Below are 224,233 nucleotides of genomic sequence, written 5' to 3'. Positions count from 1 at the left end.
TAGACGTCCGGGTGGGACTTGAGGGCCTGTTCGACCTCCTCCGGGTACACTTTCTCGCCGCCGGTGTTGATGCACTGCGAGCCACGGCCGAGGACGGTGACCACGCCCTCCTCGTCGACAGTGGCCATGTCGCCGAGCAGCACCCAGCGCTCGCCCGCCTTCTCGAAGAAGGTCGCGGCGGTCTTGGCCGGGTCGTTGTAGTAGCCGAGCGGCACGTGTCCGCACTGGGCGACCCGCCCCACCTCGCCGGCCGCCACCGGCTCGTGGGTGGCCGGGTCGACCACCTGGGTACGGGCGTTGACCCGCACCCGGAAGCCCCGTTCCGGGCCGGAGTCCTCGGTGGCCGTCCCGTTGAAGCCCGACTCCGAGGAGCCGAAGTTGTTCAGCAGCATGGCGTTCGGCACCAGCTCCTGGAACTGCGTCCGCACCGTGTCCGACATGATCGCGCCGGACGAGGACACGCTGAACAGCGACGAGCGGTCGATGTGCCGCAGGGGTCCGCTGAGCGCGTCGATCAGCGGCCGGAGCATCGCGTCGCCCACCAGTGAGATGCTGTTGACCCTCTCCTTCTCCACGGTCCGCAGCACCTCCTCGGGCACGAACTTGCGGTGGATCACGACCCGCTGCCCGAAGTTGAAGCCGATGAACGCGGTGAGGGTGGAGGTGCCGTGCATCAGCGGAGCCGTCGGGAAGAACGTGATCCCGGCACCCCCGGCCGCGACCCGCTCCGCCAGCTCCTCCGGCTTCTTCACCGGTTCACCGGTCGGGGCGCCGCCGCCGAGGCCCGCGAAGAACAGGTCCTCCTGCCGCCACATCACCCCCTTGGGCATGCCGGTCGTGCCGCCGGTGTAGATGATGAACTGGTCGTCGGCCGAACGGGCCGGAAAACCCCGCCCGGGCGCCCCCGCGGCCTCCATTTGTGCGAACTCCACACAGGCGACCTCCGCGGCCCCCGGCGCCGGAACCCCCACCCGGATCAGATGCCGCAGCTCCTCCGCCCGGGGACGTGCCACCGCCACCCGGTCCGTGAATTCGGCGTCGAAGACCAGCGCCACCAGATCCGCGTCCCGGTAGAGGTACACCAACTCCTCTTCGACGTAGCGGTAGTTGACATTGACGGGCACGATCCGCGCCTTCAGGCAGCCCAGCACCGTCTGCAGGTACTCCACGCCGTTGTAGAGATGGAGCCCGAGGTGCTCGCCGGGCCGTATCCCGCTGTCCAGCAGATGGTGGCCGACGCGGTCGGCTGCCGCATCCAGCTCCGCGTACGTCAGACGGCGCTCCGCGCCCGTGCCCGGGTGGTCGGCGTACACCAGCGCCTCACGGCCGGGAACGACGTCGACGACCGACTCGAACAGGTCGGCAAGGTTGTACTCCACCGCTCCTCCTGACCCCGGGCGTGCCTGGTATCGGACGGTTCGCCGGTCATCAGAGCAAAGGGCGGCCCAACTGTGAAGGGCTCGAGCGAAAGAATCTGACTGACTGTCAGAAAACCCTTGAAGTGCCACCCGCCCTACTGCAACCTGTTCTCGTTCCACGAGAGGGGAGTTCGCCATGGGTGGGACGGAACACCTCACCGTGCAGCGCGAAGGCGCCACACTGGTGCTCACGCTCAACCGGCCGGAAGCCAGGAACGCGCTCTCGCTGCCGATGCTCGTCGGCCTCCACGACGGCTGGCTCGAGGCCGACGCCGACGACTCGGTCCGCTCGATCGTCTTCACCGGGGCGGGCGGCTCGTTCTGCTCCGGCATGGACCTCAAGGCCCTCGCCGGGAACGGCATGGCCGGAGAGGAGTACCGCGACCGGCTCAAGGCCGACCCCGACCTGCACTGGAAGGCGATGCTGCGCCACCACCGCCCGCGCAAGCCGGTGATCGCCGCCGTCGAAGGGTACTGCGTCGCGGGCGGCACCGAAATGCTCCAAGGGACCGACATCCGCGTCGCCGCCGAGTCCGCGACCTTCGGCCTGTTCGAGGTGAAGCGCGGCCTGTTCCCCATCGGCGGCTCCACCGTCCGCCTGCAACGCCAGATCCCGCGCACCCACGCCCTGGAGATGCTCCTCACCGGCCGCCCCTACAGCGCCCGCGAAGCCGCCGCCATCGGCCTGGTCGGCCACGTCGTCCCCGACGGCACCGCGCTGGACAAAGCGCTGGAGATCGCCGAGCGGATCAACGCCTGCGGCCCACTGGCCGTGGAAGCCGTCAAGGCCTCGGTCTACGAGACCGCCGAGATGACCGAACAGGACGGCCTCGCCGCCGAACTCACCCGCGGCTGGCCGGTCTTCGACACCGCCGACGCCAAGGAAGGCACCCGCGCCTTCGCGGAGAAACGACCTCCCGTCTACAAGCGCGCGTAGGCGTCGCGCGACCACCGGTCCGCAGGCGTGCGTGGCGCTGCGCCGGAGGTGGCCGGTTCCGAGCCGCGGGCCGTCGGTGGCCGAGCGCGCAGTTCCCCGCGCCCCGGAGGGGGCGCCCCGTGCACGCCGATCTCGAAGGAGGCAGGCCCTCGATGTCCGCAGTTCTCAAGGCGCCGCTTGTCGTCGAATTTCCCTTCACCCGCTCCCTCGGGCCCGTCCAGAGCGCCTTCCTGACCGGTCTGCGCGAACGTGTGATCCTCGGAGTGAAGACTGGCGACGGCCGCACCCTCGTCCCGCCCGTCGAGTACGACCCCGTCACCGCCGAGGAACTCCACGACCTGGTCGAGGTCGCCCCGACCGGCACGGTCACCACCTGGGCCTGGAACCCCGCCCCCCGCCGCGGCCAGCCCCTCACCACCCCCTTCGCATGGGTGCTGGTCCGCCTCGACGGCGCCGACACCGCCCTCCTGCACGCCCTCGACGCCCCCGGCCCCGCCGCCGTGCACACTGGCATGCCGGTCCGCGTCCGCTGGGCGGGCGAACGCACCGGCGCCATCACCGACATCGCCTGCTTCGAGCCCTGCGACGGCCGCCGGGCCGAACCGACGGGGCACACCGGCGCGTTCGAGGACCCCGTCACCGGCATCGTCGCCGCCGCCCGCCTCGACTACACCTACTCGCCCGGCCGCGCCCAGACCGCCTACATCAACGCCCTCTCCGGCCGGCGCACCGTCGGTGAGCGCTGCCCGTCCTGCCGCAAGGTCTACGTCCCACCGAGGGGTGCGTGCCCCACCTGCGGGGTGGCCACGTCCGAGCAGGTCGAGGTGGGTCCACGCGGCACCGTGACCACGTTCTGCATCGTCAACATCAAAGCGAAGAACCTCGACATAGAGGTGCCGTACGTCTACGCCCACATCGCCCTCGACGGCGCCGGCCTTGCCCTGCACGGCCGCATCGGCGGCATCCCCTACGACGAGGTCCGCATGGGCCTGCGCGTCGAGCCCGTGTGGACCGACGGCGCCCGCTACCCCGACCACTACCGGCCCACCGGCGAACCCGACGCGGACTACGACACCTACAAGGAGCTGCTGTGACGAGCGCACCGCGGGACCGCGAGATCGCCGTCGTCGCCTTCGCCCAGACCGCCCACCGGCGCACCAGCGAGGAGCTCTCCGAGGTGGAGATGCTGATGCCGGTGCTCCACGAGGTCCTGGACCGGACCGGCCTGAAGACCGCCGACATCGACTTCACCTGCTCCGGCTCCAGCGACTACCTCGCCGGCCGCGCCTTCTCCTTCACCCTCGCCCTCGACGGCGTCGGCGCCTGGCCCCCGATCTCCGAGTCGCACGTCGAGATGGACGGCGCCTGGGCCCTGTACGAGGCCTGGACGAAACTCCTCACCGGCGACGCCGACACCGCCCTGGTCTACTCGTACGGCAAGTCCTCGCCCGGCTCCGTCCGCGACGTCCTGACCCGCCAGCTCGACCCCTACTACGTGGCGCCCCTCTGGCCCGACTCGGTGGCACTCGCCGCCCTCCAGGCGCAGGCCCTCATCGACGCCCGCGACACCGACGAACCCGCCCTCGCCGCCGTCGCCTCCCGCAACCGTGAGGCGGCGACCACCAACCCCCACGCACAACTGCGCGGCCCCGTGCCGCAGGGCGACTACCTCGTACAGCCCCTGCGCACCGGCGACTGCCCGCCCATCGGCGACGGGGCCGCCGCCGTGATCCTCGCGGCGGGGGACCGGGCCCGGGACCTGTGCGACCGCCCCGCCTGGATCCGCGGCATCGACCACCGCATCGAGGCCCACGGCCTCGGCGTGCGCGACCTGACCGACTCGCCGTCCACCCGCCTGGCCGCCGAACGGGCCGGAGTCTTCGAGCGGCCCGTCGACACCGCGGAGCTGCACGCGCCCTTCACCGCGCAGGAGGTCGTCCTGCGCAAGGCCCTCCGGCTGGGCGAGGACGTGGACGTCAACCCGTCCGGCGGCGCCCTGGCCGCCAACCCGATCATGGCCGCCGGCCTGATCCGCATCGGCGAGGCCGCCGCACGCATCCACCGCGGCGCGTCCGACCGCGCCCTCGCCCACGCCACCTCCGGCCCCTGCCTCCAGCAGAACCTGGTCGCCGTACTCGAAGGGGAACGCCGATGAGCAAGGAGCCCGTGGCCGTCGTCGGCATCGGCCAGACCAGGCACGTCGCGGCCCGCCGGGACGTGTCCCTCGCGGGACTGGTCCGGGAAGCGGCCCGGCGGGCGCTCCAGGACGCCGAGCTGACCTGGGCCGACATCGACGCCGTCGTGATCGGCAAGGCCCCCGACTTCTTCGAGGGCGTCATGATGCCGGAGCTCTACCTCGCCGACGCCCTCGGAGCCGTCGGCAAACCCATGCTCCGCGTCCACACCGCCGGCTCGGTCGGTGGCTCCACCGCGCTCGTCGCGGCGAACCTCGTCGCCGCCCGCGTCCACGGCACGGTCCTCACCCTCGCCTTCGAAAAGCAGTCCGAGTCCAACGCCATGTGGGGCCTGTCCCTGCCGATCCCCTTCCAGCAGCCCCTGCTCGCCGGGGCCGGCGGATTCTTCGCACCGCACATCCGCGCCTACATGCGCCGCAGCGGAGCGCCCGAGACGATCGGCGCCCTCGTCGCCTACAAGGACCGCCGCAACGCACTCAAGAACCCTTACGCCCACCTGCACGAACACGACATCACCCTCGACAAGGTCATGGCCTCGCCCATGCTGTGGGACCCGATCCGCTACTCGGAGACCTGCCCCTCCTCCGACGGTGCCTGCGCCATGGTCCTCACCGGCCGCGCCGGAGCCGCCCGGGCCCCGCACCCGCCCGCCTGGATGCTCGGCGGCGCGATGCGCAGCGAACCGACCCTCTTCGCCGGCAAGGACTTCGTCTCCCCGCAGGCCGGGCAGGACTGCGCCGCCGACGTCTACCGGCAGGCCGGGATCACCGACCCCCGCCGCGAGATCGACGGCGCCGAGATCTACGTGCCGTTCTCCTGGTACGAGCCCATGTGGCTGGAGAACCTCGGCTTCGCCGACGCGGGCGAGGGCTGGAAGCTCACCGAGACGGGCGTGACCGAACTGGACGGGGCCCTGCCCGTCAACATGTCGGGCGGTGTGCTGTCCGCCAACCCCATCGGCGCCTCCGGCATGATCCGCTTCGCGGAAGCGGCGCTCCAGGTGCGCGGGCAGGCCGGAGAACACCAGGTGGACGGCGCGCGCAGGGTCCTCGGACACGCCTACGGCGGCGGATCGCAGTTCTTCTCCATGTGGCTGGTGGGCGACCGGCCCCCGGACTCCTGAAAGGTCCGCCTCACGTGCCCTGTTGGCTGTGGGACACGATCGCTAGGCTGGCCGCGGACGACGATCGGGAGGAGCACGGACGTGGCCGAGACCACCACCCAGCAGCGCCCGCTCACGGGCTGGGACAAGCCGGAGCTGGACCTCACCAACGCACAGTGGCAGTCCAGCAGCCGGGGGCGGGGGGATGTCCAGATCGCCTTCGTCGAGGGCTTCATCGCCATGCGGAACAGTGCCCGCCCCGAGAGCCCATCGCTGATCTTCACGCCCGCCGAGTGGGGCGCGTTCGTGTCGGGAGCGCGGGAAGGAGAGTTCGACCTCACCTGAGGGCGCGGGCGACCCGTTCCGGACGGCCGCTGTCCGACGGCCGATCCGGGGGTGTTCCGTCCGCATTTCCGGACACGCGACCTGAGGCATCCCCCCGGACCCACCACCTGAGTCAGGCTGGCCCCCGGGAGGGAACGGTCGAATCCCGGAGGTGAGGACCCCATGAGCACCCTGCCTGTCGTCGCGGCGGTCGACGGTTCGGACGACAGCCTGCGCGCCATGGACTGGGCCGTCGACGCCGCTCGTCGGCGCGCGGCACCCCTGCGCGTGGCGCACGTACGCCAGTACGCCCACTGGGTACAGCCCGAGGTGCTCGCCGCCGGGCCCGCGGACCCGCAGGACGACTCCGTGCTCGACCAGGTCCGCACCCATCTGGAGGGCCGCCCCGACCAGCCGGAGACGGAGTACGTGGGCCTGGTGGGCGCGGCCGGTGCGGTCTTGCCCGAGCTGGGCTCCGGCGCCCAGCTGCTGGTGCTCGGCTCCCGGGGCCGCGGCGGCTTCGCCAGCCTGGTGCTCGGCTCGAACAGCATGGCCGCCGCCCGCGACGCCGAGTGCCCGGTCGTCGTGGTGCCCCGGCCCGGACGCGAGGTCCACGGCGAACCGACGGGTGGTCCCGGCCCGCGGGTGGTCGTCGGCCTGAAGGTGGACGGCCCCGACGAGGCCACGCTCGGGTTCGCCTTCGCCGAGGCCGCCCGGCGCGGTGCCCGGCTCCAGGCGGTCGCCGCCTACCCGTGGCCCGCACAGCCGTGGATGATGCCCGGGGAGATGCCCCCGCCGATCGTCGACCAGGACGTCATCGAGGACGAGACACGCGTCCTCGCCGACGGCTTCCTCGCCCCGCACCGTGAACGGCACCCGGACATCCCGGTCGAGCTGGTCCCGGCGGCGGGCGACGCGGCCGGCTACCTCGTCGCGGCCTCCCGGGACGCCGACCTCGTCGTGGTGGGCCGGCACCGGCGCCGTCTGCTCTCACCCGTCCGCATGATGGGCTCGGTCACGCACGCCGTGCTGCTGCACGCCGCCAGCCCCGTCGCCGTGATCCCGCCGTCGCCCTCGGAGGACTGACCGGCGGTAATGGATACGGTCGGGCCTATCATCAGCCACATGCGGGAACCGATCAGCGGGGACGCCCGGCTCGCCCTGGACCTGGCCCTCACCATCCGCCACGACGGGCACGGCGGCGTCACCGACGACCTGGCCGACCCGGCCGGCCTGACCGAGTGGGTCCGGGCGCACCCCGAGCTGCTGCCGGGCACCGCTCCCGACCGGCCCGACGACCACCGAGAGGGCTTCGCCGCCGGCGCGGCACCGCAACCGGCCCGGGGCGAAGGCGACGGCGCCGGGTTCACCGCCGACGCCGCGCAGCTCACCGCCGTCCGCGAGCTGCGGGCCGCCGTCCGTGCGCTCTTCGCCCGGGCCGTACGCCCCGGCGAACCGAGCCGCGCGGACGCGGCCCGCCTCATGCCCCTGGCGGAAGCGGTGCGGCACCTGAACGAGGCGGCGGCCCGCACCCCCACCGTGCCGGTCCTGGACTGGCCCGAAGACGCCGCCCCGCTCGTCCGCCCCAAGCCCGTCCGAGCCGCCGACGACCCGGCCGCGGCCCTCGCCCACGCCGTGATCGCGTTCCTCGCGAGCCCCGAGCGCGACCGGCTGCGGGCCTGCCACGCGCCGCGCTGCGTGCGGTACTTCCTCAAGGAGCACCCGCGCCAGGAGTGGTGCAAGCCCTCCTGCGGCAACCGCGCCCGGGTGGCCCGCCACCACCAGCGGCACAAGGCGACGGCGTAGACCCGGCCGGCAGCGTCCCCGGGGCCTGACACCACCCCTCCACGAGGCGACCACCGGCTCACCCGATCCGCCGCCCGCCCCGCACTTCGCAGGCCGGGGCACGTACCATGGGCGACATGTCGTTCCTCCGCCGCCGCAGCGCCACCCCCGCCGGGCCCGACTTCGACGTACTGGCCATGGACCCGGGCGACTGGCCCGGCAACCTCGGTGCGGGACTGCTGCCCGCGCCCGACGGCACCTGCCAGGGCGTCTTCCTGCGCTATGACCTGTTCGGCGGCCGAGGCCCCGCGATGATCATCGGCAATCTGCCCGAGGGCTCCCCGGCCCGTGAGGTCGAAGAGGGCCAGGTTCCCTTCGAGGTGGCCCAGCTGCTGCTGGCGCTGGAGAACGACGAGGAGGTCACCGTCGTCGGCACCGAGGACGTGCCGGTGATGCAGGGCGACAACCTACTGATCGTGCGCCGCGTCAAGCTCTCCGAGAGCCGGATCTCCTGCGTGCAGTTCGACCGCAGCGACAACGTCCTGGTGACCATCGCCGCCTGGGACCGCCCCATCACGGACGATCTCTACGCTCTCCTCAAGCCGCTCCCGGCGGAACTCTTCCAGCAGGGCTGAGCCCGAACCGACCGCACAGGAAAGGGCCGCTGCACGCCGACCTGGCGTACAGCGGCCCTTTCGTCCCCGTCAGCGAGTGCCGACCGCCGCGCGCACGGCGCGCCGGGCCAACTGGCAGTCGTCGTGCAGCCGCCGCAGCAGCAGCCTCTGCTCCTCGCCGGTCGGCGCAGCACCCGGGTGGGCCGTGCCCGGTGCCGCCGGGGTCGCGTCGTGCATCGAACGCTGCACGGCCGTCTCGTAGGTACGGATCTCACGGGTCAGCACCAGCATCAGGTTCACCAGGAAGGCATCCCTGGACGCCAGTCCCGCCGACTGCGCGATCTGACTGATCTGACGACGAGCGACCGGCGCGTCCCCGAGCACCGACCACAGGGTCGCCAGGTCGTAGCCCGGCAGGTACCAGCCCGCGTGCTCCCAATCCACCAGCACTGGACCGGCCGGTGACAGGAGAATGTTCGACAACAGCGCGTCGCCGTGGCAGAACTGGCCCATGCCCTGCCGGCCGGACGCCTGTGCGATGCCGTGCAGCAGCTTCTGCAGGTCGCCCAGGTCCCGGTCGGTGAGCAGGCCCAGCTCGTGGTAGCGGGAGATCCGGGCCGCGTAGTCGAGCGGGGCGTCGAAGGTGCCGGCCGGCGGCCGCCAGGCGTTCAGCCGGCAGATCGCGCCGAGGGCCGCTCTGATGTCCGCCCGGGGCGGCGCCTCGGCCGGGTGCCGCTGGAGCGCCGCCACCCGGCCGGGCATCCGCTCGATCACCAGGGTGCAGTTGTCCGGATCCGCCGCGATCAGTCTCGGTGCCCGCACGGGTGGGCGGTGCCGGACGAACGAGCGGTATGCCGCTATCTCGTGGCGGATCCGCTCGGACCAGGCGGGGGAGTGGTCCAGTAAACACTTGGCGACAGCCGTGCTGCGACCGGTCGTGCCGACCAGGAGCACGGACCGTCCGTTGCGGCGCAGGACCTGCACCGGGGCGAACTCCGGGCAGATGCGGTGCACGGAAGCGATCGCCGTGCGCAACTGCGCGCCCTGGGGGCCGGACAAGTCGAGTCTCCCGCTGAGCGGTTGGGTACCGAGGACCGCGCCGCGCCGAGCCCTGCCCGCACCGAGCACGGGGGCCGCCGGCCGCGCGGGGGCGAGGTAGGGGCCGCTGTCCGTGGGACGCGGGTGCAGCGACCGGGGCGGTGCGGACACGGAGGACGATGCTGTGTACATGGGCGAAACAGATCCCTTCGTGTGCCTGCGACGACAGCGCACCACCCGACCCGGGCGCCCGGGGGAACCCTGGGGAGTGTCCCCGGCGACCGGGTCGGGGTGGCGCGTTCCTACCTGACACCGGATGGCCGGTGGCACACCATCTGGCGCACCCTGGCGAACCCTGGCGAATAGTCGCCCGGCAAGTCTCCCCGGGCTACTGTCAACTCAGCCGAGAACCTGGGGGCTTGACGTGAGCGGACAACCCAACACCCGGCTCGCGGACCTGTTCGGCCTGGCCGGCTGGTCCAAGGGCGAACTCGCGAGGCTGGTCAACCGGCAGGCGGCGGCCATGGGCCATCCCCAGCTGTCGACCGACACCTCCCGGGTGCGGCGGTGGATCGACACGGGAGAGATCCCGCGCGATCCGGTGCCGCGGGTGCTGGCGGCTCTGTTCACCGAGCGTCTCGGCCGTGTCGTGACCATCGAGGACCTCGGTCTGGTCCGGCACGGGCGTGCGGGGAAACGGCAGGGCGGCGGGAGTGCCGATGCTCCCGACGGTGTGCCGTGGGCGCCCGAGCGGACCGCCGCGGTCCTCACCGAATTCACGGGAATGGACCTCATGCTCAACCGACGCGGCTTGGTGGGCGCGGGCGCCGCGCTCGCCGCGGGATCCGCACTCAGCAGTGCCATGTACGACTGGCTGCACTCCGACCCTTCCCTGGCTGCCGACGCCCCCGACCTCGACCATCCCCTGCACGCCGACCCCGCTGGGTTCGACCGTTACGAGGCCGCCCCCATCGGGTCGCAGGAGATCGAGGAACTGGAGCGCTCGGTCGAGGTGTTCCGCGCCTGGGACGCCGCCCGCGGCGGCGGGCTCCAGCGCAAGGCCGTGGTGGGCCAGCTCAACGAGGTGGGCGGCATGCTCGCCTACCGCCACCCCCCTCACCTCCAGCGGCGCCTGTGGGGCGTCGCCGCCAACCTCGCCGTCCTCGCGGGCTGGATGTCGCACGACGTCGGCCTGGAGCCCACGGCCCAGAAGTACTTCGTCATCGCCGCGCACGCGGCCAGAGAGGGCGGGGACCGGCCCCGCGCCGGCGAGGCGCTGTCCCGCGCCGCCCGCCAGATGGTGCACCTGGGCCGGCCGGACGACGCCCTGGACCTGATGAAGCTCGCCACCTCCGGCTCCGGTGACGAGGTGCTGCCCCGCACCCGGGCGATGCTCTACACCATCGAGGCCTGGGCACAGGCCGCCATGGGCAAGGGCCAGGCGATGCGCCGCACGCTCGGGCGGGCGGAGGACCTGTTCGTCTCCGACAAGGCCGACGTGCCGCCGCCGGACTGGATGCAGACCTTCAAGGAGGAGGACCTCTACGGCATGCAGGCCCTGGCCTACCGCACGCTCGCCGAGTTCGAGCCGGGCGCGGCCGCCCACGCCCAGCACTACGCGGAGAAGGCCCTCGCCCTGCGGGTCGACGGCCGGCAGCGGTCGAAGATCTTCGACTACCTGTCGATGGCGTCGGCCTGCTTCATCGCCGACGACCCCGAACAGGCGGACCGGTACGCGCGACTGGCCCTGGTGTCGATGGGATCCAACTCCTCGCACCGCACCTGGGACCGGCTCCGCCAGATGTACCGGCTCACCGCGGAGTACTCGGGCTACCCGAGGATCCAGGAGCTGAGGGAGGAGATCAAGCTCGCCCTGCCGAAAACGAAGGGCAGGGGCGGCAGCCGCGCACAGGCCTGAGATTCCTAAGACATGACCCTGGCGACGAGCACACAGGCGTTGTCCTCGCGATCGCTCTCGCCGAACTCCTCGACCACGGTCCGTACGCAGTCCTCCGCCGTGCGGTTCCCGGTCAGGCGGGGTGCCAGTCCGAGGAGGAGGTTCGCGGCCGCCGACCCGGTGTGCCCGGGCACCAGCCCGTCGGTGTGCAGGAGCAGCAGGTCTCCCACCTGGAGCGTCTCTTCGGCCTGCCCGTAGGCGGCGCCCGAGGTGGCGCCGAGCAGGACGCCGTCCGGTGCGTTCAGCGCGCGCCCCGTCCCGTCGCGGAACAGCAGCGGGGCGGGGTGTCCGGCCTGTGCCCACGCCAGGGTGCGGGTGGCGGGCCGGTAGCGGCAGCATACGGCGCTGCCCAGGGCGGGTTGCACGGTGGCGTCGAGTAACTGGTTCAGCCAGGCCATCAACTGCCCCGGCTGGGCACCGGCCATGGCCATGCCGCGTACGGCACCGAGCAGCATGGTCATGTTCGAGGTGACGCCGACCCCCTGGCCGGTGAGATCGCCGACGCTGAGGAGCGTTTCGCCGTCGGTCAGTTCGAGCGCGTCGTACCAGTCGCCGCCGATCATGGTGTTCGTGGACGCCGACAGGTGCCGGGACGCGAGGTCGAGGGTTCTGGGGCCCCGGTGCGGGAGCCGCAGGGAGCCGCGCCACGGCGGCAGCACGGCCTCCTGCAGTTCGACCGCGAGCCGTTGCTCGCTCCGCGCGGCCTCCTGCCGGTGGTGGAGCGAGTCACGGGTCTCGCTCACCGCCCGCTGGCTGCGGCGCAGTTCGCTGACGTCGCGCAGCACGGCCCACATCGAGGCGGTGCTGCCGTCGGTGTCGAGCACCGGTTCGCCCATCATGTGCACGGTACGTACGTCGCCGCCCCGGCGGGTGATGCGGAACTCGCCGTCGATGGGCCGGGCGTCGACGAGGCAGTTGGTGACCATCGCCGTCAGTGTGGGCCGGTCCTCGTCCACCACCAGCGACGGCAGTTCGTCGAGGGTGAGCGGGGGAGCGGCCGGGTCGCGGCCGAGGATCTGGTAGAGCTCCCCGGACCAACTGGCCTCGTCCGTCAGCAGATTCCACTCGGCGCTGCCGACCCGGCTGAGCAGGGAGCCCTGTGGGGGTGCGGTGGGTTCCGGGGCCGCCGTGGGCAGAGGACCGTCCCTCAGCTGGGCCAAGTGCTCGTCGAGGTCGCTGAGTTGGTGCAGGGCAAGGTCGTACAGGGCGCGCTGCCAGCGTTCGCGCGGGTGGTCCGATCCTTCTCCCGCGGCGTCGCGGCGCACCGCGTCCACCTCGCCCTTGAGCCGCCGCGTCTGCGAAATGAGCGCGTCGACCGAGCCGCGTCCGGGCGGCTGGGCGGCTGGGCGGTCCGCGGAGAGGTGGGACGGCATGACGCACTCCGATGCGGGGACGGTACGACCAAGGTGGATGGAGGGACCGTTACGACTGTTGCACAGCCCGCGACGCCCTGTAAGGGATTCGGCGACACACGATTCGGTGGTGCTTCTGGCATATGCCACAGTCTCACGGAGTTACTCCGAGGTAGGTGCGGAGTGCGCTACCCCGAGGCACAAGTCGTAGATTACACAGGGTATTTGACGACCCGTCGGATCGGTGGGGCCAGGTTGCGGCGGGTGTTCGACGGCCCTGTGTTCGAGCCCTGTTGCGCTGGGGGCTCCAGGGCCGTCGTGTGACTCCCGGGGGAGGCCGGCCGGTGCGTCGGTCAGTACCGCAGCACCCCGGCCATGCCGTCCGCCTCCCCGAGGGCGCCGTCCGGTACGAAGCGGACGTCGGCGCCGGTTTCGAGGCACTGCTCGACGATCTCGTCCACGATGTCCTCGCGGGAGTCGAGGTCGTCGCTCTCGGCGAGGATCAGATGGTCCCCGGCGTCGCGGACCGTCACGCGGTAGTTCTCCTCGACGGCCAGCAGGCGGATCCGGCCGTCCCGGGCGCTCTGCCACAGCTCGTCGACACCGGCGGCGAACTCCCGCCGCCCGCGGGCCGTTTCGAGGGCGCGGGTCACGGCGTCCGCGCTTCTGCGGGCCTCCGCCTCGATCACCGGGCGTACGGCCTGCCACACGACCTCGGGGGTCCCGTGCGCGAGCCCGCCGTGCGGGACGTGCACCGCGTTCCGGGCGGTGCTGCCGACCTCGTCCAGCAGGGAGAGGGCGGCCGGCTCGCCGGTGACGTACAGCTGTCTCGGGTGGTCGCGCAGGACGGCGTTCATCGCGGTGTCGGCCTCGCGGAGGAACTGGCGGGTGCGTTCCTCCCGGAAGGCGCTCGGCGTGTCGCCGATCCGCTGCTGCCGCTCCGGGTCGAAGTTCTCCACGCGTCGCGTCAGCGGGAAGCCGCCCACGCGGGCCTCGGTGACCCGGTCGACGCCGCCGTTCCACAGGGTGGCGCGATCCGCGGCGAGCGACAGGACCCAGATGGGGCGCCCGGCCGTCTGTGCGGACACCAGGTTGCGGGTGAGGAAGGTGTCCGAGACGACCACGCGTTCGGGTACGGGCCTGGCCAGTGACCACACCTGGTGCTCGCCGGGAGCGGCGAAGATCACCAGGCCGTCCTCGGCGTGGGTCAGGTCGACCTCGGACAGGGCCCGGTCGAGATGTCCGGCGACGTCGGTGCGTCGCTCACGGGTGACGGCCGGATCGGCCTCCAGCTGCCTCTTGGCCTCGGCCACCACGTTGCGCAGCCGGACCTGGTCCTGGGCGCTGTAGGGATCGCGCCGGTGTGTCGGCGTCAGCACGGAGACCGCGGGGTAGGGGCGCGGGCGCCGCAGTTCGGCAAGGGTCGCGGGACTCAGAACGCTCTCCATGACAGAACGATAGAGCGAATTCGCGACTGGGGCATTTGGGGCAATCGATCTCACTCGTCGTCGCGGTCGGAGCCGCAGGAACTGCCGTCCGGCGGAAGGGTTCCGTACAGCAGGAAGGCGTCGACCTTGCTGTGCACGCATTTGGACGAGCCGTAGCCGGTGTGGCCCTCGCCCCGGTTGTCGAGCACCACGGCCGACGAGCCGAGCCGCTTGGCGGTCTCCACCGTCCAGCGGTACGGCGTGGCCGGGTCGCCCCGGGTGCCGACGAGGAGCATGCGCGGCGTGTCGACGTCCTTGACGTCGTCGCGGATGTAGTCGGTGCCCTTGGGGCGGCCGTAGCACATCAGCACCTGGGTGAGCCGGTAGCGGCCGAAGACCGGTGACGCCTGCTCGTAGCGGGCGCGCAGCCGGCCGAGGTCCTCGGTGACCTGTGCGGCGGCGGGGCGGTCGGGATCGTCCGCGCAGTTGACCGCCATCAGCGCCGCCGGCAGGTTGTCGAGGGGCACGTCGGCCGGGTCGGTGAGTCCGGCGTGCGGGCCGCGCCGCGACGGGAGGGTGAAGCCCCCGGACAGGAACGTCTCCAGGCCGCGCGTGTCACCGTCCTCGAGCAGCTGTCCGATGGCCCGTTGCAGCGAGGGCCACAGCTCCCTGCTGTAGAGGCCCTGCCCGAGGGCGCCCGCGAAGTCCTGGCCGGTGAACGCCTCGCCGAAGTCGGTCGGCAGCGGGTCCTTGTCGAGCGACTCGACCACCTCGACGACGTGTTTCCGGGCTTCTCGCGGATTCCGTCCGAACGGACAGGCGATGTCCTGAGTGCACCAGGTCAGGAAGCTCTCCAGCGCGGTCTGCTGCCCCTGGGCGCTCACCACGCCCTGGTCGGCCAGCGGCTCGGTCAGGGTGTCGACGCCGTCCAGCACCATCCTGCCGACCTTCTCCGGGTACTGGGCCGCGTACACCGCGCCGAGCCGGCTCCCGTAGGAGAAGCCCAGGTAGTTGAGCTTGTCGTCGCCGAGTGCGTCCCGCATGACGTCCAGGTCGCGGGCGGCGTTGACCGTGCCGATGTGGGGCAGGACCGGACCCGAATGCTCGGTGCACTCGGTGGCCGCCGCCCGCAGCTCCTCCAGCACGGCCTGGGGGTCGGCCACGTCGGCGTTGCCGTCCGTCGCGTCCAGGGCGTTGTCCGAGGCGTTTCCGCAGCTGACGGGCGAGGAGCGCCCCACGCCGCGGGGGTCGAAGGAGACGACGTCATAGCCGTTCGTCAGCCCCATGAAGTCCTTGCCGCCCATGGCGAGTTGGGCCACCCCCTGGCCGCCCGGGCCGCCGAAGTTCAGCAGGAGCGAGCCCCGGGACTTGCCCGTGGCCCGGTAGCGGGCGACGGCGATGTCGAGGGTGCCCCCGCCCGGCTCGGCGTAGTCGAGCGGGACGGTGACCTTCCCGCACTGGAGGTCCTTGGGCATGTCCATGCCCGTGCACCGCGACCACGTGACCTTCTGGTCGTAGAAGCGTGTGAGGCCGGGCGGCGGGTCGTCGGCGGCCGGCAGCGCCGTGCCCAGCAGGGCCAGCCCGGCCGTGCCGGTGACCGCGCAGCGCCGTATCGAGGGGCGCGTGGACAGCTTGGCCAGCATCGGTGCCTCCAGGGACGCGGGGCGCCCCGCAGCGGACGGGATCGGCGCCCTCGCTCACCATAAACGGGCCCCGGAACCCGCGCCTCCGGGCGGGCGGCGCTGCCGGGGCTCCCATACGAAGGGCTTTACCGCTAGTTCGACGACCGGGCCGCTCGATGGAGTGAAAGGCGGATAAGCCATAACTCGCACCGGACGCCCCGCGTTCTACCCGGTGCGGGTGAGTGCCCGCGACGATGTCTGGAAGGCAGGGGTCCCATGAGACGGGTTACCCGAAACGGAGTGATCGCCGTCGCCGCCGCCTCGGGCGCGATGGCCGTGACCGTCCCCGCGTACGCCGGTACCGGTGCGGACGGCGCGGCGGCCGGTTCGCCCGGGGTGGTCTCCGGCAACACCGTCCAGCTGCCGGTGCACGCTCCGGTGAACGTGTGCGGCAACACCGTGAACGTGGTGGGCTTCCTGAACCCCGCCGCCGGCAACAGCTGCGCGAACGAGGACGACGGGCGGGGCCGACGGCCGGGCCGGTCCGGCGGCGCGGTCGCCGAGAGCGGCGGAACGGATTCACCGGGCGTGATCTCCGGCACCGGCGTGCAGCTGCCGGTCGACCTCCCGGTCAACGTCACGGGCAACTCGGTGAACGTGGTCGGCATCGGCGACGCGTCCACCGGCAGCGCGTCCTCGAACACGCCCGGCGACCAGCGCCCCGAGCGCCCCCAGCACCCGCCGAAGCCGGCCCCGAAGCCGACCCCGCCATCCCGGCCGAACCCGGCCCCCGAACCCGCCCCGCGCACCGTCCCGCACGCCAGGGGCGCTTTGGCACACACGGGCACGGACCACACCCTCCATGCCGTCGCGGCGAGCGCGGCGCTGGTCGCCGGGGGAGTGGTGCTGCGCCGGAGGTACCGTCCCGGGTCGGACGGCTGACCCGGGAGGGTCAGACCGCCTCTGCCACCCCCGTGAGCAGTACCATCCCCGAGTCCCCGTAGTCCGGCAGGGTCGGGTCCACGTCGATGTGGGTCACGTCCAGGTCCCGCGTCAGAGGCGTGAAGACCTCCGTGACGGTCGCCGGGCTCACCGGACAGCCCGGCCATCGGGAGGCGGGTCCGATGCGGTACGTCGGCATGTTCTCCATGAACGCGGCAACCAGGTAGCCGCCCGGCCGGGCCGTGCGGGCGAAGGTGTGGCAGAACTCGGCGAACTCGGCGAAGTCCTCCGTCACGCTCTCGGCGACGAAGTGCATGGAGGCGAGTTCGTACACGCCCGGCGGCAGAGCCCGGACGTCGGCGTGGACGATGTGCACCGGGGCCAGCGCGCCGGCCAGCGTGGCGGGCACCTCGGGATTGAGCCGTCGGCACAGCTCGTGGAAGGGCAGCCAGCTCGCGTCGAGCCGGTGACAGATCTGGTCCTCGAGGTAGGAGACGTTGCCCGCCCCGGCCTCCACGGCGTCGATCCGGCGGCACGCGGCGGACGCGAGCATCAGCGGGTACAGGTTGGGGCCCGCGCCGAACTCCACCGAGCGGGCGATCCCGCCGGGTGGCAGGCCCCGGTAGAACGCGGAGTGGTGCGCGATGACCGCCGCGTCCGAGGGGTGCACCTCGCGGTAGTTCTCCGCGAGGTAGTCGGCGACCGGCCAGCGGTCCCAGTCCACGTCGTCGTTGTGCGTCGTCATGGCCGACTAGCCCTTCAGCCGCAGCGGGAAACGATCGGACAACCGTGTCAGGGTCCCGTTCAGGTGGTCGATGTCCTCGTCGGAGTTGAGGGCGGTGAGCTGGACGCGGAACCCCACCCGGTCACGCGGGACCAGCGGGTAGGCGGCCAGCGTCACGTAGACGCCCTCCTCCCACAGGAACGCGGCGACCGCGTCCAGGTCGGCCGGGTTCGCCAGCGGCACCTCCACGATCGGCAGCCGGTCCGAGTTGAGGATGCTCACCCCCATGCTCTCCAGGTGGTCGAGCACCCTGACCGTCTTGCGGTACAGGTCGGCCCGGATCGCGTCGCCCCGGCGCTCGTTGACGTCCATCCCGGCCATCGCGGTCGCCAGTGACGCCGTCGGTGAAGGCCCCGAGTACAGATAGGGCGCCGCCGCGGTCTTCAGCCGGTTCTTCAGCTCCGACGGCAGCGCGAGGAACGCCAGCAGGGACGAGTACGCCTTCGAGAACCCGCCCACGAGCACGATTCCGTCGTACGACTCCCCGGTGTGCCGCACCACGCAGTTGCCGCGCATGCCGTACGGGCACGTCTCGGCCGGCCCGCGCTCCCCGATCACCCCGAAGCCGTGCGCGTCGTCGACGTACAGCGTCGCGCCCTCGGAGCGGCACACCGCAGCCAACGAGGGTATGTCCGGGATGTTGCCGCTCATGCTGTTGACCCCGTCCAGGCACACCAGCCGCGGTGTCCCCGGTGGCACCCCGGCCAGCTGACTGCGCAGCTCGTCGGGCCGTTCGGCGTGGAAGCGGTGCAGGGTCGCGCCCTGGGCCCGGGCCACCACGCAGCCGTCGTACACCGTGCGGTGCGCGGTCGCCTCCACGAAGACATGGCCGTCCTCGACGATGGCCGGGATCACCGAGGAGTGGACCAGCGTCAGTGTGGGCAGCAGCAGCGTGTCCGGCGCGCCCAGCAGTGCGGCGAGCCGCTCCTCGATGTCGGGGTACAGGCGCGGGCTGCCCAGCAGCCGCGACCAGCTGGGGTGCGTACCCCACTGGCGCACAGCGGGATCGATCGCATCCATGACCTCCGGGTCCCAGTCGAAGCCCAGGTAGTTGCACGACGCGAAGTCGATCAGCCAGTGGTCGCCGCTGCGGATGTGCCGGCCGCGGACCTCGTCCAGGACCGCGTCGCTCATCGGGCTGGTGCGCCGCAGATGCTCCAGGTCCGCCCAGCGCGCCTCCCGGCGTCCCCGGGCGGCTTCGATCCGGGGCCGCGGAGTGCGGGCGGGCGCGAACGGACGGACGGTCGGCTCCCGCAGCACCTGCGCACTCTGCTCCACCGTCATCGGCCGGGCGAACAGGAACCCCTGCCCGAACCGGCACCCCATCCCGACCAGCAGATCCCGCTGCGCGGTGTCCTCGATCCCCTCCGCGATGACCTGCAGGCCCAGCGTGTCCGCGATCCGCACGATGCCCTCGACCAGGGCGACCTGCTGGGCGTCGCGCGCGATGTTGTCGATGAACGACTTGTCGATCTTCAGCACGTCGATGGGGAAGTCCTGCAGGTAGCGCAGCGAGGAGAAGCCGGTGCCGAAGTCGTCGACCGCGATGTGCACCCCGAGTTCCTTCAGCGTGTTCAGCACCGTCTGGAGCCGGTCGTCGCGCTGCAGCAGCACCGTCTCCGTCAGCTCCAGTTGCAGCGATCCCGGTTCGAGGCCCGGTGTGCTCAGTGCCGCACCGACCTGTTCGATGAACCCGGCGTCGCGGAACTGACGGGCGGAGACGTTCACACTGACGTACGGCGGCCGGGCGGGACCCGGCAGACGTTGCAGTCCCACGATGTCGTTGACCGCGTTCTCCATCACCCACGAGCCCAGCGCGGCGATGTGCCCGGTCTCCTCGGCGAGGCTGATGAACTGGTCCGGGGCGACGGCAGGCCGGCGCTCGTCCGGCCAGCGCACCAGCGCCTCGAACCCGACGACCTCGCCCCCGGTGATGTCCACGACCGGCTGGTAGCGCAGCCCGAACGCCTTGTCGGCGACCGCCTGGGCCAGCTGGGTCTGCAGATCGTGCCGCTCGACCATGCGGCTGCGCAGCAGGGGCTTGAAGCGGCGCCACTGCCTCTTGCCCGCCGCCTTCGCCGCGTACAGCGCGAGGTCGGCATGGCCCAGCAGCTGCTCCGCGTCCGTGCTGTCACGTGCCGTGGCCACGCCCACACTGGCCGACACCGTCACCGACTCGTCGGTCAGATCGAACGGCCGCCCCAGCGTCTGGATGACCTGGGCCGCCAGGAGCTCGGCGTCCAGTGGCTGCTTGGCGTCCTCCATCAGTACGGCGAACTCGTCGCCGCCGAGCCGGGCGGCGGTGTCGGTGCGCCGCAGCGCCCGGGACAGCCGGTTGCCGACGGCGACCAGCAGATGATCGCCGGCCCGGTGCCCCATGGTGTCGTTGACCAGCTTGAAGTCGTCGAGGTCGATGAAGAGCAGACAGGTCAGGGTCGACTCGCGGCGGCCGCGCAGCAGGGCGCGCTCGATCCGCTCCAGCAACAGCGTCCGGTTGGGCAGCCCGGTCAAGGAGTCGTGAAAGGCCCGCTGCGTCAGCTCCTGCTCCAGCCGCCGCTGCTCGGTCACGTCTCGCAGCGTCACCACCAGCCCGGACACGGTCCGCTCGTCCCGGAAGTCGCTGAATCGGACCTCCACCTCGACGCGCCCCTCATGACGACGGACCCACCAGTGATCGTGCCCGCCACGCGCGCCACGCTCCCGTACGGCGGTCAGCTGCCGAGCGGCCCGCTGCCGGTCACTCGGATCCACCAGGTCCGGAAGCGACACGCCGAGGAGCTCGTCGGTGCCGAACACTATTCGCGCGGACGGGCTGGCGTACCGGACGGTGTCGTCCTCCTCCAGGATCAGAATGACGTCGGCGGTGTTGCGGACGAGCGTGCGGAAGTACGCCTCGTTCTCCCGCCGGACCACCTCCTGGCGCAGCGCGACGCGCTCCATGGCCAGGCCGGCGTGGGAGGCCAGGATCTCCATGGAGCCCCAGGTCTCGTTGAGCTGCCCTTCCGGGGCGGCGACCAGCAGGATGCCCGGCACCGTCGCGGTCGGACGGTCCGGCTGGGTCATGGGGCACGCCAGGACGGACGGCAGGCCGTCCAGGTCGGCGGCGATGCCGGGGTCGAGGGCGGCCGGGTTCATCAGCCGGGTGCCGTGGGCGCCCAGGTCCGCCGCCGCATGCTCCGTCGGCGGCAGCAGCATGGTCCGGTGCGGTACGTCCGGGCCCAACAGCAGGTCGACCGCCGTGCGGCACGCCTGGTCGACCTCCTCCCGCCGGAAGGCGGAGACCAGCGCCGCCGCCGCTCCCCGCAAGGCCAGTTCGCGTGTGACGGCGTGGCGATGTGCCACGACCATCCCCGCCAGCCGCAGGATCACCAGGAGGAAGAGCACGCCCGAGAAGACCGCGATCACGGCGGCGTCCCGGGTCTGACCGCTCAGCCCCTCCCAGAGCAGGATCCCCGGCGCGATGAGTGTGGCCACGGCGAGCATGACCAGCCGGCGCGGCGGCGGCAGCAGAGACTCCCGCTGGGGCACGGAGGCCGTCAGCTCGACCATGGACGGATGCAGCGCCGCCAGGCCCCAGGCGGTGTAGAAGGCGACCCAGCCGAGGTCCAGGAAGCTGCCGGTCTGCCACACGTCGTACAACTGCAGGATCCCGTAGGCGATGTCGGTGACGAGCAGGGTCACCGTGCCGGCGACCAGCAGCCGTACGGCGCGATTGGAACCGTCGAGCGGGCTGGGGGTGAGCAGCCGGACCAGCAGGGCCAGCACGAGGATGTCGCCGAGGGGGTAGGCGATGCTGATGGCACGTTGCTGCCAGGTCATGCCCTGCACCACGGTCAGCGGTTGCACCAGGTACACCCACACGGGCAGGGCGAGGCCGGCGGTGACGATCAGCGCGTCGAGCAGGCTCGGCAGGTCGCGGTCGGCCCATCGGTGGCGCACCAGCCCTGACAGGCCGATCGCGACGAGCGGGTACATGGCCAGATAGCAGGCGTCGGCCGGGGAGGGGAACGGGTTGGAGGCTCCCAGATACTGCTCCATCACGAAGTAGTACGTGTCGCCCGCGATGAAGACGAGCAAGCCCGCCGCCAGGACCCACCACGGCCACTGGTGGGCGGGCCGGTACAGGCGGGTGCCGATCAGGATGGCGGCGACTCCGGCCAGCCCCATCACGGCCCACATCACGGGAACCATCACCGGTACGGTCATGTACACGACGGTGACGACCGCAACCAGGGTGATGTAGACGGCCATCAGCCGACGTGACGACGGTGTGGACATGTGCCTCCCCCCGTCGGGGAGACCGGGGCGTACGCCTGGTCTTGCACCTGGTCCTGCGGGTCCAATTGGAATCGATCGTAGGTTCGTCCGAGCGGCCCTGCATCTCGGGCGCGTGCCCTGCAGGGCGGAATCACCCCTCGCGAGCGGTGCCCTCAGCCGCGACCGTGGTGGAACCTGATGTGCAACTCCCGCACCTGCTCGACCAGTTCGGGCACCGGGCCGTCCACCGTCACACCGGGTGCGACCTCATGCACGGGGAGTGTCCGCACCGGTGGGGCTGGGACCCCCAACTCCGAAAGCCACGAGCCGAGTTGCTCGGACGAGGCGACGTAGACGATGCGGCCGAGGCCGACCCAGGCGTGCGCGGCCGCACACATCGGGCAGTGCTCGCCGGAGGTGTAGACCGTGGCGGCCTCCCGCTCCCCGGGCGTGAGGTGCGCCGCGGACCAGCGCGCCAGCTCGAACTCGGGGTGCCGGGTGCGGTCGCCCGAGGCCACGCGGTTGTGGTCCTCGGCGAGGACGGCGCCGTCCCCGCCCACCAGGACCGACCCGAACGGCTCGTCCCCGGCCTCCAGGGCCTCGGCGGCGAGTTCCACGCAGCGGCGCAGATGCGGCAGTTCCGTGTCCTTCACGACCATGGGCCGGCCTTTCCGGTGACAACGTGATCAACAGGACCCTACGGCGCGGGCATGCGCGGGGAAAGGAACGGGGCGGCGGGCCGACGGGGTGCCGCCCGCCGGGCCGGAAAACCCTTTGCCGCCCGGCCCGGCGGCTGCTGAGGTCTCTCCATGGATCACATGGAGCTGCTCGCCCTGTTCGACCGCGACCTGCGCGAAGGAGCGCCGCCGGACGGCCCCGGCGCCCGTGTCGAGCGGACCGGCGGCGTCGTCCGCCAGGTCGCTCCGGCGCCGGGCTGGAACGGCGTGGTGTGGTCGGCCCTCGACGAGGCCGGAGCGGACGCGGCGATCGCCGGGCAGATCGGCCACTACACCGGGCTCGGCCTCGACTTCGAGTGGAAGCTGTACGGGCACGACCGGCCGGCGGACCTCGGGCGGCGGCTGCGTGCCGCCGGGTTCACGCCCGGGCCCGAGGAGACGCTGATGATCGGCGAGGCCGCCGCCCTGGCCCTCGACACCGCACCGCCCGAGGGCGTGCGCGTCGTGCCGGTCACCGGCCCGGCGGGCGTCGATCTCGTGGCCGACGTGCACGAGAGGGCCTTCGGCACGGACAGCTCCTGGCTCCGCCACCAGCTCCTCGTCCGACTGTCGGCCGACCCCGACACGGTGGTCGCCGTGGTGGCGATGGACGGCGACGAGCCGGTCAGCGCGGCCCGCATGGAGCTCGTGCCCGGCACGCCCTTCGCCGGCCTGTGGGGCGGCGGCACCGTGCCGGGCCGGCGCGGCCGCGGTATCTACCGCACCCTGGTGGCCCACCGCGCCCACGCCGCCGCGACCCGCGGCTACCGCTATCTCCAGGTCGACGCCTCCAGCCAGAGCCGCCCGATCCTGGAACGGCTCGGTTTCGTGCCGCTGACGACCACGACGCCGTACGCGTACGCGCCCTGATCGAGCGGTGGACGCGGATGCCGGCTCCGTGAGGGGTGATGTCACATCAGGGCCCGCCCGATCCGTCGCACTGTCATGACGACGAACGAGAAGAGCCAGAGCATCCTCCTCGCCGGCGCGAGCGGCGTCCTCGGCAGACACATCGCGCACGCTCTGACCGAGGCGGGCCACAAGGTCACCGGTCTCGGCCGGAGCGGGGAGAACGGCATCCGGGCCGACCTCATGGACCGCGACGCACTGCTGCGGGCGGTCGACGGCCACCGCTTCGACACCGTGATCCACGCCGCGACCGCCCTGCGCAAGCCACCCATGCGCGACAGCGACATGTACGCCACCGACGCGCTGCGCATCCAGGGCACCGCCCACCTGGTCGAGGCCGCCCGCGCCGCCGGCGCCCGCCGCTTCGTCGTGGAGTCGATGGTCTTCGGCTACGGCTACGGCGACCACGGCGACCGCCCGCTCACCGAGGACGCCCCCTTCGGCCCGCCCGGCCGCACCCCCCGGCTGGAGCGGCACATCGCGGGGATGCGGACCAAGGAGCGGCTTGCCTTCGACGCGGAGGGGCTGGAGGGCGTCGCGCTCCGCTTCGGCTGCTTCTACGGCCCCGGCGGCACCGACGCCCTGTTGCCCCTGCTGCGCAAGCGGCAGCTCCCCGTGCCCGGCGACCGGGGCCGGGTGCTGCCGTGGGTGGAGCTCACCGACGCCGCCCGCGCGATGGCCGCCGCCGTGGAGCGCGGCCGGCCGGGGCAGGCCTACAACATCGCGGACGACACCCCGATGGGGTTCCGCGCCCACGTCGAGACCGTGGCCCGGACCTTCGGACTGCCGAAGCCGATGACCGTGCCGCTGTGGCTGATGAAGCCCATGTCGTACGCGCACACCATGATGGCGTCGCGACTCCGCGTGTCCAGCGCCAAGGCGGAGAGCGAACTCGGCTGGCGGCCGCTCTACGCGTCGAGCGGGGAGGGTCTCGCCGCGATGCGGGCGGCGAGCCGGGGCTGAGGTCCGCGCGGTCGGCGGGCCGGGGCTGAGGTCCGGGTGGTCGGCGGGCCGCTTCGAGCTCCGCTCGACAGGCGAGTCGCCGCAGGGCCCCGCACGGACGGTGGAACGTGGCGCGGCAGTCGATGCGTGAGCCGATCGGCGCGGCGGGCGTGAACGGGCCGGTCCGGGAGGCGGACCGGCCTGCGGTTCCTTGCCGGGGCGTTACGGCCTGGTCGAGGCCTTCGCCGCCGTTCCCGCGCACACCAGCCCGAGGATCACGGCCAGTGCACCGATGATGATGTTGTTCCACACGACACCGGCGTCCGGGCTTTCGCCGACGATCCACGGCGAGATGATCATCCACACCCCGAGCGCGCACATGGCCCAGCTCAGGCCGTACATGCGCTCCGGAGCGCGAGTGAACCCGAGCGCCAGCATGCCGATCGCGATGCCCATGATCAGGTTGTGGGTCACGAGGGCCGGCTGGCTGGTCGTGTAGTGGACTATCCAGGGGGAGGCGGCGCAGTACAGACCGAGCAGGAACACCGGCCCGTCCACGAGCGCCACATCGCGGCCGCCGAGCACGCGGGCGTACCGGTCCCGCATCTCGGAGGCATCCGGGTGGCTGGTGATGTCACCTCTGGTGTGCGAGACGTTGGCCATGATTCGTCTCCTTCATGGTGCAGGGCGGCCGCGTCTGGAGGGGTATGCGGTAAACGCCGCGTAAGCGTCATTCTGCTCTTATTTCCCCTTTATGTGTAGACGTCGGCGGGAGGGGCGGGATCTACCCGGCGGTACATGTCCGCGCGGATCGGGGGCATCCGCATGTGTACGACAGCGACCGATCGGCGTCGCCCCCGAGGGCGGCGCGGGACAGGGGAGGGCAGCGGACGTGACAGCGGCCATCAGCGCGAAGGTGTTGGAACGGTTCCCGGCGGGGTCCCCGCGCGGATCGTGGCCCGCGGAGGAGTACGCGGCACGCCGCCGCGCCGAGGGCGAACCCGCCACGGTCGTGATGGACCTGGAGTCGGACGCCTTTCTCGTGGTCGTACCGGCGGACGCCGACTGAGGCGGCGCCCGCCCCCACCGCAAGAGAGATCCGCCCCCTCGAGCCGTGCTGAAGCGAGACGGCCGAACCGGGGGCGCCCACGAACTCTTCCGGGGCGCCTCCGCTGAACCGGGCCGCCTCCGGTGAAATGGCCGGTCCGGGATGCGAGATGAGCCGCGCATTCCTTGACGGCCCTCGGCGTCCACTGCCACGATCCATGGCATGACCATGCGACTGGACCTCACGCGGCGACGCCACGTCGACCTCGCACGCGTCTCCAGCGCCTCCTGTCGCGCCGCAGCCTGAGTCCTTCGGCTCGCCGCTTCCTCTCACCGCCGTTTCCGCCTCCGGCCGGCCATCGCCGTACCGCCGGACGCCTCGTGCGGTGCCTTTCCCTCACGCCTGAATTCGGCGCTTCGGCACGCCTTCTACCTGTGTGCCCCCTGAATTCGGCGGTGCCCGCGCAGTCGCGCCTTCGCCCGGAAAAGAGAACCCATGGCCACCGTCCTGTCCGTCTCCGGCAGCCCCTCCGCCTCCTCCCGCACCAGCCGTCTGCTGCGCCACTTGGACAAGCGGCTGGCGGCCCAGGGCCATGACGTGATCCCGCTCGACGTCCGCACCATCCCCGCCGAGGCCCTGCTCGGCGCCGACTTCCGCCACCCCGCCATCGTCGAGGCCACCGAACTGTTCGCGCGGGCCGACGGAATCGTCGTCGGCACCCCCGTCTACAAGGCGTCCTACTCCGGCGTGCTGAAGGCCCTGCTGGACCTGCTCCCGCAGTACGCCCTGACCGGCAAGACCGTACTGCCGCTCGCCACCGGCGGCAGCGTCGCCCATGTGCTGGCCATCGACTACGCCCTGCGTCCGGTGCTCAACTCCATGGGTGCGGACCACATCGTGCAGGGCTGGTTCACCCTCGACAAGGACATCAGCGTGCAGGACGACGGCTCCCTGACCGTCGCGCCGGCCGCCACCGAGGCACTGCGCCAGGTGGTCGACCAGTTCTCCGCGGCGCTCGGCCGCGTCCCGCTGCTGGCCGTGGCGGGCTGAGACCGCCCGCCACCGCGCCACCGCACGTACCCCTCGATCGGAGACCCCGTGTCCCTCACCTTCCACTGGTTCCTGCCCACCAACGGCGACAGCCGCCATGTCGTCGGCGGCGGTCACGGCACCCCGGCCACCGCGTCCGGCCGGGACCGGCCGCCGACGGTCGCCTACCTGAGTCAGATCGCCCGGGCCGCAGAGGGGGTGGGTTTCGCGGGAGCTCTCACACCGACCGGTGCCTGGTGCGAGGACGCGTGGCTCACCACCGCGATGGTCGCCCAGCACACCGAACGACTGAAGTTCCTGATCGCCTTCCGGCCGGGCCTGATCTCGCCCACGCTCGCCGCGCAGATGGCGGCCACCTTCCAGCGCCAGACCGGCGGGCGGCTGCTGCTCAACGTCGTCACCGGCGGCGAGAACAAGGAGCAGCGCGCCTTCGGCGACTTCCTCGACAAGGACGGCCGCTACCGCCGCACCGGTGAATTCCTCCAGGTCGTACGGGAGTTGTGGCAGGGCGGGACCGTCGACCTGCACGGCGAGCACGTCCGGGTGGAGGGCGCCGCGCTTGCCCGGGTCCCCGCCCCCGTGCCCGAGGTGTACTTCGGCGGCTCCTCACCCATCGCCGGTGAGATCGCCGCCCGGCACGCCGACGTCTATCTCACCTGGGGCGAGCCGCCCGCCCAGGTCGCCGAGAAGATCGCCCGGCTGCGGTCACTGGCCGCCGCACGGGGTCGCACCCTGCGCTTCGGCATCCGGTTGCACGTCATCACCCGCGACACCGCCGGGCAGGCCTGGGCCGAGGCGGACCGGCTGCTCGACGGATTCGACCCGGAGACGGTGGCGTCGGTGCAGGCAGGGCTCGCCCGCAGTGAGTCCGAGGGGCAGCAGCGCATGCTCGCCCTGCACGGCGGCCGCCGCGACCGACTGGAGATCCACCCCAACCTCTGGGCCGGTATCGGCCTGGTGCGCGGCGGGGCGGGCACCGCCCTGGTCGGCAGCCACGACGAGGTCGCCGAGCGGATCAGGGAGTACCACGCCCTGGGCATCGACGAGTTCATCCTCTCCGGCTACCCGCACCTGGAGGAGGCGTACTGGTTCGGCGAGGGCGTCCTGCCGCGCCTCGCCGCGCGGGGACTGTGGCGGCATCCCGCGGACCGGGACGCCGCGCCCGCCGCATCCACTCCCTTCGCACCGGTCGCGAGCTGAGGCAACGCGGATCGCACACAAAGGCCGACCCTTGCAAGGGACTTGGGCGTCCTGGTCACCGAGAGGGCAGGCCCGCCCTCTCGGTGACCAGGAGGGGCACACCCATGAGGACCGCCTTACGCGCTCTGGTCGAGAAGGGTGGTCTCCCCCGAGCGGCCGCCGCCGTGCGTGACGCCAACCGGCGGCATCGCCCACTACACCGACGACGCCGGCTTCAGCCACGACAGCGCAGGACCCGGCTTCCCGGAGCACCGGTACGCCGAGATCCACGACGCCACCGAACAGAACATGACCTGGCTGGGCGCGGCCGGTGACGTCATCTCCACCGGCGGCGACCTCAATCGCTTCCACCGGGCCCCGGTCAAGGGCCACGTGCTGCCCCCGCGCCAGATGAAGGAGATGTTCGAGGAGGTCCCGGCCGGGCACGGCATCGGGTACGGACTCGGAGTCGAGTTCGCGCGGTTGTCCTGCGGTGTGAAGGCGGTCGGCAAGAGTGGCCGTACCAACGGCTCCCTGTCCGCGATGGTCGGCACCCAGGACGGCGAACACCAGCTCACCTTCAACATCAACGGCGACTGGCTCCCGGACTCCTCGCCCTACACCGATGTCATCGAAGCCGAGTTCTGCGGGAAGGTCCCGTCCCGGACGGACCGGGCGCCGGCCGTGCCCCGCCTCGGCTAACCGGACGCCAGCGAGCCGAGGTGCGTCCGGCGCGCCTCGGCCGTCTGGCCCTGCACCAGCAGGAACATGCCCTCGCGCGCCAGCCGTTGCGCCCGGTGGTCCAGGGCCATGGCGCGGCCGCCCCCGGCCACGATCGCCGCGGTGGTGGCCGCGCGCAGGAGGTCGTACGCGCGGGTCTTCACGGCCAGTCGTTCCGGGACGGAGTCCTGCGGGGAGGGCCGGTCGGCCAGGGCGTAGGCCTCCTGCCGTACCTCGTCGAGCCGGGCCCGCAGCGACCGGGCCGTCTCCCGGCCGTCGGGGGTCTGCGCCACCAGGTCCAGTGCGGCGTCCGCCACCCCGAACACGGCCGGACTGGCGTTGGCGGCCCGGGGGAGGTCGACCAGGGCGAACTCCGCCTGCGAGGTGCGCAGCACGACGCACTCGTCCGGAACCCACAGGCCGTCCAGCTCCAGGGACACCGTACGCGCGGCGGTGAGGGCCGCGAGCCGCATCGGTGCCGACGGTGTCAGCCCCGGCTGCTCGCGGGCCTCGGTGAACACGAACACCACCTCGGCCGCATCCGTCACCCCGGCCAGCAGCATCACGTCATTCAGCCCCCAGCCCGTGTACCAGGGCACCCGGCCCTCGAACCGCCAGCCGCCCTCCTCGGCGACGGCCCGCACGGGCACCCGGGGGAAGGCACAAACATGGGCGAACGCGATGCCGGCCATCAGCTCGCCGGTCGCCAGCGGGCGCAGCAGCTTCTCCCGGACGGGGGAGTCGTAGGTGGTGAGCAGCTTCACCGGGGTGTGGTGCTGTGTCTGCACGAACCATGTGGAGCAGCACGCCCCGGCCAGGATCTCCGCTGTCTCCCGCGCCACCGCCACGGGCGCGTCCGCCCCGCCGTGCTCCCGCGGTGCGACCACCCCCAGCAGCCCCGCCCGCTTCACCGCCTCGACATGGCTCGCGGGCACACCCTCCTGGTCGACGCGCTCGGCCTGCGGGACGAGGAGGTCGTGCGCCAGTCGCTGTGCGCCGGTGACGAGGGGATGGGGTGTGGTGGTCATGGGAGGAATTCTCGCGGGCGAGCGGCGCGGGGCGGCGATCCGGGGGCGTGTCGTCGGTCGGCCACGTCAGGGTCGTGCGTCCAGCTCCGTGAGCACGTCGAAGTCGAACCCGTCGGCCCGCGCCAGGTAGATCCGCTGGCGGACATGGGCGTCCCGCAGGTGCAGCAGCCCGCGTGGGCCCTCGTAGGACACCGACCCCGCTCCGGCCGCCGCGCCGATCGCCGAGACGTCCAGCGTTCCGGCCCTCCTCAGCAGCGCGGCCAGCAGCAGCACACCCTCGTAGCAGGACTCGCCGAGGCTGCCGAGCGCGGGTGCCTGGACGCCGTAGCGGGCGGCGTACCGCCCGTGGAAGTCCAGGGTGTCGCGATTGGCCAGCGAGGCGAAGAACCCGGCCGTGCTGTAGAGGTCCTCGGTGGCCTCCGCGCCGCTCGCCACCAGCATGTTCTCGTCCATCAGCGTACTCAGCCGCAGACAGCGCGCGTGCAGGCCGTAGGCCGCGAACGCCCGGTTGAAGCGCACCGCGTCACTGCCGACGAGCAGCATCAGCACCGCGTCGGCGTCCGAGCGTTCGACGTGCCGCAGCACCGGCTCGAAGTCGTGGGTGCCGAGCGGCAGGTACGCCTCACCGGCGACGCACCCGCCGCGGTCCCGGGCGTAGCCGCGGGCCGAGCGGGCCGTGTGGCGCGGCCACACGTAGTCGTTGCCCACCACGAACCAGCGCCGCACCCCGCGCTCGCGCGCCAGCAGGTCCATGGCCGGCCGGAGCTGGTCGCGCGGGGTCTCGCTGGTCAGGAACACCCCCGCCGTGTCCTCCCCGCCCTCGTACAGCGCGGTGTACACGTAGGGGACGCGGTGCGCGATCCGCGGTGCGAGCGCCTGCCGCACGGAGGAGATGTGCCAGCCCGTGACGCCCTGCACGGCGCCCAGGTCCACCAGCGCCTCGACCTCGTCGGCGATGTCGTGCGGCGCGCCCGAGCCGTCGACCGGCACCAGCCGGAGCTGTCTGCCGAGCACACCGCCGTCCCGGTTGACCTCCTCGGCCGCCAGCCGCGCGCACAGCTCGCACGTGGGCCCGAAGATCCCGGCCGGCCCCAGCAGGGGGAAGACGAGGGCCACACCGAGCACGGAGTCGTCGGCCGTGAACCACTCGGGCCCGGGAAGGTCGCGCCGGATCATGGCGTCATGATTCCGGCTCCATGGGGCGAACTCCAGTGCGTCTCCTACGATGGACACTCTCTCGGCACCAAGGAGCAGGGATGTCCAGCCCCACCCCGCGTCGGCCCGACGACCTCGTGCAGTTGCTGACGCGGGCCGAACGGCTCGCGGCGCGCCGGTTGCAGGGCGTGCTGGAGGCGGAGGGCTGCTCGCTGGACGCGTGGCGGGTACTGGCCTCGCTGTCGGACGGCGAGGGGCACCACATGACGGGACTCGCGGAGGCCGCCTTCCTGCCGCCTCCGACGCTGACCAAACTGGTCGACCAGCTCGTCGACCAGAACCTCGTGCACCGCAGGGTCGATCCGTTCGACCGCCGTCGCGTCCTCGCCCATCTCACCCCGCGCGGCCAGGAGTACTGGCAGCGCGTCGACCGGGCGGTCCGCGCCGGCCGGCCCTCGCTCGGCGAAGGCGACGACGCCCTGCTGCGGTCCCTGCTGGACCGGCTGGCGGCGACGCTGGAGGACCCGGCGCGCGTGTGAACGCTCCAAGGCGCCGGACGGCACGGACGGGTCGCCGATCGCGCCGTGCCGAACACGGAGTGACGGGCCGTCGACCAGCGTGGATCCCGACAGGTCTACACCTGACTGGTCTACACCCTTGACTGGTACAGACCAACGCGGTTGAGTGTGGCTCCACAGCCCCCACCACGGCCGCCCCCCACGCCGTGACCGGACCACCGGTGCGTGCGGTCAAGGGTCTGCTTCACCCTGCCCTTCGTCAGGGTGCGGCCGTGCTCCGCGAAGGAGTTGAACCCGTGTCGAGACGCCGTATCTCCGCAGTTCTGGCCACCCTCGCCCTCGCCGGCGCCGCGCCGGTGCTCCTGCCCGCCTCGAACGCCTCGGCCGCCGCCTGCTCCAGCTACCCGAACTGGACGGCCGGGAAGTCGTACGCCGCCGGCGACATCGTCCGCTACACCGACGGCAAGGCGTACATCGCCGAGCACGCCAACCCGGGCTACGACCCGGTCATCAGCACCTGGTACTGGGAGCCGTACGCCTGCGACAGCGGCCCCGGCACCCCGAACGCCCGCTTCGTGGTGAGCGAGGCGCAGTTCAACCAGATGTTCCCGAACCGCAACTCGTTCTACAGCTACAGCGGCCTCACCGCCGCCCTGAGCGCCTACCCCGGCTTCGCCAACACCGGCAGCGACACGGTGAAGAAGCAGGAGGCCGCCGCCTTCCTCGCCAACGTCAGCCACGAGACGGGCGGTCTGGTGCACGTGGTGGAGCAGAACACCGCCAACTACCCGCACTACTGCGACTGGAGTCAGCCCTACGGCTGTCCGGCCGGGCAGGCCGCCTACTACGGGCGCGGCCCGATCCAGCTCAGCTGGAACTTCAACTACAAGGCAGCGGGCGACGCGCTCGGCATCGACCTGCTCAACAACCCCTGGCTGGTGCAGAACGACTCGGCCATCGCCTGGAAGACCGCCCTGTGGTACTGGAACACCCAGACCGGCCCCGGCAGCATGACCCCGCACAACGCCATGGTGAACGGCGCCGGGTTCGGCCAGACGATCCGCAGCATCAACGGCTCCCTGGAGTGCGACGGCAAGAACCCGGCGCAGGTCCAGAGCCGTGTGAACAACTACCAGCGGTTCACGCAGATCCTCGGCACGTCACCCGGTGGCAACCTGTACTGCTGACGCCGGACCCTACGGCGTGGTGTCATGCGGGATGTCATGAACCTGACTGATTGACCGAAGGGCATCCCTCATGCGCCTACGCACCCCCCACGCCCTGCTCGCCACGGCCGCGGCACTGGCCGCCGCGGTCGTGGCCCCCCAGCCCGCAGCCGCCGCCGTTCCGGCCCCGGGTGCGTACTACGTCCAGAGCGCCACGACCGGACTCAACGCGGCCGACAACGCCGGCGCGGTCGAGCAGCACAGACCCCGCGGCAACGAGGACCGCCAGCAGTGGCAGCTGAAGCAGCACGGCTCCGCGTACCTCCTGGAGAACACCGACGCGCCCGGCACCTGTCTCGGCCGCACCGGCGACCAGGCGGCGTCCGTCGCCTGCGCGAGCTCCGACGCACCCTGGGAGATCACCCCGCTCGACGCCGACCGCTACACGCTCAGGGTTCCGGGAACCACCCATCACCTCACGGTGGCGCCCGCCCCGGACGGCGCCACCTACCCCGCCCGGCTCGCCCTCGGCGGCTCCGGCGACCTCGCCACCTGGTACCTCACCCCGGTCACGCCCGCCACCCACCCCATGCCGCCGCAGGACCGGCGCACCCTGGACCAGGTCACGTTCCTCACCACGCACAACGCGTACGCCAACGGCGTCGACGGCGGCTTCGCCCCGCCCTTCGTCAACCTCGTGCCCAACCAGACCCGTGGCATCGAACGCCAACTCGCCGACGGCGTGCGCGGATTCATGCTGGACATCCACCAGACCCCCGACGGTGCGATCCTCTGCCACAACAGCTGCACCCTCGTCAGCAGGCCCGTCGCCCTGTGGGTCGACCTCCAGCGCATGGTCGACTTCCTGAAGGCCCACCCCGACCAGTTCGTCACCGTCCTCCTGGAGGACTACGTCGATCCGGCCGTCCTGCGCGCCGAACTCGCCCGTGTCAAAGGCCTGTCGGACATGCTCTACCGGCCCGATCTCACCGGCGTGCGGCAGAACGGCTGGCCGACGATGGCGGAACTGGCCGCAGCCGGCGACCGGCTGCTGATCTTCACCGACCACAGCCGCTCCGCCGACCAGGCCGCGGGCCTGACCCGGGACAGCTTCGGGGTCATGTACCAGCGCGAGTGGACCGTCGAGAACTACTGGTCGATGGGCTCGGGCCTCGGCACCTCCGACTGGTCCTGCTACAGCCGCTGGTACGGGGCCGACACCAACATCCCGCTGACCCGCACCGAACCGGGATTCCGCCCGCTGTTCGTCATGAACCACTTCCGTGACGTCCCGCTCACCGGCACGGCCGGCACGGACAACACCAAACTCGCCGACCGCGCCCAGAGGTTCTGCCAGCCGGCCGCCCGCAAGAAGCCCACCTTCCTCGCCGTGGACCACTACGACCGCGGCAACCCGGCCTCCGCCGTCGCCACCCTCAACTCGTACACGTATCCGTAAACCGGCTTCGCCGCCCCGCGTGCCGTGTGTGAGACTCCGCCGATGAGCTCACAGACGATCACCGCGGACGCCGCCGGCACCTGGAAACTCGGCGACCTGCCCGTCCACCGCCTCGGCTTCGGCGCGATGCGGCTGACGGGCAGCGCCGCCTTCCACCACGGCACACCGAGCGACCGCGACCGGTCGATCGCCGTCCTGCGCAAGGCGATCGACCTCGGCGTCAACCACATCGACACGGCAGCCTTCTACTTCTCGTCGCTGCGCTCCGCCAACGAGCTCATCAACAGCGCCCTCGCGCCCTACCCCGACGACCTGGTCATCGTCACCAAGGTGGGCCCGTACCGTGCCCACGACGGGGAGTGGGGCCCCTCGGCCCGCCCCGAGGACCTGCGCGGCCACGTCGAGGAGAACCTGCGCCAGCTCGGCCGGGACCACCTGGACGTGGTCAACCTGCGCCGGATGCCGAAATGCGACTCCATCGCCGAGCACTTCGGCGCCCTCGTGGAGCTGCGCGAGGCAGGCCTGATCCGCCACGTCGGCATCTCCAACGTCACCCCCCGGCATCTCGCCGAGGCCCAGGCCATCGCCCCCGTCGTCTGCGTCCAGAACCGGTACGCCCTCGACCGCCCCGACCCCGACAGCGACGAGCTGCTCCGCGTCTGCGGCCAACAGGGCATCGCCTTCGTGCCGTTCTACGCCGTCGCGGGCGAGGCCGCCGAGCAGGGCGCCACCACGGCCCACGGCGAGGATGTCCGTGCCGTCGCCCGGGCCCATGGCGCGAGTCCCGCCCAGATCCGCATCGCATGGACCCTGCACCAAGGCCCGCACGTCCTGTCCATCCCCGGCACCGGCAACCCCGGCCACCTCACGGAGAATGTGGCGGCGGGCGCGATCCGCCTCACGGACGAGGAACTGGACCGGCTCGGCAGGGCGCGCCACAAGGCCTGCTGACGGCGTCTACACGGCCCAGACGCCCTCCCGCATGAGATGCCTGCGGGGCAATTCCCGCACTTCGCACCACACCTGCACCGCGCGGGGCCGCACCTGGAAGAACGCGTACGACGCGTGGTCCTCGCGCGGATCCCAGCCGGTTTTCGCGAGAAAGGCCTCGGCCGCCGACGACGGCACCTCCCGCATCGGGTACGTCCGCACCTCACCGTCGACGAGCGCGACGTCCCGGGTGTCCCCGAGGGCCAGCCGCGTCCGCCCGCCGTCCCGCAGATTGCGGCCGGTGGGATTGGTCAGCCGGGTGCACAGCCACACGGCCTCGTCGTGCCACACGAACCACAGCGGGACCAGACACGGCACTCCCTCGGCGTCCGCCGTCGCCACCCAGATGTCGGTCTCCCGCTCCAGCCGGCCCAGCAGGTCCGCCTTGCGCTGTTCGGGGGTGCGGGGCGGCTCAGTGATCTTCATGGTGGGGACGCTAGCGGCCGGAGGGGCGGGGCGCCTCCGGCCGCAGCCCTAGGCCCGGGGCCCAGGGCTGCGGCCGCGAAGTCCCGCCTGCGCCGCGCGAGTATGGGGACTTCACGGACACGACCTAGTACCTCTGGTCGAGGTACTGCGCCACGCCCTCTCCGAGTGACCAGTCCGCCGACTCGTTCTCCGTCAGGACGACGAACACGTTCCGCGGCTCCGTGCCCGCGTACGCGTGGGCCAGCTCGGCGATCCTTCGGTGGAGCGCCTGCTTCTGCGTGGGCGTGCGGCCGGACCGCAGTGTGATCGCGACGTACGCGATGCCGTCGTCGCGGTGCACGCCGAGGTAATCGTCGTGGCACAGGGTGCCGCTCGTGCCGTCGTGGTCCGTCAGCACCTGGAACCGGTCGTCGGGCGGAATGCCGATGGTCTCCGTCAGGGCGTCGTGCACGGCCCGGCCGAGTGCGGCGAGGCGCTCGGGACCGGCCCGGAGCGTGTCGATGCGGACGAAGGGCATGGGGTCTCCGGAAGTCGATGATCGCGAGTGTACATACTAGTAGTTACAGTCGCGATCCCGGAAGGCGGCCAAGTAGTTGGCATCCCCGGAGTTTTACGTATAACCTCTCCGGTCAACCACCCGCTCCGAGAGGCTCCGATGAGACGTATCGCCCTGGTCACCCTCGTCGTCGACGACTACGACGAGGCGATCCGCTTCTACACCGACGCCCTCGGGTTCCGGCTCACCGAGGACGCGCCCCGGCCCGACGGATCCCGCTGGGTCGTCGTCGAACCCGGCACGCCGGGAGCCGCCACCGGGCTGCTGCTGGCCCGCGCCAAGGGGGACGCCCAGGCCGCCCGGGTCGGGGACCAGACGGGCGGACGCGTCGGGTTCTTCCTGCACACCGACGACTTCGCGCGCGACCACGCCCGTATGACCGCCGCGCGCGTGACCTTCCTGGAGGAGCCGCGGCACGAGCCGTACGGCACCGTCGCCGTCTTCCAGGACCTGTACGGCAACCGCTGGGACCTGCTCCAGCCCGCCGGCTGACTCTTCCCCATCGCTTCGAACGACCCGCCCGAGGAAAGACCCGCCATGACTGCTACGCGCGTAGACGCCGACCTGATCCGCCGCCTCCCCAAGGCCGTGCTGCACGACCACCTCGACGGCGGCCTGCGCCCCGCCACCGTGGTGGAGCTGGCGGAGGCGGTCGGCCACACCCTGCCCACCACCGACCCGGACGAGCTCGCCGCCTGGTACTACGAGGCAGCCAACTCCGGTGACCTGGTGCGCTACATAGCCACCTTCGAGCACACCCTCGCCGTGATGCAGACCCGCGAGGGCCTGCTGCGCACGGCCGAGGAGTATGTCCTCGACCTGGCCGCCGACGGTGTCGTGTACGGCGAGGTGCGCTACGCCCCCGAGCTGAACACCAACGGCGAGCTGACCATGGCCGAGGTCGTGGAGACCGTCCAGGAGGGTCTCGCGGCGGGCATGGCGAAGGCCGCTGCCGCGGGTACGCCCGTGCGGGTCGGCACCCTGCTGTGCGGGATGCGGATGTTCGACCGGGTGCGCGAGGCGGCCGACCTGGCCGTGGCGTTCCGCGACGCGGGTGTCGTCGGCTTCGACATCGCCGGTGCAGAGGACGGCTTCCCGCCCGCCGACCACCTCGCGGCCTTCGAGCACCTGCGCCGCGAGAACGTGCCCTTCACCATCCACGCCGGGGAGGCGCACGGCCTGCCCAGCATCCACCAGGCCCTCCAGGTCTGCGGCGCCCAGCGCATCGGGCACGGCGTGCGCATCACCGACGACATCCCGGACCTCGCGGCGGGCAAGCTCGGCCGGCTCGCGGGCTGGGTGCGCGACCGGCGCATCGCGCTGGAGATGTGCCCGACGTCCAACCTTCAGACGGGCGCCGCCACCTCGATCGCCGAGCACCCGATCACCGCGCTCAAGGACCTCGGCTTCCGCGTCACCCTCAACACCGACAACCGGCTCGTCTCGGGCACCACCATGACCCGTGAGATGTCCCTGCTGGTCGAGCAGGCGGGCTGGACCGTCGAGGATCTGCGCACGGTCACCGTCAACGCCCTGAAGAGCGCGTTCATCCCGTTCGACGAGCGGAACGCACTCATCCACGACGTGGTGCTGCCCGGTTACGCCGCCGCGCTCTGAAGCAGCCCCCGCAGGTAGGCGGCCTGTCCGATGTGCTGGAGATCGTCGGACAGGACGCTGACCAGCCGGACGCCCAGGGTGACCGGCGGGTCCCAGCGCTCGTCGACCACCCGCTCCAGGTCCTTGGCGGTGAGGCCCCGCAGGGCGTCCAGGCTCTGCTCGTGCACCGCGTCGTAGTAGCCGGTCAGCAGCTCGCCCGAGTCGACCCGGACCCGGGCGACCTTGGCGGGGCTGTGGCCGTAGCCCGTGTCACGGCGTGGCAGGTCAAGACCGAAGCGCTTCTCCCAGTCCTGGGACAGCCACACCTGTTCCAGACCGAAGGCCTCGGCCATGTGATCGTCCTGGACGCGGGTGAGGTGCCAGACCAGCCAGGCGATCGAGTTGGTGTCGGGGGAGGGGCGGGCGCTCAGCTCGTCGGGCCCGAGCCCCTCGACGGTGGCGTGGACTTCTTCGCGGATGCGGCTGAAGCCGTCGATGAGGATGTCCTTCGCATGCATGAGTCCACCATCGCGCATCGCCGGGGATCACGCGTCGGGAACCCAGCTCCCGTGGAAACCCAGCGGCACCCGGCCCGGGAGGTGGATCCGGGCCACCGGCTCCCCGTTGAAGTCCTGGGCCGCGAGGATCACCAGGTCCGACGCCCCGCGGTCGGGGTTGTGCACATACGCGATCGCATACCCGTCGTCCTCCGCCGCCCGCTCGTCGCACGGGTCGGACGGCACGAACACCGCCTCGCTCGCCGTCGCGTCGGCCGCCAGCCGGTGCACCTCGGAGGTGCCGCGCAGCAGGTCGTGCTTGATGAGCGCGTTGGCGAAGGCCCCGTCGGGCGGGCTGCCGTCGACCGCCTGGTAGGCGCGCGACATCTCCGCGGCCGCGGCCGAGTAGCCGTACCGGTGCCTGCGGGACACCAGCGCCTCGTTCACGCGCGGGAACTCCTGGGGGCGGTCGTCGAGGGTCCTGGTCCGCACCCGCCCGTGCCGCAGGTCGACCGTCCAGCGGTCGAGCCGCGGGGTGCCCGCCGTGTGGGGGCCGCCCGAGCCGTTGCCGGCGACGAGGAACGGCGCGTCGAAGTTCGTCATGTCGACGACGATGTGCGGCCCCTCCTCGTACGCGTTGAGCGTGTGCGAGTAGTAGACCGGGTCGACCTCGAACCAGCGGACCGGGCCGCCCTCGCGTGGCAGCACACCGACCCGCGCCGGATGCCGGTCGTTCCAGACGTACGGCACGAGGTCGCCGCGCTCGGCGCCCGCCGGGTCGAAGGTGACCGGCATGTCGAGGATCACCACGTGGTTCTCGGTGAGTGCGAAGTCGTGGATCATCGGCGCGTCCGCCACCGGGATCCTCGTGGTCCGCACGACCTCGCCCGCCGGTCCGACGACCAAGTGCCGGACGTGGTCCCAGGTCGGGTAGTAGGCGATCGCGTGCAGCTCGTCGGCCCGGACGTCGAACTTGGTGTGCGCGGTGAGCGGGCCCTGGAGTGTGCCCCGGAAGTCGTACGTGCCGACGGTGTTCAGCTCGTCGTCGAGTTCGTACGGCAGCGGCCCGCTCTCCTGGAGCGCGAGGATCCGCCCCCGGTGGGGGATCACATGGGTGTTGCACGGGAAGTCGTCCGGCGGCACGGGACCCGGGTAGGGCTCGCCCAGCTTCTTCGCCACCTGCGAGGAGCGCACCCAGCGGTTGCGGTACCACTCCGCCCGGCCCTCACGCAGCCGCACCCCGTGCACCATGCCGTCTCCGAGCATCCAGTGGTGGGCGCGCGGGTCCTCCAGCCCCAGGACGTTGGGGCCGTTGCGCAGATAACGGCCGTTCAGCTCACGCGGAACGCGGCCCGTGACCGGCAGGTCGAAGGCCGTCAGCTCCTCGGTGACGGGCGCGAACGCGCCCTCCAGGAAGGGAAAGCGGCGCGGTGCGGTGGGCGCCGCCAGGGCCGGAGGGGCTCCGGCGCCGACGAGCGCGCCGGCCGCCGTGACCGCGGCCGCGCCGCGCAGCACGCTCCGCCGTGTGGGATCCGTCATCTGGCCTACTCCTGACCGTCGTCGCCTCCGGGAACGGTCACGAGTCTGCTGTGCGGAACGGGCCGGGTCAGGAGGGGTGGACACCCTCCTGGGGTGGTGCCAGACCCCCTGTTTCCAGCAGGCCCATCAGCGCCCGGGCCGCCGGACTGGTCGCCTGCTCGGGCGGCAGCAGCGCCACCGTCTCGTACACGGCGTCTCCGGCCCCCTTCACCGGCAGGGCGGTCAGCGAGGCGCGCTTGTGCCGGAAGTGACGGGGCACGACGGCGATGCCGAGGTCCTCGTCCACGAGGTCGAGGAGACTGTGCACGTCGTTGACCTCCAGGGCGACGCTCCGGCGGACGCCCGCCGCCGCGAACGCCGCGTCGGTGGTACGCCGCGGCCCCCAGTCCGGATGGAAGTCGACGAAGACCTCACCGCCGAGATCCTCCGGCGTCACGGCAACGCCGGCCGACGCGAGCCGGTGACTCGGATGGCACAGCACGGTCATCGGCTCGCTCGTCAGCGGCACCGCCCGCAGCTGGTCGGTGTCCTCCTGGGCGGTGCGCACGGCGAACGCCAGATCCAGGCGCCCGGCCGCGACGTCCTCCGCCAGGGCCCCCGAGCCCGCCTGGCGCAAGCAGATCTCCACGTCCGGGTGGCTCCGCCGGAACGCGGCCAGCAGCCCCGCCACGTGCACCCCGGCGATGCACTGCTCGGACCCGAGCGCGAGCATCCCGCGCAGCACGCCCTGCACCGCGGCCACCGCCTCGTGGGCCGAGCGGACCTGCGCCAGGATCCGCTCCGCCTCGCCGAGCAGCGCCCGCCCGGCGGGGGTCAGCGTCACCCGGCGGGTCGTGCGCACGAACAGCGGCGTCTGCAGCTCCCGCTCCAGCGCCCGAATGGAGGCCGACAGGCCCGACTGGGACACCAGCAGGCGTTCCGCCGCCCGGGTGAAGTGCTGGTCCTCGGCGACCGCGACGAAGTGCTGCAAGTGGCGCAGTTCCATGACTGAGAAGCGTAGTCGCTGAATTCCATCGGATTCTTCTGTTGGACGCATGGGCGCAGGTCACGCCAGAGTGGACAGCGGTTTCCTCCCGACCGTGCCAACCCCTCTGGAGTCGCGTTGTACACCGCACACCCCGACCGCTACGCGGACATGCCCTACCGGCGCACCGGACGCAGCGGCCTGAAGCTCCCCGCGCTCTCGCTCGGTCTGTGGCACAACTTCGGCCCGGACCGGCCCGTCGAGACGCAGCGCGCCATCCTGCGGCGCGCCTTCGACCTCGGTGTCACCCACTTCGACCTGGCCAACAACTACGGCCCGCCGCCCGGCGCCGCCGAGTCCGCGCTGGGCGAGTTCCTGAAGGCGGACTTCGCGCCGTACCGCGACGAGCTGGTGATCTCCACCAAGGCCGGCTACCTGATGTGGCCGGGCCCGTACGGCGAGTGGGGTTCCCGCAAGTACGTGCTGTCCTCGCTGGACCAGAGCCTGAAGCGGATGGGCCTGGACTACGTCGACATCTTCTACTCGCACCGCCCCGACCCGGACACCCCGCTCGAGGAGACGATGGGCGCCCTGCACTCGGCGGTGCAGCAGGGCAAGGCGCTCTACGTCGGCGTCTCGAACTACTCGGCGGAGCAGACCCGCGAGGCCGCCCGCATCCTGGGCGAGCTGGGCACCCCGCTCCTCATCCACCAGCCGCGCTACTCGATGCTGGACCGCCGCCCCGAGGACGAGGGCCTGCTCGACGCCCTCGACGAGCTCCAGGTCGGCTCCATCGTCTTCTCGCCGCTGGAGCAGGGCGTGCTCTCGGCCCGCTACCTCGACGGCATCCCCGAGGGCTCCCGGGCCGCGAGCGACAGCCCCTTCCTGAACTCCGACGCGCTCACCGGGGACCTCGTGGGCCGGCTGCGCGACCTGAACGACATCGCGAAGTCCCGCGGTCAGACCCTCGCCCAGATGGCGCTGGCCTGGGTGCTGCGCGGCGGCCGCGTCACCTCCGCGCTGGTCGGCGCGAGCAGCGCGCGGCAGATCGAGGACAGCGTCGGCGCCATCCGCAACCTGGACTTCGACGCGGACGAGCTGGCCCGCATCGACGCCATCGTCAAGCAGTAGCGGGTCCGCCCGCCCGGGTCTGCCCACCCCGGGACGGCCGCCTCCGGGTACCCGGGCCGCGAGCGGATCGGCTCACGAGCCGATCCGCTCCTCGAGGCGTACGGTCACCGTGTCGCCCTCCTCCTTGCCGATCGCCTTGCGGACGTCCGCCTTCACGGGCAGCTTGTGCGTGCCGTCCCCCAGGGCCATGAAGGAACTGCGGAACGGGCGGCCGTCGATCGTCCCGCGGACCTTCACCAGGCCGCGGGTGCCGAAGAACTCGACGGACCGGGGCCAGACCAGATAGGTCCAGCCACCCTCGGCGGGGCTTTTTCGCAGGACGGCGGTGAACTCCGCGTCCAGTTCTCCCGTGACGGTCATGACGCCCTCCGGTGCTCGGTGGCCTCTCCCTCGTGCAGACCGCCGGACGCCGGAGAACTCATCGCGACGCCGGCCTCACGCTACGGCGGGCACCCGGTCCAGGAACCCGAGCACGGACCTGATCCGCCCGTGCCCGTCCAGGGTGATCACATCCGACCCGGCGACGGGAGCCGAGCCGTCGGCGGTGCTCACCGGTTCCCACGAGAGGCGGGCGATGCCGTGGTGCCCGTCGACGGCACCGGTGAGCCGGAACTCGAACCCCGGAAACCGTTCCCGGGCCGCCGCGATCACGGCGGCGATCCCCTCGTGACCACCGGCGTCGGCTCGAAGCAGCGGGCGACGGCGGCGTCGTGACGGTGGGGGAGCGGGCATGGGTGATCAGCTTCCAGGACGTCGTATCTGCTGGTCAGGGCCCGTACTCCCCTCGCGGTGAACTCGGTGTGACCACCTTGCCCGCACCGGCCGGGAGCGTCGATCACCTCCGGAGTCATGAGCCGTTGCGGCCCCTCGCCGGATTTCGGCCAACTCGGCGGGTGAATATGCCAGGAGAGTGGCCGGAAAGTCGTGGTGACAGTGATTCAGTAGTGAACATACTGACCTGCGAGAGCGCTTTTCACATCGAGCGACGGCGCCCTCACGCACAGCACGCGAGCCGTATGTGGAAGCGAAGCCGGGCCGGCGGACGGGCAGGGCGACGGGGGAGGGTCACGTGCACGACGAGTTTCTGTGCCACGTCACGGCGTACGGAGTCTGCGACGGCCGCCGTATCGGAGTGCCCCTCGGAACCTACCGGGCGCCCACCCTCGCCCTCGCCCTCTGGTGGTTACGTGACCGGGCCTCCTGGATCGCCCAGCGTCTCGATCCCCAGCCCGACGCCGAGCACTTACCGCCGGGCGCGCTCGTGCCGGTCGCCCACACCGCGCCCGACGTGCCCGGGCTGCTGCGCGCCTGGTGCGCCGATCCCGCCCAGCAGGAGCGGGTCGCCGAGGAGTTGGCGGCCGGACGGCTGGTACGCATCGCCACCAGTGACGACACCACCGAATACGAACTGCTCGCCGAGTCCGTGGACGCCCTCCGGATGCAGCGCGCCGCTCCCTTCGTCGGCATCACCGTCGGCTGACCTGCCGAGTCGCCGACCCGCTGACCGCCTGACCCGCTCATCGCCTCGCCCGCCCAGGCGCACAACGGGGCAAATCGGTAGAATCTTGACCATGGCGCAACCCTCGGTAGCACCAGAGCTCGTGCTGGAGACAGAGACCGGCACCACCGTGATGATTCCGGGACGCGACTACCACGTGGGGCGCGACCCGATGTGCGAGATCGTCATCGACGACGACCGGGTCTCCTGGCACCACGCGGTGCTGAAACCCGAGGACGGTCACTGGACCATCGAGGACGAGGACAGCACCAACGGCACCTACGCCGACGGCCGGCGCATCCACGAGTGGGACGTCGGACCCGGCAGCGTCATCCGCTTCGGCAATCCGGCCGACGGACCGCGCATGACCCTCACGGGCCGCCCCGCCCCCGTCCGCCGTACCCCGGAACGCCCCTCCGCCGTCTCCATGCCGGCCCACACCGGCACCTACCGGCAGCCCACGACCGTAAGGCCGCTGCCCACCCGCACCGTCCGCATCGGCCGCGCGACCGACAACGACCTCGTCATCGACGACCTCCAGGTCTCCCGGCGGCACGCCGAACTGCGCGCCCTGGCCGACGGAACCTACGAGATCATCGACGTGGGCAGCCACAACGGCACCTACCTCAACGGCAGCCCCGTCACCAGGGCCCCGGTCGGCCAGGGCGACATCGTCGGCATCGGCCACTCGGCGTTCTGCCTCGTCGGCGACCAACTCCAGGAGTATGTCGACACCGGTGAGGTCTCCCTCGACGTACAGGACCTCGCCGTCTCCGTCGACCGCGGCCGCAAGACGCTCCTCGACCACGTGTCGTTCCCGGTGGGGGAGAAATGCCTGCTCGCCGTCGTCGGCCCGAGCGGCGCCGGCAAGTCCACGCTCCTCAACGCCCTCACCGGCCAGCGGCCCGCCAACAACGGCACCGTCCTCTACGACGGCCGCGACCTCTACCGCGACTACGCCGAACTGCGCCAGCGCATCGGCCTGGTCCCGCAGGACGACATCCTGCACGCGCAGCTGACCGTCCGCAAAGCCCTCTCCTACGCCGCCGAACTGCGCTTCCCGCAGGACACGGCCAAGGCCGAGCGGCTCGCCCGGGTCGACGAGGTCATCCGCGAACTGGGCCTGGAACAGCGCGCGGACCAGCACGTGCACAGCCTGTCGGGCGGCCAGCGCAAGCGCGTCAGCGTGGCGCTGGAGCTGCTGACCAAGCCGTCGCTGCTGTTCCTCGACGAGCCGACGTCCGGCCTCGACCCCGGCATGGACCGCTCGGTGATGCACATGCTGCGCGGCCTCGCCGACGACGGCCGCACCGTCATCGTCGTCACCCACAGCGTGCTCAGCCTCGACGTGTGCGACCGGCTCCTCGTGCTGGCGCCCGGCGGGAAGATCGCCTACTACGGGCCGCCCGAGGAAGCCCTGGCGTTCTTCGGCTTCGAGGAGTGGCCGGAGGCCTTCGAGGCCTTCGACCGGGACACCGATCGGGACTGGGCGGGGGAGTACCTCGCCTCGCCCTTCCACGGCCGGTACGTGACCGACGCCTCCGCGCAGCCCCGGCAGCCGCGGTCCGAGCCCGTCGTCATCAGCGCCCCGCCCCGGCCGCGCAGCCGGGGGGCCCAACTCGGCACGCTGGTGCGCCGTTACGCGGCCGCGCTCAGCGCCGACCGCACCTTCCTGATCATCATGATCGCCCTGCCGTTCGTGATGGGCGCGATGGCCCGCGCCCTGGCGGGCGGCAAGCTGACGCAGGACACGGCGTTGAACGCGCTGCTCATCCTGTGCGTCGGCGCGGTGCTCACCGGGGCCGCCAACGCCGTCCGCGAACTCGTCAAGGAACGTGTGATCTACCAGCGGGAACGGGCGGTGGGCCTGTCCAGATCGGCGTACCTGATGTCCAAGGTCATCGTCCTGGGCGTCATCTCCGTGCTCCAGGCGGTGGTGCTGACCCTGGTCGCCCTGTTCGGCGTGGACCTCAACGCACCGGGCGGCGAAGGTGTGCTGATGCCGCCGCTGGTGGAGATCACGGTCGCCGTCGCCCTGCTCGCGTTCACGGCGATGATGCTCGGCCTGCTCGTCTCGGCGGTGGTGCGCAAGGAAGAGGTGACGATGCCGCTGCTGGTGCTCATCGCCATCGTCCAGGTCGTGTTCTGCGGAGCCCTGCTGAAGCTGGCCGACACCCCCGGACTCGAGCAGCTGGGCTGGCTGGTGCCGGCGCGCTGGGCGCTGGCCGCGATGGCCGGCACGGTCGGTCTGGGCCGGATCGTGCCCGACGACCTGACGAAGGACCCGCTGTTCGAGCACTCGGCGGGCACGTGGCTGCTGGACGTGGGGATGCTGGTCGTGCTGTCGGTGCTCTTCGGGTTCCTGGTGTCCCGCATGCTGCGCCGCCACGAACCGGCCGTCATGCGGAAGTAGGGAGCGCCGATGACGACCCCCGGCTTCCGGCCCACGCACGTCGTCCCGCAGCACGGGATGCCCGCCTGGGAGGCCCCCGACCCGGCCCGGCCCACCGTGGACCTCGACCCCCTGCTGCCGGTGCAGCTTCTGGAGCGGCAGGGCGACTGGGGGCATGTGCTGTGCTTCAACGGCTGGTCGGCCTGGGTCGACGGCCGCCGCCTGGTCGCCGTACCGCTGGATCCGCCTGCCGCGGACGGGCCCCTCACCCGCGCCGCCGATCCGCGGCCGCTGCTGGGGCGGGCGCAGGAAGCCCTGGCGCGCTACCGCTCCGCGGTGGAGGACCTCGCGGGTGGCCTCGACCGGGAGTCCTTCCGTACCCGCACCCACGGCATGCGGATCGGTGTCGTCATCGACGGCGAGTCCGTGTGGCTCTACGACTCCGCCCATGGTCACTGGGTGTACGCCGACGGCAGCCGGACGACCACGTACGCGACGGACGAGACGCCGGCCGCCGAACCGGAGTCGCACCCGGCCCGATCGCCCGTGCACCCGCCCACGCGAGTGGTGCCGCCCGAGGGCCCCGACGAGACGCCCCGCACCCCGGAGGCACCCCACACCGCCGACACGCCCCCACCCGCCCGGAGTGCACCGGCCGGTCCGACGCGGGTGGCGCCACCGGAGGTGCCTCCGACGGGGGTGGCCCCGCCGGAGGCACCGGAACCGTCGGGGGTGTCCCCACCCGAGGCGCCCGAGCCGGAGGGCGTTCTGCCTGCCGCTCCGGAGCCGACCCGGGTGGTGACTTCGGGAGCTCCGGAGCCGACTCGGGTGGTGTCTCCGGAGGGCCGCGGGTCGAGGGGTGGTGTCCCGTCGGATGTTCCGGAGCCGACTCGGGTGGTCTCTCCGGACAGCCCCCAACCCGAACGGGCCGCGCCCCCCGACGCTCCTGAGCCCACACGAGTGGTGGCGCCCGAGGCTCCTGAGCCCACACGTGTGGTGGCGCCCGAGGCTCCTGAGCCCACACGTGTCGTGGCGCCCGAGGTTCCTGAGCCCACACGTGTGGTGGCGCCCGAGGTTCCTGAGCCCACACGTGTGGTGGCGCCCGAGGCTCCTGAGCCCACACGTGTCGTGACTCCCGACGCCCCTGAGCCCACGCGCGTCGTGACTCCCGGTGCCGCCGAACCGGCGAGGGCAGTGACTCCCGACGCAGCCGATCCCACGCGCGTCGTGCCCGCCGACGCCCACCAACCGACGAGGGTCGTGTCCGCTGACGTCCCCGAGCCCACGCGCGTCGATTCCCCCGAGGAGCGGGACGGCACGGCCGAGGGTGAGGCGGATCGTCCGGCCGGGGCGTCGCCCACCCGGGTCGTCCCGCCCGAGGGTGACGGCCGTTGAACCGCGAGACGAGCCTGTTCTCCGGGCGGCCCTCCGAGCTGGTCGGGCAGCAGATCGCCGGGTACCGGATCGAGCAGGAGATCGGACGCGGCGGCATGGCCGTCGTCTACCGGGCCCGGGACCTGCGCCTGGAACGCACCGTCGCCCTGAAGCTGCTCGCCCCGGAACTCGCCCGCAACGACACCTTCCGCCGCCGCTTCACCCACGAGTCACGGGCCGCCGCGGCGATCGACCACCCGCACATCGTGCCGGTGTTCGAGGCCGGTGAGACGGACGGCGTGCTGTACATCGCCATGCGGTACGTCGCCGGCAGCGACCTGCGGCACGTCCTTGACCGCGAGGGCCCGATGCCGATCGTCACCGCCCTGCGCGTCGCCGCCCAGCTCGCCTCCGCGCTCGACGCGGCCCACGACAACGGACTGGTCCACCGGGACGTCAAGCCCGGCAACATCCTGGTGTCCCGGGGCACCGACAGCGACCACCCCGAGCACGTCTACCTGACCGACTTCGGCCTGACGAAGAAGTCGTTGTCCCTGACCGGCTTCACCACGGTCGGCCAGTTCGTCGGCACGCTGGACTACGTCGCCCCCGAGCAGATCTCCGGCAAACCGGTCGACGCCCGCTGCGACGTGTACGGCTTCGGCTGCGTCGTCTTCGAGACCCTGGCCGGCCATCCGCCCTTCATCCGCGACGACGACATGGCCCTGCTCTGGGCCCATCAGTACGACGAACCGCCGCCGCTGACCGAGGAACGGCCCGACCTCGATCCGCGGGTCGACCCCGTCTTCGCCCAGGCCCTCGCCAAGAGCCCCGACGACCGTTACCCCTCCTGCCTCGCCTTCGTCGCCGCACTGCGCGCCGCGACCACCGGCGGCGTGGCCGGGGGCACGAGGACGCCCACGCGGGTGGACCGGACACCGCAGGGCACGGGGGAGGAGCGGCCCAAGCCGCCACCGCGCTGGGCGGAACCGGTCTTCGTGCAGCGGATGTAGTACCGCGTCCGAAGAAGCGGGGCGTCAGCCCTCGCCGTCGGGACGCACCTCGCCGCGCCGACGCACATGCCGCGCCAGCAGCGCCCCGGCGAACCCGGTCACCAGCCCCCAGGGGATGGCCAGACCGACGGCCCCCCACAGCTTGGGCCTCAGGAACAGCTCGCCCCCGAGACCGCCGCCCAGATCACCGATACCGAGCACGGACAGGCCGTAGTGCGCGGAGATGCGCGCCACGAGGCCGATCATGAACACCGTGAGCGCGAGGGCGACGGCCATGTGCACCGCGTGCTGCCAGGCCCGTACCCGGGCCGGCGACCGGGCCGCCATCACGAACGCGGCCGCGAGCAGCAGCACGACGTCGACGACCAGCAGCCACCACACCCGGCCGTCGTGCTCGGCGAGCGTCCGCAGGTTCAGCTCGGAGACGTCCGGGGTGCGCAGCACCTCGTCGAGCACATGCGGCATGGGCAGCCCGAACGGCCCCTCCACCCGGCCGTTCCACGTGGCGCCGAGCCCGATGGTCAGCGCCAGCCACACCAGGTTGGGAATCCCCAGCAGGATCACCGCGAACGTCTCCCGCGCGTGCCCCTTGGTCACCGCGACGATCAGGGCGACGAGCACACCGATGACCACGCAGGCCAGCAGCAGCGCGACCATCGCGTACGCGGCCGGCCGCACCGACGCCTGGAAGCGCAGCAGCCCCGCGGGCAGCGGGGCCCCGCGTGACACCAGCAGCGCCAGCACCAGCACACCGGCCAGCCACACCACGCCGACGAACACGGACAGCGGCACATCGGTGGTGAACCCGATCCTCGGCGAGGCGCCGAAGAGGTCGCCGAGCTCACCGAGCGTGTCGTCCCCGAGGGAGATCTCGAACGTGTGGCGGGCGGCGAGCGTCAGGCCGATCAGCGCGAGCAGCCACAGGGCCGCCACCCGTCCGGCCCAGCCGGCCAGTTCCGTGGCTCCGGCCACGGCGCGGTGCCGCAGCGGACGAAGGAACCCCCAGGCGATCACCAGCGCCCCGGTGAGGGTGACGGACAAGGGAATCACCGTCAGGCCGGCCCGCGTCTCGGCGAGGTCGCCGGCGCCTCCGGCGAGTTTCACCGTGCCGCCCACGGCGGTGACCATGGTGGCCGCCACGACCGGGGCGAAAGAACCGTCCGGAAGGTCCGCGGCCCCGGCCGCCCACAGACCCAGGGCGGACACCAGCGCCATGGCGAGCAGCCCGCCGAGCACCGTGACGAGGGCATGCACCCAGCCGTGCCGGGCGAAGGCCCGCTCGCCGGAGGTACGTGCCTGGCCGGAGGGGGTGCGCGAACTCACGGTGCCACGCTAAGCAGCCCGCGAGCCGGGCGCCCGCCGGAGAGGTCCGTCCGCGTCGGCTTGCGGGGCGTACGGGACCGGGGCACACAATGAACTCGTAGTGAAAAAGAGCGGCATATACCGGTATCAATCGTCCCGGCTGTGTGAAGGCCGCAGAGAACCCACGCGGGAGAAGAGCTCGTGAGCGTCGATCCGCCGTCGTCCGGCCGCCCCACAGGACCTCCCTCGGGCCCGCTGTCGGGTCCTTCCCAGCCTCCCTCGGGCGGCGGGCCGCCCTCCGAGCCGCCGAGCGGAGGCGGCGGCAAGGAGCCGGAGCCCCGCCGGCCATGGTGGGGGTCCGTTCCCCGTGTCGCGATCATCGCCACCGCCGTGGTGGCCGCCGTGGTGCTGGCCGTGGTGCTCTCCCGGCCCGACAACGGCGGCACCGGTGCCTCCGACGGCGGCACCAGCACGTCCAGCGGCGAGGTATTCCTCCAGCCCGCCGCCGACACGGGACCGGACGAGTTCACCGAGTCGACGGCGCAGGAGGACAGCTCCGCCTCCCCGGTCACACCCTCGGGGGCCGCCGAGTCGGCCCCGCAGAACGCCGTGCGGGGTGTGAACGGCGACGCGCCCGGCCTGTACGGCGGCACTCGCAGCGTCGCCAGCTGTGACGTGGAGAAGCAGATCAAGTACTTCGAGGACGCGCCCGACAAACAGCGCGCGTTCGCCTCGGTCGTCCGGATCCAGGCGTCCGAGGTCCCCGCCTACCTGCGTTCGCTCACCCCCGTGCAGCTGCGCATGGACACCCGCGTCACCAACCACGGCTACAAGAACGGCGCCGCCACCAGCTATCAGGCCGTCCTCCAGGCCGGCACGGCCGCCCTCGTCGACGACCGCGGCGTGCCCCGGGTGCGCTGCGCGTGCGGCAACCCGCTGTCCCCGCCGGTCGCCCAGCAGAGCGCGCCGAAGACGACCGGTACCGCATGGCCGGGGTACAAGTCGTCGAACGTCGTCATGGTGACGCCCGCTCCGCAGCCCGTCGACGCATTCGTGATGTGCGAACCCGACGGCGAGTGGTTCAAGCGCGAGGCGGGGGACACCGGCGACAAGGACCACAAGACGAAGAAGCCCGACAAGCCCTCCCCGTCGGCGAGCGTCACCACCCCCACGGCACCGACCGACTCGACGTCGTCGCAACCGCCCACGAGCGAACCGCCGACCTCGGACACGGACACCTCGGGGCCGACGACGGACGAACCGCCGTCGTCCGACACCCAGCAGCCGCCGCCCGACAACAACACCGGGAGCGGCACCGGGAGCGACACCGGCGGCGGCACGACGGAACAGGCGCCGGCCTCCTGACCCGGCCGGCCCGATCGGCACGACTCAGGCGGCGCGGACCACCAGCGCGTAGTCGCCGAGCCCGAGCAGCCGGTCGGCCGGCAGGTCGCCGTGGGCGGTGACGACCGCCTCGACCCGGCCCGTCCCCGGTTCGAAGGCCACGTCCTGGACCGTGCCGAGCGTGTCACCCGTCTCGGTGAGGATCCTGAGGCCCGGCAGCTCGTGGTGCGGCGGCACTTCGGCCGGTTCGGCGGCGGAGCGGACCAGCACGGCGTCCGGGCCGATGGCGTGCAGGGCGCCCCAGGCCAGCACGGTCTCCTTGCGGGAGTGACGGCCCCGCACCCGGACGTGGGTGACCACCCCGGACACCGCGTCGACCGTCAGCGACCTGACGACGCCGACCTCCTGCGCCTCGGTCAGGGTCAGCACCGGCAGGCCCCGCGCCTCGGAGAACAGCATCATGGCGCCGTACCCTCCCGACCGGCCCGGAAGGCGCCGACCCGGGCGACGAAGGCGGACAGGTCATCGGCGACGTAGCGGGTGGCATCCGCCGGGATGACCAGGGCGCGGCCGGAGACCGCGAGCGTCTCGCCGCGCGGCACGTACACCCGGTGCCGACGGCGTCTGGAGCCCTGCACCAGGGCCTTGCCCGCGGCGATCCGGAAGCCCACCACCCGGCCGCTGGTCCCGCTCTCGATGATCACATCGAGCACCGTGCCGACCTCGGCTCCCTCGTCGGTCAGCACCGTGGCGTGCAGCACTCGGCCCTGCTGTGCCTCGCGCCGTGCCACCACGACGGAGGTGTCCTCCAGGACGAGGGCGTCACGGATCATGACCGCGTACGGGCCCAGGCCGTGCACCCCCGACCAGGGCAGGCTCTGCTTCAGCGGGCCCGACAGCAGTCCCCGGCCGCTGAGCGTGAAACCGGTGATCCGTCCGGCGGCGGAGTCGAAGACGGTGTCCTTGACCTGGGCGACGGCGTCCCCGCCAAGGGTGACCACCGGCAGGGTCGTCAGACTGCGTGCGGCCAGCAGCTCGTTCATCGCGGGCCCTTTCCGCCGCGGCGCCGGACCGCGATGACGGTCCCCGACCGCCGGCCCGCCTGCACGGCGAGTGTCACCGCCGCGACGGCGACGAGCGCCGCGATCACCACGACCAGCCATGTCCACCAGGCCACCGCCCACCTCCGGTGATCCGGCCCGGCCGCCCTCGGCCGACCCTGAATTCCTTCCGAGTGCCCCGTGAAGGGGGGACAATGCCCGGGGTACCCGATGGGGGAGAATCTGTCAGGACTGTGAAGGCCGACCTCGGGTACGAGCACTGGTGCAGAGCGTCCGGCCAGTCCGGCATCCCAGAGAGAAAAGAATGATCGACCACCTGGACGGGGCAGTGATACCGACTGGTTTCGACGTGCCCGTGGAACCGCTGCGGCGGGCGGCACACTACACCGGCGAGCAGGGCTGCATCGCCGAGGCGCGGTCCTTCGCCGCGCTCTTTCTCGACCAGCTCAGGACCGAGTGGTGCGCGCGGATCGACGAGCGTGTCGACGGCGCCGTGCTGCTGGTGGTCAGCGAGCTGATCACCAACGCCGACCGGCACAGCAACGGGCCGTACATCCTGGAACTCGTCGGCACCGACACCGCGGTGACGGTGTCGGTCTACGACAGCAGCTCCGCTCTGCCCCGCATCTTTCCCCGCGACCCCGAGCGCATCGGCCGGCACGGCCTGGAGATCGTCCACGCGCTCGCGGAGCAGGTCAGCGTGGAACGGGTGCCGGTGGGCAAGCGGGTGCGCGCCGTGCTGCCGCTCTCCGAAGCAACCCGGGGATGAGGCACCGTCGCGAGCCGACGGAATCCAGGGGTGGGAGACAGCCGCGGGTGCCGGCCCACTCCCGCGTGGGGGACGGCACCCCGCTTCCCGGCCGAGCCGGACGAGGGTGTCAGGCGCAGCCCAGCTCGCCCAGCATGCCCTCGCGCAGTCGCGTGATGATCCGCTTGATCAGGCGGGAGACGTGCATCTGGGAGCAGCCGAGCTGCTCACCGATCTCCGCCTGCGTGGCCTCTTCCACGAACCGCATGTGGAGGATCTGCCGGTCGCGCTCGCTCAGCTCCGCCATGAGCGGTGCCAGCGCGTGGAAGTCCTCGACGAGCCGCAGCCCGTCCTCCTCCACACCGATGAAGTCGGCCAGGACCGCCTCGCCGCCCTCCGGACCGTCGCCGGTGAGCGCGGCGTCCAGCGACGACGAGTTGTACCCGTTCGCCGCGATCTGCCCCTCCACGACCTCACGCTCGGAGATGTTCATCAGGGTCGCCAGCTCGGCGACCGTCGGCTCGCGGTCCAGACGGCTGGCGAGCTCCTCACGGGCCTTGGCCAGTTCCACGCGCAGCTCCTGGAGCCGCCTCGGCACGTGTACCGCCCACGTCGTGTCCCGGAAGAACCGCTTGATCTCGCCGACGATGTACGGCAGCGCGAAGGAGGTGAACTCGACCTCGCGCGAGAGCTCGAACCGGTCGATGGCCTTGATCAGGCCGATCATGCCGGTCTGGACGATGTCCTCCATGTCGTCGCCGCGGCCTCGGAACCGGCCGGCCGCGAAGCGCACGAGCGACATGTTCATCTCGATCAGGGTGTTGCGCGCGTACTGGTACTCGTGCGTTCCCTCTTCGAGTTCCGTCAGGCGCTGGAAGAACTGGCGGGACAGCTGCCTCGCGTCCCGCGGGGCCACGGACCGCGGGTCCACGACGCCCGGCAGTGCTCCGTCACCCGCGCTGGCCTCGGCGTTCTCTTCGACGACCTGTGCCTTCGACCGGATCACGGCGGTCTCCATTACCTCTCCCACGAACGTCACGGCGGACATCTGCCTAGGTACTCCCGGGTTGCGGGTACCCGGGATGACGCGCACCATGCCCTCCGATTTTTCCCTGGGCGAAATCGAGCGGAATGTTCCCTTCCCTCTCGTCCGCGGGGTGATTCCACCCAGGGCGGAACGCCGGGCCCTTCCCCCGGCGGGCGGGATTCCTAGGCTGGAGAAGTGACCAACCAGCTGCCGAACGAAGCCCGAGTCATCCCCCTGCGCCCCCACGGGGCGCGTCCCCCCGGTGCGCCGCCGCGCCAGGCGCCGCCGACCCCCGCCGCGAAGGAGCCGCTGTGGCGGGACCTGGTGGGCGACGTACTGCGCCGTGAACGCCTCGCACAGGAGCGCACGTTGAAGGACGTCGCCGACGAGGCACGGATCTCCATGCCCTACCTCTCGGAGGTGGAGCGCGGCCGCAAGGAGGCCTCCTCGGAGGTCCTCGCGGCCGCCGCCCACGCCCTCGGACTGGGCCTCGGCGACCTGCTGACGAGGGCGCAGGGCGAACTGGCCCGCGTCACGTCCCGCCACGTGGCCGGCGGCCGCCGCAGGGCCACCACCTCGTCGCACGACGGCATGTGCCTGGCCGCCTGAGCCGTCCCGCCGGCCGGCGCCTCAGACCGTGACGAGGCGCCGGCTGAGCACCTCGTCGGCCAGCCCGTAGCCCACCGCCTCCTGCGCGGTGAACACCTTGTCGCGGTCCATGTCGGCCCGCAGGGCCGCCACGTCGTGATGGGTGTGCCGCGCCAGCACCTCCTCCACCTGGGAGCGGATCCGCACCATCTCCTTGGCCTGGAGCGCCAAGTCGGACACCATGCCGCGCTGCCCGCCCGCGGCCGGCTGTCCGAGCAGCACCCGCGAGTGCTCCAGCACGAACCGCCGCCCTGGATCCCCGCCGGCCAGCAGCACGGCCGCCGTGGAGGCCGCCTGCCCGACGCAGAACGTGGAGATCGGCGCCTGGACGAACGTCATGGTGTCGTAGATCGCCATGAGCGAGGTGAACGAGCCGCCCGGCGAGTTGAGGTAGATCGCGATCTCGCTCTCCGGGGAGGACGACTCCAGGTGGAGGAGCTGGGCGATGACGACGTTGGCGACACCGTCGTCGATCTCGGTGCCGAGGAAGATGATGCGCTCGGACAGCAGCCGGCTGAACACGTCGTAGGACCGCTCGCCCTGCGGGGTGCGCTCGACGACGTTCGGAATCGTGTACGTACCCATCACTGCAGCCCCATCCTGCGCCGGGTGGCCGCCGGGCGGACGTCCGCGAGGGACTCCACGACCCGGTCCACCATGCCGTACTCCCTGGCCTCCTCGGCCGTGAACCAGCGGTCGCGGTCGCCGTCCCGGGAGATGGCCTCCGGGCTCTGGCCGGTGTGCTCGGCGGTGATCCGCTCGATGGTCCGCTTGGTGAACTCCAGGTTCTCCGCCTGGATCTCGATGTCGGCGGTGGTGCCGCCGATGCCCGCCGACGGCTGGTGCATCATGATCCGCGCGTTCGGCAGTGCGTAGCGCTTGCCCGGCGCGCCGACGCTCAGCAGGAACTGGCCCATGCTGGCCGCGAACCCCATGGCCAGCGTGGAGACGTCGTTCGGGATCAGCCGCATCGTGTCGTAGATGGCCAGACCCGCGTGCACCGCACCGCCCGGGCTGTTGATGTAGAGGCTGATGTCGGTGTGGGTGTCCTCCGCGGACAGGATGAGCAACTGGGAGCAGACCCGGTTCGCGGAGACCTCGTCGACCTGGGTGCCCAGCAGCACGATGCGCTGCGCCAGCAGTTGGGCGGCCAGATGGTCGTCGAAGCGGGTCGGAGGGGTGTCGCCCTCCTCCGCCCGCGGGGTGAGTGTCGTGAGTGGAGTCATCGGTTCTCCTCGTCGCGGCGACAGGTGCCGCGGACGTGTCGGGGATGTGCCGTCGACTCCACTCTTGACCTCGGACGATGCCCGCGAACGGTTTCTCTGCCCTCGGCAGATCCGCTACCGGCAGAGCCCGAACCAGCCCTTCTCGCGCAACCGGCGGAAGAACGCCCGCACGTCACCGACCAGCAGGTCCGGCTTCTCCAGCGCCGCGAAGTGCCCGCCGCGGTCGAACTCCGTCCAGCGGACGATGTTCTCCGTCCGCTCGGCCTTGTGGCGCAGCGGGATCTGGGGGTCGCCGAAGAAGGACGCCACCGCGGTGGGCGCGGTGGAGGGCTCCTGCGGGGCGGCGATCCGCTCACCCCGGGCGTGTGCGCGCTCGTAGTAGACCCGGGCGGACGAACCCGCCGTGCCCGTGAGCCAGTACAGCATCACGTTGGTGAGCATCAGGTCCCGGTCGACGGCCTCCTCGGGCAGCTCCCCGGAGTCCGTCCACTCCTGGAACTTCTCGACGATCCAGGCGAGTTGCCCCACGGGGGAGTCCGTGAGGGCGTAGGACAGGGTCTGTGGGCGGGTGGACTGCACATGGAAGTAGCCCGTCCCCTCGCGGGACCACTTCTCCCACCGGCGCCAGGAGGTGAGCGTGCGCTCCCGCTCCGCGGGACTCAGCGCCTCCAGCTCCTCGGCCGTCGGCTCGGTGGTCGCCTGCCCGCCGGGCAGCAGATTGAGGTGGACGCCGAGGATCCGGCCGGGGTGGACGCGGCCCAGTTCGCGGGAGATGGCCGCACCCCAGTCGCCGCCCTGGGCGCCGAACCTGTCGTAGCCGAGGCGCGTCATCAGTTCGGCCCAGGCGTCGGCGATCCGGCGCGCCTCCCAGCCGGTCTCCCGGGTGGGGCCGGAGAACCCGAAGCCGGGAATGCTCGGCAGCACCACATGGAAGGCGTCGGCCGGATCACCGCCGTGGGCGGCCGGGTCCGTCAGCGGCCCCACGATGTCGGTGAACTCGACGATCGACCCCGGCCAGCCGTGCGTGACGACCAGCGGGGTGGCGTCGGGCTCGGGGGAGCGGATGTGCGCGAAGTGCACCCGCGCGCCGTCGATCTCGGTGGTGAACTGCGGCCAGGCGTTGAGCCGGGCTTCGGCGGCCCGCCAGTCGTACTCGTGCCGCCAGTGCCGCACCAGCTCGCGCAGATAGCCCGACGGAACGCCGTACGTCCAGCCCACCCCGGGCAGCTCGTCGGGCCACCGGGCCCGGTCGAGGCGGTCGTGGAGGTCGTCGAGGTCGCTCTGCGGAACGTCGATGCGGAAGGGACGGATGCCGCTGTCGGCGGGCGTGGGCGTCATGGCAGCGAGCCTAGTTCCGAACGGTGTAGCGACCACCCGAATTTTTCCTGCCGCCCGGCCGATGAGTTCCGGGGAGGGGACCGGTCGACAGTGGTGACAGCGTTCCACGCCACCAGGAGGACTCATGACCACCGACGGTTTCACCACGTGCCTCTGGTTCGACGGCCGGGCCGAGGAGGCCGCCCACTTCTACGTCTCGGTCTTCAAGAACTCCAGCATCGGCAGGATCGCGCGCTACCCCGAGGGAGCGCCCCAGGCCGCCGGCAGCGTGATGACGGTCGAGTTCACGGCCAACGGGCACCGCTTCCTCGGCCTCAACGGCGGCCCCCAGTTCAAGTTCACCGAAGCCACCTCCTTCATGCTCTTCTGCGAGAACCAGGAGGAGATCGACCACTACTGGAGCAAGCTCACCGAGAACGGCGGCGAGCCCGGCCCCTGCGGCTGGCTCAAGGACCGGTTCGGCGTGTCCTGGCAGATCGTCCCGGACCGGCTCGACGCGATGATCACCGACCCGGATCCCGCGAAGACGGCCCGCGTCACCCAGGCGTTCATGGCGATGAGCAAGTTCGACATCGCGACCCTGGAGAAGGCGTACGCGGGCGAGTGACGTGCCCCCGGGCGGGACTGCCCCCCGCAGGGGCGGAGCCGTCTCCGCCCCTGCGCCGTTGCCCGCCCCTACGCGGTTTCCCGCCCGTTCGCCGTCTCCGCCCCTACGCCGTCTCGGCCAGGATCTCCCCGATCACATGCCGGGAGTTCTCCGCGACCGGCGGGTTCGTGTCCCAGTAGTACGGCAGGGCGATGACCGCGATCGACAGGGCCCAGCCCCGGGCCCGTGCCCACTCGGCCTCACCGGCACCCACGGCGTCCCGGAGGACGTCACGGGCCGCGGCGGGCAGCACACACCAGGCAGCGATGAGGTCGACGGCTGGATCACCGACCCCCACCGTGCCGAAGTCGATCACCGCGCTGAGCCGTCCGCCCGTGACCAGGAGGTTTCCGGCCATCAGGTCGCCGTGGGCCCAGGCCGGCGGCCCGGTGTGCCCGGGAGCGCGCAGGGCCTCCTCCCACGCCTTCGTGACCGCGGCGGTGTCGACCCGCCCCGCGAGGCGTGCGAGCGCCTCGCGCATGAAGGGGTCCCGTGCCGCCAGGGGTACTCCCCGGTAGCCGGGTGGGCCCTCGGACGCGTCGATCCCGCGCAGGGCCGTGACGTACGCCGCCAGGTCCTCGGCGAGGGGCACGGGTTTCTCGAGCGCGCCGGGCACCGGGTTGCTGCCGTCCAGCCAGCCGAACACCGACCAGGGCCAGGGGAACCGGTCGTCGGGCTCGCCCCGCCCGAGGGGTTCGGGGGAGGCGGCGGGCAGCGCGGGGGCGAGCCTGGGCAGCCAGCGCAGTTCGTGGGCGATGGCGTCCACGGCACGGGGATGCCGGGGGAGCCGTACGACCTTGTCCGCACCGAGGCGGAACATGGCGTTCTCCGTCCCGGAGGACTCCAGGCGCCGCAGGGGCAGTCCGGCCCACCGCGGGAACTGCTCCGCGATCAGCCGGCCGACCAGCGGGACGTCGACGGCCAGCTCGTCCTCATGCATTCGCACCGCACACATGGCGCCCATTCGAGCGGTTCAACGCGCCGCCTGTCGAACGGTTTTGACGACCTCCCCGGCGATGCGCAGGATCCCGGGGGAACGGACCGGGCAGGGCTTCGGCCGGCTGGTGGTCGGAGCCAGGCAGAAGTGCAGATGGTCGTCGTCGCGGTGCAGGGCGGTGCGGTCGCGGCCGGACTGTGTGCACAGGCCGCGGTGGGCACGCTCGTACGCCGTGCACGGCAGGGACCGCGTCCAGGTGTAACGGCCGCCGGCCGGGCTCACCGCCTTCCCGGCGTCCGCCACGAGGTCCCCCGAGGCGGCGGCCCGCTTCTCGTAGAGCGCGTTGACACGCCTGACCCGGTCGGGGGTGATCGGATCCGGGCCCTGCGACACCCAGACGATCCTCGGGCGGCCTGCGCCCCCGGCCGCGGCGATCTGCTCGGTGAGCCGCAGCGCGTCGGCGTCGTATCGGCTGAAGTACCGGGCCGGGGACTTGTCGTAGGTGATGCCGTCCATGCACGGCGTGTAGCCCCAGGAGTTCCCCCAGAACTGCAGGACCACGACGTCGGGCCGCAGCCTGCGCACCAGCGCGGCGGCCTTGTCCGAGGCCGGCACCAGGGAACGGTCGGCCGTGCCCTCCAGGTAGTCGCACAGGGTGGTGCCCGAGTACGGGGCGCCGGTGTACTTCGCCCTCAGGTCCCGGCGTAACTCCTGGCCCAGGACCTTCTGGCCCTCCATCGCCAGCGAGTCGCCGAGGTACAGCACCGTGGGAGCCCTCCGCGGTGCCGGGCCGGGGGAGGCGGGGGCGCGCTGGTGGGTGGTCGCCGACGCGCGCGGTGCGGCCGGTGCCGGCTCCTCGGGTGCGGACGCGGGATCCCCGCACCCGCCGAGGAGCATCCCGGCCAGCAGTACACCCACGACCCACGGCTTGCGCATACGGCAACTCCCGCCCCGGCCACCGAAAGGGCACTCAGGCAAGCACAGCCGGGCGCCGGAGGGAAGACGCCCGCCGTCTGACGGCCCGCTCGGCGCGCGAGCGGACCCTCGGGTGACTAGCGTGAGGAAGCGGACGATTCCGCTCAGACCTCACTCAAGATCCACTCGTCCGGAGAGGGCCGCAGCCATGGCCGTGCAACCTGAAGGAACCCCGTGCTGGGCCGACGCGATGTTCGGCGACCTCGAAGGGGCCAAGAGCTTCTACGGCGAGGTCCTCGGCTGGACCTTCGCCGAGGCGTCCGCGGAGTTCGGCAACTACACGGAGGCCTACGCGAACGGCAAGGCGGTCGCCGCCGTCGTCCCGCCCATGCCCGGCCAGGAGGGCCTGTCGCAGTGGTGCCTCTACTTCGCGTCCCAGGACGCCGCCGCCACCGCGGCCCGCATCCGTGACCACGGCGGCGAGGTACTGATGGAGCCGATGCAGGTCGGCGACTTCGGCACCATGTGCCTGGCCCGCGATCCGGGTGGTGTCGTCTTCGGCGTCTGGCAGGCGGGCACCCACGAGGGCTTCCAGATGATGGGCGAACCCGGTGCCTACGCCTGGGCGGAGGTCTTCACCCGCGAGCCGGACAAGTCCGACGCGTTCTTCCCCGCCGTCTTCTCCTACCGGCAGCGGGACATGCAGGACGGCGAGATGGACTTCCGGATCTACGACCTGGGCGAGCGCTCCGTGCTGGGCCGGATGAAGATGGGCGAGGAGTTCCCGCCGGACGTGCAGCCGTACGTCAACGTCTACTTCACGGTCACGGACTGCGACGAGGCCGTGGCGAAGGCCACCAAGCTCGGCGGGGTGCTGCGGTTCGGCCCGATGACCACTCCCTTCGGCCGGTTCGCGGCGATCAGCGACCCGCAGGGCGCGAACCTCTCGGTGATCGACACCACGACGACCGAGGGCGAGATGCCGAAGCTGACCGACGTGGCCTAAGGGGTGGCCGCCCGGGCGCCCCGGCCCCCGGACCTCCCGGCCGGACGGCCCCCGCGGTCATGGCATGATCGAGCGTATGCGTGAACGTGTAGTGGCCGCGTGCGACGGGGCTTCGAAGGGGAATCCCGGGCCCGCCGGCTGGGCCTGGGTCGTAGCCGACGCTTCCGAGACGCCGGAGCGGTGGGAGGCGGGGCCGCTCGGCAAGGCCACCAACAACGTCGCCGAACTCACCGCGCTGGAGCGCCTGCTGACGGCGACCGAGCCGGACGTGCCGCTCGAGATCCGCATGGACTCGCAGTACGCGATGAAGGCCGTCACCACGTGGCTGCCCGGCTGGAAGCGCAACGGCTGGAAGACCGCCGCCGGCAAGCCGGTCGCCAACCAGGACCTCGTCGTGCGCATCGACGAACTCCTGGACGGCCGCTCGGTCGAGTTCCGCTACGTCCCCGCCCACCAGGTCGACGGCGACCGGCTCAACGACTTCGCCGACCGCGCCGCCAGCCAGGCCGCCACCATCCAGGAGCCCGCGGGCAGCGGCCTCGGCTCCCCCGAGCCGCCGCCCTCCCCGGACACCCCGGCGAAGGCCCCCCGCTCCCGCCCACGCGGCGGCGCGGCCCGCACGGCCAAGACCGCGGGCGGTAAGGGCTCCCCGCGCACCATCAAGGCGAAGTTCCCCGGCCGGTGCGTGTGCGGCCGCTCGTACGCGGCCGGCGAGCCCATCGCCAAGAACGACAGCGGGTGGGGCCACCCGGAGTGCCGCACGGGCGCGACCGTCTGATCAGACGTCGAACGTGTAGTGCGGTGTGTGGTCCAGCAGGTCCGCCGGGCTCATGTCGTGCCAGGGCCGCATCGTCTCGTTGAGGTCGATCACGTTCGGCGTGCCCGCGGCCGGAAGATAGCCGGAGCCGGGGTGCCGGCGCTGCCACTCGGCCCACAGCTTGTCTATGTAGGCGTGGTGCAGCCAGAACACCGGGTCGTTGGGGGACACCCCGGTGGCCATCTGTCCGCCGACCCAGACGTGGACGCGGTTGTGCAGGTTGACGCCCCGCCACCCTTCGAGGTGGTTGCGGAAGCCGTCCGAGCCGCTGTTCCACGGCGCCATGTCGTACGTGGACATCGACAGCACCGACTCGACGTCGGCCCGCGTCGGCAGCTCGCGCGTCCCGGAGCCGAGGGAGCGCCGCAGGAACGTACGGCTGTCGACCCGCACACTGACCGGCCAGTTCCCGCCCGACGCGGAGAACGGACCGTCCGTCACCCGGCCGTCCCGCTCCCGCCCGGTGCCGCCGAGGAAGTCGGGCGCCCACAGCGAGGCGCGCGGCGTACGGTCGACGGTCCAGTCCCAGTACGGCAGCGACACCGACGCGTCCACCGACTGCAGCGCCCGCTCGAACTCCAGCAGGAATCTTCGGTGCCAGGGCAGGAAGGACGGTGAGCGGTGCCCGGTCCGCTCGCCGTTGTCGGTGTCGGAGACGATGAACGCGTTGTGGGTCGTGACGAACTCGTCGTAACGGCCGCTGCGCTTCAGCTCCAGCAGCGCGGCGACGAAACGCCGCTTCTCGTCGGCGGTCAGGGTGGCCTGGTTCTTGCGGACTGCCATGTGCGGGTGCTCCAGATGCCTTGCGGTGCGGGTCAGTTGGCGGGGAAGGGCAGCAGGGGCGCGCCCTGCAGCTCGTCCACCGCGGCGCGGGCGGCGGCGCGCGGGGTGGCCACCGGGTCGTAGTGGCTGACGACGCTGATCCAGCTGCCGTCGGCGTTGCGCATCACATGCAGCTCGACCCCGTCGACGAACACCGCGTAACCCGCGCCGTGATGGGCGTGGTGACCGGACCCGGTGGCCGGCCGGCCCTGTATCCGGCGCCCCTTGTAGACCTCGTCGAAGGTTCCGGGGGAGTCGTGGTGCCCGGCGGCCGACGCCGGGGCGACGGCTGACAACGTCCCGGCGCTCGTGGCGAGGACGGCCGCGGCGGTGAGCGCGCTGCGACGGCTGAGTTCCGGCATACGGACCTCCTGGGTGGGTCGGGTTGATGACCCCGCATGCCTATCGGCCCGCCCGCTACCGGGAGAAATCCACGCGAGCCGGTTGGCTGCGATCCGGGCAATTCCCCTTATGTCATGCAAGGTTGAACGAAGATGATCTTGCCGTGGGAGAGTCGCGCGCCCGTTCGGAAGGGGAAATTCCACCCGTGGGAGGTGTTGTGACGGATGTTTCTGTCCGCGCGGCCCGTGACTCGTGGTACGCGTCACGCCGCGAAACTGGCGCGATCCGGCGGTCCGGTCGGAGGCACCCGCCCCCTGCTACTCTGCGTCCGCAATCGACAGCTCTCGGTAATTCTCAGGGGTGTTCGTGAAGGTCGCCTGTGTCGGTGGCGGACCAGCCGGTCTGTACCTCTCGATCCTGCTCAAGCGGCAGGACCCGTCCCACGACGTCACCGTCTACGAACGCGATCCGGAGGGTTCCACCTACGGCTGGGGCGTGACGTACTGGCGCCACCTGCTCGACCGGCTCCACGAGAAGGACCCCGAGTCGGCGGACGTCCTCGACGCCGACTCGGTCCGCTGGAGCGCCGGCGTCGCCCACGTCCGGGGCCTGACGACCCGGCACAGCGGCGACCAGGGCCACGGCATCGGCCGCCACCGGCTGCTGGAGATCCTCGCCGCCCGGGCCCGCGACCTCGGCGTACGTCTGGAGTACGAGCGCGAGATCACCCCCGGCGACCTGCCCTCCGGCGCCGACCTGATCGTGGCGGCCGACGGTGTCCGCAGCGCCCTGCGCACCCGCCACGCCCCACACTTCGGCAGCCGGCTCACGCCCGGGCGCAACCACTACGTCTGGCTCGGCACCACCAAGGTCTTCGACGCCTTCACCTTCGCCTTCGTGGAAACCGCCCACGGCTGGATCTGGTGCTACGGCTACGGCTACGGCCCCGACCGCAGCACCTGCGTCGTCGAATGCGCGCCCGAGACCTGGACCGGCCTGGGACTCGACCGGGCGAGCGAGGCCGACAGCCGCGCCCTGCTGGAAAAGCTCTTCGTCGACGTCCTGGACGGGCACCCCCTGCTGGGCCGCCCCGGCGGCACCCCGTGGCAGACCTTCCGCACCCTCACCAACGACACCTGGCACCACGGCAACCTGGTCCTGCTCGGCGACGCCGCCCACACCACCCACTACTCCATCGGCGCCGGCACCACCCTCGCCCTGGAGGACGCGATCGCCCTGGCCGCCGCGCTGCGCGAGCACCCCGAACTCCCGCAGGCCCTCGCCCGCTACGAGCGGGAACGCAGAGCGGCCCTCCTGCCCGTGCAGAGCGCGGCCCGCTACAGCGCCCAGTGGTACGAGAACCTGCCGCGCTACATGCACCTGCCGCCGGAGCGCATGTTCGCCCTGCTCGGCCAGCGCCACTCGCCCCTGCTGCCCTACGTCCCGCCCCAGCTGTACTACCGGCTCGACCGGGCCGCCGGGCAACTGGAACCGCTGCGGCGGTTCAAGCGCTGGCTGGGGCCGAAGGTCGCGCGCACCGTGCACGCGCGGTCGCTGGCCTCGCGGGAATAGTCCGAGGCTTGGGTGAACCCCTGCACAGAGAGCAGGGCGACATCCTGCGCGCCAACTTCCGCACCCAGGTGACCGACCGCCTCACCGCCCGCCTCACCGGCCCCGACGCGGGCCTGCGCGCCGAACTCGCCGTCGCGACCCTGCTCGGCCTCGGCGTGACGTACGGCATCGCCCGCGGCACCGAGCTGCGGGCGCACGCCGTCGAGACCCTGGTGGACCGGTACGCCCCGACCGTCCAGGCATACTTCACGGCCTAGGGCGCGTCCGCCTTGCCGAACAGCCGGTCCAGGAACGCGTTGCCGTACACGCGGTGCGGATCGAGCCGGTCCAGCGCCGCGTCCGCCTCCGCCCACTCGGACGGGCCGACCGCCGCCGGGACGACGCCGCCCAGCACCTCCTCGTCGCTCCACACCCCGTCGTCCGTGTACGCCCACCCCTTGGACCATTCGACCCGGGTGAGCGCGGACCCGCCGTCGAAGGTGCGCAGCAGGAACCGCTCGATCTCGCGCAGGAACGCCTCCGCGTCCGGCGTGCCCGGCAGCGTCAGGATGTCCAGCCACACGGCCGTGTCCCACTCGGGATGGTCCGCGGGCGGCCGGAGCGCCGACAGCAGCGGTGTCCGGGCCCCGGCCACCCCGGCCTCGCCCGGCTCGTCCAGGCCCGTCACCCGGATCTCCACCGAGCCGTTGACCGGGAAGCTGCCCCGGGCGGCGTAGGCCGTCAGCCGCTCCCGGTAGAACGCGGCGAACTCGGAGACGACCCGCTGCACCCGGTCCCGGGAGGTGAGGACCGCGTAGCCGTTGGCGTGCACCCGCAGCGTGCTCGGCTTCAGATACAGCAGCGTGTTCTTGGACGGCCCCCAGAGGTCGGCGGACAGCGTCGTCACCAGCCCCAGCGCGGCGGCCTCGTACTGCGCGGTTCCGAGCAGCGGCGCCAGGTACCAGGCCGCGTCCGACGTCATCCGGCCGACCAGCTCCGCCACCGGCCCCGGGATGTTGTCCGAGAACGGGTAGTTGTACGGCCGGGTCACCTTCCGCGAGGTCAGCGGCCGGGTGGGGGAGACGCTCCACACCTTCAGCCAGGGATGCTCGGTGAAGGCGAACCAGATCGCCTCGACCCGCCCCGCCTCGTCCAGGAAGCTCGCGAAGGTCCGCGCGTCGCCCGAGCCGGGCGCGGCGAACAGCTCCCCGGCCGGGATGTCGGTACGGCTCACGCACCTGAGGTCGGTGTTCGCGCCCGCCCGCAGCACCACCTCCGTCACCAGGGCCCGGCCGAGGTGGGTCAGCAGCGCGGCGCAGTCCGCCTCGTCCCGGTGGAACGTGTGCAGCACGTACGCGCCGGCCCGGGCGTCCCACACGACAGCCGTCAGGGACAGGACCAGATTGCTGAGCGAGCCGTATGTGTGCCCGGGCGGCCGTCGCTCGCCCCGCGCGGGAACTGCGGTGCCGTGCGCGTCGACGGCGAGGGCGCCGCCCAGGGTCAGGACCCCGGGAGCGGGCGCGGCCGTGACGCCGAGACCGTGCTCCTCCAGGAAGGTCAGCAGCGCCTCCATGGTCACGCCGGTTCCGGCGCGCACGGCGGTGGGGGAGTCCAGGGCCAGACCGGTGAGGTGGGGCGAGGTGTCGACGAGGAGGACCGGCGCGCCGGACGGCGTCCCCTCCGTGACCGTCAGGGGCGACCAGCCGTGCGAGGCGCCCCGGGCGCGCACCCGCCACCCGTGCCGCCACGCCCAGTTGACGACGTCGACCAGTTCGTCCGGGCTGCCCGGCGCACAGGCCCACAGGCCGTCGGCGGTGATCTCGCCGACCCAGTTGCGGTACGCCGAGCGGTACAGCGCGACATCCGCCGGGAAGTCCGGCAACTCCGCGGCGGCGGCCGCCGGATCCGCCGGCAGACCGGGCACCACGGCCAGTGCCGCGGCGGTGCGGAGGAAGCCCCTGCGGGTCCAGGAGGAGGCGGCCGACGGGTAGTTGTTCGTTGCACCAGTGGTCACGTGGAGTCACGCTAGGGGCTGGTTGACACGTGACGCGTTCCTGTCGCACCGATTCACTCGTGCGAGTGAATCGGGCGGTCTCGACGAGCCGGATCGACACGTTCCGCGCGGTGCCGTGACGGATGACAGACTGACGCCCATGGACGAGCGCACATTCGACAGGTCGGATCAGCACGCCTCCGTCATCGGTCTGGGCACCTGGCAACTGGGGGCCGACTGGGGAGACGTCGACGACAAGGACGCCCTCGCGGTACTGGAGACGGCGGCCGAGTCCGGGGTGACCTTCTTCGACACCGCCGACGTGTACGGCGACGGCCGCAGCGAGCAGACCATCGCCGCGTTCCTCAGCGGCCGCCCGGACCTGCACGTCATGGTCGCCACGAAGATGGGCCGCCGGGTCGACCAGATCCCCGGGAACTACGTGCTCGACAACTTCCGCGCCTGGAACGACCGCTCCCGGCGCAACCTGGGCGTCGACCGCATCGACCTGGTGCAGCTGCACTGCCCGCCGAGGCCCGTCTACTCCACGGACGAGGTGTTCGACGCACTCGACACCCTCGTCGAGGAGGAGCGCGTCGCCGCCTACGGCGTCAGCGTCGAGACCTGCCAGGAGGCGCTGACCGCGATCGCCCGGCCGAACGTGGCGAGCGTGCAGATCATCCTGAACCCGTTCCGCATGAAGCCCCTGCGCGAGGTGCTCCCGGCCGCGCGCGAGGCGGGCGTCGGCATCATCGCCCGCGTTCCGCTGGCCTCCGGCCTGCTGTCGGGCAAATACACCCGGGACACCGTCTTCCCGGAGAACGACCACCGCACCTACAACCGGCACGGCGAGGCCTTCGACCAGGGTGAGACCTTCTCCGGCGTCGACTACGCCACCGGTGTCGAGGCGGCCGCCGAGTTCGCGGCGCTCGCCCCCGAGGGATACACCCCGGCCCAGCTGGCCCTGCGCTGGATCGTCGAGCAGCCCGGCGTCACGACCGTGATCCCCGGCGCCCGCTCACCCGAACAGGCCCGGGCCAACGCGGCCGCCGCCCGCCTCCCGCAGCTGCCCGGGGAGACGCTGACGGCGATCCGCGCCCTGTACGACCGGCGCATCAAGGACCAGGTCGAATCCCGCTGGTGAGGCCGCCTCTCACGGCTCCAGGAGCAACTGCCTCTCCTGCTCCTGGTCGCCGGAGGCGACGCCGTCGTCGCGTGCCGTGAAGGCCCGGGTGAGCGTGTCGCTCGCCCGCCGCACGGCCTCCGGGCTGCCCTGCACGGTGACGGTCACCGGTGCGGACAGCCGCCCGGCACCCGCTCCGTCGCCCCCGGCAGGACCCGCGTTCGTCTCCCCGTCGAAGGTCGCCGTGTGGACCGTCGCGTTCTCGTCGGCGGGAAGATCGTCGGGAGACCCGAACGTGCCTTCCAGGGCCCGGACGACCGCTCGCGCGTCGTCGGCGCCTCCGCCGCTGAGCGTCACGGTGAGCTGCGTACCGGACATGAGTCCACGACCTCCTCGGTTCTGCGTCCTTCGCGCCGTCCGTGTAACCGTCCCCTGATCGCTCAAACCGGCCCGGGGGCGGGGGACGACGGCTCGTTCCGGGGAACCCGGGAAAGAGGAGGGCTCAGGTCTCACACCGGGAGGAACAGTGGCGGACGCGGCAGAGGGCGGGGTCATGCGCCGGGGGCGCAACGAGACGGAGGAGGAGAGAGCGGACCGGATGTGGCAGGAGCTCATCCAGGAGGTCCGCGTGGCGCAGATGGGCGTCCAGATCCTCTTCGGCTTCCTCCTCACGGTGGTGTTCACCGAGAAGTACGACGACCTCTCCGGCACCGACCAGACGATCTATCTCGTGACGGTCGTCCTCGGTGCCTGCGCGACCGGGGCACTCATCGGCCCGGTGGCCCTGCACCGCATCGTCGCCGGGCGGCGCGTCAAACCCCAGGCGGTCCGGCTGGCCTCTCGGCTCACCCTGCTCGGCCTCGTGCTGCTGCTCGCCACGACGACCGCCTCACTGCTGCTCATCCTGCGCGTGGCCACGCACGACGGATTCGTGCCCTACCTGGTGGCCGGGGTGGTCGGCTGGTACCTGCTGTGCTGGTTCGTCCTGCCGCTGTGGACCCGGCATCGCTACACGTCGAGGTGATGTCACCGCCACCAGTTGCCGGTCGTGCACCCGGCTGAGCAGCAGCAGTGAGGCGGTGGCCCCGATCAGCGCGCAGAACATGTCCCACTGCGTGTCCCACGCGTCGCCCTGGGTGGCCAGAAAGGCGTCCGCCGCGTGCCCTCCGGCCACGGCGGCCGCCCACTCCAGCATCTCGAAGACGGCGCTGAACGCCAGACACGCGCACACGGTCAGCGGAGCGAGCCACCGGCTCCCGCGCAGCGGCGAGGTGCGCACCAGCAGCTCGCGCGTCAGCACGGCCGGGACGAAGCCCTGCATCAGGTGGCCGAACCGGTCATAGGGATTGCGGTCCAGACCGAAGGCGTTCCGGACCCAGTCGCCGACCGGCACCTCGGCGTAGGTGTAGTGGCCGCCCACCATCAGCACCACGGCGTGGGCGGCCAGCAGACAGCACAGCAGACCGGTGAGCGGGAAGCGGCGCCGGGTCAGCACCAGCAGCGGCAGGCCCACGACGACCCACACGACCTCCGGGAACCAGGTCATGCGGTCGTGCGGGTTCCACCCGGACAGGGCCAGCACCGCGAGCACACCCCAGGCGAGGGCGGCGGGCAGGGACGGCCGGGGACCCGGACGTACGTCGGACACAGCGGACATGGCGGGCTCCTCTCGAGGGAGCCCGTCGTCCAGTCGGGGGCGGGCCGCCGGCATGAGTACGCCTACTCAGACCGGCCGCGGTTCAGCCCCCCGCGAGAACGCCCGCCAGGAAGTCGTCGACATGGACCTCCTCGCGGCCCGGCCGCACCACCTCGTAGGTCTCCCGTAGGAACGCCGCGAACCCCGGCGCCCAGGCGAACACCACGGCGTGGTGGCGCCCGCCGTCGGCGCGGGCGTCGCCGAGGAACTCCAGGCGCAGTTCCTGCCACATGCCCCGGGACTCCGGGCGCATCCGCACGTCGCCCACCCCGACCGGACGCCGCAGCGCCTCACCGAGCATCTCCCGGTCCAGCTGCCACCGGGCGAGGACGCGGCCGTCATGGCTGAAGACCACGGTGACGGCGAACGGGTCCGCGGCGTCGTAGCTCAGGTGGGCGAGCACGGAGAAACGGTCCGTGTCGCCCGCCTGGAGCTGCACCACCAGGGTCTTGTGGACGAACGAGTTCACGAGGGGGCCTCCGGGAAGAACCGACGTAGAGCCCTCTAGTACCCCCGATTTCGCCGGAATGCTCAGCCGACCGGGTGATTCTCGCGAGCGCCGCGCAGCGACTCGATGCACACCGCGACGGCCCGCTGCAGATCCTCCAGACGCTGCACCATGTCGTCCTCGTAGAACTCCCCGGCGTCGTCGAAGGTCAGCTCCTCGAACACCTTGGTGGCCTTCTGCAGGCTGCTGTAGAACTTCGTGCGCCGCTCCCGCACCCGCAGCCCCGGGTCCGCCTCCACGACCTCGACGACGAGGGACTTCATCGTGTCGTAGGCCTCGGCGGCCCACTCTCCGGCGTCCTCGCCCTCGTCGAGCTCGTCGAGGAGCGACAGGTGCCGCTCGGCCTCCTGGCGCAGGTCGGCGGGGGCGTCGACGGTCTGCCCGGCGGGCGTCTTGATCTGCCCCGACTCGGCGATCTGGCGCACGTACCCGATCCGGTCGGCCGCCCTGCTCTCCCCGGCGACGGCCTTCTTCAGCTCGTCGGTGCGCACCACGTCACGGGCCAGCTCCGACTGCAGGTCCGGATCCTCACGGACTCGGTCCAGCAGGGCCTGGCGGGCGGCCCGGGCGGTGGAGGGGTCGGCCAGGATCGCGGCGCGCAGGGCGGTGGGGTTCTCCGCGACCTCGAGGGCCTTCGTGGGCCGGATGCCCTCCGCCTCGGCGGCCTCGGAGATGGCGGTGCCGCGCTCGGACGTGGCGCTGTTGCGGGAGACGTAGTAGCTCAGCCACACGTCGGCGTCCGGCAGGTCCACCTCCTGACCCGGCGTCAGCGCCTCGAAGTGCGGAACCATGCCGTCGTCCGCGGCCCGGTCCCACGCCTTGTAGTAGCGCATGACCCGCTCCGGGGAGCAGCCGGCGAGTTCGGCGAACTCCTTCGCGGACACCTTCGGCGTCTCGTCCGCGCCCTGGCCGCCGGGCCGCACGCTGCGCGCCACCTTCAGCCCGAAGGCCCACCCTCCGGTCCGGGCGTACGCCCCGAACTCCCGCGCGTCCCGCGCGACCAGGTCGGACAGGGGCGCCGGGGCGACGGGGGTCTCGGGCGGGGTGATGGCAACGGTCACGGACGACTCTCCTGAGGCGGGGCAGATCGGACTGCACGAGGTGCGCACGGAAGCCTAGCGGCACCCGCTGACCTCGCCGTTCACCGCCCGCGCGGCCCGTCCGAAAACCGCTGTCCCGGGCGGACGCGGGTGCGGGAGGATGCCGGGCATGGTGCGACAGGAGGCGGACATGCCGCTACGCCGCTGCGCGGAGTGCGGTGGCTACGCGTACGGCGGTGCCCCCGCCTGTGCCGCCTGCCGCGACCTGGTGGACGGCATCGTCGAGAGGGCGTGGGCCGCGTTCCTGGGGCAGTGGGACACCGCCTCGGGCGACGACCAGGAGCGCGCCCTGGCCGAGATGGTCGTCGCCGAACCCGACCGGCACGACTGGCGGCTGGTGGACGCCGCCCTCGACCGGCTGGTGTGCCCCGACTGCGGCGACCGGCTCACCCGGGGCCCGGCCGGCTGCCCCGCCTGTGACCGGGCGCACGGCTACCGTTACGCCGCGATCGAGACGGACCGGCCGGGTGTACCGCCCGGCAACGAGCACGCGATCCGGGTCAACGTCTCGGTGGTGCGCAGACCCCAGGTCACCTCGGAGAGCGAAGTGCTCGTCCGGCGGCTGCTGCTGCCCCTCCTGCTGGCCGGGTTCCTGCCCACGACCGGGGAGGCCCAGCGGGTGAGCGCGCTCGCGAAGATGAGCCCCCCGGGGCGGAGGGCTCATCTGGTCGAACGGGCCGTGGCGGCACTGGCCGAGGACGTCAGCCGAACGCGTCGCGCAGCGCCGGCAGCAGCGTCTTCTCCGACCAGTCCAGGTAGGCCGGCTGCGACTCGCCGCCGATCTGGACGAGCGCGATCTCGGTGAACCCGGCCTCGGCGTACGGGCGGACGGCCTCGACGAACGCGTCCGGGTCGTCACCGCAGGGAATCGCGTCGGCGACGTCGTCCTGCGTGACGAACTGGGTGGCCGCGTCGAAGGAATCGGGATGCGGCAGCTCCGAGTTGACCTTCCAGCCGCTGCCGAACCAGCGGAACTGGGAGTGCGCCCGCTCGACGGCCGCGTCCCGGTCGGGGTCGTAGCAGACCGGCAGCTGGCCGATGCGGGGCTTGCCCTGGCCGCCGTGCTGGTCGAAGGCCTCCAGCAGCCCGGCCTTGGGCTCGGTGGCGATCACCAGGTCACCGAGCCGGCCCGCGAGTTCGCACGACCGCTCCCCGGAGACGGCGATGCCGATGGGCGGCGCCTCGTCCGGCAGGTCCCACAGCTTGGCCGACTCCACGTCGAAGTGCGTGCCGCGATGGTTGACATGACGGCCCTCGAACAGGGCGCGGATGATCTCCACGGCCTCCTCGAACATCTCGTGCCGCACATCGACGGACGGCCAGCCGCCGCCCACCACGTGCTCGTTGAGGTTCTCGCCCGAGCCCAGCCCCAGCCGGAACCGGCCCTCGGAGAGCAACTGCAGGGTCGCCGCCTTCTGCGCCACCACCGCAGGGTGGTAGCGGAACGTCGGGCACGTCACGTACGTCATCAGCGGGATACGTGACGTTGCCTGGGCGGCCGCGCCGAGCACGGCCCAGGCGTACGGCGAATGACCCTGCGAGCGCAGCCACGGGAAGTAGTGGTCGGAGGTCACCGAGAAGTCGAAGCCCGCCTCCTCCGCCCGCACCACGTGGTCGACGAGCTCTCGGGGGCCGGCCTGCTCGGTCATCATCGTGTATCCGATTTGCACCATAACCGGCGAGTCCCCTGACAGCTGGCCCGGAAACGGCTCGATCAAGGTCGCCGACGGGTGCAGGATGCATCCATGAGTGCTTCCGCCCTGCCGACGTCCGGTCCCGCCGCCCGGGGTGTCGACGCCTCCGGCGTCAACGCCTTCCTCGACGCCCTCGAAGCCGCCCCCGAGATCGAGCCGCACAGCCTGATGATCATGCGGCACGGGCACCTGGTGGCCTCCGGCTGGTGGGCGCCGTACACACCCGAACGTCTCCACCTGATGTACTCGCTCAGCAAGAGCTTCACCGGGACCGCGGCCGCCCTGGCCGAGGCCGAGGGTCTGCTCGACTTCGACGCGCCGGTGATCTCGTACTTCCCGGAGTTCGAGGCCGACATCACCGACCCGCGCAGCCGGGCGATGCTCGTCCGGCACGTGGCGTCCATGGCGAGCGGCCACCGGCGGGACACCGTCGACGAGGTCTTCGGGCGAGACCCCGCCGAGCCCGTACGGGGGTTCCTGCGGCTGCCGCCCGACGGCGACCCGGGCACGGTCTTCGCCTACAACCAGCCCGCCACCTACACGCTCGCCGCGATCGTCCAGCGGGTGACCGGGCAGCCGCTCACCGCCTATCTGCGGCCCCGGCTGCTGGATCCGCTGGGCATCGGCGAGGTGTCCTGGAGGCGGGACCGTGCCGGCCGCGAGCTCGGCTTCAGCGGTCTGCACGCCACCACGGACGCCGTCGCCCGGCTCGGCCAGCTGTATCTGCGCGACGGGCTGTGGGAGGGCGAGCGGCTGCTGCCTCAGGGGTGGGCGGCCAGGGCCTCGCACCCCCGCACACCGACCGCCGGAGCCATGGGCGACGTGGACCGGCAGGACTGGGATCTGGGTTACGGCTACCAGTTCTGGACGTCCCGGCACGGCTACCGGGGGGACGGCGCCTTCGGCCAGTTCTGCCTGGTGCTCCCGGAGCATGACGTGGTGATCGCGGCGACCGAGCGGATGCAGGAGTACCTGAACCTGGTCTGGGACCATCTGCTGCCCGCCTTCGGCCCCGAGCCGCTGACCGGCCGCGAGGCCGCCGACGCGGAGCTGCGGGAGCGCCTCGCCCGGCTCACGTTGCCACCCGCCCCGGGCCGTCCCGCACCTCTGGAGCGGGAGCGGGAGCGGGACTGGACGGCCGCCGCGTTCACGCCCGCCGCGGAGGCCGGGCCGGTCCGGTCGGCCGGGCTCGCCCGCGACGGGGACGGCTGGACGCTCGTGCTCACCGGAGAAGCGGACCGGCCGGACCACCCGGACCGGCTCGTCCTGCCTCTCGTGGGTGAAGGCTGGACGGTCGCGGAGGAACCCGCCCCGACCGCGGTGAGCGGCGGCTGGACCGATTCCGGCACGCTGGCCGTGGACGTGGTGTTCCTGGAGACCCCGCACCGCCTGGCACTGACCTGCTCACTCACGGACCGGAAGCTCACCGCGCACTGGGGCACCCGGCCGCTGCACGGCGGACGCCTCACCACCCTGCGCGCCCCGCGCCGCTCGCACTGAGCCGCGCCGGACCGTCCGGCTCAGACCGAGCCCGGCCGGAAGGTCTTGAAGAACGTGCGCAGCGCCTCCTGGTTGGCGGCGTCCCCCCAGTCGGCGTCCGGGGTCGTCCAGCGCAGCGAGAAGCTCCGGCCCTCACCCAGCAGGATGCCCCGGCCGAGGGTGTGCACCCGGGTGCCGTCGACGTCGGCGGTCCACTCCATGTCGGCGGCCTGGCGACCCTGGTACGTCGTCGCGCGGATCGCGCCGATCCGGTCGTAGCCGTCCGCCTGCTTGAGGTTGGGTTCGACGTCGTCCCGCCACACGGCCACGGGGTCCGGGCCGGCCTGCTCGCTGTAGGTGACGGCCAGTGTGCGGTCGTCCCCCTCGGCGCCGAAGAGGACCCGGTACGCCTCGCCGTCGCGGTCGGTGTCCAGCCGCTTCCAGCCCTCGGGCAGCGCGACGGAGAAGCCCTCCGGTGCCCGGTAGCGCTGGAAGCCGGGCGGCAGGGCCGTGGCCGGGGCGGACGGTGTGGGCGTGGGAGTGGGAGCGGGGGGCGGGGACGACGGGCTGGGGGTGGGGGAGGGGGACCTGGGCGGACTGGGCGGTCCGGACGGCTCGGGGCTGTCGCCGCCGGTGTCCTCGCCCGGCGTGGCGGCCGAGGCCGGCGGCCGGACCGGTGATTCGGCCGTGTCGCTGCCGCTGTCCGTGCCGGGCAGCCCCTGGGTCGCGGCGAGCACGGCGACCGCGACGGTGACGACGGCCAGGGCCGTTCCCGCCACCATGGTCCGTCTGCTCCATGCCGGGCTCCCCGGGCGCATCGCGGCGTAGGCGCCGCGCAGCCGCGGGACCGGTGCCGCGGCCAGGGCGGCCTCGGGATCCTCGCTCAGTGCGCGGGTCAGCGCCTCACGCACCACGGGGCGGGTCAGCCGCTCCCGTGAGTCCTTGCGGAGCAGTCCCTGCACGACCTGGGTGAGCGGCCCGGCGCGCACCGGCGTGCGCAGCGGCAGCCGGTCCACGCCCTTCAGGGTGTTCTCCGGGCGTCCCCGGTCCCGGAACGGCGGGCGCCCCTCGACCATCGTGTACAGGATCGAGCCCAGCGCCCAGAGGTCCGCGGCGGGGCCGATGCGCTGGTCGCGGGCCTGTTCCGGGGAGGCGTACGCGGGTGCCGTGAGCCGGGGCGCGAGGGTCGCGCCGGCCAGGCCGTAGCCGGTGACGACGACCGAGTGGCCCTCGCGCACGAACACCTGGCCGGGGCTGAGCTCGCCGTGCGTGATGCCCTCGGCGTGCGCGGCGTCCAGCACGTCGAGCAGCTCCAGGCCGATCCGCGCCGCCCGCACGTAGTTGAACGTGCCCTGCTCCGAGAGGAGTTCACCGAGCGGGGTGCCGTCGATCCACTCGTTCACGGTCCACAGGGCGCCGGCCTCCTCGACGGCGTCGACGACCGTGGCGATCCGGCCGGGACACAGCAGCGCCATGTTCTCGGTGGTGCGCAGCAGGCGGGCGGCGGCCCGGCGCTCGGCTGCGCGCGGGTCCTCCGGAAGCCCGATCTGGGTCACGAGACACGGGCGGGAGATCTCACCGGCCCCGGTGTCCTCGGCGTACCAGCAGATGCGGTTGGTCTCGCGCTGGATGATCTCTAGCAGCCGGTACCGGCCGGCGACCAACTGGTGTGTGGAGACGTGCGCCCTGCCCATGGCCATCCCTCGCTGGAAACCTGGCTCTGACCTTTTCCAGAGGTACGGGGAGCGAGGCACCCCGCGTTCAAACGGATCGCAACTCCGTGTTCATTCCTGTCTTTTGTTCAAGGGAAGGGGCGAGTATGGGTGCAAGTGTGCGAGGAAAAACGGTCTTTCGCCGTCTCGGGCGCGGTTCACCTCGGCGGCCGGGGCCGTGGCGGGCGCCGAAATCAGCCCGTCGCCGCCGCGGATTCGCGAATTCCCGCCGGGCCTGGTGGTAACCGGCGGTAAATGCGGACGTGTACAGCGTCTGAACTCGGAGCCCTCCGATGAATTCCGCCCCGGATTCCCCGAGAGCCACCGGAACGTCAGCGCAGACCGAAGCGATGCGACCAGGCGAACAGATCGCCCGTCGTCGCGTTGCCTCCGCACACCACCAGGCCGAGCCGGGCCCCGTCGCCGACCCGCTCCAGAACCTGCCGGGCGGCCGGCAGCAGGCAGCCGGCCGCCGGTTCGGCCCACACCTTGGCGTGGTCGGCCAGATCCAGTGAACCCTGTACGGCCTCCCGGTCCGGAACCACGAGAACCTCGGTGACCAGGGCGGAGACATGGTCGTACGTCAGCTGCGACACGGACGGCGCGCTGAGGGTGGAGACGATCGACGACAGGGGGACCGGCAACGGACCACCCGCCGCCAGCGCCTCGGACATCGCCTGCGCACCCTCGGTCTCCACGCCCCACACCCGCACCCCGGGCCGGCAGGCCCTCAGCGCGGCGGCGACGCCGGCGATCAGGCCGCCGCCCCCGATGCTCACGAGGACGTCCGTGAGCTCACCGGCGTCGGCGGCGAACTCCAGCCCGACCGTGCCCTGTCCGGCGATCACCACCGGGTCGTCGAAGGGGTGGACCAGGGTCAGCCCCTCCTGCTGGAGCCGCGTCATGAGCGCGAACGCCCCGTCCATGTCGTCGGTCAGCCGCACCGACGCGCCGGCCGCCTCCGCGATCTCCACGGCACGGGCGGGTGCCGAGCGCGGCATCACCACCGTGGCCTTCACATCGAGAGCCGCGGCCATGACCCCGACGGCGATCCCGTGGTTGCCGCCGCTGACCGCCACCACCCCGGCGGCCCTCTCCGCCTCGCCCAGCGACAGCAGTTTCGCCGTGGCCCCGCGCGCCTTGAACGACCCGGTGCGCTGCAGCAGTTCGAGCTTCGCGGTGACCGGGGCCCCGAGCAGCGCCGACAGCCCCGGGCTGTCCACGGTCGGGGTGCGCACGACGTGGTGGGCGATCCGCCCCGCCACGGCTTCGATCTCCGAGATGCCGATCATGGCAGTCATCCTTCCGGCGCGGGGTCGCGAAACGCGCCGTGTCGAACCCTGACGTGCGCGGGGCGCCGAGGTCAACGCGGTGTGGGCGCCGGCGGGCGGAGCGGGACGACGTGGGAGGTGGTACGTCGTCCCCGCCTTCGCCGAGAGTCCGCGCCCCCTGCCTTCGCCGCGACGTGGCCCCCTGCCTTCGCCGCGACGTGGCGCCCTGCCTTCGCCGCGACGTGGCGCCCTGCCTTCGCCGCGACGTGGCGCCCTGCCTTCGCCGCGACGTGGCGCCCCGCCTTCGCCGGGAGCCCGCCCCGCGCGAGATGCCGGCACCGCGCGGAGCACCCCGGACCGTATCGAGGGCCCGGTGCCGGCGAGGGCTCAGACGTCGCGCCGCACCAGGTAGCCGAGCAGCGACCGCAGCTCACCGGCGGCCCGGGTGGTCGACGGCACATCGGAGAGGGCTGTCTCCACGGCGGTGATGTGCCGCCGGGCCTCCGCCAGGGCCACTGAGCGGCCGCCGGCCTCCTCGATCAGGGTCGCCGCCGTCTCCGGCGCGTCGCCCGACTCCAGGAGGTCCGCGATCCGGCCGCCGATCGGGGAGCCGAGCGCCACCAGCACCGGGAAGGTCTTCTTCCGCTCGCGCAGATCGCCGTGGACCGGCTTGCCGGTGACACGGGGATCGCCCCAGATACCCAGCACGTCGTCGACGATCTGGAACGCGACCCCGAGATGCCGGCCCGCCCGGTCGAGCGCGGCGGCCGTCCCGGAGCCGGCGCCCCCGAGCACGGCGCCCAGCGCGGCCGCGCAGCCCAGGAGCGCGCCCGTCTTGTGCTCCGCCATCGCCCGGTACTCGTCGGGCCGTACCCGCTCCGGCCCCGTCCACGGACGGTCGGCGAACAGCAGGTCGTCCGCCTGCCCGCGCACCAGGTCGCCCAGGGCCACGGACAGCGTCCGCACGGCCCGGGCGCCGCCCGGTTCCGCGGCCAGCGTCTCGACGGCCAGGGCGAACAGGGCGTCGCCCGCGAGCACCGCGGGCCCCGTGCCGTAGGCCTTCCACACGGTCGGGCGGCCTCGCCGGTCCCCGTCACCGTCCATGATGTCGTCGTGCAGCAGGGAGAAGGTGTGCACCAGCTCCACCGCGACGGCCGCCGCCACCCCGGCCCGCTCCGGCGCACCGGCGGCCTCGGCCCCGAGCACCGCGAGTGCCTGCCGTACGCCCTTGCCGCCGGAGGCGACGGCCGGCGCACCCCCGACCTCGCACCAGCCGAACGAGTAGGCGGCCATCTCGCCGACCCAGGGGTGAAGCCGCCCGACGGCTTCCTCCAGGGAGGGCCGGACCAAGGCGCGGCAGCGGTCGAGGACCCCGGGCACGCCGTCGGCGCCCGCCGCGGGAGAACCGGCCGTGGGAGCGTGCGGCTCGCCCTGCCGTGCCGTACGGGGAGCGTCATGCGTGTCGCCCTGCGGCGTCGGCCGTCGAGCGGCGGGAGCCACATGCGCCGCCCGCACCGTCATCGGCAGCGCCGTCACCGTGCCGCCCCCGTCGCCGCCGCCTGCTCGGCGGCCGGTATGCCGAGTTCCTCGTGAGCCCGGGCCACCATCCGGCGAGCGTGCTGGAGGCCGATGCGCTCCAGCAGGCCGGCGAGGTCCGCCAGTTCGGCCGCCGTCTCGGCACGGTCGCGGCCCAGGCGGGCCAGGGACTTGGCGAGCCCCAGGCGCGACAGGGCCTCCCCGCGCGGCTCGCTCATCTCGCGGAACTCCTCGAGCGCCTGCTCGTACAGCTCCCGTGCCTCGGCGTAACGCCCCGCCCGGTACAGGACGTTGCCGCGCATCTTGTGGTTGTAGGCCAGCGCGCTGGACAGCCGCATCGCGCGGCACGCCGTCTCCGCCTCGCTCAGCAGCTCCAGGGCCCGCTCGGTGTCCCCGTCGCGCACCGACACCACGTCGGCCAGCCCGCGCAGCGCCCAGGCGTGACCGCGCCGGTCGTCGGCCCGGGCGGCGATCTCGGCGGCCTCCTCGAACAGCGCGTACGCCGTGTCGTAGCGCCCGGTGTTGCGGTGCATCTGGGCGATGCCCTCCAGCGCCCATACCGTGTGCCGCGCCTCCCCGCGTCGCCGGGCCTCGGCGAGCAACTGCTCGTGCAGGCGGCCGACGGCCTCGTAGTCGCCCTGGATGCGTCCGGTCTCGGCCAGGCCGGCCAGCGAGTAGCCGCGGACGACGATGTCCCCGCCGCGTTCGCCGAGGTCGGCGGCCAGCTGGAGCAGCCTGCGGGCCAGCCGGAGCGCGCCGCGCTGCCGGGCCAGTGTGCCGCCGCTCCACAGAGCCCAGGCCATCGCCCCGACGTCCCCGGCCTGCCGGGCCGCGCGGTAGCTCGCCTTCCAGGCCCGGTCCGCGTCCTCGACCCGGCCCAGCCGGCGGTGCGCCTCGGCCACCGCGAGTCCGGAACGCGCCGCCTCCCCGGGCTGTCCGGCGCGCTCGGCCGCTCTCAACTGCTCGGTACCGGCGGCCAGGACGTCGGTCAGGGAGGAGTTGACGGACAGAGTGGTGAGCGCGCCCTGGTACTCCGGGGCGAATGCCTTGCCGTACATCGATGCCTTTCGGTCCGTATGCGCACCACGTATACATAGCGCGTATACATAGCGTGCATAGAGGGGTGAGAACCTGCCCCGGCCACAAAGGCCAGGGCAGCACCTGTTGCCGATCAAGACGTCGGCGGAACGGACCGGGTTGCCTCTGAGGCGCAGATCACCTGATGGGCGTTCAGTGCTGGCCGGCTTTGTGCGGGGTCGCCTCGCTCGGCCGGACGACGACGTACCCCTCGCCCTGCAGCAGCAGTTGTACGGCCTCTCCGGAGCCGCCGCGCAGCATCGACCCGATGGACTGGGAGCGGTGCAGGGAGGTCTGCAGACCCGCGGTCCAGCCGACGATCGCGTCCGTGTCGACGTACACCGGGTACTGCGGCGAGACCGGAATGACGAGCGGATTGCCCTCGCACACCAGGCCCAGCTTGCCGTGCCCCGTGAAGACGCTGTTGAAGAGGCCGCCGCCGGTCATGCCCGCGCCCTTCACGGTCGCGATGCGGTAGGACAACGTGGCGTCGAAACACAGGACGTTGCGGCCGTTGACCGTGAACTCGTCGCCGGGCTCGACATCGACGACGAAACAGTTCTGCGCCTCGTGCGCGAACCAGGCCTCACCCTGCCCGCGCACCGCCATCAGCGGCAACCCCTCCCCGGTGACCGCGCGCTTGAGCATGCCGCCCACGCCCTGGCCCTTGCGTTCGAACTGGAGGTTGCCGCGGTAGGAGATCATCGCGCCCTGCCGGGCGAGCATTTCGCCGTTCACCGTGTACCGGATGCACTTGGCGTTCTCGACCGCCATGCCCGGCGCTACGGCCGGCTGCACCATGTGCTCGCTGGAAAAGAGGTCACCCTTCATACCCGCATCCTCGCCCGGAGCGCTTCCCTCCGCCAAGATCGCGCAGGCGGCCCGGTCGTGAGGCGGCCGGCCGTCAACCGCCGAAGAGCTGCGTCCAGTACATGCCCGCCCGGCCGCCGCCGGCGAAGCCGATGCCGATGTGGGTGAAGCCGGGCTTGAGGATGTTGGCCCGGTGGCCTGGGCTGTTCATCCACCCCTCCACGACATCGGCCGGGGAGCGCTGGCCGCAGGCGATGTTCTCGCCGACGGAACGCCTGGTGGAACCCGCGGCGGCGGCCCGGTCCCAGGGCTGGCTGCCGTCCGGTGCGGTGTGCGCGTAGAAGGCGCGGGCCACCATGTCCGCGCTGTGCGCCTGGGCGGCCGTGGTGAGCAGAGGGTCGGCGGACAGGGGCGGGAGCCCGTGCCGGGTGCGCTCCCGGTTGGTGAGGTCGACGACGGCCGCCGCCGTGCCGGCCAGCCCGTCCGGGGTGAAGGGCCTGGCCCACAGCGCCGTCCAGTAGACGTCACCGGAGGGGCCGTCGTGCACATGCGCCAGTCCGGCGTGGGTGAACGCCGGGTCGTGCAGGGTGCGCCCGGGCCCGTCCGTGCGCAGGCAGTACGCGACGAACTCCGCGGTCGTACGCGGTCCGGACACCAGGTGCTCGCCGACGGTGAGATACGCGAAACCGGAGCCGATGACGCGCTGGTAGACGGAGACGCCGTCATGCGTCTCGACGCCGAGACGTCCGGCCGCGGCCATGGCGGCGGCGTGCTCCCGGGCCGCCGACATCAGGCGGACGTCCAGGGAGAGCGGAGGCGAACCGGCCGTGGCACGGGCGGGGTTGACCAAGGGCAGGAAACCGTCCGGATCGGGGGCGGCGCTGGGGCCCGCGGGAACGGCGGGGGAGGTCTCGTCCACGACATCGACGCCGAAGTCCCGTGCGAGTCCCGCCAGTCCGTCGGCGTACCCCTGGCCCAGGGCGCGCAGCTTCCAGCGGTCGCCGCGCCGGTAGAGCTCCGCGAGCAGCAGCACAGTCTCCTGACCGGGATGCGGCGGGGTGAAGCGGGCGAGCGTGCGGCCACCCGCGTCGGTGACGTGGAGGGTGGGGGAGGGCAGGCGGCCGAGCGCGGTTTTGGGGTCGGAGGGGCTGACGACGACGGTGACCCGGGTCGCGCCGGTGCGCAGCCCCGGCGGGTCCACGGTGAGCGCGTCGCTCCGCAGGACCACCCCCGGCGCCCCCGGCTGGTTGTAGAAGACGAAGTCGCCGTCGTCCCGGACTCTTCCGCCGTCGTCGGTCACGAGCGCGGACACGTCGAACGGACCGGGCACCCGCACCGTCACCGCACCGCCCGGCAACGCGACGTTGCCGCCGGGAACCAACTCGCCCATCACGCCCCCTCTCCCTCCCCGAGACGGATTCGGCTGCCCGGACAACGGCCACCGGAGCGCGAGGGTTCCCCGCGCCGGACCGGGCTCCCGGGCCGGCTTCGAGAAGCACGTCGTCCACCGGCCGGACACCCACCAGGTCGCGGCGCGCCTACCTCAGCGGCGTCCCTCGCCCCGCCCGGACACCGACCCGGCCGATGTCCCGAAGGCGCCCTGACCGAGAGGGACGGCACGCCCGACGAGGGCCGCCTTCGCAGCGCCGCCGGCCGCACCGCTACGGTGGCGTACGCCGGGACGACCCGCCCGCACCCGACCGACCGGCCGAAGGAGCGCCGCCGCATGTCCCGCACCGCACGTCCCCGTGCCCTCCTGGCCGCCCTCTCCTGCTGTGTCGCACTGGGCTGCGGAACCGGCACGGTGCCGCAGGGCGACCGGCCTAGCCCGCCCTCCAGCGCCCCGACGGCGGCCGGGCACGGAGTGGTCACCTGGGCCTCCTCCGCCGGCCACATCGGCGAGGCGGCCGACGGCCGTGGCTACCGCCTGATGGTGCACACCAGCGTCGGCGGCAGCGGCCTCAGGGTGCGCCTGACGAACGCCTTCGGCGACGAGCCGGTGACGTTCCGCAACGTCCACGCGGGCCTGCAACGCGACGGCGCCGCCCTCGTCCCCGGCAGCAACAGGCGCCTGACCTTCGGCGGCGCCCGCTCCGTCACCGTCCCCGCCGGCGGCATCGTCTACAGCGACCCGCTGCCCGGCCACGTCCCCGCCGGGCGCACCCTCGCCGTCAGCCTGTACGTCCCCCGGGCAGGCGGCACGCTCACCGGGCACTGGATGGCGATGCAGACGTCGTACACCACCGACGGCGACCACACCGCGGAGTCGGGTGCGGCGAACTGGAAGCAGCGGACCGGCTCCTGGTCCTACCTCGACGCCGTCACCGTGCGCCCCCGCAAGGGGACGGGTGCCGTGGCCGCCCTCGGCGACTCCATCACCGACGGCTGGCACTCCACGATCGACCGGAACCGCCGCTGGCCCGACTACCTGGCCCGCCGGCTCGGCACCTCCGGCACCGCCGTCGAGGGAGTGGCCAACGCGGGCATCGCCGGGAACAAGGTCCTCCTCGACGGCCCCGGCGAGAGCGCCCTGAACCGCGTGCAGCGGGACGCGCTGTCCCTGCCGGGCGTGCGCACGCTCTTTCTCTTCCAGGGCGTCAACGACATAAAGGCCGAGCCCGGCGCCACCAGCGCCGGGCTGATCGCCGGGTACCGCAGGCTGATCGACCGGGCGCACGCGGCCGGGAAGTGCGTCGTCGGCGCCACGATCGCCCCCTTCAAGGGCTGGCAGGAATGGGACCCCGCCGGCGAGGCGGTACGGCAGCGGGTCAACGCCTTCATCCGCGACAGCGGGGAGTTCGACGGGGTCGCCGACTTCGACCGGGTCCTGCGCAGCCCCGACGACCCCGAGCGGATCCTCCCCGCCTTCGACGGCGGCGACCACCTGCACCCCAACGACAAGGGGATGCAGGCGATGGCCGACGCCGTCGATCTCCGCAGCCTCGACTGCGGCAAGGGCTAGGCCAGGTCCGCGACATCCGGCCTGCCCCACGACGACCGGCACGCCGGGGCACGTCGCACGGTCAGCCGGAGGTCGTGGGCTCCGGCGTGATCAGGCCCTCGCGGTAGGCGACCGCCACGGCCTCGCCACGGCTCGACGCGCCCAGCTTGGCGAGGATGTTGGAGACGTGCACACTCGCGGTCTTGCCGCTGATGAACAGCTCCTCGCCGATCTGCCGGTTGCTGCGGCCCAGGGCGAGCAGCCGCAGCACGTCCTGCTCGCGCGAGGTGAGCACGCGGGTGCGGTCCTCACCGCCGCGCGTGTCCGACAGCCTGCTGCGCCGGACCAACGCGTCGACCTGCTCCCGCAGCGGCGCGGCACCGAGCTCGTCGGCGCTCTCCCGGACCGCCCGGGCCTCGGCCGCCGCCTCCTCACGACGCCCGGCCACCACCAGGGCCTCGGCGTACCGCAGCCGGCAGCGCGCCAGCTCGTAGACGTCGCCGTAGCCGAACGCCGTCACCGCCTCCGACCAGGCCGCCGCGTCCGGCCCCTTCGTGGCCCGGACCCACTCCGCCTCCGCCCGGGCCAGCCAGGCCTGCCCCTCCGGCCCCTGGGGCGTGCCGTACTCGCCGTGGACGGCGACGGCCCGCGCCAGCTCCACCAGTTCCGTCGCGGTGTCCGTCCAGCGGCGGACCCCGGCCTCGTCGCCGCTCAGCCGCAGCGCGACGGCAGCGTCGGCCACCGCGGCCAGCGCCAGGGCGGCGAGCCGGACCGTGACGCCCGGGCGGGGGACCGCCTCGTCGGCCAGGGCCGTGACCGTGGACCGCATCCACCGCACCGCGTCCTCGGGATCGCCACGCAGCGCCGCGGCGTCGGTGAGCACGATGCCCGCGACCATGGTGGCCATCCAGTCGAAGGGTCCCTCCAGCAGGGCACGCGCCCGGTCGGCGGCCGTCAGATCGCCACGCGCCAGCGCCACGTACAGCGCCGGACCGAACGTGTAGCCCCCGGCCGCCGACGGCACCTCGGCGTCGGACGCCGCCGCGCGCAGGCACTCGTCCCAGCGTCCCAGCACATGCAGCACCAGCAGCCGCAGGTACCGCATCTCCAGCGGGTACGTCGAGGAGAGCAACCCGGCCTGCCGGGCCCGGTCCAGGCCCTCGGTCAGCCAGGGCACGCACTCGGCCAGGGCACCGGACTCGTAGCAGCCCATCGCCAGGTTGAACAGGGCCCGCAGCTCCACGGGTGCGTTGCCCGAACTCCGGGCCAGGGCACGGGCCTTGACCAGGCGCTCGCGGCTCTCCGCGCCGCGCCGCCCGGCCCCGTCGAATACGGCCAGCGAGATCAGCAGGTCCGCCTGGGCGTCGGTCACCCGCAGCTGCTCCGCCACACCCAGGGCCCGGCGGGCGACCCGCAGCGCGGTCTCGTTCTCCCCGACGTGGCGTGCGGCCAGCACATGGGTGGCCGCCGCCCACACCCACGTGCGCGACGGAGGATCCTCCGGGATCATCGCCAGGGCCTCGCTGCTGTAGACGAACGCCGCGGCCAGGCTGTCCACGCTCAGCAGGCTCCCGGCCAGGGTGTAGCGGACCCGCGCGGCGAGTTCGGAGTCGGCGTCCTGGCCGAGCTCCGCCAGCGCGGACCGGGCGAGGGTGACCGCGCGGTGCAGATGACCGGCGTGCGCGGCGGCCGCCGACGCCCGCAGCGTCAGCGTGACCCGGTCGACACCCCCGCCCGACGGCCGGGCCTCGGGGCCCACCGCAGGCCACAGGTCCAGGGCCGCTTCGAGATGCCGCTGCTCCTCGGCCGGTGCCCCGACCCGCTGGGCGTGATCGGCTGCCTCCAGGGACGCGGCCAGCGCCTCGGCGAGGTCGTGGCTCTCCCGGTAGTGGTGGGCGCGCTCGGCGGCACTCTCGGCGAGGTGCCCGCGCCCGGCGAGCAGTCGCGCGAACGCGCCGTGCAGCCGCGCCCGTTCCCCGGGCAGCAGATCGGCGTAGACGGCCTCGCGGGCGAGGGCGTGCCGGAAGGAGTAGGTGTCGTCGCCCCCGGCGACGAGCACCTGCCGCCCCACCGCCTCCCGCAGCGCCGACTCCAGCTCGGCCTCCGGCAGCCCCACCGCCTCCCGCAGCAGATCGTGCTCCACCCGGCGTCCGGCGACGGCGGCGGTCCGCAGCACCTGCTGCGCGGTCTCGGGCAGTTGCTCGAAACGGATCAGCAGTACATCGGCGAGTCCGCTGGGCACCCCGCCAGACTCCGTGTCGGTCGCGGCGAGCAACTCCTCCGCGTAGAAGGCGTTCCCCTCGGCCCGTTCCACGATCCGGCGCACGGTGGCGTCCGGCAGCGGCCCGGGCTCCAGGGCCCGCACCAGCCGGTCCACATCGGAATCGGCCAGCGGCCGCAACTCCAGCCGCTCGACCACGGGCAGCCGTATCAGCTCGGCGAGCAGGGGCCGCAGCGGATGCCGGCGGTGCAGGTCGTCGGCCCGGTACGAGGCGAACACCGCCAGCCGGTGCCGCAGCACGCCCCGGCCGAGCAGGAACCGCAGCAGGTCCCGCGACGACTGGTCCGCCCAGTGCAGGTCCTCCAGCACGAGCAGCAGCGGCGCGACCTCGGCGGCCTCGGCCAGCAGTCCGGCCATCCCCTCGAACAGCCGCAACCGCCCGTCCACGTCCCGCGCGGAGTCGGATCCGGCCCCCAGCAGCCGCTCGACCACGGGATGGGCGGCGAGAGCGTCGGTGAACCGCTCATCGGCGGCCAGCACCCCGAGAATCTCGGTGAACGGCAGATAGGGCAGCCCGACATCGCCGAGATCCACGCAGTGTCCGGTGACCACGGTCATCCCGTCGTCCCGGGCCCGCCCGGAGATCTCGTCCAGCAACCGCGTCTTGCCGACGCCGGCGTCCCCGGCGAGAAGCACGGCCCGCGCCTCACCGCCCCGTGCGCGTTCCAGCAGGCCAGAGAGCCGATCGAGTTCGGCTTCCCGTCCTACGACCGGCGTGATGAATGAAATCCGGGGCACTCGACCAACTCTCCTGGGGGCGCGGGACAGTGACATTGTGCGGCTCCGCCGCGTGGTCGCGCCCGACCGCCTACCACCTGCTGCCGCGAATCGACCGGACAGCCCCGAGCCCCTAGGCCCGCAGAACCTTCGCCCAGTCCGCCGGCACCCGCCCCGCCGGCCCCGGCGTGGGCTGATCGGCCGGATGACTCAGCGGCCCGGCCAGCTCCGGCCCGCCCTCGTACAACTCGTTCGTCGCATAGTCCCAGTACCAGTCCTCACCCGGCTCGAAGCTCTGCACCAGGGGATGCCCGGTCTCCCGGAAATGCCCCGTCGCGTGCTTCGCCGGCGAGCTGTCACAGCACCCCACGTGCCCGCATTGCGCACACCGCCGCAGGTGGAACCACCACCCCCCGGACACGTCGCACTCCGCGCACCCGCTGCCGCTCGGCGGCACACTCGGGTCGATCCCGTTCTCGCCACTCATGCCGACTCCTCCTCGACCGCTGTCAGCGGAAGCAGTACCTGGAAACGCGTGTCCCCCGGCTCGGACTCCACCTGGATGCTCCCGTGGTGCTTGTTGACCACGATCCGCCAGGAGATGTCGAGCCCGAGCCCCGTCCCCTCACCCACCGGCTTGGTGGTGAAGAAGGGATCGAAGATCCGCCCCCGGTCCTCCGCCGGGATTCCGACACCCGTGTCGCGGAACTCCACCAGCAGCCGGTCGTGGTCTCGAGCCGTCCGCACGGTCAACGTCCCCTGCCCGCCCGCGCTGTTCATCGCCGCGACCGCGTTGTCGATGAGATTCGTCCACACCTGGTTGAGCTCCGCCGGGTACGCGGGGATCCTCGGCAGCGAACGGTCGTAGTCCTTGACGACCTCGATCTGCTTGCCGATCTTGCCCGACAGCATCAGCAGGGTGGAGTCGAGGAGTTCGTGCACGTCGGCGTTCTGGAAGGGTGCCCGGTCGAGCTGCGAGTACTGCTTCGCCGCGTCCACGAGGTGTGAGATGCGGGCGGTCGAGTCGTTGATCTCGTCCATCAGCAGCTCGGTCTCGACGGTGTAGTTGAGCCAGCCGATCGCGCTGGGCAGGATGTCCTCGTCCACGGCCGCCGCGATCTGGTCCAGCCAGTCCACGTCGAGACCGGCCTGGACGAAGGTGGGCGCGATCCGCCAGCCTTCCGGGATGCCCTGGTCGTCCAGCCAGTCGGTCACGGCGTCCTCCCGGTCGGAGGCCTCCAGCGGACTCAGCACCGGCGCCTTCGCGACCCGTTCGGCCGTGCGCTCCTGGATGTCGATGAGATGGGCCATGACCTCGGGGGAGTACGACCCCTGGGCGATGACCGCCAGCTTGTGGCGCATCTTGCCGACCCGCTCCCGCAGCGTCGCGGTCGCTCGAACGGCCGCCGCCGCCGGGTTGTTCAGCTCGTGCGTGAGGCCGGCGGACAACGAGCCCAGCGCCAGCAGCCGTTCGCGCTGCCCGATGGCCCGCTGGGTGCTCTTCGAACCGAAGAACAGCCCCTCCAGCAGATGCACCGCCATCGGGAACCACTCCTGCATGATCCCCGCGAACGTGTCGGCGGGCAGCACGAAGAACCGCGTCGGCTCCGTGACGCGCATGGAGTTGTTGTAGACCTGTCGCACCCGGTCGCCCAGGTACGCCTGCATCGACCCGGCGTACACCCCACGCTGGGAGGTCCGGGTCACCTCCACGTCGTCGCCGCCGACCCGGCGGTACAGCACCACCGAGCCCTCGAGCATCACGTAGAAGCAGGTGGCGGGCTCGCCCTCGGTGTACACGGGCCCGGGCTCGAAGCGCTCCACCCGGCCCTCGCTGCACAGCCTGCCGAGCTGCTCGGGCGTGAGCTTCTCGAACAGGAACAGCGCCCCGATCTCCTGAGGGTTGCAGGGGGCCGCCCGCCCGCTCATGACTGCTCCAGATACCGGTGGACGAGCATCACGGCCATGGCTCCCTCTCCGACGGCGGACGCGACCCGCTTCGCGGACTCGGAGCGGGCGTCGCCCGCAACGAACACGCCGGGCACATTGGTCTCCAGGTGGTACGGCGGCCGGTCCAGCTCCCAGCCCTCCGGCGGGCGGCCGTCCGCGCTCAGGTCGGGTCCGGCGAGGATGAACCCGCGCTCGTCCCGCAGCACCGTCCCGTCCAGCCAGTCGGTCAGCGGCGCCGCGCCGATGAAGACGAACACCCACTGCGCGTCGACCTGTTCGGTCTGCCCGCTGTCCACGTCCCGCAGGGTCAGCCGCTCCAGGTGGCCGTCGCCGTGCGCGGCCTCGACGACCGTGCGGGACCGGACCCGGATGTTGGGCGACTCCTCGATCTGCTGGATCAGGTAGTGCGACATCGACGCCGACAGGGAGGGGCCGCGCACCAGCAGGGTCACCGACTTCGCGCCCCGGGACAGGTACATCGCCGCCTGTCCCGCGGAGTTGGCGCCGCCGACGATGTAGACGTCCTGGTCCTGACAGGACGGGGCCTCCGTCAGGGCGGACCCGTAGTACAGGCCGCAGCCGGTCAGGTCCTCGCAGCCGGGCGCCGCCAGTTGCCGGTAGGACACGCCGGTCGCCAGGATCACGCTGTGCGCGGCCACCGCCGAGCCGTCGGAGAACCGGACGATCCGGGCGGCGCCGTTGACCTCCAGGGCCGTCACCTCGCGCGCGGTGAGGATCTCGGCGCCGAACTTCGACGCCTGCCGCCTGGCCCGGTCGGTGAGCTGCGCCCCCGACACGCCGTCGGGGAAGCCCAGGTAGTTCTCGATGCGCGAGCTCTGGCCCGCCTGCCCGCCGGTCGCCGACCGCTCCACCAGCACGGTCCGCAGCCCCTCGGAGGCGCCGTATACCGCCGAGCCGAGTCCGGCCGGGCCGCCGCCGATGACGACCAGGTCGTAGAAGTCGGCCGTCGGGGTCGTGGCCAGCCCGACCCGGGCGGCGAGGTCCACGGCTTCCGGCTCGACCAGCGGTGTCCCGTCCGGCGTGATCACCACCGGCAGCCGCAGCCCGTCCTCGCCTGCCGCGGCCAGCAGCCGCCGCCCCTCCGGCTCGTCGGCGGAGTACCAGCGGTACGGCACCTGGTTGCGGGCCAGGAACTCCCGCAGGTCCGAGGAGCGCGACGACCAGCGGTGCCCCACGACCTTGGTGCTGGGCACGGGCCGGAAGTCGCTGCTCCGCCAGGCCTGGAGCAGATCGTCGAGAACCGGGTACAGCTTCTCCTCGGGCGGGTCCCACGGCTTCAGGAGGTAGTGGTCGAGGTCGACGACGTTGATCGCGTCGATCGCGGCGTTCGTGTCCGCGTACGCGGTCAGCAGCACGCGCCGCGCGCCCGGGTAGACGTCCAGGGCCTGTTCCAGGAACTCGATGCCGTTCATCTGCGGCATCCGGTAGTCGGCCAGGATCACCGCCACGAGATCGCCGCGGAGCTTCAGCTCGCGCAGCGCGTCCAGCGCGGACGCGCCGGACTCCGCCCGCACGATCCGGTACGACGCGCCGTACCGCCGCCTCAGGTCCCGGGCCACGGCCCGGGAGACACCCGGATCGTCGTCCACGGTCATGATGACGGTCCGCGCCGTATCGGCGGGCTGTGCCATACGTCCCCCACACCGGGCGGTCGACTCACGGCACGGCGTCCCGGGGCACCGCGCCGGCCTGAAGCCCATCGTATGTTCGATCGCGGCGCGGTGCCCGGACACGGGGATCAGCTCTTGAAGGCTCCCAGCACGCAGAATTCGTTGCCCTCCGGGTCGGCGAGCGTCACCCACGGCTGCTCGCCCTGCCCGACGTCGGCGTGCCGCGCGCCGAGCGCCAGCAGCCGGGCCACCTCGGCCTCCTGGTCGTCGGGCCTGAAGTCGAAGTGGAGGCGGTTCTTGATCGTCTTGCGCTCCGGCACCGTCGTGAACAGCAGGCCCGGCAGTCGTTCCGGGGCGGGCCGGATCTCGAACTCGTCAGGTGCGTCGTTCACCACCACCCAGCCGAGAGCCTCGGCCCACCAGCGGCCCAGGGCCGCGGGATCGGCCGAATCCACCATTACCTGCTCCCACTCCAGTGACATGCGGGCAGTGTAGTGAAGACTGATCATGAGCACGTAGTGATTTCCGACGAGGGGAGACAGCGGGATGACACGCCCGATCACCGCAGGGGTCGACGGATCGCAGGAGAGCCTCGCCGCCCTGGCGTGGGCGGCGAGGGAGGCGGTGCGGCGCGGGCTGGCGCTCCGGGTGGTGCACGCCTGGCGGGTCCACTCCCAGGAGGTGATCGAGGCGGGGATCGCCGGGGACGCGGACGGCCAGGCCGAGTGGGTGCACGGTGCGGTGACCGAAGCCGTCGGCACCGTCACCGCACACCATCCGGGTCTCGAGGTGACCACCGATGTCGTCGAGGGCCCGGTGGCCGACACCCTGGTCGCCGCCGCGGCCGACGCCGAGATGCTGGTGCTCGGCTCGCGCGGGCACGGCCGCATCGTCGGGTTCCTGCTCGGCTCGGTCGGCCAGCAGGTGATCGCCGCGACCACCCGGCCCGTGGTGCTCGTCCGGGCCGGCGACCAGCCCTCGTCCGAGGCCGCCGGCCGGGAGGTCGTGGTGGGCCAGCAGGGCGACCCGGAGGACAGTGCCGACGCGCTGCGCTTCGCCTTCGAGACGGCCGCCGAGCGCGGGGCGACCGTGCGGGTCGTACGGGCCTGGAACCTGCCGCCCGTCTTCGCCTACAGCCCCGGCTCGCTGAAGCTCCTCGACGAGGCCGGGGGACTGGAGCCGTACGAGAGGAAGAGCCTGGCCGCCGCGGTCCGGCCGTGGCGGGAACGATTCCCCGATGTGCCCGTCGAGGAGCACGTGGAGATGGGCAGCGCGAGCCAGGTGCTGCTGTCGGTGGCCGGGACGGCCCAGCTGATGGTCGTCGGCCGCCGGGCCCACCGCACGGCCGTCGGGGCCCGCATCGGCTCGGTGGCCCACGGGATGCTGCACCACGCGGACTGCCCGGTGGCGGTGGTGCCCCACGCGTGAGGGCTGCGGCCCCTCACTCCGCGGTCGGCTGCAGCGTCCTGCTCGCCTTGGGCAGGATGTTCTCGATGTAGTCCTCGACCGCGGTCTCGATGCCGATGTCGTGCTGGGCCCGCTCGGACATGTACCAGCGGTGTTCGAGGAGCTGGTGGTAGATCTCCGCCGGGTCCATCGCACCGCGCAGTTCGAGCGGCACGGCCCGCACGGTCGGCCGGAACACCTCCCGCACCCAGCGGTGGGCCAGCACCTCCGGGCGGGCTCCCAGGGGATCGCCGGGCGCGTAGTCGTCCTGGGTCGCCATCCAGCTCTCCAGGTCGTTCAGCAGCCGCCGGGCCTGGTTCTCCTCCGTGTCGAGACCGGTCAGACGCAGCAGCTGGCGCTGGTGGTGGCCCGCGTCGACGACCTTGGGCACGAAGCTGACCGTGTCGCCGTTGGAGGCGTGCTCGATCTGCATCTCGGCGACGTCGAAACCGAGGTCGTTCAGGCGGCGGATCCGGCGTTCTATGTAGTGGTACTTGCCGGCCGGGTAGACGGAGGCCCGGGTCAGCTCGTTCCACAGGCCGCGGTAGCGGGCGCAGATCTCCGTGCCGAACTCGATCGGGTCGACGGAGGGGTGCAGCGCCCCGGACGCCTCCAGGTCCAGCAGCTCCCCGCTGATGTTGACGCGGGCGAGGTCGAGGTCGTAGTCGCGCTGCCCCGTGCTGAGCTGCGGATGCAGGTCACCGGTCTCGGCGTCCACGAGATACGCGGCGTAGGCGCCCGCGTCCCGTCGGAAGAGGGTGTTGGACAGCGAGCAGTCGCCCCAGGCGAACCCGGCCAGGTGCAGGCGCACCAGGAGCACGGCGAGCGCGTCCATCAGCCGGTGCATGGTGGCGGGCCGCATGGTCGTCTCGAACATCGAGCGGTACGGCATCGAGCCGCCCAGGTGCCGGGTGACCAGGACGCTCTCCAGCGGGGCGCCGCTCGCGTCGGTGCGGCCGGTGACCACGGCCAGCGGGTCCACCGACGGGATGCCGAGCCGGTCCAGATCGCGCAGCATGTCGTACTCGCGCAGCGCCGGGCGCTCGGCCAGCTCCTTGACGGCGATCACCTCGTCGCCTGCCCGGGAGTAGCGCACCACGTGCCGGGAGATGCCGCGGGGCAGCGGGACGAGGTACTCCTCGGGCCAGTCCTCCAGGGGCAGGTGCCACGGCAGTTCCAGCAAGAGCGCGGGGTGCTCGGGGTTCGTCGCGCTGATCTGCAGTGCCATGCGCCGGGTGTCCTTGTCTCGCCGCCGATCGTCGCCTCACTCTAAAGGGCGCGTTCCCGGGCCCGCCGCGCGGCGTCCCGCACCGGCCCGCGGTGCACCGGCCCGTGCCCGGGGAGCAGCAGCTCGCCCTCCAGCTCCGCCAGGACGTCCAGCGAGGCCAGGGCAGGGGGCCGCTCGCGGTGGAACATGTCCGGCAGCAGCTGCGGCCCTTCGACCCGCGAGGTGGGGTGCCCGCTGACCAGGGCGTCCCCGGAGATCAGTACACCGGTGCCGGGCAGGTGGTAGGCGCAGTGCCCGTCGGTGTGACCGGGGGTGTGCACCGGTACCGGCCGTCCGGGCAGGTCCAGCGCGCCCGCCGTCGGGAACGCCTGCGGGGCCGTCACCGGGACGGGGGTCGTGCCGCCCGAGCGCAGCGCGTGCACGGCCCACGGCAGCACCCCCGGCCGCCAGCCGTTCCCCAGCACCGTCCCGATGGACACCTGGTGCAGGAACTCCCGGCGCGCGTGCGGCACTTCGGCCTCGTGCAGGAGAACGGGCGTGCCGTACGTGGCGCGCAGGTACTCCGCGCTGCCCAGGTGGTCGTTGTGCGCGTGCGTGATCAGCGCGGCCGCGACCGCCTGCGGGGAGCTGCCCACCTGCGCGAGCGAGGCGAGGAGCTGCTCGCGGTCGCCGGGGTAACCGGTGTCGACCAGCGTGACGGCGTCCCCCTCCGTGAGGATCACCCAGTTGGTGTTCGATCCGTGCACCAGGTAGGTGCCGTCCGCGACTTGCTGTACGTCCGCCCGCATGATCGCCCGCCTCGTGTGGTCCCGCTACCGGCCCGACGGGAGAAGAGAAGCAGATGCCACGGCGGGCGGAATCGCCGGGTCCGCCGCAACCCGGCTGGGTGGCGGGGGCGTTCACGTGCCCAGTGCGCGCCGTGCGGCAGCGAGTCCGGTCCGTGCTCAGCGCACGCCGTGCGGACGGAACTGGATGCTGATGCGCGGCTCCGTCGCCCGGGTGCTCTTGGGGATCGAGTGCTCCCAGGTGCGCTGGCAGGAGCCGCCCATCACGATGAGGTCGCCGTGGCCCAGTGGGCGGCGCACGGTGTCCCGGCCGCCTCGCAGCGGGCGGAGCAGCAGATCACGGGGTGCTCCGACGGACAGGATCGCGACCATCGTGTCCTCGCGCGCTCCGCGTCCGATCCGGTCGCCGTGCCAGGCGACGCTGTCCCGGCCGTCGCGGTAGTAGCACAGCCCGGCCGTGGTGAACGGCTCACCCAGTTCCTCGCCGTAGTGGGCGCTCAACGCGTCCCGTGCCTCGGCCAGCACGGGGTGCGGCAGCCGGTCGTCCACGCCGTAGAACGCGAGCAGGCGGGGGACGTCGACCACGGTGTCGTACATCGTGCGCCGCTCCGCCCGCCACGGGACCTCGGCGGCCAGCTGTTCGAACAGGTCGTCCGAGCCGCCGAGCCAGCCGGGCAGCGTGTCGAGCCAGGCGCCGAAGCCGAGGTGGGTACGGCCGATCCCGTCCAGAGAGCCGAGGCACAGCTCGCCGGCCTGGTCGAAGAGAGAGCCCTGGAGGTGCATGCAGTCAGCGTACCTCGTATTCGAATATCTGTTCCATAGGGTGATCGCTCTTTCGATACATCGGTGTATCCAATACAATCATGTATCGAAAGGGGGGCGGGGCATGACCGTCGAGAGAAGAACCGGGCGTGTGACCAGGCGCCGTGTCCACACCCGCGCCAACCTCCTGGAGGCGGCGTTCTCCGTGTTCGCGGCCAAGGGCTTCGGGCATGTCTCGATCGAGGAGGTCTGCGAGGCCGCCGGCTACAGCAGGGGCGCCTTCTACTCCAACTTCTCCAGCCTCGACGAGCTGTTCTTCGCCCTCTACCGTGAGCGGGCCGAGCTGATCGCCGAGCAGGTCTCCGGCGCCCTCGCCCTCGACGGGCCCGACCTCGACGTGCCCGCCGCCGTGGACCGCGTCACCGACGTGCTGCTCCTCGACCGGGACTGGCTCCTGGTGAAGACGGACTTCCTCGTGCACGCCGCCCGTGACCCGGAGGTGGCGCGGAGCCTGCTCGAACACCGCGCGCGGCTGCGGCGGGCCATCGCCGAGCGGCTGGGCCGGGCCCGCGGCCACACCGCACTGCCCGCCGTGCTGGGGGACACGGACGGCGCCGCCCACGCCGTGGTCGCCGCGTACGACGGCGTCACCACGCAACTCCTGCTGGACCGGGACCTGGGCCACGCCCGTGCCTGGCTGAAGCAACTGCTCACGGCCCTGCTGACCGATGGCAGCGGCACCCTCGATCACACGAAGAACTGAAGAAGGGAACGGTCGCCATGGATGCCGATGTCATCGTCGTCGGAGCGGGCCTCGCCGGTCTGGTCGCGGCGCACGAACTGACCAGCAGGGGCAGACGGGTCGCCCTCGTCGACCAGGAGAATGCCAACAACCTCGGCGGCCAGGCCTTCTGGTCCTTCGGCGGGCTGTTCCTCGTCGACTCGCCCGAGCAGCGCCGCCTGGGCATCAAGGACTCCTTCGACCTCGCCTGGAGCGACTGGCGGGGCAGCGCGGGCTTCGACCGGCTGGACGACGAGGACTCCTGGGCCGTGCGCTGGGCCCGCGCCTACGTCGAGTTCGCCGCGGGGGAGAAGCGCTCCTGGCTCGACGGGCACCACATCAAGTTCCTGCCCACCGTCGGCTGGGCGGAGCGGGGCGACCTCACCGCGCACGGGCACGGCAACACCGTGCCCCGCTTCCACATCGCCTGGGGCACCGGCACCGGCGTCGTCGAACCGTTCGTGCACTACGCCAAGCAGGCCGCCCGCGACGGCCTGCTCACCTTCCACCACCGCCACCGCGTCGACGCCCTCGTCGTCGAGGACGGCACCGCCCGGGGCGTGCGCGGCACGGTCCTGGCCGAGGACCCCTCACCGCGGGGCGTCGCCTCCAGCCGCGAGGCGATCGGCGAGTTCGAACTCACCGCCCAAGCCGTCATCGTCACCAGCGGCGGCATCGGCGCCGACCACGACATCGTCCGACGTTACTGGCCCGAGCGCCTCGGCACCCCGCCCCGCGAGATGGTCACCGGTGTCCCCGCCTATGTCGACGGGCGGATGCTCGACATCAGCGCCGAGGCGGGCGTACGGCTGGTCAACCGCGACCGCATGTGGCACTACACCGAGGGTCTGCGGAACTGGGACCCGGTCTGGCCCGGCCACGGCATCCGCATCCTGCCGGGGCCGTCCTCGATGTGGTTCGACGCCCTCGGCCGCCGTCTGCCCGGGCCCTGCCTGCCCGGCTACGACACCCTCGGCACCCTGAAGCACCTGCGCACCACCGAGGACATCGCCGGGTACGACCACTCCTGGTTCATCCTCACGCAGAAGATCATCGAGAAGGAGTTCGCCCTGTCGGGCTCCGAGCAGAACCCCGACATCACCGCCAAGGACCGCGCCGGGTTCCTCAAGGAACGCATCCTCGGCAAGGGCGCGCCCGGACCTGTCGACGCGTTCCTGCGCAAGGGTGCCGACTTCGTGACCGCGTCCAGTGTCGAGCAGCTCGTCGCGAAGATGAACGACCTCACCGACGAGCCGCTCCTCGACGCGGCCGGGATCAAGCGCCAGATCGAGGCCCGTGACCTGCAGATCGCCAACCCCTACGCCAAGGACGCCCAGGTGCAGGGCATCCGCAATGCCCGCCGCTACATCGGCGACCGCCTCGGCCGGGTCGCCACTCCGCACCGCATCCTGGACCCGGCGGCCGGCCCGCTGATCGGCGTCAAGCTGCACATCCTCACCCGCAAGACCCTCGGCGGCATCCAGACCGACCTGGACTCCCGCGCCCTCGGGACCGACGGCAAGCCGGTCGAGGGGCTGTACGCGGCCGGTGAGGTCGCCGGCTTCGGCGGCGGCGGCGTCCACGGCTACAACGCCCTGGAGGGCACCTTCCTCGGGGGCTGCCTCTTCTCGGGCCGTGCGGCGGGCCGGGCGGCGGCGAAGCAGACCGCCTGACGGACGCGGGCCCGTCTCCTCAGCCTTCGAGGAGGCGGACCAGCACCGTGGCGTGGCTCTGCTCCGGCGTCTTCGACGCGGTCAGCAGGGTCACGTCGCCTTTCCCGGCGAGGTCACGCACACCGTCCAGGGCCTCTGCGGCCTCCTCGGCGGCGAGCTCCGCCTCGTACCGCTCGGCGAACTCCTCGTACGTGCCCCCGCCCGCGTGGTACCAGCGGCGCAGCTCCGTCGACGGGGTGAGGGCCTTCGGCCACTCGTCCACCCGGGCCGCGTCCTTCGCCAGTCCGCGCGGCCACAACCGGTCGACCAGGACCCGCACCCCGTCCTCCGGCTCGGCGGGATCGTAGACACGGCGCACACGCACGCTCATGGTCGGCTCCTCCCCGCGACGACACGGACCCGTGCCGCGAGCCCAACCCCGGCCGGACGCCCGCACCCCCGGGAACCGCTGCGGTGCAGCCAGGTCCCCGGGGGTTGCGGGCCGATGTCAGCCGGAGCGGCGGCGGGCGGCCGTGCGGCGCTTCAGCGCACGCCGTTCGTTCTCGCTCGTCCCGCCCCACACGCCGATGGACTGGCCCGTGTCCAGGGCCCATTGCAGACACTGCTCCTGCACCGGGCAGCGCCGTCGGCACACCGCCTTGGCCTGTTCCGTCTGCAGCAGAGCCGGGCCGGAGGTGCCGATCGGGAAGAAGAGCTCGGGGTCCTCGTGCCGACAGGCAGCGTGGTCTCGCCAGTTGTCCATCGAAGTCACCTGCATCGCAGTAGAAACGTGCTCTCTCGTCTGCTTACTCCTTTTCGGGTGACCTGTCGATGCGCGCTGAAACAGGGCGTTCCCGGACAGTCGTTCACTGCTCCCGCATGCCCCAGGGGGAGCCGTAGTCCGTCAGCAGGTCCAGGAACGGCCGGGCCGGGAAGGCCTCCGGGCCGAGCACGCCCGCACCGGACCAGGCGCCCGTCGCGAGGAGTTCGAGCGCGACGACGGGGTTGATCGCGGTCTGCCACACCACGGCCTGGGAGCCGTACTCCGCCATCGACCACTGGTTGTCGACCACGTGGTAGAGGTACACCTCGCGCGGCGCGCCGTCCTTCACGCCCTTCACCCAGGTGCCCGCACAGGTCTTGCCGTGCATCCGCTCCCCGAGGGTGGCCGGATCGGGCAGACACGCGGCGACCACGTCCCGCGGCGAGACCTTCACCGGCCCGTCGGGCCCGGGCACGGTCACCGGGTCGGTGCGGTCCAGGCCCAGCAGATGCAGCGTCTTCAGCGTCTCGACGAACTCCCGGCCCAGGCCGTACTTGAAGGTCACCCGGCGGGCGTCGACCCAGCGCGGGACGAGCAGCACCTCCTCGTGCTCGACGTTCACGCACTCGACCGGGCCGATGCCCTCGGGGAAGTCGAAGACCTCGGGCTCACTGAACGGTTCGGTGGTGAACCAGCCCTTGCCCGTCTCGTGGACGACCGGCGGATTGAGGCACTCCTCGATGGTGGTCCAGATGCTGAACGAGGGCGCGAAGTCGTAGCCGTCGACGGTCAGATTCGCGCCGTCGCGGATGCCGATCTCCTCGATCTCGTCGAAGAGTTCGTCGGCGGCGTACCGCGCGAAGACGTCCGACAGTCCCGGCTCCACACCCATCCCGACGAGGGCCAGCAGCCCCTCCTTCTCCCAGTCGGCGGCCTGCGTGAACTGCTCGTCGCCGAGCTTGACCCCGCACTCCTCGTAGGGGCGCTCGGCGTGCGGGCGGGACAGTGACATCGCCATGTCGAGATAGGTGGCACCCGCGGCGCGGGCCGCGCGGAACAGGGGCATCACGAAGCGGGGGTCGGTGGCGTTGAGCAGAACGTCGCAGCGATGCCACCGGAGCAGACGGGCCACGGCCGCTTCGTCGCCCGCGTCCACCTGCTCCGCGGTGAACCGCGCCTCGCCGCCCAGGGCCGCGACCGCCGCCTCGGCCCGGGCCGGGTCGTAGTCCGCCACCACCATCGCCTCGAAGAACGGCCGCCGGGCCGCGATCCGGGTGATCGCCCCGCCCACACCACCGGCACCCACGAGCAGTACACGCATGACAGAAACTCCCTATTTGCGAAGAACGTGCCGCGTCCTTGCAGTGATGAAACGCCGCCCCGCGGCATAAGGTCAATGGCGTTGGCATAAGGAAGGACAAGGAGGGGGACGTCGTGCCCAAGCCCGTGGTACCCGAGGAGAAACGCCGCCGGCGCAGGCCCACCAAGAGCGGCACCGTGCTGACGGAGGAGCTGATCGTCGAGACGGCGCTGCGCATGTTGCGCGAACACGGCAGCGCCGGACTCACCGCCCGCCGGCTGGGCCTCGCCCTGGACGCCGACCCGAGCACGCTCTACCGGTACTTCCGCGGCATGGACGACCTGACCCTCGCCATCGGCGACGCGCTCATCGGCCAGGCACTCGAGGGCTGGCGGCCCACGGGGGAGTGGCGGGAGGATCTGCGGTCCTTCGGGCTGCGCATCCACGCGGCGTACCTGGCCCATCCGCAAGCCGCCCTGCTGACCACGAACCGTGTCACGGGGCGGGCCCACGAGCTGGCCGCGGACGAGGCCGTCCTGGACGTCCTGCGCAGGGCCGGTTTCCCGCTGCCCGACACCGTGCGCATCTACCACGCCTTCATCGACCAGACCCTGGCCTTCGCCGCGCTGGACGCCGCCTCGCTGGCCCTGCCCAGGGACTCGCTGCACGCCGACGAGGACATGTGGCGCTCCACCTACGCCCGTCTGCCCGCCGCCACCCATCCCCGCATCGCCGAGGCGGCGCCGCTGCTCGCCACCCGGATGCTCACCAGCGCCTACCCGACGGCCCTGGAGATGCTCCTGGAGAGCGCGGCCGCCCGGCTCGAGGGCATCCGCGACTGAGACGTCAGGCCCGCAGCGTCTCCGCCGCGGTCGCCGTCACCGTCTCCGCCACCTGCGCCAGCGCCGGCGAGTCGAGCTTCCACTGCTGCCAGTACAGCGGCACGTCGACCGTGCGGCCCGGGGCGATGCCGACGAGCCGGCCCGCGCGCAGCAGGGGATCCGCCTGGGGCTCCGGTACCAGGCCCCACCCCAGGCCGGCGGCGACGGCCTCGACGAAGCCCTCCGAGGTCGGCACGTAGTGCCGCAGCGCACTCGCGCCGCTGCGTCCCCGGGTGAGCCCGCGGACGAAGCCGTCCTGGAAGTCGTCACGCCGGTCGAAGACCACCACGGGCACCTCGGTGAGCACCTGTGCCAGTGGCCCGCCGCGATGGTGCGCGGCGAAGTCCGGCGCGGCCACGGGGAGATAGCGCATCCGCCCGAGCGGGCGCACGGAGCAGCCCGGCACGGGGTCCGGTGACGAGGTCACCGCGGCCATCACCACGCCCTCCCGCAGCAGGGCCGCCGTGTGATCCTCGTCCTCGCGGCGCAGCTCGAAGCAGAGCCGCGGCTCCTGCGGCACGCGCGCGAGCACGGGCAGGAACCAGGTGGCCAGCGAGTCGGCGTTGACCGCGACCGACACCCGGACCGGCTCCCCGGTGTCGGCCAGTCCCAGCTCCGCGTAGGCGTCGTGCTCCAGGCGCGCCACCTGGCGGGCGAGCCGGACCAGCACCTCACCCGACTCGGTCGGCCGCACCGGCTTGGTCCGCAGCAGCAGGACCCGGCCCGTGCGCTGCTCCAGCGCCTTCACCCGCTGGCTGATCGCCGACGGCGTCACATGCAGTGCGGCCGCCGCCGCGTCGAACGTCCCCTCGTCCACGACGGCGAGCAGGGTCCGCACCTGGTCCAGCGGGAGATCGGTCATCATCACGTGTGCTAATGATACGTAAGAATCTTTAGCTGGACCCGAGTGGTGGGCGTCCGTAGCGTCGACGCCATGACCAGCACTTTCACCGCCGGCGCCGCCGGTTTCGGCACCGGACTGTCCCTCATCGTCGCCATCGGCGCCCAGAACGCCTTCGTCCTGCGCCAGGGGATCCGCCGCCAGGCCGTCCTCGCCGTGGTCGCCATCTGCGCCCTGTCGGACGCGGCGCTGATCGCGCTCGGGGTGGGCGGGGTCGGCGCGGTGGTGGTGAAGTGGCCGGGAGCCCTGACCGTGGTCGGCTGGATCGGCGGCGCGTTCCTGCTGGTCTACGGTGCGCTGGCCGCCCGCCGGGTGCTGCGGCCCGGCGGCGACGCACTGCGCACCGAGGGGGAGGCGGCCGGATCGGTACGCCGGGCCGTACTCACCTGTCTGGCGATGACCTGGCTCAACCCGCACGTCTACCTCGACACCGTGTTCCTGCTGGGCTCCGTGGCCGCCGACCACGGTGAACTGCGCTGGACCTTCGGCCTCGGCGCGGTGCTGGCCAGCCTGTGCTGGTTCACCGCCCTCGGGTTCGGCGCCCGGATGCTCGGCCGCTTCCTGGCCAAGCCGGCCGCCTGGCGCGTCCTCGACGGACTGGTCGCCGCCACGATGATCGTGCTCGGCGCCGTGCTCGTCATCGGAAGCTGACACCTCGGCCGCGATGCCCCGGCAGGCTGCTGCGATAGTGATCCCCGCCCGAAAAGATGTAGCGAGCATCGAGGAAGCGGCGCGTGGACACGAGCGAGAGCACGACCGAAGAGCGGGAACCCGATCCGCGGGCACCCCGGCGGCGCTGGGCCATGGACACCCGGCCCCTGCGCCGCCCCGCCTACCGGCGGCTGTGGGGCTCGACCATCGTCACGGCCGTCGGCAGCCAGCTCACCGCCGTCGCCGTCCCCAAGCAGATCTACGACATCACCGGCTCCTCGGCGTGGGTCGGCGCCGCGAGCCTGGCCGGGCTCGTGCCCCTGATCGTGTTCGCGCTGTGGGGTGGGGCGATCGCCGACACCATGGACCGGCGCAAGCTGCTGCTGATCACCAACAGCGGCATCGCCGTCACCTCGGTGCTGTTCTGGCTCCAGGCCTTCGTGGGCCTGGAGTCGGTGGGCGCGCTCATGCTGCTGCTCGCCGTGCAGCAGGCCTTCTGGGGCCTCAACGCACCGGCCCGCAACGCCTCCATCGCCCGGCTGGTCCCCGAGGACGAACTGCCTGCCGCGGGCGCCCTCGGCTCGACCGTGATGCAGACCGGGCAGGTGGCGGGCCCCCTGCTCGCCGGCGCCCTCATCCCCGTCATCGGGCTGCCCGAGCTGTACCTGATCGACGCCCTGGCCCTGTGCGTGACGGTGTGGGCGGTCCACCGGCTGCCCGCGCTGCCGCCCCTGGCCGGTACGGCGGTGCGGCGCGCGGGCGTGAAGGAGATCGCCGCCGGCTTCCGCTACATCTCCGGGCACACCGTGCTGCTGCTGTCGTTCCTCGCCGACATCATCGCCATGGTCCTCGGCATGCCCCGTGCCCTGTTCCCGCAGCTCGCCTCCCAGACCTACGCCCCGTACGGCGAAGGGCTCGCGCTGGGCCTGCTGTTCGCGGCGATCCCCGTCGGCGCCGTGCTGGGCGGGCTGTTCTCCGGGACCTTCTCCCGCGCCCGGCGGCACGGCTGGATGGTCATCGGGGCGGTGGTCGCCTGGGGTGTGGCCATCACGGGCTTCGGGCTGAGCCGCAGCCCCTGGGTCGCGGTGGCGTTCCTCGCCCTCGCCGGGGTGGCCGACATGGTCTCCATGGTCTTCCGCGGGGCGATCCTGCTGTCCGCCGCCACCGACGAGATGCGCGGGCGGATGCAGGGGGTGTTCACCGTCGTCGTGGCGGGCGGCCCGCGTCTCGCCGACGTGCTGCACGGCACCGCGGGATCCGCCTTCGGCCCCCGCGCCGCCGTCGCGGGCGGCGGGCTGCTGGTCGTCGCGGTGATGCTGGTGCTGGCCGCCGCCGTACCGGCGCTGCGGCGCTACCGCGTCTGACGTCTCAGAGGACTCCGCGCCGGTGCAGCGTGTACTGCTCCATCAGCTTGCCCCGGGTCATCTCCAGCCGGTGCGCGAGCACCTCGGCGACGTTGCGCACCAGCATCACCCCGAGCTCCGAGTCCTCCTCGCACAGCTTCAGTACGGCCCCCGCGTCGAACTCGTAGGCCCGCACCGGGCTGAAGGCCACCGCGCCGAAGTCCCAGGTGTACGGCGGGAAGAGCCACGACCAGCCGAGCAGGTCGCCCGCGCCGAGGCTGGCCACGGTCACCCGCTGCAGGGAGTTCACCTGCTGGTCCAGGGAGACGGCGCCGGAGCGGATGACCCAGAAGCGGTCGGCCGGGCCGTCCGCCTCGAAGATCCGGGCGTCCTCGGGGAAGGACACCTCCCGGGCGAGCGTCATCAGGCGCTGCCGCTGGGGCGGAGGCAGGGCGGTCAGGAGTTTGATCGCTTTGGTCATGCGGAGCTCCTCGCCGGGCGGTCGACTGCGGTGCTGTCCCCAATCCCATTTCAGCCGCTGCCGGGGCCTTGGGCACCTCGGCGTACGAGACTTCTTGCGACGGACCGTCCGGGCGTGAAAAAGCCCTGGCTGGACGGGGGAGACCAGCCAGGGCCGTACAGCGGTGAGGAGGACGAGGGGTCGACTCCGTCACCACGTATGAGTGAACCGTAAACCATCTAGGGGGTGTGTGCGCCTCCAGGACCCGGTTGCGTGACCCGTTTCACTTCCCGGGTCACTCCGCGAGGACCCGCACCGTCTCCAGCTCCGGGTCCTCCGGGTCGGGCAGGTGCATGCCCGCGTCCAGCCCCGTCCGCAGGTACGCCAGCACCGGCTCCGTCAGCCGCTCGCCCGGGAGGACCGCGGGGATGCCCGGGGGATACGGCGTGATCATCTCGGCCGCGATCCGCCCGGCCGCCTCACCGACCGGCATGGACTCGGCCGGGCCGAAGAAGGCGTCCCGGGGCAGCACCGCCTGCTCCATCCGCAGCTCCGCCGGAGACGGCACCTCCACCCGTGGTGCCCTGGGCAGCTCCGGCGCGGCATGCGCGAGGTCCCGCAGCGCCTCCAGCAACTGCCCGGTGGTCTCCCGGTCGTCGCCATGGGTGATCTGCGCGCCGATGCGGCGGTGGTCCACCAGATGCGCGTCGATGTGCCGGTGCTCGCGCAGCCAGTCCGCCGCCTGGAAGCCCGTGATGCCGAGCCCGGTGAGGTCGATGACGCCGGGCAGCGGGTCGAAGTCGTCGGACAGGCCGGAGCCGCAGAAGTCGTCCCGGTCGTTGACGTGCAGTCCGTCGATCTCCTCGATGGCGGCCCGGACCCCGGCCGCGAGGTCCAGCGCACCGCCCATCAGCTCCTGGCCGTGCAGCGCCATCTGCCGCCGCCAGCCGTCCAGACCCGCGAAGATCAGCACCGAGGGGCTGGTGGTGCCCAGCAGGTCCGCGCGCATCCCCAGCAGCTCCGGCGGCACCAGGTCGCCCTGCAGATGGAAGACGGAGCCCTGCTCCAGACCGCTGCCCATCTTGTGGATGCTGGTCACGCAGATGTCCGCGCCCGCGTCCATCGCCCAGGACGGAAGATCCGGGTGGAACGGCAGATGCGCGCCCCACGCCTCGTCGACGATCAGCGGCCGCGAGCGCCGGTGACAGACATCGGCGATCGCCCGCAGGTCCGCGCAGCCGCCGTACGGCGTGGGGCTCGTGACCAGCGCGCCGCGCGCGTCCGGATGCGCCTCGAAGGCCTGGTCGAACTCCTCGGCGGACGGGGGATGGGCGAGCTTCCGCTCGGCGTCCCACCGGGGCTCGACCCAGACCGGCTCGATACCGGAGATGATCAGCCCGGCCACCACCGACTTGTGGGCGTCACGCCCGACCAGCAGCTTCTCGTGCGGCCCGGCGACCGACAGCATCGCGGCCTTCACCGACAGGGAACTCCCGCACGTGCTGAAGAACGTGTGCTCGGCGTGCACCGCGTCGGCCATCAGCTCCTGGGCCCGTTGCAGCACCCGGCCCCGGGTGAGCCGGTCGTCCAGACCGCCCGAGGCCAGCACGTCCCCGTGGAACACCGCGTCACCGAGGATCTCCCGGACCGCCGGATCGGCGCCGCGGGCCTGCTTGTGCCCGGGGGGAGTGAACGACAGATGTCCCTTGCGTCGGTACTCGTCCAGGGCTTCCAGAACCGGTGCTCGCGTGTGGTCGGCAGTCATGCGCGCCGGGTTCCCGGCGTGTGCCCTCGCAATCCGGCCCCACCCGCACCGGCACCGGCCTCCGCCCGGTCACTCCTCCGGCACGTGCTTGCCCGGAGTCACGATCTCGTCCAGCACCCGCAGCACCGCCTCGTAGGACATCTGCCGCACGGTCGCGTCCCGGGCCCCCTGCGGGTCGGTCGCGTCCAGCTCCTCGCTCCTGGCCCGCCACGTCCGCTCCTCCTGCGCCGCGCAGTCCCTCGCACGCCGGATACGCCGCAGCAGCTCGTCCGAATCCACCACATCGGTCATGCACCCCGCGTACCCGCCCAGCGGCCGGAGATGGCACCGGTCCACGACCGTTCGAGGTGTTCTCGGGTCTTCCGGCCGCGCCCGAGGTTTGCAGGTGCGGGGAAAGGTGAGCCGAAGAGTATGACCGCGGCGCTCGCGCGGTGCGCGTCCCGAACGCCGTGTCAGGTGGAGCAATCAGTGGGTCCGTGGACCCCGGGCAGACCCGTGCGGGCGGCCCCGGTACGCGGTACGGACCCGGTATCCGTTCGCGCTGTCAGGAGCTGCAGAATGTGCGACGAGCACATGATCGAATCCGTACTCGGGCCGCCCGGAGCCCACCGCACCCGGCCCAGCAAACCCGCCGAGGCGCGCCGAGCGGTGGAGCGAGCCGTGGCCGAACGCTGCCGGGCCACCCATACCCCGTGCGACACGGACGCCCTGTCCGACGCTCTGCTCGTCGTCTCGGAACTGACGACCAACGCGATTCTGCACGGTGGCGGTGTGACCGACTTCCAGGTGGACGTCGACGGCCCCGGTGTACGCCTCTCGGTGAGCGACCGCAGTGACGCACTGCCCGTGACCATGCCCCGCACCGATCCTCACGGACGGCTGCGGCACGGCGGCCACGGCTGGCCCATCGTCTGCCGGCTCTCCCGCGACGTGCGGGTGTCGGATCTGCCTGCCGGGGGCAAGTGCATCACTGCCGTCGTGCCCCTGTCCTGACCACCCGCGAGCGGTGCCCGACAAATTGCACTGCAAAGCGGAGTTTGTTCCCCCGGGGCCAGGGCAGACGCAATTTCGTGCTTCGGACCGGAGGCGCGCCAGCGGGAGCGGTACCTACTGCCCCGGAGGCCTCCAGGCGCATCCGGGCAGCAACCTTCCCGCGGTCAGTCCCTGAAACCACCGTTCAGGAGCGAATCCGCATGCTCATCGAAACGCCCACCCATCGTCCCGGCACGCCCGAAACGACGACCACCGCCTCACGGCGGCGTCACGACGACGCCCCCGACACAGCCGCCCTCTTCGCCCGAATGGCCGAACTGGAAGAGGGCCCCGATCGGGAGGCCGTCCGCGACGAACTGGTCACGCTGTGGCTGCCCATGGCTCACCGGATCGCCGGCCGCTTCCGCGACCGCGGGGAGTCGATCGAGGATCTCCGTCAGGTCGCCGCGCTGGGCCTGGTCAAGGCCATCGACCGGTTCGACCCGAGCCGGGGTGCCTTCGAGAGTTACGCCGTCCCCACCATCACCGGTGAGGTCAAGCGGCACTTCCGGGACCGCATGTGGGCCCTGCGGGTCCCCCGCCGTGTGCAGGAACTGCGCAACAAGGTGCGGGTGGCACGCCGCGAACTCACCCAGAACCCGGGCAGCCCCGAGCCCTCGGTGGCGGACCTCGCCACCCACACCGGCCTGACCGAGGAAGAGGTCAACGCCGGGCTCGAGGCGCTGGACAGCTTCAGCACCCTGTCGCTGGACGCCGAGCTCTCGGCCGACGACGACGGCTACAGCCTCGCGGACACCCTCGGCGCGGCCGACTCCTCCTACGACATCGTCGTGGACCGCGAGTCCGCCAAGGAAGGACTGCGCCGCCTGCCGGAGCGCGAACGGGCCATCCTCTACATGCGCTTCTTCGAGGACATGACCCAGAGCCGCATCGCCGACCACCTCGGCATCTCCCAGATGCACGTCTCCCGCCTCATCAGCCGCAGCTGCGCCCGGGTGCGCGACGAGGTCCTGGGGCAGCGGACGGGCAACCGGGGCAGCGGCCCCTCCACGACGGCCTGACCATCCGACCCCACGAGGAGCGAACGACCATGCTGAGGCCCCACCCCGCCGTGCTGCGCCGACTCGTCGACGAGTACGAGGCCCTGACGGGCGCCGAGGGCGCCCGCGGACCGGGGGAGCTGGATGCCAGGGCGCGTGACCTGGCGTACACGCTGTGCGTGTCGACCGGCACCCGCGATGTCCAGCGCGCCCTGGACGCTGCCCGCCAGTGGCTCGCCGCCGCACCCGCGCCGGTCCCCGAGCCCGCTGCGCCGGCGGGCGGACAGCGCATTCCCACCCCGGAGCCCGCCTGATGAGCGTGTGCCGCTGACACGACGGGGAAGGCGAATCGGAACGAGCCCGGCCGGCGGCGCAAGTCGCGGCCGGGCCCGTTTCACGTCACAGCCATCGAGATTCCGGGAGTCCCATGTCCACAACCCGCCGGCCAGTGGCCGACGAGGGCGAGCTGGAGCGCCTGCGTGCCGAGCTGCGTGACCTGCGGGCCCGGGCTCGGGTCCGCCCGCTGATCTCGCAGGCGCAGGGCATCGTGCAGGAGCGCTATGCGCTGCCCGACGGGGAGAGCGCCTTCGCGCTGATGCAGCGGGCGTCACAGCGCTACAACGTCAAGCTGCGCACGCTGGCCGGTGTGCTGGTGACCGCGCCGCGCCCGGACGGGACGGGGAGGCTGTGGTTCCCGGAACGCGTCCGCGGGCCGGAACCCGACCTGACCTTCACCCGGGCGCACCGCTCCGGGTCCGGCAGCCGCGGTGCCGTCCTGAAGGCCGTGCTGCGTTCCACCCTGGCGGTGGTCGGTACCGACATGGGCAATGTGCAGCTCGCCGACCCGGCCCGGGGAGGGCTGCGCATCGAGCAGCACACCGGCCTCACGGACGACTTCGTCGACTTCTTCGCCCACGTCGGCGAGGACGGCACGTCCTGCGCCCAGGCGGCCCGGGACCTCGCCCAGGTCACCGTGCACGACGTGGAGAGTGCTCCGGTGTTCACCGAACCGGCCCGGCAGGCCATCCTCGCGGCGGGCAGCAGGGCATGCCACAGCGTCCCCCTGACGACCGCGTCCGGACTGTGCGTCGGCATGGTGTCGGCCCACCTGGACCGGCCCCTCGACGGACTGACGACGACCCAGACGAAGGTCCTCGACACCATCGGCGGCCAGGCGGGCCGCTGGCTCGCCTGGCACGACGACACCGTGGTCCTGGACGCGCTGGAACATCTGCACGCCCTCGGCAGCGCCGGCCGCGGATCGCGGTTCCGGCGGTCCTGACCGGCCACGGAGGCGGCGCCGCGGCGCCGCCCACACGCCGGCTGGAAGCGGAATCCCCTGGTCCGAGGGCTGTGGAGGGTGTGTGAACGCCGACCCGGGGCATCCGCACTCCCGGGAGGTCGACATGAACACGAGTGCGATGGCACAGAGCGGTCGATTCCGGGCCCGGCGGATGGCGCGGGGTTCGGTGACCGAGGGGGCGGCACGGGCGGGCTTCGCCGCCCGGGGCGTGATCTATCTGCTCGTCGGAGCGCTGGCCCTGCAGATCGCCTTCGGCGACACCGGCCGCCAGGCCGACCGCGGGGGAGCCCTGCAGGAACTGGCGCAGAAGCCCTTCGGAGCGGTGCTGCTGTGGGCACTGGGCATCGGGCTCGTCGGCATGGCCCTGTGGAGGCTGTCCGAAGCGCTCTTCGGCTCGGTCGGCAAGGACGGCCGCAGCGCACGCAAACGGCTGATGGCGACGGTCCGCTTCGCGTTCTACGTCTTCGTCGCCTATTCGGTGCTGTCGTTCGCCCTCAGCCGCCACCAGAGTGGCGGATCCAGCGACCAGCAGTCCCGTGACGCCACGGCCAGGGTCCTGGAGATACCCGCCGGCCAGTGGCTGGTCGGCGCCGTCGGCATCGGGATCGTCGTGGCCGGCGGCTGGATCGCCGTACGCGCGGTGCTGCGCAAGTTCCACGACAAGCTCCGGCTGGGGCAGATGAGCCACCGGACGCGGCAGCTGGTGGACGTCACCGGCGTGGTCGGCGGCGCCGCCCGAGGGCTGGTCTTCGCGGTGGCCGGGGTCTTCGCCGTACGGGCCGCCATCGCCTACGAAGCCGACAAGGCCAAGGGCCTGGACGACACCCTGCGCACCTTCGCCGACACTCCACTCGGCCCCTGGCTTCTGGTCTGCGTCGCGGCCGGGCTGGTGCTCTTCGGAGTGTTCTCTTTCGCCATGGCCCGGTGGCGACGCGTCTGAGTCGCGTTCTGCGGGGAACACGATGCCAATGAGCGATTCCGAGATTCCGCATGGCGACGGCCGGCCCGTGGACGCGTACCTGGACCTCCTGCGCATCCGGATGGACACGGAGGACTACCGCCTTCTGATGCGCGCGGTGGAACCGGTCCTCGAGGCGATCGACGAGGAACGCCTGTCCAGCCTCGACTTCGCGCTCGACTCCGGCGCCAACGACGAACTGCCCCAGGAGGTCCGTGACGAGGTGGCCCTCGTCATCGCCACCGCCGTCACCGGCCGCCTGGACAACGAAGTGGTCGAACTCGACGTCGACGACACCGGCCCGGTCAGGATCGTCACGGACGCCACCACCGCGTCCGACCCGGTCCGCCTCGGCGAGATAGCCGACTACATCCGGGACCGGCACAAGCAGACCGAGGAGCTGCGAGGCATCGCCGAGGTGAGCGGGCTGCCCACGGACTTCTGACCGGCGGTGGCCCGCACTCCGGGGGCGGCTCTCACCCCTTGGGCGCCGCCACCGGCACACCCAGCGGCCGGGCGAGACCCACCACGGCCTCGTCCAGCCGCTCCAGATGCCGCAGCACGCGGTCGGTGATGCGGCCGTAGCGCGGTGTGCCCGCGTCGGATCCCAGCAGGGAGGCGATGCTCGGCCCGGTCTCGACCTGCGCGCCCGCGTGCTCGTCGGCGACCCGGACCGCGATGGTCTCGATGTTGCGCACCGTGCGCCCGGCGGCCCCGCGCAGTCGCGGGTCCGCCGCGATCGAGGGATGCGTGGGCAGCAGCTCGGCGGTCGCCGCCAGCGTCCGCGCGTGGTACGCGCACGTCTCCAGCAGCGCCACCACGTACCGGGCCGTGTTGCGCCGGGTCCGCAGCGGCGTGACCGGGTGGGTCAGCGGCTGGGTCGCGGCCCGCAGATCGGCCAGCGCCTGGTCCAGGTCGCGCGCCTTGTCCAGCAGCTCGTCCGCCGGCCCGCCGCTGAGCTGGCCGACCGCGGCCTCGGTGACCTCGGCCAGCCGCTCCAGCACGGTGCCGAGCAGCTCGTTCGTACGGCGATCCGTCTGCACCGGCAGCACCAGCGCCGCCGCCACCACCCCGCAGGCCGCGCCGAGCGCCGTCTCCTCGATCCGCAGCACGAGCACATCGAGGCTGTAGGTGTGCAGCAGCGTGTACAGCAGCCCCAGCATCGCGGTGACGAAGAACGACATCAGCGTGTACGACAGCGGCGCCGAGTAGAACATCGCGAAGATCAGCACCAGGACCAGGGCGAAAGCCGTCCAGGTGTGGTTGCCGACCAGACCCGCGAGCCCGATGCCGGCCACGACGCCGAACACCGTCCCCAGCAGCCGCCGGTACCCCTTGACCAGGATCTCGCCCGTCGATGACGTGTTGATGAAGACGATCCAGCACGTCAGCACCGCCCAGTACCAGCGCTGCGTGGACAGCAGCTCGCCGCCCACGATGGCCAGCGACGAGCCGACGGCGACCTGCACGGCCGCACGGGTGGTGGGCCGCCGCAGTCCGGTCTGCTCTTCCTGCTCGTCCTCTTCGCCACCGCCGTCGATCGCGGCGTCCTCGGCGTCCAGTTCCTCGCGGGAACGGGCCGTCGCCGGGGAGTCGTCCGACTCGTCCTGGGGACCGTCCAGCGCGATCCGCAGCCCGAGCACGGAGCGGGCCGACTCGCCGATGCCGCGGAAGACGTCCTGGAGGGCTGCCGACGCGGGCGGCAGGTTCTCCTCGTCCCGGTAGCCGAGGAGCCGGTTGCGTACATGGGCCAGCCCGGTGCCCGTGTCGCCGCTTCCCGCCCGCAGTACCAGGGTGTGCAGCGCCAGCAGATCGCGGCGGAGCGTGGCGCCGGCCTCGTCCGGCATGTCCGGACCGGCGATCGTCGGTGCGGGCGCGCCCGGCAGGTGCAGGGTCAGTGTGTCGGCCCGTTCGGCGGTGCGGGCGGTCAGCAGCAACAGGCCGAGCCGCTCGGCGGCGATCTCGGCGTCGGCGATCCTGCGCTGCACGAGCCGTGCCGCCGACTCGTCCGGGGTGCCCTCCTCCAGCTGTCCCTGGATCATCATGGCCGTCTCGTGCAGCCGCGCGGTGCCGTCGCGCAGGGCCTTCAGCGCCTTGTCCATCTCCTCCGCGGGGGCGTCGAGGAGTTCGAGCTGAGCGGACACCAGCTGGGCCAGCCGGGCACGGAAGGCCAGGCGCAGCCGCAGCAGCACGCCCGTGGGAGTCGCGGGCACGACCGCGAAGCGCATCAGGGCACTGGAGCAGAACGCCACGGCCATGGCACCGCACAGCTCGGGCAGCGTGTCGACGGTGGCGCCGACGAACAGCGACAGGAAGTAGACCTGGAAACCGATCAACCCGAGCGCGGTGCCCCGGTCGCCGAAGCGGCGGCCGTAGACCGCGCAGAAGATCAGGACGACGAAGAAGGCGTCACCGACCACGACCCGCGTGTTGAGCACCGCGCTCAGGGACACCGAGGCCAGGGCCACCGGAAGCCCCAGAGCCAGGGTCACGGCCTGAGCCCCGAGCTGCTTCTCCCGGATGGCGAAGGTGGCGACCATCGCCGCTATGGCCCCCGCCACCAGAATGTGCACGTCGGCGCCGAGCAGGGAGAGCACGGCCAGCGTCAGTGCGATCGCGCCGACCGTCCGCAATCCGGCCGTCAACCGCAGCAGACCGGGGTCGGACGCCGCGATCCGGTCCCGCAGTCGTGCCCGCACCGCGCGTCCCGCTGCCCTCACGCCGCCGCACTCTCTCCCGACTCACACCAAGATCCGTATCTCAGCATGACATGCCACGAGCGGAAGCTCCCGCCCGGCCCGGTGCTACTCCGGCCGGCTCGCCCCCTCGACCCGCTCCCGCACCTGCTCCGGCGTCAGATAGGCGTCGGTGTACTCGAAGTCCTTCAGCCGCGCGGCCTTGCGGGCCTGGAACCCGGTCCGTACGAAGTCGTCACCGGCGATCGCGTTGAGCAGCCAGTTCGTCATCACCCGCGTCTTGGCCACGTTGGTGCGCAGCGCAGACCAGTGGTAGCCGCGGGCCACGGCCTGGGCGGGCAGCCCGCGCAGTTCGATCCCCAGCGGCTTGGACACCGCGTCGGTGCCACCGAGGTCGACGACGAGCCCGAGGTCCTTGTGGACGTACGGCTTCATCGCCTGGCCGCGCAGTGACGCGATGACGTTGTCGGCGACGTGCCTGCCCTGCCGCAGGGCGTGCTGCGCGGTGGGCGGGCACATGGCGCCGTCGCCCTTGGCCAGGTCGGGCACGGCGGCCGAGTCGCCGAGCGCGAACACCCCGTCGTCGCCCGGCAGGTTCATCTCGGAGGCGACCGCCAGCCGCCCCTTGACGGTCTCCGCGCCCAGCGTGGCGATGAGCGGGCTGGCGACGACCCCGGCGGTCCAGATGAGCGTGCGGGTCGGGACCACCCGCCCGTCGGTGAAGGTGACCTCCTCGGGGCCCGCCTTGGCGATGGAGGTGCCCAGGGAGATGTCGATGCCCCTGCGGCGCAGGATCTCCTGCGCGCTGCTGCCGAGCTTGTCGCCCAGCTCCGGCATCAGCTTCGGCGCGATGTCGATCAGATGCCACTTGATCAGGCCCGGGTCCAGCCGCGGATAACGCTTGACCGCGGCATGCGTGAGCCGTTGCAGGCACGCCGCCGTCTCGGTGCCCGCGTAACCGCCGCCGACCACCACGAACTGCAGCCGCGAGGCCCGCTCCGCGGGGTCCTGGCTCGCGTCGGCCAGGTCCAGCTGCGAGATGACGTGGTCACGGATGTACGCCGCCTCGGCCAGCGTCTTCATCCCGAACGCGTGGTCCGTCAGCCCCGGGATGTCGAAGGTCCGGGTGATGCTGCCGGGCGCCAGCACGATGTAGTCGTACGGCTCGTTGACGATCTCGTCGGTGATGGTGCGGATGACGCAGACCTTGGACTTCAGGTCCACGCCGATGGCGCCGCCCGGAATGATCCGCGTGCGGTACTTCTTGCTGCGACGCAGGGAGACGGCGATCGACTGCGGCGTCAGCACGCCGGAGGCGACCTGGGGGAGCAGCGGCAGGTAGAGCTGGTAGGCGAACGGCGTCACCAGTGTGACGTCGGCCTCGTCCGGGGAGAGTTTCCGTTCCAGACGGCGGACGCACTCCACTCCGGCGAAGCCTGCGCCAACCACCAGGATCCTGGGTCGTGTCACGGTGTTCATCCCTTTCTGCGGCTCCAGGCGGTCTGCCTCGAACGCCTTCCGACTGCCCCTGGATCGCCGGTTCGCACCCTTTCGATCCCACCGTGTGTCCCGCCGGTGCGCCACTCGGACGCGGCAGGCAGACGAACGCGTCGATCACCACCATGCCCGCACCGTGGCCGAAAAGCACCAGGCGGGAGTGAAGAACGCGTGCACACCGGTCCGGCCGGACCCGCCGTCAGGAGCCGTCGCCGCCTTGGAAATGACACAGCAACAGACACACGTCGTCGTCCCGCTCCGAATCGCTGAGCAGCGGATGCAGAAGCCGGTCCGCCGATCCCTCCAGGTCCGCGTCCAGTTCCGCCGAACGGAACCCGCCGAGCGCCGTGGCCAGCCGCTCGATGCCCGGGTCTATTCCCTGCGCACGCCGCTCCACCAGCCCGTCCGTGTACAGCGCGAGGGTGGAACCGGGCGTCAGCTGCTCCGTGTGGTCGGCGATCTCCTGGGTGAGCGGGATGCCGAGCATCGCGCCGGGCTTGGCGTCGAGGGTGCGCACGGTGCCGTCGGGCAGGCGCAGCACCGGCGGCGGATGCCCCGCGGCGGCCCAGGTCAGCGTGGGCTCGTCCGGGTGGAACCGGGCGATCACGGCTGTGGCGTACAGGTCCGGCTGGAGATGGTGCAGGAACCGGTGCAGCCGGGTCAGCAGCCGGCCCGGGCTGTCGCCGTCGACGGCGTACGCCCGCAGTGCGGTGCGCAGCTGGCTCATCATGACCGCCGCGTGCAGTCCGTGGCCGGTCACGTCGCCGATGACGGTGATGAGGCCGCCGTCCCGCTGGGGGAACGCGTCGTACCAGTCGCCGCCGATGTTCAGCCCGTGCGTCGCCGGAAGGTACCGCGCGGCCAGGCTGAGGCCCGGCGTGGTCGGCAGATCCGTCAGCAGGGCGCGCTGGAGCGTCTCGGCGATGTCCCGGTTGTGCTCGAAGCGCCGCGCGTTGTCGATCGCGATGCTGGCCCGCCGGGTGAGCTCGATCAGCATCACCGCGTCGTCCGGGTCCCAGCGCTCCCCGGGCGGTGACAGCGTCAGGACCCCCAGCGGAGCCCGCCGCGTCGGCAGCGGCACACACAGCAGCGGCCGTCCCGGGTCCAGGGCCGACGGCGGCTGGTCCTCGACACCGGGCAGGTTGCCCGGATGGTCGGCGGCGTACTGGGGCCGCCCGGTACGGGCAGCGACCACGGCTGCCGCCGGATGCACCGGCCGGTGCTCCTCCTCCTCGTGGTCGAACAACCAGACGTCGACGCTGCGCGCGTACTCCGGCACCAGCAGGTCCGGCAGTCGGCGCACGATCTCCTCGTGGTTCAGCGACGCCGTCAGCACGGCGCTCGCGTCCGCGAGGAACGTCAGCCGGCGCCGGGCGCTCTCCGCCTCGTTGCGGGCGCTGCGCTCGGCGGCGAAGGCCTCGCGCTGGGCCCGTCCGGCCGCGTCCAGCTCGGCGTGCAGTGCCAGGACGCCCTGGTTGGTCTGGTGCAGCTCCTCGCGGTGGAAGAGGACCAGATCCTCCTGCTCGGTGAGCTTGTCCAGCACCACGGCCGTGTCCTCGTCGGCGCCGAGCAGCGCCTCCGACAGGGCGGCGGGATCGTCGGCGACGGTGCCGTCCTCGGTGGCCTCGGCCGCCTCGGGGCAGGGGACGGTGACCTCCCAGAGCGGCTCCCCGGCGGCGCAGGCCTCCGGCGACGGGGTCACCACGACGTGCAGCAGCCCCTCCTCGGCGGGAGAGCCCGCCAGGTCCATGGTGAGCCGCCAGGTACCGCCCTTGGTGAGGCACTGGCGCAGGTGGGCGCTGAGGGCGGCGGCCAGCCGGGTCCGTTCGACGGTGGGCACACCGTACGCGGCGGACAGGCGCGCGAGCGAGATGCGGGCGCGGGCCGCGTCGGTGACGGTGGTGATCTGCCAAGTGCGCATCATGGGCGTTCCGGCGGGGTCGAGGTCAGCACGGCCACGGCGGTGTCGTCCCGCACCGGCCGGGCGGGACTGCTGGCGTCACGTATCGTCACGGCGGCCGTCACAGCCGGGTCGGCCGCGGCCAGCCCGGGGCCGGACGGCGGCGTCCAGCGGCTGGGCAGGCCGTCGGTGTGCAGGATGAGCAGCGATTCGTCCGTCCAGTCGGCCTCCTCCTCGCGGAGGGTGGCGGGCCGGTGTACCCCGACGATGCCGGGGCGCGACAGCAGGGCGCGCCAGATGCCGCCGGAATGCAGCCGTGCCCCCACGTTGCCGATGCCGGCGAAGCGCAGCCGCCCGGCCGACAGGTCGAGCTGGGCCAGGGCGACCGCCGCGCCCCGCGTGCCCTTCAGCGCGTCGTGCAGGCGCCCCAGCGACTCGGCGGGGGAGAGGTGTGACCAGCGGTGCAGCGCCGCGACCGCGCCGGACGAGGCCCGCGCGGCCTCCGGCCCGTGCCCCAGCCCGTCCGCCAGCATCAACGTCACCCGGTCACCGGCCCGGACCCACCCCCAGGCGTCCCCGGAGTACTCGGCTCCGTCGTACGGGATGTTCACCCCGCCGGCCCGTACCCCGGAGACCGGCACGGAACGGTGCTGCGGGGCGGCCGCGGGGGTCGGCAGGGCGCCGGCCGGTCGCGAGAGGGGACCGGCCGCGTCGCGGGACGCGACGGCATCGGCCGGTTCGTCCCCCGGCGCGTTCCGGGAAGCCGGGGCGGTCGCCGGGGTGCCGGGGGCCGGTGCGGTCCGGGAGGCCGGGTCGGTCTCCCGGATGCCGGTGTCCGCCAGGGCGGGTGCTTCGGGCAGTCCCCGCCCCGCGTCCTGCGCGCGGCCGGTCGTATGCGCGGGGCCGTCGGTTGCCGCTCCGGCCCGCCCGGCGGAGCCCGGCGCTCCGCCGGACACCGCCGGGTGGCCCGTCAGCCCGCCGCAGGCCACCGCGCCGGACGGCGGCTCGCCGCCGGGCCACTGCCCGCCGACAAAGACGCCGCCCTCGGGGCGCGCCGACGACTGTGAACCGCGGGACGCCATGCTTACGCGGGCCACCGCGACCGTGCCGCGGCCGGGGACGCTGTGCAGGGCGAAATCGTCGGAGAGGCGCAGACACGTGCCGAGGCCCGCGCCGAGCGAGCGGCCCGTGGAGAAGCCGTCGCGCAGCGCCGCGGGCACGTCCGCGATGCCTGGGCCGTGGTCGATCGCGGCGATCTGCACCGCCCGGGACCCCTCCCGGTTCTCCCGCAGCACCGGCGGAGCCACGACGTCGATGAGTACCTGGCCACCTTCGGCGTGCTTCAGCAGATTCGTGGCGAGCTCGGTCGCGACCAGCGCGGCCGCCGCGGTGCGCCGCTCGTCCAGTCCGGCCAGCGCGGCGGCGGCCTCGGCCGCGACCCGCGCGTCGCGCACCCGGGTCGAGTCACGCACCGGCACATCCCACACGCGCGGCATCAGACCTCCTCGCGCGGGCGCGGCGGCCGGCCCACCCAGCAGGTCACCCGCACCGTGGTGCCCGAGCCCGGCGTGGTGTCGATGTCGAAGTCGTGCACCAGCCGCCGTGCGCCGCTCAGCCCCATCCCCAGACCGCCGCCGGAGGTGTAGCCGTCGCTCAGTGCCAGGTCGAGGTCGGCGATGCCCGGGCCCTCGTCGGTGAAGGCCAGCCGCAGCCCCTGCGTACCCGCCCTGCCGACCTGGGTCGCCTCCATCCGCCCGCCACCACCGTGCACCAGGGTGTTGCGGGCCAGCTCGCTGGCCGCGGTGACGAGCTTGGTCTGGTCCACCAGGCCGAAGCCGAGCCGGGCAGCGGCCTGCCGTACGTGCTGTCGCACCCACACCAGGTCCATGTCCGACCGGATGGGCAAGCAGGCCTCGACGCCCGCGGCGGTGTGCATCACGGACTCTCCTGACGCGGGCTGCCGGGACGGGTCACCGGGGCCTGTTGCGCGAGGAGCTCCAGGCCCGCCTCGGTACTGAGCGCGGTGCTCAGCCCCGGCAGCGTCAGTCCCAGTTCGACCAGGGTGATGGCGACAGCCGGGCGCATGCCGGCCACCACGGTGCGCGCGGCCAGCAGCTTGGACTGCGCGGCGATCTCGGCCAGCACCCGGCCGAGGAAGGAGTCGACGATCTCCACACCGGAGATGTCGATGAGGACCCCGCGCACCCCGGTGCGGGAGATGGTCTCCGAGAGGTCCTGCTGGAGCTGCTGCGCCGTGCTGTCGTGCAGGTCCCCCTGGAGCGTGACCAGCAGGACGTCGCCGAGCCGGAGGACCGGCACATGGCCGGTCACGGCACGGGGGTGGGCGTCGTTCACCGCTGACCCGCACCCGGGTTCACGATGTCGGCGCCGAGCTGGTGCAGCGCGTACCCCAGTGCGTCGGAAAGGCTCGCACGGGTGATCACGTCCAGGTCCAGGCCGAGATGCACGATGGTCTGCGCGATGGCGGGGCGGATGCCCGAGACGATGCACTCGGCGCCCATGAGGCGCGCCGCGGCGACCGTCTTCATCAGGTGCTGTGCCACCAGTGAGTCGACCGTCGGCACACCGGTGATGTCGAGGATCGCGAACCGCGCGTGCTGTTCGACGACGGCGTTCAGCAGCGTCTCCATCACGATCTGACTGCGGGCGCTGTCGAGCGTTCCGATGAGCGGCACGGCCACGATGCCGTCCCACAGCCGGATGACGGGCGTGGCCACCTCCATCAGCTGCATCCGCTGCCGGTCGCTGAGCGCCTGCCATTCGCTCAGCGCGGTCTGCATGGCCACCAGTCGCAGGGTGCCCGTCAGCACCGTCAGCGCGGTCGAACAGGCCCGCAGGTGCTCGGGTGGCGCCTGCTCCAGATCGGCGGCCAGCAGGTTCTCCACGGGCGGCCGCAGGGCCGCCAGCTCGCTGGAGATCTGGGTGTTGGACAGCCCGGCGCGGGAGCGGGCCGCTCCCATCCGGCCCAGCTGCTCGCGCACGGCGCTGAATCCGGCGGCGTCCGGGTCCTCCACCTGGCCCGAGTCGGCCACTTGGGCCAGTGCGTCCACGATGACCTTGCCCGCTTCCACCGCCTCGTCGCGCGAGACGGTGAACACGGTGCGGAACAAGGGCTCGTCCGCCCACCGCTGGGCGATCTGCTCACACCGGCGGTGCAGGAAGTCCCTGACCTCTTCGGTGGGCGTGGCGAGCTGTCCGTCCGCTTCGTGCTCCGGCACCTGGTTCTCTCCTCATCCGCGTTGCGTCGACCGAGCCCGCTTCTGGCAACGAGACGGCGATGTGACACTTGCCGGGCGACAACTCTAACCATGCGCCGATCTCGCAGGACACCTGCTCCGGTCCAAGCGATGCGGTTCGGGGAAAGGGCGGTTGGCGCCCGCCGCTCCCGGCGCGCGCAGGGTGAGCCGGCGTCCGGGCAGGGCGGAGCGAGGGCACCGGACCACCGGTCTTCGCCGACGGCGTGCCCGAGGGACCCCGGACCGTCAGACGCCCGGCTCTTCCGGGAGGTCCGGCCCCGCGTCCACACGGGCCAAGGCCTCGTCGACGCTCTCCGATATCGGCACCGTGATGCTGACACCGGTCAGATCGAGGATGCGCCGCACGGCCGGCGTCGGGCTGATGACGTGCACGCTGCCCTCGGTCTTACGGGTCTCCTGGTACACCCGGAGGATGATGTTCATCCCGGACGAGTCCATGAAGGGGACGGACGCGAGGTCGATCAGGAAATGCCGTCGGCCGTGGTGGAGTTGGTTGGCCAGATGGGCCTGGAACTCGGTCGCGGTGTCGACGTCCAGGTAGCCGTCGACCGTGATCAGGGCCACGTCCTCCCGGGGCAGTTCGACTTCCACGGACAGCGGGTTCTGGGCGAGGGGCACGGATACCTCCAACAAGTGCTGCGGCCTGGGCTGGTCACCTCTGGGGATGACCGCGGTGCGAGGGGATCCCGGTCGTTCTCCGGACTCGAATGCCGTTCCTCATGCGCCTCCTCTCACTGACGGACTTCGGATGTCACCGCGCCCCCGCGATTACCCCGGAAACCACCCTCCATGCACCGTGATCCGAACATCGTCGGGACCGGCCCGCCGGAAGTCGTCCGCGGTCGCAGGTGTGTGCGCCGAATGCGCTTGCGGCAGCAGGGTAATTGCTGCTGTGGAACGGGTCGGGCGCGAGGGCGTCCGCCGGAGGAATCGCGATCAGCGGATCGCCAGGGAGGATGGAGCAGCGTGACCATCGACAGAATCTGGTCGTACGCGCCGGACAGCGGTCACACCGAGGGGCAGGACCTGACCGGGTACACCGTCGCCGCGACCGACGGCACGATCGGGCACGTGGACCGGGAGGCCTCCCCGCACGACATGCGGCACCTGGTCGTCGACACCGGCGTCTGGGTGTTCGGCCGCAGCGTCCTGGTGCCGGTCGGAGTGGTCACCGGCATCGACACCCGGGGGAGGAAGGTCACTCTGGCCTGCAGCAGGGCAGACGCCAAGGCGGCGCCCCGCTTCCAGACCGACAGCGAGACGCGGGACCAGGGGTACCTGCGGGCCGTGGGGGACTACTACGACCGGCTGCCGCCGCGCGAGACGGCCTCGGTCTGAGCCGGTCACGGGCGCACAGCGCCCGTGACGCTCCCGGCTCGTCAGGGTGGTGAGAAACCCACGAATGCGCTTCTCACCAGGGCAAGAACACGTGCACGTCCTTACCGCGGTCGTCGGCCACCACGCTCACCTGGTCGCAGAGCGTGTGGATCAGGTGCCAGCCGATGCCCCCGCCGCCGTTGCGCGGATCGAAGGGGCGAGGGGCGGGTTCCGTGGTGCTGGTGTCATGCAGGACCACATGCACCCCGTCGAAGGTCCGGCGCATCCGCAGCGCGAACGGGCCCGGGGCGTACTGGACCGCGTTGGCGGCCAGTTCCGTCACCACCAGCAGGATGTCGTCCCAGTACTCGGGGGCAGAGGGCGGGGCGGAGCGTGCCAGATCACGCAAGAACTCCTCCGCGGCCAGCCGTGCGCCTGTCACGTCATGCGGCTCGCCCACGAAGCTGTTCGTGCGGCTCGGGATCTCCTCGGAGGTCAGGGCGTCGTCCCCACGCGGCTCGGTTGACATATCGCCTTTCCGGCCCGGGCGTCAGCGAGGGCTGTCGTCAGGGCTGTCGTCCTTTCTCATGCGTCGCCACTGTTGCGTGTTCCCGAGTGGGCGTGGCCTACGCGTCCGGCCGCACGCTCAGCGGAACACGTTGTCGGAATCGTCCCAGTTCGAAGGTTCGTCCGGGGCGCTCGGCCGCCCCGGACGCCTGCGTGACTGGTACATCGCGTCGATCTCGGAAGCGTAGTGCCGCACGATCTCGTCCCGGCGCAGCTTCATCGACGGCGTGAGCAGCCCGTTGGTCACGTCGAACGACTCCGGCAGCACCCGGAACACCCGGATCGACTCCGACGGCGACACGACACTGTTGGCCGCGGCCACGGCCCGCGCGACCTCCTCCCGCAGCGCGTTCTCCTCCCGGGCCTCCCGCATCTCGCCCTGCAGCGCCAGCCCGGCCCGCCAGTGCGCCAGGAACTCCGGATCCAGCGTGATCAGTGCGCCGACACAGGGCCGGTTGTCCCCCACGACCACGGCCTGGTGGACGAGCGGATGCATCCGCAGCCGCTGCTCCAGGGCCAGCGGGGCGACGCTCTTGCCGCTGCTGGTGATGATGATGTCCTTCTTGCGGCCGGTGATCGTCAGATAGCCCTCCGCGTCCAGTCGCCCGAGGTCCCCGGTGGCGAGCCACCCGCCGCGCAGCGCGGCCCGGGTGGCGGCCTGGTCGCCCACGTACCCCTGGAACACCGACGGGCCGCGCACCAGGATCTCCCCGTCCTCGGCCACCTGGATCTCCATGCCCGGCAGGGCCTGCCCGACCGTCCCCGACTTCTCCCGGCCGAGCGGCTGCATCGTCACCCCGCCGGCGGTCTCCGTCAGGCCGTACCCGTCGTGCACGTAGATGCCGATGCCCTCGTAGAAGAGGGACAGATCGCGGCTGAGGGGGGAGCCGCCGGACGTCGCCCGCCGCACCCGCCCGCCCAGCGCCGCCCGCAGCCTGCGGTACACCGTGCGCTCGTACAGGGCGTGCTGGAGCCGCAGGTCGAAGCCGGGCCCGCGGCCGCGGCCGAGCCGCTGGCGCTCGAGGGCCGCGGCGAAGTCCCGGGCCGTCTCCGCGGCCCGCTCGAACAGTCCGCCGTGACCCTCCTGCTGAGCGGTGCGCAGGAAGTTCTTGTAGATCTTCTCGAGGACCGACGGCACCGCGTAGAGGTACGTGGGCCGGAAGGTGCGCAGCGCCGACGACAGCGCCTCCCCGCTCAGATCGCCCTGGTGCCCCATCAGCAGCCCGCCGCGCACGCACAGCCCCTGGATCATCAGCCCGTACACATGGGAGAAGGGCAGGAACGCGAGCACGGAGCCCTGCTCCCCACGCGGTGCCGCCGTGTGCCCCCAGCCCGCCAGCAGCGTGTCACAGGGGCCGGCCAGGTTGCGGTGGCTGAGGGCGCAGCCCATGGCCTGGCCGGAGGTGCCGGAGGTGTAGGCGATGACGGCCGTGGAGTCCGGCAGCACGATGCGCCGCATAGAGTCGACCGTGGCGATCGGGATGAACTCCCCGCGGTCCGTCAGCTCCTCCAGGGCGCCCGCGTCCAGCTGCCAGACGTGACGCAGCAGCGGCAGCGACGCGCACACCGAGCCGACGGTCATGACGCCCTGTTCGTCCTCCACGACCACGGCCACACAGCCGGCGTCCCGCAGGATCCACTCCACCTGGTCGCGTGACGACGTCGGGTAGACCGGGACGACCTCGGCGCCCACGGCCCACAGGGCGTAACACAGGACCGTCCACTCGAACCGGGTGCGCGCCATGATCGCCACGCGGTGACCCGGCGCGATCCCGGAGGCGATCAGCCCCTTGGCCACGTTCACCACCTGGTCGCGCAGCTCGATCGCCGTCACCTCCTCCCAGGTCGTGGAGGCGGGATCGGCCCGGCGGGCGAGCATCGGCCGGGCCGGTTCGCGGTCCGCCGTCTCGAAGACGCTGTCGGCGAGCCCGCCGGTCAGGGGCGCCACGGCCGGGGGAGCGAGGGCGAGGTCGCGCATGCACTGCTCCTGACGTGTACGGGGTGTGACATTGCCGACGGGTACCGTCATCGGCGGTGCTCGAATGTAGTCGAGTCAGGACCCTTCGGGGTCGGAAAATACGGAAGTGGACCCGCTGATGATCTCGGTGTGATCGGGGGACTCGGACGGCATGACACACATCAGCCCCGATCCGGAACCCGAACGAACCCCCGGTCTGGAGCCCGGCGGCGGTGTACCGCCGGGCGAGACCCCACCCGCGGAGAGCAGCATGCCCGAGACGCTGCCCCGCGAGACCCACAACCCGACCAAGGGCTGGTCCAAGGGACCCCTGACCGTGATCATCGTCCTCGCGGTGCTGATCGCGGCGTTCTTCCTGGCCTACGCCCTCGTCCTCATCCTCTGAACTCCCGTCCGAGCAGGGCGGAACGCCTCACGCCTGCGTCTGGTGGACGCACTCGGTGACGACGTCCCGCAGGCTCCCCGTGCGCTCCATCAGCGCGCGCTGCACCTGAGCGCCGTTTCCGTCCCGCAGCAGCTCCTCGCAGGCGGTCCCGGCCCGCTCCAGGTCGCCCGTGCTGTCGAGGGCCTCCTCGACATGGTCCAGCAGAGCACGGACGACGGCCCTGGCGGGCATCCGCCGCATGGTCTCCGGGTGCAGCAGTTCGCCCGACAGGCCGGACCGGGCGGCCTGCCAGTCGGCCAGCCGCAGCAGGCTGACGCTGTGGCCGAGCGGGTCACGTCCCTCCCGCCACTCGCGCGCGGCGGTCTCCACCAGCCCGCGGACGAGCGTGGCGATCAGCACGGCCGTGCCGGAGTGCAGACACACGTCCGAGACACGGAGCTCCACCGTCGGGTACCGCTGGGACAGCCTCGCGTCGAAGTAGATCATCCCGTCGTCGAGGATGGCGCCGGTGGCCACCATGTCCGCGATCAGACGGTGATACCGCTCGGCCGAGCCGAAGATCTCGGTCGGGCCGGCCGACGGCCAGCGCAGCCACACCCGGCTGCGATAGCTGCTGTACCCGGTGTCCTTGCCCTGCCAGAACGGCGAGTTGGCGCTGAGCGCCCGCAGCACCGGCAACCACGGCCGCAGCCGGTCGACGACCGCGACGCCCTCCTCGTCGGACTCGACCGACACATGCACATGACAGCCCATGACGAGCTGCTCCCGGGTGGCGATGCCGTACTGCTCCGCCATCCACTGGTAACGCTGGTTGACCCCGATGGAGGGGCTGACCGGCAGCGGCGAGGTGGCCAGCGCCGCGACGGTGCAGCCGATCTCCCCCGCGTGCCGGGCGGCCTCCTTGCGGCACCGGACGATCTCCGCGCGCAGGCTCTCCATGGACGACTGCGGATGGGTGGCGAACTCCAGCATCTGTTCGTGGAGTTCCTTCTCGAAGACGTCCTGATCGGCGTCGTCCCGCTCCGCCCGGGCGAGCACCGCCGCGGACAGCGCCCGCGGTTCACCGGTTTCCGGATCGACCAGGAGGAGTTCCTCCTCCACTCCCACGGTGCGCACCTGATGCCCGCCCTTCTGTGCCCTGCCGCGTCGTACCACCGGGTGCTCCCGGTGGTACGACCCCCAGTGCCCCTCACAGGCGGGTGGGACACCTGCCGGGGCGGCAGGACTTCACACGGCGAACGGCGTCAGCCACACCGTGGCGAGCGCAGGCAGCGTGAGACGGACATGTCCGTCCTCCGGCTTGACCGGGTCCGGGTTGGTCACGCCGCTGCCGCCGTAGCGCGTGTCGTCGGTGTTGAGGCGCTCCTCCCAGGCGACGACGTCACCCGGCACCCACAGGGCGTAGTCCTGCCGCACCACGGGGGAGAAGTTCGACACCGCCAGCAGCGGACCACCCTCGGCGTCGTAGCGCAGGAACGCGAGGACGTTGTCGTCGGCCGAGTCCACCGCCACCCACCGGAAGCCCTCCGGGCGGGTGTCGCACTGCCACAGGGCGGGCGTCCCCTGGTACACGGTGTTCAGATCGCGGACCAGATCGCGCACGCCCCGGTGGTCACCCGCCGAGTGGTAGCCGTCGTCGAGCAGCCACCACTCCGGCCCGTGCTCCACCGACCACTCGGCGCCCTGTGCGAACTCCTGCCCCATGAACAGCAGCTGCTTGCCGGGGTGGCCCCACATGAAGCCGAGGTAGGCGCGGTGGGTGGCGCGCCGCTGCCACCAGTCGCCGGGCACCTTCGACACCAGCGCCTGCTTGCCGTGCACGACCTCGTCGTGGGAGATCGGCAGCACGTAGTTCTCGCTGTAGGCGTACACCATCGAGAACGTCATCTCGTGGTGGTGGTACTTGCGGTGCACCGGCTCGTGGGAGATGTACTCCAGCGAATCGTGCATCCAGCCCATGTTCCACTTCAGCCCGAAGCCGAGCCCGCCGGTGTCGGTCGGCCGGGTCACGCCGCCCCAGGCGGTGGACTCCTCCGCGATCGTGACCACGCCCGGCGTCCGCCGGTACACGGTCGCGTTCATCTCCTGCAGGAACCCCATCGCCGCCAGGTCCTCCCGGCCGCCGTAGGCGTTGGGCTCCCACTGGCCGTCCTCGCGCGAGTAGTCCAGGTAGAGCATCGAGGCGACGGCGTCCACGCGCAGTCCGTCGATGTGGAACTCCTCGCACCAGTACACGGCGTTCGCGACGAGGAAGTTGCGCACCTCGGTGCGGCCGAAGTCGAACTCGTACGTGCCCCAGTCCGGGTGCTCCGCGCGCCGGTCGTCACCGGGCTCGTACAGCGGCTCACCGTCGAACCGGGCCAGTGCCCAGTCGTCCTTCGGGAAGTGCGCCGGCACCCAGTCCATGATCACGCCGATACCGGCCCGGTGGCAGGCGTCGACGAAGAACCGGAAGTCGTCCGGCGTGCCCAGCCGGGACGTCGGGGCGTAGAACCCCGTCACCTGGTAGCCCCACGACCCGTGGAAGGGGTGCTCGGCGACCGGCATCAGCTCGACGTGCGTGAAACCCAGGTCCTTGACGTACGCGGGGAGTTCCTCGGCGAGCTGCCGGTAGGTCAGCCCCGGCCGCCACGACGCCAGGTGCACCTCGTACACCGAGAACGGCGCCTCGTGCACCGGCGTGTCGGCGCGGTGCGCCATCCACTCGGCGTCGCCCCACTCGTAGTGCGAGGCCGTCACGATCGACGCCGTGTCGGGCGGCTCCTCGCAGCGCCGGGCCATCGGGTCGGCCTTGAGGAAGCGCTGCCCGTACCGGGAGTGGATCTCGAACTTGTACGCGGTGCCCTCGCCGACGCCCGGCAGGAACAGCTCCCACACGCCCGAGGCGCCCAGGGACCGCATCGGGAACTGCGTGCCGTCCCAGTGGGTGAAGTCCGTGGCGACCCGCACGCCCTGCGCGTTCGGCGCCCACACCGTGAATCGGGTGCCGGTCACGCCCTCGTGGGTCATGGGCTGCGCGCCGAGCGCCTGCCACAGCTCCTCGTGCCGGCCCTCGCGGATCAGGTGCAGGTCGAGCTCGCCGAGCGCGGGCAGGAAGCGGTACGGGTCGTGGGTCTCCTGCTCACCGGCCTCGTATGTCACGTGAAGGGTGTACTCGGGGACCGCGTCCAGCGGCAGCACGCCCGAGAAGAGGCCCTCGCCCTCCGAGACGAGGGCCGTGCGCCTGCCGCCGATCACCACGCTCACCGCGCGGGCGAAGGGGCGCAGCGCCCGGAACACGATCCCGCCGGGCACCGGGTGGGCACCCAGCAGCGCGTGCGGATCGTGATGGGCACCCGCCAGCAGGCGCCCGCGGTCCTCGGGACTCAGGGCAGGGGCGGTCGTGCTCGGGACCGGGCCGGACGGCTCCGGGATTGAGGTGTCGCGCAGGGCCACGGCTCAGTCTCCTCTCACGGCGAGGCGCTCGATCGCCGCCATCGGTACAGGCAGCCAGTCGGGGCGGTGCCGTGCCTCGTACAGCACCTCGTACACGGCCCGGTCCGTCTCATAGGCGCGGAGCAGTCCGTGTTTCTTGCGTGGGTCCCAGCCGGCGCGGGCGGCGTAGCCCGCGCAGTAGGCCTCGCGGCAGCGGCGGGCCCACTCCGGGCGCCAGGGGCGGCGCTGCCGGGCGGCGTAGTCGAAGGAACGCAGCATCCCGGCGATGTCCCGCAGGGGGGAATGGGCGCTGCGCCGTTCGGAGAGCGGCCGGGACGGCTCGCCCTCGAAGTCGATGACGAACCACTCGCGCCCGGCCCGCAGCACCTGACCCAGGTGCAGGTCGCCGTGGATGCGCTGGGCGGTCGGCCCGGGGTCGCAGCTGGTGAGGGCGGCGAACGCGGTCCGCAGGCCCGGCACGAACGGCTGGAGCGCGGGCACGCAGTGCGCGGCGGCGTCCAGCCGCTCGGTCATCGCGGCCGCCGTCGCCCCGTTCTCCCCGGGCCCGCCGACGGGGAACGCCGACGCCAGCGCGAGGTGCACCTCCGCCGTGGCCGCGCCCAGCGCCCGGGCCTGGACCGTGAAGTCGTCCCCGGCGGCCAGCGCGTCCAGCCCCAGCGTCCAGCCGTCGGAGGCGTCCCGCAGATACGGCTGGAGCACGCCGAGGGTGGCCTTGAACGGATGCTTCGTCTGGAACCAGGCCACGGGCGCCGGGACACGGTGGCAGCCCTGGCGGGCCAGCGCGCCCGGCACCTCCAGGTCCGGGTTGACGCCCGGCTGGATGCGCCGGAAGACCTTCAGGATGTACTCGTCGCCGTATACCAGCGAGGAGTTGGACTGCTCGGCGTCCAGCAGCCGCGGCACCAGTCCGGCGGGCACCCGCTGGTCCGGGTCGCAGTCGAAGCGCAGGGGGCCCGCGGTGCCCGGATGCCGCAGCCGGTCCAGCAGCAGCTGGGCCGAACGGGGGTCGTGCAGCGCGTCGTAGACGGTCTGGCCGGCCAGGGGGCCGTCCTGCACCCGCCCGATCAGCGCCCGCCCGAGGCGGGGCGAGGGGTGCTCGCGCACGCCGAGCAGCAGCTGGTAGCAGTCGCCGGCCGGCGGAGCCCCGCCGGGTGAGGGCACACCCGTGTGGCCGGCGTGCCCGGCGTGGACCAGCAGATGCAGACAGCCCGGGAAGAGCTCGGTCATCGACAGCAGGCCGAGCTCCGTGACCGGCCGGTCCTTGCCCGCGAACCAGCGCTGCCGGGGCAGCCAGTCGCGCAGCAGCCCGCCGAGCGACTCCATGGGCTCGGCCAGGCGCGGGAGGTCCGGGCGCAGGGATGCGGTCTTCGGCATGGTCACGCCTCCTTGTCTCGGCGCAGGCTCACAGTCGCCGGCCGATGCGGGATGCGACTCGAGTGAGCCGGAACCAGTAGAAGCCGTGGCCCCCGAGGGTCAGCAGGTACGGCAGCTCGCCGATGGCCGGGAAGCGGACCCCGCCGAACAGCTCCACCGGGTGCCGCCCCGCGAACTCGCGCAGGTCGAGCTCGGTGGGCTGCGCGAACCGCGCGAAGTTGTTGACGCACAGCACCAGGTCGTCCTCGTACTCCCGAAGGAACGCCAGCACCGCGGGGTTGGAGGAGGGCAGTTCGGTGTAGGAGCCGAGCCCGAAGGCCGGGTTCTGCTTGCGGATCTCGATCATGCGGCGGGTCCAGTGCAGCAGCGACGAGGGCGACGACATCGACGCCTCGACGTTGGTCACCTGGTGGCCGTAGACCGGGTCCATGATCGCCGGGAGGAAGAGGCGGCCCGGGTCACAGGTGGAGAAGCCGGCGTTGCGGTCGGGTGTCCACTGCATCGGCGTGCGCACCGCGTCGCGGTCGCCGAGCCAGATGTTGTCGCCCATGCCGATCTCGTCGCCGTAGTAGAGGATCGGCGAGCCGGGGAGGGCGAGCAGCAGCGCGGTGAACAGCTCGATGGTGTGCCGGTCGTTGTCCAGCAGCGGCGCCAGTCGCCTGCGGATGCCGATGTTGGCGCGCATGCGGGGATCCTTGGCGTACTCGGCCCACATGTAGTCGCGCTCTTCGTCGGTGACCATCTCGAGCGTGAGCTCGTCGTGGTTGCGCAGGAACATCCCCCACTGGCAGCCCGAGGGGATGGCCGGGGTCTTGGCCAGGATTTCCGAGACCGGGTAGCGGGATTCCCGCCGTACGGCCATGAAGATGCGCGGCATGACCGGGAAGTGGAACGCCATGTGGCACTCGTCGCCACCGCTGGCGTAGTCGCCGAAGTAGTCGACGACGTCCTCGGGCCACTGGTTGGCCTCCGCCAGCAGCACGGTGTCCGGGTACAGGGCGTCGATCTCGCGGCGGACGCGCTTGAGGAACGCGTGCGAGGCGGGCAGGTTCTCGCAGTTGGTGTCCTCGGCCGCGTAGAGATAGGGCACCGCGTCCAGCCGGAACCCGTCGATGCCCAGGTCCAGCCAGAACTTCAGGGCGGCCAGGATCTCCTCCTGGACGCGCGGGTTCTCGTAGTTGAGGTCCGGCTGGTGGGAGAAGAAGCGGTGGAAGAAGTACTGGCCGCGCACCGGGTCGAAGGTCCAGTTCGAGGTCTCCGTGTCGACGAAGATGATCCGGGCGTCCGGGTAGCCCTTGTCGTCGTCGGCCCACATGTAGTAGTCGCCGTAGGGCCCGTCGGGGTCCTTGCGCGACTCCTGGAACCACGGGTGCTGGTCGCTGGTGTGGTTCATGACGAAGTCGATGATCACGCGCATGCCGCGCTGGTGGGCGGCGTCGACGAACTCCACGAAGTCGGCCAGGTCGCCGAACTCGGGCAGTACGGCCGTGTAGTCGGAGACGTCGTAGCCGCCGTCGCGCAGGGGGGACTTGAAGAACGGCGGCAGCCACAGGCAGTCGACGCCGAGCCACTGGAGGTAGTCCAGCTTGGCGGTCAGGCCCTTGAGGTCGCCGACGCCGTCGCCGTTGCTGTCCTGGAACGAGCGGACGAGCACCTCGTAGAAGACGGCGCGCTTGAACCAGTCAGGGTCCCGATCCCTCGCCGGGGTGTCCTCGAAGGTGTCCAGCACGGGCTCGTTCACTGTCATGACGTTCCTGCCCCTGGGTTCGCGTGCGCGGCGGGCGGGGACTGGACGTGAAAGACGTGCGCGGGAGCCCGCCCCGGCTCCAACCGCACGTAGTTGTTCCTGCTCCAGTGGTAGGTCTCGCCGGTGAGCCCGTCGCGCACCGGCACCGACTCGTGCCAGTCCAGGCCGAGTTGCGGCATGTCCAACGAGACCGTGCCCTCCTGGGCGTGATGCGGGTCGAGGTTGGCCACCACCAGCACGACGTCGGATCCGCTGCGCTTGCTGTACGCGATGAGCGCGTCGTTGTCGGTGTGGTGGAAACGGAGGTTCCTGAGCTGGTGCAGTGCCCGATGTTCCCGCCGGATGGTGTTGAGCCGGGTGAGCAGTGGGGCGAGGGAGCGGCCCTCGCGTTCGGCGCGTTCCCAGTCGCGGTGGCGGAGCTGGTACTTCTCCGAGTCGAGGTACTCCTCGCTGCCTTCTCGCAGCGGGGTGTTCTCGCACAGTTCGTAGCCGGAGTAGATGCCCCAGGACGGTGACAGCGTCGCGGCGAGCACGGCCCGGACCTCGAAGGCGGGCCGTCCGCCGTGCTGGAGGTAGGCGTGCAGGATGTCGGGGGTGTTGGGGAAGAAGTTGGGCCGCATGTAGGAGGCGGCCTCACCCGACAGCTCCGTCAGGTACTCGGTCAGCTCCTCTTTGGAGTTGCGCCAGGTGAAGTAGGTGTAGGACTGCTGGAAGCCGATCTGGGCCAGGGTGTGCATCATCGCCGGCCGGGTGAACGCCTCGGCCAGGAAGATCACGTCCGGGTCGGTGCGGTTGACCTCCCCGATGACCCGCTCCCAGAACACGACCGGCTTGGTGTGCGGGTTGTCCACCCGGAAGATCCGCACCCCGGCGTCCATCCAGTGCCGCAGCACCCGCACCGTCTCGGCGACCAGGCCGTCCATGTCGGCGTCGAAGGCGATGGGGTAGATGTCCTGGTACTTCTTCGGCGGGTTCTCCGCATAGGCGATGGTGCCGTCGGGGCGGTGGTGGAACCACTCGGGGTGCTTCTGCACCCAGGGATGGTCCGGGGAGCACTGCAACGCGAAGTCCAGCGCCACCTCCATGCCCAGCTCCCGGGCCCGCCCGACGAAGCGGACGAAGTCCTCCAGGGTGCCCAGATCGGGGTGCACGGCGTCGTGCCCGCCCTCCGGGGAGCCGATCGCCCAGGGCACGCCGACATCGTCCGGGCCGGGGGAGAGGGTGTTGTTCTTGCCCTTGCGGAAGGTGGTGCCGATGGGGTGGATCGGCGGCAGGTAGACCACGTCGAAACCCATCGCCGCGATCGCCGGCAACCGGCGGGCGGCGGTGCGGAAGGTGCCGTGGGGCTGCTCGGGGGTGCCCTCCGACCGCGGGAAGAACTCGTACCACGAGCCGTACAGGGCCCGCTCCCGCTCCACCAGGAGCGGCAGCGGCTCGCTGCTGGTGACCAGGTCCCGCAGCGGATGCCGGTCCAGGACCGCGTCCACCTCCGGCGTCAGCGCCGCCGCGAACCTGTCCGCCGTGGGCAGGGAGTCGTCGCGCAAGGTCTCCGCCGCGGCGAGCAGCACATCGCGGCCGGCTTCCTTCGGCGCGCCGGCCGCTGCCCGCTCGTGGAGTTCCGCGCCCTCCTCCAGGACCAGGCCCGGGTCGATGCCCGCCGGGATCTTGATGCCCGCCGCGTGACGCCAGGTGGCCACCGGATCGCTCCAGGCCTCCACCCGGTACGACCAGCGGCCGACGGCGTTCGCGGTGACCTCGGCGCCCCACCGGTCGCTGCCGGGAGTGAGCTCGCGCATCGGCGTCCACGGGCCGGGACGGCCCTCGGGGTCCTTCAGGACGACATTGGCGGCGACCGCGTCGTGCCCCTCCCGGAACACGGTGGCGGTGACCTCGAACGTCTCACCCACGACCGCCTTCGCCGGCCGGTTGCCGCTCTCCACGGCCGGGCGGACGTCCCGTACCGGGATACGGCCGATGGCCCGGGTCCTACTCATGGTCCTCACCTCCACCGTGCTCGAAAGCCGGGCCGCGGGGCCCGGTTCAGGGGACAAGAAGTGCGGGAAGGGCGCTACCTTCCCGCGGTGGATCTCCGCTCGGCGCCCGGGGATCTCCGCTCCGCCGCCGACGTTCTGTGTCTGACCGCCGCTGCTGGACGAGGCCGTTCGGCGGGTTCCTGCAGACAGGTGACGTGCTGCTCCTGCAGGCAGGTGATCTGCTGCTCCTGCAGATACGTGACCTGGTTCGTGCGCAGGTACCGCTCGGCCGCGTCCGCCGCCTCCCGCGCACACCGCTTGCCCATCAGCACGCAGAGCGTGTAGCCGGAGTCCTCGAACGTGGTCCGCACGGTGCGGTCGCTCGGTGCCGCGAGCATCACGCGTTCCCAGGCCCGGTAACGCCGCAACTGCCGGGCGACTTCGGCTTTGGCTGGTAGCAGCATGGCGCCGATCACCTTTCGGGGCTCGAGGGGCACGGTCTCCCGACGGTCGGACGGCGGCCGTGCGCACAGCGGCACGGATCCGTAACGGCGATCGAGTTCTTCACACATGGTGCATGCGCGGCGACGCAGCGTCTTGTTGGATCTTCAACCAGCGGCGGCTCTCCTGCGCCGTTCGGGCCACCCCCGCCCGCTCACTTGTGTGTCACACCACCTCAACCGTGCGCTCGTGTTGCACGAACGGGCTAGCACCCTCAGGCTGAGGGTGACTCAGAAGCGATAGGCGCTCACGTTCCGTGTTCGGGGCTCGCCCGCAGGACCGCGGGAGCGAGAAGGAGCTGAGCTTCGCGGTGAGGAGCCGACCGATGAAGACCGCAGTGCCCTGCTACTACCACCTCGACGTGGAAGTCAGCCCGGAACGGGTGGGACAGGTCAGCCGCATTCTGGCCGCTCACCTGAAGTTCTGGGACCTGGACAATCTGGTCCAGCCCGTCTGCGGCGGTGCCGAGATGCTGCTCAACGCCATCGTCGAGCACGCCACGGACAAGAACACGTCGATCGAGATGTGGTGGAACCGGCAGCATCTGATCACCGCCATCGGGGACAACGACCGCGCCCTGCGCCCCGACCAGGAACTGCGAGGCTGCCTGGAGCACCTCGCGGCGATGAGCGACGGCTGGGGCTGCTGTGCGACCGAGACCGGCAGCAAGGTCATCTGGTTCTCGCAGCGCGCCCGCGCCGGTGAGCGCGTCCCGCTGGTGCCGACCGCTCCCGCGCCGCGGGAGAGCGAGGGTCTCGACGTGCCCCGCGAGGAGCGGGTCGCGCAGCTGGCCGGACCGGCCAGTATGCCGGGCGAGGTCCTGGAGGACGCCCGGTGACGCGCCGGCAGACTCGGAAAGGGGTGTCCGCCTGGAGCGGGCGCCCCTACCCGCTGGGTTCGGCCTACGACGGGGAGGGCACCAACTTCGCGCTCTTCAGCGAGGTCGCCGAACGCGTCGAGCTGGTCCTCGTGGACGACGACGGCACCCACACCCAGGTGCCGCTGAACGAGGTCGACGGCTTCGTGTGGCACGGCTACCTCCCCGGCGTCGGCCCCGGCCAGCGCTACGGCTACCGCGTGCACGGACCGTGGGCCCCGGCCGCGGGGCACCGCTGCAACCCGGCGAAACTGCTGCTCGACCCGTACGCCCGCGCGGTGGACGGGCAGATCGACAACCACCCCTCGCTCTACGAACGCGACCCCGACGGCCCCGACCCGGCCGACAGCGCCGGGCACACCATGCTCGGCGTGGTGACCGACCCCTCGTTCGACTGGGGCGACGACGCCCGGCCCTGTCGGCCCTACGCCGACACGGTGATTTACGAGGCGCACGTCAAGGGCATGACCCGCACCCACCCCGAGGTGCCCGAGGAACTCCGGGGCACCTACGCCGGGCTGGCACACCCCGCGGTCGTCGAGCACCTGACCTCCCTGGGCGTGACGGCCGTCGAGCTGATGCCGGTCCACCAGTTCGTCCACGACGGGGTGCTGCACGACCGCGGCCTGGCCAACTACTGGGGCTACAACACCATCGGCTTCTTCGCGCCCCACAACGGCTACGCCGCCCACGGCACGCGCGGGGGGCAGGTCGCCGAGTTCAAGCAGATGGTGAAGACCCTGCACGCGGCCGGGCTCGAAGTGATCCTCGACGTGGTCTACAACCACACCGCCGAGGGCAACGAGAGGGGCCCCACCCTCTCCTTCCGCGGCATCGACAACTCCTCGTATTACCGCCTGGTCGACGGCGACTGGGAGCACTACTACGACACCACCGGCACCGGCAACAGTCTGCTGATGCGGCACCCCTACGTCCTTCAGCTGATCATGGACTCGCTGCGCTACTGGGTGACCGAGATGCATGTCGACGGCTTCCGCTTCGACCTCGCGGCGACGCTCGCCCGGCAGTTCCACGAGGTGGACCGGCTGTCGGCGTTCTTCGACCTCATCCAGCAGGACCCGGTGATCAGCCGCGTCAAACTGATCGCCGAGCCGTGGGACGTCGGTGAGGGCGGCTACCAGGTGGGCAACTTCCCACCGCTGTGGTCGGAGTGGAACGGCATGTACCGCGACGCCGTCCGCGACTTCTGGCGCGGCGAGGACCACACCCTCGGTGAGTTCGCCTCCCGGCTCACGGGCTCCTCCGACCTGTACCAGCACAGCAGGCGCCGGCCCCGCGCCAGCGTCAACTTCGTCACCGCGCACGACGGCTTCACCCTGCGCGACCTCGTCTCGTACAACGACAAGCACAACGAGGACAACGGCGAGGACAACCAGGACGGCGAGAGCACCAACCGGTCCTGGAACTGCGGAGCCGAGGGCCCGACTCGCGACGCGGCCGTGCGGGAGCTGCGCACGCGCCAGCAGCGCAACTTCCTCGCCACGCTGCTGCTGTCCCAGGGCATCCCGATGATCTCCCACGGCGACGAACTCGGGCGCACCCAGGGCGGCAACAACAACGCCTACTGCCAGGACAACGACATCTCCTGGATCGACTGGCGGCTCACCGAGGAGCAGCGCGACCTGCTGGAGTTCACCCGGTACCTCATCCGGCTGCGCACGGCGCACCCCGTGCTGCGCCGGCGCCGCTTCTTCCGCGGCGAGACCCCGACCCGGGCGGACCAGCCGCTGCCGGACCTGATGTGGCTGGCGCCGGACGCCCGCGAGATGACCGACGACGACTGGCAGCGCGGCGACGCGCACTCCGTCGGCGTCTTCCTCAACGGCGACGCCATCGCCGAACCCGACGCGTGGGGCCGCCGGGTCGTCGACGACTCGTTCCTGCTGCTCCTCAACAGCCACTGGGAACCGGTCGACTTCCGCCTCCCGAAGGCCTCCTACGGCGAACGGTGGACGGCCCTGATCGACACGGCCGACCCGGAGGGCACGCCGGACGAGGCGGAGCACAAGGCGGGGACGGGCCTCACCGTCGGGGCCCGCAGCCTGGTCCTGTTGTCCCGGCCCTCACGGGCGGCGCGCGAGAAGGAATGAGGGAGTGACCCGGGTCGGTGCTCGTGGAGCGGGCCCGGGTCAGCGCCCGCGGCGCGCGGTCACCGTGAACTGTGCGCCGTCGTGGTCCCGCAGCACCGCCTCGTCACTGCCCTTGGACAGCACGCTGCCACCGTGCAGCTCCGCCGCGCGGGCGCAGGCCTCCACGTCGTCCACGGAGAAGTGGACCTGCCAGTGCGGCCGGATCGCGGGGTCGGGGGCCGCCCCCAGGGCGCCCGACTCGATCCGGGCCACCACGTCCCCGAGGCTGCGGAGCACCACCTCGCCGCCCTCGTAGTGGACCTCGCAGCAGCCGGGTCGCTGCGTCGCCCAGTCGAGGACCTCGCCGTAGAAGATCGCCGCGTCGAACGCGTCACGGGTGTGGAGCGTGATGAAGGCCGGCTGCGCGTTGCGCCAGGTCTCCCAGTCGGTGAAGAGGTCGCCCTCCCAGATGCCGAACGTCGCCCCGTCCCGGTCGGCCAGCAGCGCCGCCCGCCCCGGAGGCAGCGAGATCGGCCCGACCGCGACCGTGCCCATGCGCTCCTGCACCCGTGCGACCGCGTCGTCCGCGCTGCGTACCGCGAAGTACGGCGTCCACGCCACGGCCATCTGCCACATGGCCGCCACCCCCGCGATCCCGGCCACCGGCGAGCCGTCCGCCAGCGCGATCCGGAACCGGTCGCCGAGCTTGGCCGGCCGCCACTGCCAGCCCAGCACGGCGCCGTAGAACTCCTCGGTCGCCTTGACGTCCCGGCTCGTCAGGCTCACCCAGCAGGGCGCGCCGAAAACGGAGTGTGATGAGACGACGTCCTTCGTACCGGAGGAGGTGGGCATGTCGTGGTTCATGGCAGTCGCGTCCTGATCTCGTCGGCCTGGCAGCCACCGGAGGATTGACACCAGTGTCCAACCGGAACCGCTGTGGGCGCCTGCCGAGTACCCCGGCGAGGGCGCCGAAACGGCGTCCGGCCTGGTCCGCCCCGGTGGCACCGGGCGGGCCGAGTGAGGACGATGGATGGGTCGGACACTGCGTCAAGGTACTCAAGCACCCGCTGGGACCTCGGGCGCAGCGGCGCACCGGACCCGGAGGTGACCATGCCCACGGACGGGGGCTCGGATCGGATCTTCGCGCTGCAGGAAGAGGTCCAGCAGCTGAAGGAGGCGGTCGCCTCCCATGCCGTCGTGGACCAGGCGATCGGAATGGTCGTCGCGCTCGGCAGGATCTCCCCCGACCAGGGGTGGGCAGTGCTGAAGGAGGTCTCCCAGCACACCAACATCAAGCTGCGCCACGTCGCGGAACTGATCCTCGTCTGGGGGCGTACGGGCATGATGCCCGAGGAGATTCGGGCCGCTCTCGAAGACGCGCTCGACCGCGCCGGACCCACGCAGATCCCCGGCTCGCCGGAGGTGTGACCCCCGGCGAGCGCGTGCCTCACCGGGCCTCGGTCAGCAGTTCCTCACGCAGATGGGCGAAGCAGCTGCTCAGCAGCCGGGAGACGTGCATCTGCGAGATGCCGAGCTGTTCCGCGATGCGGCTCTGCGTCATGCCCTTGAAGAACCGCAGATACAGAATGATCCGCTCGCGCTCCGGCAGCGCCTCCAGGCAGGGCTTGACGGCGACGCGGTTGACGACGATGTCGAAGGCCGGGTCGGGCCCGCCGATCGCGTCGCCGAGGGCGTAGCCGTCGGTCCCGGGCATCTCCGCCTCCAGCGACAGCGCGGAGAAGCACTCCAGGGCCTCCATGCCGGTACGCACCTCGCCCTCGGTGAGCTGGGCGAACTCGGCGATCTCGGCGACCGTGGGGGAGCGTCCCGAGGTGGTCTGCGACAGCTCCTTGGAGGCCTGCCGCACCCGGTTGCGCAGGTCCTGGACCCGGCGGGGCACGTGCAGCGTCCACATGTGATCACGGAAGTGGCGCTTGATCTCGCCGGTGACCGTCGGTACCGCATACGCCTCGAAGGCGTTGCCACGGGCCGGGTCGTAGTGGTCGACCGCCTTCACCAGACCGAGGGCGGCCACCTGGTACAGGTCCTCGAGGGCCTCGCCGCGGCCCCGGAAGCGGACGGCGATCCGCTCGGCCATGGGGAGCCAGGCCTCGACCAGCTCGTCCCGCAGGGCCTTGCGCTCGGGCCCCTCTGGCAGCCGCGCCAGTCGCGCGAACGCCTCGGCGGTGTCAGGGGCGTCGTCGTGGGGGTGCGTTCGGGTGCTGCCGGCGATACGCATGGTGCGTACCTCCCTGAGCAGGTGCTGAGTATGGACAGACACCGTGGGAAACGCGGGCCTCGGACCTCACGGAGGAGCACCGGGGGTCCCGGCGGCCGGCTCCCCACGCGCGTGCCTCCTGTCCGAAGCACTAACAATTCAGACAATACGGCATTTGGGGGACGTGGGCGCTTTCAAGACCGCGGTCGTTTCGAGTGCGTCACTTGACCTCTCTTGACCTCACCTTGGGTCGATCGGCTCTGTCGCAGAGCTGATCTCGCCCTCATGGAGCCGGAGACCTTCCCGGAAGAGCCGGCCGACGCGCTCGTCGGCGTCCAGCGGCTGATCCGGCGGCGCCTGCGGGGCGGATGCCCGAACCGCGGCTGCGCGGCGCCGAGGTGGAACCGGGACGCCGGGGTCCTCGGCAAACTCCTCGTCACCCCGACCCCGCGGCCGGCGCTGATCGCCGGCAAGGCGTTCGCGGCCGGGGCGAAGTCACTCGTCCAGGCCGTGGTCGCGCTGCTCATTGCCGCCGTGCCCGGCGTGGCCCTGACCTGGAACCCGCTCAAGCTGCTCGCCGTCGCCGCGATCGTGGTGCTCGGCTCGGCCTTCTTCTCCTGCCTGTCGATGACCATCGCCGGCATCGAGGTGGACGCTCTGCGCGGGTTGCTTCTCGGCACCCCTCGTCATCTGGCGTCCGACTTCGCGGTGCTGTTCGTCGCCGCGGCGCTCGGCGTCGCCGAGGCACCGGCCCTGCTGGGCCGTCCGGCCCGTTGATCTTCACTCGTGGAAGTGATGTGCGGCACGCCGGGGCAAGCGCTTTCTCCAATTGTTTCCGGATAACCGCTGGGCACGGCTTGATCACCGATCAAAAGGGGTGAACTGCCTGGCCACAGCGCATTCTGCTCATTTGACAGTGCGCTGAGAGCACAGATAGGAAGCAGCTTCCAGAGGTCGAGAGGGTGCAGCGTGTACGAGCCGAACGTGGTCGGGGACTGGCAGGAGTACGACGAGCATGCCGGTCTGCGCGTCCGCGTCCACCGTCTGGAACTGGCCGAGCCGCCCCGCGGCCGGGACGACGCCGCCGACGGACTGACGTACTTCTGCCTCCGGGTGACGGTCGAGAACCGCGGCAGCCGCCATCTCGGCGTCCACCTCGAGGACGGCCAGATCGACGTCAGGCTCGGCCCGGACGGGGAGAGTGCCTTCATCGACTGGCGCAACTCGCAGTTCATCGAGGGCTTCGACGTCTATCCGCTGCGCCGGGCCACCGCCGTGCTCTACGCGGCCGGTGCGGAGGCCTCGTTGAGCCTCGTGGACGTCCAGGTGCAGTTGCGCGTCGAGGAGGAGTGGACCGAACGCCGGCTGTGGGCGGGCGGCATCGGTGCGCACGAGGGCCCGGCCGGGGCCCAGCAGGGTCCGGTGCGGGACAGTCTGGCGCACCAGGTGAGCGTCTTCCTGCGGGACCAGGCGGAGGAAGGCACCGCCTGATCCCGTGTCAGGGCGTCGCACGGATCAGTGCGGGATGCCGTCGATGATCTCGCGGGCGCCCTGACGCAGCAGTGCCACGGCGACCGAGGTGCCGAGCGTGGCCGGGTCGAGACGGCCCGCCCACTCGTGGGCGTTCAGCCGTGTCTTGCCGTCCGGGGTGAACACGCAGGCCCGCAGGGACAGTTCGCCGCTGCGGTCCACCTGTGCGAACCCGGCGATGGGGCTGTTGCAGTGCCCCTGGAGCACATGCAGGAACATGCGCTCGGCGGTGGTCTCCCGGTGGGTGTCCGGGTCGCCGAGACCGCTCACCGCGTCGATCAGCGCGGCGTCGTCCTCGCGGCACTGCAGCGCCAGAACACCGGCGCCGATGGGCGGCATCATCGTCTCGGTCGAGAGGATCTCGGTGATCACGTCCTCGCGGCCGATGCGCTCCAGGCCGGAGACCGCGAGCAGCAGGGCGTCCGCCTCGCCGGCGGTCAGCTTGGCCAGACGCTTGTTGGCGTTGCCGCGGAACGGCACGCACTCCAGGTGCGGATGGGTGGCGGCCAGCTGGGCGACGCGGCGCACCGACGAGGTGCCGATCCGCGTCCCGGCCGGCAGCTCGTCCAGGGCGAGCCCGCCCGGGTGGATCAGGGCGTCGCGGATGTCGTCCCGCTTGAGGAACGCGGCGAACACCGTGCCCGCCGGGAGTGGCCGGTCGGCCGGAACGTCCTTCACGCAGTGCACGGCGAGGTCGGCCTCGCCGGCCAGCAGCGCCGCGTCGACCTCCTTGGTGAACGCGCCCTTGCCCTCGACCTGGGAGAGATCGCCCATCCACTTGTCGCCGGTGGTCTTCACCGGCACGACCTCGGTGCGCACTCCGGGGTGGGCGGCGGCCAACTCGGCCCGGACACGCTCCACCTGGGCGAGGGCCATGGGGGAGTCACGGGAGACGATGCGAATCAGTTCGGGGACGGACATGCGGACACGATAGACCCTTCCGCGGGGGCGTTCGCCCCGTACTTCCTCCGACTGCCGGGTATCGGGCATCAGTTCGGGAGGAGTGGATCTCTCAGTTCCCTCGCCCGCAGTGCCGCTGAGAAGGCCCGCTCGTCGCCGACGTCGAGGGCGATGTCGGTAACCAGCCCGACGAGGCGTTCCCGGGCCGGTCACGCCGTTCCTCGACGCCGCGCCACCGGTCTCAGACGCCCGGGGCGGATTCCCCGACCGGCCGGCGGCCGTACGGCGGCTGCCGTTGTGGGCGGATCGCGCCGGACTCGGCGCCGAGGCCAGGGCCGTGATGGGGGCGAGAACGCGCCGCGGCTCGCCGAACTCGCCCACGGGCTCGGCTACTGCGCCGCACGGCACCGGCCCGTCTCCGGAGCCCGTACGGCATGCCCGGCGCGGATGACGGGAGGCGTGGAGCCGTCGTACATCCCGGCAGCGGTCGCGGCCCCCACACGGCGAGGACGCCCCGCATGGCTGCGCACGGTCGAAGTGCTCACCTCGTGCCGGTACGGATCCGCCCGGCACGCCCCCCTGGTCGTGGAGGCGCTCGCGGCGCACGGGCGGATGCCGGGCGCCGGTGGCTGGGCCGGCCGAGCCGCTCCGGCGCGCGTCCATGGCGGGATGCTGTGCTGCCGCCCCGCGCCGGGGGATCGGGCGCGGGGCGGAGACCCGGCCCGGTCCGGAGCAGCAGGCCCCCGGACCGGGCCCGAAGGCGTCAGGCGTACGGATCGAAGGCGATGCCGGAGGGCTTGGCCGACGCCAGGTGATTGGCGAAGTTGGCGTCCTTCAGGCCGAAGTTGGCGCTGCCGAAGTCGTACGACGTGAGCTTGTCGCGCACGCCGGCCGGGTAGCCGTTCCAGCCGACCAGGGCCGGGTACTGCCAGGTGCCCTTGTGGTTCTCCGGCGGCTCGTCATTGGAGTTGGCCGCGCGGAAGCAGTGGGTTCTGACACCGTCCTTGTGATAGACGACCTTCGCGTGCGTGCCGTCGAAGCGGACCGCGGAAGCCGCGTGCACCGTGAACCCGCCGTGAGCGGACGTCGACACGTACTTCACCTGGTTGTCCTGCACGAACACCGCGACGTGCTCGAAGTCGTGCCGGTGGCCGCCGATGCTGCTCCCGGCCACGGCCTGGTCCTTCTCGAAGTAGAGCGCGTACAGGATCGCGCACCAGCCGTTGTTGCACTTGGAGCGCGCGTAGCCGTTGGTGTTGTCGAGGTCCGAGGCGTCCCGGCAGTTGCCGTTCAGGGCACCGGTCGGGTTGAGCCCGCCGTTCACGGTGCCGTCCGGGCCGATGGCGGGGCTGGAGTAGCAGCCGTCGGTGTCGTAGTCGTAGGCGGGCTGGTACGTCTGCTCCAGTGCGTCCGCGTTGGCGGGCAGCGCCGACGGCGGGGCCGCGAAGGCCGTGGCCGGGAACGCGAGGACGAGAGCGGCGGCACCGGCCGCTCCGGTGAGCCATCTCCTGCGGTGGGCGAACGGGCGTGACGACACTGCGTCCTCCTTGGTCCGGGCGCAGCCCAACGGCTGTGGGGGGAAAGGGAGGTTCAGCTTCCAGGCTGTACGCGTCCATGCCAAGAGGGGTGGAGGATCTCAAGGGTGAATCGCAGCCCAACAGTTGGCCGCCTGCCGCCGTTTCAGGCCAGGTCGTCCGGGATGTCCGCCGCTGCGTCCTCGGGCGCCAGGTCGGGCCGGAGCCGCAGCCAGGACGGCTGCCTCAGCAGTCCCTCCCGGGTGCGGGTGCTGTAGCGGACCTCACCGACCAGGCGGGGCAGGACCCAGTGCGCACCCGGGGCGCGCGGGGCGGGGTCGAAGGGGCAGACGTCCGTCGCGGCGGCCCGCAGCAGCCCCGCCAGTTCCGTGCGTTCGGCCTCGCTCCAGCCGGTGCCCACGCTGCCGACGTAGCGCAGCCGTCCCGCGGCACGCTGTCCGACCAGCACCGCGCCGGGCAGTCCGGTGAGCCGCCCCTTGCCGGGCTGCCAGCCGCCGACCAGGACGTCCTCGGTGCGCATGTTGCGGATCTTGATCCAGGCCCGGGAGCGGATGCCCGGTTCGTACACCGAGTCCAGCCGCTTGCAGACCAGGCCCTCCAAGCCGTGCTCCCGGGTGGCCCGCAGGGCTTCGGCGCCGTGTCCGACGAGGGCGCGCGGCGTCGACCAGAAGGGGCCGGCGAGGCCGAGGTCCTCCAGCGTCGCGCGGCGTCGCGCGTACGGGAGCCTGAGGAGGGAGTGGCTCTCCAGGTGCATCAGGTCGAACAGCACGAGATGGACCGGGGCCTCGGCCGCCCGCCGCGCGGCCCTGGCGGGTGCGTGCGCCAGGCCCATCCGGGACTGGAGCAGCTGGAAGCTGGCGCGGCCCTGGTCGTCCAGGGCCATGATCTCGCCGTCCAGTACGGCGGGCGTGGTGCCGAGTACGGTGCCCAGCGGCCGGAGTTCGGGGTAGGCGGCCGTGATGTCGTCCCCGGAGCGGGCGCGCAGCAGCACGCTGCCGTCCCCGGGCAGATAGGCCACCACGCGCTGGCCGTCCTGCTTGGTCTCGTAGGCCCAGCGCGTGTCCTGCGCGGCGGGCGGCAGGGGGCCGGACGTGGCGAGCATGGGCGGGATCAGCGGCAGGTCCACGGGTGAGGTGTCGACGACCGGGCCGGCCGTCACGCGTGTTCGCGGCCTGTTTCCCCTGAACGGCGCCCTGACCGATTTAGTTGAGTTACGCAACGAGATGGTAGCCTGGTGTTCATGTCCACACCACCGCTCCCCGATGTCCCCTCCTCGGAAGTGATCGACATCGAGCGGGCGCTCACCCGCATCACCTACCTGAGCACACGCGCCCGTCAGCACGACCGGCTGATGGCCCTGGCCGGGGTTCCGCTCGACCGTGCCGCCGTCGCGCTGCTCCGCCAGATCGCCGACTCCGAGCCGCTGCGGCCCGGGGAGCTCGCCGCCCGGCTGGGCGTGGAGGCCTCGCACGTGACGCGCACGGCGCAGCAGTTGCAGAAGTCCGGGTACGTCACCCGGGTCCCCGACCCGGACGACCGACGTGCCCAGCGCATCGAGCTCACCGACGCCGGCGGCGAGGCCATCGCCAGGATCCGCGAGGCCGGGGTCCGCGGCATGCAGTTGGCCCTCTCGGACTGGTCGCCCGAGGAACTGCGCCACCTCGCGACACTCTTCCACCGCATGGTCGACGACTTCCTCGCCCACTCCGTCGACGAGGACGGCGAACCGCAGGCGGCGCGAACCGGCACGGTCTGAACCCCGGCCGGTCCGGCCTGTTGCGGCGGGGAGGGCAGCGCCGGAGTCCCGCCTCGGTCGGTTGACGCCGACAGGCCGTCCCCGAGTTCCGTCACCCCTTCAGCGCGCCACCGGCTCCCGCGGATCCGCCCGCTCGGGCGCCGCCGCCCCTCGGCGGCACCGGCTCGCGCAGGCCGCACAGCAGCAGCCGGCCCAGCGCGGGCAGTGCGACGAGGGGCAGCAGGGCCGTCCGCAGGCGCGCCCACCGGGACGACGACCACCAGATCGTCTATGCGGGCGCCGGCGTCGTCGCCCTCACCACCGACGCCGGCACCTGGTTCGCCCCCGGCACCCGCGCCATCTGGGTCCCGGCCGGCACCGTCCACGCCCACCGCGCGTACGGCCGGCTCGACCTGCACCTGGTCGCCCTGCCCGTCGCCGACAACCCCCTCGGCCTGGACCACCCGGCCGTCCTCGCCGTCAGCCCCCTGCTGCGCGAGCTGATCCTCGCCCACACCCCGCTACCCCGGCGACGACAGCCCCGAGCGTCGCCGGCTGCGCGCCGTCCTGCGTGACCAACTGCGCCTGTCGCCCCAGCAGCCGCTGCGCCTGCCCACCCCGGCCGACCCACGCCTGGCCATCGTCTGCGCACGCGTGCACGACGACCCGGCCGACGTGCGCACCCTCGCCGAACTCGGGGCCGCGACCGGGGTGGGAGCGGACCCTCAGCCGGCTCTTCCGCGGCGAGTTCGGCATGACCTTCCCGCAGTGGCGCACCCGGTCGCGGCTCTACCACGCCCTGCGGATGCCGGCCGACGGCCTGCCCGTCACGACCGTGGCCCACCGCTGCGGCTGGTCCTCCGCCAGCGCGTTCATCGACGTCTTCCGCCGCTCCTTCGGCTACACGCCCGGCAGCCACCACCGGCGCACCCGGGACCCGGTGGGCTGACCTGTATACCGACCGGTAATAATGCGCGGCAGGCTTTCAGAGGAGGAACCGTGTCCCGGTCCGAACGCTCACCCCTGCTGCTCGCCGGCCTCCTGGCCACCGCGGGCGTCGCCCACTTCGCCACCCCACGCCCGTTCGACGCGACCATCCCGCGCGGCCTGCCCGGCACACCGAGGGCCTGGACCTACGCGAGCGGCGCCGCCGAGCTCGCCCTCGCCGCCGGTCTGGCGCTGCCGCGCACCCGCAAGGCCGCCGCGCTGGCCACTGCGGCCTTCTTCGTCGGGGTGTTCCCCGCCAACGTCAAGATGGCCGCCGACTGGCGCCACCGCCCCACCCCGCAGAAGGCCGCCGCCTTCGGGCGCCTGCCCCTGCAGGTGCCCCTCGTGCTCTGGGCCCGAGGCGTCGCCCGGAACGCGGAGGGCAGGTCGTGACCGCGCGCGTGGAGACCGGGGACAAGGTCGAGGACTTCGCCCTGCCCGACGAGACCGGCACCGTCCGCAGCCTGTCCGGGCTGCTCGCCGAGGGCCCCGTCGTGCTCTTCTTCTACCCGGCCGCCCTGACCCCCGGCTGCACCGCCCAGGCCTGCCACTTCCGGGACCTCGCCGCCGAGTTCACCGCCGTCGGAGCACGCCCCGTCGGCATCAGCGGCGACGCCGTCGAGCGGCAGCAGGAGTTCGCCGGACGCCACGGCCTCGGCATGCCGCTGCTGTCCGACGCCGACGGCGCGGTCCGTGAGCGGTTCGGGGTGAAGCGGGGCTTCTCCCTGGCGCCCACCAAACGGACCACCTTCGTCATCGCGCAGGACCGCACCGTCCTCGACGTCGTCCGCAGCGAACTGCGCATGAACGCGCACGCCGACCGGGCGCTCGCCGCGCTGCGCGCCCACCGGGCCTGACAGCGTCACGATTGCGGCGTCGCGGTTGATAGCGGGCGATAAAGGGATGATCCTGGACGAATGGAGGACGCCTCCGCTGCTGCGATCATCGACGCCCGCGGCATCCTGACGGGGTGGAGCGAGGGTGCCCAGCGGCTGACCGGCTATCCGGCCCATGAGGCCGTGGGTCGTGCCGCACGGGAGCTGCTCGCCGAGGCCGTGCCGCCCGAGGCGGTGTCCGCGCGGTCGGGCACCGTCATGGTGCGGCACCGCGACGGCTATCTCGTCGGGCTCCGCGTCAGAGCGTGTGCCGTGACGGGCCCGGACGGGGAGTCGGGCGGGTACGTGATCACCGCCGCGTCGCCCGGCCACGGGGAGACGTCCCTCGCGGGCCTCGCCTTCCAGCAGGCGTCCATGTCGATGTCCGTCTTCGACACCGGCCAGCGCTACCTGCGGCTCAACGAGGCCGCCTGCCATGTGATGGGCGTGCCCGAGGAGACCCTGCTCGGCCGGCACTTCCCGGAGACCGTGGCAGAGGCGGAGCACATGCGTGGCTTCAACTGGCATCTCAGGCATGTCGTGGAGACGGGCCGGCCGGTGCGCTACGAGAGCTACGCCGGTGCGCCGGCCCTGAACCGGGAGCACGCCTGGGTCACCGAGATGTGGCCGGTCCGGGATGCCGCCGGCGAGCTCGTCGGCACCGCCCTGGCCGCGTTCGACAGCACCGAGCAGTACTGGGCCCGCCAGCGGCTGGCCCTGCTCAACGAGGCCGCGGCCGCCATCGGCACCACCCTGGACGTGGTGCGCACGGCCGAGGAGCTCATCGGGGTCGTGGTGCCCCGCTTCGCGGACTTCGCGAGCGTGGATTTGTTCGACTGGGTGCTCGGCGCGGACGAGCAGCCCACGGTGCCGGCCGACGAGATCACCCTCAGGCGGGTCGCGCACGGCTCCGTCACCGAGGGCACCCCCGAAGCGGCCGTGCACCTGGGAGAAGTCGACGTCTACACCCCGTTCTCGCCTATCGCCCGGGCCATGCGGGAAGGCGGGGCCATCCTCAGCCAGGCAGGAGAGCCGGCGTTCATGCGCTGGGTCGCCGAGCGCAATTCCCGCGCCCCGAAAGGACGGCCCTACCGCGAAGGCGCCCATTCCATGCTGGCCGTACCGCTGCGGGCCCGCGGCACCACGCTGGGTGTCGCCGTGGCCGTCCGTGTGGCGCAGGCCGACGACTACGGCGCGGACGACGCCGTGTTCGCCGAGGAACTCGCCAGCCGGGCCGCCGTCTGTGTCGACAACGCCCGCCGCTTCGCCCGCGAACGCACCACGGCCCTCGCCCTCCAGCACAGCCTGCTGCCGAGGGGGCTGCCCGGCCAGGCCGCCGTCCAGGTCGCCCACCGCTATCTGCCCTCCGGATCGGCGGCCGGCATCGGCGGCGACTGGTTCGACGTGATCCCGCTGTCCGGCAGCCGCGTCGCGCTGGTCGTCGGGGACGTCGTGGGGCACGGCATCCCCTCCACGGCGACCATGGGCCGGCTGGTCACGGCCGTCCGCACCCTCGCCGACGTGGACCTCCCGCCCGACGAGCTCCTCACCCACCTCGACGACCTGGTCACCCACCTCGCCTCGGACGACCAGGGCGACGAGGTCGCCGAACTCGGCGCCACCTGCCTCTACGCCGTCTACGACCCCGTCACACGCCGCCTGAACCTGGCCGCCGCCGGGCACCCCGCACCCGCCCTGGTGCTGCCCGACGGATCGGCCCGGATGATCCCCATGAGCGCGGGACCCCCGCTGGGCGTGGGAGGTCTGCCGTTCGAGGCGACGGAGCTCCAACTGCCCGAGGGCTCCGTCGTCGCCCTCTACACCGACGGACTCGTCGAGGACCGCGACCGCGATGTCGATCACGCCACCGACGAGCTGTGCCGCGCCCTGACCGTGCCCGCCGACTCGCTGGACGCCCTGTGCGACACCGTGCTGAAGGCCGTCCTGCCCGAGGAGCCCGGCGACGACGTGGCCCTGCTGCTGGCCAGAACCCGGGCCCTGGGCGCCGACCAGGTCGCCACCTGGGACGTCACCCCCGACCCCGCCGCGGTGGCCGCCACCCGCCAGGCCGCCACCGACCAGCTCACCGCGTGGGGCCTGGACGAGACGGCCTTCGTCACCGAACTCGTCGTCAGCGAACTGGTCACCAACGCCATCCGGTACGGCGCCCCGCCCATCCAGCTCCGCCTGATCCGGGACCGGACCCTCATCTGCGAGGTGTCCGACGGCAGTTCGACCTCCCCGCACCTGCGACGGGCCCACCAGGACGACGAGGGCGGCCGCGGTCTGCTGCTCGTCGCCCAGCTCACCCAGCGCTGGGGCAGCCGGCAGACCACCCGGGGCAAGACCATCTGGTGCGAACAGTCCCTCACGCCGCTGTTCTGACCGGCCGGCTCACTCGCCGGCCGCGTCCGAGGCGACCTGGGCGAGCGTGCGGCCGGACGTGGCCGAGCGGGCCCGGCGGGGATCGGGAGCCCCCTGCGCACGCCCCCCGCCGCCTGTCCGCTTCACCAGCAGCCAGGCCTCCTCGCCGTCGCCGTCCCGGCCGCTGCGGAACCGGGTCAGCGCGTACTCGCCGCGCAGCTTGGAGCCGCTCAGCCGGAACGTGGCGTGCCCGCGCTCCAGCGACTCCGCGAAGCCGACGGGCCGGCCCTTGCGGTCGTGGCTCAGCGGCTCGTACGTACCGTGGTCCCAGACGATCACCGTGCCGCCGCCGTACTCGCCACGGGGGATCACGCCCTCGAACTCCTCGTACTCCAGCGGATGGTCCTCCGTGGGCACGGCCAGCCGTTTGTCCTTCGGGTCGGCCGAGGGGCCCTTCGGGACCGACCAGGACTTCAGCACGTCGTCCACCTGCAAGCGGAAGTCGAAGTGCATCGTGCTCGCGTCGTGGATCTGCACCACGAACCGGGGCCGGTCCCCGGCGGACGCACCGCGTCCCCGGGGCTCGCCGGTCCGGTCGAAGTCGCGTTTGCCGCGGTAGTCCCGCAGCCGGTCCCGGTCACTCACCTGCGGCTCCTTCCCGCCTCGCGGGCGCCCCGGGTACCCGTCAGAACTCCTCGTGCACCTCGGGGTCCCCGCCGAGCCGCCGCCGCTCCCGGTCCGCGACGGCCCGCATCTCGTCCTCGCCCAGCTCGAAGCCGAAGACGTCGAGGTTGGCGCGCTGCCGCTCGGGGTTCGCCGACTTCGGGATGGGCACCGCGCCCAGCTGCGTGTGCCAGCGCAGCACGACCTGCCCGGGCGACACCCCGTGCGCCTCGGCGATCCGCGCCACGGCGGGGTCCTCCAGCAGGGGCGTGCCCCGGCCCAGCGGGCTCCAGCTCTCGGTGACGACGCCCTTGTCCGCGTGGAAGGCGCGCAGGTCGTCCTGCGGCAGCAGGGGATGCAGCTCGATCTGGTTGACCGAGGGCAGCACCCCGGTCTCCTTCTCCAGCCTCTCGATGTTCCCGGCCGTGAAGTTGGAGACGCCGATCGACCGCACGAGTCCCTCCTCGCGCAGCTTGATCATGGCCTTCCAGGAGTCGACGTACCGGTCCACGCGCGGCAGCGGCCAGTGGATCAGGTACAGGTCGACGTACTCCAGACCCAGGCGGGCCCGCGACTCCTCGAAGGACGCGAGGGTCTCCTCGTAGCCGTGGTGCCGGCCCGGGAGCTTCGTCGTCACGACGATCTCATCGCGCGGCACCACGCCGGAGGCCACACCGCGGCCGACCCCCCTCTCGTTGCGGTAGTTCGTCGCCGTGTCGATCAGGCGGTAGCCCGCCTCCAGGGCCGAGAGCACCGCCTGCTGCGCCTCGTCGTCACCGAGCGGCCAGGTCCCCAGGCCCAGGGCGGGGAGCGTCGTACCGTCGTTGAGCGTGTGTGCCGGGATGCTGATCACCGTCGGACCTTCCCGTTGACTGTGTCGTCCCTCCAGCGTCACGGATAGGGTGAGCAATGATCAACCGGACGGGTGGGGGATGAAGGCGGCGGACGGCATGGGCAGCGCCGAGGAGAAGCCGGCGACGGGATCGGGACGACCCACCTCACGGGACGTCGCACGGCTCGCCGGCGTGTCGCACACCGCTGTGTCCTTCGTGTTCAACGGCCGGGCCGCCGGCAACCTCTCGCCCGCCACCCAGGAACGCATCCGGCAGGCCGCCACCCAGCTCGGCTACCGGCCCGACCCCGTCGCCCGCGGCCTGCGCCGCAGCCGTACGGCCGTGATCGGCCTGGTCACCGACGAGATCGCCTCCTCGCCGTTCGCCGGACGGCTGCTGCGCGGCGCCATGGACACGGCCTGGGCGGGCGAGCACCTGGTCCTCACCATCGACTCCGGCGGCGACCCGGACAAGGAGGACGCCGCGGTCGCCGAACTCCTCGACCGGCGCGTCGACGGCATCATCTACGCCGCCATGTCGCTGCGCAGCGTCCGTGTCCCCGAGGGCCTGCACCGCACCCTCTCCGTCCTCGCCAACTGCCTGCCGGAGGACGACTCGCTGCCCGCCGTCATCCCCGCCGAGCGCGCCGGCGGCCGTACGGCGGCCCGGCTGCTCCTGGAACAGGGGCACCGGCGGGTCGCGCTCGTCGGCGGGCAGGACGACATCGCCTCCGCGGAGCGGCTGCGCGGCTTCCGCGACGCGCTGCGGGCCGAGGGCATCACCGTGCCGCGCGACTGGGTGGTCCGCACCGGAGGAGAGATCTCCGCCGGCTACGAGGGCGCCACACGCCTCCTCGACAACGCCCCGCCCGAGCTCAGGCCCACCGGGATCTTCGCCTACAACGACCGGGTCGCGGCGGGCGTCCTGCACGCCGCGACCCGGCTCGGCATCACCGTCCCCGGCGACCTGTCGGTGGTGGGCTACGACGATCAGGAGCACATGGCCGCCCACCTCGCGCCGCCCCTCACCACGGTCGCGCTGCCCCACCGGGCGATGGGGGAGGCCGCCGCGCGGCTGCTCCTCGACGCCCTCGCCACGGGCCGGACGCCGCCCGCCACGGTGCGGCGCCTGGCCTGCCCGGTGATCAGCCGTTCGTCGGTGGGACCAGCTCCCATCCGGTGACCGACGCCCCGGGTGTCACGCTCAACTCCCTGATGTCGTCCGCGCGTTCGTAGACCCGCTCGGTGACCGTGGCCCGGTCGCCGACGAACAGTTCGTACAGCGAGCCGTCGACGAGGACGCGCAGGGTGAGCTCCCCCGGCGGCACCGGGACGACGACCGGTGCCACGGCCTCCTCGCGGGGCCAGCCGTCCCGGTTCAGCGTCACGGTGCCCGCCTCCGGGTCCAGGACGACCGTCAGCCCGTCGCCCGCGGCCGACCTCAGCAGACTCACCGTGGTGCGGGCGCGGGCGCCGACCGTCAGGTCGTAGGCCGCCGGAAGCGCGGTCCGGCCCGGGGTGGTGACGAACGGCTCGGCGGCCCGCAGCCGGTGCAGCTCCGGGGCAGGCGACACCCGCAGCGCCCCGTCCGGATGGACGTCGACGACCCGGGGAGCGGTGAGGACACCGGCCCAGTCGGCCCCGCCCTGCTCGCGGGCCTCCCACGACCAGCCCCACATCAGGGCGCGGTCCGGTTCCTGGAGCACGGCGGGGGCGTAGAAGTCGCGGCCGTGATCGAGCAGACCGCCTGTGCGGGCGGTGAAGCGCAGGTCCGTGTCCAGGCGGCCCGTGAGGTAGCCCGTGGTCCACGGGTGGCCGTCCCACAGGGACACCACCAGCACCCACGCGCCGTCCCGCGCGGCGTACAGCTGCGGGCACTCCCAGCCGGTGGCCCGGCTGCCGAACGTGGCCCGGGCGGCCGGGTCATGGCCGTCCAGGAGCACACCCGCGAACCGCCAGTCGGTGAGGTCGTCGCAGTCGTAGAGGAGAACCGACGGGGTGCCATCGGCGTGCCCCGCGCCGACCAGCGCCCAGCGCCGGCCGTCGTGCCGGAAGACGAACGGGTCGCGGAACATCACCACGTCAAGGCCCTCGGGCGGGCCCGTGACCACCGGGGCGGGCAGCGGCGTCCAGTCGGTCAGCGCGGGATCGTCGGGGTCCGCCGCCCGCGCCAGACAGATCGTGCCGAGCCCGGTGTGGTGCCGGTCGACCCCCGTGTAGACGGCCGTCGGCACGCCCCCGTCGTCGACCGTGCACCCCGACCAGCAGCCCGCCTCGTCCGGGCCGCCCGGGGTGGGGGTGAGCGCGACCGGATGGTGCTCCCAGTGCGCGAGGTCGGCGCTGGAGGCATGGCCCCAGTGGACGTTGGCGTGCACCGGGGCGTCCGGGTTGTGCTGGTAGAAGAGGTGATGGCGGCCGCGCCAGCGGAAGGGACCGTTGGGGTCGTTCATCCAGTTGGCGGGCGGGCGGACCCGGAAGCGCGGGGCGTGGGGGTCGTGCGGGGGAGCGGCGAGGCTCAACGGTTGACTCCTGCGGACGTGATGCCCTCACGCAGAGGGCGCTGGCCGACGACGAACACGGCGACGGCGGGGATCATGGAGAGGACGACACCGGCGAGCACCACGGAGACGGAACCGGTGCCGAGGTTGCCCTGGAGGGAGACCAGCCCCAGCGGCAGGGTGTAGTTCTGGCCCGACGTCTCGAGGATCAGCGGGCGGAAGAACTCGTTCCAGTGGTAGTTGAAGGCCAGGACACCGACGATCGCGAGGCCGGGCGCGGCCAGCGGGGCGTACACCGACCGGAAGGTCCGCCAGGGTCCGGCCCCGTCCAGCATCGCCGCCTCGCCCAGGTCCTTGGGCATGCCGAGGAAGTACTGGCGCATCAGGAACGTGCCGAACGCGGTCGGGAAGGCCGGGATGATCAGCCCGAGCAGGGTGTCGGTCAGGCTCATCGACTTCAGTACCAGGAACACCGGCACGATGGTGACCTGCAACGGCACCATCATCGTCGCCAGCACCAGACCGAACAGCGGCTTCTTGAAGCGGAACTCCAGCCGGGCGAAGGCGTATCCGGCCAGGCCCGCCGTGATCATCTGGCCGACGGCGATCAGAGCCGTGACCAGAGTGGAGTTCAACGCCAGCAGCCAGACGTCGATCTGGTCGAACACCCCGCGGTACGCCTCGGTGGAGGGGTTCGAGGGGATGAGCTGCGGCGGGAGGTCGAACGCCTCGGCGGGGGTGCGCAGCGAGGTGGACACCGTCCACACCACCGGGCCGAGGGTGAGCAGCGCGCACATGGTCAGGCCGGCGATCCGCGCCCACGGCGCGAGCCCGTGCCGCACACGGCTGGAGGACAGGGTTGCTTGGCTCATGGGAGGACTCACCCGGCTCACTGGTAGTGGACGAAACGCCGGCTGAGCCGGAACTGGAGGGCGGTGACCGCCATGATCAGCACGAACAGCAGCACACCCACCGCGGACGCCTCACCGAAGCGCAGCTGCTCGAACGCCGTCTCGTAGATGACCATCACGACCGTGCGGGTGGAGTCGCCGGGGCCGCCGTTGGTGAGGACGTACGGCTGCTCGAAGACCTGGAGGGCGTTGATGATGCCGACGACCGAGGCGACCAGCAGCGTCGGGGAGAGCAGGGGCAGCGTGACGGTCAGGTGCTTGCGCAGGCCCGTCGCACCGTCGAGGGCCGCGGCCTCGTGGATCTCCTTCGGGATGTTGTTCAGCCCGCCGACGAACAGCAGGAACGAGAAGCCGAACTGCTGCCAGACATAGACCAGGACCACCGTCGCCATCGCCGCGTTCTCCGACGTCAGCCACGGCACCGGCGCGATCCCGACGAAGCCGAGCGCCCAGTTGATGACTCCGAAGTCCTGGTTGAACAGGTACTTCATCACCACCGAGATCGACGCGGCGGACAGCACCAGCGGGAAGAAGAACGCCGAGCGGAACACCGACCGCAGCCACACCGGCATGCGCCCGTTGAGGGTCAGCGCGAGGGCCAGCGCGACGAAGAGTTGCAGCGCCACCGCGAACACCATGAAGACCAGGGTGTTGCGGAAGGAGACCAGCACGGTCTCGTCGCCGAACACCTCGCCGTAGTTGGAGAGGCCGGCGTAGGACGGCGAGTCGATGACGTTCCAGTGGAACAGGCTCAGGACCACCGAGCCGAGGATGGGCACGACCGTGAAGACGACGATCCCGACGATCGTCGGGGTCAGGAACATCGTGGCCAGCAGCCGGGTGCCGCGGTCACGGGCCGAGGGACCCTTCGGTGCCGGGGCCGGCGGGACCGCGGGGCGCTCGGCGCGCGCGAGCGGTATCTGGGTGTTCGTCATACGTCACGCTCCATGGCCTTCTCCAGATCGCCCTGCATCCGGCGCAGCGCGGGACGCACCGAACGCGCGGAGGCCAGGGCCGTGCCGGTGTGCTTCAGCAGCACCTGCTCGACCTCGGCGACCTGCGGCGGCGCCGGGATGGGTCCCGTGTCGGGGAACCGGTCGAGGGTGTCGTAGAAGACCGGCCAGTGGTCCGGGCCGGTCTTCGCGTAGCGGCCGGCGGTCAGCAGGGAGCGGCGGGCCGGGGTCGTCTGGTTCGTGGCGAACAGCCGCTCCAGGGTGTCCTTGCGGGCGGCGTACTTGATGAACTCCCACGCCTCGTCCTGCATCTTCGACGTGCGCAGCAGCGCGTAGCCCGCCGCGCCGTACTGCATGCGCTGGGTGCGCCAGCGCGGGAAGTACTGCACGTCGAACCCGTCCCGCTCCATGCCGGCCAGGTGGAGTCCGCCCGCCCAGAAGCCGCCCGCCGGGGTGACGCCGACCCGGCCGGTGGAGAACACGCCGATGAGGTTCTGGCCGTTGCCGCCCTCGGGGCGGGTGCACAGGCCGTCCTGGATCAGGGAGGCGAGATAGTCGTAGACCTCCTCCACCCGGTCGTGCGTGGCCTGCGGCGTCGTCCAGCGAAAGCCCCCGCCGCGGCCCGTGCGCTGCCCGGCCGGATAGAAGCCGTCCCACAGCCAGTCGCCGCCGGGTGCCTTGGACTCGGTGAGCAGGTTGGTGTCGTTCGCGAACAGCCAGGGCACCACGCCGCCCCAGAGCCGGTTGGTCCAGAAGTACGGCGTGAAGCGGGAGCCGCTCGACTTCTTCATGTCCCGCAGCAGTGCCGTGAAGTCGTCGCGGGTCCAGTCGGCCGGCGGGAAATCAGCGCCGGCCCGGCGCAGCACCTGGCGGTTGAAGTACATGTCGGCCGCGTTGAACTCCACCGGCAGCTGGTAGAGGCTGCCCTCGTACATCATCGACTCCACCAGCGAGGGGTGGACGTCGCTGAAGTACTCCTTCAATTCGGCCGCGTCCCGCTTCACCCACTTGTCCAGGGCCACCCCGAGCCGCTGCGCGAACAGCTGCACGCCCTCGGTGGCGACGTAGACGAGGTCGGGGGCGGTGCCCGCGGCGACCTGGGTGAGGATCTTCGCGAAGAAGTCCGACCAGTCGACCGCCTGGACCGCGTTGATCCGGAGCTTGATGTCGGGGTGCTGCTCCGCGAAGCCCTCCTGGAGCGTGCGGATGGCCTCCGGCCCGTAGGCGGGGCCCAGCGTGGCGACGACGAGGGAGCCGTCGTCCCGGCCGGGGATGTCGGCTCCGGTGAGCCGGTCCCAGCTCGCGGCGGTGCCGGCCAGGGCGGCGGCTCCCGCGCCGTAGGCGCCGTACCGCAGCAGGGCGCGGCGGGTGAGGTGCGAGTCGGTCATCGTGTGAGGGGCCTAACTCGTGTTAGCCGTGGATTGATGCCCCAGATGATGTGAGTGCGGAACGAGCCTGTCAAGGCGTGCGGGCGCTTGACCTTTAACGAGTTAGGTCCGAAAGTCCTGATCCCATGAGCCGCAGTTTCCGAGGAGAGGGACGAGGTGTGTGATGGGTGGGATCACCAGGAGGGCACTGTTCGCCGGTTCGGCCGTGGGCGCGGCCGGCGCCCTGCTGCCGACCGCGGGTCCGGCGGTGGCCGGGCCACGGACGGCCCGGGCGAGCTACCGCGCCGGCTACCACTTCACCGTCCCCGAGCAGTGGAAGAACGACCCGCAGAGGCCGGTCTGGATCGACGGCAGCTATCACTACTACTACCTGCACAACGCCGACTACCTCGCCGGTGAGATCGGCACCGCCTGGCGCCTGGCCACCAGCACCGACCTGGTCTCCTTCACCGACCGGGGCATCGCCGTGCCCAAGGACACCACGCCCAACGGCGACGTCTGGTCGGGTTCGGCCGTGGTCGACACGCACGACACGGCCGGCTTCGGGGCGGGCGCGGTCGTCGTGCTGGCCACGATGTCACCGCACGACGGCCCGGCAGACCAGGCGCAGTACCTGTACTACTCCACCGACGGCGGCCGCACCTTCGCCCCGCACGGCACCGACCCGGTGCTGCCCAATCCCGGCGTGCGCGACTTCCGCGACCCCAAGGTGATCCGCGACGAGGAGCGCGGCCGGTGGGTGATGACCCTCGCCGAGAACGACAAGGTGGGCTTCTATCACTCCGCCGACCTCAAGACCTGGACGTATGTGAGCGGGTTCGTCAAGGGCGGCATCGGCGTGCTGGAGTGTCCCGACCTGTTCCGGATCCGCGCCGGGGACGGCACGGTGAAGTGGGTCCTCGGGGTGAGCGCCAACGGCAAGGGCGCCGGGCTGCCCAACACGTACGCGTACTGGACGGGTTCCTTCGACGGCAGTGCCTTCACGGCCGACGCGGCCGATCCGCAGTGGCTGGACTACGGCTGGGACTGGTACGGCGCGGTCACCTTCGACAAGCGCGGCACCGACGGCACCCTCGACGAGAGCGGCCGCTACGCGATCGGCTGGCTGAACAACTGGGACTACGCCCACTTCACGCCCACGATCGACAGCGACGGCTTCAACGGCACCGACTCGATCGTCCGCGAGGTCACTTTGAAGCGCGGGGGTGACGGCACGTACTTCCTGGCGTCCCGGCCGGTCGCCGCGCTCGACCGGTACGTCTCGCGGACGGTGCGGCTCGGCGATCTGGAGGTCGAGGGCACGCGCCTGCTCGACTACCGGGGCACCGCCTACGAGCTGACCTGCGAAATCACCTGGGACCAGGTCACGGGTGCCGGGGTGCAACTGCGGCGCTCCCCGGACGGCGTCCGGCACATCGACGCGGGTGTCCACCGCGACTACGCCTACCTCAACCGCCGCCCCACCGTGTCTCCCGACATGACGGGCAGGTGGCAGGAGAGCCACAGCCCCTTCGACCCGGCCGGGCGGGCGGTGCGGTTGCGCATCCTGGTCGACCGCACCTCCGTGGAGATGTTCGTGGACGACGGCCGGTACGTGCACTCGTCGGCGGCCTTCCCGTACCTGGTCGACTCGGGGCTCGCGCTGTTCACGGTGGACGGGAAGGCGGTGTTCCGGAACACCGTGATCCGCGAGTTCAGGGTGTAGGGCGGGCGTTCCCGCGCAGCAGAGCCCCGGTCTGCTCGAAACCGCGGTCCCGGACGAGGGGCCGGGAACCCTCCACCGCGTCGACCCAGTCGTCGATCGCCGCGTGGGAGGTGCGCACGGCGTCGATCAGCTCCTCGACGAGCCGCAGCGTGTCCTCGCCGAGGTTCGCCCTGAGCTGGTCGAGCGTCACCTCCCGGTAGGGCATGCCCAGTTGCCACCAGAACCGCATGAGGTAGCGGCACTCCTGCTGGTCGCGGTCGTCGGCGAGCCGGTCGTGGATCACCCGGCGGACATACCCGCGTTGCTCCTCGTCGCGAAAGCCGGCCGGCAGGTCCGTCAAGGTCATGGGGCCCGACGCTACCGACGAAGGCCGCCCGGCTCGACCGGATTTCCCTCTCGCCCCGGCCCTCTCGTCGAGGCATGGTCGCCCTCGGCTGAGATCGCTGTCACGATCTTCGGGAAGGCCGGACCACGCCCACGACCAGCGGAGCGCTCATGACGACGGACAGCGGGATGACGGACGAGGTGGCGCGCAAGGCCGGGCTGGAGGTGAAACCGGTCGCCGGGTACATCGGGGCCGAGATCGGCGGGGTCGATCTGGCCGGGGATCTCGACGACGCCGTGGTCGCCGCGATCCGGGCGGCGGTGCTGCGGTGGAAGGTGGTGTTCTTCCGGGGGCAACGACTGGACCACGCCGGGCACGTGGCGTTCGCGCGCCGGTTCGGCGAGATCGTGGAGCTGCCCCGGCGGGGCAAGGCCTCGCCCCCGGACTTCCCCGGGATCGAGACGACCGCCGACCGGCTGGAGCTGGGCGGGCGGTTCGGCATGGAGCACGACGAGTGGCTGCGGCGCCGCCGGCACACGCTGCTGCGCGGCTGGCACTGCGACCACGGCGCCCGCGTCGACCCTCCCGCCGCGACGATCCTGCGCGCCGAGACCGTACCGCCCTACGGCGGCGACACCACCTGGTCGAACCTGGCGGCGGCGTACGCCGGACTCTCCGCGCCGCTGCGGCGGTTCGTCGACGGACTGCGGGCCGAACACCGGCTCGGCGTCGGCTACCAGCCCCGTCCCGGCGACGACGCGTACGTCCGCCACCTGCTCGACCGTCAGGTCGCCTCCCTGCACCCCCTGGTGCGGGTCCACCCGGAGACGGGGGAGCGGATCCTGTACGTCAACGGCTACTACGTCGAGCAGATCGCCGGCCTCTCCCGGCCCGAGAGCGCCGCGATCCTGGACATGCTGCTGGAGCAGGCCGTACGCCCCGAGTACACGGTCCGCTTCCGCTGGGAGCCGGGCAGCGTGGCGTTCTGGGACAACCGCGCCACGATGCATCTGGCCCCCGGCGACACCGCCCACCTCGACCATCCGCGGATCATGCACCGGGTGATGCTCGCCGGGGACGTGCCCGTCGGGGTGGACGGCACGCCGTCGGAGCCGGTCACGGGGACCGAGCCGGGCTGCTGGTGACCCCACCCCGGACCGGAGAGCCGGGCCACGTGCGCGCCCTCGTCGTGAGGGGCGCCTGGTGGGCGGGTGTTCTGTTCAGGTGCTCTTCGGCGGTGGCTCCCCACCCGGACGGAGCATCTGGCTCGCGGCCAGCTCGCGGTAGAGGGTACTGCCGGCCAGCAGGTCCTCGTGACGTCCGCCGGCGACCGTGCGGCCGTCCTGGAGCACCACGATGTGGTCGGCGTGCTGCACGGTGGACAGACGGTGGGCGATGACCAGCAGGGCGCACTCCTGGGCGACGTCCTTCATGACGGTGGTGAGCGCCGACTCGTTGATCGCGTCGAGGTGCGAGGTGGGCTCGTCCAGCAGCAGCAACGCGGGCCGGGCCAGCAACGCGCGCGCGAGGGCGACACGTTGACGTTCGCCGCCGGAGAGGTTGCAGCCGTGTTCACCGATGACGGCGGCCAGGCCCCCGGGCAGCCGGTCGACGACCTCGTCGAGCCGGGCCAGTTCGACGACGCGCCGGATCTCCGCCTCGGTCGCGTCGGGCACGGCGTAGGTGATGTTGTCCCGAAGGGTGCCGTGGACCACGTGGGTGGTCTGGTCGACCACGGCGATGCCCCGGCGGCACTCACCGCGAGTGAGTCCGGTCGCCGGCCGCCCGTTGAAGAGCAGGGTGCCCGCATCCGGCTCGTAGAACCTCGCGACCAGGGCGAACACCGTACTCTTGCCGGCTCCCGACGGGCCCACCAGGGCCACGTGCCGGCGCTGTGGGACGGCGAACGAGACACCGCGCAGGACCGGCCGCTGTGGGGCGTAGCCGAAGTGGACGTCGTCCAGGACGAGAACGGGGTGTTCGCGAGTCCCGGGCGTCCCGGTCGGCTGCGTCACGGGTGCGGGGTCCGCCGGGTCGGCGGGTGCGGTGGGCTCCACCGGGAGGCGGAGCGCCTCGTCGATGCGCTGGTAGGCGCCCATTCCGCGCTGGATGAGGCCCACCGCGCGGAAGACGGACGACAACGGCAGGACGAGGTACGAGGCGTACAGCAGGAACGCTACGAGATCACCGAGGGAGCCGGCATGACCGCCGACGCGCAGGCCGCCGACGACCAGGACGATGAGGAAGGAGCCCTGCACGGCGAGTTCGACGGCGGAGCTCATCACGGAGGCGAGCTTGGCGGTGCGCACCCCCGCGCCGTAGGCCGCGTCCACGCGGGCGCCGATGCCGGCCGCCTCCCGCTCCTCGGCCCGGTGCACACGGACCATCGGCAGGGCGCTCAGGGCCCGTTCGAGGTCGGCGGCGACGGCACCGACCGAGCCCTGCATGTGTGCGGAGGCGTTCCTGATCCCCGTGAGCAGCGAGGCGACGACCACGGCAGACGCCGCCACGGTCACGACGACCAGGAGCAGCAGCAGAGGGTCCAGCCACGCCATGAGGGCGATCGCCCCGGCCGCGATCAGGCTTCCCGTCACGAGGTCGACCAGGGCCTGGGACACGACCTCACGCAGCAGGGTCGTGTCGGTGGTCACTCGGGAGATGAGGTCGCCGCTCCGGTGGCGGTCGTACTCCCTCATCTCCAGGCGGAGCAGCCGGCCCACCAGCCCGTGCCGAAGCTGACGTACGACGCCTTCGCCCATCCGTTCCAGGAGGAAGCGCCCCGCCGCTCCCGTCGCCGCCTCGACGACGAACAGCATGGCGAGGAGGGCCAGCAGCGGCCAGATGACCTGTCCGCGGCCGCTCGCGTCCACGACCTGCTTGGCGACGAGCGGCTGGGCCAGCCCCAGGGCGGATCCTACGAGGGTCAGCACGCCGGCGACGGCGATGGCGCTGCGATGCCCGGCGGTGAGCCGGTACATCGTGGCCACCGCCGCCAGGGTGGACGTGTCGGTGGCGCGCTTGCCGGTGTCGGTGTCGGTGTCGGCGATCGTGGTCCGGCCGCCGCGCGGAACCGTCGCCCCGGTCATCGGTCGGCAGGCCCGGTCAGCGGGGCGACGGCGACCAGCCGGGCGAAGTAGCCCTGCGGGACTCCCTCGCCGACGGGGCTGCCTTCGGCCTCGACCCAGGCGTGCGCGGTGAAGGGCGGAGTGACCCGTACGCCGGTGCACCAGGTCGGCCATGTTCCGCCGAGCCGGCACAGCAGTGCCGCTCCCAGGGAACGCGGCAGGCACCCCTTCGGCCCGGCGCAGCGCAGGCTGACGGCGCACATGGCATCGCGGGCGTTGCGGGCCTGTCCGGCGGTCGCCGGTGCGGCGCCGCGCCGAAGGACGCCGAGCACGGTGCGGATGTGGCGCGGCGGCAGCAGGGCCAGGGCGACCGCGGGGAGCAGGACGAGGCGGGCGGTCAGGCGCCGGGCCAGGGGAACACCGGTCGGCCGCTCCAGCGCGCTGGGCGTCGTCATGAGGCGAGCCCCGACTCGCGCAGTCCACGGACGAGCGTCTCGACGTCCTGGAGGGCCTGCGCCCGGTCGACGTCGAACTCCCGGACCAGCGCGGCGGCCGCGTCCGACTCCTCGCCGCCGTCCAGCAGCGTCCGTACCACCAAGGTGGCCGTCGGGTTCAACTCCCAGTAGGCGCCGACCTGTTCGTCCAGCAGGACGGTACCGTAGTCGGTCTCGGCCGTGGAGACGTTGTCGCCGAACCGCAGGGGCATGTGGGGGCCTTTCTGACGTGTCTGACGGGGGGCGGTCAGGATTGCGGGACACGGGCGCGGCCGCGTGCGAGCCCGCGCAGCCACACCTCCGCGGCGATCGTGGAGTAGAGGATGGCGTCGGAGAGCCCCGGGGAGGCGGGCCGCCGCGCGAGGCGGCGCAGCTCGGAGCCGTCCACCAGGCCCAGTTCCGCCAGCCGTGAGTCCTCCCACAGGGCCAGCAGATCGGCACGGTGTTCGCGCAGTCCGTTGGAGGCGTCCATGGAGGCCGTGGCCTTGTTGCTGCGTCGCAGGCACTCCTCCGGCACGATCCCGCGCATCGCGGCGGTCAGCACGGGCTTGTACCGCCAGGGCGTGACGCGCTCGCTCGGACGTACGGACAGACACGCCTCGATGACGCGGTCGTCCAGGAAGGGGGAGGCCATCGGCAGGCCGGCGCGGGCCGCCATCCGGTCCCACTGCCGGATGACGCGGGTGCAGGAGCGGATCTGCTCCAGGTCGGTGTGCAGTCCACGGTCCGGATGCAGCGGAGAGGCCGTCGACGCCGCTTCGAGCAGTGCCCGGCGGGCCATCCGCTCGGCCTCGGGCGTCACCCAGTCGAACAGGCGCGGGGTCATGCCCCAGCCGAGACCTGTCGTGACGGACGGGGGCAACGGGCCACGCAGATCACCGGCGGCGTCGGCGAGCCATGTGCCGTACGGACGGACGTCGGCGAGGGCGCGCAGTGTGCCGCCGAGCGGCCATTGCCACAGCGCCCGGAAGCCGCGCAACTGACGCGCGGCGAACAGGGGGCGGATGCGCAGCAGCCGGTGGTAGTAGGCCTCCGAGCACCAGGCCACGTGGTCGCCGCCGATGCCGGTCAGATGCAACCGGCTGCCGCGTGCCGCGAGGCCGGGCAGGTGGTGCAGGACCCGGGAACGGTCCATGACGCCGATGGTGGGTTCGTCGAGGAGGTCGTCGATGCCGAGCAGGTCCTCGTAGACCAGCGGGGAGGCGTCGGCATCCCAGACCACGTGCTCGACGTCCGGCAGGTGACCCATCGCCCGTTCGGCCCAGGCCAGGTCGGTGTCGGCCGGATCGCGTCCCGGCCACGTGCTGGCGACCACGCGGGCGGGGGAGCGGTCGGCCAGGAAGCAGACGGAGGTGGAGTCCAGGCCCCCGGACAGATCGCAGCTCACGACGCCGCCCTGCCGGGTCCGCGCGCCGACGGCCTCCTCCAGCGCCGTCCGGATCAGGGGAGCCGCGTCGGCGAGCGGCCGGACCGGCTCCGGCGGCGTCCACCAGCGAGTGTGCCGTGCGGTGCGCCCGTCGGCGGCGATCACGAGGGCGGTCTGCGGAGGAACGGCGGTGACCGCACGCCACATCGACGTCTCGAACAGCGGGTAGGGGGCGGGCCACAGCAGCCTGACGGCCAGTTCCTCCACGGCGGGTTCCAGGCGCAGGACGGTGGCCAGGGTGTCGGCCCGGGTCGCGGCCACCCGAACGCCGTCGATCTCCGCGTGGAAGACGAGCCGCAGCCCGGAGGCCGTGCCCTGCACTCTGGTCCGGCCGTCGAGGGTGCCGACGAGGTGGAAACTGCCGGGGAGGGACCGGGCCAGCGCGTCGAGCTCCGCGAGATCACGCAGCTGCGCTGCCCGGCGTCGGAGTTCACCGGCGTCGACCGGACAGCAGCCGACGACGGCGAGGGAGGCGCCGCGGGCGCTCGCCGTGACGACCTCGTCGTCGTGCCAGTGGCCGACCAGCCAGGGCCGGCCCGACGCGTGCGTCAGGGTCCGGCTTCCGGGGCGGGCGAAGGAGCGGGCCGCGGCGGCCGCGTCCGCACGGTCGGTGAAGACCGCGAAGTGCGCGTCGCCGGGGCCCGTCCCCGCACTTTCGTGCAGTTCAGTCATGACGTCGGGTCAAGGACCGTCGGTCGTCAGTTCTTGCTCAGGATCAGCCGGTCGTTGCCGGAGCGCTGGAGGAGCCCCGTCTCCTTCCGGAACGTACCGAGCCGGACGAGCGTCGGCGCCTCGTATGCCTTCTTCATGACCACTCCTCACGTGCAGGTTCGCCACCCGCTGCCCTGACCGACGGCCCTGGGGACCGGCCCAGGTGCCGCCGGTCGGCGCCGGGCTCATCGGGAACCCGGGCCGGGAAGCGGACGCATCAACAGCTAGCTGCAGAGCGTGAGTCCAAGGCAAGAGCCCTCGCAAAGCTCGGATAATCCGCAAAATCCGACGTCCTCGGGTGGTGCGCCGGCTCTCGTTCGGTCGGCGCAGGCGCGGGCCGATGGTGCGGCCGGGGTGTGCAAGGGTTCGCATGAACGTTTCGACATGCGCCTCCTGCGGATGCTCGCGGTACCTGCCAGGGCGGTCCGACGGCGGCCGGGCGGGAGCCGCCGGGGCGCACTCCGGGGCAACGGCGTGCTCCCCTTCGCCGGGGGGACCACGAGATTCCTTGCCGAGTACGACACCGACAGGGCTAGGTGCTCGGCTGCCATCCCAGGGCCGGGCCCAGCTGTGTCGCCATGTCGGTGAGGATCTGCACGTAGTCCTCGTGCTCGAAGGAGAACGGCAGGGCGAACGCCACCTCGTCCACCTCCCGGAACGCGGCGTGCGCCCGCAGCCGTCCGGCGATCTCCGCCGAGGCCCCGACCAGGTCCGGCGCGAACAACAGCCGCGCCGGTCCCTGCGGTGCCGTCGTGCGGGGGGTGCGCTGCGCGGCGTACTCCTCGTACCGGGCGCGTTGTCCGGGCGAGGCCGAGTCCGTGGGGATGACGACCAGGCCCTGCGAGACCCGGGCGGCCTCGCCGTCGGGGTGGGCGGCGCGGAAGGCGCGGATCTGGGCGAGCTGGATCTCCGCGAAGTCGTAGGGACCCTCGGGCTCTTCGGCCTTGACGACGCTGCTGGTGAGGAGGTTCATGCCGTGCTCGCCGGCCCACCGGGCCGACCGCAGGCTGCCGCCCCCGTACCAGAGGCGGCGGCCCAGGCCCGGGGAGTGCGGCTGCACCCGGTCGGAGAAGACCTCGAAGCCCTCGGCCCCGCTGAAGTCCGTCGCCGGCTTGCCCCGCACGAAGTCGAGCAGCCGCTCCACCCGCCCGTAGCCGAAGTCTTCGGCGTCGGCCGTGTCCGGGTAGAGCGCGTCCTTGACCTGGTCGAAGTGCATGGGCGGGCCCACGCTCACGCCCGGGTTGAGCCGGCCCCCGGACAGCAGGTCGACCGTGGCCAGGTCCTCCGCCAGCCGCAGCGGGTTCTCCCAGCCGAGCGGGATCACCGCCGTGCCGAGTTCGATGCGGCGCGTGCGCTGGGAGGCGGCGGACAGGACGGCGACGGGGGAGGAGATGCCGTACTGCAGGTGCCGGTGACGCACCCACGCGCTGTCGAAACCGAGCCGTTCCCCCAGCTCGATGATCTCCAGCGTCGACTCGTGGCCCCGGCGCGGGTCCGCCGCGTCGAACAGGCCGATGGTCAGGAAGCCCAGCCTGCGCAGCGGTCGCGGGGTCGGCGGCACGAGCCCTCCATCATTGAACCTTCAATGGCCTACGGAGGTGCCAACCCGGCGGAGGCCCGTGCTGTTCCCGGTCCGCCCGGTCAGCGCTGTCCCGTTCCGCCCGGTCGGCGCAGCGGGATCGTCACCTCGTCCTCGACCGGCGGGGCCACTTCCTGCGCGCGGTTGCCCGTGGCGGCGTAACAGCGCAGCCGGACCGACTCCGGGGAGACGTCCAGCCGCAGGAAACACTTGAAGAACGGCGGGCTGTACGTCGCCGAGCTCGGCGAGAACAGCGACGTGTAGATCTTCCGCACCGGCAGCCGGAACCGCCTGGCCTTGTCGGGGCGGCGCCCGGTGCCGAGCAGCCCGGCGACCAGGCGGACGCGCCGGGTGACACGGGTCGGGGTGCCCGGGGCGCGGGTGGGTTTGATGCCGAGGCGCTCGGCGATCACGGCCGTCGCCTCGGCCTCGGTGAGCGTGAAGAAGCGGCGCATCCGCAGCCGCCGGCCGTAGAGGCGGCTGTAGAAGGCCAGGGAGTCGCCGCGCAGCGGGTAGCAGCGGAAGTCCTGCTCGGAGACGCCCGCGACGTTGACCCGGGGGATCGTGTGGGTGGCGTGCATGAACGCGCCGCCCCCGCCCGCGACGACGTACTGGAGCGTACGCCCGTCCTCCAGCCGGACCGGGTAGCGCTGGTAGTTGTGGATGTCGCCGCCGATCGCCGCCACATAGTGGTGTTCCGGATCGCGGACGACGTCGTCCACGGTGCCGCCCCCCTCGATGGCGCACGGCTCGCACCGGCCGTCCACAAACAAGGGTGAACCGGTGACCAGGATCTTGGGGCGGGGCCCCCGGGAGACCTCGCGCAGCCAGGCGCCCTGCTCGGCGTCGAGGGTGCCGAGCAGACCCGTGTCGATGCCGACGATCCGCACCGGACCGGCGTCGATCGCCCAGTACGGGCCGGGCTGGACGGCCTGTTGCTCCGCAGCGGAGCGCAACGTGCGTGCCTCGGCGAGGTGTTGCCCCGCGTCCGGACGCGGCCGGTGCCACAGCAGCGAACGCAGCCAGGCCCGGGTGAGCGGACGGGGCCGGGGTTCGGGCGGCAGGGGTGGGGCGTCGTCGCAGAAGACGCGCATGAAGCCGTCGAGGTCCTCGTACCAGTCGTGGTTGCCGGGTATCGCGTAGATCGGCGCCCGGTAGTCCTGGTACGGCCGGAAGAACTTGGTGTCGTAGTCGTCCGCGCTGCCCACCGGGTAGATCACGTCACTGGCCAGCACTGCGAACCGCGAATCCTGACCGGCCTTCAGAAAGCCCGGCACGACGGCGTACTGGGGGTCGTCCCCCTCACCGGTGTCACCGATCACCAGGAACGAGAACCGGTCCGGGTCGTCGCGCCGGAGCACCTTGTCGGCCGGTGCGCCGCAGGCCGCCCGCTGCGCCACCCACCGGCTGCGCGTCCGGCCGGTCGGGTCCCCGAACCACGAGGCCAGCACGCCGTTGCGGGCGACCCACAGCATCCTCGGGTCCAGCCAGGAGATCTTCTCGGCCTGCGGCGGCATCAACCGCTGGTAGGCGCCCCGTTCACTGGTACCCCAGCCGGCGCCTTCGGCGGTATCGCGTGAGGAGTCAGACACCGGTGCACCGTAACAATCGATCTACGCGCCGTCCGCCGGCGGGCCGCTCACCGCTTGCGGGTCCGGGAGGCCGACGCGCGCCACGAAGGGCGGTGCGGGTCCGCCGAGTTGGCGGCGGAGGCCTCCGGCCGGGGGGCCGGCGACCGCTCGCCCAGCACCAGCAGGGGATCGAACATCACCACGACCCCCGCCAGCAGCAGGAAGACCACCGGTCCCAGCAGCATGGGCAGCAGCAGGGACGTGGGTGAGTCGCCCGCCCAGGTCCCGCCGGTCGAGTCGTGCACATGGACACTGACGGCGGCCATGCCCGTGTAGTGCATTCCGGACACCGCCACGCCCATCACCAGGCTCGCCCCGAGGCTCGTCAGAAAGCCGCGGATGGTGACGGCCGACCACAGCGCGGCGGTCGCGGCGCCGACGGCGATCAGTACGGACAGCGCGACCCCGACCGGGTCGTAGCCGACCTCGCCGTTCAGCCGCATCGCCGCCATGCCCAGGTAGTGCATGCCCGCCACGCCGAGTCCGGTGAACGCGCCGGCGACCGCCAGCGTGACGCCGCCCGTGCCGCGGTAGCCGACGATGAACACGCCGACGCCCACCACGGCGACGGCCACGACGAGGCTGAGCACCGTCGTGGCCGCGTCGTACCGGACCCGGGTCTCCTCCACATGGAAGCCGATCATGGCGATGAAGTGCATCGTCCAGATGCCGCATCCGATGGCGGCGGCGCCTAACGCCAGCCAGCCCGCCTTCCACGACTGCGCGTCGAGCAGCGAGCGCACGATGCACCGCAGTCCCAGCGCCCCTCCCAGGCAGGCCATCAGATAGGCCGCCACCGGGGTCACCGCGCCGTAGCGGAACCCGTCGACCGTGCCGTCCATGAGTCAACTCCCCCGAAGTCATGGCTGGTTCCCAGCAAGGTCTACGCGCAGGGATCGCGGGGGAGCAAGCCCTTACCGTCGGTAGGCCGTCAACTTCCCGTCCAGGGGAGTCGATTGGGGTCGGAATGTGCGCTTCAGCAGGTCGAGCAGCGCCGACCAGTGCCGCTCGTCGCCCTCTCGGTGGTACGACGCGGTGTCGGCCTGCGTGAAGCCGTGGGGCGCGCCCTTGTACACCTCGCACCGGTGACGGACGCCCGCCGATGTCAGGGCCTCCTCCAGGCGCCGGATCTGCTCCTCGGGCAGGGAGGGGTCCTGGTCGGCGTGGCCGAAGTACAGCTCGGCGGTGACCTTGTCCGCCACGAGGTGAGGACTGTCCGGGGTGTCCGTGGCCAGCCGCCCGCCGTGGAATCCGGCCGCGGCGGCGACCCGCTCCGGGTAGGTGCCGGCGGTGAGCAGCGAGAGGCGGGCGCCCATGCAGTAGCCGGTCAGCGCGACCGGGCCGTCGGCCACGGCCGGGTGCCCGTCCAGCCAGTTCAGATACGCGTCGGCGTCCCGCATCGCCAGGTCGGGGGTCAGGGTCTGCATGACCGGGACGATGCGCTCGAACATCTCCGGCCTGGCCCCCGGGTCGATGTACTCGGGCAGGTCGAACAGCGGGGCACGGCCGTGCCGGTGGAACAGGTTCGGCACCAGCACCGTGTAGCCCTCGGCGGCCAGCCGGTCGGCCATGGACCGCAGCTGCGGGCGCAGACCGAAGGCGTCCATGAAGACCAGGACCGCCGGGTGGGCGGCCCCGTCGTCGGGGTGGGCCAGATACGCGTCGGCGGTGCCGTCGGCGGTGGGGATGTCGACGGCGGTTCCCTGTACGGCGGTCATGGCTGGGCTGCCTCTCTGCGGGGTGGGGGTCAGGAAGCCCGTCCGCGTGCGTGACCGGGCGGATCAAGGTCATCGTGACACGCCCGTGCCGGGGGCATTTCGCCCACCCCCGGCACGTGGTTGAACCATGAACGCCCCTTGATCCCCGCTTTGCCGTCTACTCGAACCGGGAGGCGTCGCCCGCGCCGTACCGCACGATCTCGGCCTCCCCGCCGGAGAAGTCGACGACCGTCGTCGGCTCGGTACCGCAGTCGCCGGAGTCGACCACCCCGTCCAGCACGTGGTCGAGCAGGTCCTTGATCTCCCAGCCCTGCGTCATCGGCTCCTCCTCGCCGGGCAGCAGCAGGGTGCTGGACAGCAGCGGCTCACCGAGCTCCGCGAGCAGGGCCTGGGTGACGACATGGTCGGGGATGCGCACGCCGACCGTCTTCTTCTTGGGGTGCTGCAGCACGCGCGGCACCTCCTTCGTCGCGGGCAGGATGAACGTGTAGCTGCCCGGCGTCGACGCCTTGATCGCGCGGAACACGTCGTTGTCGATCCGCACGAACTGGCCGAGCTGCGCGAAGTCCTGGCACACCAGGGTGAAGTGGTGCCGGTCGTCCAGCTTGCGGATCGTACGGATCCGGTCGATGCCGTCCCGGCTGCCGAGGCGGCAGCCCAGTGCGTAGCAGGAGTCCGTGGGGTAGGCGACAAGAGCGTCGGCACGGATGCTGTCGGCGATCTGGCCGATGGTGCGGGGCTGGGGGTTGTCGGGGTGCACGTCGTAGTACTTCGCCATCCGTCGAGCTTATGCCGCCGGCGGGGGTCGCCGGCGCAGGAGGGGGCCGGGCCGGGGACGGCGGCCCCCGCCGCCCCCGCGTTCGGCCGGGGTGAGAGCCCCAGGGACGTGAGGTAACGTCCCCGACCGGTGCGCCGGAGGCGGCGCGAGGAGCGAGGGGAAGGCCGAGGTGACAGGCCGAGAGGACGGGAACCGGCAGCGGGAGACGCGGGCCGGCACGGATCCGGTATGGGCGGAGGAACTGCTCGAGCACCTGCGCCCGGCAGGACGCGATGTCCGCAGGGTCGTCGCCTGGCTCGCCGGCACCGTGGGTGCGACCGTGGCCCTGCAGGACGCCGCCGGGAACCTCGTCGCCGGAAACCGGCTCCCCCTCGACGAGGACCTGGTCACGGACATCACCACCGGCCGGCTCGCCTCCGCGGCCTGGCAGAGCCGGGAGCGCCACCTGCGTCTGGTCAGGGTGGAGCACCCGTCCCACACCTGCGTGCTGGCCGTCTCCCGGCAGACCCCCTTCGACCGGCGGGCCTCCGAGGTCGTCACCCACACCGCCCAGGTGATCGAGCTGCTGCTGACGGCGGGCGAGTCGACCGCGGCCGGGCACCGGCTGCGCCGGGCCACCGCCGATCTGCGCCTGGCGATCCTGCAACTGCTGATGGTCGAGGACACCATCGCCGCCCGCCGCGTCGCCGCCGGACTCTGGCCCGGACTGCTCGACGCCGACACGGCGTGCGTGTACGTCGTGGAGTCCGCTCCCGCCCTGCGCGACCGCATCGCCGAGGAGTGCCTGGACGGCACCCGGGAGGACGCCCTGGTCGTGCGCTGCCCGGCCATGGACGGGCACGTGATCGTCGTCAGCCCCCGGGAGGCCACGGGCGACGCCCTGCTGTCCCTGGTGGGACGGCACTCGGACCTCTTCCTCGGCGGCAGCGTCCGGCAGAGCCTCGCCCGGACCGCCACGGCCTACGGGCAGGCAGTCAGCGCCCTGGCCGTCGCGCACTTCCGGCCCGACAGGGCGGCCGTCTACGCCGAGCGCACCCACCCCGAGCGCCTCATGGACCCCGTGGCGCTGCGCGGCTGGACGTCACGGGTGCTGCGCCCGCTCGACACCCTGCCGCACCACACCCGCGCCGAACTCCTCGCCACCACCCGACTCGGCCTGGAGTTCACCGCGGTCAACGCCGCCAAGGTCCTCGGAGTCAGCCGCAACACCGTCCGCGCCCGCATGGAACGCGTCGAGTCCCTGCTCGGCACCGACTTCGCCGACCTCACGGTCCGGGCAGTCGTCCACCTGGCGCTCAACACCCAGATCGGACTGGCCGACGCCCGGTTCGACGACGGCACCGGCGACCCGGGGCTGCGGCTCGCCGACCTGCTGTCCGGCCCCGGCGTCCGCACCTGGGCGCAGGACCTGCTGGGCCGGCTGGACGCCGACGCCAGGAACCCGCGCCGGACGCTGCGCACCTGGATCGCCGCCGGCGGAAACGCCGAACGGGCCGCGCAGGCGCTGGGTGTGCACGCCCAGACCGTGCGCGAACACGTCCGCAGTGCCGAACCCGTCCTGGAGCGCCAGCTGCTCGCCGCGGGCACCGACCTCTACGAGGTCGTGCTGGCGCACCTGGCCGTGGGCGACCTCGACGTGCCGGACTTCCGGCCTTCCGCGTGAGCCGGATTTGCCTCCTGGGCAACCGGTTGACTTGGTTCGGACGGGACGAAACCGGGCCATCCGGACTGAGCTGTGCACGGGTGAGTCCTGCTGAGCGCGTAGCGGGCATCGGCACGGTTCACAAGCCCTCGGCCATGGACGTAAGTTCAACTACCGCGGGGGCACGACCGGAACGGGGGACCGGTCGCGCTCCCGCGCGCTGCCTTGTGAAGCGGCGTGTCCCCCGGGTGGCGTCAGCCCCGCAGCCGCACCGGGATCTCCTGCCAGCCGAACGCGATGAACGACGGCACCTGCCGCAGGCCCCCGTCCCCTTCGGCCAGGCGCAGGCCGGGGAACCGGTCGAACAGCGCGGGCAGCGCGGTGAGGGCCTCCATCCGGGCCAGCGGCGCCCCGATGCAGCGGTGGACGCCGATCCCGAACGACAGATGGTCGTCCGCGGTGCGGGTGGCGTCGAAGCGGTCGGCGTCCGGCCCGTAGTGCTCGGGGTCGAGTCCCGCGGCGGCGTACGTCGTGATGATGGCGTCGCCGGCCGAGATCGTGACCTCCCCGACGGTGAGGTCGGTGACGGCGAACCGCAGCGGCAGCGAGGCGATCGACGGGTGGGCGCGCAGCGTCTCGTCCACGACGGCGTCCCAGCCGATCTCACCGGCGCGCACGGCCGCCAGCTGCTCGGGACGGCGCAGCAGGGCCACGACCGCGTTGCCGATGAGGTTCACGGTGGTCTCGAACCCGGCGCCGATGACCAGCAGCAGCGTGTACAGCAGCTCCTCGTCGCTCAGCCGGTCGCCGTCCTCGTCGCGGACCCGGATCAGCTCGGTCGTGATGTCGTCCCCGGGGTGCTCGGCCCGGTGGGCGATCAGCGCGGGCAGCACCGTCCCGATCTGCCGTTGCACGGACGCCGCGTGCTCCGGGCTCGGGTCGGAGGTGTCCATGATGTCCGCGATGAGCCGGTCGGTGTCCTCCCACAACGCGTCCGGCACGCCCATCAGTTCACAGATCATCCGCATCGGCAGCGGATGGGCGAGCCCCTCCTTGACGTCCACGACCTCGCCGTCGGCCGCCTCCAGCGCGGCCAGCAGCTCCGACGTGATCGCCTCCACCCGGGGCCGCATCGCCTCGGTGCGCCGGTGCGTGAAGCTGGGCGCGACGAGTTTGCGCAGCCGGGTGTGGTCCGGGCCGTAGGTGGAGAGCATGTTGACCACGCCGACCCAGCCGAGGATCCAGCCCCAGGAGGGGTGTTCGCCGATCTCGGGCCACAGACGCCAGTGCAGCCGCGGATCCCTGCTGACCCGGGGGTCGAGGATGAGCTCCTTCAGCGTGCCGTAGCCCGTGGGCGCCCAGGCGGGGATGCCGCCGGGCAGCTCCACGGGCACGATCGGGCCGAGGGCACGCAGCCGGGCGCTCTCGGCGGCGATGTCGGCACCGAACGGGTCCAGAGCGATGCGGTCGGTCACGGTCACGGTCGTCCTCCTGGCTGGTCGGGGGTGCGGGGGCCGAAACGGACGGGCAGCGCCGTCAGCGAGCGGTGGAACGGACCGGGCCGCCACGTCAGGCGCTCGCGGGGCAGCACGGGTTCGAGGTCGGGCAGCCACTGGGTGAGCCGTTCGATCGCCTCGGTGGCGATGAGCAGCGTGTGCTGCTTGACCGGACAGGCGTGCGGGCCCGCCGACCAGGACAGGTGCGAGGCGTCCGCCGGGTGGCGGTCCGCGTCGCGCTCCCGCTCGGCGGCCTGGGCGAGCGCCCCGTAGGAGATCACCACCGGCACCGCCGCCCTGATCCACACGCCGTGGAAGGCGACGGGCGTACGGGCGTAGTGGATGCCGTAGTTGGCGAGCGGCGTCTCGTGGTGCAGGACCTCCAGCACCGCGTCCGTCACGGGGCGGGCGCCACTGGTCAGCGTCGAGTAGTAGGCCGGGTTGCCGAGAATCCTGGAGAGCGCGTTGGACACCAGGTTGGCCGTCGGCTCGTGCCCCGCGCCGAGGGTGAGGAACACCTGCCAGGTGACCTCCTCGGGGGTCAGCCCCGCCGGATGGTCCAGCAGCCAGCTCGGCAGGTCGTCGCCCCTCCGCTCGCTCTTGGCGGCGATCAGTTCCAGCACGTACCGGCCGAACTCGGCCTCGCCCTCGGCCGCCTGGGCGCCGCCCTCGATCAGCTTGCCCAGGGCGGCGTCGAGCCGGTCACTCGCGCTGTCCGGCAGCCCGAACAGGCTGTTGAACACCAGCGCCATCAGTGGCCGGGTGAAGTCGCCCACCAGGTCGGCCTCGCCGCGCGGGCCCATCCGGCTCACCAGCAGGTGCACCGCCCGGTGCACCCGGTCCCGCAGATCGTGCGGTTCCACCAGGTCGAAGGCATCGATGAGCGAGGTGCGGTAGCGCAGATGGGCGCCGCCGTCCGCGAACAGGGTGTTGGGCCGCCAGCGCATCATGCCGAGGACCGGCGAGTCGTCGGGAACGGTCGCCTCCCACGGCCGGGGGTCGTGCGAGAACGTCTCCGTGTCGTGCAGCAGCTCCAGCGCCGCCCGCCGGTCGGTGACGACGTACGCCGGGACACCGGGGGCGAGTTCCGCCCAGCCGACCGGGCCGTGGGCGCGCAGGGCGGCGTAGTAGGGATGCGGGTCGCGGGCGAAGCCGTCCTCCCACAGGCGCACGGGCGCCGCGAGGGAGAAGGCCTGCTCGGCGGGGGACGGGAGGGTCACCGGGGCTCCGGGGGGTGGTGGTCGATCAGGTGCTGCACCAGCGCGAGCAGGGCGTCGATCGAGGAGTTCGCCTCCCGCGCGTCGCAGGTCACCATCGGGGTCGTGGGCTCCAGGTCGAGGGCGGCGCGCAACTGCTCGGGCGTGTGGTGACGGGGCGCGTCCGGGAAGGTGTTGAAGGCGACCGCGTACGGCAGCCCGGTCTCCTCCACCAGCCCCAGCACGTCGAACGAGGCGTCGATCCGGCGCGCGTCCACCAGGACGAGCGCGCCGAGCGCCCCGTAGGCGATGTCGTCCCACAGCGACCGGAACCGTTCCTGGCCGGGCGTGCCGAACAGGTACAGCACGACGTCGCCCGGCAGGCTGATCCGGCCGAAGTCGATGGCGACCGTGGTGGTCGACTTGTCCCGTACGCCGGCGAGGTCGTCGACCTGTGCGGACGCCTCGGTGAGCTGCTCCTCCGTGTGCAGCGGGCGGATCTCGGACACCGACCGGATCAGGGTGGTCTTGCCCACCCCGAACGGCCCGGTGACCAGGATCTTCACCAAGTCCTGGGCGGTGTCGGGCAGGTGGACGCCCGTGGCGCCGGGAAGCTCGTCAACGGTGCTTGAGGTCGCGGAGGCCATCGGCCACTCTCTTCAGCAGGTCGGGGTCGAAGCGCCGGGCGGGCGGGATCGGCGCGCGGGCCAGTACCAGGTCGCGGTCGAGGAGGTCGGCGGCCAGTACCAGCACCGCGGAGACCGGCAGCCGCAGCAGGGCCGCGGCCTCCTGCACCGTCAGCGACCCGTGCTCCAGCTCCTCCAGCAGGGCCGCCTGGGCCGCGGGCAGGTCCGCGGGGGTCGGCTCACCGCCGGCGGTGAGGACCGACAGCCGCTCCAGGGCGCGGCTGGGCCGCGCCACCCCGCCGGTCGACAGGTACGCGGGAACCAGGGGACGGCCGCCTCGGCGGCCGGTCATGCCGGACTGTCGCCGTCGGCACCTCGGGGCCCGGCGGCCATGGCCTTCTCACCGAGCCGCGCCACCTGCGAATGCACGCGGTGGGCGAGCAGGTCGAGGCGCACCTCGGGATCGCCGTAGGCGGCGACGCAGGTGCCGTGGTCCGTCGGCACGATGAGCACGTAGCCGTGGTCCGACTCGATGACGACCTGCCGGATGTCGGCCCGGTCGGTGTCGGCGAACGCCGCCGCCGCGGTACGGCAGGCACCCTGCACGGTGCTGGTGATGGCCGCGACCCGCTCGGCCGACGGCCGCGACAGCGCGTCGGTGTAGCCGGTGACGAGTCCGTCCCGGGTGAGCAGGACGGCGGCCACGACGTGCGGCACCTCCAGGACCGGTTCGAGCACCCATGCCGTGTCCCCCGCTGCGCGGCTGGTCATCGAGCCGTTCCCCCTTCGTGGTCGTTGCTGTCGGTGTCCTCGGACGCCCCGTCGGCCGTGGTCGCGGCCGGGGCACCGTCAGATACGGCTGGGACGGCCGTGGTGTTCGGCCGGGCGGCGGTCCGCGCGGCGGCGGTGCCGGACTGAAGGGCGCCGAGGGCGGCGGCGGACTCCTCGGGGCGGCGGGGACGGCGCTGCGGTGCGGCTTCGGCGGCGGTACGGCGTGGCGCCGCGGTTTCGGCCGCGGCGGGGCCGCTCGAGGTGGTGGCGCGACCGCGGCGGCGCCGCTGGGGGAGCCCGCCGCTCTCCCGCGGGCCGTGGTGGCCGGGGGCCGGAGTGTCGTCGTCGGCGTTCTGCTCCGAACCGTAGCCGTGATCGTGCTCATGGCTCGCGAGGGCGGGGAGCGGTGCGGGATTGCCGGGCTCGGCGCCCGGCCCGGAGGCGTCGGACGCGGCGGACGGGGCGGGTTCGGGCACGTGCGGCGGGGCGGCGGGGACGGGTGCGGCCGGCGCCCCGGGCAGGCCGGCGCCCGAACCCTTTGGCGTGCCGGAACCGCTTGCCTGGCCCTGCGGCACCGGCTTCCGGGTCGAACGCGGGGCACTGGCCGCCGGGGGCAGTTCCTCGGGGTCGATGCGCGTCAGCAGATGGCTGTCGATCCGCAGCACCGCCCGCACCCCGCCGTACGGCGACGGGGACGACACGTCCACGCTCAGGTCGAACTGCCGGGTCAGCCGGCCGATGGCCGCGAGCCCCATGCGCGGCGGATCACCGAGCTCGGTCAGCAGGATCGGATCCGAACCGGCGACCATCCGCTGGGCCCGGGCCCGCTCGTCCTGCGTCATGCCCAGACCGGCGTCGTCCACGGTGACGCAGACACCGTGGTGGACCGCCTCGAGATTGACCACGACCTCCGTGTCGGGCGCGGAGTGCCGCAGTGCGTTGTCGAGGAGCTCGGCCACGATGATGGCGACCGGCTCGACGGCGTGGGACACCAGAGCCGTACCGGCGGCGAGATGGTTGCTGACCAGGACGCGCCGGTAGCCCGCGAGCCGGGCCTGACCGCCCGTGACCGCGTCCACCAGATGGGATTCCTCCCGGGCGAGCCCCACCCAGGCGCCGCACACCACCGCGGCGATCTGCGCGCGCCGCAGCGACTGCTCGTTCTCGTGGTCCAGCTCGAACAGGGTCTGCGCCAACTCGGGATCGTCGTAGCGCTGTTGCAGCCCGCGCAGGGCGTCCTGCAGCCGGTACAGGGCCGCCTGGATCTCCCGCGTGGCCCCGCGCATCCCGGCCTGCGCCGCCGCGTCGATCCGGGTGCGCTGCGCGGCCAGCTCGGTGTGCAGTCCCTCCAGGACCTGCTCCAGGGCGAAACCCAGCGGCGAACCGGCCAGTTGCGGGTTCAGGGGACCGGGCACGGTGACATGGGAATGCGCGGTCTGCCGGGCCGCGGCGGGCAGCCGCCGCGCCGCCAGATGCTCGACCTCGGAGGTGAACGCCCGGGTGGTGCCGTCGAGTCGGGCCCGGAGCGCGGCCGTCTTCGCGCGCTGCGCGGTCAGTTGCCGCCGTGAGCGCAGCAGCCCGCCGCCGAGGGCGAAAGCGGACAGTGTGCCGAGGGCGAGGGCGCCGACGGCAAGGTCCGGTATTTCGATCATCGAGTCGATTCCAGGAGGGAGTCGGGCAGGGCTGGGTCCGAGGGGCTCTGGCGAGTCACCCGCAGCACAGTACACACCGTCATCGACCGGTCTCGCACGGTGGAGTGCCACTTCGTTCCGAAAGTGATCGGTGTCTGTGGGCTTCCGAGGCAACTGTCTGAATTGCCGTGCAGAAGGGGGGAGTTGGTGGTGCGTGCGGGTCTGGTAGGGCAAGGTCCAGGCGGGCGACCGCAAGGGTGCCGGACCGGGCCTTCCTCCGTCTCAGAGCCGGAAGACGTCGCCGACCCGCCCGGCGAGTTCGTCCGCCGTCATCGTGCCGTCCACGGTGAGGGCGGGCAGTCCCAGCCGTGCGGTCTCCTCGCGCAGCCGCTCCGTGAACAGGGCGTCCCGTACGGCGATGTTGTGATCGGCCCGAGCGGGGTCACCGGTCCGCCGCGTGAACCCGCCCTCCGGTGTGGCACGGCTCGTGAACGCGGACCGGCGGAATTCCGGGGTGGGAAGCAACCAGACGGCGTGTCCGGGCCCGGGGAGCAGCGGCGCCACCAGATGCGGCAGCAGGCGGAACCCCTCGACCACGACAGGAGTCCCCGCCGGCATACGCGCGAGATCCTCGACGATCAGACCGAAGGCCTCGCCCCGGAACCAGTGGAACGTCTCGAGCATGGTCTCGGGGGACCGGTCGACCCACCGCTCGTCCATGTCCATGGCCATGAACGCGTGCAAGAAGGGCGCCTCCTCGGCGGTGGTCCTGCGTGCGTGATCGGCCATCACGTCGTCGGTCGCGTAGAGGCGCCAGCCGTGCCGCTCGGCGAGCCGGCGGGCGATCGTGGACTTGCCCGCGCCGCTTCCGCCGCCGATCCAGTAGACGTGCCGCATGGCTCACCTCATCCGTGGCCGCCGCCGGTTGTCAGTGCCGGATGCCACGATGCCGACAGCTCACCATCCCATCCCCCTGCGAGGAGGAGCCGACCGTGCGCAGGCCCGTCGACGGAGAGGTTCAAGTGCACTACGGCCAGATCTGCGTCGAGAGCGATCCGGAGAACCACGGACGGACCTCGCGGAGGCGTTCGTAGGCCGGCGGGCCGGGTTGTGCGGGGCGGCGACACCGGGCGCCCTCTGGCTGAACACCGGCCTGCACACTGGCGATGTCGGTTTCACGGTCGAGGTGTGGGATCAGGCCCCGCCGCTGGACCCCGCGTGGGAGGACGTGGTGGAGGTGTCCTTCCGCCCCGCCTCGGCGCGGTGCGCCCTCGTGCAGTGGGCGGGGGAGGCCTCCTGGGATCTGGACCTCGAGGAGACCGACTACCGGGTTCGCTACTGCGCCCTGGGCATGGACCGGGCGGAAGAGGAGGACACCCGGCTGGGCGAGGTGCCGCAACTGGACCGCTGCCTCCTGCAGTTCTGGCCCGCCCCGCCGGAGCCGGACCGCGCGCTGAAGGAGACGTCGCGGATCGCCGCCCACTGGCACCGCTACGCCCGGACACTGCCACCTCCTCCCACCCCCGCCGAGCGGGCCGAAGCCGCACGCCGGGAGCGCCTCGCGCGGGAGGCGGCGGAGCGGGAACAACGGCTCGCCCACGAGCGGCGCCAAATGGGGGCGGGCCGCCTCGCGGACCGGGCCGGGGGAGGGGGACGGCAGACCGAGGCCGGTCGCCTGCCCGAGGCGGATGCTGCCGAGTGACGCGCTGCGCACGGTAGGCGGCAACGTCAGAGGGCTGCGCGACTTCGACCCCGCCCTCCTGCACGCCCTCGACGCCGCGGGCCCCGCCACCCGGCGCGCGGTGGCCCGCCTCGCCGCCCGCCGGGCCTGCGAGGCGGCCGGACTCACTGCCCTCGACCGGGGCGCCGACGCGCTCACGGCCCTGGCCGAAGACCGCCCGCTGCCCCCGCCCTTCGACGACGACGCCCGTATGCGGCACGCCCTCGCCTGCGAACCGGACGTCCCGGACCGGACCGTCGGCTGGGCCGTCCCGCCCGAACGGCAGCCTTGCGAGCCGGCCGACTCCGCGTCCGGGCCGTTGCTGTAGAGGGCGGCGGCACCGTGGGTGGTGGGCCCCGCGGCCGCCGCCGTGGAGGCGCGGGACCGGCCGCCGTCGGACGGGGAGCCGCAGGGCTCGGCGCCGTCCGATTCCGGCTCGGGCCGGCACGCCGCGATGATCACCTTCGGCGGCCCGGATCCGTCCCTGCGCATCTCGCGGCCGCACGCGGCGCTTCCCGCCGTGACGGCCGCCGCCGAACCCGACCCGCTCCGGGCGGCTCTCGACGCCGTCTACAAGGCCGTCGTCGCGTACGGCGAGGGCCATCCGGCCCTCCTCACGGAGGTGTGGTCCTACTGCGAGGAGCGGAACGCGTCACCGGGGCCGGGCCCCACACGTGACGGAGCGTAGCGGTGGTGCCGCCCGGGCCCGGGGACGGCACCACCGCCCGGTGAGGCACGTGGCACGTGAGTGACCCCGCGCCTCCGGGTACCCGGCCCGTCCCGCCGGGCCCGGCCGGGCGCCGCTCACGGCACCGCCCCGGCAGGCCGCGGCCACGAGCCGAAGGAGCCCACGCACATGACGGACGTATCCGGCACCGGCCCCGCACCGGGCGACGACCGCAAGGTACTCACCAACCGGCAGGGCCATCCGGTCCACGACAACCAGAACCAGCGCACCGTCGGCGCCCGAGGCCCGGCCACGCTGGAGAACTACCAGTTCCTCGAGAAGATCAGCCACTTCGACCGGGAACGCATCCCCGAACGCGTCGTACACGCCCGCGGCGTCACGGCCTACGGCCACTTCGAGGCCTACGGCACCTGGGGCGACGAGCCGATCAGCCGCTACACCCGGGCCAAGCTGTTCCAGGAGCGGGGCAAGCGCACGGATGTCGCCGTCCGCTTCTCCACCGTGATCGGCGGCCGCGACTCCTCGGAGGCCGCCCGCGACCCGCGTGGTTTCGCCGTGAAGTTCTACACCGAGGACGGCAACTGGGACCTGGTCGGCAACAACCTGGGCGTCTTCTTCATCCGCGACGCCATCAAGTTCCCGGACGTCATCCACGCCCTCAAGCCGGGCCCGGTGACCTTCGAGCAGCAGCCGGGCCGCATCTTCGACTTCATGTCGCAGACGCCCGAGGCCATGCACATGCTGGTCAACCTGTTCAGCCCGCGCGGCATCCCCGCCGACTACCGCCACATGCAGGGCTTCGGCGTCAACACGTACAAGTGGGTGAACGCCGAGGGCGAGACCAAGCTGGTCAAGTACCACTGGATGCCCAAGCAGGGCGTGCGCAGCATGACCGAGGAGGACGCGGCCAACGTGCAGGCCGACACCCTCGGCCACGCCACCAAGGACCTGTACGAGGCCGTCGCCCGCGGCGACCACCCGGAATGGGAGCTGCTCGTCCAGATGATGGACGACCACGACCACCCGGAGCTCGACTTCGACCCGCTGGACGACACCAAGACCTGGCCCGAGCAGGACTTCCCGCCGAAGCCGGTGGGCCGGATGGTGCTCGACCGGATGCCGGAGAACTTCTTCGCCGAGAACGAGCAGATCTCCTTCGGCACCGGCGTTCTCGTCGACGGCCTGGACTTCTCCGACGACAAGATGCTCGTCGGCCGGACCTTCTCCTACAGCGACACCCAGCGCTACCGGGTAGGCCCGAACTACCTGCAGCTCCCCGTCAACCAGGCCAAGAACGCGGACGTGCACACCAACCAGCGCGACGGCCAGATGGCCTACCACGTGGACGGCGGAGGCGAGAACCCGCAGGTGAACTACGAGCCGTCCCTCACCGGTGGCCTGCGGGAGGCCCGATACCCGACCCACGACGAGCAGGGCCCCGAGATCCACGGCCGACTGACCCGCAAGCGCATCCCCCGCACCAACGACTACGTCCAGGCCGGTCAGCGCTACCAGTTGCTGGAGGACTGGGAGCGCGATGACCTGGTGAAGAACTTCATCGGTCAACTGTCCTCGTGTGACCGGGCGATCCAGGAGCGCATGGTCTGGCACTTCCTCCTGGTCGACAACGACCTCGGCCTGCGGGTCGGGGAGGGGCTGGGCATCGGCCCGGAGGACGTGGCCTCCCTGGAGCCGCTGGCGAGTCAGGACCTCACGGACGACGACCGCGAACGCCTGGCCAACCTGGGCAAGAACGAGCCGCGCGACGTCGAGGGCCTCACCATGACCCACTGCGTCCCCGACACACGGCACGTGGTGACCCGCTGACCGCTCACTCCGCCAGAGCCGTACGGGCCGCCGAGAGGGCCTGTTCCGCGTAGCCCCGGCCGAACAGCACGGCGTGCACCAGCAGTGGAAACAGCTGGTGCACGCCGACGCGCTCCCGCCAGCCGCCGGCGAGCGGCGCATCCTCCTGGTAGCCGTCCAGCACCTGCTCCAGATGGGGACAGCCGAAGAGGCGCAGCATCGCCAGATCGGTCTCGCGATGCCCGCCGTGGGCGGCCGGATCGATCAGCCACACCCTCCCGTCGGCCGCCCAGAGCACGTTGCCGCTCCACAGATCGCCGTGCAGCCGCGCGGGCGGCTCGGCGGGCCCCGCCAGCTCCGGCAGTTCCTCGCACAGACGCTCCACGACGGCCGCTTCGCCGGCCCGGACGGTGCCCTGGTCGACCGCCCGCCGCAGATAGGGCAGCACACGCTGCTCGGCGTACCAGCGCGGCCAGTCGGCCGCGGGCTCGTTGCGCATCGGCGCGAGTCCGATGAACGCCTCCACCGGCCCGCCCGGCGGCGGCGCACCGAACGCGGGCGCCCCGGCGGCGTGCAGCGCGGCGAGGTCCCGGCCGAACCGCACCGCCGCGTCCGGGCCCGGCCGCCCCCGCGGAACACGGTCGATGACGAGCCAGCCCTCCTCGTGGCCGTGCACCGCCGGCACCCGCACGCTTCCCGCGGCGGCCAGCCAGCGCAGCCCCGCCGCCTCGGCCCGCGCCGCCCCCGGCTCGTCGGACCGCTTGACCACCACGACCCGCCCGTCGTCGAGGGTGACTTCGGCGAGAGATCCCGACAGCGGCCTCTCATCCCTGGCGGCCCGGCCGGTGTGCCGGGCCACGACCTGCGCACGGGCGGTCATGGGTACTCCCTTTCAGCGCCGCTCCCGACCGGCACCCAGAGTACGACGACGGCCGCTCAGCCCTCGGATCCGCAGTCCACGTCGAGCAGCTGGATCGGGCGCGTGGCGTCGAGGTCGACGTACGCGGTGAAGTCGGCTTTGTCGGAGCCGCCGTTCCAGTACGTGCTGACCGTCGCCCAGCCGACCCGCACGGACTGGGCCGTGGTGACCGGGCCGATGTCGATGGACGCCGGGATGTTCTGCGCGCACAGCAGGACGTCGAACTCCGGGTTGTCGGCGACCTTCTCCTTGAGCTGCGGCGAGATGCCGTACGTGCGGGCGAAGTCGCCGGGCCCGTGTTCCCCGTAGAAGTCCTCCAGGAACGTGTGGATCTCCCGCGCGGTGTAGCGGTCGTTGCCGTCGCCGGCCGACGTAGCGGCGGCGGGCACCGCTGCGGCCGCGATGCCGAGGGCGGCGGCGCAGCCTACGGCGAAGACACTCCAGCGGTTGGGGCGCGAGGCGTTGCGGAACATGGTGGATACCCCCGTGGTGGTCACTTCTCCGTGCTCCCCCGGGCGTTCGCCCGGCGAGCCGATCGCAGGAGTAGACCTCTCGCCCCCGGCACCCGTTGCGCCGCCCCCGAGGGCTGTTTCGATTCCCGGACATTCGCCACGCCCCGGTCACGCGGGGCGGTGAAATCCCGCCGCCGGCCGACAGAACCGGCCATCGCCGGGGAAGCAGTGGGGTCATGACGAGTTCACCGTTCCAGCGCACCATCGCCCTGCCCGCCCCCGTGTGCGAACTGGCCGCACAGCACCTGGAGCAGGCCGCGCACCGGGCCATCGACGGCGTCGCGATCCCCCTGAAGGCGTTCCGCACGGCCGCCGACAACGACTTCACCCTGCCCGTCTCGGTTGTCGAGCAGGCGGCGGCCTGTCTGCTGGTCTTCGCCACCGAGACCGCCCAGAGCGTCCGTCCGTCCGCCCTGCGCGCCACCATCAGCGTCGCGCTGCGGCTGCGCGACGCCGTGCAACTGGCCCATCAGCCCGCCCTCAGCAGCAGGTTCTGGTGAGCCCGCTCCCGTCCCTCACGCTCCGCGGAAGGCGACCTCGACCTGCTTGTGGCGCAGCCCCTCCAGGGTGGCGTGCTGTCGCCGGGCGCGTTCGATGAGGTCGTCGAGCTGTCCCCGGTCGAGACGGGTGTCCGTGGCGGCCAGATCGCTGATCGTCTCCCAGCCCGCCAGCTTGCCCTCCACTCCCAGCGCCAGCGCCTCCAGCTCCCACAGGGTGCTCAGCGGGGACCGGCGTACCAGGCTGCCGTTGCTCTTCAGCCGCCCCACCTGCTCGGCGGCGCGGCCCGCGTAGACCTTGTAGCGGCGCACCGGGACCTCCAGGCGCCGCATGATGTGCAGCAGGCTCGTCCGGTCCTCGGCGATCCCGGCGGCGACCGGGGCCAGCGCGTCGGCGAGCGGCGAGCCACCGCACGAGCGCAGCAGGTGGCGCACCCGCGCGGTTGCGGCGGTGGCACCGGCGAGATGGTCGTTGAGATAGATGCCCAGCAGGGACATGTCGGTGGCCGGGGCAGGCCGGGAGTCCGGGGAATCCGCACGCTGTTCCGTCATGACGCAGCTCCTGTCGTACTCCGGTCCTGCCGGTCCCGCCCCACGGCCACCGTCGTGGTGATGCGTACGAGGCAGGGACGGCGGGGTGTCGAACCGGTCCCGAAGCGCACCGGGGGGTCGACCGGGGCGAGGGCGCCGAGGTCGTGGCCCTCGTAGGTGACGGTGGCCGAGGTGACCGGGTGCAGGTCCCGGGCGCCGTACCACTGGTGCCGTCCGGTCCGGGCACTGCCGTGGGTGCGAGCTCCCAGCAGCAGACGGGCCGGCCGGTCCCACAGCGCGATCCAGCCGGGGCGGGCGGCGAGCCCGCCCGGCACCGCCCGCAGCGCCAGGCCCGGCAGGTTCCGGCGGCCGGTCCCGAACCGCAGGTGGAGCGGCGGCGCGGTGACGGTCCAGTGGCGGTGGCCGGCGACCCGCACCTCGACCGGTACGACCCGCACCTCGTCGAACACGTAGGTGCCGGCGACGAAGTCCGCCGTCTCGCGCGTGGGCGCCAGCAGCAGCCGGTGTCCGTCGGCCTCCTCGACCATCACGTCGCTGAACGGCCCGAACGGTGACCGCGGCCAGTGGCCGAGCACCACGCGGGCGCCGGACGCCGTGCCGATCCCGGCGATCCAGCCGTCGAAACGCAGCGTCCGCACCGGTGCCCGGTTGTCATCATGCGGGGCTGGACCTGCGGATTCGGGTCGGTGAGAGAACACGCGGGCCGGGTGCCCGCCGCCCCTGCGGCGAAACGGGCACCGCCACGCCACCGGGCGACCGGCGACGGAGTGGCCGTTCCCGGGTGGTCCGGCGGGTGGGGCGGGGTGTCGGCGTCTTCCTTCAGGACGGTCGATCGCGATGTGGCCGAGGCCACGTCCCGGACGAGGTCCCGATCACGTCCGGGTACGGGAAGCGGCGGTTACCGTCTACGACCAGATCCCCGCCCCCTCCCCTCGGACGGCCCGGCAGTGCAAGCAGATCTCTCCCCGGTCATCGCGGCGACAGCCCAGTGGCTGACCCGCGCCTTCCCCGCCTCCGGTGGCGCGCTGGCCTCCGCCCTGTGCGAGGTCCAGGCGCGGCAGGCCGTGACGGTCGCGGCCTGGCTCAGGTACCCGACGGCGATGGACGCCGCCCTTCTCGGCGTGGCGGGCCCCGGCGGTTCCGGTCGGCTCGACTGGGTCACCGGCGCCGACGCCGTGCTCGACGACGACACGGACGCATACGCCTGGCGCACCTGGGTGGACGAGGTCGTGGCCAGCTGGGCGGCCTGCCTGCTCACCGACCCGGAGCTGGCGGCCCGGGCCGTGGCCGCGCTCGCCGGCGCCAGCCACAGCACCGGCACACGGGCCGAGTTCCGCCGGCTCGTCACCCCCGACGACAGCGACCGGAGCGCCGCCGCCCTGCTGCGGCACCCGGACCTGCTCGCCCCCGTCGCCGGTCTGCACCAGGACCAGCTCCTCGATCGGCTCAACCCGGGCCGCACGCTGATCGCCTGACCCACCCCGCGCGACCGGACCCGACCCGCACGGGCTCCTCCTCCCGCGTCTCTCACCCTCCGTGACTCACCGGTTTGACCTACGCGGCCGTGCCGTGTCCGCACGGTCGGCGGAGGCTGGGCGTGGCTCGACGGCCCTGCGGCCCCTGTTCGCGGGCCCGGGGCGCGACCGTCGCGCCGCGCCGCCGCCGACGGAGGAGAGACCGACATGACCACCGCCCTCTCGCGGAACTGGGAGCACGCCGTCGTCACCGGCGGCGCCGGGTTCGTCGGCTCCCATCTGTGCGCCGCCCTGCTGGGCGCGGGCGCGGCCGTCACCTGCGTGGACGACTTCAGCAGCGGCCGGCCCGAGAACATTTCGCCGCTGCTCGAACAGCCCGGCTTCACGCTCGTCCAGGCCGACGTCGCCGAGGGCCTGCGGATCAAGCGGCCGCCGGACCTCGTCCTGCACTTCGCCTCCCCCGAGTCCCCGGCGGACTACCAGCGCCTGCCGCTGCACACCCTGGAGACCGGCAGCACCGGCACCCGCAACGCCCTGGACCTCGCGCACTCCTCCGGCGCCCGCTTCGTCCTCGCCTCGGCCTCCGGGGTCTACGGCGACCCGCGGCAGAACCCCCAGGACGAGCGCTACTGGGGCAACGTCAACCCGGTCGGCCCGCGCAGCTGCCACGACGAGGCCAAGCGCTTCGGTGAGGCACTGACCACCGCCCACGCCGACGCCCGGGGCACCGACACCTGCATCGTGCGGCTGTTCACCACCTACGGCCCCCGGATGCGCGGCCACGACGGCCGGGCCGTGCCGACCTTCGTACGGCAGGCCCTCGCCGGCGATCCGCTCACCGTGACCGGCGACGGCCGTCAGACCCGGTCGCTGTGCTACGTCGACGACACCGTGCGCGGCATCCTCGCCGCCGCCGCCCACGGCATGCGCGGCCCCGTCAACATCGGCAACCCGACCGAGATCACCATGCTCGACCTGGCGCGCCTGGTCGTCGAACTCGCCGAGTCGTCCTCGGAGATCCGCCACATCGACCGCCCCGTGGACGACCCGGCCGTGTGCTGCCCGGACATCACGCTGGCCCGCGACAAGCTCGGCTGGGACCCGCAGGTGCGTGCCGAGGAGGGGCTGCGTCGCACGATCGCCTGGTTCCGCGAGGCCCCTACCGAGGAGTGACCACCCGGGCTTCCCGCACCGCCACGTCCTGGTCGCTCCCGACCGCCGTGTCCCCGGGTTTCCCGACCGCCACGTCCGGGTGTTTCCCGACCACCACATCCCGGTGTCTCCCGACCGCCGAAAGGCCCGTCTCCCCATGCGCATCCCCGGAACCAGAGCCTTCCTCCACGACCCTGCCGACGCCCTGGTGACCGACGGGCGGCCCGTCGCCGCCCTGCCCGGCTGCCGGCCCGACGACGCCGGAGCCCCGCGATGATCCGACTCCCCGCCCTCGCCGGGGACGTCGAGTACGCCGTCGTGGTCCCCACCCTCGGCGGTCCCGGACTGAGAGTCTGCCTGCACGCCCTCGCCGAGGCCACCGGGCCCGGCCCGGTCCGGGTGGTGCTCGTCGACGACCGGCCCGAGGCGGCCCGGACACCCCTCACCGCCGCCGTCCCGCACTCCTTGCGCGAGCGCACCGTCGTCGTGCCCGGCGGCGCGCGCGGACCCGCCGCGGCCCGCAACCTCGGCTGGCGGGCCGCCGGTGACGTGCCCTGGATCGTCTTCCTCGAGGACGATGTCGTCCCCGGCCCCACCTGGGGCGACGACCTGACTCTGGACCTGGCCGCGGCGACCGGGCGCACCGCGGGGAGCACCGCCCGCGTCGACGTGCCCCTGCCCGCCGACCGGCGCCCCACGGACTGGGAACGCGACACGGCCGGACTCGCCGGCGCCCGATGGATCACCGCCGACACGGCGTACCGCCGCACCGCCCTGGTGGCCACCGGGGGATTCGACGAACGCTTCGGGCAGGCCTTCCGGGAGGACGCCGACCTCGCTCTGCGCATGCTCGACGCCGGCTGGACGCTGACCGGCGGCCGGCGTACCACCACCCACCCCGTGCGGGAGGCCGGGCGCTGGAGCTCCGTCCGGCTCCAGGCCGGCAACGCCGACGACGTGCTGATGACCCGGCTGCACGGCCGGCACTGGTGGCGCCGGGCGGAGACCCCACGCGGGCGCCTGCCCCTGCATCTGGCCGTGACCGGAGCGGGGGTGACCGCCCTCGGCTGCGCCCTGCTCGGCCGGCACCGGGCCGCCACGGCCTGCGCCGCCCTGTGGCTGGCCGGCACCACCGAGTTCGCCCTGGCCCGCGTCATGCCCGGCCCGGGAACCCGCGACGAGGTGCTCACCATGACGGTGACCAGTGCCCTCGTCCCGCCCGCCGCGACCTGGCACTGGCTGCGCGGGTGGCTCGTGCACCGCAGGGCCCGGCCGCAGACCCCGTTCGGGAGCGGTGAGCCTGCGCCCGGGCCCCGCCCGGCGGTCAGGGAACCGCTGCGGTCATGACACGGCCTCTCGCCCCACAGAGATGAAGCCTCTCGGCCCCACGCACACGAAGCCTCTCGGCCCCACGCACACGAAGCCTCTCGGCCCCACGCACACGAAAGCGGGGCCCGTCTCCCGGAAGGGGTGACGGGCCCCGCACCGCGCGGAGAGGGGCCTACTCGAACTTGCCCCGGCCGCTCAGCGCGTCACGCAACCGGTCCACCATCCCGGTGCCCGGAGCCAGGAGCTTGTTCGCCGGAGGCGTGTCGGGAGCCGCCGGATGCGGCCGGGTCGGGGCGGTCTTCTTCGCCTTGCGCACCTTGTCGCCCAGCTCGTTGAGCGTGTCCATCGGACAGGCCTGCCGCAACCGGGGGAAGAGGTTGCCCTCCTCGTCGGCGATGTGCGAGCGGATCTCGCTCATCAGCATGCCCATCAGCCGGTCGAAGTCGGCGTCGGCGGCGTCACAGCCCTCCAGATCCTTCATGATCTGCTCGGCCGTGGCGTGGTCCTTGAGCTCCTGGTCGGCGAGGGCGTCCCCACCCGCCACGTGCTCGCGTACGGCCGGGTACAGGTAGGCCTCCTCGGCCACCGAGTGCCGTACGAGCTCCATCGTGACCTGGTCGGCGTACACCTTGCGGTCCTTGTGGCCGGACGGCAGGGCCTCGATCCTGCCGAACATCTCCTCGACCTCGTGGTGATCGGTCACCAGCTCGTCGATGACGTTTCCTCCGTGTCCCATGTCCTTCACCTCCAGCGCTCGGGTCCTCGCGGGCCCATGGGGTTGACGTGTGGTCCCGCCGGTGCCGAATCGGCGGCTCAGGCGGGGAGCTTGGCCCGGACCCGCCCGGCCGCGGCGGCCGGCCGTGCGGTGGCGCGCACGGAGCGGCGCACCAGAGCGGCATCGCGCCGCACACCGCGCGCGGCGTGCGTACCGCGCCACACCACCGAAGGGCGGGCGCCGGTGTCGTCGGCCGCGATCAGCAGTCCCCCGAGCATGGACAGGTTTTTGAAGAAGTGGATGCGCTGCTGTGCCCGCTCCTCGGGGTCCTCCGCCTCCCAGAAGCGGTGTCCCGCCAGTGTCGTGGGCACCAGCGTGGCCGCGATGGCCAGCGCGGCCGGGCGCGGCATGCGGCCTGTGGCCAGCATCAGCCCCGCGACGACCTGAACGGCGCCGCTGAGCCGTACGACCTGCTCGGTGCGGTCCGGCAGTGCCGGGATGCGCTCGGTGACGGGCTGGACGACAGGCTCGGCGGCGTCGGCGACCTGTTTCGGGTCGCGGACGGAGTTCATGCCGCCCGCGAGGAACATCGAGGCCAGCATGGGGCGGCCGAGCACACGCAACAGACTCATGGCCCTCTCCAGGGAGTCGGTGGGTACAGCGCTCGCCGGGTTCCCCAGCCGGAGCCGAACCAGTCACACCGCCACGCGGAGCGAACGCTCGTGCGTGAGATGTTGAAGAAGTTATTTAAGTGAATTCTGAGAAAGTTGGCATGCTTTGTCCGATTCCGGTGATCCGGAAGGTGAAGGTACTCACACAGCTCAAGGAGATGGTGCTATGCCTTCCAAGGAAAAGGTCATCGAGGAACTGACCGGCGTTCCGAGTGTCGACATCGAGGCGGCGCTCGACCCGACCGAACTCGACGGCGTCTACCGCGACAGCCGCGAGTGCGCGGCACTGGCACTGTCCTCCGGGGCAACCAAGCTGCTGCTGTCGCCGCCGACCCCGCGCCCGAAGAAGGGCTAGCGATCGACGGGAGTAGTCAATGGAGCAGTCTGGCACTTCGACCCTCTTGCAGGGCGCGGTGCAGGACCTCGCCTCCAGTGTGGTCTCCGCCCTCCGGGGCGGAGACCACGCGCGAGCGGCCGCCCCCGGGCCGGTCGACGTGGAGGAGGGAGGCCTCGCACTCGCGGCCGTCCGCGTGCTGGGAGCCGACGCGCTGCTGCCGGCCGTCCTGCTGGGCACCCCGCCCGACCCGGACGAACTCGCCGTGTACCGCAAGTCCGTGGAGTCCTTCCCGCCCCGCGCCGACGCGGCACCCACCGTGCTGTGGAGCCACTGGGCCATGGCGCGCACCCTGCGCCGACTGGACCCGCCGTCCGCCGCCGGAACCGCCGACGGCACGGAACCCGGCGCCGCGTGGCTCGACGACGCGAGCTGGCAGGTCCTGACCCATCAACTGGCGGTGCTGGCCCCCCTCGCCCTGCCCGGCGAGGACAGTGCCGTGGCCCGCACGGCACAGGGCCGTCCCGTGGACGTCGCCCGGGGCTTCGTACGGGCGGTGCGCCGCAGGGACTGGCGGCAGGCCGCCGGCGCGGGCCGCTGGCTCACCCTGCTGCACGGCGTCCCCGGCACCCTGGGACTCGAAGCGGGCCTGGACTTCGTGGAACTCATGGGCGGCCACGACCCGCTCGTCGAACTCCAGGTGTGGGCGGCACGCCGGCTGCGCACCGGAGCACCGGTGTGACGACGACACAGGCCACGGAGATCCGGCAGGTGGCGCGGGCCGCGCTGGCCTGGGCGGCCGCGCACCGCGCGGACTTCGCCCTCGGCGAGGACGCGCTGTCCGCCGACGGCCAGGTCAACGGCACCTGGAAGCCGCTCGGCGAACTGGCACAGGTCTGCGCGAGCGTCACCCGGGCGACACCCCCCGCCGACCCCCTGCACACCTGCGCGTCCGATCTGCTGGCCTTCGCCTGGCGGCAGACCGGCGACGGCGAGCTGTTCCTCCTGCTGCAACGGCTGGAACCCTTCGCCACCTACCCTCTGGAGGTCTACGCCGCCCTGGCCGCGGCCGGATTCCGGCACCCCGCCTACGAAGCCGCCACCGCCACCGTCGCCCGCACCCGCGGCTGGCGGCTCACCGAGCAGGAACCGACCCGCCGCCTGGGCGTCCTCAAGGCCGAGGAACGGGGCGGTATTCACCGGGACGCGCCCGGCGAGCAGGTGCTGCGCCGCACCTGGCTGGGCGGCCTGCCCGAACCCTGGACCTTCGAGCGGTCCGCCGGGTACGCGCTCACCCACGTCGTCTTCCACCTCACCGACTGGGGACGAGCGGCCGGGGGAGTCCCCTGCGACCTGACCTCCTACCTCGCCCACTGGCTGCCCGCCTGGCTCGACACCTGCCTGGACGCCCGGATGTGGGACCTGTCGTGCGAACTGCTCGCCGTGGCCGCGAGCGTGCCCGGCCTGCCGGACGACGCCGTACCGGCCGGCGCCTGGGAGCGGATCGCGGCGGCTCAGGACGCGTCCGGCGCACTCCCCGAGGAGGGGGACCCGGCAGACCCGGAGCAGTACTTCACGCACCACTACCACTCCACCCTCATGGCGGCCTTCGCGGCGGCACTCACCGCCGGACAAGGAGCACCGGTATGACCGACACCCGCCTGATCCACACCGTCGGAGTGGGCGCCATCGAATGGCTGTGGGCCCACCGGGACGGTTTCCGCCTGGAACCCGACGTGGACCCCGAGATCGGCTTCCTGGAGCGCTTCAAGCCCGTCGGTGAACTGGCCCTGATCTGCAAGGTGCTGTTCCGCGAGGGAGTGGCCGGCTCACGCCAGGCCCAGCTCGCACGCCAACTGCTCGACCACGCCTGGCGCGAGACCCTCGACGGCGGCACCATGCTGGTCCGCGGGCAGCGGACGGAACCCATCTCACCCATCCCGTTCGAGGTGTACCTCCCCTTCAAGGAACTGGGCTACAGCCGGCCCGACGTCGAGCGGGCCGCCCTGCTGAACCACCGGCTGGACAGCTGGACCGCGTTCGAGACGACCCCGACCCGGCGGCTCGGCCTCGCGGCGTTCCAGCGCCGCTACGGCCTCACACCGCGACCGCCCGAGGCCGACCTCGTGGGCGCGACCTGGCTGGCCCGCACCCCGGAACCCTGGACCGTCGAGGGCCACATCGCCTACGACATCACCCACACCGTCTTCCACCTCACCGACTGGGGCGAGAATCCGGACGGTCTGCCGCCCGACATCGCCGACTACCTCGCCACCTGGCTGCCCGTCTGGATCGACGACTGGCTGGACCTGGAGCGCTGGGACCTGCTCGGTGAACTCCTCGTGATCGACGCCTGTCTGCCCCGCCCCACCCTGGACGAACGCGCCTGGCAGGCCTTCGCCGCGGCGCAGCAGCCCGACGGAGCGATGCCGGCGATCCGCACGATGCCCGAGGGCACCCCCGACGAGGTGTTCGACATCGTCTACCACCCGACGCTGGTCGCCGCCTTCGCCTCGGTCCTGGCCACCTCCCGGGCCCTCTCCGGACTGGCGCACGCGTCATGACGACCCGCCTGCCGACCCCGTGGCCGGGCGCACCCGGACCGCCCGACGCCGAGGACCCGATCCGGACACCGGTCGTCCCGCACGCCGAAGTCCTCCCGGACGACCGGCTGCTCGCGGACGCCGTCACCGCGTCCGACGCCCCCGACGTCGTCTTCGCCCTGTCGCGCCACGGCCACCGCACCGTCCTGAGCGGCGGCACCGCCCCGCCCCCGACGCTGCCCCGCGAGGACCTGCGCTACGAGATCGGCTCGGCCACCAAGACGTTCACCGGCCTGCTCCTGGCCCGGCTGATCCACGCCGGCACGCTGTCCGGAGGCGAACCGGCCACCGCCCTCCTGGACGCCGGACGGCCCGCCGGCGCGACCCCGGTGACGCTCGCCCACCTGATCACCCACACCTCCGGACTGCCCGCCCTCCCGGCCGGCTTCTTCCTCCGGGGCCTGCCCGCCTGGCGCACCAACCCCTACGCCCGCTTCCCGGCCGCCCGGGTCGTCGACGCCTACCTGCGCCACCGGCAACGGCAGCGCCCCGGCACCCGATGGCGCTACTCCAACTACGGCGTCGCAGTCCTCGGACACGCCCTGGCGGCCGCGACCGGCACACCGTGGGAGGACCTCGTCACCGACCGGGTGCTGCGCCCGCTCGGCCTCGACGGCACGACCCTGCGCGCGGACGACTCGGGGCTCGACGCCGTCGGACACGGCAGGGACGGCGAGACACCCGTGCCCCCCTTCGACGCGGGCGGCTTCCAGGCGGCCGGTGCCGTACGCGCCACGCCGTACGACCTGCTCGCCTTCCTGGAGGCCCACCTGTACCCGGGCGAGGCGCCACCGGACCTCGCGCCCGTCCTGCGCGCGGTGCGCCGGCCCGTGCTCCGCAGGGGCCTGACGCACCGGCATGTGCACACCGTCGCCTGGTTCCGTCACCCCACCGACGGTGGACCGCTGTACTTCCACAGCGGCGCGACCCTGGGCCAGCAGGCGTTCCTCGGATTCCGCCCCGACACCGGCACGGCATTGGCCGCCGTCTGCACTCGCCGCTTCCGCGCCCACGACCCGTTCGTCGCCTCCGCGTACGCGTTGCTGGCGCGGGAGTGACCGGGCAGGTCCGGCGCCGACGGCACATGCCGTGCCGGCACCGGACAGCCCTGACCCTCCGTCACACCCGCTGCCACAGGGCAGGGGTGCCGGCGGGCGCCCAGGGGCCCTGGGCCTGGTGGGTCTGCAGGCACTGGTAGCGCACACCCGCGTGCGTCACCGTGGCCCCGGCCTCGTAGACGCGGCCCGCGGCCCAGGTCTGCGCGACGTTGCCCTGCGGCGCCGGGGTCTCGGCCTCGGCGGTCTTCAGGGTGAGGCCGAAATCGCTGAGCAGCGGGTTGATCGGCTGGTAGAAGGTGGTGCCGCCGGTCTTGCAGTCGCCGGAGCCGCCGGACGTCACGCCCTGCGCCTGGACGCCCGAGACGTACGGCCCGCCCGAGTCGCCCGGCTCGGCGCACACCGTTGTCTGGGTCAGCCCGTCCACCTTGCCCTCGGCGTAGCTGACACTCGTGTCGTGCTGCTCGACCTTGCCGCAGTGCCACCCCGTGGTGGAGCCCGAGCGGCAGATCGCCGCCCCGACGAGCGCCTGTACCGAGCCGGTGATCTCCACCGCCTGCCCGCCCTCGCCCTTCACGTTGGGCGTGGCCTTCCACGGGTCGCTGACGGCCACCCAGGACATGTCCTTGCCGGGGAAGGTGGAGGCCTGGAACGTGCCCTGCGCCGCCTGGTTGTACCCGGTCGTCTTGGCGCCCGGCTTGCCGCAGTGGCCCGCCGAGGCGAAGCCCTCCTGCTCGCCCTTGGTGACGGAGAAGCCGATGGAGCAGCGGGCGGTGCCATCGATGTAGTAGGCGTCGCCGCCGGTGAGATCCTCCATGAGCCGCGGCCGGTTCTTCGTGACCTTCACGCTCACGCTCTTGCCGTCGAGGCCGGCGGCCTTGACGAAGGCGGCCGCGGCGGCCTTGCTCCCGGCCTCCACCACGATCCGGTTGGCCGGGATGTCGACGTACCACAGGGGCGTCTCGCGGGTGTTGACCCGGGCGGCCGCCGCGTCCAGCTTCTGCTTGGCGGCCCGCAGGTCGCGCAGCGTCCTCTTCACGACGGCCGCCTTCGCGCCCTGTGCCTTGATGGCGGGCACGTCCGCGGCGTCCGTGGTCGCCACCATGAGTTCCTGCGACGTCGTGCCGCGCAGCCAGGCTCCCGCGAAGCGGTCGCCCAGGGCGTTGCGCAGGCGCCCCGCCCGGGTGCCCGCCTCCGCCTCGTTGACCAGCCGCCGGGACGCCTGGGCCGGCGTCAGCCCGAGGTCGCGCTCCAGGGCGCGCAGCATCGGGGCCGACGGCCGGTCGGCGCCGAGGGTCTGGGCGGCCGAGGGCAGGGGGCCCGCCGCGGGCGTCGGCTCGGCCGCCACGGCGGCGGGGATCCCGGTGGCGACGAGCGCGCCGAGCGCGGTCAGCGCCACCCGACGGCCGGTCACGGCATGTCTGTGGACCATGCGATGTGTCTCCTTCGATCACAGCGTTCGATACGGGTCTCGATACGAGTGGCCTAGCCGGAACGGGCCGGTGTGATGTCCCGGGCCGCCCCGTTTCGCGCTTTGGTGCGGGGTGGCGGCGCCATGTGCAGTACGGCGGACGCCTCACGCGGACTTCAGGCCGGGCGAACCCGCCTCCGTGACGAAGGACGCGGTCGTCGAGATGGCGCCCCCTGGCGTCGTGATGGCCGGGACGGTCCGGAAGTCGACCTGCGAGAGCTCGCGGTCCATGTCCACGCGGACGTATCCGCGCCGGCCGTCGAAGTACTTCATGTGGGGGTTGGCCTTCATGTAGGTGTCCCACTCGGCGGGCTTCGCGGTGCCGTTCCCGCCACTGGCGACGGAGGTGCAGGTGAACTCCGTTCCGACCGTCTTGGAGGCCGGGTCGTCGAAGTTCTCCTTGATGTCGAAGGCGTAGCCGACGTGGACGTCGCCGGTGAGGACCATGAGGTTGGAGATGCCCGCGGCCTTCGCGCCCGCCATGACGCGGTCGCGAGAGGCCCGGTAGCCGTCCCAGGCGTCCATGGAGACCCGGGCCGGTTCGGTCAGGTCGAACTTGCGCTGGGAGAAGCACACCTGCTGGGGCAGTACGTGCCACAGCGCGTCCGACTTCTGCCAGCCGTCCAGGAGCCAGCGCTCCTGATCGGCACCGGTGAGGGTGCGGGCCGGATCGTCGGATTCGGTGCCCGGCGCGTGCGGCCGGTCGCTGTAGGCCTGGTCGGAGCGGTACTGGCGGGTGTCGAGGATGTCGAACTGGGCCAGGGAACCCCAGGCCAGCCGTCGGTAGAGCCGTGCGTCGGGCCCGTTCGGCAGCTGCTCGGCGCGCAGCGGCTGGTTCTCCCAGTACGCCCGGTAGGCGGCGGCCCGCCGCACCAGGAAGTCCTCCGGGGTGCTGCCCTTCTCGTCGTAGGCGCCCGCGTAGTTGTTCTCCGTCTCGTGGTCGTCCCAGGTGACGACGAACGGATGCTGGGCGTGCGCGGCCTGGAGGTCCGGGTCGCTCTTGTAGAGCGAGTAGCGCAGCCGGTAGTCCGCGAGCGTGGTCGCCTCGCGGTTGAACACGTCGGGCAGTTTGCGGTCGGTGTAGCGGCGGGCCCCGCCGGCGGAGTCCACGGCGTACTCGTACAGGTAGTCGCCGAGGAAGAAGACCACGTCCACGTCTTCCTGCGCGAGATGCCGGTGGGCGGTGTAGTAGCCGTCCTGGTAGGCCTGGCAGGCGACGGCGGCCAGCCGCAGGCTGTCGGTGTCGCTGCCCGGGGCCGGGGCGGTGCGGGTGCGGCCCACGGGGCTGATCCAGGTGCCCACCCGGAACCGGTAGTAGTACTCACTGTCCGACCTCAGGCCCTTGACGTCGACGTGCACGCTGTGGGCGTACTCGGGGTGGGCCGTGGCCGTGCCCTCCTGCTCGACGATGACGAACCACTCGTCCAGCGCCACTTCCCAGGAGACGGCGACCCGCTCCTGGCCGAGGCCGCCGTCCTCCGCGAACGGCTGGGGCGCGAGCCGGGTCCAGAGCAGCACCGAGTCGGACAGCGGGTCCCCGGAGGCGACGCCCAGGGTGAACGGGTTGTCGGTGATCCGGGCCGCGGGACGCTCACGGGTGGCGGTGGCGCCGCGCGCCGGCCGGTTGGTGCTGAAGGCGAGCATCGCGGCGGCCGCGGTGACGGTCAGGAAGCGACGGCGGGCGAGACGCGGCGCCGCGCTGCGCAGTACGGCGTCGTGCGGGGAGAAGGCATGTTCGGAGGGTGGTCTTTGACGGCCCGTCAGCGCCATCTGATGTCCTCTCGTACGGGGCACGTGCGCCCCGGACGGACGCGTGGGGACATCGCCGATGTGCGGAGCGCGGAGTTCGCATGCTAAGCAGACAAAATGCCTGAAACGGGCACGACGTGCGGGGGGTTCACACCACAGGCGGTACACGGCCGTTCGGTGCACCGGTCGGCGGGCAACGGAAACCGCCGCCGGCGAGCGCCGGCGGCGGTGGGGAAGAGGTGTCCTCAGTGGGCCTGTTGTGCGGCGGCGCCGGTCGCGGCGTGCTCCCGGACCGGCAGGTGGTAGACGTGGAAGGCCCGTCCGATGACCGGCTGGGCCACGTTGCGCACCCGCACGCCGCCGCTCGTCATGCCGTGCTCCGTGCCCGCGTGCGCGTGCCCGTGCACCGCGAGGTCGGCCCCGGCGGTGTCGATCGCCTCGGCCAGCAGGTAGCTCCCCAGGAACGGGTGGATCTCCAGCGGCTCGCCCGCCAGAGTGTCCGCGACGGGGGAGTAGTGCGTGAGGGCGATCCGCGCGTCACAGCCCTCCTCGCCCAGCTGCTCCAGGGCGGCCCGCAGGCCGTCGGCACACCGGCGCGAGTGCCGGACGAACTCCTTCATGACCGGCTCACCGAACTCGCCCGCGCAGCGGCCCACGAAGCCGCCGCCGAACCCCTTCGTCCCGGCGACGCCGATCCGCGCGCCGCCGCTCTCCACGACCGTCGCCTGCCCTTCCAGCACATGGACCCCGGCCTCCCGGAGGATGGCCGTGACCTCGTCCGGCCGGTCGTCGTGGTGGTCGTGGTTGCCGAGAACGGCGACGACCGGGACGGCGAGGTCCTGGACCTCCCGGGCCACCACGCGCATCTCCTCGGGCGTGCCGTGCCGGGTGAGGTCGCCGGCCAGCAGCAGGAGGTCGGCGCACTCGGGCAGGGTCTCGAAGGCGGGGCGCAGCACGCCCTGACTGTCGGGGCCCATGTGGATGTCCCCGACGGCTGCGATGCGGATCATGAGAGCTCCTCCGCGTGGTCGGGGGAGGACGCCTCGGTGACCACGAGGTCGCTGTGCACGGGGAACCCGGCGAGCTCCTCGTGGACGGTGCGCAGGATCTCGTCGCGACAGGGCCCCGAGGGCACGGTGCCGGTGAGCAGCACCGTCCGGCCGCGGGCCTCGACCCGTACGCCCAGTTCACCGAGTTCACCGGAGGCGAGGCGGTCCTGGAGGTGGGCGATGCGGTAGTCCAGGTTCTCCGCGGTCTCGGTGGTCGCGGCCGGCGGTCCGCCGACCGCGTCCTGTGAACCGTGGGTGCTCATGAGTGCTCCTTCAGATGACGTTCAGGCGCTCCAGGAGGAAGAAGAAGGCCGCCGGCATGGGCTCGTCCCCGCACGCGCGCCGTACCCGCTCCCAGTCGACCTTCTCCCGCAGGGCGCGCGCGATGGGCAGGGCCGCCCCGAAGTCGCAGTGGTGCTCGGAGAACGCGGCGGTCAGGCTCCACAGCAGATCGGTCGGGGCCAGCACGGGCATGCGCACCGAGTCGACCGACAGCTCCACCGCCCGCTCCAGCATGTCCGCGCCGACCGGCCGGTGCGCCAGCTCGAAGATGATGTCGACCGGCTGACCGAAGCACGTGGCCTTGATCAGCCAGTCCTCCGGCGGGGTGTAGACCGTCAGCCCGGCCTCGTGGAGCGTGGCCGCCACCGCCTCGGCGTCCTCGGGACGGATCGCGAAATCGACGTCGTGCTGGAGGTTCTTCTCGCCGCCGTGGGCGTACGCGGCCACACTGCCGGCCAGCGCGAACAGGTGCCCCTTGCGCTTGAGCAGGGCACCGACCTGTTTGGCCGCCTCCAGGAGCGCCTGATTGCGGTCCTGGGGGAGTTCCTGCAGCGGCTGGTCCGCCTGCGGATCCTGTGGTGGCGCGGGCTCGTCCCCGTCCGGTGCCGACCGGAGGTCGGGGATCCCCGGTCGCCGGACGAGCGTCGCGTCATCACCGTTCTGCGTCATGACCACTCCTTCGCCGAACCGGACACTCCGCTCCCGTGCGGTGTCCGGACCCGAGACGGCCTGTTTGACTGCACTGGGTACCCGGCGCTCCCGCACCGACACGGACGGCTTCCGAAGAGCGCCGGGCCCCGACCGTCAGCGCTTCGGGCGGTGTGCCACCGGAGGGAGTTCCTCCGGAGGTGTCTGTCCCCGCGGGGCCTTGTCGTGCGGTGCACCTCGCCGCCCGCCCGAGGCGACCGGGGCCACTCCATCGATGGATCCACCGGTCGGCCCCTCCTTCCCGGGTGGCGTCCCTCGCGCCCTCTGGCGACCCTGATGCGGGCCGGACCGTCCGGCCGCCCACTCGTAGGGAGCACCGATGCGCAAGCTGCCGTACGCCCTGCTCGCCGCCGCCCTGGCCGCGTCCGCACTCGCCGTGCCGGCGACCGCCGCCGCCCTCCCCGTCGACGTCACCGCGAGCCAGTGCGTCGCAGGCGGCGGCATGATCGTCATCTCCGCCGTGGGTGACGGCGCGCAGGGGTACACCAAGCGCTGCATGGGCGGAGTCCACGACGGACGGACGGTCCTCTGACACCTCGGCCGAACAAGACAAGCGCACACCCCGGTAAAGGCGGAATATGGGGCAAAGATGTGGAAAGCCGGAAGGCGTCGCTGGGTGACGCGCTTGTGGAGGTCGGCATGAACCAGGAGACATCACATTCGTCCGGTCTTCCGCAGCCGTTGCGGGCCGTGGCCTCGGGCCTCCGGCACCTGCCGGGTGCGGAGCAGGTGGGCAAGGTCGCCACGGACGCGCTGGACAGGATCGGCGCGGTCTCGCCGCGCGGCCGCCGCATGGCCGTCTACGCCGGAGCCGGGGTGCTCGGCGTGGCCGGACTCGTGGAGTGGCCGGTGGCGGTGACCGGCGCGGCCGTCGCCTGGCTGACCCAGCCGCGGCCCGGACAGCGGCCCGACGCCGCGTCACCCGACGGCGGCACACAGACCGCCACGACAGGTGAGCAGCGCTCCCCCCGCAAAGGCCGGGACGAGGAGGACACCTCCGTCTACGGCCCGGGCGGCAGACTCACCCCCTCCCACCACCGCCACGACCAACGGGAACAGCACGTCCACGAACAGCCCGCCAAGGTGGGGGACACCGCCACCGCCTCCGCGCTGAAGCAGGTCGCCGAGGCCACCGCGCACCACGGCGAGGAGCAGCCCCACGGGCACGCGCGCGACAGCCGCCGCGCCGGCTGAGTCGGGACGGCAGCAGATGTTCGCACTCTTCGACGTCACCCCGCTCGCCGGGGCCGTGGCCGGGGCGGTCGCGGGCGCCGCACGCGGCGCCGCCCAGTCGGTGACGTCCGTCCACGACACCACGCGCCGCGTCCGCAACGTCGCGCGCAACGCCCTGACCGGCGGACAGCACTGGAAGGCCGGGCAACGCCTCCACCTGGCGCTGCGGCACCCCGAAGGCGAGGCCGGGGCCCTCGCCCACCGGGTCGCCGAGGAACTGGTCGAGCACCCGGACGTGCTCACGGCGTACTGGGACGGCGGACTGTCCCGCCTGGTGGTCACCGTGGCCGAGGACGCCGCCACCGACCGCGTCACCGAGCGGGCCACGGCGCTCGCCACCCGCCTCGGCCTGGACGAGGGCGCCGACCCCAACGCCCGGGACACCAGCCACCCCGGGGATCCCACCGAGGTGCGCGTCACCGCGGCGGCGATCCTGATGGACGCCGCGGGAACGGCCGGTGCCCTGGCCGGCCGGTCCCTGCGGCTGCCGGCCGGCTCGCGGATCATCACCGCCACCGTCACGCTGCTGCGCGAGAACCCCCGCTTCCGGGCCCTGCTCCGGCAGCGGTTCGGCGCGTCCGGCATGGAACTCGTCCTCGCCGCCGCCAACGCCGCCGCCCACGGCATCGGCCAGACCCCGCTGGCCCTCGTACTCGACGGCATCCTGCGCGGCAACCAGCTCACCGAAGCCGTGGCCAGGGCCGCGGCCTTCGAGACGCTGCACGACGACGTCTGCCACCACAGGCGCACCAGCCTGCCCTGCCCCGTGGACACCCGGCCGCCGCTCAAGGTGACCCCCGCCGCGGAGTACGCCTCCCACGCCAGCGCCGGCAGCCTCGCCGGCGCCGCCGCCACCCTCCTCGTCACGCACAACGCCGGGGACGCGGCCGAAGCGGTCCTCGCCGGCTCCCCGAAGGCGGCCCGGTACGGCCCCGCCTCCTTCGGCGCGACCCTCGGCACCTTCCTCGCCCACGCCGGCATCCTCCTGCGCAACGGGGAGCGTCTGCGGCAACTGGAGTTCGCCGACGCCCTGGTCCTGCACGCCGACGCCCTGCGCAGCCTGCGGCAGGACGACACCGACGACGGCCTGCCCGACGACCCGATCCACCCCTTCGCCGAGGCCGTGCTGGACGCCGCCCGCCGGGCCGGACTGCACGTCGTGATCGCGGGCGGCTCCGACCTGAAGGACATCACCCGCCTCGCCGACGAGGTCGCCCCGAGCGCCAAGCCGTTCGGAGACGTCGTACGGGCCCTCCAGGACGAGGGGCGCGTCGTCGTGACCGTCGCCCGCCTGAACGAGTCCGGTGACGGGCACGTCGCGGCCGGGCTGCCCGCCGGTGACGTGGCCATCGCCCTCGCCGACGGGCGGGCGGCCGTCTCCTGGGGCGTCGACGTGCTGGCCCCGGGCGGACTCGCCGACGTGTGGCGGCTGCTCACCGCCATTCCCGCGGCCCGGCGCGTCGGACGCCGGTCACAGACCCTGGCCCGCGCCGGCGCGGCTCTCTCCGGGCTTCTGGTCGCCCGCGGTGGGCAGCCCCCGGGCCGCCACCTCCTGTGGCCCCTCACCCGGCACGCCCCCGTCAACATCGCCGCCGCGGGCGCCCTGATCACCGGCTGGATCGAAGCCGTCCGGGTCGCCCGGGCGACACCGCCCCCGCCCCGGCTGCACATCCCCTGGCACGCCCTGGAGCCGCACGAGGCACGCGACCGGCTGGTGCGCGCCGACCGCGACGGCGAGCCCCGCGGACTCGGCCTGCTCGCCGACCGCTCACGGCGGCAGGCCGCACGCCTGACCCGGCACCCGGCCGCCGCCCCCGCCCGCTGGACCTGGCAGGCGGCCGGTGCCGTTCGCCGCGAACTCGACGATCCCCTCACGCCCGTCCTCGCCACCGGGGCCGTCGCCTCGGCACTGCTCGGTTCCGTCGTCGACGCGCTGCTCGTCGTCGGCGCCATGGACCTCAACGCGGTGACCGGCGGACTCCAGCGGCTGCGCGCCGAACAGGCCCTGGCCCGCCTCGCCGCACGGCAGCAGCCCAAGGCCCGCAAGCAGGACGGCGGCACGCGCACGGTCACCGTCGACGCCGCCCGGCTGCGCCCCGGGGACGAGATCAGCCTCGGCGCGGGCGACGTCGTACCCGCCGACGCCCGGCTGCTGGACGTCGACGGCCTGGAGGTCGACGAGTCGGCGCTCACCGGCGAGTCCCTGCCGGTGACCAAGACCGTCGACGCCACCCCCGGTCTCCCGGTGGCCCAGCGCACCTGCATGGTCTTCGAGGGCACCACCGTGGTGGCCGGACGGGCCGTCGCACTCGTCGTGGACACCGGTGACCAGACCGAGGCCGGCCGGGCCGTCACCCTCGCCGCCCGCACCCCGCCCCCCGCCGGCGTCCAGGCCCGGCTCCAGGAACTCACCCGCAAGGCCCTGCCGGTGACCTTCACCGGCGGCGCGGCCGTGACCGGGCTGTCCCTGCTCCGCGGCAGCCCCGTCCGGCGCGCCGTCAGCGGGGGTGTCGCGGTCGCCGTCGCCGCCGTCCCCGAGGGACTGCCGCTCGTCGCCACCGTCGCGCAGATGGCTGCGGCCCGCCGGCTGTCCCGCCGCGGCGTCCTGGTCCGCACCCCGCGCACCCTTGAGGCGCTCGGCCGGGTCGACACCGTCTGCTTCGACAAGACCGGCACCCTCACCGAGAACAAGCTGCGTCTGGTCCGCGTCGCCACCGCCGACGGCACCGTCCTCGCCACCGACGACGACCGGGCCGCACCGGTCGTACGGCTGGCCGCGCGCGCCTGCCCACAGGAGGAGACCGGGCAGGGACGCCGTGTCGCACACGCCACCGACGAGGCCGTCCTCGACGTCGCCCCGCCGGACGAGGGCTGGGCACCCACCGGCGAACTGCCCTTCGAGACCCGCCGCGGCTACGCGGCCGCGGTGGGCCGGGACGGCGACCCCGACATGGGGGAACTCCTCGTCGTCAAGGGCGCCCCCGAGACGATCCTGCCCGCCTGCCGCGACCTTCCCGGCCACGCCTGGGACACCGCCCACGAGCTGGCCGGGCAGGGGCTGCGCGTCCTCGCCGTCGCCCGCCGCGCCTGCCGGGCCGACGATGCCGAGGCCGAACTCGACCTGCCGCTCGCGGACCTGGAGTTCAGCGGCTTCGTCGCCCTCGCCGACGTCCCGCGCGACACCTCGCACGCCCTGCTCGCGGAACTGCGCCGCTCCGGCATCCTGCCCGTCATGCTCACCGGCGACCACCCGGAGACCGCCCGCGCCATCGCCCTGCAACTGGGCTGGCCGGAGGAGACCGAGGCGGTGACGGGGGACGAACTCGTCGCCATGGAACGCCGCGAACGCGTCCGGGTCCTGCGCGGCGCGGGCGTCATCGCCCGGGTCGCCCCCGAGCAGAAGCTGCACGTCGTGGAGGCCCTGCAACAGGCCGGGCGGGTCGTGGCGATGGCCGGTGACGGCGCCAACGACGCCGCCGCCATCCGCGCCGCCGACGTCGGGGTCGGCGTCGAGTCCCGCGGCTCCGCCGCCGCCCGCAACGCCGCCGATCTCGTGCTCACCACCGGCGACCTGTCCGTCCTCGTCGACGCGGTCGCCGAGGGCCGGGCCCTGTGGCGCAGCGTCGCCGACGCGGTGAGCATCCTCATCGGCGGCAACGCCGGCGAGGTGGGCTTCAGTGTCCTCGGCACCCTGCTCGCCGGCGCCTCACCCCTGTCGACCCGTCAGCTGCTGCTGGTCAACCTGCTCACCGACATGTTCCCGGCCATGGCCGTGGCCGTCACCCCGAGCAGCGACCCCTCCACCGCCGAGCACGCCGCGACCGGACCGATGGGCCTCGACGTCCTCGGCGCGCCCCTGCTGCGCTCCATCCGCCGCCGCGGCATCACCACCTGCTTCGGCGCGGTCGCGGCCTACCTCATCGGCCGCCTCACCCCCGGCACCGAACGCCGGTCCACCACCATGGCCCTGTGCGGCGTGGTCGGCGCCCAGCTCGTCCAGACCCTCTCCGGGCGCCGCCACAGCACCCTGGTGTGGGTCACGGCCCTCGGTTCCGCCGCGGTGCTCGCCGCCCTCGTCCAGACCCCCGGCGTCAGCCACTTCTTCGGCTGCACCCCGCTCGGCCCCGTCGCCCTGGCCGGTGTCGCCCTGGCCATCGCCCTGTCGGCCCTGGCCCCCCGCCTGGAGCGCCTCAGCGCCGTCCACACCCTCTACGACGCCGCGGCACAGCTCGCCCTGCGCCTGAACGACCTGAGCCGGCAGGCGCGGCAGCTCCTCCGAAGCGGCATCGCCGCCCCGGCGGCGTAGCGCACGGGCACAGCAGGAGGCCGCCACCACACGCAGTGGTGGCGGCCTCCTCACACCTGGTCAGACCACGCCGCGCCAGGCGCCCGTCTCCGTCCCGCGGGCCTCCATGAACTCCTTGAACCGCTTCAGATCACCGGAGACCTGCCGCTTCACGAACCCGAGCTTGTCGCCGACGGTCTCGGCCACGCCACTGGGGTCGAAGTCCATCTGCAGCATGACCTTGGTCGTGTCGTCCTGGATGCGATGGAACGTCACCACACCGGCCTGCCGCGCCTCGCCGCCCACGGTGGTCCAGGCGACGCGCTCGTCCGGGACCTGCTCGGTGATCTCCGCGTCGAACTCCCGCGCCTGCCCGCCGACCTTCGTCACCCAGTGCGTGAGGGTGTCGGTGCGCTGCTCGATGCGCTCGACGCCGTCCATGAACTCGGGGAAGGACTCGAACTGCGTCCACTGGTCGTACGCGGTGTGCACCGGCACGCGGACCTCGATGGATTCCTCTACCTGCGACAAGGCGAAACCTCCCTCTCTCGTGTGTGAGCGACGCACGGGTACCGGATCCCGCGCCGTTCACTCTTCGTCATCGCAACTTGTCCGACCAGGTGTCTTTTCCGCTGTCGCTGGTACTCGGCCAGGAACTACGGACCGGGAGGTGATCGCCATGACGGAGACACACCGCACGGCCCCCGCCGCACCCCGACCGGGGAGCGCGGCAGCGGCCGGGGACGAGCCGGTGGGCGAGCTGGTGCAACGGGCCACCGAGCAACTGACCGACCTGGTGCGCGGCGAGATGCGCCTCGCCCAGGCGGAGATGACCGAGAAGGGCAAGCGCTTCGGCAAGGGCGGCGGTCTGTTCGGCGGAGCCGGCGTACTCGGCTTCGTCACCCTGCAGGCCCTGGTCGCCACAGTGATCGCCGCCCTGGCCGTACCGCTGCCGGTGTGGGCGGCGGCGCTGATCGTCACCGGCGTACTGGCCGTCGCCACGGGCCTGACGGCGCTGGCCGGCCGCAAGCAGGTGCGCAGCGCCACCCCGCCCGCCCCGCAGCGGACCATCGACAGCGTGAAGGCCGACGTGGCCGAGATCAAGGAGAGTGCACAACGATGACCCAGCCTCCGCACGACGAGCCGACCGCCCGCAGCCAGGAAGAGCTGCGCGAGCAGGTCGAGCACACCCGCCACGAACTCGGCGACACCGTCCAGGCCCTGGCGGACCGGGCCGACGTCAAGACCCGAGCCCGTGAGAAGGCCGTCGCGGTCAGGGAACAGGCCGGGGCCAAGGCTCAGGAATGGAGCGGACAGGCCAGGGCCAAGGCCGCGCACGTCGCCCACACCGTGGAGGAGAAGCTCCCCGAGCCGGTGAAGGAGAAGGGCGCCGCCGCCGCTCAGGGCGCGAAGGAGAAGGCCGCACAGGCCGAGCAGGTCTGGCAGGACAAGGCCCCGCAGCAGGTGCGCGACCACCGGGCCGCCCTGCTGGCCGGCGCGGGCGCCGTTCTCGTGGCCTGCCTGCTGATCCGCCGCCGCGGCAACCGCTGAGTGGTCCGCTTGCGGACGCGCCGTCGCGGCGATCGCTGAGCGACAGCGGCACCCGGGCCCCGTCACCGCGCGCGGTGACGGGGCCCGGGCTTGCGCCACGAGTGCCCGGACGGCAAGGTCAGGTGCCGTGGCCACCTTGCTGATCGTCCATCACACGCCCTCGCCCCACTGCCAGGCGATGTTCGAAGCCGTCGTCTCCGGGGCGACGGATCCCGAGATCGAGAACGTCCGGGTCGTCCGCGTGCCCGCGTTGTCCGCCACCGCCTCGGACGTCCTCGCCGCCGACGGCTTCCTCCTCGGCACGCCCGCGAACCTCGGCTACATGTCCGGCGCCCTCAAGCACTTCTTCGACCAGGTCTACTACCCCTGCCTGGACGCCACGCGCGGACGGCCCTTCGGCTACTGGGTGCACGGCGGCAACGACGTCACCGGAGCGGTACGCGGGATCGAGTCGGTCACCACGGGCCTCGGCTGGCGCCGCACCGCCGAGGCCGTCACCGTGACCGGCGAGCCGGACAAGGGCGACCTCGAGCGGTGCTGGGAACTGGGTGCGACGGTGGCCGCCGGACTCACGGCCTGACCACCGCGGGTCAGGTCTCGTCCAGCCGGCGCCGGTCCTGCTCGTCCCACGCCCGGGTGTCACGCGGCTGGGTGTACGGCTCGGCCTCGGGCGGATGCCCGCCGGCGATGGCCCGCTGCCGCGTCGTCTCCGCGTCGAACTCCAGACCCAGCAGGATCGCCAGATTGGTGATCCACAGCCAGACGAGGAAGACGATGACACCGGCCATCGTGCCGTAGGTCTTGTTGTACGAGGCGAAGTTGGCCACGTAGACCGCGAAGCCGGCGGAGGCGACCATCCAGATCAGCAGGGCCAGGAAACTGCCCGGAGTGATCCAGCGGAACCCCTTCACCTTGGCGTTCGGCGCCGCCCAGTACAGGATCGCGATCATCATCACGACCAGCAGGACCAGGACGGGCCACTTGGCGATCGACCACACCGTCAGCGCGGTGTCGCCGATGCCCAGGGCGTCTCCGGCCTGCTGCGCCAGCCCGCCCGAGAACACCACGATCAGCGCGCTGATGACGGCCATCACCAGCAGCACGACCGTCACGCCCACCCGCATCGGCAGCAGCTTCCACACCGGCCGGCCCTCGGGCATGTCGTAGACGGCGTTGGCGGAGCGGATGAACGCCCCCACGTAGCCGGACGCCGACCACACCGCCAGCACCAGACCGACGATCGCCATCAGCGAGCCGATGCCGGCGTTGCCCTGCAGCTGGTCGACGGCCCGGGTGATGATGTCGCCCGCCGAGCCGGGCACGAGCTCACGGACGTTCTCGGTGACCTTGTCCGTGGTCGACCGGCCGGTGAGGCCCAGCATCGACACCAGCACCAGCAACGCCGGGAACATCGCCAGCACGCCGTAGTACGTCAGTGCGGCCGCCCGGTCGGTCAGCTCGTCGTCCTTGAACTCCCGCAGGCTGCCCTTCAGCACCGCGCCCCACGACTTCCGGGGCATCTCGGCCAACGAGTCCGGCGCCGCGCGCTCCACCTCGGGGCCCGGCCCGGGCTCCTCGGAAGCGGGGGCGGGGGCATCAGGGCGTTCGGCCTCGGACACCTCCCGGCGGTCCGCCTCGGGCCCGGAGCGCGTGCTCTCCGCAGGCGGGGCCTCGGCCTCTTCGTGCTCTTTACGTCCCGGAATATGCAGCTTCACCATGTGAGCCGGGTAACCCCGGGCCGCGGGCTTAAGCCGCGCTCGTTCGAGCCGGATGCCCCCGCTGCTCCGAACGAGGTTGAGGGAGCGCTCCCATGCCCGGCACGATGCAGCCATGACCACGTCGCCCGCCATTCGCCCGTACCGCCCCGAAGACCGTCCCGCGCTCGAGGACATCTGCGTCCGCACCGCGCACCACGGCGAGGACAGCCGCCCCCACTACGCGGACCCGGGCATCTTCCCGGTGACCTTCGCCGCGCCGTACGTCCATCTGGAGCCGCACCTCGCCTTCGTGCTGGACGACGGGCGGGGGCGGGCGGTCGGCTACATCCTCGGCACGGCCGACACCCCCCGCTTCGCCGAGGCCTTCCGCACCACGTGGCTGCCCCTGGTGGCCGGCCGCTACCCGGCACCGCCCCGGCCGCCGCGCACCCCGGACGAGGCGATCGCGGGCCTGCTGCACCACCCCGAGCGGATGGTGCTGCCCGAACTGGCCGGCCACCCCGCGCATCTGCACATCGACCTGCTGCCCGGCTGGCAGGGCCGCGGTCACGGGCGCCGCCTGATGCGGACGTTCCTGCGGGCCCTCCAGGACAGGGGGGTGCCGGCCGTCCACCTCTCCATGGCGACCGCCAACACCCGGGCCAGGGCCTTCTACGACCGCATGGGCTTCGAGGAGATCGACGTCCCCGAGCCGGGCGAGGCCACCTACCTCGGACGCACAACGAAGGAAAGCGACCGGCTCTGACCGATACGGAAGTGGCGCGATTCGCCCATTGCCGACCCGCGCCGTCGGGTGCAGTCTGTGTGGATGGGAGCGCTCCCATATCGAAACATGATCGAAAACGGAAACGCAGGCATGGTCGCAGGCGTCACCCCCCCCACACCCGAAAGTGAGAGATCATGAATTGTCATGGCCATGAGAAGCGTGCCTCCGGGCCGAGGTCCCGTCCCGCGCTCGCCCTGAGCGTCCTGGTCGCCGCACTGCTCAGCCTGATCCCCTGGAGCGGCACGGCCGTCGCGCACGGCTCGGTCGTCGACCCGGCTTCCCGCAACTACGGCTGCTGGCTGCGCTGGGGAAGCGACTTCCAGAACCCCGAGATGGCCCGCCTGGACCCCATGTGCTGGCAGGCGTGGCAGGACAACCCCAACGCCATGTGGAACTGGAACGGCCTGTACCGCAACGGCTCCGGCGGGAACTTCCCCGCGGCCGTTCCCAACGGCCAGCTGTGCAGCGGCGGACGGACCGAGGGCGGCCGGTACAACTCCCTCGACGCGGTCGGCCCCTGGAAGACCACGGACATCACCGGCACCTTCACGGTGAAGCTCCACGACCAGGCCAGTCACGGCGCCGACTACTTCCTGGTGTACGTCACGCGGCAGGGCTTCGACCCCACCACCCAGCCGCTGACCTGGAACGACCTCCAGCTCGTCAAGCGCACCGGCAGGTACGCGCCCAGCCAGAACTACGAGATTCCCGTGAGCACTTCGGGACTCAGCGGCCGGCACGTCGTCTACACGGTCTGGCAGGCCTCGCACATGGACCAGACCTACTTCCTGTGCAGTGACGTGAACTTCCGCTGACCTGCGCCTCCCCGCCGGACGGAGCCGTCCGGCGGGGCCCGGTCCGGTGCGGGCTTCATGAGAGTTCTCCGAAAATTTTCGAGGTGAGTGAACACACCGGTGCTCCCGTACGTATGGGGCGAGGGGATTTTCATGCCCGGCACGCCACAAGCGCAGGAGAGCACCCTTGGGACGCAACACGCGAAGACGCCCTACCGGCCCACGACGCGCGACCTTCGCCGCATTCGCACTGATCCTGGGCGGAGGCGGCCTGATGGCCGCGAACGTCTACGCCTCCGCCACGGACGGGGGTTCGGGCGGCGACTCCGCCCAGACGCGGTCCGACACGGGGGTTCGGACCGCGGGCGCCACGATCGACTGCCCCGACGTCGGCAGCAAGCTGACCTCGGTCCCCGAACAGGCGCGGGGGGAGGTCGACAAGGAACTCGCCCTGCTGGACGAGCAGATCGCCAAGGCCTATCAACGGCTGAGCGAATCTGCGCAGCAGGTGCAGCAGGATCCCGGTTTCGCCGACAACGCGGTCGTGAACCCGTTGAAGGAGAAGAGGGCCGCGACCCTCGAGCGGATCGCGATCGCCATCGACCGCGTCGGGGACCGCCCCGAAGGCCTCGAAGCCCTCGCCGCCTGCACCGTCGAGGACGGCAACGAGGCGCCCGCACAGGGCGAAGGCCAGGACGGCGACGAACAGCCGTCCGAGGAGCAGGGCCAGGCCGGCCAGGAGCAGGGGAACGGCCAGGGACAGGGCGCCAACGGCGGGCAGGCGGGCAACGGCCCCGTCGCCGCCGACTTCGCGGACATCAAGAGCGTCCAGCCCAACGCGGACGACAAGGCCGGTGCGTCCGGCGGTTCCTTCGCCACCAGTTGCGGTGTGAACGAGAACGGTCTGTTCAACTCCGACAACATCATCGCCGCGCCGGGCGTCACCAATGGGGCCCACCACTTCCACGACTACGTCGGCAACCAGTCCAACAACGCCTTCGCCAGCGACCAGGACCTCGCGAAGGCCGAGACCAGCTGCGACGACCAGGGCGACAAGTCGTCCTACTACTGGCCCGTGGTGCGCCTGCAGAACGGTGCTCAGGAGCAGGACGCCCAGAAGCCGGGCGGCGGCATCGAGGGCAACGCCGGCGAGATCGTCACGCCGAAGCAGGTCACGCTGACGTTCGTCGGCAACCCGCGCGAGAAGGTCACGGCCATGCCGCGGCTGCTGCGCATCATCACCGGCGACGCCAAGTCGTTCGTGAACGGCCCGGCCAACGCCAACGCCTCCTGGAGCTGCACCGGCTTCGAGGACCGGCAGCTGAAGGACAAGTATCCGCTGTGCCCCCAGGGCAGCGACGTCGTACGGACCTTCAAGTTCCAGAGCTGCTGGGACGGCCGCAACATCGACAGCGCCAACCACCGCACCCACGTGGCGTTCACGGACGCCGCCGGGAACTGCCCGTCCGGCTTCCGTCCCATCCCGCAGCTGGTCCAGCGCATCGTCTACGACATCGACGCGCCGAGCCTGCAGGACGGCGGCCGTACGACACCGCTGTTCGCGGTCGACTCCTTCCCGGAGCAGCTGCACAAGCCGGTCACCGACCACGGCGACTTCATCAACATCTTCGACGAGGATCTGATGGGGGAGATGGTCGACTGCATCAACGACGGCCGTCAGTGCGGCGCCGGAGCGGACGGTGGACAGGACCCGGCACCGGGCGAGGAGCCCCAGGAGGAGCCGACCAAGACGCCGGAGGCCCCGCAGGAGGAGCCGACGAAGACCCCCGAGGCCCCTCAGGAGGAGCCGACGAAGGCGCCTGAGGCCCCTCAGGAGCAGCCGACCAAGACGCCCGACGCCCCGCAGAACGGGAACGGCGGCGGCAAGCCCGCCGACAACGGCGACAACGGCGACGAGGGTGGCGACGGTGGCGACGGCAAGGGTGACGCCGCAGAGCCCCCGGCGGACAAGCCGGAGCCCGGCGACGCCTCCACGGCTCCCGGTGGCGCCCGGCCGGAGGTGAAGGCGACCGCCTCCGCCGGCGGTGGCAACGCCGCCGGGCAGGGCGGCGGTTCGAAGAACGGCGACGACGAGGACACCGACGGTCTCGGCGACTCCCAGGCCGTCGGTCAGGCGACCAGTGCCGCCCCGACCCCGTCGGCCCCGTCCCGGACGGAGCCGCAGGCGGTCGGCGGGGGCGGCCTGGCCGACACCGGCGCCCAGCTCTGGCCGGCCGCGGCGGGTGCCGTGCTGGTCATCGCGGGCTTCGTCGTTCTCCGCCGGGTGAGGCGCAGTCACATGTGAGGCGGCTGACAGTCAGGCCCCGGTGCGAGCCGGGGACGGCGGCGGGATCCCCTCGGATCCCGCCGCCGTTCCGCGTGTCCGGCCGGGCCGCGCACCGGCACCCTTCGACGGCCGCCGAAGCACCCACCCTCTAGCGTGACCCCATGAACCTCACCTGGAAGGGCACACCCGGCGGAGCGGCGGCGTGACGCCCTGGGAGATGGCCGCCGTGCTCGCCGCCGGCACGGGTGCCGGGGCGGTCAACGCCGTCGTCGGCTCGGGAACGCTGATCACGTTTCCGGTCCTGCTCGCCACCGGACTGCCCCCGGTCACGGCCACGGTGTCCAACGGCCTGGGTCTGGTCCCCGGTTCCATCAGTGCGGTCTTCGGCTACCGCGAGGAACTGCGCGGCCAGGGCCGGCGCGTCCTGCTGCTCGGCATCGGCGCCGTGCTGGGCGGCCTCGCGGGTGCCGTGCTGCTGCTGACCCTGCCCGTCACGGCGTTCGAACGGATCGTGCCGGTCCTGGTGGGCCTGGCCCTGGTCCTGGTGGCGTGCCAGCCCTGGATCGCGAAGCGGGTGCGCCGCCGTCGCGAGGCGGGAAAGAGCCCGGTGCGCCGTGACGGCGGACCTCTGCTGTTCGCCGGGCTGACGCTGGCCAGCGTCTACGGCGGCTACTTCTCCGCCGCGCAGGGCATCATCTACGTCTCCTTGATGGGCATGCTGCTCGACGAGACGCTCCAGCGGCTCAACGCCGTGAAGAACGTGCTGGCCGCCGTCGTCAACTCCGTCGCGGCCGTGCTGTTTCTGTTCTTCGCCCACTTCGACTGGACGGCCGTCGTGCTCATCGCCGCCGGATCGGCACTCGGCGGCCTCATCGGAGCCAGAACGGGCCGCCGCTTCAGCCCGGCCGTGCTGCGGACCCTGATCGTGTCGGTCGGCACGGTCGCCCTCGTCCACCTGGTGCTCCACTGACCCCGGCAACCCCTCACCGGCGGAGGGCCTGTTCGTCCTGGCGGGTACGCAGGGAGCCCGGGGAGGCAGGATCGCCGGTCCTCCCTCCCCGGGCTCATCGTGGCGGTCAGGGGCGGGGCCGCTGGTCCCCCTGCTCGTCGGTTCCCTCGGTTTCGATGCGTTCCTTGCGGACCTCACCGGTGACGGTCTCCTCCTCCGTGACCTCTTCGGTGGTCAGGCGGACCCGCTCCTTGGGTACTGCCCTGGTCTCCACCACGGCCTGTTCCTCGTAGAGGGTGACGTCGTGTTCCGCCTGTCGACGAGGGCCGCGTCGTGGATGGGCACGAAGGACTCGCTGGTGCCGAACAGGCCGGTCCGTACGCTGACCCACTCGGGCTCGCCGGTGACGTCGTCGAAGAAGACGTGCCTGGCATCGCCGATCTTGTCGCCCCTGGCGTCATGGACCGGGTGGTCCAGCACGGTGGGTATCTGCTCTCGGGTGATCATTCTGCAACTCCCGGATGTCTTGATGAGGAACCGGACCGCCCGCGGCGACGGCATACGCCGTCAACCACCGCGCTTCGGCGCGGCGGGCCGGGTGCCGGGGGCTCACCGCCGGCACCTCGTGCTTCGGCGTCCGGCCCCTACGCACCCTCCTCGATTAACCACACCGACTAGGTCAAAAGGGTAAGAATGGGATGTTTCGGACTGAGGGGTTCGAGTTGAGGTGCGGTGTCGTCGCAAGCAGCCGGTGCCGCAAGGGAGTTGGAGCAAAGTTCAGGAAGACGCCGAACGCGCCCCCGCCTGTGCTCCCTCGGCGTCGATGTGCGGCATCACCCGGTCCAGCCACCGGGGCATCCACCACGCGTGCCGCCCGAGCAGTGTCATCACGGCCGGCACCATGAGCAGCCGTACGACGGTCGCGTCGATGAGCACGCTGACGGCCAGCCCCAGCCCGAGCATCTTGACCACGATGTTGTCGCTGACGATGAACGCCGCGAACACGCTCACCATGATCAGCGCGGCACAGGTGATGACCCGGGCCGTGATCTCCAGGGCGTGCGCGACCGACCTCTTGGCGTCCCCGGTGCGGAGCCAGGCCTCGTGGACCCGTGAGAGCAGGAAGATCTCGTAGTCCATGCTGAGGCCGAAGACGATGGCGAACATCATCATCGGCACATAGCTCTCGATGGGCACCTTGCCGTGGACCCCGAGAGCGGGGCCGCCCCAGCCCCATTGGAAGACCGCGACGACCACCCCGTACGACGCGGCGATCGACAGCACGTTCAGGACGGCGGCCTTGACGGCGACGAGCAGCCCCCGGAACACGGCGAGGATGATCAGGAACGCCACCCCCACCACGACGGCGATGATCACCGGCAGCTGGGAGGCGACGATGTCACGGAAGTCGACCTGGGTCGCCGTCGTACCGGTGACGTAGCCCTTGGCGTCCGTGCCCTGGACGGCGTCCGGCAGCGTGTCGTCGACGAGACGGTTGGTCAGGTCCGTGGTCGCGGAGTTCTGCGGGGACTTGGTCGAGTAGACCGTGCCGACCAGGAGGTCGCCGTCCTGCGTGGGCGTCAGGGGAGTGACGACGGCGGCGCCCTGGACCTTGTCGAGCGACTGCTGGGACTTCGAGGCCAGGTCGGAGCGCTGCGACTGAGGCACGTTCGTCTGGTCGATGACGATCGTGAGCGGGCCGTTCGAGCCGGGCCCGAAGGCGTCGGCCATCAGGTCGTAGGCCCGCCGGTCGGTGAAGGAGGTCGGGTCGGCGCCGTCACCGATGTGCCCGAGCTGGATGGAGAACAACGGGATCGCGAGGACCACGACCACGGCGACACCCGCCGACAGGAACCACAGCGGTCTGCGCTCCACCCGTTGCGCGTACCGGTGCCAGGTGCCCTGCGGCGTGTCACCCGCCCCCGCTTCGGTCTCGGCGACGGGAGGGCGCACGTGGTAGCGGTCGATGTGCCGGCCGATGAAGCCGAGCAGGGCCGGCACCAGGGTGAGCGCGCCGATGACGGCCGAGACGACGGTGACGGCGGCGGCGACACCGAGCAGGGAGATGAAGGAGACCCCGGACACGAAAAGGCCCGCCAGCGCGATGATCACCGTGCAGCCCGAGACGAGAACGGCGTGGCCGCTGGTGCTCGCGGCCTGACCCGCGGCCCGCACCGGGTCCATGCCGTCGATGAGGTTCTGCCGGTGCCGGGTGAGCATGAACAGGGCGTAGTCGATGCCGACACCGAGGCCGATCATCGTGGCCAGGGTCGGTGAGACCGTCGCGAAGGTGAAGGCCGCCGCCAGCAGCCCGAGGATGGCGAGCCCGCCGACGACGCTGATCAGCGCGCTCAGCAGCGGGACGACAGCGGCGATCACGCTTCCGAACCCGACCAGCAGCACGATGACCGCCACGCCGAAACCGATCAGCTCGCTCACCCGGTCGTCGGCGGCGGGACGGGCGAGCTCGCCGAGCGGGCCGCCGTACTCGACCTCCGCCCCGGCCGACCGCAACGGCTGCACGGTGGTGTCGACCCCATTGAGGTAGTCGTCGCCCAGTGTCGAGGGCTGCACGTCGAACCGGACGGTGATGTAGGCCGTCTTCTTGTCGTCCGACAGCGGCCCCACGTTCTGCTGACCGCTCGGCGTGGCCGGCGCGGACAGCGGGTTCTGCGCGGACAGCACATGCGGGAGCTTCTCCAGATCGGCGACCGTCGTGGACATCTGGGAGCTCAGCGCGGTCAGGGGCTGCTGGTCGTCGCGCATCACGATCTGGCTGCTGTAGCCGCCGGCCTGCGGATCGTGCGCCTTCAGCACGTCCAGGCCCTTCTGGGCCTGCGCCTGGGGCAGACTGAAGTTGTCGGAGTAGGCCCCTCCGAATTCACGGCTGACGACCTGCAGAGCCACCAGCGCCACCAGCCAGGCGATGATGACGATCACGAAGTGGCGTGCGCACCACTCGCCCAGCCGCCGCAGCACACCTCCGCGCGCGGCCTTCTGGTCCCCTTCACCGGTGCGGCTGTGCGGCATGGACGTGGTCTCCTGTGTCGGCCGGGAGGTCAATGCCGCCCATTAGATGCGCGCGGGATCATTCCGGCCTTTCGGCCACGCGGACGCCGTGGGCCTCCGCGCGTCCGTTCCCCCGAAAGGCCCGCTCCCGCGAACCGCGCTCGCCTCCCGCGCGCCTCAGCACCCCGGACCCGAGCGCCACACCGAGTCCGACCAGCGTGCTGCCCACCGCCTGCGGGAGGCCGTAGGAGCCCGTGCCGACGAGCGGCGCGGTGCAGGCCGCCGCGACCGGGATGAGGCCGGAGAACAGGGTGGCGCGTTCCGCGCCGATCCGCTGCATGCCCATGTACCAGCACACGAAGCCGACGACGGTGACCACCACCGCCTGCCCCAGCAGCGCGGCTGTCTCGACGCCGTCGGGACGCCGCAGCCACGCGCCCCCGTCGGCCGTCAGACCGATCGCCGCCGACTCCAGTGCGGCGACCGCGCACACCGCGGCCGACAGCAGCCGGGGCCCCAGCGGCCGCAGCAGGGGGACCGCGAGCACGGCGAACCCGACCTCCCCTGCCAGGGCGCAGGCCGAGAAGGCGATGCCAGCGCCGTCCGTGCGCCCCCAGCCCTGGACCGTGAAGGCGCCGACGGCCACGAGCAACGCCCCGTACAGCACCGCCCGCTGCGGCCCGCGCCCGTCCAGGAGAGGGACGAGCACGGCGACGACCACCGGCGCACAGCCCACGAACACGCCGGGCACCGCCGGTTCCGCCGTGCGCTCGGCCGCGAGGACGGCCAGGTTGAAGCCGACCATCCCGACCGCCGCGAGCACGGCGAGACGGCCCCACTGGCGGGGTTTCAGGGCCTGCAGCCGGTCGGCGACGCCTTTCCCGGCCGCCGGGAGCAATAACAGACAGGCCAATCCGTAGCGCAGGAACTGGCCGCCGGCGTACGGGTAGGCGCCCAGGACGCTGTTGGCGGTGAAGGACCCTCCGACGAGGACACAGGCGAGCGCGGCGAGCAGGGCTCCGCGCGTGGTGGTGGCGTTCATGAGGGCGACGCTAAGGAGCCGGGCGGCCCGGGAAGGAGTCCACTTCCGTGCCTGCGTGATGGACCACTTCCCGGGCCGGGGCGTCAGCCGATGTGGTAGCTGTCGCCGTAGACCTTCCAGTCCAGCGGCGGGTTGAGATCGAGGTTGCGCCGGTTCAGGAAGACGCGCTGGGCCGTGTCGACCCGGCTCGTGTCGCTGTGCGCCTCCTCCTGCTTCATGGCCCACACCCGTGCGTCCAGGAAGGCGTGGAGGTACGTCACCTCGTCACCGCCCTGCGCCGGCGGCTTCGCCGTCCGCAGGGCCCGCTTGCGGATGTTGCGGAAGCTCGTGGGGTCGCCGCCGTCGCCGTGCATGACGATGGCGTCGTAGTAGGCGAACTGGCCCAGCACGCGCAGCCCGTCCGCCTTGCCCTGCCGGACCGCGGGGTCGAAGTACACCCGGTCGCGCTCGTCGTCCTGGGCGCGGCGGAACTCGGCGTCCCGCGCCGCCCGGCGCCAGTCGCCGGGGAAGCCGGGGTCGAGCCCGTCGTGCGAGTCGGAGCCGTCGACCTCGCGCAGGGCCGGCAGGTACTTCTGGAGGACGTTGCCGGGCTTGCGGTCGGCGTAGAGCTCGACGAGATCCAGCATGTCGCCGGTGCCGGAGCAGAACCCGATGATGCCCGCGGTGTAGCCGCGGCCGTCGCCGATGTCCTCGATGTACTGGTACTGCGCCTTCCAGTCGAGCGAGGAGTTCTCCGCGCTCGACACGAGCTGCATGGCGATCTCCTTCTTCGCCGGGTCGTCGAGCCCGATCGCGCGCACGGATGCCGTGGCGTGCGACGGCCGCAGAAGCGGAGTGGCGGCCAGGGCCGCGCCGAACAGTGCCAGGGCGGTGCGGCGAGTGGCCGGGGCCGAGGGGTGTCTCACGGTGCCTCCAAGCGGAGTGGGGGGTTGGAAGAGCGGGCCGTGCAGAACTGATAGGAAGGTTTCCTATCACTGTGGGGGCACAGGGGAAACCACCGAGGTGAAAGTTCGTAGGGTCGAACAAGACGGTGCGCCCCTCCGCGGCCGCCGCGGTCTTCGGTGAGGGGTCACCTGGGTCGGCGCAGCGGACGGCACCGGCCCGAGGAGGTTCACCGGCCCATCGCAGAGGCTGAGCGACGCGGCGGGAACCAAGGGCCCCTCTCGCACGTCAACTCTTTGCCCACCAAGGGCCGAACGGTCGGACCGACCAGCCGGAGAGGGGAATCGCCATGGACGAGGCGACGTCGCAGCAGGGGAGCGAGGCGGAGGGTGCCGCCCGCCGGGCTCGCTTCGGCACACTGCCGGAGCCGGTGCGTGTGGAGGACATGGTCGAGGAGCGGGCGGCCAGCGTGCCCGACCCGGCGCGCACCGCCTACAACCAGGACGAATGGCTCGTGCGCTACTGCCTGTGAGGCGCCCCGCCGGAGGCCTGCCGGTCCGCGCCCAGGTCGCGCAGCCACCGCACGACGTCGTCGGCGTCCTGGGCGCGGGCGATGTCGAGCGGTGTCATGCCGTCGTAACCGCACCAGTGAGGGTCGGCGCCCTGTTGGTGGAGGAATTGCGCGGCGGGCAGGTGCCCGCCGTGGCAGGCGCCCCAGAGGGCGCTGGTGATCTCGTCCGGTGACGGCGGCTCGTCCGCCTCGACGAAGGCCCGGACCCGGTCGAGCAGGCCGAGCGTGGCGGCGTCCTGGAGGGTGACGCGGGCGCCGTGCTCGATCAGCCGGTGCGCCGCGCGCCACTGGCCGAATCCCCGGGCGTCGGCGAGCGGGCTGCCACCGCCGATGACCGCCCCCGGCGCCTCGATGTCGGCCCCGGCCGCGATGAGCGCGTCCAGCACGGGGACGTCGTTGTTGCTGGCGGCCCAGTGCAGCGGCGTCTCCGCGTGCGCACCGTCGAAGCGGGCCCGGGGGTCGGCCCCGGCGGCGACCAGGGTCGCGACGACCTCAGCACCCCTGGGGAAGTGACCGGGCCAGTCGGCCGCGATGTGCAGCAGCGTGCGCGTGCCCTTGCCGTCCTCGCCCTGCTCGGTGACGCGCGCGGTGGCCAGGCCGGGGTGGTCGGCGAGCAGCCGCCTCAGCCCGGGCAGATCCCCGGCCCGTATCGCCTCCGTGACGGCGACGGCCAACGGGTCCTGCGATGTCAGCGTCAGCAAGGAGGCCTCCCGATACCGTCCAGGGCTCCCGATTCTGCCAGCCGGCGCCCCGCGTCCACGGCCGTCCGCACAAAACGGCCGCGCCGCCGCCCCCGGCAGCCCCATGACCGCACCCCGGTTCTGCGCATTCGGCCACAAACCGGGCACCCGTAGGGAGGACATGCCCGCACGCTCCGCCAGGCGTGGCGTCGGGCAGGAGCAGGAGGACACCATGCCCGGGAGCACGGAGCACCCCGGCGCCGCCGGATCGCTGGACGACGTCCTGGGAGTGGCACTGGCCGACACCGTACGCGGCACCGGCGCGTCCATCGGCGGCCTCTACCTCATCGAGGAGGCCGAGCCGGTGCTGCGCCTGGTGGCCCTGTGCGGTCTGCCGCCGGCCTTCACCGCGCCCTGGCGGCGGCTGCCCCTCACCGCACCGGTCCCGGTCGCCGACGCGATCCACGACGACACCCTGGTCAGCGTCGCCGGCCAGGAGGAGATGGCCCGCCGCTACCCCCGCGCCGCCGCCGTCCTGCCCTACCCGTTCGCCCTGGCCGCCGTCCCGCTGACCGGCGTACGGCGCTCCTGGGGCGGCCTCGTGCTGATGTGGCCCGCCGGCCGGCCGCGCCGGATCTCGCCACGCGAACGCGGCCACATCACCTCCAGCGCCCGCCGCATGGCCCGGCTCCTGGACGACGCCGGCCGGCCACCGGCCCTGCCCGACGTGCCCCGCGTCGTCCCCGTGGACGCCACCCGTCACCCCGCGCAGACCGGTCTGGCCGCCGCCGACTACCTCGAACGCCTCCCCGAGGGCGCCCTGGCCCTCGACCTGGAAGGCCGCGTCACCTTCGTCACCGCCACCGCGGCCCGCCTGCTCGGCCGCGACGCCGACCGGCTCCTCGGCACCCGGCCCTGGCAGTCCCTGCCCTGGCTCGACGACCCCGTCTACGAGGACCACTACCGCACGGCCCTCGTCAGCCGCGCCCCCGTGTCCTTCACCGCGCTCCGCCCACCGGACCAGCCTCTGACCTTCCAGCTCTATCCCGACACCAGCGGCATCAGCGTCCGCGTCCTGCCGAGCGCGGAGCGGACCGAGGCCCTGCCGCAGCCGACCGGCGCACGGCCCCCCGTCGTGGCACCGACGGGACGCCTCTACCAACTCGTGCACCTGGCCGCCGCGCTCACCGAGACCGTGACCGTGCGCGACCTCGTCGCACTGATCGCCCACCAGATCCTGCCCGCCTTCGGCGCCCAGGGCCTCGTGCTGTCCGGAGTCGACGCCGGACGGCTGAAGATCACCGGCCACCACGGCTACCCGGCCGACGTCACGGAGCGGCTCGACGCCCTGTCCCTGGACACCGACCTCACCCCCGCCGGCCAGGTCCTCGCCAGCGGCACCCCCGCCTTCTTCGCCGATCCCGCCGAACTGGCCACCAGCTACCCCGAAGCACCGCAGATCAGCGGCAAGCAGGCCTGGGCGTTCCTCCCCCTGATCATCTCCGGCCGCCCGGTCGGCTGCTGCATCCTGTCCTACGCCCGCCCGCACACCTTCACCGCCGACGAACGCGCCGTCCTCACCTCGCTGTCCGGCCTGATCGCCCAGGCCCTCGACCGCGCCCGGCTCTACGACACCAAACACCGGCTCGTACACGAACTCCAGCGCGCCCTGCTGCCCCGGGCCCTGCCGCGCCTGCCCGGTCTCGACGTCGCCGCCCGCTATCTGCCCGCCGGCCACGGCACCGAGGTCGGCGGGGACTTCTTCGACGTCCTGCGTCTGAACGACACGACCGCGGCCGCCGTCATCGGCGACGTGGAAGGCCACAGCGTCGCTGCCGCCGCCCTCATGGGGCAGGTCCGCACCGCCATCCACGCCCACGCCACCGCCGGTGCCGCACCCGGCCAGGTCCTCGCCCGCACCAACCGGCTCCTGGCCGACCTCGACTCCGAACTGCTCGTCTCCTGCCTCTACGCCCACCTCGACCTGAGCCGGGGACAGGCGTCCTTCGCAAGCGCGGGACACGTGCCGCCGCTGCTGCGCCACGCCCGGCACCCCGCCGCCGTCCTCGACGTCGAGCCCGGCCCGCTGCTGGGCATCGACACCGGCGACGACTACCCCGTCACCACCGTGCCCCTGCTCCCCGGCACGACCCTCGCCCTCTACACCGACGGCCTCGTCGAACTGCCCGGCAGCGACGTCACCCGCACCACGGCCGATCTCGCCGGGCACCTGGACACCGCCGACGGACACGACCTGGAACGCCTCATCGACCGGCTCGTCCGCCACACCACACCCGGACAGCACACCGACGACATCGCGCTGATCCTCCTGCGCGTCTCCCGCCTGCGAGGCGCACCGGCATGAGGCCGAACCGGGCCCTCAGACCTGGTCGGGGTGGTTGTCCCGGACCCGCCGGGCCACGTCGCGCAGCTTGAGGTTGTGGTCCTGCGAGATGCGCCGCAGCACACCGAAGGCCTCGTCCTCGCTCATCCGGTGGCGTTCCATCAGGATCCCCATGGCCTCACCGATGGCGTGCCGGGTGTCCAGGGCGTGTTCGAGCTGGTCGACGGTGCGGGCGGTGGCCAGGGCGACGGCTGCGTGCGAGGCGAGCAGCCACCCCGCGGCCTCGATGTCCTTGCCGAACGCCCCGGGGCGGCGCGAGTAGAGGTTCAGCGCACCGAAGTCCTCCTCGTGGGTGTAGAGCAGAACGCCGGTCATGCTGCCGATCCCGAGGTCGCGGGCCGCCCGGCTGTACCGCGGCCAGGACGGCTGCGGCCGGGTCATGTCGGCGATCCGGAACAGCCGCTCCCCGTCCACGCGGCGCGCGGCGTCGAAGCACGGCCCCTCGCCGAGCTCGCCCTGCAGCCGGTCCGACTCCTCGACGATGTCGCCGCACACGGCCAGCGTCACGGCCCGCCCCTTCGAGACCGTGAGGATCCCCGCCGCGTCGCAGCCCTCGATCAGCTTCACCGCCGACTCCGCGATCGCGTCCAGCGTCGCCTGGACCGAATCCCGCTTGACCAGATCCCGGGCGAGCAGCGCCATCTGCTCGGCGTACCGCTGCCACTCCACCGCCATCACCGCCTCGCTCGCCGGTCCGCCCACCGTACTCCGCGCCGTTGCGTACGCCGTCCGTCCGATCCGCCGGGCGGCATGCCCTGTGCCGAGCCATGCAATCACCGGTACGCCGTCAGCAACAGCGCCACGTCGTCCGGCCGCTCCCGGGCCTGACGGGCCGTCCCCATCAACCGGTCGGCGAGATGCTCCACCGAATCCGCCGAGGTCTCGGACAACCGGCGCCGGACGGCGTCGATGCCCGTCTCGATGTCGCTGCCCGGCCGTTCCACCAACCCGTCGGTGTACAGGGCGAGAACGCTGCCGGGGGCCAGGGTAAGCACCGTGACGGGGTACACCGAGTCGGGCTGCACGCCCAGCATGACGCCGCCCGCGAGATCCAGTGTCTCGGCCCGCCCGTCGGGGTGGCGCAGCAGCGGCGGGGGATGGCCGGCCCGCACCGCGAGGGCCCGGCCGGTGGCCGGGTCGAGTTCGATGTAGCAGCAGGTGGCGAAGACGTCCGACTCCAGCTCGGTCAGCAGCCGGTTGGTGTGCGTGATGACCTCCTGCGGCGGCCGCTCGCTCGCGGCGAAGGCGTGCACCGCACTGCGCAACTGCCCCATCACCGCGGCGGCCCCGACACTGTGCCCCTCGACGTCGCCGATGACCAGGGCCACGCCCCGCCCGGTGGTGATCACGTCGTACCAGTCGCCGCCGATCGCCATGCCCTGCGTACCGGGCAGATAGCGGCCGGTGGTGCGCAGGCCCTCGACGGTGGGCAGCCGGTGCGGCAGCAGCCCTTCCTGGAGGCCGCGGGCGACGGCGGACTCCGAGTCGTAGAGCCGCGCCCGCTCCATCGCCTGAGCGGCCAGGCCGCTCAGCGCGGTGAGGGCGGAACGCTCGTCGGGGGTGAACCGGTGCGGGGTGTCCCAGCCGAGGATGCAGGAGCCGACCGAGCGGCCGGAGGCGATCAGCGGCAGGAACGACCAGGCGTTCATGCGGTCCAGGGTGATGCCCGGATAGGCGACGGAGAGGTCCTCGGGCGATTCGAAGAACAGCGGGAGCCGCGTGGTCAGCGCGTGGACGCCGGGCAGCTGCGTGTCGAGGGTGACGCCTTCGAACGGGGTGAGGAAGCCCTCCGGGTAGCCCGACTCCCACAACAGGTACATCCGGCCGTCGCGGACGGTGTACAGGGCGAGTTCCCGGGCGCCGAAGGCGGGCAGCAGCTGCTCGGCCACGGCTCGGCAGACGTCCTGCACGGTGACCGCCTCGGTGAGCACGCTCGCCATCTGCACCACGTGGTACAGCGCGCCGGCCCGCGCGGCGGCGACCGGCCCGGGCGGAGGCGCGGTGGCCGTGAGGCCGGGGCCGGTGGCGGTACCGGCCTCCGCCCCCTGCTCGGCCCCGGTGGGAGGCCCGGTCGGGAAGACCCGCCCGGTCAGCCCGTGCACGTCCGGGTAGAGCACGAAGCTCAGCCAGTTCCCGTCGGGATGCCGCACGAGGAAGGAGACCTGCTCCTGCGACAGCATCGCCGCCCGGTAGCGGTCCTCGTACGCGGGATCCCGGAGCCAGGTGATCACCTCCCACGGGTAGCGGCCGAAGAGGTCCTCGCGGCCGGAGCCCAGCAGTTCCTCACAGCGGCGGTTGGCGTAGGTCAGGCGGCCGTCCTGGTCCAGGGAGAAGAGCCCGTCGGGCAGCCGCTCGGCCGCTTCGGCCGCGGTGAGCCCGCCGCCCGCGTCGACGAGGGCGCCCACCAGGATCCGCGCCGAGCCGGGACCGCCGTGCACGAGGTGGCCCCACAACTCGACCGGCCGGTATCCGGTCCGCCCCTCGCCCCGGGATTCGTCGCGCACCCGGAAGTGCCGGGACCTGACGCGGCCGTCGGCCAGGGCGTCGTGCCGACTCTCCCGCAGTTCGTGCAGGTCGTCGGGGTTGACCCGGGCCGCCACGTCCGTGATGGTGCCGCCGTAGCCCGCCCGGTCGATGCCGAGCAGTTCGAGGGCCTCGTCGTCCGCCGTGCAGCGGTCGCTGTCCAGGTCCCAGTCGATGAGCCCGACCCGGACCGGGCGGGCGGCGGAGGTGGGCAGCCGGACGCTGATCGGGTCGTCGTCGTACTCGACGCGACAGGCGACGGCGTCCGGGCCCGGCCGGCCCGTGCCGAGGTGGTCGAGGCGCTCCTCCATGGCCCGCTCGGCGGGGCGCAGGGCGAGCTCCACCGCCTCCGCCTCCATCGGTGGCCGGGCCGCCGAGCGCAGGACGACCAGGACGCCCACGGCCTCGCCGCCGGTCCGGACGGGCTGGTAGGCGGAGCCGAAGGAGTAGGGGAGCCCGGCCGTGAAGTGCGGGAAGCGCACCATGGTGGCGCGCTCGTCCGGCAGCCACAGCGTCTCGTCGCGCCGGTAGGCCTCCGCCATCGGCAGGGCACCGCCCACCGGAACCCGCCACCAGCTCTTGAGCAGCGAGCGGGGCACTCCGGTGACCATCGCGAGCACGAGCGAGCGCCGGTCGCGGGAGCGCAGATAGACCAGACCGCCGTAGCCGTCGAGGTCCCGCACGGCCTCCACCAGCGGGTTCGTGAGGGCATCCTCGATCCGGCCCGAGTCCTCGCCCGGGCCCCGGCCGTCAGCCCCGTCCCGGCTCCGGCCACCGGCCGACAGCGGCCCGTCCGGTACGGCGGCTGCCTCATCCATGTCGCGTCCTCCCGGTACGGACGTACCGGACATCAATCGCTCCCCACCAGGATGTGCCATGGTCGGCGGTCCGGCGCGGCAAGTGCAACCTTTCGGTCCGCTCGGCCGTCTCACCCGATACCAGCGAAATGCAAGCCTCGGGGGCGGTAATGGTACGAATCGGAACAGCATGCGCGACTCTCGCACTCGTCGGCGCCACGGTGGGTGTGGCGTCCGTCCCGGCCGGCGCCGCACCGGCGGCCGGCACGCAGTCCACCACCCGCGCCACGGCGTGTCCGACCGGCTGGGGAAGCCTCGCCAAGACCGACGCCGGCGCCACGGTCGCACCGCTGACGAACGTCAGGACCGGCCGGCACACCTGCTTCGACCGGATGGTCGTCGACGTGCCCGGCGCGGGCAGCGGCGTCGGCTACCGGGTGCAGTACGTCGACCGGCTCTACCAGGACGGTTCGGGCCGCCAGATTCCCGTGGCCGGCGGGGCCGTCATCGAGGTGCGGGTGTCCGCGCCCGCGTACGACCCGGAGACCGGCGCGGCCACCTACCCCGGCCGGGTGGCGCGCCCGCTGCCGGGCGTGGACCTCACGGGGTACCGCACCTTCCGGGACACCCGGTTCGCCGGCAGCTTCGAGGGCGAGACCCAGATCGGCCTCGGCGTCCGGGCCCGGCTGCCCTTCCGGGTGCAGCAGCTGGACGACCGCGTCATCGTGGACGTCGCCCACAGCTGGACCGCCACGGGCTGACGCACGGAGCCCGGCTCGACGCGCCGGGCGCCCGGGCCGCGTCGCGAGGGCCGGGCGCTCGGTCACATTGCGCGGGCCGGCGCTCGGGGCGCGATGCGCGGGCCGGGCGCCGTGGGCGCGATGCGGCCGCCCGGGCCGAGCGCCCGGGCCGTGGTGCACAGGCTGAGCGCCGGGGCAACGGTGTAAGAGCGGGCGGACCGGGCGCCGGTGCCGACGGGCCGGTCGCCCGGGGCACGTTGCGCGGGCCGTGCACTGGGCCCAAGGTGTGTGGCCCGCCCGCGGTCGACGGGGCAGGCGCCTGGAACACGGTGTACGGGCCGGGTCACGGTCCATGGCCCGCGCGCACGGTCCATGGCCCGCGCGCACGGTCCATGGCCCGGGCGCCGGGTCGAGTGCCGGGCCCATGGCCCGTGGTCCGGGCGCGGGGGCGAAGGTGCACGGCTTGCGCACGCGGTTGACGGGGCGGGTGCCCGGATCAGGGTGTTCGGGTGGAGTGCCGGGGCCACGGTCCATGGTCCATGGACCGGGCGCCGGGTCGAGTGCCGGTCCCATGCCCCATGGGCTGGGCGCGGGGGCAAAGATGCAGCGCCGCGTACGCGGGCCGCGGGGCGGACGCCCGGATCAGGGCGTACGGGTCGAGTGCCGGGGCCACGGTCCATGGGGCTGGAGCCGGGGCCGAGGCGCACGGGGCGGGCCGGCCGAGCGCCGCAGCCGACGGGCCGAGCGCCCGGGGCACTGGACGGTTGCCCGACGGCCGGTCGCCTCAGCCGCCGCGCAGCCGGCCCAGCTCTTCGAGCGTCCGCGCCGCCGCGCCGGACAGGCGGGGCCGGTTGCGCACGAAGCGACGGGCGGCCCGTGCGGGCTCCCGGCCCAGCCAGTGGGCTGCTCCGCCCGGTACCGGCCGCACCGCCGCTCCCTCGTACACCCGCAGGTCACGGGTCTTGAGCGACTCCTTGTAGCGGGCCGGACCGCTGCCCAGGTCGACGGTCTCGACGCCGTCGGCCGCCGCGGCCTCCAGCATCCTCAACTGCAGCACGAGACCGGGGGAGTACTTGGCGTACGCGCGGTCGTACGCCGGGAACCACCAGGACAGCACGGTGCGCGAGCGCAGCCCGAAGTGCGCGGCGACGGGCCGGTCCGCGGCGTACAGAACGGACAGCACCCCGCGGCACTCCGGCTCCTCGCTCTCCCCGAGCAGCCCCACCAGCCCGGTGATCCACCCCTGCGCGAACCGGTCCCGCCGGCCGGTCCGCCGGTACTGCGCCGATTTCCACTCCATCAGCGCCCGCAGCGCGGCGGGGTCACGGGCGTCGTACACGAACCGCACCGGGCCGACCTGTCGGACCAGCCTGCGCTCCTTGGCCAGGGTCTGTCTGAGGAAGCCCGGTGACTGCGCCCGCAGCCGTCGCGTGTACGCCTCGAAGCCCTCGCCGATGTCGACGACCGGCGAGGCGAGCTCCTCGACCGCGTGCGGCACGAACACCTCCTGGCCGGCTTCCAGATTGTCGAACTCCCAGGACGACAGCCCGCAGACCTGTAACAGCCGGCGCGCGTCCAGCCGGATCCCGGGACGCAGCACGGCCCCCTGACTGTCGGACACCCCCAGGCCCACGGCCCGGCCCCGCCCCAGCACCCCCACCTCGTACGGGAAGAACCCCACCGGGGAACCGTCGTCCAGCAGCACCGCCACTCTGACCCCCGGCCTGACCTGTCCCACCGCCACGGTGAACGCCGGATCGAGAAAGGGATTCGCGGGGGCGCCGGACTCCGTCCGGATCTCCCGCCACATCTTCTGGTCGTTCGGACCGAGTTCGTCCGGCCTCAGAACGACAACGTGCTTTCCGGGCAACTCTGCCTCCTGTGTCATCGGCATGGGGACACACGAAGGCCTGCGCATCACCGCGATTCGGCACCAGGGCAGTACTCAGGCCGCACGGCGCAGGCCGTTGTCGGGACTGCCGTCACTCAGCAGCGAAACGTCTGCAACCGGGCGGCGCTCGGGGCGGATCCGACCGCCCCCGCACGCGGTCCCGTTCCCGTCGCACGGAGGTCCGGGCCGTCCCGGCTCGGCACGGCCGCTCCGGCCACCGTCGCACTCACTCCGACCGCCCCCGCGGCCCGCGGCGTGCGCGCCGCGAGCCGCCGCCCGGACGGCTCCTCCTCGCACGGACACGGCTCCTCGGCCTCTTTGGCCCCTTCGGGCCCGGCACCCCACGCCGCGTCCGGCTCCACCGTGGCCGCGACTGCCGCGCGCCCCTCGCCCGAGAGCCCCGGGGCGACGAGGTGCAGCAACAGCAGGCAGGCCACCAGGCCCACCACCGCTGCCCAACGTCGCCGCACCATCAGACCCCTGACCTGCGTTCCGGCGGGGGAGCACGGAGTGGACTCGACCCCAGGGCCGGCGCCGGCCCTGCCCCCCGACACGGCCGGCTGCGCCTTCCAGTAGGCCGAGCCCGACTCCACCCCGTCAAGCCCCGGTGTGACGATTCGTCCCACTCGGCCGGTTGCCACCGGAAATCCAACGGAAAGCGCTGCCGTCGAGCGGGTGTTCAGCCGCCCGCGCTCAGCACGTCACCCGGCTTCGGCGCCCGCACGTTCAGCGGCTCGTCGAAACCGCTGAACGACGTCGTCGTCTGCTGTGCGGCGCTCTTGTAGACCGTCTTCAGCAGATACGGCTCGCCTTCCCGGGCGACGTAAAAGGTGTACGTCCCCGCCTTGTCCGCCTTGTCGGTGACGATCAGTTCGATGGCCTCGGTGTCTCCGACGCGCGCTGATCCGCCCTTCTTCGCCGTGCCGAACGAGTCGAAGGGCCGTTCGCAGGAGGCGAGTCCGCCGCCCGCAGCAGCCTGCTTCACGGGCGTCTTCACCCAGAGGTGCTGCTCGCCGGTGATGCCCGGCTTGTTCTTCCACTTCTGCAGGTAGGCCCGGTCCGGGCGGACGTAGTCGGTCTCGTCCACGCGGATCTGTTCCAAGGTGCCGCCCTTGGATCAGGTCGTCCTGGACCGGCACCGGCCG

The 224,233-nt window shown here is 72.4% G+C and carries 216 protein-coding genes and 8 pseudogenes (2 of these 224 running past the window's edge); 96 read left to right on the top strand and 128 right to left on the bottom strand.

Features of this window, described 5'->3' with window-relative positions:
• Positions 1–1,379: the 5' portion of an acyl-CoA synthetase gene (locus tag BJ965_RS02400; RefSeq protein WP_184907122.1), read on the bottom strand. 241 nt of this gene lie to the left of the window's left edge; the window shows 1,379 of its 1,620 coding nt (coding positions 1–1,379); it begins with the start codon at positions 1,377–1,379; the stop codon falls past the left edge of the window.
• Positions 1,380–1,554: 175 nt separating this feature from the next.
• Between BJ965_RS02400 and BJ965_RS02395 the strand changes: the two genes are divergently transcribed.
• From BJ965_RS02395 to BJ965_RS02360, 8 genes are all read left to right on the top strand, one after another.
• A complete protein-coding gene (locus BJ965_RS02395; RefSeq protein WP_184907121.1) occupies positions 1,555–2,355 on the top strand; it encodes a crotonase/enoyl-CoA hydratase family protein in 801 nt (266 codons plus the stop codon).
• Between the two features lie 152 nt (positions 2,356–2,507).
• Positions 2,508–3,449 carry a Zn-ribbon domain-containing OB-fold protein gene (locus BJ965_RS02390; protein ID WP_184907120.1) on the top strand — a complete coding sequence of 314 codons (942 nt, stop codon included), beginning with the start codon at positions 2,508–2,510 and terminating at the stop codon, positions 3,447–3,449.
• Positions 3,446–4,510, top strand: a complete 1,065-nt coding sequence (locus BJ965_RS02385; protein ID WP_184907119.1) for a thiolase domain-containing protein — start codon at positions 3,446–3,448, stop codon at positions 4,508–4,510. The genes BJ965_RS02390 and BJ965_RS02385 overlap by 4 nt, the downstream gene beginning before the upstream one ends.
• Positions 4,507–5,673, top strand: a complete 1,167-nt coding sequence (locus tag BJ965_RS02380) for a thiolase domain-containing protein (protein WP_184907118.1) — start codon at positions 4,507–4,509, stop codon at positions 5,671–5,673. Before BJ965_RS02385 ends, BJ965_RS02380 begins: the two co-directional genes overlap by 4 nt.
• Before the next feature lie 81 nt (positions 5,674–5,754).
• Positions 5,755–5,997: a DUF397 domain-containing protein gene (locus BJ965_RS02375; RefSeq protein WP_010033039.1), complete on the top strand. Its 243-nt coding sequence runs from the start codon at positions 5,755–5,757 to the stop codon at positions 5,995–5,997.
• 162 nt (positions 5,998–6,159) lie between these two features.
• Entirely contained in the window at positions 6,160–7,062 is a 903-nt protein-coding gene (locus BJ965_RS02370; RefSeq protein ID WP_184907117.1) for a universal stress protein, read from the top strand.
• Positions 7,063–7,101: 39 nt separating this feature from the next.
• On the top strand, positions 7,102–7,782 hold the full coding sequence (locus tag BJ965_RS02365) for a CGNR zinc finger domain-containing protein (protein ID WP_184907116.1): 681 nt from the start codon (positions 7,102–7,104) through the stop codon (positions 7,780–7,782).
• Between the two features lie 116 nt (positions 7,783–7,898).
• On the top strand, positions 7,899–8,396 hold the full coding sequence (locus BJ965_RS02360) for a hypothetical protein (protein ID WP_030844285.1): 498 nt from the start codon (positions 7,899–7,901) through the stop codon (positions 8,394–8,396).
• Positions 8,397–8,465: 69 nt separating this feature from the next.
• Here the strand turns inward: BJ965_RS02360 and BJ965_RS02355 are convergent, their stop codons facing one another.
• Positions 8,466–9,605: an aminoglycoside phosphotransferase family protein gene (locus BJ965_RS02355; RefSeq protein ID WP_184907115.1), complete on the bottom strand. Its 1,140-nt coding sequence runs from the start codon at positions 9,603–9,605 to the stop codon at positions 8,466–8,468.
• A gap of 232 nt (positions 9,606–9,837) precedes the next feature.
• On the opposite strand from BJ965_RS02355, the gene BJ965_RS02350 reads away from it, so the two are divergent.
• On the top strand, positions 9,838–11,331 hold the full coding sequence (locus BJ965_RS02350) for a DNA-binding protein NsdB (protein ID WP_184907114.1): 1,494 nt from the start codon (positions 9,838–9,840) through the stop codon (positions 11,329–11,331).
• Positions 11,332–11,336: 5 nt separating this feature from the next.
• On the opposite strand, the gene BJ965_RS02345 is transcribed toward BJ965_RS02350, so the two are convergent.
• The 3 genes from BJ965_RS02345 to BJ965_RS02335 all read right to left on the bottom strand — a co-directional run bounded on the left by BJ965_RS02345 (position 11,337) and on the right by BJ965_RS02335 (position 15,792).
• The gene (locus BJ965_RS02345; protein ID WP_184907113.1) at positions 11,337–12,743 is read right to left on the bottom strand and encodes a PP2C family protein-serine/threonine phosphatase; all 1,407 of its coding nucleotides are present in this window, start codon (positions 12,741–12,743) and stop codon (positions 11,337–11,339) included.
• Positions 12,744–13,075: 332 nt separating this feature from the next.
• Positions 13,076–14,170: a baeRF3 domain-containing protein gene (locus BJ965_RS02340; RefSeq protein WP_184907112.1), complete on the bottom strand. Its 1,095-nt coding sequence runs from the start codon at positions 14,168–14,170 to the stop codon at positions 13,076–13,078.
• Positions 14,171–14,220: 50 nt separating this feature from the next.
• Positions 14,221–15,792: an alpha/beta hydrolase gene (locus BJ965_RS02335; RefSeq protein WP_184907111.1), complete on the bottom strand. Its 1,572-nt coding sequence runs from the start codon at positions 15,790–15,792 to the stop codon at positions 14,221–14,223.
• 255 nt (positions 15,793–16,047) lie between these two features.
• Here BJ965_RS02335 and BJ965_RS02330 point away from each other — a divergent pair, with 255 nt between their 5' ends.
• Positions 16,048–16,713: a chaplin gene (locus BJ965_RS02330; protein WP_184907110.1), complete on the top strand. Its 666-nt coding sequence runs from the start codon at positions 16,048–16,050 to the stop codon at positions 16,711–16,713.
• Between the two features lie 10 nt (positions 16,714–16,723).
• Here BJ965_RS02330 and BJ965_RS02325 read toward each other — a convergent pair whose 3' ends face one another.
• The 3 genes from BJ965_RS02325 to BJ965_RS02315 all read right to left on the bottom strand — a co-directional run bounded on the left by BJ965_RS02325 (position 16,724) and on the right by BJ965_RS02315 (position 22,413).
• Complete coding sequence (locus BJ965_RS02325; protein ID WP_184907109.1) at positions 16,724–17,458, bottom strand: class I SAM-dependent methyltransferase; 735 nt, start codon at positions 17,456–17,458, stop codon at positions 16,724–16,726.
• Between the two features lie 6 nt (positions 17,459–17,464).
• Complete coding sequence (locus BJ965_RS02320) at positions 17,465–21,748, bottom strand: aminotransferase class I/II-fold pyridoxal phosphate-dependent enzyme (protein ID WP_184916671.1); 4,284 nt, start codon at positions 21,746–21,748, stop codon at positions 17,465–17,467.
• A gap of 179 nt (positions 21,749–21,927) precedes the next feature.
• Positions 21,928–22,413 (bottom strand): nucleoside deaminase, encoded by a 486-nt coding sequence (locus BJ965_RS02315; protein WP_184907108.1) that lies wholly within the window; start codon positions 22,411–22,413, stop codon positions 21,928–21,930.
• 150 nt (positions 22,414–22,563) lie between these two features.
• Here BJ965_RS02315 and BJ965_RS02310 point away from each other — a divergent pair, with 150 nt between their 5' ends.
• Both BJ965_RS02310 and BJ965_RS02305 read left to right on the top strand, forming a co-directional pair.
• Positions 22,564–23,340, top strand: coding sequence for a GNAT family N-acetyltransferase (locus tag BJ965_RS02310; RefSeq protein ID WP_184907107.1), 777 nt, complete (start codon positions 22,564–22,566; stop codon positions 23,338–23,340).
• 75 nt (positions 23,341–23,415) lie between these two features.
• Complete coding sequence (locus BJ965_RS02305; protein ID WP_184907106.1) at positions 23,416–24,342, top strand: NAD-dependent epimerase/dehydratase family protein; 927 nt, start codon at positions 23,416–23,418, stop codon at positions 24,340–24,342.
• Positions 24,343–24,543: 201 nt separating this feature from the next.
• Here the strand turns inward: BJ965_RS02305 and BJ965_RS02300 are convergent, their stop codons facing one another.
• A complete protein-coding gene (locus BJ965_RS02300) occupies positions 24,544–24,984 on the bottom strand; it encodes an SPW repeat protein (protein WP_184907105.1) in 441 nt (146 codons plus the stop codon).
• Between the two features lie 229 nt (positions 24,985–25,213).
• Here BJ965_RS02300 and BJ965_RS02295 point away from each other — a divergent pair, with 229 nt between their 5' ends.
• The 5 genes and pseudogenes from BJ965_RS02295 to BJ965_RS02280 form a co-directional block, all read left to right on the top strand.
• Positions 25,214–25,390 carry a hypothetical protein gene (locus tag BJ965_RS02295; protein WP_184918043.1) on the top strand — a complete coding sequence of 59 codons (177 nt, stop codon included), beginning with the start codon at positions 25,214–25,216 and terminating at the stop codon, positions 25,388–25,390.
• A gap of 201 nt (positions 25,391–25,591) precedes the next feature.
• Positions 25,592–25,675, top strand: coding sequence for a putative leader peptide (locus BJ965_RS40320; protein WP_350710819.1), 84 nt, complete (start codon positions 25,592–25,594; stop codon positions 25,673–25,675).
• A 189-nt stretch (positions 25,676–25,864) separates the two neighbouring features.
• The gene (gene ssuE, locus BJ965_RS02290; RefSeq protein WP_184907104.1) at positions 25,865–26,419 is read left to right on the top strand and encodes an NADPH-dependent FMN reductase; all 555 of its coding nucleotides are present in this window, start codon (positions 25,865–25,867) and stop codon (positions 26,417–26,419) included.
• Between the two features lie 48 nt (positions 26,420–26,467).
• Entirely contained in the window at positions 26,468–27,619 is a 1,152-nt protein-coding gene (locus BJ965_RS02285) for an LLM class flavin-dependent oxidoreductase (RefSeq protein ID WP_184907103.1), read from the top strand.
• A 177-nt stretch (positions 27,620–27,796) separates the two neighbouring features.
• Positions 27,797–28,300, top strand: a pseudogene (locus BJ965_RS02280) (hypothetical protein); the annotation flags it as partial.
• Here BJ965_RS02280 and BJ965_RS02275 read toward each other — a convergent pair.
• Positions 28,297–29,346 (bottom strand): acyl-CoA dehydrogenase family protein, encoded by a 1,050-nt coding sequence (locus BJ965_RS02275; protein ID WP_184907102.1) that lies wholly within the window; start codon positions 29,344–29,346, stop codon positions 28,297–28,299. The pseudogene BJ965_RS02280 and the gene BJ965_RS02275 overlap by 4 nt on opposite strands.
• 66 nt (positions 29,347–29,412) lie before the next feature.
• Entirely contained in the window at positions 29,413–30,522 is a 1,110-nt protein-coding gene (locus BJ965_RS02270; RefSeq protein ID WP_184907101.1) for a substrate-binding domain-containing protein, read from the bottom strand.
• 80 nt (positions 30,523–30,602) lie between these two features.
• On the opposite strand from BJ965_RS02270, the gene BJ965_RS02265 reads away from it, so the two are divergent.
• The 4 genes from BJ965_RS02265 to BJ965_RS02250 all read left to right on the top strand — a co-directional run bounded on the left by BJ965_RS02265 (position 30,603) and on the right by BJ965_RS02250 (position 34,595).
• Positions 30,603–31,040, top strand: a complete 438-nt coding sequence (locus tag BJ965_RS02265; protein WP_184907100.1) for a MarR family winged helix-turn-helix transcriptional regulator — start codon at positions 30,603–30,605, stop codon at positions 31,038–31,040.
• A 275-nt stretch (positions 31,041–31,315) separates the two neighbouring features.
• Positions 31,316–32,206, top strand: a complete 891-nt coding sequence (locus BJ965_RS02260; protein WP_184907099.1) for a glycoside hydrolase family 19 protein — start codon at positions 31,316–31,318, stop codon at positions 32,204–32,206.
• 70 nt (positions 32,207–32,276) lie between these two features.
• Positions 32,277–33,644 (top strand): phospholipase, encoded by a 1,368-nt coding sequence (locus BJ965_RS02255; protein ID WP_184907098.1) that lies wholly within the window; start codon positions 32,277–32,279, stop codon positions 33,642–33,644.
• A gap of 42 nt (positions 33,645–33,686) precedes the next feature.
• Entirely contained in the window at positions 33,687–34,595 is a 909-nt protein-coding gene (locus BJ965_RS02250) for an oxidoreductase (protein WP_184907097.1), read from the top strand.
• A 6-nt stretch (positions 34,596–34,601) separates the two neighbouring features.
• Here the strand turns inward: BJ965_RS02250 and BJ965_RS02245 are convergent, their stop codons facing one another.
• Positions 34,602–35,060 (bottom strand): pyridoxamine 5'-phosphate oxidase family protein, encoded by a 459-nt coding sequence (locus BJ965_RS02245; protein ID WP_184907096.1) that lies wholly within the window; start codon positions 35,058–35,060, stop codon positions 34,602–34,604.
• A 124-nt stretch (positions 35,061–35,184) separates the two neighbouring features.
• A complete protein-coding gene (locus BJ965_RS02240) occupies positions 35,185–35,577 on the bottom strand; it encodes a tautomerase family protein (RefSeq protein ID WP_184907095.1) in 393 nt (130 codons plus the stop codon).
• Between the two features lie 138 nt (positions 35,578–35,715).
• Here BJ965_RS02240 and BJ965_RS02235 point away from each other — a divergent pair, with 138 nt between their 5' ends.
• Positions 35,716–36,108: a VOC family protein gene (locus BJ965_RS02235; RefSeq protein ID WP_184907094.1), complete on the top strand. Its 393-nt coding sequence runs from the start codon at positions 35,716–35,718 to the stop codon at positions 36,106–36,108.
• A 45-nt stretch (positions 36,109–36,153) separates the two neighbouring features.
• Positions 36,154–37,233, top strand: coding sequence for an adenosine deaminase (locus tag BJ965_RS02230; protein ID WP_184907093.1), 1,080 nt, complete (start codon positions 36,154–36,156; stop codon positions 37,231–37,233).
• Here the strand turns inward: BJ965_RS02230 and BJ965_RS02225 are convergent.
• The 3 genes from BJ965_RS02225 to BJ965_RS02215 all read right to left on the bottom strand — a co-directional run bounded on the left by BJ965_RS02225 (position 37,215) and on the right by BJ965_RS02215 (position 40,233).
• A complete protein-coding gene (locus tag BJ965_RS02225) occupies positions 37,215–37,730 on the bottom strand; it encodes a mycothiol transferase (RefSeq protein ID WP_184907092.1) in 516 nt (171 codons plus the stop codon). The genes BJ965_RS02230 and BJ965_RS02225 overlap by 19 nt on opposite strands.
• Positions 37,731–37,757: 27 nt before the next feature.
• Positions 37,758–39,248, bottom strand: a complete 1,491-nt coding sequence (locus tag BJ965_RS02220; protein ID WP_184907091.1) for a carotenoid oxygenase family protein — start codon at positions 39,246–39,248, stop codon at positions 37,758–37,760.
• A gap of 67 nt (positions 39,249–39,315) precedes the next feature.
• Positions 39,316–40,233, bottom strand: coding sequence for a LysR substrate-binding domain-containing protein (locus BJ965_RS02215; protein WP_184907090.1), 918 nt, complete (start codon positions 40,231–40,233; stop codon positions 39,316–39,318).
• Positions 40,234–40,350: 117 nt separating this feature from the next.
• Here BJ965_RS02215 and mgrA point away from each other — a divergent pair, with 117 nt between their 5' ends.
• Positions 40,351–41,343 carry an L-glyceraldehyde 3-phosphate reductase gene (mgrA, locus tag BJ965_RS02210; RefSeq protein ID WP_184907089.1) on the top strand — a complete coding sequence of 331 codons (993 nt, stop codon included), beginning with the start codon at positions 40,351–40,353 and terminating at the stop codon, positions 41,341–41,343.
• 72 nt (positions 41,344–41,415) lie between these two features.
• On the opposite strand, the gene BJ965_RS02205 is transcribed toward mgrA, so the two are convergent.
• Together BJ965_RS02205 and BJ965_RS02200 are read right to left on the bottom strand one after the other, a co-directional pair.
• Entirely contained in the window at positions 41,416–41,703 is a 288-nt protein-coding gene (locus BJ965_RS02205; RefSeq protein WP_184907088.1) for a DUF1905 domain-containing protein, read from the bottom strand.
• A 75-nt stretch (positions 41,704–41,778) separates the two neighbouring features.
• The gene (locus tag BJ965_RS02200; RefSeq protein WP_376777892.1) at positions 41,779–42,075 is read right to left on the bottom strand and encodes a hypothetical protein; all 297 of its coding nucleotides are present in this window, start codon (positions 42,073–42,075) and stop codon (positions 41,779–41,781) included.
• Between the two features lie 337 nt (positions 42,076–42,412).
• Here BJ965_RS02200 and BJ965_RS02195 point away from each other — a divergent pair, with 337 nt between their 5' ends.
• The 4 genes from BJ965_RS02195 to BJ965_RS02180 all read left to right on the top strand — a co-directional run bounded on the left by BJ965_RS02195 (position 42,413) and on the right by BJ965_RS02180 (position 47,620).
• Positions 42,413–42,823, top strand: a complete 411-nt coding sequence (locus BJ965_RS02195; RefSeq protein ID WP_184907087.1) for a hypothetical protein — start codon at positions 42,413–42,415, stop codon at positions 42,821–42,823.
• Between the two features lie 91 nt (positions 42,824–42,914).
• Positions 42,915–45,254, top strand: a complete 2,340-nt coding sequence (locus BJ965_RS02190; protein ID WP_184907086.1) for an FHA domain-containing protein — start codon at positions 42,915–42,917, stop codon at positions 45,252–45,254.
• A 9-nt stretch (positions 45,255–45,263) separates the two neighbouring features.
• A complete protein-coding gene (locus BJ965_RS40315; protein ID WP_376777891.1) occupies positions 45,264–46,628 on the top strand; it encodes a hypothetical protein in 1,365 nt (454 codons plus the stop codon).
• Positions 46,625–47,620: a serine/threonine-protein kinase gene (locus BJ965_RS02180; protein ID WP_184907085.1), complete on the top strand. Its 996-nt coding sequence runs from the start codon at positions 46,625–46,627 to the stop codon at positions 47,618–47,620. Before BJ965_RS40315 ends, BJ965_RS02180 begins: the two co-directional genes overlap by 4 nt.
• Before the next feature lie 24 nt (positions 47,621–47,644).
• Here BJ965_RS02180 and BJ965_RS02175 read toward each other — a convergent pair whose 3' ends face one another.
• Entirely contained in the window at positions 47,645–48,943 is a 1,299-nt protein-coding gene (locus BJ965_RS02175) for a streptophobe family protein (protein ID WP_184907084.1), read from the bottom strand.
• Between the two features lie 180 nt (positions 48,944–49,123).
• Here BJ965_RS02175 and BJ965_RS02170 point away from each other — a divergent pair, with 180 nt between their 5' ends.
• A complete protein-coding gene (locus BJ965_RS02170) occupies positions 49,124–50,287 on the top strand; it encodes a DUF6777 domain-containing protein (RefSeq protein ID WP_313666685.1) in 1,164 nt (387 codons plus the stop codon).
• Positions 50,288–50,311: 24 nt separating this feature from the next.
• Here the strand turns inward: BJ965_RS02170 and BJ965_RS02165 are convergent, their stop codons facing one another.
• Genes BJ965_RS02165 through BJ965_RS02155 form a run of 3 tightly spaced genes read right to left on the bottom strand, consistent with a single transcriptional unit; the run spans position 50,312 to position 51,443 of the window.
• Positions 50,312–50,728 (bottom strand): PRC-barrel domain-containing protein, encoded by a 417-nt coding sequence (locus BJ965_RS02165; protein WP_184907083.1) that lies wholly within the window; start codon positions 50,726–50,728, stop codon positions 50,312–50,314.
• Positions 50,725–51,309 carry a PRC-barrel domain-containing protein gene (locus tag BJ965_RS02160; RefSeq protein ID WP_184907082.1) on the bottom strand — a complete coding sequence of 195 codons (585 nt, stop codon included), beginning with the start codon at positions 51,307–51,309 and terminating at the stop codon, positions 50,725–50,727. The genes BJ965_RS02165 and BJ965_RS02160 overlap by 4 nt, the downstream gene beginning before the upstream one ends.
• Positions 51,306–51,443, bottom strand: a complete 138-nt coding sequence (locus tag BJ965_RS02155; RefSeq protein ID WP_184907081.1) for a hypothetical protein — start codon at positions 51,441–51,443, stop codon at positions 51,306–51,308. Before BJ965_RS02155 ends, BJ965_RS02160 begins: the two co-directional genes overlap by 4 nt.
• Before the next feature lie 188 nt (positions 51,444–51,631).
• On the opposite strand from BJ965_RS02155, the gene BJ965_RS02150 reads away from it, so the two are divergent.
• The gene (locus BJ965_RS02150; protein ID WP_184907080.1) at positions 51,632–52,096 is read left to right on the top strand and encodes an ATP-binding protein; all 465 of its coding nucleotides are present in this window, start codon (positions 51,632–51,634) and stop codon (positions 52,094–52,096) included.
• Between the two features lie 109 nt (positions 52,097–52,205).
• Here BJ965_RS02150 and BJ965_RS02145 read toward each other — a convergent pair whose 3' ends face one another.
• On the bottom strand, positions 52,206–53,093 hold the full coding sequence (locus tag BJ965_RS02145) for an RNA polymerase sigma factor SigF (protein ID WP_184907079.1): 888 nt from the start codon (positions 53,091–53,093) through the stop codon (positions 52,206–52,208).
• A 204-nt stretch (positions 53,094–53,297) separates the two neighbouring features.
• Here BJ965_RS02145 and BJ965_RS02140 point away from each other — a divergent pair, with 204 nt between their 5' ends.
• Positions 53,298–53,711: a helix-turn-helix domain-containing protein gene (locus BJ965_RS02140; protein ID WP_184907078.1), complete on the top strand. Its 414-nt coding sequence runs from the start codon at positions 53,298–53,300 to the stop codon at positions 53,709–53,711.
• A gap of 21 nt (positions 53,712–53,732) precedes the next feature.
• Here BJ965_RS02140 and BJ965_RS02135 read toward each other — a convergent pair whose 3' ends face one another.
• The 3 genes from BJ965_RS02135 to BJ965_RS02125 form a co-directional block, all read right to left on the bottom strand.
• Positions 53,733–54,335, bottom strand: coding sequence for a ClpP family protease (locus tag BJ965_RS02135; RefSeq protein WP_184907077.1), 603 nt, complete (start codon positions 54,333–54,335; stop codon positions 53,733–53,735).
• On the bottom strand, positions 54,335–54,976 hold the full coding sequence (locus BJ965_RS02130) for an ATP-dependent Clp protease proteolytic subunit (protein WP_184907076.1): 642 nt from the start codon (positions 54,974–54,976) through the stop codon (positions 54,335–54,337). Before BJ965_RS02130 ends, BJ965_RS02135 begins: the two co-directional genes overlap by 1 nt.
• Before the next feature lie 114 nt (positions 54,977–55,090).
• Positions 55,091–56,314, bottom strand: coding sequence for an epoxide hydrolase family protein (locus BJ965_RS02125; RefSeq protein WP_184907075.1), 1,224 nt, complete (start codon positions 56,312–56,314; stop codon positions 55,091–55,093).
• 124 nt (positions 56,315–56,438) lie between these two features.
• On the opposite strand from BJ965_RS02125, the gene BJ965_RS02120 reads away from it, so the two are divergent.
• On the top strand, positions 56,439–56,921 hold the full coding sequence (locus BJ965_RS02120; RefSeq protein ID WP_184907074.1) for a VOC family protein: 483 nt from the start codon (positions 56,439–56,441) through the stop codon (positions 56,919–56,921).
• A gap of 103 nt (positions 56,922–57,024) precedes the next feature.
• On the opposite strand, the gene BJ965_RS02115 is transcribed toward BJ965_RS02120, so the two are convergent.
• Together BJ965_RS02115 and BJ965_RS02110 are read right to left on the bottom strand one after the other, a co-directional pair.
• Entirely contained in the window at positions 57,025–57,915 is an 891-nt protein-coding gene (locus BJ965_RS02115) for an aminoglycoside phosphotransferase family protein (protein WP_184907073.1), read from the bottom strand.
• Positions 57,916–57,933: 18 nt separating this feature from the next.
• The gene (locus tag BJ965_RS02110; RefSeq protein ID WP_184907072.1) at positions 57,934–58,833 is read right to left on the bottom strand and encodes an SGNH/GDSL hydrolase family protein; all 900 of its coding nucleotides are present in this window, start codon (positions 58,831–58,833) and stop codon (positions 57,934–57,936) included.
• A gap of 187 nt (positions 58,834–59,020) precedes the next feature.
• Between BJ965_RS02110 and BJ965_RS02105 the strand changes: the two genes are divergently transcribed.
• Positions 59,021–59,818, top strand: a complete 798-nt coding sequence (locus BJ965_RS02105; protein ID WP_184907071.1) for a VOC family protein — start codon at positions 59,021–59,023, stop codon at positions 59,816–59,818.
• 64 nt (positions 59,819–59,882) lie between these two features.
• Entirely contained in the window at positions 59,883–60,596 is a 714-nt protein-coding gene (locus BJ965_RS02100; protein WP_184907070.1) for a ribonuclease H family protein, read from the top strand.
• Here the strand turns inward: BJ965_RS02100 and melC2 are convergent, their stop codons facing one another.
• Entirely contained in the window at positions 60,597–61,418 is an 822-nt protein-coding gene (gene melC2, locus BJ965_RS02095) for a tyrosinase MelC2 (protein ID WP_184907069.1), read from the bottom strand.
• A gap of 32 nt (positions 61,419–61,450) precedes the next feature.
• Positions 61,451–61,819 carry an apotyrosinase chaperone MelC1 gene (gene melC1, locus BJ965_RS02090; RefSeq protein WP_184907068.1) on the bottom strand — a complete coding sequence of 123 codons (369 nt, stop codon included), beginning with the start codon at positions 61,817–61,819 and terminating at the stop codon, positions 61,451–61,453.
• Between the two features lie 340 nt (positions 61,820–62,159).
• Between melC1 and BJ965_RS02085 the strand changes: the two genes are divergently transcribed.
• Positions 62,160–63,371, top strand: coding sequence for an FAD-dependent monooxygenase (locus tag BJ965_RS02085; RefSeq protein WP_184907067.1), 1,212 nt, complete (start codon positions 62,160–62,162; stop codon positions 63,369–63,371).
• Positions 63,372–63,388: 17 nt separating this feature from the next.
• A pseudogene (locus BJ965_RS02080) lies at positions 63,389–63,628 on the top strand (TetR/AcrR family transcriptional regulator); the annotation flags it as partial.
• On the opposite strand, the gene BJ965_RS02075 reads toward BJ965_RS02080, so the two are convergent.
• Complete coding sequence (locus tag BJ965_RS02075) at positions 63,625–65,364, bottom strand: cholesterol oxidase substrate-binding domain-containing protein (RefSeq protein WP_184907066.1); 1,740 nt, start codon at positions 65,362–65,364, stop codon at positions 63,625–63,627. The pseudogene BJ965_RS02080 and the gene BJ965_RS02075 overlap by 4 nt on opposite strands.
• 139 nt (positions 65,365–65,503) lie before the next feature.
• Between BJ965_RS02075 and BJ965_RS02070 the strand changes: the two genes are divergently transcribed.
• Positions 65,504–66,487 (top strand): aldo/keto reductase, encoded by a 984-nt coding sequence (locus tag BJ965_RS02070; protein WP_184907065.1) that lies wholly within the window; start codon positions 65,504–65,506, stop codon positions 66,485–66,487.
• A gap of 9 nt (positions 66,488–66,496) precedes the next feature.
• Here BJ965_RS02070 and BJ965_RS02065 read toward each other — a convergent pair whose 3' ends face one another.
• Positions 66,497–66,844, bottom strand: coding sequence for a hypothetical protein (locus tag BJ965_RS02065; RefSeq protein WP_184907064.1), 348 nt, complete (start codon positions 66,842–66,844; stop codon positions 66,497–66,499).
• Positions 66,845–66,992: 148 nt separating this feature from the next.
• On the opposite strand from BJ965_RS02065, the gene BJ965_RS38675 reads away from it, so the two are divergent.
• Positions 66,993–67,490, top strand: a complete 498-nt coding sequence (locus tag BJ965_RS38675; protein ID WP_376777890.1) for a DUF6328 family protein — start codon at positions 66,993–66,995, stop codon at positions 67,488–67,490.
• Here BJ965_RS38675 and BJ965_RS02060 read toward each other — a convergent pair.
• The 3 genes and pseudogenes from BJ965_RS02060 to BJ965_RS02050 all read right to left on the bottom strand — a co-directional run.
• Positions 67,429–68,123 (bottom strand): annotated as a pseudogene (locus tag BJ965_RS02060) (DUF2238 domain-containing protein); the annotation flags it as partial. The gene BJ965_RS38675 and the pseudogene BJ965_RS02060 overlap by 62 nt on opposite strands.
• A gap of 82 nt (positions 68,124–68,205) precedes the next feature.
• Positions 68,206–68,631, bottom strand: coding sequence for an SsgA family sporulation/cell division regulator (locus BJ965_RS02055; protein WP_184907062.1), 426 nt, complete (start codon positions 68,629–68,631; stop codon positions 68,206–68,208).
• A 62-nt stretch (positions 68,632–68,693) separates the two neighbouring features.
• The gene (locus BJ965_RS02050) at positions 68,694–69,731 is read right to left on the bottom strand and encodes a hypothetical protein (protein ID WP_184907061.1); all 1,038 of its coding nucleotides are present in this window, start codon (positions 69,729–69,731) and stop codon (positions 68,694–68,696) included.
• Positions 69,732–69,879: 148 nt separating this feature from the next.
• Here BJ965_RS02050 and BJ965_RS02045 point away from each other — a divergent pair, with 148 nt between their 5' ends.
• Positions 69,880–70,575, top strand: a complete 696-nt coding sequence (locus tag BJ965_RS02045; protein WP_184907060.1) for a hypothetical protein — start codon at positions 69,880–69,882, stop codon at positions 70,573–70,575.
• Here BJ965_RS02045 and BJ965_RS02040 read toward each other — a convergent pair.
• Entirely contained in the window at positions 70,472–71,443 is a 972-nt protein-coding gene (locus BJ965_RS02040; protein ID WP_184907059.1) for an LLM class F420-dependent oxidoreductase, read from the bottom strand. The genes BJ965_RS02045 and BJ965_RS02040 overlap by 104 nt on opposite strands.
• A 72-nt stretch (positions 71,444–71,515) precedes the next feature.
• Here BJ965_RS02040 and BJ965_RS02035 point away from each other — a divergent pair, with 72 nt between their 5' ends.
• Positions 71,516–72,964 (top strand): serine hydrolase domain-containing protein, encoded by a 1,449-nt coding sequence (locus BJ965_RS02035; protein ID WP_184907058.1) that lies wholly within the window; start codon positions 71,516–71,518, stop codon positions 72,962–72,964.
• 20 nt (positions 72,965–72,984) lie between these two features.
• On the opposite strand, the gene BJ965_RS02030 is transcribed toward BJ965_RS02035, so the two are convergent.
• From BJ965_RS02030 to BJ965_RS02005, 6 genes are all read right to left on the bottom strand, one after another.
• On the bottom strand, positions 72,985–74,637 hold the full coding sequence (locus tag BJ965_RS02030) for a serine/threonine protein kinase (RefSeq protein WP_184907057.1): 1,653 nt from the start codon (positions 74,635–74,637) through the stop codon (positions 72,985–72,987).
• Positions 74,638–74,987: 350 nt separating this feature from the next.
• Positions 74,988–75,947 (bottom strand): threonine/serine dehydratase, encoded by a 960-nt coding sequence (locus tag BJ965_RS02025; protein WP_184907056.1) that lies wholly within the window; start codon positions 75,945–75,947, stop codon positions 74,988–74,990.
• Positions 75,948–76,313: 366 nt separating this feature from the next.
• Positions 76,314–77,453 carry a polyprenyl synthetase family protein gene (locus tag BJ965_RS02020; protein WP_376777968.1) on the bottom strand — a complete coding sequence of 380 codons (1,140 nt, stop codon included), beginning with the start codon at positions 77,451–77,453 and terminating at the stop codon, positions 76,314–76,316.
• A 5-nt stretch (positions 77,454–77,458) separates the two neighbouring features.
• Complete coding sequence (locus BJ965_RS02015; RefSeq protein ID WP_184907055.1) at positions 77,459–78,520, bottom strand: tetratricopeptide repeat protein; 1,062 nt, start codon at positions 78,518–78,520, stop codon at positions 77,459–77,461.
• 172 nt (positions 78,521–78,692) lie between these two features.
• Positions 78,693–79,370: an AIM24 family protein gene (locus tag BJ965_RS02010; protein ID WP_184907054.1), complete on the bottom strand. Its 678-nt coding sequence runs from the start codon at positions 79,368–79,370 to the stop codon at positions 78,693–78,695.
• A 73-nt stretch (positions 79,371–79,443) separates the two neighbouring features.
• Complete coding sequence (locus tag BJ965_RS02005; protein WP_184907053.1) at positions 79,444–80,739, bottom strand: CAP domain-containing protein; 1,296 nt, start codon at positions 80,737–80,739, stop codon at positions 79,444–79,446.
• Between the two features lie 336 nt (positions 80,740–81,075).
• Between BJ965_RS02005 and BJ965_RS02000 the strand changes: the two genes are divergently transcribed.
• On the top strand, positions 81,076–82,311 hold the full coding sequence (locus BJ965_RS02000) for an SGNH/GDSL hydrolase family protein (protein WP_184907052.1): 1,236 nt from the start codon (positions 81,076–81,078) through the stop codon (positions 82,309–82,311).
• A 61-nt stretch (positions 82,312–82,372) separates the two neighbouring features.
• On the opposite strand, the gene BJ965_RS01995 is transcribed toward BJ965_RS02000, so the two are convergent.
• From BJ965_RS01995 to BJ965_RS01975, 5 genes are all read right to left on the bottom strand, one after another.
• Positions 82,373–85,345 carry a helix-turn-helix transcriptional regulator gene (locus tag BJ965_RS01995; protein ID WP_184907051.1) on the bottom strand — a complete coding sequence of 991 codons (2,973 nt, stop codon included), beginning with the start codon at positions 85,343–85,345 and terminating at the stop codon, positions 82,373–82,375.
• 76 nt (positions 85,346–85,421) lie between these two features.
• Complete coding sequence (locus BJ965_RS01990; RefSeq protein ID WP_184907050.1) at positions 85,422–85,775, bottom strand: UBP-type zinc finger domain-containing protein; 354 nt, start codon at positions 85,773–85,775, stop codon at positions 85,422–85,424.
• Positions 85,772–87,217, bottom strand: coding sequence for an ATP-binding protein (locus tag BJ965_RS01985; protein ID WP_184907049.1), 1,446 nt, complete (start codon positions 87,215–87,217; stop codon positions 85,772–85,774). Before BJ965_RS01985 ends, BJ965_RS01990 begins: the two co-directional genes overlap by 4 nt.
• The gene (locus BJ965_RS01980) at positions 87,214–88,890 is read right to left on the bottom strand and encodes an FAD-dependent oxidoreductase (RefSeq protein ID WP_184907048.1); all 1,677 of its coding nucleotides are present in this window, start codon (positions 88,888–88,890) and stop codon (positions 87,214–87,216) included. The genes BJ965_RS01985 and BJ965_RS01980 overlap by 4 nt, the downstream gene beginning before the upstream one ends.
• A gap of 107 nt (positions 88,891–88,997) precedes the next feature.
• Positions 88,998–89,351, bottom strand: coding sequence for a VOC family protein (locus tag BJ965_RS01975; protein WP_184907047.1), 354 nt, complete (start codon positions 89,349–89,351; stop codon positions 88,998–89,000).
• A gap of 64 nt (positions 89,352–89,415) precedes the next feature.
• Between BJ965_RS01975 and BJ965_RS01970 the strand changes: the two genes are divergently transcribed.
• Positions 89,416–90,297, top strand: a complete 882-nt coding sequence (locus BJ965_RS01970; RefSeq protein ID WP_184907046.1) for a universal stress protein — start codon at positions 89,416–89,418, stop codon at positions 90,295–90,297.
• A 13-nt stretch (positions 90,298–90,310) separates the two neighbouring features.
• Here BJ965_RS01970 and BJ965_RS01965 read toward each other — a convergent pair whose 3' ends face one another.
• The 3 genes from BJ965_RS01965 to BJ965_RS01955 all read right to left on the bottom strand — a co-directional run bounded on the left by BJ965_RS01965 (position 90,311) and on the right by BJ965_RS01955 (position 93,111).
• Positions 90,311–91,543, bottom strand: a complete 1,233-nt coding sequence (locus BJ965_RS01965; RefSeq protein WP_184907045.1) for a DUF4032 domain-containing protein — start codon at positions 91,541–91,543, stop codon at positions 90,311–90,313.
• A gap of 41 nt (positions 91,544–91,584) precedes the next feature.
• Entirely contained in the window at positions 91,585–92,331 is a 747-nt protein-coding gene (locus BJ965_RS01960; RefSeq protein WP_184907044.1) for an MBL fold metallo-hydrolase, read from the bottom strand.
• A gap of 156 nt (positions 92,332–92,487) precedes the next feature.
• On the bottom strand, positions 92,488–93,111 hold the full coding sequence (locus BJ965_RS01955) for an alpha-ketoglutarate-dependent dioxygenase AlkB (RefSeq protein WP_184907043.1): 624 nt from the start codon (positions 93,109–93,111) through the stop codon (positions 92,488–92,490).
• Between the two features lie 103 nt (positions 93,112–93,214).
• On the opposite strand from BJ965_RS01955, the gene BJ965_RS01950 reads away from it, so the two are divergent.
• Entirely contained in the window at positions 93,215–93,853 is a 639-nt protein-coding gene (locus tag BJ965_RS01950) for a TetR/AcrR family transcriptional regulator (RefSeq protein WP_184907042.1), read from the top strand.
• 17 nt (positions 93,854–93,870) lie between these two features.
• Positions 93,871–95,544 carry an FAD-binding dehydrogenase gene (locus tag BJ965_RS01945; RefSeq protein WP_184907041.1) on the top strand — a complete coding sequence of 558 codons (1,674 nt, stop codon included), beginning with the start codon at positions 93,871–93,873 and terminating at the stop codon, positions 95,542–95,544.
• Between the two features lie 19 nt (positions 95,545–95,563).
• Here BJ965_RS01945 and BJ965_RS01940 read toward each other — a convergent pair whose 3' ends face one another.
• The 3 genes from BJ965_RS01940 to BJ965_RS01930 form a co-directional block, all read right to left on the bottom strand.
• Positions 95,564–95,914 (bottom strand): DUF488 domain-containing protein, encoded by a 351-nt coding sequence (locus BJ965_RS01940; RefSeq protein WP_184907040.1) that lies wholly within the window; start codon positions 95,912–95,914, stop codon positions 95,564–95,566.
• Between the two features lie 117 nt (positions 95,915–96,031).
• Positions 96,032–96,286 (bottom strand): WhiB family transcriptional regulator, encoded by a 255-nt coding sequence (locus BJ965_RS01935; protein WP_030844076.1) that lies wholly within the window; start codon positions 96,284–96,286, stop codon positions 96,032–96,034.
• Positions 96,287–96,389: 103 nt separating this feature from the next.
• A complete protein-coding gene (locus BJ965_RS01930) occupies positions 96,390–97,607 on the bottom strand; it encodes a saccharopine dehydrogenase family protein (RefSeq protein WP_184907039.1) in 1,218 nt (405 codons plus the stop codon).
• A 113-nt stretch (positions 97,608–97,720) separates the two neighbouring features.
• Here BJ965_RS01930 and BJ965_RS01925 point away from each other — a divergent pair, with 113 nt between their 5' ends.
• Positions 97,721–98,428, top strand: a complete 708-nt coding sequence (locus tag BJ965_RS01925) for a TetR/AcrR family transcriptional regulator (RefSeq protein WP_184907038.1) — start codon at positions 97,721–97,723, stop codon at positions 98,426–98,428.
• A 4-nt stretch (positions 98,429–98,432) separates the two neighbouring features.
• Here BJ965_RS01925 and BJ965_RS01920 read toward each other — a convergent pair whose 3' ends face one another.
• Positions 98,433–99,332: a LysR family transcriptional regulator ArgP gene (locus BJ965_RS01920; RefSeq protein ID WP_184916665.1), complete on the bottom strand. Its 900-nt coding sequence runs from the start codon at positions 99,330–99,332 to the stop codon at positions 98,433–98,435.
• 69 nt (positions 99,333–99,401) lie between these two features.
• On the opposite strand from BJ965_RS01920, the gene BJ965_RS01915 reads away from it, so the two are divergent.
• Together BJ965_RS01915 and BJ965_RS01910 are read left to right on the top strand one after the other, a co-directional pair.
• Positions 99,402–100,019 carry a LysE/ArgO family amino acid transporter gene (locus BJ965_RS01915; protein ID WP_184907037.1) on the top strand — a complete coding sequence of 206 codons (618 nt, stop codon included), beginning with the start codon at positions 99,402–99,404 and terminating at the stop codon, positions 100,017–100,019.
• Between the two features lie 83 nt (positions 100,020–100,102).
• A complete protein-coding gene (locus tag BJ965_RS01910; RefSeq protein WP_184907036.1) occupies positions 100,103–101,383 on the top strand; it encodes an MFS transporter in 1,281 nt (426 codons plus the stop codon).
• Between the two features lie 4 nt (positions 101,384–101,387).
• Here BJ965_RS01910 and BJ965_RS01905 read toward each other — a convergent pair whose 3' ends face one another.
• The 3 genes from BJ965_RS01905 to BJ965_RS01895 all read right to left on the bottom strand — a co-directional run bounded on the left by BJ965_RS01905 (position 101,388) and on the right by BJ965_RS01895 (position 103,878).
• Positions 101,388–101,843, bottom strand: coding sequence for a cyclic nucleotide-binding domain-containing protein (locus tag BJ965_RS01905; RefSeq protein ID WP_142166085.1), 456 nt, complete (start codon positions 101,841–101,843; stop codon positions 101,388–101,390).
• A gap of 274 nt (positions 101,844–102,117) precedes the next feature.
• The gene (locus BJ965_RS01900; RefSeq protein WP_184907035.1) at positions 102,118–103,587 is read right to left on the bottom strand and encodes an aminotransferase class I/II-fold pyridoxal phosphate-dependent enzyme; all 1,470 of its coding nucleotides are present in this window, start codon (positions 103,585–103,587) and stop codon (positions 102,118–102,120) included.
• A gap of 69 nt (positions 103,588–103,656) precedes the next feature.
• The gene (locus BJ965_RS01895; RefSeq protein ID WP_184907034.1) at positions 103,657–103,878 is read right to left on the bottom strand and encodes a hypothetical protein; all 222 of its coding nucleotides are present in this window, start codon (positions 103,876–103,878) and stop codon (positions 103,657–103,659) included.
• A 267-nt stretch (positions 103,879–104,145) separates the two neighbouring features.
• On the opposite strand from BJ965_RS01895, the gene BJ965_RS01890 reads away from it, so the two are divergent.
• The 6 genes from BJ965_RS01890 (at position 104,146) to BJ965_RS01865 (ending at position 108,326) form a co-directional block, all read left to right on the top strand.
• Positions 104,146–104,580: an ATP-binding protein gene (locus tag BJ965_RS01890; RefSeq protein WP_184907033.1), complete on the top strand. Its 435-nt coding sequence runs from the start codon at positions 104,146–104,148 to the stop codon at positions 104,578–104,580.
• A gap of 200 nt (positions 104,581–104,780) precedes the next feature.
• Positions 104,781–105,641 carry a SigB/SigF/SigG family RNA polymerase sigma factor gene (locus BJ965_RS01885; RefSeq protein WP_184907032.1) on the top strand — a complete coding sequence of 287 codons (861 nt, stop codon included), beginning with the start codon at positions 104,781–104,783 and terminating at the stop codon, positions 105,639–105,641.
• 29 nt (positions 105,642–105,670) lie between these two features.
• Positions 105,671–105,934 (top strand): DUF5133 domain-containing protein, encoded by a 264-nt coding sequence (locus BJ965_RS01880; protein ID WP_184907031.1) that lies wholly within the window; start codon positions 105,671–105,673, stop codon positions 105,932–105,934.
• A 113-nt stretch (positions 105,935–106,047) separates the two neighbouring features.
• Entirely contained in the window at positions 106,048–106,902 is an 855-nt protein-coding gene (locus BJ965_RS01875) for an ANTAR domain-containing protein (protein ID WP_184907030.1), read from the top strand.
• A 124-nt stretch (positions 106,903–107,026) separates the two neighbouring features.
• Positions 107,027–107,863: a DUF1206 domain-containing protein gene (locus tag BJ965_RS01870; RefSeq protein WP_184907029.1), complete on the top strand. Its 837-nt coding sequence runs from the start codon at positions 107,027–107,029 to the stop codon at positions 107,861–107,863.
• Between the two features lie 28 nt (positions 107,864–107,891).
• Positions 107,892–108,326 (top strand): hypothetical protein, encoded by a 435-nt coding sequence (locus BJ965_RS01865; RefSeq protein WP_031113368.1) that lies wholly within the window; start codon positions 107,892–107,894, stop codon positions 108,324–108,326.
• Between the two features lie 31 nt (positions 108,327–108,357).
• Here BJ965_RS01865 and BJ965_RS01860 read toward each other — a convergent pair whose 3' ends face one another.
• The 9 genes and pseudogenes from BJ965_RS01860 to BJ965_RS01820 all read right to left on the bottom strand — a co-directional run bounded on the left by BJ965_RS01860 (position 108,358) and on the right by BJ965_RS01820 (position 117,870).
• A complete protein-coding gene (locus BJ965_RS01860; protein ID WP_184907028.1) occupies positions 108,358–110,601 on the bottom strand; it encodes an FUSC family protein in 2,244 nt (747 codons plus the stop codon).
• An 84-nt stretch (positions 110,602–110,685) separates the two neighbouring features.
• The gene (locus BJ965_RS01855) at positions 110,686–112,056 is read right to left on the bottom strand and encodes an NAD(P)/FAD-dependent oxidoreductase (protein ID WP_184907027.1); all 1,371 of its coding nucleotides are present in this window, start codon (positions 112,054–112,056) and stop codon (positions 110,686–110,688) included.
• Between the two features lie 217 nt (positions 112,057–112,273).
• Positions 112,274–113,998 carry a PP2C family protein-serine/threonine phosphatase gene (locus tag BJ965_RS01850; protein WP_184907026.1) on the bottom strand — a complete coding sequence of 575 codons (1,725 nt, stop codon included), beginning with the start codon at positions 113,996–113,998 and terminating at the stop codon, positions 112,274–112,276.
• Complete coding sequence (locus tag BJ965_RS40310) at positions 113,995–115,056, bottom strand: SpoIIE family protein phosphatase (RefSeq protein WP_184916663.1); 1,062 nt, start codon at positions 115,054–115,056, stop codon at positions 113,995–113,997. Before BJ965_RS40310 ends, BJ965_RS01850 begins: the two co-directional genes overlap by 4 nt.
• 2 nt (positions 115,057–115,058) lie before the next feature.
• A pseudogene (locus tag BJ965_RS40580) lies at positions 115,059–115,470 on the bottom strand (anti-sigma regulatory factor); the annotation flags it as partial.
• Positions 115,470–115,910 (bottom strand): anti-sigma regulatory factor, encoded by a 441-nt coding sequence (locus BJ965_RS01835; RefSeq protein WP_184907025.1) that lies wholly within the window; start codon positions 115,908–115,910, stop codon positions 115,470–115,472. The pseudogene BJ965_RS40580 and the gene BJ965_RS01835, both read right to left, overlap by 1 nt.
• Complete coding sequence (locus tag BJ965_RS01830; RefSeq protein ID WP_184907024.1) at positions 115,910–116,329, bottom strand: STAS domain-containing protein; 420 nt, start codon at positions 116,327–116,329, stop codon at positions 115,910–115,912. Before BJ965_RS01830 ends, BJ965_RS01835 begins: the two co-directional genes overlap by 1 nt.
• Positions 116,326–117,213: an STAS domain-containing protein gene (locus BJ965_RS01825; protein ID WP_184907023.1), complete on the bottom strand. Its 888-nt coding sequence runs from the start codon at positions 117,211–117,213 to the stop codon at positions 116,326–116,328. The genes BJ965_RS01830 and BJ965_RS01825 overlap by 4 nt, the downstream gene beginning before the upstream one ends.
• 264 nt (positions 117,214–117,477) lie before the next feature.
• A complete protein-coding gene (locus BJ965_RS01820) occupies positions 117,478–117,870 on the bottom strand; it encodes an STAS domain-containing protein (protein ID WP_030844028.1) in 393 nt (130 codons plus the stop codon).
• 348 nt (positions 117,871–118,218) lie between these two features.
• Here BJ965_RS01820 and BJ965_RS01815 point away from each other — a divergent pair, with 348 nt between their 5' ends.
• Positions 118,219–118,590 (top strand): PRC-barrel domain containing protein, encoded by a 372-nt coding sequence (locus BJ965_RS01815; protein ID WP_184907022.1) that lies wholly within the window; start codon positions 118,219–118,221, stop codon positions 118,588–118,590.
• Positions 118,591–118,663: 73 nt separating this feature from the next.
• Here the strand turns inward: BJ965_RS01815 and BJ965_RS01810 are convergent, their stop codons facing one another.
• Together BJ965_RS01810 and BJ965_RS01805 are read right to left on the bottom strand one after the other, a co-directional pair.
• Positions 118,664–119,098 (bottom strand): ATP-binding protein, encoded by a 435-nt coding sequence (locus BJ965_RS01810; RefSeq protein ID WP_184907021.1) that lies wholly within the window; start codon positions 119,096–119,098, stop codon positions 118,664–118,666.
• Between the two features lie 117 nt (positions 119,099–119,215).
• On the bottom strand, positions 119,216–121,114 hold the full coding sequence (locus BJ965_RS01805; RefSeq protein ID WP_184907020.1) for an AMP-dependent synthetase/ligase: 1,899 nt from the start codon (positions 121,112–121,114) through the stop codon (positions 119,216–119,218).
• A 151-nt stretch (positions 121,115–121,265) separates the two neighbouring features.
• Between BJ965_RS01805 and BJ965_RS01800 the strand changes: the two genes are divergently transcribed.
• A complete protein-coding gene (locus tag BJ965_RS01800) occupies positions 121,266–121,499 on the top strand; it encodes a DUF6480 family protein (protein WP_030844020.1) in 234 nt (77 codons plus the stop codon).
• A 27-nt stretch (positions 121,500–121,526) separates the two neighbouring features.
• Here BJ965_RS01800 and BJ965_RS01795 read toward each other — a convergent pair whose 3' ends face one another.
• From BJ965_RS01795 to BJ965_RS38995, 6 genes are all read right to left on the bottom strand, one after another.
• Complete coding sequence (locus tag BJ965_RS01795; protein WP_184907019.1) at positions 121,527–122,615, bottom strand: glutamate--cysteine ligase 2; 1,089 nt, start codon at positions 122,613–122,615, stop codon at positions 121,527–121,529.
• 111 nt (positions 122,616–122,726) lie between these two features.
• Entirely contained in the window at positions 122,727–124,934 is a 2,208-nt protein-coding gene (gene glgB / locus BJ965_RS01790; RefSeq protein WP_184907018.1) for a 1,4-alpha-glucan branching enzyme, read from the bottom strand.
• A gap of 3 nt (positions 124,935–124,937) precedes the next feature.
• Complete coding sequence (locus BJ965_RS01785) at positions 124,938–126,308, bottom strand: maltokinase N-terminal cap-like domain-containing protein (protein ID WP_184907017.1); 1,371 nt, start codon at positions 126,306–126,308, stop codon at positions 124,938–124,940.
• A 28-nt stretch (positions 126,309–126,336) separates the two neighbouring features.
• Positions 126,337–128,055, bottom strand: coding sequence for a maltose alpha-D-glucosyltransferase (treS, locus tag BJ965_RS01780; protein ID WP_184907016.1), 1,719 nt, complete (start codon positions 128,053–128,055; stop codon positions 126,337–126,339).
• A complete protein-coding gene (locus BJ965_RS01775; RefSeq protein WP_184907015.1) occupies positions 128,052–130,049 on the bottom strand; it encodes an alpha-1,4-glucan--maltose-1-phosphate maltosyltransferase in 1,998 nt (665 codons plus the stop codon). The genes treS and BJ965_RS01775 overlap by 4 nt, the downstream gene beginning before the upstream one ends.
• Positions 130,050–130,123: 74 nt before the next feature.
• On the bottom strand, positions 130,124–130,492 hold the full coding sequence (locus BJ965_RS38995) for a DUF5133 domain-containing protein (RefSeq protein ID WP_246545817.1): 369 nt from the start codon (positions 130,490–130,492) through the stop codon (positions 130,124–130,126).
• Between the two features lie 362 nt (positions 130,493–130,854).
• Between BJ965_RS38995 and BJ965_RS01765 the strand changes: the two genes are divergently transcribed.
• Together BJ965_RS01765 and glgX are read left to right on the top strand one after the other, a co-directional pair.
• Positions 130,855–131,367 (top strand): pep a2, encoded by a 513-nt coding sequence (locus BJ965_RS01765; RefSeq protein ID WP_184907014.1) that lies wholly within the window; start codon positions 130,855–130,857, stop codon positions 131,365–131,367.
• Positions 131,364–133,517, top strand: coding sequence for a glycogen debranching protein GlgX (gene glgX, locus BJ965_RS01760; RefSeq protein WP_184907013.1), 2,154 nt, complete (start codon positions 131,364–131,366; stop codon positions 133,515–133,517). Before BJ965_RS01765 ends, glgX begins: the two co-directional genes overlap by 4 nt.
• Positions 133,518–133,556: 39 nt before the next feature.
• Here glgX and BJ965_RS01755 read toward each other — a convergent pair whose 3' ends face one another.
• The gene (locus tag BJ965_RS01755) at positions 133,557–134,360 is read right to left on the bottom strand and encodes a VOC family protein (RefSeq protein ID WP_184907012.1); all 804 of its coding nucleotides are present in this window, start codon (positions 134,358–134,360) and stop codon (positions 133,557–133,559) included.
• 246 nt (positions 134,361–134,606) lie between these two features.
• Here BJ965_RS01755 and BJ965_RS01750 point away from each other — a divergent pair, with 246 nt between their 5' ends.
• Positions 134,607–134,924: an ANTAR domain-containing protein gene (locus BJ965_RS01750; protein ID WP_184907011.1), complete on the top strand. Its 318-nt coding sequence runs from the start codon at positions 134,607–134,609 to the stop codon at positions 134,922–134,924.
• A gap of 19 nt (positions 134,925–134,943) precedes the next feature.
• On the opposite strand, the gene BJ965_RS01745 is transcribed toward BJ965_RS01750, so the two are convergent.
• Complete coding sequence (locus tag BJ965_RS01745; protein ID WP_184907010.1) at positions 134,944–135,735, bottom strand: RNA polymerase sigma factor SigF; 792 nt, start codon at positions 135,733–135,735, stop codon at positions 134,944–134,946.
• A gap of 264 nt (positions 135,736–135,999) precedes the next feature.
• On the opposite strand from BJ965_RS01745, the pseudogene BJ965_RS38990 reads away from it, so the two are divergent.
• The 3 genes and pseudogenes from BJ965_RS38990 to BJ965_RS01735 form a co-directional block, all read left to right on the top strand.
• Positions 136,000–136,118: pseudogene (locus tag BJ965_RS38990) on the top strand (MarR family transcriptional regulator); the annotation flags it as partial.
• Positions 136,114–136,491, top strand: a pseudogene (locus BJ965_RS01740) (ABC transporter permease); the annotation flags it as partial. The pseudogenes BJ965_RS38990 and BJ965_RS01740, both read left to right, overlap by 5 nt.
• Positions 136,492–136,683: 192 nt before the next feature.
• Positions 136,684–137,205, top strand: coding sequence for a hypothetical protein (locus BJ965_RS01735; protein ID WP_184907008.1), 522 nt, complete (start codon positions 136,684–136,686; stop codon positions 137,203–137,205).
• 24 nt (positions 137,206–137,229) lie between these two features.
• Here the strand turns inward: BJ965_RS01735 and hemC are convergent, their stop codons facing one another.
• From hemC to ligD, 3 genes are all read right to left on the bottom strand, one after another.
• Positions 137,230–138,165, bottom strand: a complete 936-nt coding sequence (hemC, locus tag BJ965_RS01730; RefSeq protein WP_184907007.1) for a hydroxymethylbilane synthase — start codon at positions 138,163–138,165, stop codon at positions 137,230–137,232.
• A gap of 742 nt (positions 138,166–138,907) precedes the next feature.
• On the bottom strand, positions 138,908–139,681 hold the full coding sequence (locus BJ965_RS01725) for an NPP1 family protein (RefSeq protein ID WP_184907006.1): 774 nt from the start codon (positions 139,679–139,681) through the stop codon (positions 138,908–138,910).
• Positions 139,682–139,824: 143 nt separating this feature from the next.
• A complete protein-coding gene (gene ligD / locus BJ965_RS01720; protein WP_184916661.1) occupies positions 139,825–140,805 on the bottom strand; it encodes a non-homologous end-joining DNA ligase in 981 nt (326 codons plus the stop codon).
• Positions 140,806–140,919: 114 nt separating this feature from the next.
• Between ligD and BJ965_RS01715 the strand changes: the two genes are divergently transcribed.
• The 5 genes and pseudogenes from BJ965_RS01715 to BJ965_RS01695 all read left to right on the top strand — a co-directional run bounded on the left by BJ965_RS01715 (position 140,920) and on the right by BJ965_RS01695 (position 145,661).
• Positions 140,920–141,435 carry a MarR family winged helix-turn-helix transcriptional regulator gene (locus BJ965_RS01715; RefSeq protein WP_184907005.1) on the top strand — a complete coding sequence of 172 codons (516 nt, stop codon included), beginning with the start codon at positions 140,920–140,922 and terminating at the stop codon, positions 141,433–141,435.
• 236 nt (positions 141,436–141,671) lie between these two features.
• Positions 141,672–142,363, top strand: a pseudogene (locus tag BJ965_RS01710) (AraC family transcriptional regulator); the annotation flags it as partial.
• 50 nt (positions 142,364–142,413) lie between these two features.
• Positions 142,414–142,794: a DoxX family protein gene (locus BJ965_RS01705; protein ID WP_175430573.1), complete on the top strand. Its 381-nt coding sequence runs from the start codon at positions 142,414–142,416 to the stop codon at positions 142,792–142,794.
• On the top strand, positions 142,791–143,258 hold the full coding sequence (locus tag BJ965_RS01700; RefSeq protein WP_313666681.1) for a peroxiredoxin: 468 nt from the start codon (positions 142,791–142,793) through the stop codon (positions 143,256–143,258). Before BJ965_RS01705 ends, BJ965_RS01700 begins: the two co-directional genes overlap by 4 nt.
• 60 nt (positions 143,259–143,318) lie before the next feature.
• Positions 143,319–145,661, top strand: coding sequence for a SpoIIE family protein phosphatase (locus BJ965_RS01695; protein ID WP_184907004.1), 2,343 nt, complete (start codon positions 143,319–143,321; stop codon positions 145,659–145,661).
• A gap of 9 nt (positions 145,662–145,670) precedes the next feature.
• Here the strand turns inward: BJ965_RS01695 and BJ965_RS01690 are convergent, their stop codons facing one another.
• Both BJ965_RS01690 and BJ965_RS01685 read right to left on the bottom strand, forming a co-directional pair.
• Positions 145,671–146,285, bottom strand: coding sequence for a DNA polymerase ligase N-terminal domain-containing protein (locus BJ965_RS01690; protein ID WP_184907003.1), 615 nt, complete (start codon positions 146,283–146,285; stop codon positions 145,671–145,673).
• Between the two features lie 40 nt (positions 146,286–146,325).
• Positions 146,326–147,156, bottom strand: a complete 831-nt coding sequence (locus BJ965_RS01685; protein ID WP_184907002.1) for an aldo/keto reductase — start codon at positions 147,154–147,156, stop codon at positions 146,326–146,328.
• A 97-nt stretch (positions 147,157–147,253) separates the two neighbouring features.
• Between BJ965_RS01685 and BJ965_RS01680 the strand changes: the two genes are divergently transcribed.
• Positions 147,254–148,318: a LacI family DNA-binding transcriptional regulator gene (locus BJ965_RS01680; RefSeq protein WP_184916655.1), complete on the top strand. Its 1,065-nt coding sequence runs from the start codon at positions 147,254–147,256 to the stop codon at positions 148,316–148,318.
• Here the strand turns inward: BJ965_RS01680 and BJ965_RS01675 are convergent.
• From BJ965_RS01675 to BJ965_RS01660, 4 genes are read right to left on the bottom strand one after another with little or no spacing between them, the layout of a single operon-like run.
• Entirely contained in the window at positions 148,281–149,654 is a 1,374-nt protein-coding gene (locus BJ965_RS01675; protein WP_184907001.1) for a glycoside hydrolase family 32 protein, read from the bottom strand. The two genes, BJ965_RS01680 and BJ965_RS01675, sit on opposite strands and share 38 nt — an antisense overlap.
• A complete protein-coding gene (locus tag BJ965_RS01670; protein WP_184907000.1) occupies positions 149,651–150,505 on the bottom strand; it encodes a carbohydrate ABC transporter permease in 855 nt (284 codons plus the stop codon). Before BJ965_RS01670 ends, BJ965_RS01675 begins: the two co-directional genes overlap by 4 nt.
• A gap of 17 nt (positions 150,506–150,522) precedes the next feature.
• A complete protein-coding gene (locus BJ965_RS01665; RefSeq protein WP_184906999.1) occupies positions 150,523–151,479 on the bottom strand; it encodes a carbohydrate ABC transporter permease in 957 nt (318 codons plus the stop codon).
• On the bottom strand, positions 151,476–152,885 hold the full coding sequence (locus tag BJ965_RS01660) for an extracellular solute-binding protein (protein ID WP_184906998.1): 1,410 nt from the start codon (positions 152,883–152,885) through the stop codon (positions 151,476–151,478). The genes BJ965_RS01665 and BJ965_RS01660 overlap by 4 nt, the downstream gene beginning before the upstream one ends.
• 163 nt (positions 152,886–153,048) lie before the next feature.
• Between BJ965_RS01660 and BJ965_RS01655 the strand changes: the two genes are divergently transcribed.
• Positions 153,049–154,590 (top strand): glycoside hydrolase family 32 protein, encoded by a 1,542-nt coding sequence (locus BJ965_RS01655; RefSeq protein WP_184906997.1) that lies wholly within the window; start codon positions 153,049–153,051, stop codon positions 154,588–154,590.
• Here BJ965_RS01655 and BJ965_RS01650 read toward each other — a convergent pair.
• Positions 154,580–154,936 (bottom strand): hypothetical protein, encoded by a 357-nt coding sequence (locus BJ965_RS01650; protein WP_184906996.1) that lies wholly within the window; start codon positions 154,934–154,936, stop codon positions 154,580–154,582. The two genes, BJ965_RS01655 and BJ965_RS01650, sit on opposite strands and share 11 nt — an antisense overlap.
• Before the next feature lie 149 nt (positions 154,937–155,085).
• On the opposite strand from BJ965_RS01650, the gene BJ965_RS01645 reads away from it, so the two are divergent.
• Positions 155,086–156,060 carry a TauD/TfdA dioxygenase family protein gene (locus BJ965_RS01645; protein WP_184906995.1) on the top strand — a complete coding sequence of 325 codons (975 nt, stop codon included), beginning with the start codon at positions 155,086–155,088 and terminating at the stop codon, positions 156,058–156,060.
• A gap of 75 nt (positions 156,061–156,135) precedes the next feature.
• Here the strand turns inward: BJ965_RS01645 and BJ965_RS01640 are convergent, their stop codons facing one another.
• The 10 genes from BJ965_RS01640 to BJ965_RS01595 form a co-directional block, all read right to left on the bottom strand.
• Complete coding sequence (locus BJ965_RS01640; RefSeq protein WP_184906994.1) at positions 156,136–158,001, bottom strand: ABC transporter ATP-binding protein; 1,866 nt, start codon at positions 157,999–158,001, stop codon at positions 156,136–156,138.
• A complete protein-coding gene (locus tag BJ965_RS01635; RefSeq protein WP_184906993.1) occupies positions 157,998–158,435 on the bottom strand; it encodes a lasso peptide biosynthesis B2 protein in 438 nt (145 codons plus the stop codon). The genes BJ965_RS01640 and BJ965_RS01635 overlap by 4 nt, the downstream gene beginning before the upstream one ends.
• The gene (locus BJ965_RS01630; RefSeq protein WP_184906992.1) at positions 158,432–158,686 is read right to left on the bottom strand and encodes a lasso peptide biosynthesis PqqD family chaperone; all 255 of its coding nucleotides are present in this window, start codon (positions 158,684–158,686) and stop codon (positions 158,432–158,434) included. Before BJ965_RS01630 ends, BJ965_RS01635 begins: the two co-directional genes overlap by 4 nt.
• A gap of 35 nt (positions 158,687–158,721) precedes the next feature.
• On the bottom strand, positions 158,722–160,572 hold the full coding sequence (locus tag BJ965_RS01625) for a lasso peptide isopeptide bond-forming cyclase (protein WP_184906991.1): 1,851 nt from the start codon (positions 160,570–160,572) through the stop codon (positions 158,722–158,724).
• A 26-nt stretch (positions 160,573–160,598) separates the two neighbouring features.
• Positions 160,599–160,709: a keywimysin-related RiPP gene (locus BJ965_RS01620; RefSeq protein WP_107047813.1), complete on the bottom strand. Its 111-nt coding sequence runs from the start codon at positions 160,707–160,709 to the stop codon at positions 160,599–160,601.
• Positions 160,710–161,143: 434 nt separating this feature from the next.
• Entirely contained in the window at positions 161,144–162,172 is a 1,029-nt protein-coding gene (locus BJ965_RS01615) for an LLM class flavin-dependent oxidoreductase (RefSeq protein ID WP_184906990.1), read from the bottom strand.
• Positions 162,173–162,252: 80 nt separating this feature from the next.
• Positions 162,253–163,782, bottom strand: a complete 1,530-nt coding sequence (locus BJ965_RS01610) for a metallophosphoesterase family protein (RefSeq protein ID WP_184906989.1) — start codon at positions 163,780–163,782, stop codon at positions 162,253–162,255.
• A gap of 47 nt (positions 163,783–163,829) precedes the next feature.
• Complete coding sequence (locus BJ965_RS01605) at positions 163,830–164,663, bottom strand: MHYT domain-containing protein (protein ID WP_184906988.1); 834 nt, start codon at positions 164,661–164,663, stop codon at positions 163,830–163,832.
• A 72-nt stretch (positions 164,664–164,735) separates the two neighbouring features.
• A complete protein-coding gene (locus BJ965_RS01600) occupies positions 164,736–165,539 on the bottom strand; it encodes a dienelactone hydrolase family protein (RefSeq protein ID WP_184906987.1) in 804 nt (267 codons plus the stop codon).
• Positions 165,540–165,696: 157 nt separating this feature from the next.
• Positions 165,697–166,317, bottom strand: coding sequence for an L-threonylcarbamoyladenylate synthase (locus BJ965_RS01595; protein WP_030853712.1), 621 nt, complete (start codon positions 166,315–166,317; stop codon positions 165,697–165,699).
• A 169-nt stretch (positions 166,318–166,486) separates the two neighbouring features.
• Between BJ965_RS01595 and BJ965_RS01590 the strand changes: the two genes are divergently transcribed.
• On the top strand, positions 166,487–167,980 hold the full coding sequence (locus BJ965_RS01590) for a helix-turn-helix domain-containing protein (RefSeq protein WP_184906986.1): 1,494 nt from the start codon (positions 166,487–166,489) through the stop codon (positions 167,978–167,980).
• A gap of 233 nt (positions 167,981–168,213) precedes the next feature.
• Here the strand turns inward: BJ965_RS01590 and BJ965_RS01585 are convergent, their stop codons facing one another.
• From BJ965_RS01585 to BJ965_RS01555, 7 genes are all read right to left on the bottom strand, one after another.
• Positions 168,214–169,440, bottom strand: a complete 1,227-nt coding sequence (locus BJ965_RS01585; RefSeq protein ID WP_184906985.1) for a cytochrome P450 family protein — start codon at positions 169,438–169,440, stop codon at positions 168,214–168,216.
• Positions 169,437–170,675 (bottom strand): cytochrome P450, encoded by a 1,239-nt coding sequence (locus BJ965_RS01580; RefSeq protein WP_184906984.1) that lies wholly within the window; start codon positions 170,673–170,675, stop codon positions 169,437–169,439. Before BJ965_RS01580 ends, BJ965_RS01585 begins: the two co-directional genes overlap by 4 nt.
• Positions 170,672–171,298 (bottom strand): GTP-binding protein, encoded by a 627-nt coding sequence (locus BJ965_RS01575; RefSeq protein ID WP_184906983.1) that lies wholly within the window; start codon positions 171,296–171,298, stop codon positions 170,672–170,674. The genes BJ965_RS01580 and BJ965_RS01575 overlap by 4 nt, the downstream gene beginning before the upstream one ends.
• Positions 171,270–171,629, bottom strand: coding sequence for a DUF742 domain-containing protein (locus tag BJ965_RS01570; RefSeq protein WP_184906982.1), 360 nt, complete (start codon positions 171,627–171,629; stop codon positions 171,270–171,272). The genes BJ965_RS01575 and BJ965_RS01570 overlap by 29 nt, the downstream gene beginning before the upstream one ends.
• Positions 171,626–172,048, bottom strand: a complete 423-nt coding sequence (locus tag BJ965_RS01565; protein WP_184906981.1) for a roadblock/LC7 domain-containing protein — start codon at positions 172,046–172,048, stop codon at positions 171,626–171,628. Before BJ965_RS01565 ends, BJ965_RS01570 begins: the two co-directional genes overlap by 4 nt.
• Positions 172,045–173,700, bottom strand: a complete 1,656-nt coding sequence (locus BJ965_RS01560) for an ATP-binding protein (RefSeq protein ID WP_184906980.1) — start codon at positions 173,698–173,700, stop codon at positions 172,045–172,047. The genes BJ965_RS01565 and BJ965_RS01560 overlap by 4 nt, the downstream gene beginning before the upstream one ends.
• Positions 173,701–173,961: 261 nt before the next feature.
• The gene (locus tag BJ965_RS01555) at positions 173,962–174,576 is read right to left on the bottom strand and encodes a hypothetical protein (RefSeq protein ID WP_184906979.1); all 615 of its coding nucleotides are present in this window, start codon (positions 174,574–174,576) and stop codon (positions 173,962–173,964) included.
• 289 nt (positions 174,577–174,865) lie between these two features.
• Here BJ965_RS01555 and BJ965_RS38985 point away from each other — a divergent pair, with 289 nt between their 5' ends.
• The 4 genes from BJ965_RS38985 to BJ965_RS01545 all read left to right on the top strand — a co-directional run bounded on the left by BJ965_RS38985 (position 174,866) and on the right by BJ965_RS01545 (position 177,914).
• Positions 174,866–175,381 (top strand): hypothetical protein, encoded by a 516-nt coding sequence (locus BJ965_RS38985; protein WP_246545816.1) that lies wholly within the window; start codon positions 174,866–174,868, stop codon positions 175,379–175,381.
• Positions 175,368–175,727 (top strand): hypothetical protein, encoded by a 360-nt coding sequence (locus BJ965_RS38980; protein ID WP_246545815.1) that lies wholly within the window; start codon positions 175,368–175,370, stop codon positions 175,725–175,727. The genes BJ965_RS38985 and BJ965_RS38980 overlap by 14 nt, the downstream gene beginning before the upstream one ends.
• Before the next feature lie 21 nt (positions 175,728–175,748).
• Positions 175,749–176,087 carry a hypothetical protein gene (locus BJ965_RS38975; protein WP_246545814.1) on the top strand — a complete coding sequence of 113 codons (339 nt, stop codon included), beginning with the start codon at positions 175,749–175,751 and terminating at the stop codon, positions 176,085–176,087.
• Between the two features lie 168 nt (positions 176,088–176,255).
• Positions 176,256–177,914, top strand: a complete 1,659-nt coding sequence (locus BJ965_RS01545; RefSeq protein ID WP_184906978.1) for a catalase — start codon at positions 176,256–176,258, stop codon at positions 177,912–177,914.
• 4 nt (positions 177,915–177,918) lie between these two features.
• Here the strand turns inward: BJ965_RS01545 and BJ965_RS01540 are convergent, their stop codons facing one another.
• Together BJ965_RS01540 and BJ965_RS01535 are read right to left on the bottom strand one after the other, a co-directional pair.
• On the bottom strand, positions 177,919–178,773 hold the full coding sequence (locus BJ965_RS01540; protein WP_184906977.1) for a fructosamine kinase family protein: 855 nt from the start codon (positions 178,771–178,773) through the stop codon (positions 177,919–177,921).
• Positions 178,774–178,829: 56 nt separating this feature from the next.
• The gene (locus BJ965_RS01535) at positions 178,830–179,309 is read right to left on the bottom strand and encodes a hypothetical protein (protein ID WP_313666680.1); all 480 of its coding nucleotides are present in this window, start codon (positions 179,307–179,309) and stop codon (positions 178,830–178,832) included.
• Between the two features lie 191 nt (positions 179,310–179,500).
• Between BJ965_RS01535 and BJ965_RS01530 the strand changes: the two genes are divergently transcribed.
• Complete coding sequence (locus BJ965_RS01530) at positions 179,501–179,824, top strand: hypothetical protein (RefSeq protein ID WP_184906976.1); 324 nt, start codon at positions 179,501–179,503, stop codon at positions 179,822–179,824.
• A gap of 15 nt (positions 179,825–179,839) precedes the next feature.
• On the opposite strand, the gene BJ965_RS01525 is transcribed toward BJ965_RS01530, so the two are convergent.
• Entirely contained in the window at positions 179,840–180,373 is a 534-nt protein-coding gene (locus BJ965_RS01525; RefSeq protein WP_184906975.1) for a hypothetical protein, read from the bottom strand.
• Positions 180,370–181,011: a hypothetical protein gene (locus tag BJ965_RS01520; RefSeq protein ID WP_184906974.1), complete on the bottom strand. Its 642-nt coding sequence runs from the start codon at positions 181,009–181,011 to the stop codon at positions 180,370–180,372. The genes BJ965_RS01525 and BJ965_RS01520 overlap by 4 nt, the downstream gene beginning before the upstream one ends.
• Positions 181,012–181,320: 309 nt before the next feature.
• Between BJ965_RS01520 and BJ965_RS01515 the strand changes: the two genes are divergently transcribed.
• The 3 genes from BJ965_RS01515 (at position 181,321) to BJ965_RS01505 (ending at position 184,347) form a co-directional block, all read left to right on the top strand.
• Positions 181,321–181,848 (top strand): hypothetical protein, encoded by a 528-nt coding sequence (locus BJ965_RS01515; RefSeq protein ID WP_184906973.1) that lies wholly within the window; start codon positions 181,321–181,323, stop codon positions 181,846–181,848.
• Positions 181,849–182,055: 207 nt separating this feature from the next.
• Positions 182,056–183,021: an NAD-dependent epimerase/dehydratase family protein gene (locus BJ965_RS01510; protein ID WP_184906972.1), complete on the top strand. Its 966-nt coding sequence runs from the start codon at positions 182,056–182,058 to the stop codon at positions 183,019–183,021.
• A gap of 252 nt (positions 183,022–183,273) precedes the next feature.
• Complete coding sequence (locus BJ965_RS01505) at positions 183,274–184,347, top strand: glycosyltransferase family 2 protein (protein ID WP_184906971.1); 1,074 nt, start codon at positions 183,274–183,276, stop codon at positions 184,345–184,347.
• A gap of 154 nt (positions 184,348–184,501) precedes the next feature.
• On the opposite strand, the gene BJ965_RS01500 is transcribed toward BJ965_RS01505, so the two are convergent.
• Complete coding sequence (locus BJ965_RS01500; protein WP_184906970.1) at positions 184,502–185,065, bottom strand: hemerythrin domain-containing protein; 564 nt, start codon at positions 185,063–185,065, stop codon at positions 184,502–184,504.
• Between the two features lie 77 nt (positions 185,066–185,142).
• Positions 185,143–185,676, bottom strand: a complete 534-nt coding sequence (locus tag BJ965_RS01495) for a DoxX family protein (protein WP_184906969.1) — start codon at positions 185,674–185,676, stop codon at positions 185,143–185,145.
• A gap of 205 nt (positions 185,677–185,881) precedes the next feature.
• Between BJ965_RS01495 and BJ965_RS01490 the strand changes: the two genes are divergently transcribed.
• From BJ965_RS01490 to BJ965_RS01470, 5 genes are read left to right on the top strand one after another with little or no spacing between them, the layout of a single operon-like run.
• Complete coding sequence (locus tag BJ965_RS01490; protein WP_030853640.1) at positions 185,882–186,070, top strand: hypothetical protein; 189 nt, start codon at positions 185,882–185,884, stop codon at positions 186,068–186,070.
• Positions 186,071–186,089: 19 nt separating this feature from the next.
• The gene (locus tag BJ965_RS01485) at positions 186,090–186,791 is read left to right on the top strand and encodes a hypothetical protein (protein WP_184906968.1); all 702 of its coding nucleotides are present in this window, start codon (positions 186,090–186,092) and stop codon (positions 186,789–186,791) included.
• The gene (locus tag BJ965_RS01480; protein ID WP_313666679.1) at positions 186,788–187,699 is read left to right on the top strand and encodes a DUF6895 family protein; all 912 of its coding nucleotides are present in this window, start codon (positions 186,788–186,790) and stop codon (positions 187,697–187,699) included. Before BJ965_RS01485 ends, BJ965_RS01480 begins: the two co-directional genes overlap by 4 nt.
• Positions 187,696–188,613 carry a DUF6895 family protein gene (locus BJ965_RS01475; RefSeq protein ID WP_184906967.1) on the top strand — a complete coding sequence of 306 codons (918 nt, stop codon included), beginning with the start codon at positions 187,696–187,698 and terminating at the stop codon, positions 188,611–188,613. The genes BJ965_RS01480 and BJ965_RS01475 overlap by 4 nt, the downstream gene beginning before the upstream one ends.
• Positions 188,610–189,710 carry a serine hydrolase domain-containing protein gene (locus BJ965_RS01470; protein WP_184906966.1) on the top strand — a complete coding sequence of 367 codons (1,101 nt, stop codon included), beginning with the start codon at positions 188,610–188,612 and terminating at the stop codon, positions 189,708–189,710. Before BJ965_RS01475 ends, BJ965_RS01470 begins: the two co-directional genes overlap by 4 nt.
• 61 nt (positions 189,711–189,771) lie before the next feature.
• Here the strand turns inward: BJ965_RS01470 and BJ965_RS01465 are convergent, their stop codons facing one another.
• The 5 genes from BJ965_RS01465 to BJ965_RS01445 form a co-directional block, all read right to left on the bottom strand.
• A complete protein-coding gene (locus tag BJ965_RS01465) occupies positions 189,772–191,139 on the bottom strand; it encodes an alpha-lytic protease prodomain-containing protein (protein ID WP_184906965.1) in 1,368 nt (455 codons plus the stop codon).
• Between the two features lie 144 nt (positions 191,140–191,283).
• Positions 191,284–192,948 carry an alkaline phosphatase D family protein gene (locus BJ965_RS01460; protein ID WP_184906964.1) on the bottom strand — a complete coding sequence of 555 codons (1,665 nt, stop codon included), beginning with the start codon at positions 192,946–192,948 and terminating at the stop codon, positions 191,284–191,286.
• A 224-nt stretch (positions 192,949–193,172) separates the two neighbouring features.
• A complete protein-coding gene (locus tag BJ965_RS01455; RefSeq protein ID WP_184906963.1) occupies positions 193,173–193,937 on the bottom strand; it encodes a metallophosphoesterase family protein in 765 nt (254 codons plus the stop codon).
• Positions 193,934–194,239 (bottom strand): hypothetical protein, encoded by a 306-nt coding sequence (locus tag BJ965_RS01450; protein WP_184906962.1) that lies wholly within the window; start codon positions 194,237–194,239, stop codon positions 193,934–193,936. Before BJ965_RS01450 ends, BJ965_RS01455 begins: the two co-directional genes overlap by 4 nt.
• Positions 194,240–194,249: 10 nt before the next feature.
• Positions 194,250–194,927: a nucleotidyltransferase family protein gene (locus BJ965_RS01445; RefSeq protein WP_184906961.1), complete on the bottom strand. Its 678-nt coding sequence runs from the start codon at positions 194,925–194,927 to the stop codon at positions 194,250–194,252.
• Positions 194,928–195,285: 358 nt separating this feature from the next.
• Between BJ965_RS01445 and BJ965_RS01440 the strand changes: the two genes are divergently transcribed.
• From BJ965_RS01440 to BJ965_RS01430, 3 genes are all read left to right on the top strand, one after another.
• Positions 195,286–195,498, top strand: a complete 213-nt coding sequence (locus BJ965_RS01440) for a hypothetical protein (protein WP_184906960.1) — start codon at positions 195,286–195,288, stop codon at positions 195,496–195,498.
• 107 nt (positions 195,499–195,605) lie between these two features.
• Positions 195,606–196,160 (top strand): hypothetical protein, encoded by a 555-nt coding sequence (locus tag BJ965_RS01435; RefSeq protein ID WP_184906959.1) that lies wholly within the window; start codon positions 195,606–195,608, stop codon positions 196,158–196,160.
• A gap of 16 nt (positions 196,161–196,176) precedes the next feature.
• Positions 196,177–200,505 carry a cation-translocating P-type ATPase gene (locus BJ965_RS01430; RefSeq protein WP_184906958.1) on the top strand — a complete coding sequence of 1,443 codons (4,329 nt, stop codon included), beginning with the start codon at positions 196,177–196,179 and terminating at the stop codon, positions 200,503–200,505.
• A 60-nt stretch (positions 200,506–200,565) separates the two neighbouring features.
• Here BJ965_RS01430 and BJ965_RS01425 read toward each other — a convergent pair whose 3' ends face one another.
• Positions 200,566–201,015, bottom strand: coding sequence for an SRPBCC family protein (locus tag BJ965_RS01425; protein WP_184906957.1), 450 nt, complete (start codon positions 201,013–201,015; stop codon positions 200,566–200,568).
• 148 nt (positions 201,016–201,163) lie between these two features.
• Between BJ965_RS01425 and BJ965_RS01420 the strand changes: the two genes are divergently transcribed.
• The 3 genes from BJ965_RS01420 to BJ965_RS01410 all read left to right on the top strand — a co-directional run bounded on the left by BJ965_RS01420 (position 201,164) and on the right by BJ965_RS01410 (position 202,615).
• Positions 201,164–201,607 (top strand): phage holin family protein, encoded by a 444-nt coding sequence (locus BJ965_RS01420; protein WP_184906956.1) that lies wholly within the window; start codon positions 201,164–201,166, stop codon positions 201,605–201,607.
• A complete protein-coding gene (locus BJ965_RS01415; RefSeq protein WP_184906955.1) occupies positions 201,604–202,035 on the top strand; it encodes a DUF3618 domain-containing protein in 432 nt (143 codons plus the stop codon). The genes BJ965_RS01420 and BJ965_RS01415 overlap by 4 nt, the downstream gene beginning before the upstream one ends.
• 127 nt (positions 202,036–202,162) lie before the next feature.
• Positions 202,163–202,615, top strand: coding sequence for a flavodoxin family protein (locus tag BJ965_RS01410; RefSeq protein ID WP_184906954.1), 453 nt, complete (start codon positions 202,163–202,165; stop codon positions 202,613–202,615).
• A gap of 10 nt (positions 202,616–202,625) precedes the next feature.
• Here the strand turns inward: BJ965_RS01410 and BJ965_RS01405 are convergent, their stop codons facing one another.
• A complete protein-coding gene (locus BJ965_RS01405) occupies positions 202,626–203,753 on the bottom strand; it encodes a YihY/virulence factor BrkB family protein (RefSeq protein ID WP_184906953.1) in 1,128 nt (375 codons plus the stop codon).
• A 112-nt stretch (positions 203,754–203,865) separates the two neighbouring features.
• Here BJ965_RS01405 and BJ965_RS01400 point away from each other — a divergent pair, with 112 nt between their 5' ends.
• The 4 genes from BJ965_RS01400 (at position 203,866) to BJ965_RS01385 (ending at position 208,570) form a co-directional block, all read left to right on the top strand.
• Positions 203,866–204,498 (top strand): GNAT family N-acetyltransferase, encoded by a 633-nt coding sequence (locus tag BJ965_RS01400; protein WP_184906952.1) that lies wholly within the window; start codon positions 203,866–203,868, stop codon positions 204,496–204,498.
• 155 nt (positions 204,499–204,653) lie between these two features.
• Positions 204,654–205,334 (top strand): lytic polysaccharide monooxygenase auxiliary activity family 9 protein, encoded by a 681-nt coding sequence (locus BJ965_RS01395; RefSeq protein WP_184906951.1) that lies wholly within the window; start codon positions 204,654–204,656, stop codon positions 205,332–205,334.
• Positions 205,335–205,587: 253 nt separating this feature from the next.
• Positions 205,588–207,618, top strand: coding sequence for a DUF1996 domain-containing protein (locus BJ965_RS01390; protein WP_184906950.1), 2,031 nt, complete (start codon positions 205,588–205,590; stop codon positions 207,616–207,618).
• A gap of 184 nt (positions 207,619–207,802) precedes the next feature.
• On the top strand, positions 207,803–208,570 hold the full coding sequence (locus tag BJ965_RS01385) for a sulfite exporter TauE/SafE family protein (RefSeq protein WP_184906949.1): 768 nt from the start codon (positions 207,803–207,805) through the stop codon (positions 208,568–208,570).
• Between the two features lie 106 nt (positions 208,571–208,676).
• Here BJ965_RS01385 and BJ965_RS38970 read toward each other — a convergent pair whose 3' ends face one another.
• The 5 genes and pseudogenes from BJ965_RS38970 to BJ965_RS01365 form a co-directional block, all read right to left on the bottom strand.
• Positions 208,677–208,826, bottom strand: a complete 150-nt coding sequence (locus tag BJ965_RS38970; RefSeq protein WP_313666678.1) for a DUF2382 domain-containing protein — start codon at positions 208,824–208,826, stop codon at positions 208,677–208,679.
• A 41-nt stretch (positions 208,827–208,867) separates the two neighbouring features.
• Positions 208,868–209,056, bottom strand: a pseudogene (locus BJ965_RS40305) (DUF2382 domain-containing protein); the annotation flags it as partial.
• A gap of 270 nt (positions 209,057–209,326) precedes the next feature.
• Complete coding sequence (locus BJ965_RS01375; RefSeq protein WP_184906948.1) at positions 209,327–211,579, bottom strand: MMPL family transporter; 2,253 nt, start codon at positions 211,577–211,579, stop codon at positions 209,327–209,329.
• A 58-nt stretch (positions 211,580–211,637) separates the two neighbouring features.
• Positions 211,638–212,600: an EamA family transporter gene (locus BJ965_RS01370; protein WP_184906947.1), complete on the bottom strand. Its 963-nt coding sequence runs from the start codon at positions 212,598–212,600 to the stop codon at positions 211,638–211,640.
• Positions 212,601–212,683: 83 nt separating this feature from the next.
• Positions 212,684–213,505, bottom strand: a complete 822-nt coding sequence (locus BJ965_RS01365; RefSeq protein WP_184906946.1) for a chitosanase — start codon at positions 213,503–213,505, stop codon at positions 212,684–212,686.
• 326 nt (positions 213,506–213,831) lie between these two features.
• On the opposite strand from BJ965_RS01365, the gene BJ965_RS01360 reads away from it, so the two are divergent.
• On the top strand, positions 213,832–214,014 hold the full coding sequence (locus BJ965_RS01360) for a hypothetical protein (protein ID WP_030853560.1): 183 nt from the start codon (positions 213,832–213,834) through the stop codon (positions 214,012–214,014).
• Here BJ965_RS01360 and BJ965_RS01355 read toward each other — a convergent pair.
• Positions 214,002–214,754, bottom strand: coding sequence for an ankyrin repeat domain-containing protein (locus BJ965_RS01355; RefSeq protein WP_246545813.1), 753 nt, complete (start codon positions 214,752–214,754; stop codon positions 214,002–214,004). The two genes, BJ965_RS01360 and BJ965_RS01355, sit on opposite strands and share 13 nt — an antisense overlap.
• 211 nt (positions 214,755–214,965) lie before the next feature.
• On the opposite strand from BJ965_RS01355, the gene BJ965_RS01350 reads away from it, so the two are divergent.
• Positions 214,966–217,098: a SpoIIE family protein phosphatase gene (locus tag BJ965_RS01350; protein WP_184916646.1), complete on the top strand. Its 2,133-nt coding sequence runs from the start codon at positions 214,966–214,968 to the stop codon at positions 217,096–217,098.
• A 15-nt stretch (positions 217,099–217,113) separates the two neighbouring features.
• Here the strand turns inward: BJ965_RS01350 and BJ965_RS01345 are convergent, their stop codons facing one another.
• Positions 217,114–217,812 carry a GAF and ANTAR domain-containing protein gene (locus tag BJ965_RS01345; RefSeq protein WP_184916642.1) on the bottom strand — a complete coding sequence of 233 codons (699 nt, stop codon included), beginning with the start codon at positions 217,810–217,812 and terminating at the stop codon, positions 217,114–217,116.
• Between the two features lie 98 nt (positions 217,813–217,910).
• Positions 217,911–220,478: a SpoIIE family protein phosphatase gene (locus tag BJ965_RS01340; RefSeq protein WP_184906944.1), complete on the bottom strand. Its 2,568-nt coding sequence runs from the start codon at positions 220,476–220,478 to the stop codon at positions 217,911–217,913.
• 149 nt (positions 220,479–220,627) lie between these two features.
• On the opposite strand from BJ965_RS01340, the gene BJ965_RS01335 reads away from it, so the two are divergent.
• Positions 220,628–221,218 carry an AMIN-like domain-containing (lipo)protein gene (locus tag BJ965_RS01335; protein WP_184906943.1) on the top strand — a complete coding sequence of 197 codons (591 nt, stop codon included), beginning with the start codon at positions 220,628–220,630 and terminating at the stop codon, positions 221,216–221,218.
• 763 nt (positions 221,219–221,981) lie between these two features.
• On the opposite strand, the gene BJ965_RS01330 is transcribed toward BJ965_RS01335, so the two are convergent.
• From BJ965_RS01330 to BJ965_RS38960, 4 genes are all read right to left on the bottom strand, one after another.
• Positions 221,982–223,085 (bottom strand): GNAT family N-acetyltransferase, encoded by a 1,104-nt coding sequence (locus BJ965_RS01330; protein WP_184916639.1) that lies wholly within the window; start codon positions 223,083–223,085, stop codon positions 221,982–221,984.
• A 98-nt stretch (positions 223,086–223,183) separates the two neighbouring features.
• Positions 223,184–223,561 carry a hypothetical protein gene (locus BJ965_RS01325; RefSeq protein WP_221513032.1) on the bottom strand — a complete coding sequence of 126 codons (378 nt, stop codon included), beginning with the start codon at positions 223,559–223,561 and terminating at the stop codon, positions 223,184–223,186.
• Positions 223,562–223,767: 206 nt separating this feature from the next.
• On the bottom strand, positions 223,768–224,190 hold the full coding sequence (locus BJ965_RS38965; RefSeq protein ID WP_246545812.1) for a hypothetical protein: 423 nt from the start codon (positions 224,188–224,190) through the stop codon (positions 223,768–223,770).
• A 15-nt stretch (positions 224,191–224,205) separates the two neighbouring features.
• A protein-coding gene (locus BJ965_RS38960) for a hypothetical protein (protein WP_246545811.1) crosses the window boundary here: on the bottom strand, positions 224,206–224,233 show its 3' portion. 203 nt of this gene lie beyond the right edge of the window; only the last 28 of its 231 coding nucleotides appear in the window; its start codon lies off the right edge, out of view; the stop codon is at positions 224,206–224,208.

The sequence above is a fragment of the Streptomyces luteogriseus genome (assembly GCF_014205055.1).
Classification (GTDB): Bacteria; Actinomycetota; Actinomycetes; order Streptomycetales; family Streptomycetaceae; genus Streptomyces; species Streptomyces luteogriseus.
The sequence above is the reverse complement of the archived record's forward strand: the minus strand, read 5'-3'. Positions and strand labels throughout refer to the sequence as shown.

Coding starts and splice junctions, on each gene's coding strand:
- BJ965_RS01945 (WP_184907041.1), top strand. CDS start 93,871: ATGGATGCCGATGTCATCGTCGTCGGAGCGGGCCTCGCCGGTCTGGTC.
- BJ965_RS40310 (WP_184916663.1), bottom strand. CDS start 115,056: ATGGCGTCCCGCGGTTCACAGTCGTCGGCGCGCCCCGAGGGCGGCGTC.
- BJ965_RS01895 (WP_184907034.1), bottom strand. CDS start 103,878: ATGACCGATGTGGTGGATTCGGACGAGCTGCTGCGGCGTATCCGGCGT.
- BJ965_RS01360 (WP_030853560.1), top strand. CDS start 213,832: ATGGACGAGGCGACGTCGCAGCAGGGGAGCGAGGCGGAGGGTGCCGCC.
- BJ965_RS01465 (WP_184906965.1), bottom strand. CDS start 191,139: ATGGTCCACAGACATGCCGTGACCGGCCGTCGGGTGGCGCTGACCGCG.
- BJ965_RS01750 (WP_184907011.1), top strand. CDS start 134,607: ATGCCCACGGACGGGGGCTCGGATCGGATCTTCGCGCTGCAGGAAGAG.
- BJ965_RS02390 (WP_184907120.1), top strand. CDS start 2,508: ATGTCCGCAGTTCTCAAGGCGCCGCTTGTCGTCGAATTTCCCTTCACC.
- BJ965_RS02300 (WP_184907105.1), bottom strand. CDS start 24,984: ATGGCCAACGTCTCGCACACCAGAGGTGACATCACCAGCCACCCGGAT.
- BJ965_RS02395 (WP_184907121.1), top strand. CDS start 1,555: ATGGGTGGGACGGAACACCTCACCGTGCAGCGCGAAGGCGCCACACTG.
- BJ965_RS01525 (WP_184906975.1), bottom strand. CDS start 180,373: ATGACGGAACAGCGTGCGGATTCCCCGGACTCCCGGCCTGCCCCGGCC.
- BJ965_RS01955 (WP_184907043.1), bottom strand. CDS start 93,111: ATGCACCTCCAGGGCTCTCTCTTCGACCAGGCCGGCGAGCTGTGCCTC.
- BJ965_RS01455 (WP_184906963.1), bottom strand. CDS start 193,937: ATGATCCGCATCGCAGCCGTCGGGGACATCCACATGGGCCCCGACAGT.
- BJ965_RS02345 (WP_184907113.1), bottom strand. CDS start 12,743: ATGCCGTCCCACCTCTCCGCGGACCGCCCAGCCGCCCAGCCGCCCGGA.
- hemC (WP_184907007.1), bottom strand. CDS start 138,165: ATGTCCGTCCCCGAACTGATTCGCATCGTCTCCCGTGACTCCCCCATG.
- BJ965_RS02360 (WP_030844285.1), top strand. CDS start 7,899: ATGTCGTTCCTCCGCCGCCGCAGCGCCACCCCCGCCGGGCCCGACTTC.
- BJ965_RS01985 (WP_184907049.1), bottom strand. CDS start 87,217: ATGAGCGGGCGGGCGGCCCCCTGCAACCCTCAGGAGATCGGGGCGCTG.
- BJ965_RS01900 (WP_184907035.1), bottom strand. CDS start 103,587: ATGACTGCCGACCACACGCGAGCACCGGTTCTGGAAGCCCTGGACGAG.
- BJ965_RS01785 (WP_184907017.1), bottom strand. CDS start 126,308: ATGCCGAAGACCGCATCCCTGCGCCCGGACCTCCCGCGCCTGGCCGAG.
- BJ965_RS01375 (WP_184906948.1), bottom strand. CDS start 211,579: ATGCCGCACAGCCGCACCGGTGAAGGGGACCAGAAGGCCGCGCGCGGA.
- BJ965_RS01645 (WP_184906995.1), top strand. CDS start 155,086: ATGACGACGGACAGCGGGATGACGGACGAGGTGGCGCGCAAGGCCGGG.
- BJ965_RS01485 (WP_184906968.1), top strand. CDS start 186,090: ATGGAGCAGTCTGGCACTTCGACCCTCTTGCAGGGCGCGGTGCAGGAC.
- BJ965_RS01855 (WP_184907027.1), bottom strand. CDS start 112,056: ATGAACACCGTGACACGACCCAGGATCCTGGTGGTTGGCGCAGGCTTC.
- BJ965_RS01505 (WP_184906971.1), top strand. CDS start 183,274: ATGATCCGACTCCCCGCCCTCGCCGGGGACGTCGAGTACGCCGTCGTG.
- BJ965_RS02045 (WP_184907060.1), top strand. CDS start 69,880: ATGGTGCGACAGGAGGCGGACATGCCGCTACGCCGCTGCGCGGAGTGC.
- BJ965_RS02325 (WP_184907109.1), bottom strand. CDS start 17,458: ATGACGACGCACAACGACGACGTGGACTGGGACCGCTGGCCGGTCGCC.
- BJ965_RS02315 (WP_184907108.1), bottom strand. CDS start 22,413: ATGGTCGTGAAGGACACGGAACTGCCGCATCTGCGCCGCTGCGTGGAA.
- BJ965_RS02125 (WP_184907075.1), bottom strand. CDS start 56,314: ATGACGCCCACGCCCGCCGACAGCGGCATCCGTCCCTTCCGCATCGAC.
- BJ965_RS02235 (WP_184907094.1), top strand. CDS start 35,716: ATGAGACGTATCGCCCTGGTCACCCTCGTCGTCGACGACTACGACGAG.
- BJ965_RS01660 (WP_184906998.1), bottom strand. CDS start 152,885: ATGACCGACTCGCACCTCACCCGCCGCGCCCTGCTGCGGTACGGCGCC.
- BJ965_RS01530 (WP_184906976.1), top strand. CDS start 179,501: ATGACGAGTTCACCGTTCCAGCGCACCATCGCCCTGCCCGCCCCCGTG.
- BJ965_RS02165 (WP_184907083.1), bottom strand. CDS start 50,728: ATGATGCTGTTCTCCGAGGCGCGGGGCCTGCCGGTGCTGACCCTGACC.
- BJ965_RS02115 (WP_184907073.1), bottom strand. CDS start 57,915: ATGTGTGCGGTGCGAATGCATGAGGACGAGCTGGCCGTCGACGTCCCG.
- BJ965_RS02215 (WP_184907090.1), bottom strand. CDS start 40,233: ATGGAACTGCGCCACTTGCAGCACTTCGTCGCGGTCGCCGAGGACCAG.
- BJ965_RS01445 (WP_184906961.1), bottom strand. CDS start 194,927: ATGACGCAGAACGGTGATGACGCGACGCTCGTCCGGCGACCGGGGATC.
- BJ965_RS01560 (WP_184906980.1), bottom strand. CDS start 173,700: ATGATCGAAATACCGGACCTTGCCGTCGGCGCCCTCGCCCTCGGCACA.
- BJ965_RS01890 (WP_184907033.1), top strand. CDS start 104,146: ATGTGCGACGAGCACATGATCGAATCCGTACTCGGGCCGCCCGGAGCC.
- BJ965_RS02190 (WP_184907086.1), top strand. CDS start 42,915: ATGGCGCAACCCTCGGTAGCACCAGAGCTCGTGCTGGAGACAGAGACC.
- BJ965_RS01400 (WP_184906952.1), top strand. CDS start 203,866: ATGACCACGTCGCCCGCCATTCGCCCGTACCGCCCCGAAGACCGTCCC.
- BJ965_RS01340 (WP_184906944.1), bottom strand. CDS start 220,478: ATGGATGAGGCAGCCGCCGTACCGGACGGGCCGCTGTCGGCCGGTGGC.
- BJ965_RS02230 (WP_184907093.1), top strand. CDS start 36,154: ATGACTGCTACGCGCGTAGACGCCGACCTGATCCGCCGCCTCCCCAAG.
- BJ965_RS01975 (WP_184907047.1), bottom strand. CDS start 89,351: ATGTCACTGGAGTGGGAGCAGGTAATGGTGGATTCGGCCGATCCCGCG.
- BJ965_RS02145 (WP_184907079.1), bottom strand. CDS start 53,093: ATGGAGACCGCCGTGATCCGGTCGAAGGCACAGGTCGTCGAAGAGAAC.
- BJ965_RS01850 (WP_184907026.1), bottom strand. CDS start 113,998: ATGATGCGCACTTGGCAGATCACCACCGTCACCGACGCGGCCCGCGCC.
- BJ965_RS01800 (WP_030844020.1), top strand. CDS start 121,266: ATGACACACATCAGCCCCGATCCGGAACCCGAACGAACCCCCGGTCTG.
- BJ965_RS02225 (WP_184907092.1), bottom strand. CDS start 37,730: ATGCATGCGAAGGACATCCTCATCGACGGCTTCAGCCGCATCCGCGAA.
- BJ965_RS02270 (WP_184907101.1), bottom strand. CDS start 30,522: ATGATCCGGCGCGACCTTCCCGGGCCCGAGTGGTTCACGGCCGACGAC.
- BJ965_RS02250 (WP_184907097.1), top strand. CDS start 33,687: ATGAGCTCACAGACGATCACCGCGGACGCCGCCGGCACCTGGAAACTC.
- BJ965_RS01775 (WP_184907015.1), bottom strand. CDS start 130,049: ATGAGTAGGACCCGGGCCATCGGCCGTATCCCGGTACGGGACGTCCGC.
- BJ965_RS02340 (WP_184907112.1), bottom strand. CDS start 14,170: ATGGAGAGCGTTCTGAGTCCCGCGACCCTTGCCGAACTGCGGCGCCCG.
- BJ965_RS01595 (WP_030853712.1), bottom strand. CDS start 166,317: ATGGCGAAGTACTACGACGTGCACCCCGACAACCCCCAGCCCCGCACC.
- BJ965_RS38980 (WP_246545815.1), top strand. CDS start 175,368: ATGCTGCCGAGTGACGCGCTGCGCACGGTAGGCGGCAACGTCAGAGGG.
- BJ965_RS02200 (WP_376777892.1), bottom strand. CDS start 42,075: ATGCCCGCTCCCCCACCGTCACGACGCCGCCGTCGCCCGCTGCTTCGA.
- BJ965_RS01470 (WP_184906966.1), top strand. CDS start 188,610: ATGACGACCCGCCTGCCGACCCCGTGGCCGGGCGCACCCGGACCGCCC.
- BJ965_RS01715 (WP_184907005.1), top strand. CDS start 140,920: ATGTCCACACCACCGCTCCCCGATGTCCCCTCCTCGGAAGTGATCGAC.
- BJ965_RS02275 (WP_184907102.1), bottom strand. CDS start 29,346: ATGACCACCACACCCCATCCCCTCGTCACCGGCGCACAGCGACTGGCG.
- BJ965_RS02105 (WP_184907071.1), top strand. CDS start 59,021: ATGGCCGTGCAACCTGAAGGAACCCCGTGCTGGGCCGACGCGATGTTC.
- BJ965_RS02025 (WP_184907056.1), bottom strand. CDS start 75,947: ATGATCGGCATCTCGGAGATCGAAGCCGTGGCGGGGCGGATCGCCCAC.
- ssuE (WP_184907104.1), top strand. CDS start 25,865: ATGGCCACCGTCCTGTCCGTCTCCGGCAGCCCCTCCGCCTCCTCCCGC.
- BJ965_RS01695 (WP_184907004.1), top strand. CDS start 143,319: ATGGAGGACGCCTCCGCTGCTGCGATCATCGACGCCCGCGGCATCCTG.
- BJ965_RS01870 (WP_184907029.1), top strand. CDS start 107,027: ATGAACACGAGTGCGATGGCACAGAGCGGTCGATTCCGGGCCCGGCGG.
- BJ965_RS01805 (WP_184907020.1), bottom strand. CDS start 121,114: ATGCGCGACCTCGCCCTCGCTCCCCCGGCCGTGGCGCCCCTGACCGGC.
- BJ965_RS01570 (WP_184906982.1), bottom strand. CDS start 171,629: ATGACCGGCCGCCGAGGCGGCCGTCCCCTGGTTCCCGCGTACCTGTCG.
- BJ965_RS01405 (WP_184906953.1), bottom strand. CDS start 203,753: ATGGTGAAGCTGCATATTCCGGGACGTAAAGAGCACGAAGAGGCCGAG.
- BJ965_RS01545 (WP_184906978.1), top strand. CDS start 176,256: ATGACGGACGTATCCGGCACCGGCCCCGCACCGGGCGACGACCGCAAG.
- BJ965_RS40320 (WP_350710819.1), top strand. CDS start 25,592: ATGACCATGCGACTGGACCTCACGCGGCGACGCCACGTCGACCTCGCA.
- BJ965_RS02150 (WP_184907080.1), top strand. CDS start 51,632: ATGATCGACCACCTGGACGGGGCAGTGATACCGACTGGTTTCGACGTG.
- treS (WP_184907016.1), bottom strand. CDS start 128,055: ATGACAGTGAACGAGCCCGTGCTGGACACCTTCGAGGACACCCCGGCG.
- BJ965_RS01440 (WP_184906960.1), top strand. CDS start 195,286: ATGCGCAAGCTGCCGTACGCCCTGCTCGCCGCCGCCCTGGCCGCGTCC.
- BJ965_RS01490 (WP_030853640.1), top strand. CDS start 185,882: ATGCCTTCCAAGGAAAAGGTCATCGAGGAACTGACCGGCGTTCCGAGT.
- melC1 (WP_184907068.1), bottom strand. CDS start 61,819: ATGCCGGAACTCAGCCGTCGCAGCGCGCTCACCGCCGCGGCCGTCCTC.
- BJ965_RS01635 (WP_184906993.1), bottom strand. CDS start 158,435: ATGACGACGCCCAGCGCGCTGGAGCGGCCGACCGGTGTTCCCCTGGCC.
- BJ965_RS01325 (WP_221513032.1), bottom strand. CDS start 223,561: ATGGTGCGGCGACGTTGGGCAGCGGTGGTGGGCCTGGTGGCCTGCCTG.
- BJ965_RS01875 (WP_184907030.1), top strand. CDS start 106,048: ATGTCCACAACCCGCCGGCCAGTGGCCGACGAGGGCGAGCTGGAGCGC.
- BJ965_RS01965 (WP_184907045.1), bottom strand. CDS start 91,543: ATGGCACTGCAGATCAGCGCGACGAACCCCGAGCACCCCGCGCTCTTG.
- BJ965_RS01940 (WP_184907040.1), bottom strand. CDS start 95,914: ATGAGCGTGCGTGTGCGCCGTGTCTACGATCCCGCCGAGCCGGAGGAC.
- BJ965_RS01670 (WP_184907000.1), bottom strand. CDS start 150,505: ATGAGCCAAGCAACCCTGTCCTCCAGCCGTGTGCGGCACGGGCTCGCG.
- BJ965_RS02310 (WP_184907107.1), top strand. CDS start 22,564: ATGGATCACATGGAGCTGCTCGCCCTGTTCGACCGCGACCTGCGCGAA.
- BJ965_RS01390 (WP_184906950.1), top strand. CDS start 205,588: ATGGCCGCGAACGTCTACGCCTCCGCCACGGACGGGGGTTCGGGCGGC.
- BJ965_RS02320 (WP_184916671.1), bottom strand. CDS start 21,748: ATGGCCGTCTACATCACCCTGGTTGCGGTCGTCACCGTCGTGTACATG.
- BJ965_RS01500 (WP_184906970.1), bottom strand. CDS start 185,065: ATGGGACACGGAGGAAACGTCATCGACGAGCTGGTGACCGATCACCAC.
- BJ965_RS01620 (WP_107047813.1), bottom strand. CDS start 160,709: ATGAAGAAGGCATACGAGGCGCCGACGCTCGTCCGGCTCGGTACGTTC.
- BJ965_RS01915 (WP_184907037.1), top strand. CDS start 99,402: ATGACCAGCACTTTCACCGCCGGCGCCGCCGGTTTCGGCACCGGACTG.
- BJ965_RS01565 (WP_184906981.1), bottom strand. CDS start 172,048: ATGACCAGCCGCGCAGCGGGGGACACGGCATGGGTGCTCGAACCGGTC.
- BJ965_RS01995 (WP_184907051.1), bottom strand. CDS start 85,345: ATGTCACTGTCCCGCGCCCCCAGGAGAGTTGGTCGAGTGCCCCGGATT.
- BJ965_RS01460 (WP_184906964.1), bottom strand. CDS start 192,948: ATGGCGCTGACGGGCCGTCAAAGACCACCCTCCGAACATGCCTTCTCC.
- BJ965_RS01435 (WP_184906959.1), top strand. CDS start 195,606: ATGAACCAGGAGACATCACATTCGTCCGGTCTTCCGCAGCCGTTGCGG.
- BJ965_RS02205 (WP_184907088.1), bottom strand. CDS start 41,703: ATGACCGTCACGGGAGAACTGGACGCGGAGTTCACCGCCGTCCTGCGA.
- BJ965_RS02220 (WP_184907091.1), bottom strand. CDS start 39,248: ATGACGGATCCCACACGGCGGAGCGTGCTGCGCGGCGCGGCCGCGGTC.
- BJ965_RS01755 (WP_184907012.1), bottom strand. CDS start 134,360: ATGAACCACGACATGCCCACCTCCTCCGGTACGAAGGACGTCGTCTCA.
- BJ965_RS02160 (WP_184907082.1), bottom strand. CDS start 51,309: ATGAACGAGCTGCTGGCCGCACGCAGTCTGACGACCCTGCCGGTGGTC.
- BJ965_RS01430 (WP_184906958.1), top strand. CDS start 196,177: ATGTTCGCACTCTTCGACGTCACCCCGCTCGCCGGGGCCGTGGCCGGG.
- BJ965_RS01950 (WP_184907042.1), top strand. CDS start 93,215: ATGACCGTCGAGAGAAGAACCGGGCGTGTGACCAGGCGCCGTGTCCAC.
- BJ965_RS01335 (WP_184906943.1), top strand. CDS start 220,628: ATGGTACGAATCGGAACAGCATGCGCGACTCTCGCACTCGTCGGCGCC.
- BJ965_RS01345 (WP_184916642.1), bottom strand. CDS start 217,812: ATGGCGGTGGAGTGGCAGCGGTACGCCGAGCAGATGGCGCTGCTCGCC.
- BJ965_RS01475 (WP_184906967.1), top strand. CDS start 187,696: ATGACCGACACCCGCCTGATCCACACCGTCGGAGTGGGCGCCATCGAA.
- BJ965_RS02010 (WP_184907054.1), bottom strand. CDS start 79,370: ATGAAGGGTGACCTCTTTTCCAGCGAGCACATGGTGCAGCCGGCCGTA.
- BJ965_RS01885 (WP_184907032.1), top strand. CDS start 104,781: ATGCTCATCGAAACGCCCACCCATCGTCCCGGCACGCCCGAAACGACG.
- BJ965_RS01835 (WP_184907025.1), bottom strand. CDS start 115,910: ATGCACACCGCCGCGGGCGTCGAGGCCTGCTTGCCCATCCGGTCGGAC.
- BJ965_RS02035 (WP_184907058.1), top strand. CDS start 71,516: ATGAGTGCTTCCGCCCTGCCGACGTCCGGTCCCGCCGCCCGGGGTGTC.
- BJ965_RS01765 (WP_184907014.1), top strand. CDS start 130,855: ATGAAGACCGCAGTGCCCTGCTACTACCACCTCGACGTGGAAGTCAGC.
- BJ965_RS02110 (WP_184907072.1), bottom strand. CDS start 58,833: ATGCGCAAGCCGTGGGTCGTGGGTGTACTGCTGGCCGGGATGCTCCTC.
- BJ965_RS02370 (WP_184907117.1), top strand. CDS start 6,160: ATGAGCACCCTGCCTGTCGTCGCGGCGGTCGACGGTTCGGACGACAGC.
- BJ965_RS01990 (WP_184907050.1), bottom strand. CDS start 85,775: ATGAGTGGCGAGAACGGGATCGACCCGAGTGTGCCGCCGAGCGGCAGC.
- BJ965_RS02365 (WP_184907116.1), top strand. CDS start 7,102: ATGCGGGAACCGATCAGCGGGGACGCCCGGCTCGCCCTGGACCTGGCC.
- BJ965_RS01905 (WP_142166085.1), bottom strand. CDS start 101,843: ATGACCAAAGCGATCAAACTCCTGACCGCCCTGCCTCCGCCCCAGCGG.
- BJ965_RS01630 (WP_184906992.1), bottom strand. CDS start 158,686: ATGCCCCTGCGGTTCGGCGACAACGTCTCCACGGCCGAGACCGACTAC.
- BJ965_RS02245 (WP_184907096.1), bottom strand. CDS start 35,060: ATGAAGATCACTGAGCCGCCCCGCACCCCCGAACAGCGCAAGGCGGAC.
- BJ965_RS01655 (WP_184906997.1), top strand. CDS start 153,049: ATGGGTGGGATCACCAGGAGGGCACTGTTCGCCGGTTCGGCCGTGGGC.
- BJ965_RS01930 (WP_184907039.1), bottom strand. CDS start 97,607: ATGCGTGTACTGCTCGTGGGTGCCGGTGGTGTGGGCGGGGCGATCACC.
- BJ965_RS02305 (WP_184907106.1), top strand. CDS start 23,416: ATGACGACGAACGAGAAGAGCCAGAGCATCCTCCTCGCCGGCGCGAGC.
- BJ965_RS01970 (WP_184907046.1), top strand. CDS start 89,416: ATGACACGCCCGATCACCGCAGGGGTCGACGGATCGCAGGAGAGCCTC.
- BJ965_RS01450 (WP_184906962.1), bottom strand. CDS start 194,239: ATGAGCACCCACGGTTCACAGGACGCGGTCGGCGGACCGCCGGCCGCG.
- BJ965_RS01865 (WP_031113368.1), top strand. CDS start 107,892: ATGAGCGATTCCGAGATTCCGCATGGCGACGGCCGGCCCGTGGACGCG.
- BJ965_RS02355 (WP_184907115.1), bottom strand. CDS start 9,605: ATGTACACAGCATCGTCCTCCGTGTCCGCACCGCCCCGGTCGCTGCAC.
- BJ965_RS01745 (WP_184907010.1), bottom strand. CDS start 135,735: ATGCGTATCGCCGGCAGCACCCGAACGCACCCCCACGACGACGCCCCT.
- BJ965_RS01880 (WP_184907031.1), top strand. CDS start 105,671: ATGCTGAGGCCCCACCCCGCCGTGCTGCGCCGACTCGTCGACGAGTAC.
- BJ965_RS02255 (WP_184907098.1), top strand. CDS start 32,277: ATGCGCCTACGCACCCCCCACGCCCTGCTCGCCACGGCCGCGGCACTG.
- BJ965_RS02130 (WP_184907076.1), bottom strand. CDS start 54,976: ATGACTCCACTCACGACACTCACCCCGCGGGCGGAGGAGGGCGACACC.
- BJ965_RS01605 (WP_184906988.1), bottom strand. CDS start 164,663: ATGGACGGCACGGTCGACGGGTTCCGCTACGGCGCGGTGACCCCGGTG.
- BJ965_RS40315 (WP_376777891.1), top strand. CDS start 45,264: ATGACGACCCCCGGCTTCCGGCCCACGCACGTCGTCCCGCAGCACGGG.
- BJ965_RS01555 (WP_184906979.1), bottom strand. CDS start 174,576: ATGCGGCACGTCTACTGGATCGGCGGCGGAAGCGGCGCGGGCAAGTCC.
- BJ965_RS02240 (WP_184907095.1), bottom strand. CDS start 35,577: ATGCCCTTCGTCCGCATCGACACGCTCCGGGCCGGTCCCGAGCGCCTC.
- BJ965_RS01920 (WP_184916665.1), bottom strand. CDS start 99,332: ATGATGACCGATCTCCCGCTGGACCAGGTGCGGACCCTGCTCGCCGTC.
- BJ965_RS38995 (WP_246545817.1), bottom strand. CDS start 130,492: ATGCTGCTACCAGCCAAAGCCGAAGTCGCCCGGCAGTTGCGGCGTTAC.
- BJ965_RS01350 (WP_184916646.1), top strand. CDS start 214,966: ATGCCCGGGAGCACGGAGCACCCCGGCGCCGCCGGATCGCTGGACGAC.
- BJ965_RS02030 (WP_184907057.1), bottom strand. CDS start 74,637: ATGGGCAGGGCGCACGTCTCCACACACCAGTTGGTCGCCGGCCGGTAC.
- BJ965_RS01640 (WP_184906994.1), bottom strand. CDS start 158,001: ATGACCGGGGCGACGGTTCCGCGCGGCGGCCGGACCACGATCGCCGAC.
- BJ965_RS01810 (WP_184907021.1), bottom strand. CDS start 119,098: ATGTCAACCGAGCCGCGTGGGGACGACGCCCTGACCTCCGAGGAGATC.
- BJ965_RS01510 (WP_184906972.1), top strand. CDS start 182,056: ATGACCACCGCCCTCTCGCGGAACTGGGAGCACGCCGTCGTCACCGGC.
- BJ965_RS01935 (WP_030844076.1), bottom strand. CDS start 96,286: ATGGACAACTGGCGAGACCACGCTGCCTGTCGGCACGAGGACCCCGAG.
- BJ965_RS02100 (WP_184907070.1), top strand. CDS start 59,883: ATGATCGAGCGTATGCGTGAACGTGTAGTGGCCGCGTGCGACGGGGCT.
- BJ965_RS02005 (WP_184907053.1), bottom strand. CDS start 80,739: ATGGGCGAGTTGGTTCCCGGCGGCAACGTCGCGTTGCCGGGCGGTGCG.
- BJ965_RS02135 (WP_184907077.1), bottom strand. CDS start 54,335: ATGGGTACGTACACGATTCCGAACGTCGTCGAGCGCACCCCGCAGGGC.
- BJ965_RS01330 (WP_184916639.1), bottom strand. CDS start 223,085: ATGACACAGGAGGCAGAGTTGCCCGGAAAGCACGTTGTCGTTCTGAGG.
- BJ965_RS01650 (WP_184906996.1), bottom strand. CDS start 154,936: ATGACCTTGACGGACCTGCCGGCCGGCTTTCGCGACGAGGAGCAACGC.
- BJ965_RS02065 (WP_184907064.1), bottom strand. CDS start 66,844: ATGTCCGGTACGCAGCTCACCGTGACGCTCAGCGGCGGAGGCGCCGAC.
- BJ965_RS01495 (WP_184906969.1), bottom strand. CDS start 185,676: ATGAGTCTGTTGCGTGTGCTCGGCCGCCCCATGCTGGCCTCGATGTTC.
- BJ965_RS01665 (WP_184906999.1), bottom strand. CDS start 151,479: ATGACGAACACCCAGATACCGCTCGCGCGCGCCGAGCGCCCCGCGGTC.
- BJ965_RS01395 (WP_184906951.1), top strand. CDS start 204,654: ATGAATTGTCATGGCCATGAGAAGCGTGCCTCCGGGCCGAGGTCCCGT.
- BJ965_RS01420 (WP_184906956.1), top strand. CDS start 201,164: ATGACGGAGACACACCGCACGGCCCCCGCCGCACCCCGACCGGGGAGC.
- melC2 (WP_184907069.1), bottom strand. CDS start 61,418: ATGGCAGTCCGCAAGAACCAGGCCACCCTGACCGCCGACGAGAAGCGG.
- BJ965_RS02335 (WP_184907111.1), bottom strand. CDS start 15,792: ATGCTGGCCAAGCTGTCCACGCGCCCCTCGATACGGCGCTGCGCGGTC.
- BJ965_RS01600 (WP_184906987.1), bottom strand. CDS start 165,539: ATGACCGCCGTACAGGGAACCGCCGTCGACATCCCCACCGCCGACGGC.
- BJ965_RS01625 (WP_184906991.1), bottom strand. CDS start 160,572: ATGACTGAACTGCACGAAAGTGCGGGGACGGGCCCCGGCGACGCGCAC.
- BJ965_RS02000 (WP_184907052.1), top strand. CDS start 81,076: ATGTCCCGCACCGCACGTCCCCGTGCCCTCCTGGCCGCCCTCTCCTGC.
- BJ965_RS02120 (WP_184907074.1), top strand. CDS start 56,439: ATGACCACCGACGGTTTCACCACGTGCCTCTGGTTCGACGGCCGGGCC.
- BJ965_RS02380 (WP_184907118.1), top strand. CDS start 4,507: ATGAGCAAGGAGCCCGTGGCCGTCGTCGGCATCGGCCAGACCAGGCAC.
- BJ965_RS02070 (WP_184907065.1), top strand. CDS start 65,504: ATGGACGAGCGCACATTCGACAGGTCGGATCAGCACGCCTCCGTCATC.
- BJ965_RS01370 (WP_184906947.1), bottom strand. CDS start 212,600: ATGAACGCCACCACCACGCGCGGAGCCCTGCTCGCCGCGCTCGCCTGT.
- BJ965_RS01960 (WP_184907044.1), bottom strand. CDS start 92,331: ATGCGGGCGGACGTACAGCAAGTCGCGGACGGCACCTACCTGGTGCAC.
- BJ965_RS01415 (WP_184906955.1), top strand. CDS start 201,604: ATGACCCAGCCTCCGCACGACGAGCCGACCGCCCGCAGCCAGGAAGAG.
- BJ965_RS02015 (WP_184907055.1), bottom strand. CDS start 78,520: ATGTACGGCAAGGCATTCGCCCCGGAGTACCAGGGCGCGCTCACCACT.
- BJ965_RS01680 (WP_184916655.1), top strand. CDS start 147,254: ATGGGCAGCGCCGAGGAGAAGCCGGCGACGGGATCGGGACGACCCACC.
- BJ965_RS01540 (WP_184906977.1), bottom strand. CDS start 178,773: ATGACCGCCCGTGCGCAGGTCGTGGCCCGGCACACCGGCCGGGCCGCC.
- BJ965_RS02265 (WP_184907100.1), top strand. CDS start 30,603: ATGTCCAGCCCCACCCCGCGTCGGCCCGACGACCTCGTGCAGTTGCTG.
- BJ965_RS01575 (WP_184906983.1), bottom strand. CDS start 171,298: ATGGCCTCCGCGACCTCAAGCACCGTTGACGAGCTTCCCGGCGCCACG.
- BJ965_RS01980 (WP_184907048.1), bottom strand. CDS start 88,890: ATGGCACAGCCCGCCGATACGGCGCGGACCGTCATCATGACCGTGGAC.
- BJ965_RS02330 (WP_184907110.1), top strand. CDS start 16,048: ATGAGACGGGTTACCCGAAACGGAGTGATCGCCGTCGCCGCCGCCTCG.
- BJ965_RS02040 (WP_184907059.1), bottom strand. CDS start 71,443: ATGGTGCAAATCGGATACACGATGATGACCGAGCAGGCCGGCCCCCGA.